This window comes from Agrobacterium sp. ST15.13.013 (assembly GCF_027956525.1).
GTDB lineage: Bacteria > Pseudomonadota > Alphaproteobacteria > Rhizobiales > Rhizobiaceae > Agrobacterium > Agrobacterium salinitolerans.
The window spans coordinates 1-230686 of record NZ_JAQKGP010000003.1; the positions used below are offsets into that span (position 1 = coordinate 1).

Annotated in this window: 217 protein-coding genes, 3 tRNA genes and 3 pseudogenes (1 of these 223 cut by a window edge); 128 read left to right on the forward strand and 95 right to left on the reverse strand. The window is 59.8% G+C overall.

What is annotated here, in order from left to right; translation table 11 throughout:
• Window positions 1-412 precede the first annotated feature (412 nt).
• Window positions 413-616 (reverse strand): helix-turn-helix transcriptional regulator, encoded by a 204-nt coding sequence (locus tag PL597_RS03645; protein ID WP_006313338.1) that lies wholly within the window; start codon window positions 614-616, stop codon window positions 413-415.
• A gap of 83 nt (window positions 617-699) precedes the next feature.
• Complete coding sequence (locus tag PL597_RS03650) at window positions 700-1326, reverse strand: hypothetical protein (protein ID WP_271364616.1); 627 nt, start codon at window positions 1324-1326, stop codon at window positions 700-702.
• A 313-nt stretch (window positions 1327-1639) separates the two neighbouring features.
• Here PL597_RS03650 and aqpZ point away from each other — a divergent pair, with 313 nt between their 5' ends.
• Window positions 1640-2365, forward strand: a complete 726-nt coding sequence (aqpZ, locus tag PL597_RS03655) for an aquaporin Z (RefSeq protein WP_271364617.1) — start codon at window positions 1640-1642, stop codon at window positions 2363-2365.
• Window positions 2366-2417: 52 nt separating this feature from the next.
• Window positions 2418-2711: a hypothetical protein gene (locus tag PL597_RS03660; RefSeq protein ID WP_162520452.1), complete on the forward strand. Its 294-nt coding sequence runs from the start codon at window positions 2418-2420 to the stop codon at window positions 2709-2711.
• A 205-nt stretch (window positions 2712-2916) separates the two neighbouring features.
• Here PL597_RS03660 and PL597_RS03665 read toward each other — a convergent pair whose 3' ends face one another.
• On the reverse strand, window positions 2917-4848 hold the full coding sequence (locus PL597_RS03665) for a glycosyltransferase family 2 protein (RefSeq protein ID WP_271364618.1): 1932 nt from the start codon (window positions 4846-4848) through the stop codon (window positions 2917-2919).
• A gap of 170 nt (window positions 4849-5018) precedes the next feature.
• On the opposite strand from PL597_RS03665, the gene PL597_RS03670 reads away from it, so the two are divergent.
• The gene (locus tag PL597_RS03670; protein ID WP_077985426.1) at window positions 5019-5780 is read left to right on the forward strand and encodes a transporter substrate-binding domain-containing protein; all 762 of its coding nucleotides are present in this window, start codon (window positions 5019-5021) and stop codon (window positions 5778-5780) included.
• A gap of 37 nt (window positions 5781-5817) precedes the next feature.
• Here the strand turns inward: PL597_RS03670 and uppX are convergent, their stop codons facing one another.
• Window positions 5818-7110 (reverse strand): Wzx-type polysaccharide biosynthesis protein UppX, encoded by a 1293-nt coding sequence (uppX, locus tag PL597_RS03675; protein ID WP_271364619.1) that lies wholly within the window; start codon window positions 7108-7110, stop codon window positions 5818-5820.
• Window positions 7111-7398: 288 nt separating this feature from the next.
• Between uppX and uppY the strand changes: the two genes are divergently transcribed.
• A complete protein-coding gene (gene uppY, locus PL597_RS03680) occupies window positions 7399-8694 on the forward strand; it encodes a Wzy-type polysaccharide biosynthesis protein UppY (protein ID WP_142912692.1) in 1296 nt (431 codons plus the stop codon).
• Window positions 8695-8720: 26 nt separating this feature from the next.
• A complete protein-coding gene (locus PL597_RS03685) occupies window positions 8721-9473 on the forward strand; it encodes a polysaccharide deacetylase family protein (RefSeq protein WP_271364620.1) in 753 nt (250 codons plus the stop codon).
• A gap of 25 nt (window positions 9474-9498) precedes the next feature.
• On the opposite strand, the gene PL597_RS03690 is transcribed toward PL597_RS03685, so the two are convergent.
• Window positions 9499-10149, reverse strand: coding sequence for a S24 family peptidase (locus PL597_RS03690; RefSeq protein WP_059759480.1), 651 nt, complete (start codon window positions 10147-10149; stop codon window positions 9499-9501).
• Between the two features lie 111 nt (window positions 10150-10260).
• Complete coding sequence (locus tag PL597_RS03695; protein ID WP_137409734.1) at window positions 10261-10911, reverse strand: response regulator; 651 nt, start codon at window positions 10909-10911, stop codon at window positions 10261-10263.
• A gap of 242 nt (window positions 10912-11153) precedes the next feature.
• Here PL597_RS03695 and PL597_RS03700 point away from each other — a divergent pair, with 242 nt between their 5' ends.
• Both PL597_RS03700 and PL597_RS03705 read left to right on the forward strand, forming a co-directional pair.
• Window positions 11154-11507, forward strand: a complete 354-nt coding sequence (locus PL597_RS03700) for a DUF952 domain-containing protein (protein ID WP_271364621.1) — start codon at window positions 11154-11156, stop codon at window positions 11505-11507.
• Complete coding sequence (locus tag PL597_RS03705; RefSeq protein WP_271364622.1) at window positions 11507-12598, forward strand: quinone-dependent dihydroorotate dehydrogenase; 1092 nt, start codon at window positions 11507-11509, stop codon at window positions 12596-12598. The genes PL597_RS03700 and PL597_RS03705 overlap by 1 nt, the downstream gene beginning before the upstream one ends.
• A gap of 124 nt (window positions 12599-12722) precedes the next feature.
• Here the strand turns inward: PL597_RS03705 and PL597_RS03710 are convergent, their stop codons facing one another.
• A complete protein-coding gene (locus PL597_RS03710; protein ID WP_077985380.1) occupies window positions 12723-13220 on the reverse strand; it encodes a CAP domain-containing protein in 498 nt (165 codons plus the stop codon).
• Window position 13221: 1 nt separating this feature from the next.
• The gene (locus PL597_RS03715) at window positions 13222-13488 is read right to left on the reverse strand and encodes a DUF6460 domain-containing protein (protein ID WP_003493739.1); all 267 of its coding nucleotides are present in this window, start codon (window positions 13486-13488) and stop codon (window positions 13222-13224) included.
• A 166-nt stretch (window positions 13489-13654) separates the two neighbouring features.
• On the opposite strand from PL597_RS03715, the gene PL597_RS03720 reads away from it, so the two are divergent.
• The 3 genes from PL597_RS03720 to PL597_RS03730 all read left to right on the forward strand — a co-directional run bounded on the left by PL597_RS03720 (window position 13655) and on the right by PL597_RS03730 (window position 16055).
• Window positions 13655-14596, forward strand: a complete 942-nt coding sequence (locus PL597_RS03720; RefSeq protein ID WP_271364623.1) for a class I SAM-dependent DNA methyltransferase — start codon at window positions 13655-13657, stop codon at window positions 14594-14596.
• Between the two features lie 134 nt (window positions 14597-14730).
• Entirely contained in the window at window positions 14731-15342 is a 612-nt protein-coding gene (locus tag PL597_RS03725) for a YitT family protein (protein WP_035236585.1), read from the forward strand.
• A 71-nt stretch (window positions 15343-15413) separates the two neighbouring features.
• Complete coding sequence (locus tag PL597_RS03730; protein WP_077985381.1) at window positions 15414-16055, forward strand: YitT family protein; 642 nt, start codon at window positions 15414-15416, stop codon at window positions 16053-16055.
• Between the two features lie 26 nt (window positions 16056-16081).
• Here PL597_RS03730 and PL597_RS03735 read toward each other — a convergent pair whose 3' ends face one another.
• Both PL597_RS03735 and PL597_RS03740 read right to left on the reverse strand, forming a co-directional pair.
• Entirely contained in the window at window positions 16082-16543 is a 462-nt protein-coding gene (locus tag PL597_RS03735) for a carboxymuconolactone decarboxylase family protein (RefSeq protein WP_077985382.1), read from the reverse strand.
• Between the two features lie 108 nt (window positions 16544-16651).
• Window positions 16652-17155, reverse strand: a complete 504-nt coding sequence (locus PL597_RS03740; protein WP_077985383.1) for an RrF2 family transcriptional regulator — start codon at window positions 17153-17155, stop codon at window positions 16652-16654.
• A 116-nt stretch (window positions 17156-17271) separates the two neighbouring features.
• Here PL597_RS03740 and PL597_RS03745 point away from each other — a divergent pair, with 116 nt between their 5' ends.
• Together PL597_RS03745 and pdeM are read left to right on the forward strand one after the other, a co-directional pair.
• The gene (locus PL597_RS03745; protein ID WP_271364624.1) at window positions 17272-19803 is read left to right on the forward strand and encodes a ligase-associated DNA damage response DEXH box helicase; all 2532 of its coding nucleotides are present in this window, start codon (window positions 17272-17274) and stop codon (window positions 19801-19803) included.
• Between the two features lie 16 nt (window positions 19804-19819).
• Window positions 19820-20548 carry a ligase-associated DNA damage response endonuclease PdeM gene (gene pdeM / locus PL597_RS03750; RefSeq protein ID WP_077985384.1) on the forward strand — a complete coding sequence of 243 codons (729 nt, stop codon included), beginning with the start codon at window positions 19820-19822 and terminating at the stop codon, window positions 20546-20548.
• 46 nt (window positions 20549-20594) lie between these two features.
• Here pdeM and PL597_RS03755 read toward each other — a convergent pair whose 3' ends face one another.
• The 4 genes from PL597_RS03755 to podJ all read right to left on the reverse strand — a co-directional run bounded on the left by PL597_RS03755 (window position 20595) and on the right by podJ (window position 26955).
• On the reverse strand, window positions 20595-21032 hold the full coding sequence (locus tag PL597_RS03755; RefSeq protein ID WP_077985385.1) for a universal stress protein: 438 nt from the start codon (window positions 21030-21032) through the stop codon (window positions 20595-20597).
• 156 nt (window positions 21033-21188) lie between these two features.
• Window positions 21189-22016, reverse strand: a complete 828-nt coding sequence (locus tag PL597_RS03760; RefSeq protein ID WP_077985386.1) for a TIGR02186 family protein — start codon at window positions 22014-22016, stop codon at window positions 21189-21191.
• Window positions 22013-22939 (reverse strand): sulfite exporter TauE/SafE family protein, encoded by a 927-nt coding sequence (locus tag PL597_RS03765; RefSeq protein ID WP_077985387.1) that lies wholly within the window; start codon window positions 22937-22939, stop codon window positions 22013-22015. Before PL597_RS03765 ends, PL597_RS03760 begins: the two co-directional genes overlap by 4 nt.
• A gap of 263 nt (window positions 22940-23202) precedes the next feature.
• Window positions 23203-26955, reverse strand: coding sequence for a cell division protein PodJ (podJ, locus tag PL597_RS03770; RefSeq protein ID WP_271364625.1), 3753 nt, complete (start codon window positions 26953-26955; stop codon window positions 23203-23205).
• Here podJ and PL597_RS03775 point away from each other — a divergent pair.
• The 8 genes from PL597_RS03775 (at window position 26922) to PL597_RS03810 (ending at window position 34565) form a co-directional block, all read left to right on the forward strand.
• On the forward strand, window positions 26922-27251 hold the full coding sequence (locus PL597_RS03775) for a hypothetical protein (RefSeq protein ID WP_269823424.1): 330 nt from the start codon (window positions 26922-26924) through the stop codon (window positions 27249-27251). The two genes, podJ and PL597_RS03775, sit on opposite strands and share 34 nt — an antisense overlap.
• 80 nt (window positions 27252-27331) lie before the next feature.
• Complete coding sequence (locus PL597_RS03780) at window positions 27332-29128, forward strand: acyl-CoA dehydrogenase C-terminal domain-containing protein (protein ID WP_271364626.1); 1797 nt, start codon at window positions 27332-27334, stop codon at window positions 29126-29128.
• Window positions 29129-29165: 37 nt separating this feature from the next.
• Complete coding sequence (locus PL597_RS03785; RefSeq protein WP_077985390.1) at window positions 29166-30374, forward strand: acetyl-CoA C-acetyltransferase; 1209 nt, start codon at window positions 29166-29168, stop codon at window positions 30372-30374.
• Window positions 30375-30382: 8 nt separating this feature from the next.
• Window positions 30383-30595, forward strand: a complete 213-nt coding sequence (locus tag PL597_RS03790) for a hypothetical protein (RefSeq protein ID WP_269823393.1) — start codon at window positions 30383-30385, stop codon at window positions 30593-30595.
• Window positions 30596-30628: 33 nt separating this feature from the next.
• The gene (locus PL597_RS03795; protein WP_271364627.1) at window positions 30629-32845 is read left to right on the forward strand and encodes a 3-hydroxyacyl-CoA dehydrogenase NAD-binding domain-containing protein; all 2217 of its coding nucleotides are present in this window, start codon (window positions 30629-30631) and stop codon (window positions 32843-32845) included.
• Between the two features lie 155 nt (window positions 32846-33000).
• Window positions 33001-33432 (forward strand): hypothetical protein, encoded by a 432-nt coding sequence (locus PL597_RS03800; protein ID WP_271364628.1) that lies wholly within the window; start codon window positions 33001-33003, stop codon window positions 33430-33432.
• A gap of 239 nt (window positions 33433-33671) precedes the next feature.
• A tRNA-Phe gene (locus tag PL597_RS03805) sits at window positions 33672-33747 on the forward strand.
• A gap of 161 nt (window positions 33748-33908) precedes the next feature.
• Window positions 33909-34565 (forward strand): alpha-ketoglutarate-dependent dioxygenase AlkB, encoded by a 657-nt coding sequence (locus PL597_RS03810; protein WP_269826077.1) that lies wholly within the window; start codon window positions 33909-33911, stop codon window positions 34563-34565.
• On the opposite strand, the gene PL597_RS03815 is transcribed toward PL597_RS03810, so the two are convergent.
• Together PL597_RS03815 and PL597_RS03820 are read right to left on the reverse strand one after the other, a co-directional pair.
• Window positions 34499-34759, reverse strand: coding sequence for a helix-turn-helix domain-containing protein (locus tag PL597_RS03815; RefSeq protein ID WP_137409746.1), 261 nt, complete (start codon window positions 34757-34759; stop codon window positions 34499-34501). The genes PL597_RS03810 and PL597_RS03815 overlap by 67 nt on opposite strands.
• 54 nt (window positions 34760-34813) lie before the next feature.
• Window positions 34814-35092, reverse strand: coding sequence for a hypothetical protein (locus PL597_RS03820; protein WP_059760524.1), 279 nt, complete (start codon window positions 35090-35092; stop codon window positions 34814-34816).
• Window positions 35093-35170: 78 nt separating this feature from the next.
• Here PL597_RS03820 and PL597_RS03825 point away from each other — a divergent pair, with 78 nt between their 5' ends.
• Window positions 35171-35503: a helix-turn-helix domain-containing protein gene (locus PL597_RS03825; protein ID WP_137409747.1), complete on the forward strand. Its 333-nt coding sequence runs from the start codon at window positions 35171-35173 to the stop codon at window positions 35501-35503.
• Between the two features lie 9 nt (window positions 35504-35512).
• Here PL597_RS03825 and mnhG read toward each other — a convergent pair whose 3' ends face one another.
• From mnhG to PL597_RS03860, 7 genes are all read right to left on the reverse strand, one after another.
• A complete protein-coding gene (gene mnhG, locus PL597_RS03830; protein ID WP_137409748.1) occupies window positions 35513-35857 on the reverse strand; it encodes a monovalent cation/H(+) antiporter subunit G in 345 nt (114 codons plus the stop codon).
• Window positions 35854-36135, reverse strand: coding sequence for a K+/H+ antiporter subunit F (locus PL597_RS03835; RefSeq protein ID WP_077985397.1), 282 nt, complete (start codon window positions 36133-36135; stop codon window positions 35854-35856). Before PL597_RS03835 ends, mnhG begins: the two co-directional genes overlap by 4 nt.
• On the reverse strand, window positions 36132-36620 hold the full coding sequence (locus PL597_RS03840) for a Na+/H+ antiporter subunit E (protein WP_162520457.1): 489 nt from the start codon (window positions 36618-36620) through the stop codon (window positions 36132-36134). Before PL597_RS03840 ends, PL597_RS03835 begins: the two co-directional genes overlap by 4 nt.
• Window positions 36617-38263, reverse strand: coding sequence for a monovalent cation/H+ antiporter subunit D (locus tag PL597_RS03845; protein ID WP_269826076.1), 1647 nt, complete (start codon window positions 38261-38263; stop codon window positions 36617-36619). Before PL597_RS03845 ends, PL597_RS03840 begins: the two co-directional genes overlap by 4 nt.
• Window positions 38260-38595: a Na+/H+ antiporter subunit C gene (locus PL597_RS03850; protein ID WP_269826075.1), complete on the reverse strand. Its 336-nt coding sequence runs from the start codon at window positions 38593-38595 to the stop codon at window positions 38260-38262. Before PL597_RS03850 ends, PL597_RS03845 begins: the two co-directional genes overlap by 4 nt.
• Window positions 38595-41513: a monovalent cation/H+ antiporter subunit A gene (locus PL597_RS03855; RefSeq protein WP_077985400.1), complete on the reverse strand. Its 2919-nt coding sequence runs from the start codon at window positions 41511-41513 to the stop codon at window positions 38595-38597. Before PL597_RS03855 ends, PL597_RS03850 begins: the two co-directional genes overlap by 1 nt.
• 106 nt (window positions 41514-41619) lie before the next feature.
• A complete protein-coding gene (locus PL597_RS03860) occupies window positions 41620-41997 on the reverse strand; it encodes a hypothetical protein (RefSeq protein WP_173988106.1) in 378 nt (125 codons plus the stop codon).
• A 516-nt stretch (window positions 41998-42513) separates the two neighbouring features.
• Here PL597_RS03860 and PL597_RS03865 point away from each other — a divergent pair.
• The 13 genes from PL597_RS03865 to PL597_RS03925 all read left to right on the forward strand — a co-directional run bounded on the left by PL597_RS03865 (window position 42514) and on the right by PL597_RS03925 (window position 56017).
• Window positions 42514-44109 (forward strand): globin-coupled sensor protein, encoded by a 1596-nt coding sequence (locus PL597_RS03865; protein WP_244614243.1) that lies wholly within the window; start codon window positions 42514-42516, stop codon window positions 44107-44109.
• Window positions 44109-44408 (forward strand): STAS domain-containing protein, encoded by a 300-nt coding sequence (locus PL597_RS03870; protein WP_077985403.1) that lies wholly within the window; start codon window positions 44109-44111, stop codon window positions 44406-44408. Before PL597_RS03865 ends, PL597_RS03870 begins: the two co-directional genes overlap by 1 nt.
• On the forward strand, window positions 44405-44770 hold the full coding sequence (cheY1, locus tag PL597_RS03875; RefSeq protein ID WP_003493773.1) for a chemotaxis response regulator CheY1: 366 nt from the start codon (window positions 44405-44407) through the stop codon (window positions 44768-44770). The genes PL597_RS03870 and cheY1 overlap by 4 nt, the downstream gene beginning before the upstream one ends.
• Window positions 44771-44786: 16 nt before the next feature.
• Window positions 44787-47054: a chemotaxis protein CheA gene (locus tag PL597_RS03880; RefSeq protein WP_271364629.1), complete on the forward strand. Its 2268-nt coding sequence runs from the start codon at window positions 44787-44789 to the stop codon at window positions 47052-47054.
• 13 nt (window positions 47055-47067) lie between these two features.
• Window positions 47068-47976: a protein-glutamate O-methyltransferase CheR gene (gene cheR / locus PL597_RS03885; protein WP_271364630.1), complete on the forward strand. Its 909-nt coding sequence runs from the start codon at window positions 47068-47070 to the stop codon at window positions 47974-47976.
• Window positions 47973-49028, forward strand: coding sequence for a protein-glutamate O-methylesterase CheB (gene cheB / locus PL597_RS03890; RefSeq protein ID WP_077985406.1), 1056 nt, complete (start codon window positions 47973-47975; stop codon window positions 49026-49028). Before cheR ends, cheB begins: the two co-directional genes overlap by 4 nt.
• Window positions 49028-49417 carry a chemotaxis response regulator CheY2 gene (cheY2, locus tag PL597_RS03895; protein WP_003503467.1) on the forward strand — a complete coding sequence of 130 codons (390 nt, stop codon included), beginning with the start codon at window positions 49028-49030 and terminating at the stop codon, window positions 49415-49417. The genes cheB and cheY2 overlap by 1 nt, the downstream gene beginning before the upstream one ends.
• Window positions 49414-49959 (forward strand): chemoreceptor glutamine deamidase CheD, encoded by a 546-nt coding sequence (gene cheD, locus PL597_RS03900; protein WP_077985407.1) that lies wholly within the window; start codon window positions 49414-49416, stop codon window positions 49957-49959. The genes cheY2 and cheD overlap by 4 nt, the downstream gene beginning before the upstream one ends.
• Window positions 49960-49973: 14 nt before the next feature.
• Window positions 49974-50357, forward strand: a complete 384-nt coding sequence (gene cheT, locus PL597_RS03905) for a chemotaxis protein CheT (RefSeq protein WP_077985408.1) — start codon at window positions 49974-49976, stop codon at window positions 50355-50357.
• A 128-nt stretch (window positions 50358-50485) separates the two neighbouring features.
• The gene (gene fliF / locus PL597_RS03910) at window positions 50486-52165 is read left to right on the forward strand and encodes a flagellar basal-body MS-ring/collar protein FliF (protein WP_165691365.1); all 1680 of its coding nucleotides are present in this window, start codon (window positions 50486-50488) and stop codon (window positions 52163-52165) included.
• Between the two features lie 368 nt (window positions 52166-52533).
• Window positions 52534-53265 carry a transcriptional regulator VisN gene (gene visN, locus PL597_RS03915; protein ID WP_162520460.1) on the forward strand — a complete coding sequence of 244 codons (732 nt, stop codon included), beginning with the start codon at window positions 52534-52536 and terminating at the stop codon, window positions 53263-53265.
• A 53-nt stretch (window positions 53266-53318) separates the two neighbouring features.
• Complete coding sequence (gene visR / locus PL597_RS03920; RefSeq protein ID WP_162520484.1) at window positions 53319-54020, forward strand: transcriptional regulator VisR; 702 nt, start codon at window positions 53319-53321, stop codon at window positions 54018-54020.
• A 149-nt stretch (window positions 54021-54169) separates the two neighbouring features.
• Window positions 54170-56017, forward strand: coding sequence for a methyl-accepting chemotaxis protein (locus tag PL597_RS03925; RefSeq protein WP_077985411.1), 1848 nt, complete (start codon window positions 54170-54172; stop codon window positions 56015-56017).
• Window positions 56018-56073: 56 nt separating this feature from the next.
• Here the strand turns inward: PL597_RS03925 and PL597_RS26295 are convergent.
• Both PL597_RS26295 and PL597_RS03930 read right to left on the reverse strand, forming a co-directional pair.
• Window positions 56074-56457, reverse strand: a pseudogene (locus tag PL597_RS26295) (response regulator); the annotation flags it as partial.
• Between the two features lie 74 nt (window positions 56458-56531).
• Window positions 56532-59583, reverse strand: a pseudogene (locus PL597_RS03930) (sensor histidine kinase); the annotation flags it as partial.
• Window positions 59584-59801: 218 nt separating this feature from the next.
• Here PL597_RS03930 and mscL point away from each other — a divergent pair.
• The 3 genes from mscL to galE all read left to right on the forward strand — a co-directional run bounded on the left by mscL (window position 59802) and on the right by galE (window position 62907).
• Window positions 59802-60230 carry a large conductance mechanosensitive channel protein MscL gene (gene mscL, locus PL597_RS03935; RefSeq protein ID WP_077985413.1) on the forward strand — a complete coding sequence of 143 codons (429 nt, stop codon included), beginning with the start codon at window positions 59802-59804 and terminating at the stop codon, window positions 60228-60230.
• A gap of 151 nt (window positions 60231-60381) precedes the next feature.
• A complete protein-coding gene (locus tag PL597_RS03940; protein WP_142912716.1) occupies window positions 60382-61548 on the forward strand; it encodes a pyridoxal phosphate-dependent aminotransferase in 1167 nt (388 codons plus the stop codon).
• A 327-nt stretch (window positions 61549-61875) separates the two neighbouring features.
• A complete protein-coding gene (gene galE, locus PL597_RS03945; protein WP_191217080.1) occupies window positions 61876-62907 on the forward strand; it encodes a UDP-glucose 4-epimerase GalE in 1032 nt (343 codons plus the stop codon).
• Between the two features lie 12 nt (window positions 62908-62919).
• Here galE and PL597_RS03950 read toward each other — a convergent pair whose 3' ends face one another.
• The 10 genes from PL597_RS03950 to PL597_RS03995 all read right to left on the reverse strand — a co-directional run bounded on the left by PL597_RS03950 (window position 62920) and on the right by PL597_RS03995 (window position 69757).
• Complete coding sequence (locus PL597_RS03950) at window positions 62920-63744, reverse strand: DUF6030 family protein (RefSeq protein ID WP_271364631.1); 825 nt, start codon at window positions 63742-63744, stop codon at window positions 62920-62922.
• A 147-nt stretch (window positions 63745-63891) separates the two neighbouring features.
• The gene (gene yacG / locus PL597_RS03955; RefSeq protein WP_077985416.1) at window positions 63892-64119 is read right to left on the reverse strand and encodes a DNA gyrase inhibitor YacG; all 228 of its coding nucleotides are present in this window, start codon (window positions 64117-64119) and stop codon (window positions 63892-63894) included.
• 3 nt (window positions 64120-64122) lie between these two features.
• A complete protein-coding gene (locus tag PL597_RS03960; protein WP_077985417.1) occupies window positions 64123-64746 on the reverse strand; it encodes a Maf-like protein in 624 nt (207 codons plus the stop codon).
• A gap of 33 nt (window positions 64747-64779) precedes the next feature.
• A complete protein-coding gene (gene infA / locus PL597_RS03965; RefSeq protein ID WP_003503453.1) occupies window positions 64780-64998 on the reverse strand; it encodes a translation initiation factor IF-1 in 219 nt (72 codons plus the stop codon).
• Window positions 64999-65141: 143 nt separating this feature from the next.
• Window positions 65142-65630, reverse strand: coding sequence for an arsenate-mycothiol transferase ArsC (locus PL597_RS03970; protein ID WP_004432476.1), 489 nt, complete (start codon window positions 65628-65630; stop codon window positions 65142-65144).
• Between the two features lie 2 nt (window positions 65631-65632).
• A complete protein-coding gene (locus tag PL597_RS03975) occupies window positions 65633-66106 on the reverse strand; it encodes a UPF0262 family protein (RefSeq protein ID WP_137409753.1) in 474 nt (157 codons plus the stop codon).
• 3 nt (window positions 66107-66109) lie between these two features.
• Window positions 66110-67408, reverse strand: coding sequence for a histidinol dehydrogenase (gene hisD, locus PL597_RS03980; RefSeq protein ID WP_142912718.1), 1299 nt, complete (start codon window positions 67406-67408; stop codon window positions 66110-66112).
• Between the two features lie 133 nt (window positions 67409-67541).
• Window positions 67542-67982, reverse strand: a complete 441-nt coding sequence (locus PL597_RS03985; RefSeq protein WP_080791387.1) for a DUF2948 family protein — start codon at window positions 67980-67982, stop codon at window positions 67542-67544.
• Window positions 67983-68096: 114 nt separating this feature from the next.
• The gene (gene murA / locus PL597_RS03990; RefSeq protein ID WP_077985421.1) at window positions 68097-69389 is read right to left on the reverse strand and encodes a UDP-N-acetylglucosamine 1-carboxyvinyltransferase; all 1293 of its coding nucleotides are present in this window, start codon (window positions 69387-69389) and stop codon (window positions 68097-68099) included.
• Window positions 69390-69490: 101 nt separating this feature from the next.
• Window positions 69491-69757: a hypothetical protein gene (locus PL597_RS03995; protein ID WP_191217077.1), complete on the reverse strand. Its 267-nt coding sequence runs from the start codon at window positions 69755-69757 to the stop codon at window positions 69491-69493.
• A gap of 155 nt (window positions 69758-69912) precedes the next feature.
• Between PL597_RS03995 and PL597_RS04000 the strand changes: the two genes are divergently transcribed.
• A tRNA-Thr gene (locus tag PL597_RS04000) sits at window positions 69913-69987 on the forward strand.
• Between the two features lie 188 nt (window positions 69988-70175).
• Here the strand turns inward: PL597_RS04000 and PL597_RS04005 are convergent.
• From PL597_RS04005 to flgB, 13 genes and pseudogenes are all read right to left on the reverse strand, one after another.
• Complete coding sequence (locus PL597_RS04005) at window positions 70176-71117, reverse strand: flagellin N-terminal helical domain-containing protein (RefSeq protein ID WP_077985423.1); 942 nt, start codon at window positions 71115-71117, stop codon at window positions 70176-70178.
• A 241-nt stretch (window positions 71118-71358) separates the two neighbouring features.
• Window positions 71359-72321 carry a flagellin N-terminal helical domain-containing protein gene (locus PL597_RS04010; RefSeq protein ID WP_269823346.1) on the reverse strand — a complete coding sequence of 321 codons (963 nt, stop codon included), beginning with the start codon at window positions 72319-72321 and terminating at the stop codon, window positions 71359-71361.
• Window positions 72322-72727: 406 nt separating this feature from the next.
• Entirely contained in the window at window positions 72728-73603 is an 876-nt protein-coding gene (locus tag PL597_RS04015) for a flagellin N-terminal helical domain-containing protein (protein WP_077983415.1), read from the reverse strand.
• Window positions 73604-73975: 372 nt separating this feature from the next.
• The gene (gene fliP / locus PL597_RS04020) at window positions 73976-74713 is read right to left on the reverse strand and encodes a flagellar type III secretion system pore protein FliP (protein ID WP_059760555.1); all 738 of its coding nucleotides are present in this window, start codon (window positions 74711-74713) and stop codon (window positions 73976-73978) included.
• Window positions 74710-75210: a flagellar basal body-associated FliL family protein gene (locus tag PL597_RS04025; protein WP_077983414.1), complete on the reverse strand. Its 501-nt coding sequence runs from the start codon at window positions 75208-75210 to the stop codon at window positions 74710-74712. The genes fliP and PL597_RS04025 overlap by 4 nt, the downstream gene beginning before the upstream one ends.
• A 27-nt stretch (window positions 75211-75237) precedes the next feature.
• Window positions 75238-75957 (reverse strand): flagellar basal body L-ring protein FlgH, encoded by a 720-nt coding sequence (gene flgH / locus PL597_RS04030; RefSeq protein ID WP_077983413.1) that lies wholly within the window; start codon window positions 75955-75957, stop codon window positions 75238-75240.
• The gene (locus tag PL597_RS04035; protein ID WP_077983412.1) at window positions 75954-76490 is read right to left on the reverse strand and encodes a MotE family protein; all 537 of its coding nucleotides are present in this window, start codon (window positions 76488-76490) and stop codon (window positions 75954-75956) included. Before PL597_RS04035 ends, flgH begins: the two co-directional genes overlap by 4 nt.
• Window positions 76487-77539: pseudogene (locus PL597_RS04040) on the reverse strand (flagellar basal body P-ring protein FlgI); the annotation flags it as partial. The pseudogene PL597_RS04040 and the gene PL597_RS04035, both read right to left, overlap by 4 nt.
• 65 nt (window positions 77540-77604) lie before the next feature.
• Window positions 77605-78093: a flagellar basal body P-ring formation chaperone FlgA gene (gene flgA / locus PL597_RS04045; protein WP_080791378.1), complete on the reverse strand. Its 489-nt coding sequence runs from the start codon at window positions 78091-78093 to the stop codon at window positions 77605-77607.
• A gap of 20 nt (window positions 78094-78113) precedes the next feature.
• Window positions 78114-78902: a flagellar basal-body rod protein FlgG gene (gene flgG / locus PL597_RS04050; RefSeq protein ID WP_077983409.1), complete on the reverse strand. Its 789-nt coding sequence runs from the start codon at window positions 78900-78902 to the stop codon at window positions 78114-78116.
• A gap of 17 nt (window positions 78903-78919) precedes the next feature.
• Window positions 78920-79255, reverse strand: a complete 336-nt coding sequence (locus PL597_RS04055) for a flagellar hook-basal body complex protein FliE (RefSeq protein WP_020811276.1) — start codon at window positions 79253-79255, stop codon at window positions 78920-78922.
• Window positions 79252-79671, reverse strand: a complete 420-nt coding sequence (gene flgC / locus PL597_RS04060; RefSeq protein ID WP_065114841.1) for a flagellar basal body rod protein FlgC — start codon at window positions 79669-79671, stop codon at window positions 79252-79254. Before flgC ends, PL597_RS04055 begins: the two co-directional genes overlap by 4 nt.
• A gap of 3 nt (window positions 79672-79674) precedes the next feature.
• Window positions 79675-80067: a flagellar basal body rod protein FlgB gene (gene flgB, locus PL597_RS04065; RefSeq protein ID WP_077983438.1), complete on the reverse strand. Its 393-nt coding sequence runs from the start codon at window positions 80065-80067 to the stop codon at window positions 79675-79677.
• A gap of 284 nt (window positions 80068-80351) precedes the next feature.
• On the opposite strand from flgB, the gene PL597_RS04070 reads away from it, so the two are divergent.
• Window positions 80352-81002 carry a LysE family translocator gene (locus tag PL597_RS04070; RefSeq protein ID WP_271364632.1) on the forward strand — a complete coding sequence of 217 codons (651 nt, stop codon included), beginning with the start codon at window positions 80352-80354 and terminating at the stop codon, window positions 81000-81002.
• Between the two features lie 166 nt (window positions 81003-81168).
• Here PL597_RS04070 and PL597_RS04075 read toward each other — a convergent pair whose 3' ends face one another.
• Genes PL597_RS04075 through PL597_RS04090 form a run of 4 tightly spaced genes read right to left on the reverse strand, consistent with a single transcriptional unit; the run spans window position 81169 to window position 84669 of the window.
• Window positions 81169-81732, reverse strand: coding sequence for a hypothetical protein (locus tag PL597_RS04075; RefSeq protein WP_089153246.1), 564 nt, complete (start codon window positions 81730-81732; stop codon window positions 81169-81171).
• 3 nt (window positions 81733-81735) lie between these two features.
• Window positions 81736-83142 carry a flagellar protein export ATPase FliI gene (fliI, locus tag PL597_RS04080; protein ID WP_077983407.1) on the reverse strand — a complete coding sequence of 469 codons (1407 nt, stop codon included), beginning with the start codon at window positions 83140-83142 and terminating at the stop codon, window positions 81736-81738.
• An 11-nt stretch (window positions 83143-83153) separates the two neighbouring features.
• On the reverse strand, window positions 83154-83888 hold the full coding sequence (gene flgF, locus PL597_RS04085; protein ID WP_065114846.1) for a flagellar basal-body rod protein FlgF: 735 nt from the start codon (window positions 83886-83888) through the stop codon (window positions 83154-83156).
• A gap of 1 nt (window position 83889) precedes the next feature.
• Entirely contained in the window at window positions 83890-84669 is a 780-nt protein-coding gene (locus PL597_RS04090; RefSeq protein ID WP_089153245.1) for a DUF1217 domain-containing protein, read from the reverse strand.
• Between the two features lie 186 nt (window positions 84670-84855).
• Here PL597_RS04090 and motA point away from each other — a divergent pair, with 186 nt between their 5' ends.
• The 29 genes from motA to PL597_RS04235 all read left to right on the forward strand — a co-directional run bounded on the left by motA (window position 84856) and on the right by PL597_RS04235 (window position 112345).
• Complete coding sequence (gene motA / locus PL597_RS04095; protein WP_020010426.1) at window positions 84856-85728, forward strand: flagellar motor stator protein MotA; 873 nt, start codon at window positions 84856-84858, stop codon at window positions 85726-85728.
• Window positions 85725-86684 (forward strand): FliM/FliN family flagellar motor switch protein, encoded by a 960-nt coding sequence (locus tag PL597_RS04100; protein WP_162520463.1) that lies wholly within the window; start codon window positions 85725-85727, stop codon window positions 86682-86684. Before motA ends, PL597_RS04100 begins: the two co-directional genes overlap by 4 nt.
• Window positions 86685-86748: 64 nt before the next feature.
• On the forward strand, window positions 86749-87288 hold the full coding sequence (fliN, locus tag PL597_RS04105) for a flagellar motor switch protein FliN (RefSeq protein ID WP_077983405.1): 540 nt from the start codon (window positions 86749-86751) through the stop codon (window positions 87286-87288).
• A gap of 27 nt (window positions 87289-87315) precedes the next feature.
• Window positions 87316-88359, forward strand: a complete 1044-nt coding sequence (gene fliG, locus PL597_RS04110; protein WP_077983404.1) for a flagellar motor switch protein FliG — start codon at window positions 87316-87318, stop codon at window positions 88357-88359.
• 125 nt (window positions 88360-88484) lie between these two features.
• Complete coding sequence (flhB, locus tag PL597_RS04115) at window positions 88485-89567, forward strand: flagellar biosynthesis protein FlhB (protein ID WP_077983403.1); 1083 nt, start codon at window positions 88485-88487, stop codon at window positions 89565-89567.
• 5 nt (window positions 89568-89572) lie between these two features.
• Window positions 89573-90010, forward strand: coding sequence for a hypothetical protein (locus tag PL597_RS04120; protein ID WP_077983402.1), 438 nt, complete (start codon window positions 89573-89575; stop codon window positions 90008-90010).
• Window positions 90011-90318: 308 nt separating this feature from the next.
• On the forward strand, window positions 90319-91611 hold the full coding sequence (locus PL597_RS04125; protein ID WP_269826065.1) for a flagellin N-terminal helical domain-containing protein: 1293 nt from the start codon (window positions 90319-90321) through the stop codon (window positions 91609-91611).
• A 310-nt stretch (window positions 91612-91921) separates the two neighbouring features.
• Window positions 91922-92572, forward strand: a complete 651-nt coding sequence (locus tag PL597_RS04130; protein WP_142912759.1) for a hypothetical protein — start codon at window positions 91922-91924, stop codon at window positions 92570-92572.
• Window positions 92569-93876, forward strand: coding sequence for a MotB family protein (locus PL597_RS04135; RefSeq protein WP_271364633.1), 1308 nt, complete (start codon window positions 92569-92571; stop codon window positions 93874-93876). The genes PL597_RS04130 and PL597_RS04135 overlap by 4 nt, the downstream gene beginning before the upstream one ends.
• Window positions 93873-95150 carry a chemotaxis protein MotC gene (gene motC, locus PL597_RS04140; RefSeq protein ID WP_137409764.1) on the forward strand — a complete coding sequence of 426 codons (1278 nt, stop codon included), beginning with the start codon at window positions 93873-93875 and terminating at the stop codon, window positions 95148-95150. Before PL597_RS04135 ends, motC begins: the two co-directional genes overlap by 4 nt.
• Window positions 95147-96508 carry a flagellar hook-length control protein FliK gene (gene fliK, locus PL597_RS04145; protein WP_269823341.1) on the forward strand — a complete coding sequence of 454 codons (1362 nt, stop codon included), beginning with the start codon at window positions 95147-95149 and terminating at the stop codon, window positions 96506-96508. Before motC ends, fliK begins: the two co-directional genes overlap by 4 nt.
• Entirely contained in the window at window positions 96456-97022 is a 567-nt protein-coding gene (locus tag PL597_RS04150; RefSeq protein WP_162520464.1) for a lytic transglycosylase domain-containing protein, read from the forward strand. Before fliK ends, PL597_RS04150 begins: the two co-directional genes overlap by 53 nt.
• Before the next feature lie 282 nt (window positions 97023-97304).
• The gene (locus PL597_RS04155; protein WP_046800597.1) at window positions 97305-97976 is read left to right on the forward strand and encodes a response regulator transcription factor; all 672 of its coding nucleotides are present in this window, start codon (window positions 97305-97307) and stop codon (window positions 97974-97976) included.
• A gap of 105 nt (window positions 97977-98081) precedes the next feature.
• The gene (locus tag PL597_RS04160; protein WP_077983396.1) at window positions 98082-99362 is read left to right on the forward strand and encodes a flagellar hook protein FlgE; all 1281 of its coding nucleotides are present in this window, start codon (window positions 98082-98084) and stop codon (window positions 99360-99362) included.
• A gap of 22 nt (window positions 99363-99384) precedes the next feature.
• Entirely contained in the window at window positions 99385-100863 is a 1479-nt protein-coding gene (gene flgK / locus PL597_RS04165) for a flagellar hook-associated protein FlgK (RefSeq protein WP_271364634.1), read from the forward strand.
• A 3-nt stretch (window positions 100864-100866) separates the two neighbouring features.
• Entirely contained in the window at window positions 100867-101964 is a 1098-nt protein-coding gene (locus PL597_RS04170) for a flagellar hook-associated family protein (RefSeq protein ID WP_173988136.1), read from the forward strand.
• Between the two features lie 34 nt (window positions 101965-101998).
• Complete coding sequence (flaF, locus tag PL597_RS04175) at window positions 101999-102343, forward strand: flagellar biosynthesis regulator FlaF (RefSeq protein WP_063949721.1); 345 nt, start codon at window positions 101999-102001, stop codon at window positions 102341-102343.
• A complete protein-coding gene (gene flbT, locus PL597_RS04180) occupies window positions 102340-102789 on the forward strand; it encodes a flagellar biosynthesis repressor FlbT (RefSeq protein WP_271364635.1) in 450 nt (149 codons plus the stop codon). Before flaF ends, flbT begins: the two co-directional genes overlap by 4 nt.
• Window positions 102780-103250, forward strand: coding sequence for a flagellar hook assembly protein FlgD (gene flgD / locus PL597_RS04185; protein WP_077983393.1), 471 nt, complete (start codon window positions 102780-102782; stop codon window positions 103248-103250). The genes flbT and flgD overlap by 10 nt, the downstream gene beginning before the upstream one ends.
• A 48-nt stretch (window positions 103251-103298) precedes the next feature.
• Window positions 103299-103565: a flagellar biosynthesis protein FliQ gene (gene fliQ, locus PL597_RS04190; RefSeq protein WP_077983392.1), complete on the forward strand. Its 267-nt coding sequence runs from the start codon at window positions 103299-103301 to the stop codon at window positions 103563-103565.
• A 158-nt stretch (window positions 103566-103723) separates the two neighbouring features.
• Complete coding sequence (gene flhA / locus PL597_RS04195) at window positions 103724-105811, forward strand: flagellar biosynthesis protein FlhA (RefSeq protein WP_137409769.1); 2088 nt, start codon at window positions 103724-103726, stop codon at window positions 105809-105811.
• Window positions 105808-106563 carry a flagellar biosynthetic protein FliR gene (gene fliR, locus PL597_RS04200; RefSeq protein ID WP_077983391.1) on the forward strand — a complete coding sequence of 252 codons (756 nt, stop codon included), beginning with the start codon at window positions 105808-105810 and terminating at the stop codon, window positions 106561-106563. Before flhA ends, fliR begins: the two co-directional genes overlap by 4 nt.
• Before the next feature lie 15 nt (window positions 106564-106578).
• On the forward strand, window positions 106579-106998 hold the full coding sequence (locus PL597_RS04205; protein ID WP_142912763.1) for a hypothetical protein: 420 nt from the start codon (window positions 106579-106581) through the stop codon (window positions 106996-106998).
• Window positions 106999-107112: 114 nt separating this feature from the next.
• Complete coding sequence (locus PL597_RS04210; protein WP_003503348.1) at window positions 107113-107670, forward strand: rod-binding protein; 558 nt, start codon at window positions 107113-107115, stop codon at window positions 107668-107670.
• A 29-nt stretch (window positions 107671-107699) separates the two neighbouring features.
• Entirely contained in the window at window positions 107700-108068 is a 369-nt protein-coding gene (locus PL597_RS04215) for a hypothetical protein (RefSeq protein WP_077983432.1), read from the forward strand.
• Window positions 108068-108601 (forward strand): flagellar basal body-associated FliL family protein, encoded by a 534-nt coding sequence (locus tag PL597_RS04220; protein WP_269833355.1) that lies wholly within the window; start codon window positions 108068-108070, stop codon window positions 108599-108601. The genes PL597_RS04215 and PL597_RS04220 overlap by 1 nt, the downstream gene beginning before the upstream one ends.
• A gap of 202 nt (window positions 108602-108803) precedes the next feature.
• Complete coding sequence (locus PL597_RS04225; protein WP_137409772.1) at window positions 108804-109478, forward strand: WecB/TagA/CpsF family glycosyltransferase; 675 nt, start codon at window positions 108804-108806, stop codon at window positions 109476-109478.
• A gap of 114 nt (window positions 109479-109592) precedes the next feature.
• Window positions 109593-111368 carry a hypothetical protein gene (locus PL597_RS04230; RefSeq protein ID WP_271364636.1) on the forward strand — a complete coding sequence of 592 codons (1776 nt, stop codon included), beginning with the start codon at window positions 109593-109595 and terminating at the stop codon, window positions 111366-111368.
• Between the two features lie 77 nt (window positions 111369-111445).
• Window positions 111446-112345 carry a bifunctional methylenetetrahydrofolate dehydrogenase/methenyltetrahydrofolate cyclohydrolase gene (locus PL597_RS04235; RefSeq protein WP_142912765.1) on the forward strand — a complete coding sequence of 300 codons (900 nt, stop codon included), beginning with the start codon at window positions 111446-111448 and terminating at the stop codon, window positions 112343-112345.
• A gap of 18 nt (window positions 112346-112363) precedes the next feature.
• Here PL597_RS04235 and PL597_RS04240 read toward each other — a convergent pair whose 3' ends face one another.
• Window positions 112364-113389 (reverse strand): LacI family DNA-binding transcriptional regulator, encoded by a 1026-nt coding sequence (locus PL597_RS04240; protein ID WP_191217069.1) that lies wholly within the window; start codon window positions 113387-113389, stop codon window positions 112364-112366.
• A gap of 274 nt (window positions 113390-113663) precedes the next feature.
• On the opposite strand from PL597_RS04240, the gene PL597_RS04245 reads away from it, so the two are divergent.
• The 8 genes from PL597_RS04245 to PL597_RS04280 all read left to right on the forward strand — a co-directional run bounded on the left by PL597_RS04245 (window position 113664) and on the right by PL597_RS04280 (window position 121385).
• Complete coding sequence (locus PL597_RS04245) at window positions 113664-115025, forward strand: ABC transporter substrate-binding protein (RefSeq protein WP_142912767.1); 1362 nt, start codon at window positions 113664-113666, stop codon at window positions 115023-115025.
• Window positions 115026-115127: 102 nt separating this feature from the next.
• A complete protein-coding gene (locus tag PL597_RS04250; protein WP_271364637.1) occupies window positions 115128-116141 on the forward strand; it encodes a carbohydrate ABC transporter permease in 1014 nt (337 codons plus the stop codon).
• Between the two features lies 1 nt (window position 116142).
• A complete protein-coding gene (locus PL597_RS04255) occupies window positions 116143-117303 on the forward strand; it encodes a carbohydrate ABC transporter permease (protein ID WP_271364638.1) in 1161 nt (386 codons plus the stop codon).
• A gap of 37 nt (window positions 117304-117340) precedes the next feature.
• Entirely contained in the window at window positions 117341-118996 is a 1656-nt protein-coding gene (bglA, locus tag PL597_RS04260; RefSeq protein ID WP_271364639.1) for a beta-galactosidase BglA, read from the forward strand.
• A gap of 20 nt (window positions 118997-119016) precedes the next feature.
• A complete protein-coding gene (locus tag PL597_RS04265; RefSeq protein WP_077983382.1) occupies window positions 119017-120105 on the forward strand; it encodes an ABC transporter ATP-binding protein in 1089 nt (362 codons plus the stop codon).
• 238 nt (window positions 120106-120343) lie between these two features.
• Entirely contained in the window at window positions 120344-120700 is a 357-nt protein-coding gene (locus PL597_RS04270) for a hypothetical protein (RefSeq protein WP_162520486.1), read from the forward strand.
• 125 nt (window positions 120701-120825) lie between these two features.
• A complete protein-coding gene (locus PL597_RS04275; RefSeq protein WP_142912770.1) occupies window positions 120826-121089 on the forward strand; it encodes a type II toxin-antitoxin system ParD family antitoxin in 264 nt (87 codons plus the stop codon).
• Window positions 121086-121385: a type II toxin-antitoxin system RelE/ParE family toxin gene (locus PL597_RS04280; RefSeq protein WP_137409779.1), complete on the forward strand. Its 300-nt coding sequence runs from the start codon at window positions 121086-121088 to the stop codon at window positions 121383-121385. Before PL597_RS04275 ends, PL597_RS04280 begins: the two co-directional genes overlap by 4 nt.
• Window positions 121386-121469: 84 nt before the next feature.
• On the opposite strand, the gene PL597_RS04285 is transcribed toward PL597_RS04280, so the two are convergent.
• The 7 genes from PL597_RS04285 to PL597_RS04315 all read right to left on the reverse strand — a co-directional run bounded on the left by PL597_RS04285 (window position 121470) and on the right by PL597_RS04315 (window position 130395).
• Window positions 121470-122834, reverse strand: a complete 1365-nt coding sequence (locus PL597_RS04285; RefSeq protein ID WP_271364640.1) for a metallophosphoesterase — start codon at window positions 122832-122834, stop codon at window positions 121470-121472.
• Window positions 122835-123030: 196 nt separating this feature from the next.
• Entirely contained in the window at window positions 123031-124851 is a 1821-nt protein-coding gene (gene edd, locus PL597_RS04290) for a phosphogluconate dehydratase (RefSeq protein ID WP_077983378.1), read from the reverse strand.
• Window positions 124852-124979: 128 nt separating this feature from the next.
• Entirely contained in the window at window positions 124980-125678 is a 699-nt protein-coding gene (gene pgl / locus PL597_RS04295; protein WP_271364641.1) for a 6-phosphogluconolactonase, read from the reverse strand.
• 10 nt (window positions 125679-125688) lie between these two features.
• A complete protein-coding gene (gene zwf / locus PL597_RS04300) occupies window positions 125689-127164 on the reverse strand; it encodes a glucose-6-phosphate dehydrogenase (protein ID WP_077983427.1) in 1476 nt (491 codons plus the stop codon).
• 78 nt (window positions 127165-127242) lie between these two features.
• Window positions 127243-127629 carry a hypothetical protein gene (locus PL597_RS04305; RefSeq protein ID WP_077983376.1) on the reverse strand — a complete coding sequence of 129 codons (387 nt, stop codon included), beginning with the start codon at window positions 127627-127629 and terminating at the stop codon, window positions 127243-127245.
• Between the two features lie 27 nt (window positions 127630-127656).
• Window positions 127657-128943 (reverse strand): NAD(P)/FAD-dependent oxidoreductase, encoded by a 1287-nt coding sequence (locus PL597_RS04310; protein WP_271364642.1) that lies wholly within the window; start codon window positions 128941-128943, stop codon window positions 127657-127659.
• A gap of 12 nt (window positions 128944-128955) precedes the next feature.
• Window positions 128956-130395, reverse strand: coding sequence for a glutamine synthetase family protein (locus PL597_RS04315; protein WP_142912775.1), 1440 nt, complete (start codon window positions 130393-130395; stop codon window positions 128956-128958).
• A gap of 123 nt (window positions 130396-130518) precedes the next feature.
• On the opposite strand from PL597_RS04315, the gene PL597_RS04320 reads away from it, so the two are divergent.
• Window positions 130519-131703, forward strand: a complete 1185-nt coding sequence (locus tag PL597_RS04320) for an NAD(P)/FAD-dependent oxidoreductase (RefSeq protein WP_271364643.1) — start codon at window positions 130519-130521, stop codon at window positions 131701-131703.
• A 236-nt stretch (window positions 131704-131939) separates the two neighbouring features.
• On the opposite strand, the gene PL597_RS04325 is transcribed toward PL597_RS04320, so the two are convergent.
• Window positions 131940-132170, reverse strand: coding sequence for a hypothetical protein (locus PL597_RS04325; protein ID WP_271364644.1), 231 nt, complete (start codon window positions 132168-132170; stop codon window positions 131940-131942).
• Between the two features lie 83 nt (window positions 132171-132253).
• Here PL597_RS04325 and PL597_RS04330 point away from each other — a divergent pair, with 83 nt between their 5' ends.
• Entirely contained in the window at window positions 132254-133126 is an 873-nt protein-coding gene (locus tag PL597_RS04330) for a LysR family transcriptional regulator (RefSeq protein ID WP_269826051.1), read from the forward strand.
• A 111-nt stretch (window positions 133127-133237) separates the two neighbouring features.
• Window positions 133238-133591: a hypothetical protein gene (locus PL597_RS04335; protein WP_269823327.1), complete on the forward strand. Its 354-nt coding sequence runs from the start codon at window positions 133238-133240 to the stop codon at window positions 133589-133591.
• A gap of 64 nt (window positions 133592-133655) precedes the next feature.
• On the opposite strand, the gene PL597_RS04340 is transcribed toward PL597_RS04335, so the two are convergent.
• Window positions 133656-133913 (reverse strand): SMc00767 family acetate metabolism repressor, encoded by a 258-nt coding sequence (locus tag PL597_RS04340; RefSeq protein WP_003493954.1) that lies wholly within the window; start codon window positions 133911-133913, stop codon window positions 133656-133658.
• Window positions 133914-133997: 84 nt separating this feature from the next.
• Complete coding sequence (gene aceA, locus PL597_RS04345) at window positions 133998-135287, reverse strand: isocitrate lyase (protein WP_137409788.1); 1290 nt, start codon at window positions 135285-135287, stop codon at window positions 133998-134000.
• Window positions 135288-135540: 253 nt separating this feature from the next.
• On the opposite strand from aceA, the gene PL597_RS04350 reads away from it, so the two are divergent.
• The 5 genes from PL597_RS04350 to PL597_RS04370 all read left to right on the forward strand — a co-directional run bounded on the left by PL597_RS04350 (window position 135541) and on the right by PL597_RS04370 (window position 141342).
• Window positions 135541-136956, forward strand: a complete 1416-nt coding sequence (locus PL597_RS04350) for a helix-turn-helix domain-containing protein (protein WP_271364645.1) — start codon at window positions 135541-135543, stop codon at window positions 136954-136956.
• A 152-nt stretch (window positions 136957-137108) separates the two neighbouring features.
• On the forward strand, window positions 137109-138206 hold the full coding sequence (locus PL597_RS04355) for a polyamine ABC transporter substrate-binding protein (protein ID WP_271364646.1): 1098 nt from the start codon (window positions 137109-137111) through the stop codon (window positions 138204-138206).
• A 241-nt stretch (window positions 138207-138447) separates the two neighbouring features.
• Window positions 138448-139605: an ABC transporter ATP-binding protein gene (locus tag PL597_RS04360; protein ID WP_271364647.1), complete on the forward strand. Its 1158-nt coding sequence runs from the start codon at window positions 138448-138450 to the stop codon at window positions 139603-139605.
• Between the two features lie 11 nt (window positions 139606-139616).
• Complete coding sequence (locus PL597_RS04365) at window positions 139617-140525, forward strand: ABC transporter permease subunit (protein ID WP_173988157.1); 909 nt, start codon at window positions 139617-139619, stop codon at window positions 140523-140525.
• 4 nt (window positions 140526-140529) lie between these two features.
• The gene (locus PL597_RS04370) at window positions 140530-141342 is read left to right on the forward strand and encodes an ABC transporter permease (RefSeq protein WP_004432617.1); all 813 of its coding nucleotides are present in this window, start codon (window positions 140530-140532) and stop codon (window positions 141340-141342) included.
• A gap of 310 nt (window positions 141343-141652) precedes the next feature.
• Here the strand turns inward: PL597_RS04370 and PL597_RS04375 are convergent, their stop codons facing one another.
• Together PL597_RS04375 and PL597_RS04380 are read right to left on the reverse strand one after the other, a co-directional pair.
• The gene (locus tag PL597_RS04375; protein WP_269826049.1) at window positions 141653-143317 is read right to left on the reverse strand and encodes an ABC transporter permease; all 1665 of its coding nucleotides are present in this window, start codon (window positions 143315-143317) and stop codon (window positions 141653-141655) included.
• 78 nt (window positions 143318-143395) lie between these two features.
• A complete protein-coding gene (locus PL597_RS04380; RefSeq protein WP_271364648.1) occupies window positions 143396-147169 on the reverse strand; it encodes an ATP-binding protein in 3774 nt (1257 codons plus the stop codon).
• A gap of 315 nt (window positions 147170-147484) precedes the next feature.
• On the opposite strand from PL597_RS04380, the gene PL597_RS04385 reads away from it, so the two are divergent.
• The 3 genes from PL597_RS04385 (at window position 147485) to PL597_RS04395 (ending at window position 150189) form a co-directional block, all read left to right on the forward strand.
• A tRNA-His gene (locus tag PL597_RS04385) sits at window positions 147485-147561 on the forward strand.
• Between the two features lie 277 nt (window positions 147562-147838).
• Window positions 147839-149452 (forward strand): Ppx/GppA phosphatase family protein, encoded by a 1614-nt coding sequence (locus PL597_RS04390; protein WP_271364649.1) that lies wholly within the window; start codon window positions 147839-147841, stop codon window positions 149450-149452.
• Window positions 149449-150189 (forward strand): RlmE family RNA methyltransferase, encoded by a 741-nt coding sequence (locus PL597_RS04395; protein ID WP_191217058.1) that lies wholly within the window; start codon window positions 149449-149451, stop codon window positions 150187-150189. The genes PL597_RS04390 and PL597_RS04395 overlap by 4 nt, the downstream gene beginning before the upstream one ends.
• A gap of 107 nt (window positions 150190-150296) precedes the next feature.
• Here PL597_RS04395 and PL597_RS04400 read toward each other — a convergent pair whose 3' ends face one another.
• The gene (locus tag PL597_RS04400) at window positions 150297-151694 is read right to left on the reverse strand and encodes an MDR family MFS transporter (protein ID WP_271364650.1); all 1398 of its coding nucleotides are present in this window, start codon (window positions 151692-151694) and stop codon (window positions 150297-150299) included.
• 210 nt (window positions 151695-151904) lie between these two features.
• Here PL597_RS04400 and PL597_RS04405 point away from each other — a divergent pair, with 210 nt between their 5' ends.
• The 5 genes from PL597_RS04405 (at window position 151905) to PL597_RS04425 (ending at window position 157382) form a co-directional block, all read left to right on the forward strand.
• Window positions 151905-152906 carry an MBL fold metallo-hydrolase gene (locus PL597_RS04405; protein WP_271364651.1) on the forward strand — a complete coding sequence of 334 codons (1002 nt, stop codon included), beginning with the start codon at window positions 151905-151907 and terminating at the stop codon, window positions 152904-152906.
• A gap of 284 nt (window positions 152907-153190) precedes the next feature.
• Complete coding sequence (guaB, locus tag PL597_RS04410; protein WP_271364652.1) at window positions 153191-154696, forward strand: IMP dehydrogenase; 1506 nt, start codon at window positions 153191-153193, stop codon at window positions 154694-154696.
• Window positions 154697-154808: 112 nt separating this feature from the next.
• Window positions 154809-155210: an MAPEG family protein gene (locus PL597_RS04415; protein WP_162520487.1), complete on the forward strand. Its 402-nt coding sequence runs from the start codon at window positions 154809-154811 to the stop codon at window positions 155208-155210.
• A gap of 149 nt (window positions 155211-155359) precedes the next feature.
• Window positions 155360-156388, forward strand: a complete 1029-nt coding sequence (adhP, locus tag PL597_RS04420; RefSeq protein ID WP_077983357.1) for an alcohol dehydrogenase AdhP — start codon at window positions 155360-155362, stop codon at window positions 156386-156388.
• 118 nt (window positions 156389-156506) lie between these two features.
• Window positions 156507-157382: a dienelactone hydrolase family protein gene (locus tag PL597_RS04425; RefSeq protein ID WP_271364653.1), complete on the forward strand. Its 876-nt coding sequence runs from the start codon at window positions 156507-156509 to the stop codon at window positions 157380-157382.
• Between the two features lie 246 nt (window positions 157383-157628).
• Here the strand turns inward: PL597_RS04425 and moaB are convergent, their stop codons facing one another.
• From moaB to PL597_RS04445, 4 genes are all read right to left on the reverse strand, one after another.
• Complete coding sequence (moaB, locus tag PL597_RS04430; protein ID WP_162520469.1) at window positions 157629-158174, reverse strand: molybdenum cofactor biosynthesis protein B; 546 nt, start codon at window positions 158172-158174, stop codon at window positions 157629-157631.
• A gap of 26 nt (window positions 158175-158200) precedes the next feature.
• Window positions 158201-159085, reverse strand: a complete 885-nt coding sequence (locus PL597_RS04435; protein ID WP_271364654.1) for a 4-(cytidine 5'-diphospho)-2-C-methyl-D-erythritol kinase — start codon at window positions 159083-159085, stop codon at window positions 158201-158203.
• A 6-nt stretch (window positions 159086-159091) separates the two neighbouring features.
• Window positions 159092-160987, reverse strand: a complete 1896-nt coding sequence (locus tag PL597_RS04440; protein WP_165691227.1) for a tetratricopeptide repeat protein — start codon at window positions 160985-160987, stop codon at window positions 159092-159094.
• A 141-nt stretch (window positions 160988-161128) separates the two neighbouring features.
• Complete coding sequence (locus tag PL597_RS04445; protein ID WP_077983421.1) at window positions 161129-162145, reverse strand: polyprenyl synthetase family protein; 1017 nt, start codon at window positions 162143-162145, stop codon at window positions 161129-161131.
• Between the two features lie 111 nt (window positions 162146-162256).
• Here PL597_RS04445 and PL597_RS04450 point away from each other — a divergent pair, with 111 nt between their 5' ends.
• The 10 genes from PL597_RS04450 (at window position 162257) to PL597_RS04495 (ending at window position 172463) form a co-directional block, all read left to right on the forward strand.
• On the forward strand, window positions 162257-162487 hold the full coding sequence (locus PL597_RS04450) for a putative signal transducing protein (protein WP_020813603.1): 231 nt from the start codon (window positions 162257-162259) through the stop codon (window positions 162485-162487).
• Window positions 162488-162493: 6 nt separating this feature from the next.
• Window positions 162494-163294, forward strand: a complete 801-nt coding sequence (locus tag PL597_RS04455) for a tRNA1(Val) (adenine(37)-N6)-methyltransferase (RefSeq protein ID WP_271364655.1) — start codon at window positions 162494-162496, stop codon at window positions 163292-163294.
• A gap of 91 nt (window positions 163295-163385) precedes the next feature.
• Entirely contained in the window at window positions 163386-164252 is an 867-nt protein-coding gene (locus PL597_RS04460) for a S49 family peptidase (protein ID WP_271364656.1), read from the forward strand.
• Window positions 164253-164272: 20 nt separating this feature from the next.
• A complete protein-coding gene (locus PL597_RS04465) occupies window positions 164273-164467 on the forward strand; it encodes an NfeD family protein (protein WP_020813606.1) in 195 nt (64 codons plus the stop codon).
• A gap of 130 nt (window positions 164468-164597) precedes the next feature.
• Window positions 164598-165530: a glycine--tRNA ligase subunit alpha gene (locus PL597_RS04470; protein ID WP_077767818.1), complete on the forward strand. Its 933-nt coding sequence runs from the start codon at window positions 164598-164600 to the stop codon at window positions 165528-165530.
• Window positions 165531-165608: 78 nt separating this feature from the next.
• On the forward strand, window positions 165609-166160 hold the full coding sequence (locus tag PL597_RS04475; RefSeq protein WP_020813610.1) for a LemA family protein: 552 nt from the start codon (window positions 165609-165611) through the stop codon (window positions 166158-166160).
• An 87-nt stretch (window positions 166161-166247) separates the two neighbouring features.
• A complete protein-coding gene (locus PL597_RS04480; protein WP_271364657.1) occupies window positions 166248-167525 on the forward strand; it encodes a 3-phosphoshikimate 1-carboxyvinyltransferase in 1278 nt (425 codons plus the stop codon).
• 21 nt (window positions 167526-167546) lie between these two features.
• A complete protein-coding gene (locus PL597_RS04485; protein ID WP_271364658.1) occupies window positions 167547-169484 on the forward strand; it encodes a DUF2207 domain-containing protein in 1938 nt (645 codons plus the stop codon).
• Window positions 169485-169582: 98 nt separating this feature from the next.
• Window positions 169583-171736 (forward strand): glycine--tRNA ligase subunit beta, encoded by a 2154-nt coding sequence (gene glyS, locus PL597_RS04490; RefSeq protein WP_271364659.1) that lies wholly within the window; start codon window positions 169583-169585, stop codon window positions 171734-171736.
• A gap of 232 nt (window positions 171737-171968) precedes the next feature.
• Window positions 171969-172463 carry a DUF523 domain-containing protein gene (locus PL597_RS04495; RefSeq protein WP_271364660.1) on the forward strand — a complete coding sequence of 165 codons (495 nt, stop codon included), beginning with the start codon at window positions 171969-171971 and terminating at the stop codon, window positions 172461-172463.
• A 57-nt stretch (window positions 172464-172520) separates the two neighbouring features.
• On the opposite strand, the gene PL597_RS04500 is transcribed toward PL597_RS04495, so the two are convergent.
• From PL597_RS04500 to purD, 3 genes are all read right to left on the reverse strand, one after another.
• The gene (locus tag PL597_RS04500; protein ID WP_271364661.1) at window positions 172521-174344 is read right to left on the reverse strand and encodes a methyl-accepting chemotaxis protein; all 1824 of its coding nucleotides are present in this window, start codon (window positions 174342-174344) and stop codon (window positions 172521-172523) included.
• 327 nt (window positions 174345-174671) lie between these two features.
• The gene (locus tag PL597_RS04505; protein ID WP_077983346.1) at window positions 174672-175181 is read right to left on the reverse strand and encodes a plant virulence effector HPE1-like domain-containing protein; all 510 of its coding nucleotides are present in this window, start codon (window positions 175179-175181) and stop codon (window positions 174672-174674) included.
• Window positions 175182-175338: 157 nt separating this feature from the next.
• On the reverse strand, window positions 175339-176610 hold the full coding sequence (purD, locus tag PL597_RS04510; RefSeq protein WP_271364662.1) for a phosphoribosylamine--glycine ligase: 1272 nt from the start codon (window positions 176608-176610) through the stop codon (window positions 175339-175341).
• A gap of 201 nt (window positions 176611-176811) precedes the next feature.
• Here purD and PL597_RS04515 point away from each other — a divergent pair, with 201 nt between their 5' ends.
• The 4 genes from PL597_RS04515 (at window position 176812) to ubiA (ending at window position 182717) form a co-directional block, all read left to right on the forward strand.
• Window positions 176812-179136, forward strand: a complete 2325-nt coding sequence (locus PL597_RS04515; protein ID WP_271364663.1) for a Tex family protein — start codon at window positions 176812-176814, stop codon at window positions 179134-179136.
• 168 nt (window positions 179137-179304) lie between these two features.
• Window positions 179305-180561: an SAM-dependent methyltransferase gene (locus PL597_RS04520; RefSeq protein WP_271364664.1), complete on the forward strand. Its 1257-nt coding sequence runs from the start codon at window positions 179305-179307 to the stop codon at window positions 180559-180561.
• A 283-nt stretch (window positions 180562-180844) separates the two neighbouring features.
• Window positions 180845-181645, forward strand: a complete 801-nt coding sequence (locus PL597_RS04525; protein WP_269826037.1) for a MipA/OmpV family protein — start codon at window positions 180845-180847, stop codon at window positions 181643-181645.
• Window positions 181646-181763: 118 nt separating this feature from the next.
• The gene (gene ubiA / locus PL597_RS04530; RefSeq protein ID WP_271364665.1) at window positions 181764-182717 is read left to right on the forward strand and encodes a 4-hydroxybenzoate octaprenyltransferase; all 954 of its coding nucleotides are present in this window, start codon (window positions 181764-181766) and stop codon (window positions 182715-182717) included.
• 79 nt (window positions 182718-182796) lie between these two features.
• On the opposite strand, the gene PL597_RS04535 is transcribed toward ubiA, so the two are convergent.
• Window positions 182797-183363, reverse strand: coding sequence for a DUF6101 family protein (locus PL597_RS04535; RefSeq protein ID WP_269707934.1), 567 nt, complete (start codon window positions 183361-183363; stop codon window positions 182797-182799).
• Between the two features lie 367 nt (window positions 183364-183730).
• Here PL597_RS04535 and PL597_RS04540 point away from each other — a divergent pair, with 367 nt between their 5' ends.
• Window positions 183731-186169: a DUF1217 domain-containing protein gene (locus PL597_RS04540; protein WP_077983336.1), complete on the forward strand. Its 2439-nt coding sequence runs from the start codon at window positions 183731-183733 to the stop codon at window positions 186167-186169.
• Between the two features lie 36 nt (window positions 186170-186205).
• Here the strand turns inward: PL597_RS04540 and PL597_RS04545 are convergent, their stop codons facing one another.
• The gene (locus PL597_RS04545; RefSeq protein ID WP_077983334.1) at window positions 186206-187156 is read right to left on the reverse strand and encodes a LysR substrate-binding domain-containing protein; all 951 of its coding nucleotides are present in this window, start codon (window positions 187154-187156) and stop codon (window positions 186206-186208) included.
• Between the two features lie 201 nt (window positions 187157-187357).
• Between PL597_RS04545 and PL597_RS04550 the strand changes: the two genes are divergently transcribed.
• Window positions 187358-187651 (forward strand): DUF1127 domain-containing protein, encoded by a 294-nt coding sequence (locus PL597_RS04550; RefSeq protein ID WP_271364666.1) that lies wholly within the window; start codon window positions 187358-187360, stop codon window positions 187649-187651.
• Window positions 187652-187810: 159 nt separating this feature from the next.
• On the opposite strand, the gene PL597_RS04555 is transcribed toward PL597_RS04550, so the two are convergent.
• From PL597_RS04555 to PL597_RS04585, 7 genes are all read right to left on the reverse strand, one after another.
• Window positions 187811-189184, reverse strand: a complete 1374-nt coding sequence (locus tag PL597_RS04555) for a glutamate--cysteine ligase (RefSeq protein ID WP_271364667.1) — start codon at window positions 189182-189184, stop codon at window positions 187811-187813.
• A gap of 118 nt (window positions 189185-189302) precedes the next feature.
• Complete coding sequence (locus PL597_RS04560) at window positions 189303-190040, reverse strand: 16S rRNA (uracil(1498)-N(3))-methyltransferase (RefSeq protein WP_269826034.1); 738 nt, start codon at window positions 190038-190040, stop codon at window positions 189303-189305.
• A gap of 17 nt (window positions 190041-190057) precedes the next feature.
• Entirely contained in the window at window positions 190058-191563 is a 1506-nt protein-coding gene (locus tag PL597_RS04565) for an inorganic phosphate transporter (protein ID WP_077983331.1), read from the reverse strand.
• A 162-nt stretch (window positions 191564-191725) separates the two neighbouring features.
• On the reverse strand, window positions 191726-192166 hold the full coding sequence (locus PL597_RS04570; RefSeq protein WP_269823307.1) for an NUDIX hydrolase: 441 nt from the start codon (window positions 192164-192166) through the stop codon (window positions 191726-191728).
• Window positions 192167-192441: 275 nt separating this feature from the next.
• On the reverse strand, window positions 192442-193212 hold the full coding sequence (locus PL597_RS04575) for an HAD family hydrolase (protein WP_137409815.1): 771 nt from the start codon (window positions 193210-193212) through the stop codon (window positions 192442-192444).
• Window positions 193209-194555 (reverse strand): glycosyltransferase family 4 protein, encoded by a 1347-nt coding sequence (locus PL597_RS04580; RefSeq protein ID WP_162520476.1) that lies wholly within the window; start codon window positions 194553-194555, stop codon window positions 193209-193211. Before PL597_RS04580 ends, PL597_RS04575 begins: the two co-directional genes overlap by 4 nt.
• A 100-nt stretch (window positions 194556-194655) precedes the next feature.
• Window positions 194656-195429: a FadR/GntR family transcriptional regulator gene (locus PL597_RS04585; protein WP_142912806.1), complete on the reverse strand. Its 774-nt coding sequence runs from the start codon at window positions 195427-195429 to the stop codon at window positions 194656-194658.
• A gap of 395 nt (window positions 195430-195824) precedes the next feature.
• On the opposite strand from PL597_RS04585, the gene PL597_RS04590 reads away from it, so the two are divergent.
• Entirely contained in the window at window positions 195825-197099 is a 1275-nt protein-coding gene (locus tag PL597_RS04590; protein ID WP_191217040.1) for a DUF3422 family protein, read from the forward strand.
• A gap of 10 nt (window positions 197100-197109) precedes the next feature.
• Here the strand turns inward: PL597_RS04590 and PL597_RS04595 are convergent, their stop codons facing one another.
• Entirely contained in the window at window positions 197110-198009 is a 900-nt protein-coding gene (locus tag PL597_RS04595; protein ID WP_137409818.1) for a LysR family transcriptional regulator, read from the reverse strand.
• A 110-nt stretch (window positions 198010-198119) separates the two neighbouring features.
• Between PL597_RS04595 and PL597_RS04600 the strand changes: the two genes are divergently transcribed.
• The 3 genes from PL597_RS04600 (at window position 198120) to glcF (ending at window position 202296) form a co-directional block, all read left to right on the forward strand.
• On the forward strand, window positions 198120-199553 hold the full coding sequence (locus tag PL597_RS04600) for an FAD-linked oxidase C-terminal domain-containing protein (protein ID WP_137409819.1): 1434 nt from the start codon (window positions 198120-198122) through the stop codon (window positions 199551-199553).
• A 223-nt stretch (window positions 199554-199776) separates the two neighbouring features.
• A complete protein-coding gene (gene glcE / locus PL597_RS04605) occupies window positions 199777-200991 on the forward strand; it encodes a glycolate oxidase subunit GlcE (protein WP_142912810.1) in 1215 nt (404 codons plus the stop codon).
• Between the two features lie 3 nt (window positions 200992-200994).
• Window positions 200995-202296, forward strand: coding sequence for a glycolate oxidase subunit GlcF (gene glcF, locus PL597_RS04610; RefSeq protein ID WP_271364668.1), 1302 nt, complete (start codon window positions 200995-200997; stop codon window positions 202294-202296).
• Between the two features lie 210 nt (window positions 202297-202506).
• On the opposite strand, the gene PL597_RS04615 is transcribed toward glcF, so the two are convergent.
• Window positions 202507-203166 carry an outer membrane beta-barrel protein gene (locus PL597_RS04615; RefSeq protein WP_149146854.1) on the reverse strand — a complete coding sequence of 220 codons (660 nt, stop codon included), beginning with the start codon at window positions 203164-203166 and terminating at the stop codon, window positions 202507-202509.
• A gap of 263 nt (window positions 203167-203429) precedes the next feature.
• Window positions 203430-204206, reverse strand: a complete 777-nt coding sequence (locus PL597_RS04620; protein WP_269826031.1) for a L,D-transpeptidase — start codon at window positions 204204-204206, stop codon at window positions 203430-203432.
• Between the two features lie 235 nt (window positions 204207-204441).
• Between PL597_RS04620 and PL597_RS04625 the strand changes: the two genes are divergently transcribed.
• Together PL597_RS04625 and PL597_RS04630 are read left to right on the forward strand one after the other, a co-directional pair.
• Window positions 204442-205071 (forward strand): DNA-3-methyladenine glycosylase I, encoded by a 630-nt coding sequence (locus PL597_RS04625; protein ID WP_271364669.1) that lies wholly within the window; start codon window positions 204442-204444, stop codon window positions 205069-205071.
• Window positions 205068-205511 carry a hypothetical protein gene (locus tag PL597_RS04630; protein ID WP_271364670.1) on the forward strand — a complete coding sequence of 148 codons (444 nt, stop codon included), beginning with the start codon at window positions 205068-205070 and terminating at the stop codon, window positions 205509-205511. Before PL597_RS04625 ends, PL597_RS04630 begins: the two co-directional genes overlap by 4 nt.
• Window positions 205512-205526: 15 nt before the next feature.
• Here the strand turns inward: PL597_RS04630 and PL597_RS04635 are convergent, their stop codons facing one another.
• On the reverse strand, window positions 205527-206570 hold the full coding sequence (locus tag PL597_RS04635) for a YeiH family protein (RefSeq protein WP_089153242.1): 1044 nt from the start codon (window positions 206568-206570) through the stop codon (window positions 205527-205529).
• Between the two features lie 81 nt (window positions 206571-206651).
• Here PL597_RS04635 and PL597_RS04640 point away from each other — a divergent pair, with 81 nt between their 5' ends.
• Entirely contained in the window at window positions 206652-207569 is a 918-nt protein-coding gene (locus tag PL597_RS04640; protein WP_271364671.1) for a LysR family transcriptional regulator, read from the forward strand.
• Between the two features lie 25 nt (window positions 207570-207594).
• Here PL597_RS04640 and PL597_RS04645 read toward each other — a convergent pair whose 3' ends face one another.
• Genes PL597_RS04645 through relB form a run of 3 tightly spaced genes read right to left on the reverse strand, consistent with a single transcriptional unit; the run spans window position 207595 to window position 208846 of the window.
• Window positions 207595-208359, reverse strand: a complete 765-nt coding sequence (locus tag PL597_RS04645) for a hypothetical protein (protein WP_142912815.1) — start codon at window positions 208357-208359, stop codon at window positions 207595-207597.
• Window positions 208360-208365: 6 nt separating this feature from the next.
• Window positions 208366-208635: a type II toxin-antitoxin system RelE family toxin gene (locus PL597_RS04650; protein ID WP_077983311.1), complete on the reverse strand. Its 270-nt coding sequence runs from the start codon at window positions 208633-208635 to the stop codon at window positions 208366-208368.
• Window positions 208619-208846, reverse strand: a complete 228-nt coding sequence (gene relB / locus PL597_RS04655) for a type II toxin-antitoxin system RelB family antitoxin (RefSeq protein ID WP_077983309.1) — start codon at window positions 208844-208846, stop codon at window positions 208619-208621. The genes PL597_RS04650 and relB overlap by 17 nt, the downstream gene beginning before the upstream one ends.
• Before the next feature lie 236 nt (window positions 208847-209082).
• Here relB and hisS point away from each other — a divergent pair, with 236 nt between their 5' ends.
• Genes hisS through hisG form a run of 4 tightly spaced genes read left to right on the forward strand, consistent with a single transcriptional unit; the run spans window position 209083 to window position 212812 of the window.
• Complete coding sequence (hisS, locus tag PL597_RS04660) at window positions 209083-210606, forward strand: histidine--tRNA ligase (RefSeq protein WP_137409827.1); 1524 nt, start codon at window positions 209083-209085, stop codon at window positions 210604-210606.
• 4 nt (window positions 210607-210610) lie between these two features.
• Window positions 210611-210979 (forward strand): VOC family protein, encoded by a 369-nt coding sequence (locus PL597_RS04665; protein ID WP_269823298.1) that lies wholly within the window; start codon window positions 210611-210613, stop codon window positions 210977-210979.
• A gap of 16 nt (window positions 210980-210995) precedes the next feature.
• The gene (locus PL597_RS04670) at window positions 210996-212123 is read left to right on the forward strand and encodes an ATP phosphoribosyltransferase regulatory subunit (RefSeq protein WP_271364672.1); all 1128 of its coding nucleotides are present in this window, start codon (window positions 210996-210998) and stop codon (window positions 212121-212123) included.
• The gene (gene hisG / locus PL597_RS04675; RefSeq protein ID WP_271364673.1) at window positions 212120-212812 is read left to right on the forward strand and encodes an ATP phosphoribosyltransferase; all 693 of its coding nucleotides are present in this window, start codon (window positions 212120-212122) and stop codon (window positions 212810-212812) included. The genes PL597_RS04670 and hisG overlap by 4 nt, the downstream gene beginning before the upstream one ends.
• A 58-nt stretch (window positions 212813-212870) precedes the next feature.
• Here hisG and PL597_RS04680 read toward each other — a convergent pair whose 3' ends face one another.
• From PL597_RS04680 to groES, 4 genes are all read right to left on the reverse strand, one after another.
• Window positions 212871-213317, reverse strand: coding sequence for a DoxX family protein (locus PL597_RS04680; protein ID WP_142912818.1), 447 nt, complete (start codon window positions 213315-213317; stop codon window positions 212871-212873).
• A gap of 152 nt (window positions 213318-213469) precedes the next feature.
• Window positions 213470-213889, reverse strand: coding sequence for a hypothetical protein (locus PL597_RS04685; protein ID WP_271364674.1), 420 nt, complete (start codon window positions 213887-213889; stop codon window positions 213470-213472).
• Between the two features lie 661 nt (window positions 213890-214550).
• Window positions 214551-216185: a chaperonin GroEL gene (gene groL / locus PL597_RS04690; protein ID WP_077982872.1), complete on the reverse strand. Its 1635-nt coding sequence runs from the start codon at window positions 216183-216185 to the stop codon at window positions 214551-214553.
• 73 nt (window positions 216186-216258) lie between these two features.
• Entirely contained in the window at window positions 216259-216555 is a 297-nt protein-coding gene (gene groES, locus PL597_RS04695; RefSeq protein ID WP_077982871.1) for a co-chaperone GroES, read from the reverse strand.
• A gap of 367 nt (window positions 216556-216922) precedes the next feature.
• Here groES and PL597_RS04700 point away from each other — a divergent pair, with 367 nt between their 5' ends.
• From PL597_RS04700 to PL597_RS04715, 4 genes are all read left to right on the forward strand, one after another.
• Window positions 216923-217771, forward strand: coding sequence for a TIGR01459 family HAD-type hydrolase (locus tag PL597_RS04700; RefSeq protein WP_269823296.1), 849 nt, complete (start codon window positions 216923-216925; stop codon window positions 217769-217771).
• Between the two features lie 47 nt (window positions 217772-217818).
• A complete protein-coding gene (locus PL597_RS04705) occupies window positions 217819-218799 on the forward strand; it encodes a bifunctional riboflavin kinase/FAD synthetase (RefSeq protein ID WP_269823295.1) in 981 nt (326 codons plus the stop codon).
• 280 nt (window positions 218800-219079) lie between these two features.
• A complete protein-coding gene (gene ileS, locus PL597_RS04710; protein WP_271364675.1) occupies window positions 219080-221983 on the forward strand; it encodes an isoleucine--tRNA ligase in 2904 nt (967 codons plus the stop codon).
• Between the two features lie 142 nt (window positions 221984-222125).
• A complete protein-coding gene (locus tag PL597_RS04715) occupies window positions 222126-222779 on the forward strand; it encodes a hypothetical protein (RefSeq protein WP_271364676.1) in 654 nt (217 codons plus the stop codon).
• A 46-nt stretch (window positions 222780-222825) separates the two neighbouring features.
• Here the strand turns inward: PL597_RS04715 and PL597_RS04720 are convergent, their stop codons facing one another.
• On the reverse strand, window positions 222826-223284 hold the full coding sequence (locus PL597_RS04720) for a nucleoside deaminase (protein WP_077982867.1): 459 nt from the start codon (window positions 223282-223284) through the stop codon (window positions 222826-222828).
• Window positions 223285-223355: 71 nt separating this feature from the next.
• Here PL597_RS04720 and PL597_RS04725 point away from each other — a divergent pair, with 71 nt between their 5' ends.
• The 3 genes from PL597_RS04725 (at window position 223356) to PL597_RS04735 (ending at window position 226939) form a co-directional block, all read left to right on the forward strand.
• On the forward strand, window positions 223356-225287 hold the full coding sequence (locus PL597_RS04725; RefSeq protein ID WP_271364677.1) for a pseudouridine synthase: 1932 nt from the start codon (window positions 223356-223358) through the stop codon (window positions 225285-225287).
• A complete protein-coding gene (rsmD, locus tag PL597_RS04730) occupies window positions 225268-225825 on the forward strand; it encodes a 16S rRNA (guanine(966)-N(2))-methyltransferase RsmD (RefSeq protein ID WP_137409836.1) in 558 nt (185 codons plus the stop codon). Before PL597_RS04725 ends, rsmD begins: the two co-directional genes overlap by 20 nt.
• Window positions 225826-226012: 187 nt before the next feature.
• On the forward strand, window positions 226013-226939 hold the full coding sequence (locus PL597_RS04735) for a patatin-like phospholipase family protein (protein ID WP_077982864.1): 927 nt from the start codon (window positions 226013-226015) through the stop codon (window positions 226937-226939).
• Between the two features lie 103 nt (window positions 226940-227042).
• On the opposite strand, the gene PL597_RS04740 is transcribed toward PL597_RS04735, so the two are convergent.
• Entirely contained in the window at window positions 227043-228866 is a 1824-nt protein-coding gene (locus PL597_RS04740) for a monovalent cation:proton antiporter-2 (CPA2) family protein (RefSeq protein WP_077982863.1), read from the reverse strand.
• A 116-nt stretch (window positions 228867-228982) separates the two neighbouring features.
• Here PL597_RS04740 and PL597_RS04745 point away from each other — a divergent pair, with 116 nt between their 5' ends.
• Window positions 228983-230329, forward strand: a complete 1347-nt coding sequence (locus PL597_RS04745) for a TldD/PmbA family protein (RefSeq protein WP_271364678.1) — start codon at window positions 228983-228985, stop codon at window positions 230327-230329.
• Window positions 230330-230422: 93 nt separating this feature from the next.
• Window positions 230423-230686 carry the 5' end (the start) of a 3'(2'),5'-bisphosphate nucleotidase CysQ gene (locus PL597_RS04750; protein WP_271364679.1) on the forward strand. The gene runs 543 nt beyond the window's last position, so only the first 264 of its 807 coding nucleotides appear in the window; it begins with the start codon at window positions 230423-230425; the stop codon falls past the right edge of the window.

Genomic DNA, 230686 nt, shown 5'->3' on the forward strand with positions numbered 1-230686 from the left:
ACTTCAACGCGCTGGCACCAATGATGGTGGCGGCATAATCGAGGCGGAAATCCACTTAGAAAAACGCCCGAAACTGTTCAGACAAACCGAGCCACCTCTTTCTGCGCTTTAACGAGGGCCGAAAGACGGTGAGTGAATGTTGGCGGTGGTGGGGCGTCGTGCTTCAGTGCTAGTCGAGGATTAATTCCCAAGATCTGGACCCGTTTAGATCCCGCTGTTTCAAATGCAGGTAATTTATGCATCTGACCGCTGCCTAAACTACGCCCAAAAAAACTTGTTGATGAGCTCGTCCAGATGTGGCGTTGCGGTGAGCGTTTAGCTGCTTCAAAACTTGATAAACCTTTGTTCCGTACCTTTGCATTCAACTGCTCAGAAGGTGGCGGGATCGGTCGGCGAGAAGGATCCTTCTCCATTACTTATTCTCCTCGAAGCTTTTCAAAAGCGCGAGTATATCTGTTGCTTTCCATGCCGATACACGTGCAGATATTTTCACTGGGCGAGGGTATTCGCCTGAACGAACTTTGGCATAAAACGATGATTTACTGAGAGGTATCGGACCACCGGGCGCCAGAATATCTTTGAGGCGTAATAGGTGTTTCTCTTTCAAGTGTTCCATGACGTTACCCTTTCGGTTGTGAACGTCACGTACTAATAATCATCTTTTTGCGCTGCTCAACAAAGTTGTGCCGCGTTAATTCCTTATTTTTTTGCCTTTTTTTGCAGTGGATTTTGCTTTGCTCTCTTTAGAGCGGTCGCAACCGAAGACCGTTGGATATTATGGTCTATGCCATACAGCAAGCGGTACAAAAACTCAGCGTGCTCAGATGCAAAGGCATTTTCGCCGCGTTCCCCAAGAGCAAAGTCAACAGAGAATACGAATTTCGTTCCGGTGATGTGTTCAAACTCTTTCACGATCTGAGCGGCCGCCCTAGCTATGAGCGGATCATTGGATCGCCGTCCCACTGGCGGTTGATGAATCTCTGCAGATTTGAACTGGGAGATCATCGCATTAAGATCAACGATCAATCGATCTATAATTTCCCGGTTTAAGTTTCTTAGACGCGGATATTTTGAAGAGACTTCCTCGAGCATCTTGATTGTTTTATTCATCAGGTTGGCTGCTTGATCGATGTCGTTGCTGTTTGGATCCTTAAAAAATGGCTGCTGGGTTTGAGCTTCTTTATAGCCAAGCCATATTTCTGAGAATGCCTTGATGAACTGTTGCCGCGAGTGCGGTGATGAAAACGCTTTGCGTATCGCCTTATTTTCACCCATTGGTTGGAACGCGGCCTCAAAAATCTCCTCACCTTTTGTATCTGCTTCCAACAATAGCACTTTGCTTTACCTTCGATGGGCCCGGAGCGTTTTATTATGTCTCCCAGTGCCATCCAGTGCAATAAAATCCGATATCGATAACGGTAAATAATACGGTATGATTCATGGATTGAAGAAAAAAATGACTATTTCTAATGGGAATATCATGGGAATTCGATTCCCTTCACCCGCTCCAATTCCACCCCAGCAAATAATAGGCCTCTTGCCGCCGTTACATTCGCGGACCGAGCGAATATGTGATTTAGCTTGACTACAATTAAATTGCACGTAATAGTTGATGTGGTCGTAACATAGGGGAAGTGTTATGAGTCGCAAACTTCTTTCGGAATTTCTGGGAACCTTTTGGCTCGTGTTCGGGGGATGCGGCAGTGCGGTTTTTGCCGCAGCCTTTCCAGAGCTCGGCATCGGCTTCCTTGGCGTCGCTTTCGCTTTCGGTCTGACGGTTCTGACCATGGCCTATGCGGTAGGCGGCATTTCGGGCGGTCACTTCAATCCGGCCGTTTCAGTCGGCCTCACCGTTGCGGGTAAATTCCCGGCGGCGAGCCTCTTGCCTTACATCGTGGTGCAGGTTCTGGGGGCGATCGTCGCAGCTGCGGCGCTTTATGCCATCTTCACCGGCAAGGCGGGGGCTGACATTGGCGGTTTTGCCGCCAATGGTTATGGCGAACACTCGCCGGGCGGATATTCTCTCGTATCGGCGCTGCTGATCGAAGTCATCCTGACTGCGTTTTTCGTGATCGTTATTTTGGGTTCGACACATGGCAGGGTTCCGGTCGGCTTCGCGCCGATCGCCATCGGTCTTGCCCTTACCCTTATTCATCTGATTTCCATTCCGGTCACCAACACATCTGTCAATCCGGCCCGCTCCACGGGACAGGCATTGTTCGTTGGCGGATGGGCGCTGCAGCAGCTCTGGCTGTTCTGGCTTGCTCCGATCCTCGGCGGCGCCATCGGAGCCGCGATCTGGAAAATCTTCGGCGAGGAAGAGAAGGCCGGCCATGCCGGTTCGGTTCAACCTGCCCAGACATGAATAAGAGGCTTTGTTTCCTCGAATGGTCGGGGAAACGACTGAGGAGGATGACATGGATCTTGCTTCGATATTGGCCCAGATCGTCGGCGGTGCGGTAGGTGGCACGGCGGGCGGAAAGATAGTGAAGGACTCCGATCTTGGTTCGCTCGGCAATCTGATTGCAGGCGCCATCGGCGGACTCGGCGGCGGAACTGTGCTCGGTTCGCTGCTCGGCGCGGCGGGAGACGCGGCAGCCGGTGGCGTGGATATCGGCGCTCTCGCCGGCCAGCTGGTTGGCGGCGGTGTCGGCGGTCTGATCGTGCAGATCATCGTCGGCCTGATTAAGAACAAGCTCGTTGCCAAGTAGAGCGGTTCGGTCGCCTTCAAGATGAAATGAAGGACCTTGCCGAAGGAGGAGCTTTGTTCGGCAAGGAACGGCTCGCGTTATCGATGACGGCGGTAACGTAAGGCCTGAGGCGGCTTTGCTGGCAGCGGCAATGTGATAGGAGCCATGAGCCGCCGTTACTCGAAACAAGTATCTCGATTGTTTTGGTTCTCTCGAAGATTCCGGATCATGAGGTATTTTTGACGGCTGGCGCGTGTGGCGTCTTGTTCCATGCAAAGGGTTTGGTCTTGAGTTCCACCACGGCCCGCCAGGCCGCGATGGACAGCATCAGCCAATATGCGGGCATTGCCAGCCACCGCCTTCCGACATGCCGTCTTTCATAGACGATCATTCTGCTGCGGCCCATCAGGACGAAGATCGTGTAGCTTCCGACGATATTCAGCACATCGATAAAAAACAGAAGACCCTGCCAGGAGAGCAACAGGTCGGCGCCATTTTCCCGAAGAGCGATGGTCATGAATGCCAGCGAAACGAAGAGCAGGGGGTGCGCCAACGACGACAGAAGCATGCCTCCGATCAGCAGTTGAAAGACCACATAGGCAAACCATCCCATGCCGCGCGCGGTCGGAAAGGGCGCACGGGTCATCACCAGCCAGCTTTGCAGCCAGCCCTTGTACCAGCGTGTTCGCTGGTTCAGCCACACGGATAGTGAGGTCGGCGCATCCTCCAGCGTCTGTCGCCGGATAACGCCGCAACGATAACCCAGCCGATGCAGCCGGAGGCCGAGATCGGCGTCTTCCGTTACATTATAGGGGTCCCAGGCGCCAGCCTTCCGCAGCACGGCGGTCCGGAAATGATTGGAGGTGCCGCCAAGCGGCAGCGGCAAGCCATGTGCGGCAAGGGCAGGTAAGATGCAGCGGAAGAGGGCGGAATATTCCAATGCGAAACACGCGCTGAGCCAGGAGAAAGAAGCATTGCTGATGATAAGCGGGGCCTGCAGGCAGGCTAGCTCGTCGGGTTGGTTGCGGAAGGCGCTATAGGCTTCGCGCAATTGCTGCGGATGGGGCCGGTCCTCGGCGTCATAGATGACAACGAATGCGCCGCGTGCGCCGGAAAGCGCGTAAGTCAGGGCCTTTGGTTTGGTGCGCGGTAAGGAGGGCGGCACCCTTACAACCTCTATATGCAGCCCGGGATTCATCCGCTGGATCGCCTCAATTGTCGCACCGTCGTCTGCCTCGCAGACAAGCTTTATGTCCAGTCGGGATTTGGGCCAGTCCAGACGCTCCAATGCGCCGATGAGCTGCCCGACGACGTCCTCCTCCCGGTAAAGCGCCACCAGAACAGTATAGACAGGCAATTGGCTTTCCTGCCGAAGAGGCAAGGTGGCGTCCTTTTCCATGGATAGATGGAAGAGCGCGAACAGCCTGAAAAGCAGGGTCAAGAGGTAAAGCATCGTCAGGGTGGCATGCAGGTACGTAAATGCCGCTTCCGTATAAAACACCAGCGACAGAATAAGCAGGGTAAGGAGAACGCCGCTGCAAAAACCCTGCTCGCCGTGAAGCGTGATCCTGGCGGAATGGTGTGGCGCCGTGTTGAAAAGCAGCTGTTGGGTTTCCGCCAAGCGACGGGTCTCGCCCGCTTTCCAGATTGCGCCGCGCATGGCCTGCGGGGTTGTCACGGCAAAATCGTCGAGAAGACGCGGGCGCTGATCCAGCATGTTTTTCAGCGACGCCATCCGCGCCAGTTCCGGCACAATCAGCAGCGTTGGCGTGCCGTTCAGCGGTGTCAGCCGCAGGAACCTTGGTTCGGAGAGCTGAGTGTCCAGCCCGTTCGAGTCCGTCACGCGATCCGGGCCGATTTCCGGGAGAAACGGCAACCGCAGGAATCTGGCGAAAGCGCCGAAATAGGCATCCGCCGTGACGAGACCGCTTGCCAGCAATTCGTCCTCCAAAGTTGAGCCATTTTCCAGAGCCCGCTGTTCGAATGCCTCGATATAGGGTCTGCCCAATCCCAGCGAAGAGAGAAAGCGGACCTGTCCAGTCTGGTCCTGTTCGGAAGCGGTTGGGAGTGGATTTTCACTGGCGTGGGAAAATGCAATTTTTCGTGTCGCCGGCGCCATGCGAAACGAATCTCGTGTATATTGCCTAAAATAATCCATGCATCGCCGCCGCCGTCATGGTAACGCCCAACTTCCTGCCACGGATAGTATAGATGAGAATGACGAATGTAACGCGGAATATAAGTTTCGGATTTACTTTAGCTTTCGCTTTACAATTTACTGGTTTTTTTAGCGATGTGCGTGCAGAAGGCCTGTCGGACGGGAACCGGATGCCGGTGCTTTTCGATGCGCAGGAGCGGTTTCCGGGCGGCGATCTTTCTTCCGTTCCCCGCATCAGATTTCTGATGTCGGTCGATTTCCCGCCCTTCAATTTTACCGATCAGGAAGGCCGGCTTGCGGGTTTCCATGTCGATCTGGTGCGTGAAATCTGCGCTCAGTTGAAGGTCGAAAGCAAATGCCAGGTGCAGGCGCTGCCATTTGACGAGTTGGAGGCGGCTTTGGAATTGGGCGAGGGCGAAGCTGTGATTTCCGGCCTCGCCACCACCGCCGACCTGCGCAAGAGTTTTACCTTCTCGCGGCCCTATCTCCTGATGCCCGCCCGTCTTGCGGTGAACAAGGCGGCGAAATTCACCGGCTCCGGTGCTGATGCGCTTTCGGGAAAGAAGGTGGGTGTGGTTGCCGGCTCGCGGCACGAACAGATGCTGAAGGCTTTCTTTCCAAAGGCCGCGGCTGAAGGCTTCGACGGCTACGAACCCATGTATGACGCGGTGAAGAAAGGCAAGGTAGACGCCATTTTCGCCGACGGTCTGCGTCTGCCTTTCTGGGTTTCCGGAAGCGCGTCCGAAGGCTGCTGCGCTCTCTACGGCGGTCCCTACATGTCCGACAGGTTTCTCGGTGAAGGCCTGTCCATCATGACCGTCGATCCCGACAACGTGCTTGTTCCGGCTTTCGATCAGGCGCTGGCGGCCCTTTCCCGTAACGGCCGGCTGGAAGAAATCTACCGGCGTTATTTCCCTTATGGGCTCTATTAGGGAGAGCCGGCCACCAGATCGGCTCCTATGCCAGCTCTTATTTGGCTGGCGCGAAAACCTCTTCATTGCGGCGCAGGCGCAGAAGCGCGATCCACACGGCGGCGGCGATGGCGGTTTCCACCATGAAATAGCTGCCGATCGTTCCCGAAATGCTGAAGGACCATGTGAAGAAGGCGACGACGACGGAGCCGATGAGGTTGCCGCTGTTCCAGATCTTCGCGCGAATATCCTGCCGTCCGGATGCGCCGAGCGCCTCGAGCGCGGTGGCGGCAACAGCCATGGGCAGAACCGCCCAGCAAAGCACGCGGGTGATGATGGGCAGCGAAACATATTCATCGCCGAACAAAAGCGGCAGGAATGGCGCGATGATGAAAATGACGAACGCGCTGCCGGTCGCGATGAAAAGCGCGGCCTTCAGCACGTTATAGGCGCGCTCTATGGTCTTGCTGATGCCCTGCAGGGCGGCGGAAGCCGAGCCGGGATAGATCAGCCGGTTGAGGGCCTCGACGGAGAGATAGGAACTGTCGAGAATGCGCCGGGCGATGGAATAGCTGCCCAGCACCTCGGCGCTGGCAATGGCGCCGAGAACGAGAATATCGGCATTGCCGCGCACGGCCTTGAACAGGAACTGGGTGGAAAACAGGATGCCGATGCGGATTTCCTCGCGCACGATGCGGAACACCGGGCTGCCGAGTCTCGCTATTGCCTTGACCGAGATCATGGCCGCAATGGTGTGGGCCGCAAGGTTCCACAGCGCCCAGGCTTCTACGGTCTCTACCTTGAAGATGAGGCAGGCGACCACCGCGGCAAAGGTTCGGGCGACGGCAAACATCACTTCCAGCTTGTTGGCGGAGGCGAAGTCTGAATGGGCGATGAAGCTCTGCGTGGAAAGCGAGATGACTTTCAGGAGGACGAGGTTCGTGAACAGAATCAGGAAGGTGGTGATCAGCGTGTGCAGCAATGTTTCCGAGGTCGGGAAAAATACCGGGATCGTCACCATGCCGACGATCGTCAGCACGACGCCTGTCGCGGCGCTCAAGAGATAGCTGTGGCCGAGCATGACGGGAAACATGCTGCGATCCTGCGCGACGCGGCGGATCAGCGATTCCTGCGAGCCGATGCCGCAGATCTGGACGCCGAGATTGGTGACGGCCGTGATGGAGGCGTATAGCGCGAATTGTTCGACGCCGAGATGGCGGGCAAGCAGCGCGAAGGTCAGAAGCTGGGCGGCGCTGGACATGAGGAGCGCCCCGCCGGACGCCATGTAGGTCAATCCCAGTCTGACTAGATGGCCGAGCCGCGGCGTATTGAACGACACCTCATTCTCCATGTTTTCCGGCATTGCCGGACGAATTCAAAAATGGCTGTGCTGCTTTTTTGGAATTCAGCGAACTGAAAAAGCCGCAACTGGCCAATAATGTGAAAGTCCGCGATCCGTATGAATGGCAGTTTATCCTGTCTTATCCCTCTTGAGGTAAGAGAGGGTTAAAGCAATTGCATAATAATGACGATAATGACTGTTTATGGTTATTTGGACATGGCCCTGTATCAGAAGGGTTTCGTTCTTCGTCACAAGGCAGGCCAATGATCCGACGATCCATTTCCGATGCAGGCGACCATGCCGCGTTTGGCTGATCCGCAGCCCGTCTCTGCGCAAGGCGGCGCCATATCCTTTACCGGCAGCCGGCGCGACGCGTTTTTTTTCGTCGCCACCATGCTCTATATCTGGATTTCCGTCGCGCCTTTCGAAAATCTAGCAGTACCGCCCGTGCCGCACGCCGCCGCAAACCAGCTGACCGGCCTCGTGATTGCATTGATCCTCGGCGTTTTTGCGCTGCGCCACCGGCTGACGGGGCTTCTGCTGCGGCCGCGGCTGCCCATTCTGCTGTTGTTCTTCTGGCTGGCCATATGCTCGGTGGTTGGAACCCAGCCCGGCACGTCGCTGCAACGCCTGATCTTCACGGCGCTCCTATGCTTCATCACCAGCGTCCTTGTCGTCATGCCGCGCGACCGGCGGCAGTTCGACCGGATGATGGCCATCTTCGCCATCATTCTCTTGGCGCTGTGTTATCTGGGTGTGATCTTCCTCAGCTCGCGCTCGATCCATCAGCCCTATGATCTCGATGAAAAAGCGTTGGCGGGTGACTGGCGCGGTATCTTCAATCACAAGAATGCCGCCGCTCCGGCCATGATCATTCTCTTCATGATCGGGCTTTACCTGCGCAACGCCTGGTCGACGCTGGGCGGCCTGGCCATCACGCTGCTTTCAGGGTTCTTCCTCTGGAAGACCAACGGAAAAACCGCGGCCATGCTGCTGCCCGTCACCGTAGCGCTGATCTGGATCATGGAAAGACATGCCCACCGCACTCTACTGATGATTGGCGGTCTTCTGGCCTTCATCAACATATCCGCGGTCGGCTCCACCTATTTCCCGAGCATACAAAATTTTGTCGAAAGTCTGGGCATCGATTCCACCTTCACCGGGCGGACAGACATCTGGCGGCTATCCTTCGACACTTTCGCGCAATCGCCGATCTTCGGTCAGGGGTTTCAGGCCTTCTGGATGAGTGACCGGCTCCTGTCGCAGGCCGATATCGCCGGCACCTGGGCGGTCTCAGCCTTCCATGCCCATAATGGTTATGTCGAAAGCTTGCTGAACGGCGGCTTGCCTGCCTTCATTCTCACCGTCATCTGGCTGGTCATTATACCGGCGAATGATTTCCGCACGGCGGTGGACAAGGGCGCGGATTCGGGCCTGACCCGACTTTTTGCGAGAATTTGGGTGTATGCGCTACTTTCTTCGTGTCTAGAGAGTAATTTCTTTACCGGAACCGGGCCTATCTGGTCTTCTCTTCTGATTGCAATCTATTGTTTGAGGCATCAGGCTTACGACATACTCGAAGAGGGACAGTAATTTGCAGACAGGCCGGGGGGCTTTGTATGACGCAAAAAATCGGGACTTTTAGAGACCGGATCAATAACCGGCTGGTGCGCTATTTCCCCGGACCGGCGGTGCGGATCGAAACGTCCGAGCCGATCGTGTCCTTCACATTCGACGATGTGCCGGCGAGCGCTTGGACAAAGGGCGCCCGTATTCTGGAAGACGAGGGTGCTCGCGGGACGTTTTACATCGCGGGCACTTTCATCGACAGGTACGACGAACAGCAGGAGATGATTTCCACAAAAGGCTGTTTGGAACTGGCGGCGGCCGGTCACGAGCTTGCCTGTCACACCTTTTCTCATCGCAAACTGTCGAGTTTTTCACGGCGCGGGCTTGAAGAGGATTTCGACCGCAACGAAAGGGTGCTCGGATCGTTCGATGGAAGCCGTCACGGGCGGAATTTCTCAATTCCTTTCGGCATGGCCTCGCCGCTCATGCAGCCCCTGTTGCGTCGACGGTTCAAGACCGCCCGCGGCATTATGCCGGGGATCAATCGCGGCAGCGTCGATCCGCATAATCTCGCCGCCGTTGAATTGCGGCCGGACCCGCATTATCTGGATGCTGCCGACAGATGGCTCGAAGATGTTCTGGAAAAGGGTGGCTGGCTCGTCATCTTCACCCATGATGTTTCACTGAAACCGACTTTTTACGGTTGCCCGAAAGACAGGCTTCAGGCTCTCATCCGCAGGGCATCTTCCGGTGGTGCGAAGATCATGACTGTCGAAGCAGCGGTCAGAACGCTCGGCCTGTAGACCGATATCGCCGGCAATTGCCGGCCTATTGGCTGGCCCAGATGATGCGGGCGATCCATTCCACGTCCGCCATGTCGAAGCTGCGGTTGGGATGTTCCGGGTTGAGCGAAAGAAGCTCGATGTTTTTGGGGCTTTGCCGCGCCAGCACCTTGGCCATCACTTCGCCGTCGCGGCTTTTCAGCACCACGCGGTCACCGCGCCGCACCTGTGCGCCGGGTTCCACGATGAGGATGTCGCCGTCGCGGTAGAGCGGCATCATGCTCTCGCCCTGCACCTCCAGCGCATAGACGCCCTGCTTGCGCTCGGGAGAGGAGGGGAACTCCACCACATCCCAGCCCTGACCCGCCGGAAAACCGCCATCGTCGAAAAAACCGCCGGAGCCTGCCTGCGCAAAACCGAGCAGGGGAATGGCATTGTCGGCACCGGAAGGCTGCATGGCCTGCGCCCTGCCGAAAGCATAACCGAAAAACTGGTCGACACTTGCCCCGGTCGCTTCCAGCACCTTGGAGACGGATTCCGTCGAAGGCCAGCGTTTGCGGCCATCCGGCCCGAAGCGTTTCGATTTATTGAACGAGGTGGGATCGAGGCCGGCGCGCTTCGCCAATGCCGAAGGCGTTAGCTGGTGGCGTTCGGCAAGCGTATCGATGGCGCTCCAGATCGTCTCGTGTGACAGCATGATAGAAAGCCCGCAAGTGGAGCCGATAGCGGAAAGCTCCTGTCCTTTACTGACCGGAATCTAGACCATATCCGGTCAGGAGTAAAGCAAGGAAAGGAATAAAATCCTTTTCTACGCCACCATGGCCGATGTATTTATCTTGGCGAGCTGGATCACCGCCTGGGTGCGGCTGTCGACCTTGAGCTTCAGCAGGATGGCGGAGACATGCGCCTTGATGGTGGCTTCGGAAACATTGAGCTCGTAGGCGATCTGCTTGTTCAGCAACCCTTCGGCCAGCATGCCCAGAACCCGGCTTTGCTGTGGCGTCAGCGTTCTGAGCCGGCCGATCAGATCGGCCACGTCAGGATCCTGTTCCTTGTCGCCCTGATGGCCCGACGGTATCCAGACATCGCCTTCCAGAACCGCGCGGATGCCGTCCCTGATATCGTCGATACCCGAGGATTTGGAAATGAAGCCGGAAGCACCGAGTTCGATGGAGCGGCGCACGGTGGTCGCATCGTCCGTTGCCGAAACGATGACGATCGGCAGGCTGGAGAATTCCGCCCGGAGCGCCATCAGGCCTGAAAATCCGCTGACCCCCGGCATGGCGAGGTCGAGAAGCATGAGGTCGGCGTCGTTGCGCGCTGCGGCTGCACTGCGGGCGGCCTCGAAATCCCCGGCTTCAATAATGCTCTGTTGCCCGTCGAGGCCGGATACGGCCTGTTTCAGAGCACCGCGAAAAAGCGGGTGGTCATCTGCTATGATAATGACAAGTTCCGACATTCTGGCCCCCTCCCAAGGGCGTTATGCGGTTCTTTTTCTGATACTAGCTCACTCCCGTTTGCCGATGGTCGAAACACATCCGGCTCCTCCGCCAAAGGTTGCGCCAATCGGTCCCGCATTACAAGGAAAAGCTTGTGGACAGGCGGTCTTTCAGGCTCTCCGCAATAAAATGCCGTGGAAACTGTGGACAATCTTCCAGCTTTGCGGCAAATCCCGCTGAGTGGAAAGCCTTGGAGAGCCCTATGCAGGAAACGCCCGCGATCATCTATAAAATCGTGCCGGAGACATTATGGAGCGCGGCCAAGGCGAAGGGCGTCTTCGAAGGTGCGGCCATCGACCTGACTGACGGCTTCATTCATTTTTCAACGGCGAAACAGGCGGCAGAGACCGCCGCGCGGCATTTTTCCGGCCAGGTCGATCTGCTTCTGATCGCCGTCGACGGCGCGGCCCTCGGCGACAAGCTGGTCTATGAACCCTCCAGAGGCGGCGATCTTTTCCCGCATCTTTATGCGCATCTTCCCTTGACCGCCGTGCTTTGGGAAACGCCGCTTTCGCTCGGTCACGACGGCCAGCACCAGTTTCCGGAGATTTTGTGATGAGCGGATTATTTTCCTCGGTCGGCCGCAGGGGCCTGTTTCTGGTCGATCCGGAAAAGGCCCATGGCCTGTCCATTGCGGCGCTGAAAAGCGGCTTCCTGCCCACCTGCATGGTGCCGCATGACCCGCGTCTGCAGCAGACGGTAGCTGGCCTCGTCTTCCCCAATCCGCTCGGCATGGCGGCGGGTTACGACAAGAATGCGGAAGTGCCGGGGCCGCTCCTCAAGCTCGGTTTCGGCTTTACCGAAATCGGCACCGTCACGCCCAAGGCGCAATCCGGCAATCCCAGGCCGCGCATCTTCCGTCTGGTCGAGGACGAAGGTGTCATCAATCGCCTCGGCTTCAACAATGAAGGCCACGCCGCTGCGCTGGAGCGCCTGAAGCAGGCAAAGCTGCGCGGCATCGTCGGTGTCAATATCGGCGCCAACAAGGATAGCGAAGACCGCATCGCCGATTATGTGCAGGGCATCGAAGCGTTTTATTCGGTGGCATCCTATTTCACCGTCAATATTTCCTCGCCCAACACGCCCGGCCTGCGCGATCTTCAGGCCCGCGAAAGCCTTGCCGCGCTTCTCGCCGCCGTGCTGGAACGCCGAAAAGTGGAAGCCGAACGCTTCGGCAAACGCATCCCGGTCTTCCTCAAGATCGCGCCGGATCTCACCGAAGAGGGGCTGGACGATGTCGCCGAAGAGGCGCTCGCTCATGATCTCGATGGCTTGATCGTTTCGAACACCACGCTTTCCCGAGAAGGCCTGAGGCCGGGCCCGCACAAGGGCGAGGCAGGCGGTCTCTCGGGCAAGCCGCTCTTCGAGCTTTCGACCACGGTTCTCGCCAAGATGCGCCGTCGCGTCGGCGGCAACCTGCCGATCATCGGCGTCGGCGGTGTGTCATCGGCGGAGACCGCTTTGGAAAAGGTGAGGGCAGGGGCCGATCTCGTGCAGCTCTATTCCTGCATGGTCTATGAAGGCCCCGGCCTGCCCTCGGCCATCGTCAAGGGCTTGTCGAAGCTGGTCGCCCGCGAGGGCGTACAGTCCATTCGCGACTTGCGTGATAGCGCGGTGGACCGCTGGGCGGATCGCAAGCTCGGTTGAGAGCGGATCTGGACGGTTGAGGTAGCGCTTCCTCAGGAGGTTCTCCTTCCTCATCCCTGTGACATCCTCGGGCTTGTTCCGGGGAACAGGAATGAGGGAAGATGGTGGTTCCCGCCGCTTTGCTTCAGGCGCAGAGCACCATCGCCCAATAGGGCCGGTTGCGGCTGGCCGTATCATAGGCGACCGCGACGCCGAGGCCGTTATAAGGCCCAAGCATGTTTTCAAGGTGATGTTGTGAGCCGATCCAGGCCTTGACCACCCGCTCGACGCTGTCCTGCCCGGCGGCCACGTTCTCCGCTGCCGGAAGCGGCACATTGCCTTCCTTCATGCGAACCAGGAAACTGTCGGTCAGGCCGATAAGATGCGCCATTTTCTGCGCCTTGACCATGCGGCCGGCCTGATAGGCGGCGGCACCGCTTGCCGCGCCATTGATGGCAAGCGGCGAAAGCCCCTTGGATCGGCGCAGATCGTTGACCATGGGAAGCGCCGCGGCCGTCTCGTCACGGGTGCCGGAGGGGATGCCCTTGTTGGTGGGCATGGACACGCAGGCGGAAAGAACGGAGCCGGCGGAAAGCAGCACGAAACCGCGCCGGGTAAGCGTGTGAAGCGAAGTATCGGTCATGTCAGCGGCGGTAGCTCAGGAGGCGCAGGATGATGAAAACCGGAATGACGATCGTTGCCCCGAGGATCAGATAGTCGCCGATTGCGCCCAGCGCATGGAAACCGCTGCGCCACAGGTCGACAACGAAATCGCGCGCGCCGTAAATGATGTTCCATGGCGTCAATCCGAAGATAGCCATCAGAAAGCCGACGAGCAATGAAACCACCAGCAGTTTCACCACGGTACGGGCCACCGTGTCACCCAGCATTTTGTTGACCTCACCGGCCATCAGCACGTCTCCTATTTTATCCTGACATATAAAGCACGACGCTTCGATGCAAGTTTCGGCGACTATATCGCGTCATATTCGTCAATTCCACGCAGGCCCATGAAATAGGACTTGAGTTTTTTTGTGGCTTGATAAATGACAGCCGACATCTTCTCAGGAATCTTGAATGGCCCCAAACCAGTTTTCTTCCGGTGACGTCATTGCCGACCGCCGGGCTGACTATGCTCGCATGCTGGCGGAGAGCGGTGACTATCCCGCCGCCGCCGAACTCATGGAGCAGGCGCTTGAACTTGCGCCACAGTGGACGGCGGGCTGGTTTCGCTTCGGGGAATATCACGAAAAAGCGGGCGAAACTGAAAAAGCCGTGGCGGCTTACGGGAAAGTCGCTGAACTGGACGCCGAAGGACTGTTTGCAGCCGAGTTGAAACTCGCGGTTCTCGGCGCCGCCGAAACGCCGGAGCAACCGCCCAGCCGCTATGTGGAAGGGCTGTTCGACGATTACGCCGACCGTTTCGAAACTTCGCTCGTGGAAAAGCTGGATTACAGCGTGCCGCAAAAGCTGGCGAAACTGATCGGCAAGGCGGCGAAAGGCGGCGTCTTCGATACCATTGTCGATATTGGCTGCGGCACCGGTCTCCTTGGCGTTGAAATCCGCACTTTCGCAAACCGGCTGGAAGGTTTCGATATTTCCCAGAACATGCTTGCCAAGGCGGAGGAAAAGGGGCTTTACGATCATCTCGACCAGGCCGATCTTTCGCTGGAGCCGGAGGCCTCGGGGCTCTTCACATCCACGCTCGCGCAGCACCGTGCCGACCTCGTCGCCGCCGCCGATGTGATGATGTATCTCGGCAGTCTCGAGGCTGTCATGCCGCTCGTTTCCGCCCTGCTTGCGCCTTCAGGCTTTTTCGCCTTTTCGGTGGAGGATGCGGGGGAGGAAGACGGTTTCGTGCTTCGGGAATCCCTTCGTTACGCCCATTCTAAAAGCTACGTGACCGAGCTTCTTGAGCGGGCCGGCTTTTCCCTCATCGAAATCCGCAAAACCACCATTCGCAAGGATGCCGGAAAACCCCTTTCCGGCATTCTTTTTCTTGCCCGTGCCAAAGCCTGAACATTCCGTTTCTTGCCATTTTCGCGATAGGTCAGGCTTCCTTACGTATCCATCTTGCTCAGATGTTTTTTGCAGTGCAAAATATGCCTGAAGCTGAGGAAAAAAGCGTGAGCAGAACGAGAAGCGTTTACGGCATGTGGAGTTCCGATCCGGCCAAACATGCGCCGGTGGAGGACGTGCAGGGCATCGTCACCGGCGCCATCGTCTCGGCGCTCGGCTTTTATCTTCTGAACAAGGTCGGCCTTCTGACCGGCGGCACCGCCGGCGTCGCCTTTCTCCTGCATTATGCTTTCGGCATCAGCTTCGGCCTCCTGTTCTTCCTCGTCAATCTGCCGTTCTATTACCTGTCGTTCCGCCGCCTCGGTCTTGCCTTTTCCTTCAAGACCTTCATCGCCATCGGCCTTGTTTCTGTGCTGACGGAAGTGGAAGCCCGCTGGATGGTGATCGATAGCATCAATCCGCTCTGGGCGGCGCTGCTCGGCGGCCTGCTGCTAGGTTATGGATTGCTGGCGCTCTATCGCCACCGCGCCAGCCTTGGCGGTATCGGCATTCTCGCCATCTATATTCAGGATCGCTTCGGCATTCGCGCCGGTCTCATCCAGCTCGCCTTCGATGCCTTCGTGATGCTTTGCGCCTTCCTCGTCATCGATCCGGCGACCGTCGTTTATTCGATTGTCGGCGCGTTTGTCCTCAACATGTTTCTGGCCATCAATCACCGCTCGGATAGATACATCGTCGTGCGTTGAGCAAAGGTGGTTGAAATCCGGAGCACTTCAGCGCAATAGCTCGGTAGAGACCAAAATTCGGGGAAAAGTGCATGGATGATACGAGCGCACGCAGGCGACTGAACCTTTGGGCCTCCGCGCCGGATCGTCATTCATTGCTGGAGGACGCGCAGGGCGTTCTCGCGGGCAGCATGCTGGTTTCGCTCGGCGTCACGCTGTTTTCCGCTGCCGGCCTTTTGACGGGCGGCACGGTCGGTCTGGCGTTTCTCGTGCATTACGGCGCAGATCTCAGCTTCGGTACGGTCTTCTTCCTCGTCAATCTGCCGTTTTATTATCTCGCCTTCCGTCGCCTCGGCCTTGCATTCACGGTCAAGACCTTCTGCGCCATCGCCATGACGGCGCTGCTTTCCGAATATATGCCGGGCTTCTTTGCCTTTGAGAGCATCAACCCGATTGCCGCGGCACTTTTCGGCGGGTTGACGGTGGCGGCCGGCATGCTGGCGCTGTTCCGGCACCGCACCAGCCTCGGCGGCTTCGGCATCCTGGCGCTCTATCTTCAGGATCGCTTCGGCTGGCGCGCCGGCCTCGTGCAGCTCGCCTTTGACGGCATGGTTCTCGCCTGCTCCTTCTTCGTTGCGACGCCTTTCGTTATCCTTTGTTCCATTCTCGGCGCGCTGGTCATGAACCTCACGCTCGCCGTCAACCACAGAAATGACCGCTACATCGCCATGTAGCGGTCGTTCGAGGCGGTCAAGGGTGCTCAGGCCGCCTTCGCAGCCGCGTCGATCGGATGCTGCGAGCGGAAGCCGACCGCGATGCGGTTCCAGGTGTTGATTGCGCCGATCGCAACCGTGATTTTCACGATGTCCTCATCGGAAAAATGCGCTTTCAACGTCTCGAAGGCATCATCCGGAGCGCCGGTTTCGGCAATCTTCGTCACCGCATCCACCCAGCCAAGCAGAGCCCGTTCCTGTTCGGTATAAACGGGGGATTCGCGCCAGACGCTCATAAGGTTGATCCATTGTTCGGAAAGCCCGTCATGGCGGCTTTCCTTCACATGCATGTCCACGCAGAAGGCGCAGCCGTTGATGATCGAGGCACGCAGCTTGATGAGGTGGATGAAGCGGCGCTCAAGACCGCTGGTCTGAACATAATTTTCAAAAGCCATCATGGCCTTGAAAGCTTCGGGGGATGCTTTGGCATAGTTGACGCGGGTTTTCATGTGTTTCTCCGTTGGTTGGGTTGGTTTAAGGCGTGTGTCATCGGTCCGGGAAGCGGCAATGCCATCCGGGAACGTGATTGGTGGTTATTCCGGGTCTCGTTTTCGGGTTCAGCGCATCGTCGTCTTGCGCTCATTCATGTCCAGAAAGGCGCAGCCACGCGCGGCAATCCCGCCATCATCATTGGCAGCAAGATCACCCAGAATATCGGCGATGGTGGTTTTGGCGAGTTCGGCCCGGTAGACTTTCTCTGCTTTCAACATCGCGGCATTGATTCCGCAGGGCTTGGTGAAATAACGGCCGGGCAGCGGGTTCGGCCCGCGCTGGCGGATTTCCGCGCAACGAAACGCTGGCTGCGGTCCTTCGACCGCCAGAACGATGTCAAGCAGGGTGATCTTGTCGGTCGGTCGCGCCAGACGATATCCGCCCTTAGGCCCCGGCACCGTGGCGACAATGCCCGCGCTGGACAATGATTGCAGGTGCTTCAGAAGATAGCTCGTGGAAACGCCGTGAAATTCCGCCAGCGCCGCTGCCGATAACACGCCGCCTTCTGAAAGTCCCGCCAGCATGCCCACGCTGTGAATGGCCTGTTCAACGCCGTCGCCGAGTTTCATTAGTTCCTCACGTCTTGTTGCTGTATCGTGGATATTATTTATCCACGATTCTGATTTCCTGTCAAGCGTCGCTGGAGCGCTCTTCTTTTTCTCAGGTTTTTCACTACCTTGAAGGGGTGAAACATACCGAGTCTCCCACGTCCGGCACGCATGTCGGCACCTTGCCCCTTCCATTCCAGAAATGGTTTGCCGAAAAAGGGTGGTCTGCGCGCGCCCATCAGCTGGAGCTGATGGCACGGGCGAGGGGCGGGGAAAACATGCTCCTGATCGCCCCAACAGGCGCAGGCAAAACGCTGGGTGGCTTCCTGGCCTCGCTCACCGCTCTCACAGAGCGCGGCAAGGTTCCGCCCGGCTCCGGCTTTGTCGGCGTGCACACCCTCTACATCTCGCCGCTGAAGGCGCTTGCAGTCGATATCGAGCGAAATCTCACCAAACCCGTTTCCGAAATGGGTCTGCCGATTGTCATCGAAACCCGTACCGGCGATACGCCCCAGGCGAAACGCCAGCGCCAGAAGGTGAGGCCGCCGGATATCCTGCTGACGACACCGGAGCAGGTCTCACTGCTGCTTGCCAATAAGGAGGCGGAGCGCTTTTTCCGCGATCTGAAATATGTGGTGCTTGATGAGTTGCACTCGCTCGTCACATCCAAACGCGGCCATCTGCTGTCGCTGGCGCTCGCGCGGGTGCGCAGGCACGCGCCGGATGTGCGTTTTATCGGCCTGTCGGCCACGGTCGCCGATCCGATGGATTTGCGCCGTTACCTTGCGCCGCAGGGACAGGGCGAGCCGCCGGCCGGCCTCATCACGGTCGAAGGGGGCGCAAAGCCGGATATCTCCATTCTGCAAACGGAAGAGCGCATTCCGTGGTCCGGCCATTCCGCGCGTTATGCCGGCAAGGACTTGTACGAGGCGTTGAAGCGGCATCAGACCACGCTGGTCTTTGTGAATACGCGCTCACAGGCGGAAAGGGTCTTCCAGGAACTCTGGACCGTCAATGACGACAACCTGCCGATTGCACTGCATCACGGTTCGCTGGATGCCGGCCAGCGCCGCAGGGTGGAGGCGGCGATGGCGGAAAACAAGCTGCGCGCTGTTGTCGCGACCTCTACGCTCGATCTCGGCATAGACTGGGGCGATGTGGACTTGGTGGTGCATGTCGGCGCGCCAAAAGGCGCAAGCCGTCTTGCCCAGCGTATCGGGCGCGCCAATCACCGTATGGACGAGCCTTCAAAGGCGATCCTCGTTCCCGCCAACCGCTTCGAGGTGATGGAGTGCCGGGCCGCGCTGGATGCCAATTACATCGGCGCGCAGGATACCCCGCCCATTGCCGAAGGCGCGCTCGATGTTCTCGCCCAGCATGTGCTCGGCATGGCCTGCGCCGAACCCTTCGATGCGGATGAGCTCTATCGAGAAGTGACCAGCGCCTCGCCCTATGCCGATTTGCCGCGCCCCACCTTCGACCGGGTGGTGGATTTTACCGCCACCGGTGGTTATGCGCTGCGCACCTATGAGCGTTATGCTCGCATCCGCCAGATGAAGGATGGGCGCTGGCGCGTTTCCAATCCAGCCGTTGCCCAGCAATATCGCCTTAACCTTGGCACCATCGTCGAGGCAGCTGAACTCAATGTCCGCATGGTCAAACGCAACGCCAAGGGCACGGTCGGGCGCGGCGGCATGTCACTCGGCAAGGTCGAGGAATATTTTCTCGAACAGCTGGTGCAGGGGGACACATTCCTGTTTGCCGGAAAGGTGCTGCGTTTTGAAGGTATCCGCGAGAACGAATGTCTGGTTTCGCAGGCTTTCTCCCTCGATCCGAAGATTCCCTCCTATGCAGGCGGCAAGTTTCCGCTCTCGACCTACCTGGCGGATCAGGTGCGCTCCATGCTTGCCGATCCGGCCCGCTGGCAGGCATTGCCAGATCAGGTCCGTGACTGGCTTGAAATCCAGAAGGAAAAGTCGATCATCCCAAAGCGCGACGAGCTGCTGGTGGAAACCTTTCCCTTCCGCAAGCGCTTTTTCATGGTCATGTATCCCTTCGAGGGGCGTTTGGCGCACCAGACGCTCGGCATGCTTGTGACGAGGCGGCTGGAGCGGGCCGGCGCCAAGCCGATGGGTTTCGTTGCCACCGATTATTCACTCGCCATCTGGGCCATGGAAGATATCGGCATGCGGCTGAAATCCCGCCGCCTGTCGCTTGCAGACCTGCTCGACGAAGACATGCTGGGCGACGATCTCGAAGCATGGCTGGACGAATCCTTCATGCTGAAGCGCACCTTCCGCAACTGCGCCATCATCTCGGGCCTCATCGAACGCCGCCACCCCGGCAAGGAAAAGACCGGCAGGCAGGTGACCGTGTCGGCCGATCTTATTTATGACGTTCTTCGCAGCCATGAGCCGGATCATATCCTGCTGGAAGCCACGCGGCGCGATGCCGCGGCAGGACTTTTGGACATTGGCCGTCTTGGAGATATGCTGAAGCGAATCAAGGGACACACCACGCATCGCGCGCTGGAGCATGTCTCACCTCTTGCCGTTCCGGTCATGCTGGAAATCGGCCGGGAGACGGTGGCGGGCGAAGCGATGGACGATGTGCTGGCGGAAGCCGCCGATGAGCTGATCGCCGAGGCGATGTCCGGAAAGACCCATTGAAGGAACGACGACAACATTGCTGAGCCGGCTGACATTGAGCGACAGATTTTCCAATGGCTTCGAATGCCTTGGCAGCGAGACCGTCATCAATGGCGTTGCCGCCTGGTGCGACCCGCTGGGCGGGCTGTATCTGCCTGACCTCTCGCTGCTGGTCGTCTCCGATCTGCATCTGGAAAAGGGCGCGGCCTTTGCCCGGCGCGGCTCCATGCTGCCGCCCTACGACACCATCGCCACGCTTAAAATCCTGTCCTCGCTGATCAGCCGCTACGATCCGAGGATCGTCGTCAGCCTCGGTGACAATTTCCATGATCGCGTCGGCTCGCAGCATCTGCCGCTGCCGCTGCGCGAACTCATTCGCGAGATGGCGCGTGGCCGCGAATGGATATGGATAAACGGCAACCATGATCCCGATGGTACGGTCGATCTGCCGGGCTCTTCGGTGGACGAGATGTTTTACGGCGCTCTCGTCTTCCGCCACGAGCCGAAACCGGGAGATGCCGCCGGCGAAATCGCCGGGCACCTGCATCCCTCCGCCACGGTCCGCCGCCGTGAAAAGACGGTGCGACGGCCCTGTTTCGCCACAGACGGTTCGCGTCTATTGATGCCGGCTTTCGGGGTGATGAGCGGCGGGCTGGATTTGCGCCATAAGGCCATGCGCGGCCTCTTCGATCACGCCGCGCTCGTCGCGCATCTGATGGGGCGGGACCGCATCTATTCTGTGCGATTTTCAAATCTCATCGGCTGAGCGTATTTTCCGAACGTAAGACCGCTACGTAGTTACCGGAAATGCTCTATTGCCGGTAGACCAGCACCGGTATCTTCGAATTCTTGAGCACCTTGGCCGTGACGCTGCCGAGCAGCAACTCCACGAAGCGCCTGTGTCGGTGCGAGGCCATGGCGATGAGATCGCAGCCGCTCTTGTCGGCGATTTCGATAATCGCTTCGTCCGGCCGTCCCGCCCTTGCCAGCAGGGCCTCGCAATCCAGCCCCATGGCCGCGGCATGCGCCTGCGTATCCCTCAGCAGATGTTCCGCTTCCTCGCAGCGGTGAAATTCCTCTTCGGCAATGGCGGCAATGTCCTCGACATCGCTGGCAATCACGTGAAAGGGTTCCGATACCGTCACCACGGTCACCTTTGCGCCTGCCTCCCTGGCGAGAGCGAACCCTTGGTCGATTGCGATCTGTGCCAGCGGCGAGCCATCGGTGGGAATGAGAATGTGCTTGAACATGACATTTCTCCTTTTCATCCCCGTCACAACCGCACATACCGCCATAACCTGGGTGCGGGGTTGTAACGCCTTGAATTTTACCGCAAACCGTTGGCGGAAGCGAATGCTATCTTCGCCGACTGGGACGGCAGACACTCTCTTTTTCGGAAAAAATGGTCAGTCTTTGCGGAAGATGATGCTGGCGCCCCAGCCGGTCACGACTGCCAGCAGAACGCAGAGCGCGCCATAGGCAAGCGGCGTCTGATGCGCGGCATCGGTGATCGCCTGTTCCATGCCCGTCTTGACGACGCGCAGTTTCAGTTCGCGCTGGGCGATGAATTTGCCGCTCTTGAAGAGATAGGCGCGGGCGGTATGCACGCCATTCGGCACGTTGGCCGGCAGGCGCAAAGTCGCCCAGAACAGGCCGGTGCGTTCCAGCCGCACCCCGGTTGTGTCGTTGCGATAGATGCCGCTGGAAAGCTTCAGACGCCGATAAGCCTCCTGAAAGTCGAAAACATTGTCCGGCACGCCGGAGAAGACCGCGCTTTTCAGTGACAGATGGTCGACGCCGAGCCCCATGGCGCGGAGCGTTCCGGGCGAGGCGATGTCGGCGGTATTGCGCGTGCTGGCCATGGAATAGGATTCCGGCAGCGGCGTGAAGGTGATGGCACTGGTATTGATCCATATGCCCGCCACGCGCTGTTTCTTGCGCACGGTCATATAGTCGCTCGGCCCTTCCAGCGTTACGACAATGTCATATTGTCCGATGGCCAGCAGCAGCTGGTCGGTATTGTTGAGTGCGCCGAAGAGGGTGAAATCCGCGCCGCGAAAATCCGAAGCGATGGGAATTTCGGTGGTCGATGCGCCGATTTCGATGTTTTCCTGCAGCGGCGGCTGCTGCGGACCGGGCGGCAGGGCAAGCGGCGGCGTCTGGGCCGAAGCCGGTTGTCCGAGGGAAAGACATGAGGCCAGCGCAAGGGCGGCAAGCAGCAAATGGCGGATCAATAACCTAACCCCCCAACGGCGACTGAAAACAGGTCTTCCGGGCGCACCACCAGCGACACGGCAAGGCGAAGCGCAACAGCGAGGACGAGAAGCGCCAGCAGGGCGCGCAGCTGTTCGCCGCGCAGTTTTTGGCCGACGCGCACGCCATATTGCGCGCCAATGACGCCCGCCACCATCAGGATGAAGGCCAGCACCACATCGACGGAATAGTTGGTCGCTGCCTGAACGACGGTCGTATAGGCGGTCACGAAAATGATCTGGAACAGCGAGGTGCCGACGACCACATTGGTCGGAATACGCAGAAGATAGATCAGTGCCGGCACCATGATGAAGCCGCCGCCGACACCCATGACGGAGGTGAGGATGCCGATGGCGAAACCCAGCGTGACGACGGGAATGATGCTGAGATAGATCTTCGATTTCTTGAACCGCATTTTCAGCGGCAGGCGGTGCACCCAATTATGATGGCCCGGCCGGCGCAACGTCACGGCTTCGTTGCGTGCAGCGCGGCGGAGCGCCGAAATGCTTTCTTTCAGCATCAGGCCGCCGACGGCGCCGAGCAGGATGACATAGAGGAGCGAAACGATGAGATCGAGCTGGCCGATGCTGCGCAGGAAGGAGAATATCCAGACGCCGACCGTCGCGCCCACAAGACCGCCGACGAGCAGGACGGTGCCGAGCTTGACATCGAGCGTCCCGCGCCGGAAATGCGTGATCGCGCCGGAAACGGAGGAAGCCACCACCTGGTTCGCGCCCGTCGCCACGGCCACCACAGGCGGAATATTGTAGAAAATCAGAAGCGGGGTAATCAAAAAGCCGCCGCCCACGCCAAACATGCCGGACAGAAAACCGACGGCCGCGCCCATGCCGAGAATGATGAAAATATTCACCGACAGTTCTGCGATCGGCAGATAGACAGTCACGGCTCGGACCTCGGGCAAATGGTTCCGGGCGGCATGGCTTGTCCGGGTGAGGGGGCCGCGCCGCGATTTACACTTTCTGTCTGAAAAGACCGGGCATGCCCGATCTTCATCCGTCATGCCCACGAGGGCCTGACCTGTCAACATTCAACGGCAAATACGTTGATAATTTGGAAAGATAGCGGCCGTGTGTCGGCAGCGGGTCACATTCCTGCGCCGGGCTGAGCGAAAGCGGCCAAAGGGCCGCTTCGCCGGTTCTTGAATGTTTATTTGTTGCGGGCGAGAAGCGCGGTGACCAGTTCGTTGGTAATGCGCCCGTCCGGGGTCTGGCCCACGGATTTCTGGAAGTCCTTGATGGCCGTCACGGTGTTCTTGCCGAGCTTGCCGTCAGGTTGGCCGGCATCGAAACCGTTCTTGTTCAGGATCGCCTGAATGTTGCGGATCGCCTTTTCCATGTCCACGGAGGCGGTCTTCACGCCCTCCTTGCCAGCCCATTCCTCAGGCGGGTTGACGCTGTTGGCGTCTTCCGAAAGCGGCTTGACCTTCCAGGCGTCCACCTTGGCCTTTGCGCTCTGAAGCTGCTGCGGGTTCAAGGCCCCCGCCACTTCGTCGCGCTTCTGGGCGGCGTCGGCGTCACCATCCTTGGCTGCGATGGCGAACCACTTGTAGGATTCCTCGATGTCCTGCTTCACGCCGCTGCCGCGTGCATAAAGAATAGCGAGATTGAACTGGCTGTCACGAACGCCGAGGTCGGAGGCTTTGATGAACCATTGCGCGGCGGCGGCGAAATCCGGCTGACCGGCCGCATCGGAAGCGAGCAGGACGGCGAGATTATGCATGGCGCCCGCATTGCCCTGTTCCGCGGCCAGCGTGTAATAGCGCTTGGCTTCGGGAAGGTTACGTTCGACGCCGTTCGCCTTCTCGTAAAGATTGGCGAGGCGATATTGCGCGGGTGCGAGGCCGCGATCTGCGGCGAGTTTGTACCACTTTGCCGCCTCGGTGCGGTCGGCGGCAACGCCGCGGCCATCGGTGTAACGGGCTGCGATCTCGAACAGCGCCTGCGTGTCCCCCTTGGCGGCCGCTTCGGCAAGCGAAGCGGGTTCGATGCCGGCGGGAACGGTGATGGCGTCCTGGACGGGAACAGTCGTGGCGGCAACCTGTGCCGGAGCCGAGGGTTCGTTCTGCGCGACGGTGCCGGAATTTGCCGCATCCACGGCGGGAACGTCGGCAACCGGCGGCTCGTCTGGCAGCGGCGCGCCGCCGATGGTGCGTGGATCGATGATATTTTCCGCCGGTGCGGTGTTTTCGATGCTATCGGCGGATGCGGCCTGTTCCGGATCGATGGCGAGATCGGACGGAATGGTCACGGCCTTCTCACCCGTTTCGGGAAGCGCGGAAACCGGGCCCTGGTCCGTCTTCTGCTCGATGATCGGCGCCGGAGCTTCCGCGCCGCCGATCAGTGTCTTGACGAGCGGCATGGCCATCATTGCCAGAAGAATGGCGCCGATGCCGAGCAGCAACGGGCGACGATAGCGCGAAAGCGTGGAGGTGTCAGTCTTGCGGCTCTTCTTGCCTGTGTCCAGCTTCTCCGGCGATGTTTCCATGGCGGCGGCCTGCGCTGCACGACGGGCGGCGGCAATGAAATCCGTCCGTCCTTCGGCGTCTGCGGCCTTGCCGCTGGCGGCCACCTGGCTGGCGCGAACGCGCTCGAGGATTTTCTTGATATCGGGCGCGCCCGAACCAGGCTCCAGAAGTTCGTTCTCCTGACCGGCAGGCAGAACGTCGATCGGATCGAGCGACGGGGCGGGCTCAACCTGCGTGCGGGAGGAGGAGGAGGAGGCCGATATCGGTTCTTTTTCGGCTTTGACGGTCTTTGCAGTACCCGTTTTGAAACTCTTCGTCAGGCCGGCGAGCAGGCTCTTTTTTTCCACCTTCGCGGGTTTCGCTGCAGCAGGAGGCACGATGGCGTCCGCATCCTTCTCGTCGTCGTCGAGAATGGCCTGTTCTTCGGCAATATAACCCTCTTCCGGGAAAACGGCGGCCGGCATGGACACATGTTCGCGCGCGGGGACCGCCCCAGGTTGCGCAACGCTGCGCTGCGCGGCCTGTTCGCGGTAGACCGGAGCATTGTCGAGGTTGTCCAGCCGGCCGGCAATCTGCACCAGCGTCTCATGCAGCGCTTCGAATGTGCGGTGCGTACGTTCTTCGGTATTGCGGCTCAAGGCTTCGAGACTGCGCAGATCGGTCGCAAGATCGGTTAGCATGCTCATGTCGGCAAGGTTGGCGCCGGCCGAGAGATTGTTGCGGGTATAGGCGTCCAGAACGGCCTCGGCCGCCTGCCGGGCTGCCTCGATGATATATTCGTCGTTGGACGCCATGTAGTCTTCGATGGCCGCCATGCGGGCGTCGAGTTCAGGCGGCATGGCCGCGGCCTGCATCTGCACCGGCTGGCTGATCAGCGTCGAGAGATGGGCGATCTGGTTTTCGAGGCTTGCGAGCGCATGGCTGTCGGCGGGCGCGGCATGGGCGGTCTCGTCGAGGCGGGCGGCAATGTTGCCGAGCCGCTCTTCCAGACGCGAGAAAGCGCTTTCGCTGAGGTCCGATGCCGGCTGCGGCTGGCTGTAACGATAATCGAGGTCCTCGATCCGCCGGGAGAGCAGGTCGAGCCGCTCGGCCAAGCCGTCATTGACGGCGCCGTGATCCAGCGCGTCGATCTTGCGGGAAATATCGCTGAGGAAAGAGGTCAGTTCCGCCTGTTGCGAGGGGCGCTGCGACCGTTCCAGAAGCAGCGACAGCTGGTCCAGCCGCTCATGCAACTGCGCGGCGTCGCGGGCGGTGCTGAGTTCGTCGATCTTGCCGGCCAGCGCTTCAAGGCGGGCGGTGAGGTCCGGCGCCGGTTCAGGTTTTGCGGCGGCAAGGCGGTTGATGTCGCCAAGCTGTTCGGCAAGGCCGTTCAGCCGGTTCTCCAGACGCTGCGCCAGCGCATTGTCCGTTGCCTGCGCATTGGAGCGCGTGCCGGATGCGGCAATGGCGCGGCTGATTTCATCCAGCCGCTGGTCGAGACCGGAAAACTGTTCGGTAAAGGCCGCTTCGTTCGGCTGGATGTGCTTGCCGAGCTGCTCCACGGCGCTGGCAATCGCAATCAGCTTGTCTTCGAGCACGCGCACGGCCGGATTGTTGCTCATGCCGCCAAGCTGCGTCTTGATGTCATCGAGACGATAAGCGAGCGAAACGATCTCATCCTGCAACGCGCCGGCGTCGAAACCGCGCAGCGTGTCTTCCACATTGTTCCAGCGGCTTTCGATCCGGTGTACGCTGTCTTCGCGTGCCAGCTGGTCGATGGTGGCGCGCAGGTCCTCGAATTCGTTGCGCAGGCCATAAGCGTCAGGGGACGCCAGATTGCCGAGCTGGTCGATGCTGCCGGCCAACCGCGCGATGTCGTCGCGCAGATCGCCGATGAATTGCTGGTCTTCCGCCACCGCACGGATATTGCGGATTTCGGCACGCAGTCCCTGCGCTTCGCGGGCAACGCCCTCGGCGATATCGTGCTTCAGCTCGTGCCGCAGATTGACCAGCGCCTGGGCGATCTCCTGCAGGGCTGCGTCATCGCGCTGCGGTTCCTGATGGGGCGGCATGGCACGGGCGCGCGGCGCGGGAGCGGCCGTCTGCTGGGTTTCCCTCGAGCCATATGCCGGCGCGAGCGGCCGGGTAATCGTCCGTTCCGGGCGGACGGCGGGTTCCTGCGGGCGCTGGAAGCTTGCCTCGAGAAGACGCTGGCGCTGGCGGATTTCGTTGACGGGATCAAGCTGCGGTGGCGTAACGGCAGCGCGGGGCTCACGCGACGCGGCATAGGGCTCGGTCTTGGGCTCTGCCTGAGCGCTCGCGGATCGCGGATCGCGCGGGAACTTCTGGCTCATCAGCCCCTCGATGCGGGCTTCAAGGCCTTCAATGGTGCGATTGAGAGCATCAAGAGACGACCTGTCGCTTGGCTGTTGGTTTTTCGATCGCAATCCGTTCATCTTTTCGCTCGCTTCGCTTCCGCCCGCTGTGCCCGGTTATATGTCGCGACGTGGCCTGCCTGAACACGCCGTCGCCGCAACATGCAGCAATTCCAGAGCCGGTATTTGCCCCCTTTGAGGAAAATGCGCCGAGTACGAAGCAGTTACCTCTGTCGGGAGAATTCACGAAACGTGGTAAAGAAGTGGTTAACTATGGTCGGAATTTTTTAACTTTTACGGCGCATGGCCGCCTGACGCCGGGCCGGATATACGTTGCGCGAAAAAGGAGAAGGAATATTCCGCCGAAATTTATTTGACGTTTACGCGCACGTCAAATATTGTCATCCCATATCGGCCGGATTATCGCCGGCGCCCACGATGCGGAGGAACATCGGTAATGCCTGTTTACAAGGCCCCAGTTAAAGACACGCTTTTTATCCTGAACGACGTTCTTGGCCTCGAGCGGTATAACAACCTGCCCGGCTTCGAGGACGCAACCCCCGATATGATCGAGGCCATTACCGGTGAAGCCGCAAAGCTTGCCGAAGAGCGGCTTTTCCCGCTCAACCTTTCCGGTGATCAACAGGGCTGCAAGCGCGCCGATGACGGTTCGGTTTCGGTGCCGGATGGTTTCAAGGATGCCTATGACGCCTATTGCGAGGGCGGCTGGATCGGTCTTGCCGTGCCGCCGGAATTTGGCGGACAGGGCTTGCCCTACACGCTGCATGCCGCCATTGGCGAATATATGTCGTCCGCCAACCTGTCGCTGATGATGTATCCCGGCCTGACGCAGGGCGCCATCGCTGCCGTCCTCGTCCATGGCACGCAGGAGCAGAAAGAAACCTATCTGCCGAAGATGGTCGAGGGAACGTGGTCCGGCACCATGAACCTCACCGAACCCCATTGCGGCACCGATCTCGGCATGCTGCGCACCAAGGCTGTGCCGCAGGCTGACGGCAGCTACAAAATTTCCGGCCAGAAGATCTTCATCTCCGCCGGCGAACATTCCATGACTGACAATATCGTCCATCTGGTGATTGCCCGCATTGAAGGCGCGCCTGAGGGCACCAAGGGCATTTCGCTCTTCATCGTACCGAAGTTCCTGGTCAAGGAAGACGGCACGCTCGGCGAGCGCAACGGCGTCACCTGCGGCGCCATCGAACACAAGATGGGCATTCACGGCAACGCCACCTGCGTCATGAATTACGATGACGCGACGGGTTATCTGCTTGGTGCGGAAAACAAGGGCCTGTCGGCCATGTTCGTGATGATGAACGAGGCCCGCCTTGGCGTCGGCCTGCAGGGTCTTTCCGTCGGTGAGATCGCCTATCAGAACGCTGTCGAATATGCCCGAGAGCGCATTCAGGGCCGCTCGCTTTCCGGCGCGAAATTCCCGGACAAGAAGGCCGATCCGATCATCGTGCATCCGGATATCCGCCGCACGCTGATGACCATCAAGGCCTATAACGAGGCGGGCCGCGCCTTCCTGCTGTGGACGGCGCTGCAATCCGACATCGCCCATCGCTCAACCGATGAGAAGGAGCGCCAGACAGCGGATGACCTGCTCGGCCTCGTCACGCCGATCCTCAAGGGTGTGCTTACTGACAAGGGCTTCGACCACGCCGTGATGGCGCAGCAGGTCTTCGGCGGCCATGGCTACATCGAAGAACATGGCATGAGCCAATATGTCCGCGATGCGCGTATCACCATGATCTACGAAGGTGCCAACGGCATTCAGGCGCTCGATCTGGTCGGTCGCAAGCTCGGCATGAATGGCGGCCGCGCCGTCATGGCACTGTTCAAGGAAATCGGCGATTTCTGTGAGGAAAACCGCGCTGATGAAAAGCTCAGCCTTTACACCAAGGGCCTGAAGAAGGGCTTGAACGACCTGCAGGCCGCAACCATGTGGTTCATGCAGAACGCCATGGCCAAGCCCGACAATGCCGGGGCCGGTTCGACCGATTATATGCATCTCTTCGGCATCGTGGTGCTGGGTTACATGCAGGCGCGCATGGCGAAAGCCGCCAGTGAAGCGCTAGCGGCAGGCAGCACTTCGGACGAGGATTTCCTCAAGACCAAGCTTGTCACGGCGAAGTTTTACATGGAGCGCATCATGCCGGAAACGGCGCTGCGCAAGGCCCGCATCGAAACCGGCGCGGACACCATGATGGAACTGGCTGCGGAAGCATTCTGAGAAGGTTGGCGGTAAACACGCCGCAGGGAGAGAGTTTATGACCGACGTATTTATCTACGACCATGTCCGCACCCCGCGCGGACGCGGCAAGAAGGATGGCAGCCTGCATGAGGTGCCCTCCGTTCGCCTGGCCGCCAAGACGCTGGAAGCCATCCGCGATCGCAACGGGCTCGACACCTCTGCTGTCGATGACATCATCATGGGCTGCGTCGATCCTGTCATGGATGCCGGCGCGGTGATCCCGAAAGCCGCCGCCTTTGAGGCGGGTTACTCCAACAAGGCGCCGGGTATGCAGATCTCGCGCTTCTGCGCCTCGGGTCTCGATGCCATCAACTTCGCAGCCGGCAAGGTCAAGGCCGGCTCGGACGATATCGTCATCGCCGGCGGCGTCGAAAGCATGTCGCGCGTCGGCATGGGCATGTCTGGTGGCGCCTGGTACATGGACCCCTCGGTCAACTTCCCGGCCTTCTTCATGCCGCAGGGCGTTTCGGCCGATCTCATCGCCACCAAATACGGCTTCTCCCGTGACGATGTCGATGCTTATGCTGTCGAGAGCCAGAAGCGTGCGGCGCATGCCTGGGAAAAGGGCTATTTCAACAAGTCGGTCATTCCGGTGAAGGACCAGAACGGTCTGACGATCCTTGATCGCGACGAGCACATGCGCCCCGGCACCGATATGCAGGCGCTTGCCTCCCTCAATCCTTCCTTCCAGATGCCGGGTGAAATGGGTGGCTTTGAAGCCGTTGGCATCATGGCCCACCCGGAGGTGGAGCGGATTAACTACGTGCACCACGCCGGCAACTCTTCCGGCATTGTCGATGGCGCCGCCGCCGTGCTGGTCGGCTCCAAGGCGGGCGGCGAGGCGATGGGCGTGAAACCCCGCGCCCGCATCAGGGCTTTCGCCAATATCGGTTCCGATCCGGCGCTGATGCTGACCGGCCCGGTGGATGTGACCGAGAAGCTCCTGAAAAAGACCGGAATGTCGCTTGCCGATATCGATCTTTTCGAACTCAACGAAGCCTTCGCCGCCGTCGTCCTGCGTTACATGCAGGCTTTCGACATCAGCCATGATCGGATGAACGTCAATGGCGGCGCCATCGCCATGGGCCATCCGCTCGGCGCAACCGGCGCGATGATCCTCGGTACTGTCCTGGATGAGCTGGAGCGGCGCGATCTGAACACCGCGCTCGTCACGCTCTGCATCGGCGCGGGCATGGGCACGGCGACGGTTATCGAGCGGGTTTGAGGCAGGCCATGAGGCGCGAGGTTTACGAGCGGCCCAAGAATGAGATCGAACAGCAACTGGCGCGGCACAATCTGGAAAAGGATATGGCACAGGATCATAGGGCGTCCATCCGCCCTGTTTCCGCTGTCCACATCCGACGGCTCCGGGCAGAGCGTTGGGGCTTGATCGTGTTTCTCGTTCTTGTGGTCAGTTGTATCGGCCTTGCAATCGGACTGTCGTAACCGCAGGGAAATTTGAGGGAAGAGGAATCCCAAATGAGCACTTACACCAATTTCACCATCGAGACGGACGCAGACGGCATTGCCCTCGTCACCTGGGACATGCCGGAAAAATCCATGAATGTCTTCACGTCAGAGGTTCTTGAGGAACTGAACGCCATTGTCGATGCCACCGTTGCCGATGGCGCGGTCAAGGGCGTCGTCTTCACTTCGGGCAAAAGCAGCTTTTCCGGCGGTGCCGATCTGTCGATGCTGAAGTCCATGTTCGCCCTTTATAATGACGAAAAGGCGAAAAGCCCCGACGCTGCCGCGGCGAAGCTGTTCGAACTCGTCGGTCGCATGACCGGCCTGTTCCGCAAGATCGAGACCAATGGCAAGCCGTGGGTCTCGGCCATCAATGGCACCTGCATGGGTGGCGCGTTTGAGCTTTCGCTCGCCTGCCATGGCCGCGTGGCCTCCAGTGCCAAGAGCCTCAAGATCGCCCTGCCGGAAGTTAAGGTCGGCATCTTCCCCGGCGCCGGCGGCACCCAGCGCGTCTCGCGCCTGACGGACGCGCAATCCGCCTTGCAGATGATGACGACCGGCCAGTCGCTGACCGGCGCGCGCGCCAAGGCCATGGGGCTGGTTCATCAGGTGGTGGAGCCGGATCAGCTGGTCGCAACCGCAAAGCAGATGATCAAGGACGGCCTGAAGCCGGTCGCACCTTGGGATGAAAAGGGCTTCAAGGCCCCCGGCGGCGGCATCTGGACGCCGGCCGCAGCTCAGCTCTGGCCGGCCGCACCGGCCATCCTGCGCCGCGAAAGCGCCGGTAACTATCCGGCCGCCCTCGCCATCCTGAAATGCGTGTATGAAGGCCTGCAATTGCCCTTCGATACCGCGCTGAAGGTGGAGCAGCGTTATTTCACCGAAATCCTGCGCTCGAAGGAAGCCTTCGGCATGATCCGCTCGCTGTTCATTTCCATGCAGGAACTGAACAAGGGTGCGCGTCGCCCGGCAGGCCAGCCGAAGACGGAGTTCAAGAAGGTCGGCGTCGTCGGCGCGGGCTTCATGGGTGCTGCCGTGGCCTATGTTACCGCCGCAGCCGGTATCCCCGTCACGCTGGTGGACCGGGACCAGGAAGCCGCCGACAAGGGCAAGGGCCATTGCGAGGAAAGCGTCAAGGCCGCCATAACCAAGGGCAGGCTGACGCAGGATGAAGGCAAGGCCCTGCTCGACCTCGTTACCCCGACAGCGGATTACGCCGCGCTCTCCGACGCCGATCTCGTCATCGAAGCCGTGTTCGAGGACCGCGACGTGAAGAAGGCCGTCATCGAGGCCGTGGAAGCCGTGTTGCCTGAAGGCGCGATCTTCGCCTCCAACACCTCTACCTTGCCAATCACTGGTCTTGCGAAGAACTCCAAGCGCCCGGTGGATTTCATCGGCATCCACTTCTTCTCGCCTGTCGAGAAGATGATGCTGACGGAAGTCATCCTTGGCAAGGAAACGGGCGACAAGGCGCTCGCCGTCGCGCTGGATTACGTGGCGAAAATCAAAAAGACGCCGATCGTCGTCAACGATACACGCGGCTTCTTCGTCAATCGCTGCGTGCTGCGCTATATGGCGGAAAGTTACGACATGCTGATCGAAGGCGTTCCGCCCGCCATGATCGAAAATGCCGCTAAATTCGCCGGCATGCCGGTCGGCCCGCTGGCGCTGAACGACGAGGTGGCGATCGATCTTTCCTACAAGATCCTGAAAGCCACCGTCGCCGATCTCGGCGAAAAGGCGGTTGATCCGCGCCATATGGAACTCGTGAAGAAGCTGGTGGAAGGCGAGGGCCGGTTCGGCCGCAAGAACGCCAAGGGCTTCTACGACTATCCGCAAAAGCCCGCCAAGAAATCCCTCTGGCCCGGCCTGAAGGACCTCTATCCGCAGCAGAAGCCTGAAGCGGTGGATATGGAGGTACTGAAACAGCGCTTCCTCGTCACCGTGGCGCTGGAAGCCGCCCGCACGGTGGAAGAAGGCATCGTCACCGATCCGCGTGAGGCGGATGTCGGCTCCATCCTCGGTTTCGGCTTTGCACCTTATACCGGCGGCGCGCTGTCCTACATCGATGGCATGGGCGTCAAGACCTTCGTGGCACTCGCCGAAAAGCTCAGCGAGACCTATGGCCCACGCTTCAGGCCGACGCCGCTGCTGAAGGAGATGGCCGCCAAGGGCGAGACCTTCTACGGTCGCTTCGATCCTTATGCCAGCGCCGCCAAGGCGGCCTGAGGCTTCACGCGAGACATTGAACAGGTCCTTCGGGGCCTGTTTTATTATGCCTGCCTCCCCGCTTTCCGTGCATCCTTTGCTCAGTTGAGGCGTTGAAGGGGCTGACCGGGCAAAACTGCCCGCCGCAGCAATTTAGCATGCGTCAGGAGACAACGATGAAAGCACCACTGCGATCCCACGGTTTCGACAAGCCATCCGACCTGGACGACGAATTGGCCGAACTGGAGGAAGAGGCCGAAGCTGTAGCTGCCGAAGCAAAGGCGGAAAAGCCCGCAGCCAGGAGAACGCGGACCGCAAATACCATCGACCCGGCGCTGCGCGCCGAATTGGACGAGCTTCGCAAACAGGTCGACAAGATCAGCCGCGATGTCAAACGGCTGGAGGCTGCCCAGCATTCCCGCCACGCGCCCGCACGGCCCCACCACGAGCGCGACGGCGAGAATTCCCGCCTGATGACGGTGGTGCGCTCCGTCGCCGTCAGCTCGCTTGCCAGCCGCATCTTCGCTTCCTCGCCCGTCATGGCGGCGCTGGTGGCCGTTGTGCCAATTGCGCTTGGCCTTGCCGCACGACGCAATGAGGGGGCGTAAGCCGCTACCTGCCACGCCGGCACCCGCTGGCCCGGCGGATGCCCAGGAGCGGGTTTTCCGCCGCAATCCGGCCTTCGCGGGGCAGACTTTCGAGCCATCCACAGGCACCGTGAAAAAACTGTCAAAAAACTTCGCGATGGCGCTTGCCATGTCCGAACAAGATGTTATAACCCCGCTCACTTTCGGGGCACCAAACAGCCCCGCCCGCCAAAAGCGGAGGTTCTTCAAGGACCTGAAGTGCCCGGATAGCTCAGTTGGTAGAGCAGCGGATTGAAAATCCGCGTGTCGGTGGTTCAAATCCGCCTCCGGGCACCATTTATCTCCAATTGCATTGTTGATGGATTGTGCGCATGGACGGCTTGTCCATTTGCAGGCAAATTTCGATGAGTAGCTACCGCCATCATATGCTTTTGATAGGCCCGGTGTAACCATAGGCCAACCCTGTTTGTTGCAGGCAGTTGGAGAGCAGCCCGCAAATGGATCGTGTCACAAGCCCACCTCTTCTACCTCCCGGCATTGTCTATTTTGACGGCTTTCTCTCTCCAGAGGAGGAGATCGCCGTCGCTGACAAACTGGATGCGGGCGTGTGGAGCACGGAGTTGAAACGCCGCGTGCAGCATTTCGGTTATCGGTACGACTATAAAGCGCGCGCTGTTACCGCGGATGCGTATATCGGGCCGTTGCCGCCATGGCTTGGCGTGTTCGCGGAGCGGTTGGTTACCACAGGTTATTGCCGGGATTTGCCCGATCAGGTTATCGCGAACGAATATCTTCCCGGGCAGGGCATCAGCGCGCATGTCGATTGTGTGCCCTGTTTTAACGATGGGATCGTATCGCTAAGCCTTCTATCTGCCTGCGAGATGGTTTTCCGCGAATTGCGTGGGCCAGCCATATGCGGCGTCTTGCTTCAACCTCGCTCCGGCATCTTGCTGAGAGACGCTGGCCGCTACGGGTGGACCCATGAAATTCCGGCTCGAAAATCGGATATCGTGAATGGAGTTAGGACAGCCCGAAGCGACGAATTTCCCTCACTTTTCGCAAAGTTATTGCTTCGAAACAGTCTTGATCAGAGAGGAGAGCATTGTTCTTTTATTCGCTCGAGTAAAAGGCTGAGAAGCTGTATCGGGTCTTGATCCATCGCCGCCGACAGTTTTGCAAACTCAACGACATCTATGCGTCTTTCAGCCCCTTCGGCCTTTGCGACATAGGACTGTGGCTTACCCAGCCGATCTGCGATTTGCTGCTGGGTTAACCCTGCTTTTCGCCGCGTGTCGGTCAGTATCTCAACAAGAAGCCGATACTCGGGTGTATGCGTAGACTTTGTCATGTGCCGAAAAATCTCAAAAATCGCAGTGCCAAGGGTCGATCCTGAATTATCCTGCTACGGGATATTGTCGCGGCACTCAAGTTCTCTGCGCACACGCCGCCATTTGCCCTGCTCGAAGCTTCGCGAATAGCGCCATGCCCGGTCTTCTTCCATTGCGGCGAATTCCTCCGCGCGCTCGCCATGTCGTTCAATCAGGTCATCGGCAAGGCGTTTAATCTCCGAGCTTGGTAAGAGCAGGGGTCGAATGCGGGTCTGCCATTCGAGCCAGAGGTAAGCCGCCAGGACGAAACTGCAGCCCGCGATGAGATAGAGATAATCGGCGCTGAGCGGCATGGCCTACCTATAATGACGTGATCGTTAACGCCATAATGTACATAGACCCGTGGTTTCTGTCAGGAACAATCTGTTCCTATGGAATCATTTGCAGCAAATCTGAAAAGGCGCGCGAAGGAGCTTGGTCTCTCCAATGCGGAAGTTGCCCGCCGAGCGGGACTTACGGAGCGTCGTTACGGCAATTACATCATGGGCCGAAGGGAGCCCGATCTGGCGACACTCGTTCGGATAGCCACCGTTCTGGATAGCACTCCGAACGCATTGCTTGATTTTGAGAAGAAAACAGCCGCGCTGACTGGCCATGATCTGCTGAAAGCAAAGATCGCTTCGGCAGCAAATGCACTGCCGGAAAGCGATCTGGAAGTCATGGCCATCGCAATTGAGGCAGTGGCGAACAGCCGGGCAAAGTAGCCCGGCGCTCTAAAGATGCTCCCGATTATCCGAATTCTGTTCCGCCCGGTCCCGATAAAGCGCCGCGCGCCCCAGCAGCATCAGGGAAACCGGGGTCGTCACCGTCATAAAGATGCCGATGAAGATTTCGTGGAAGGCGAAGCGGTCGCCGGAGACGGAGAAATAGATGATCGAGGCCATGACAATGCCGCCGGTGCCCCAGCTGGTGCCGAGCGTGGGCGCATGCAGACGCTCATAGAAGCTGTTCAGTCTGGCAAAGCCGATGGTGCCGATCAGTGTCAGCGAGGCGCCGAGCAGCACGAAGAAAGCCACGGCAATGGCCGCCCAGAGCGGGAATTCGTGTGCTTCGCTCATTCGATCACCTCGCCGCGCATCAGGAATTTGGAAAGGGCGACGGTTGAGACGAAGCCGAGGATGGCGATCAGCAGCGATGCCTCGAAGTAGATGTCATTGCCGGTGCGCAGGCCGAAGGTCAGGAGAAGCAGCATGGCGTTGACATAGAGCGTATCCATGCCCAGCACGCGGTCCTGCGCGCGCGGGCCGATGGCGATACGATAGACGGAGATCGCCATGGCGATGGCGAGCATGAGCTGCGCCAGCGAAAAGGACCAGAAAAGAATAATCGAACTCATTCGAATATCTCCATCAGCAGTTTTTCATATCGGTTCTTGATGAGGCTTATCCAGGCCGCCTCATCCACATCGTCGAGAACGTGAAGCAGAAGCGTGCCTTGGCTGGAATTATATTCGAGCCATGCGCTTCCGGGCGTCGAGGTGAGGATCGTCGCCAGAACGGCCAGCGCCATCGGGTCGCGAATATCGAGCGGCACCGCCAGGAAGCCGGATTTGCGGTCCCTTTCGCGCTTGAACAGGATGATCTTCACGACTGAGATATTGGACCTGATGATATCGTAAAGCACGATCAGGATCAGCATTGCGAGCTTGTGCCAGTTGCGGATGCGCGGCTTGGCGGGCCTGAGCGACGCCATCGCCCAGGAGGCGATGAGCGCGACACCGGTGCCAAGCAGCAAATGCCCCGGCGAAAAGCTGTTGATCGTCAGCCAGAAGAAGATCAGCGAGATCGTCAGCAGCGGGTAGGGCAGGAGACGGCTCATCATGGTTCGGCCTCCGGATTGGTACCCGCTCGCGGTGCGGAAATCACGCCCTGAATATAACTCGCCGGCAGGTCGAGAATACGCGCCGTCTCCTGCATGTAGCGCATCACCGGACCCGCCTGCACGGTCATGGCAAGTGTCAGCCCGAGCAGCAGCATGATGGGCGCGATTTCGATGACGAGCACGCGCGGCACGGTGCCTTCAATGGAAGCCCAGAAGGTGCGGATGCCGGCACGGGTCATCGAGATCAGCGAAGCGAAACCGGCAAAGACGATCAGGAAAACCAGCCACCAGGAGAGCGTGGAAACGCTGTCATTGGCGCCAAGCCCGGAAGGGTTGAGAATGGCGGTCAGCATCGAGAATTTGGCGATGAAGCCCGAAAGCGGCGGCAGGCCGGCGAGAAGAATGCCGCAGGCCGCAAAACAGGCGCCGAGCACCGCTATGGTGGCGGGCATGGTCACCCCGACTTCTTCTTCCTCCTCTTCTTCCTCGCCCTCGCCATAGGCCTCCATGGTCACGGCCAGAACGTTTGCGCCCGCATCCTGTCCGCGCTCGACGAGTTCGATCAGCATGAAGAAGGCGCTGATGGTGAGGGTGGAGCTGACCATGTAATAAAGCGCGCCGGCCGCAACCGTCGGATTGCCGGTGCCCATGGCGGCGAGAAGCGTTCCTGACGAGACGAGAACCGAAAAACCGGCAAGCCTCCCCAGCGCCTGCGACGCCAGAACGCCGATGGCCCCGAAAATGATGGTGGCGATGCCGCCGACAAGCAGGGCATCATGGCCGAAGCTGGCAGATTCTCCCGCCGTCTGCCCGAAGAGCAGAAAGGACAGGCGGGCGATGACATAAATCCCGACCTTGCTCATGATGGCGAAGAGCCCGCCCACCGGGGCCGACGCCGCACCATAGGCGGAGGGCAGCCAGAAATTCAACGGCCACATGCCGGCCTTGACCAGAAAGGCGATGCCGAGGACGGCAGAGCCGGTTTCCAAGAGCATACGCTGATCCGGGTTGAGGCCCTCGATACGATGGGCGAGATCGCCCATGTTCAGTGTGCCTGTCACGCCATAGATGAGGCTGACGCCGATCAGGAAGAACAGCGCGGCGACAAGGTTGATGGCGATGTAATGCAGCCCTGCCTTCACGCGCTGCTGGCCGGAACCATGCAGCAGCAGGCCATAGGAAGCCGCCAGCATCACTTCGAAGAACACGAAGAGATTGAACAGGTCCCCGGTCAGGAACGCGCCGTTGACACCCATCAGCATCATCTGGAACAGCGAATGGAAATGCGCGCCCGACCTGTGCCACTTCGCCATCGAATAGATCAAGGAGGGAATGGCAAGCAGCGCCGTCAGCAGCACCATCAGGCCTGAAAGACGGTCGGCGACGAGCACGATGCCGAAGGGCGCCGGCCAGTTGCCGAGCAGATAGACGCCGCTCGAAACCACGGCGGCGATCTCTGTATTGACCGTCGAGTTCACCTCGCGGAACAGTAATATGGCGACCACCAGCAACAGCACGGTAGAGGTGAGGCTGATGGCGGCCTTCGCCACGCGCTGGCGCTCGTCGAAGAACAGCAGAAGGGCCGCGGTAATCAGCGGCAGCAGGATAGGCGCTATGACGATGTGGAAGGGGAAAGACATCATTTCGTCTCCCTCCCGTCCACATGGTCGGTGCCTGTGAGGCCGCGGGCGGCAAGCAGCACGACGAGGAACAATGCGGTGGTGGCGAAACCGATGACGATGGCCGTCAGCACCAGAGCCTGCGGCACGGGGTCGGCCAGCGTGGAGCTGTCGATACCGTTGACCAGCACCGGCGGCGCGTTGGTCTTGATGCCGCCGACGCCGAAGATGAAGAGATTGACAGCGTAAGACAGCAGCGAAAGCCCGACGATGACCTGATAGGTGCGCGGGCGCAGCACCAGCCAAACGCCGGAGCCGGTCATGATGCCGATGCCGATGGCGAGAATGAGTTCCATTACACGTCCTCCGCTCTTGCGGCTTCAGGCGTGCGAACGCGGTAGTTGCGCAACGATTGGTGTGCCAGTGCTATCAGGATAAGAACAACGGAGCCGACGACCAGCGAGAAGACGCCGAGATCGAACAGCAGGGCGGATGCGGTCGGCATTTTGCCGATATAGGGTATCTCCGTGTACTGGAAATAGGAGGTCAGGAACGGGTAGCCGAAATACCATGAGCCGATACCCGTCGCCGCCGCCATCAAAAGGCCGAAACCCATCCAGCGCAGCGGCAGGATGCGGATGCGGTCCTCCGCCCAGCGTGCGCCGCCGGCGAGATATTGCAGCAGGAAGCCGATGGCCATGGTGATGCCGGCCGCAAAGCCGCCGCCCGGCAGGTCGTGCCCGCGCATGAACAGGAAGATCGAGAAGGTGATGATGACCGGGAACATCCACTGCATCACGATGGACGGCACATAGAGATAGTCGCGGACCGTATCGCCCTTGCTGCGGTCCGGCCGTTCGGCATCGAAGGCGTTCTGCATCTGCTGCTGTTCCGGCACTCCGACACTTTCATGGGCGGGGCGGAAACGGCGAAGCAGCGCAAAGACGGTGAGCGCGACGATGGCCAGAACCGCGATTTCACCGAAGGTATCGAAGCCGCGGAAATCGACCAGAATGACATTGACGACATTGGTGCCGCCGCCTTCGGTATAGGCGCGTTCGAGGAAATAGGTCGCAATCGCGTTCGGCACGGGCAACGTCATCACGGCATAGGCGATGACGGACATGCCGATGCCGCTTGCGGCCGCCAGCAGGAAGTCACGGGCGCGGCGAAGCTGCGCAGGGAACTCGTTGCTGCTGTCGACTTTCTCGAAGCGTTTCGGCAGCCATCTGAGACCGAGCAGGATGAGAACCGTGGTGACGATTTCCACCAGCAGCTGGGTGATGGCGAGATCCGGCGCCGAAAGCCAGACGAAGGTGAGGCAAGTGACAAGTCCCGAGACGCCCAGCATGACAAGCGCGGCGAGGCGATGATATTTCGCCTGCCAGGCCGCACCCATGGCCGCGATCATGCCGATCAGCCAGAGAATGGCGAAGATCGGATCGAATGTCGTGACGCGTGGCAGCGAGAGGGAGAATTCCGAAAGGAAGAGCGGCGAGAAACCGGCAAGAAGCGCCACGAGGATGAGGAGCCTCAGCTGCGGCTGCAGACGCCGCGTGCCGAGCGTGCTTTCCAGCCACCGCGCCCATTTCCAGGATACGGTGACGAGAATGCGCTCGAAGATGCGCTGTCCCCGCAAATGCCGGAAGACCGGCGGGCCGTCGTCGCAGCGCGAGAAATAACCGCCGAGCAGGGCATAGATCGTGACGCCGCCGATCAGCGCCGCGATACTCATGATCAGCGGCAGGTTGAAACCGTGCCAGATCGACAGGCTGTAGACCGGCGTTTGCGCGCCGAGAACGGAAAGCACGGCCGAATGCAGGAACGGGCCGATGGAGAGGCTCGGAACGATGCCGACGATCAGGCAGGCAAAGACGAGGAATTCAATGGGGAAGCGCATCCAGCGCGGCGGCTCGTGCGGATGCGGGTTCGGCAGATCAACGGGCTTGGGGCCGAAGAAGACCGTGTGGATGAAGCGCAGCGAATAGGCGACGGCGAACGCGCCCGACAGCGTCGCGACATAGGGCAGCGCCCGATCCAGGAGCGAGTCGGCATGGGTTTCGACGGCTTCGGCAAAGAACATTTCCTTGGAAAGGAAGCCGTTGAACAGCGGCACGCCAGCCATGGCCGCGCTCGCCGCCATGGCGAGCGTCGCGGTCGCCGGCATATAGGTGTAAAGCCCGCTTAAGCGCCGCATGTCGCGGGTGCCGGTTTCATGGTCGATGATGCCGGCCGCCATGAAGAGCGAGGCCTTGAAGGTGGCGTGGTTGACCATGTGGAAGATGGCGGCAACCGCCGCAAGCGGGCTGCCGAGGCTGAGCAGCGTGGTGATGAGGCCGAGGTGGCTGATGGTGGAATAGGCCAGCAGCCCCTTCAGATCCTGCTGGAACATGGCGAAATAGGCGCCGAGCAGCAGGGTTATGATGCCGGCCGCACCCACCAGCCAGAACCATTCCGGCGTGCCCGCCAGCACCGGCCAGAACCGCGCCAGCAGGAAAACTCCGGCCTTCACCATGGTGGCCGAATGCAGATAGGCGGAAACGGGTGTGGGCGCCGCCATGGCGTTGGGCAGCCAGAAATGGAACGGAAACTGTGCGCTCTTGGTCAGCGCACCGCCGAGGATAAGGATAAGCGCCGGTAGATAGAGAGAATGGGCGCGGATGGTGGCCCCTGCCTCGATGATCTTGTCGAGGTCATAGCTTCCCGCCATGTGCCCGAGGATCAGCAAACCGGCCAGCAGGCTGAAGCCGCCGATCCCGGTCACGGTCAGCGCCATGCGCGCGCCGTCGCGTGCGCCGGCGTTCTGATGCCAGTATCCGATCAGCAGGAACGAAAAGATGCTGGTCATTTCCCAGAAGATCGACAGCAGGATGACGTTGCCGGAGAGCACCACGCCAATCATCGAACCCATGAAGGCGAGCAGGAAGGCAAAGAAGCGCGGGATCGGGTCTTCGGCCGACATGTAATAGCGGGCGTAGAGCACCACCAGCAGGCCGATGCCGGTAATCAGCATCGTGAAAATCCAGGCAAATCCGTCCAGCCGCAGGGTAAAGTTCAGGCCGAGCTGGGGCAGCCATTCCACATCATATTTAAGGACCGCGCCACCGCTGACGCTTGTATAAAGAAAGATGCTGCTGACAAGGCCGAAAAGGGCGACTGCGCCCGCGACGGCGGCGGGACCGGCGGCCGCACCCTCACGCGGCATGAAAGCCGTCAGGAGCGCGCCGACGAAGGGCAATGCGACAATGAATGGAAGAATGGTTGCAAGTGTCATATGCGGCGGCGGTTTTCTCTCTGGAATGGGAGCCTACGGCGGGTTTCCGACGCCTCCGATCCCTCAAGGTTCGCGATGAACCTGATGATGCTGACCGCCGGAATGACTAGTACATAATATGCGGAGGCGCGCGTGGAACCACACAGGCAAAGTCTCGGGAAGTTTGTGGCACGATGGCAACAGCAGCGAGCGAGACTTCGGCGTCATCCCTGAGGTTCGGGGCGAATGAAGCGAATTCGCCATAACGAAAGTCCGAACCGGTGTCGCCGGTCCTGCAGCCGAAATCGTTGCCGCTATCGCAAGCTTTTTCGCGAAGAGAAACCGAACGGCCCGGATCGACGCTCTGCAATCGCTCAAGGCGGCTGGTTTTGGAAAGGGTCTTGACGCCAGCCTGGGCTTGAAAGCCGATCATGACGAGCAGGCTCGCGACCACGATACCGATCAGCACTTGCGGATGGCGCCTTGAACTGCGGCCTTTCTCCATCCATGGCAAGTTGGCATCTCCTTGATCGTAAAGGTCTCTTTAAGCGTCACCGTTGAGCGAATATCGTGTTGATTTGTTTTAGGGGAAGCCTGACATGCTTGTCCAGCGCGCGTGCGGGAAAAAGCGCCGACCGTGTTCGATTCATTTTTGTTTTTGTGCGTTTGCGGCAAAGTGAGGGCGCCATTGGCTAAAAGCTTTTACAAATTTTACCGTTTGACGCCGTCGCCTTTGTTTCTTAACTTTCAAGCAAGGAATTAACCATAAAGATTGATGGTATTTCGACGGCGGAATGGGGTTCTCTCCCCTTCCAGGCATGACGCCGCACTGCCGTACCGGTGCCGATCCGGTATTTTCGTTTCTTGGTTCAAGAAGGTCTGGCAAGCGTCGATGCCGCATCGTCCGCGATGGGTATGTTCGTTCAAAAATCCCCTTAGGGTGCTGGCATTCTGAACCTTGGCAAAATTGGCCGGGTTTCACCGGCCGTCATGTTGTTGGGGATGTCGGTTGGGGCAGGACTTGCCATCAGATCAAGCGCGCAGATCGGCAGGCGGAAGCCTGGCGGGACGGTTGCGTTTTGCCGGCCTCGACGAGACGCAGTCCGATTTCCTGCGCAGCTATCGCAGCATGCTGGAGCCTTACGTCAAGGCCGGGCTGCGGGACGTGATGACCCGTTTCCAGTCCATGCCGGACTGTTCCCCGTCTTTCGAAAGTGAAAACCAGCTTGAGCGCTTGCACGATCTGCAATCCTCGCACTGGAGCGTTCTGACCGATGCGCGTTTCGATGCGCTCTATGCAGAGCGCGTGAAGGTTCTTTCCGACAATGCCAGCCGCATGGGGCTCGATCCGCGCTGGCAGATCGCCAGCCATGCGGTGGTTCTGGAACATCTCGTCGGCGGGCTGGTGGCCGAACACGCACCGCGCTCCATCCTGCCCGGAAACCGCAAAAAGAGCCGCGAACTGGCGGAAGCGGTCAAGAATGTCGTCCGTCTGGTAATGGTCGATACCGAAATCGCCGTCTCGCTGCGCTTTAACGAATTGCGCCTGCGCCACGGCCGCGAACTGGCGCAACAGCGCGACAATGACCGCTCGGAAGCGGCGAGGTTGCTGGGCACGGCGCTGACGGCCTTTGCGGCGGGCGATTTGCAGGCCCGTATCGGCCGCGATGTGCCGGAAGCCTATCGCGATGTTGCGGCGTCCTTCAATGCGGCTCTGGAAACGATTGGCGCATCGCTGATCGAGGCACAGAGCAGCATCGGCGAGGCTGAGGCGCTGGGCGCGCGGTTTGCCGATATGGGTCGCTCGATTGCCGAGCGTTCCCGCCAACAGGCCGAAGCCCTTGTTGAAACCTCCCGCGCCATTCAGACGATGATCGAAAACGTCGCTGAAAACGGCGCGCGCATATCGGCCACGGAAACGGCCGTTTCCCGCGCCCGTGAGGCGGCGGTCGAAAGCGGCCGGGCGATCGGCGAGGCCATTGACGCCATGTCGGACATCGAACAATCCGCCGAACAGATCGGCAGGATCATCGGTACGATTGACGAGATTGCTTTTCAGACCAACCTTCTCGCCCTCAATGCCGGCATCGAGGCGGCGCGGGCGGGTGAAAGCGGACGTGGTTTCGCGGTCGTCGCGCAGGAGGTCCGGGCGCTCGCCCAGCGTTCCGCCGACGCTGCAAGGGAGATCAAGAGTCTCGTCGGCACCACGAAGACGCAAGTCGAGGACGGCGTGCGCATGGTCAACCGCACGCAGGACGCAATCGGCGGCGTCGTCCGGCAGGTCTCGGGCATTAACGACATGATCGCGGAAGTCTCCCGGCATACGGCCGAGCAGGCCGGCGAACTGCAATCGGTTGCCGCCGATATCGGCGAGCAGCAAAGGCAGGCAGGCCGGAACGCCGTCGATATCAGCGCGAGCGCCTCCGAGGCCGACGCGCTTCAAACCGTCATTCTCGAACTCGGCCGCACCGTCCGCGAATTCCGCATCGCCCGTCAGGGGCAGGCGAGAGCGGCGTCCGGCGCGGACCGGCAGGACGCTTCATTCATGGCCCGTGCGGATAACCGCCCGGATTACGGCCAGGATTACCAACAATTCAGACGTCAGGGAGTCATGTAATGGCAGCCAGAAAAGCAGCTGAGGCGACGCTGAAACTGTCACCGGTGCTGGATCTCAACGAAGCATCGGCCCTGCACGGCAAGCTGATGACGCTGAGGGGAGCACCTTTGTCGGTAGACGCGTCCGAGGTGGAGCGTATCGGTGCGCTTTGCGTCCAGGTCCTCATGGCCGGCGCGAAGTCCTGGGAAGAGGACGGCAAGCCCTTCGGTTTTGCCAGGGTGTCCGATGCATTCGACAAGACGATGAAACTGATAGGCGTCGATATTGACCATTTGCTCCCCAAGGAGATGCAAAAGTGAAGAAAAAAGTTCTTACCGTGGATGATTCCCGGACGATCAGGAACATGCTCCTGGTCACGCTCAACAATGCCGGTTTCGAAACCATTCAGGCCGAAGACGGCATTGAGGGTCTCGAAGTGCTCGAGCAGAGCAACCCCGATGTTATCGTGACGGACATCAACATGCCCCGTCTGGATGGTTTCGGCTTCATCGAGGGTGTGCGCCGCAACGAAAAGTATCGTGCGATCCCGATCCTCGTCCTGACGACCGAAAGCGACGCTGAGAAGAAGAACCGCGCCCGTCAGGCCGGTGCGACGGGCTGGATCGTCAAGCCGTTCGATCCCGCGAAACTCATCGATGCCATTGAACGCGTAACCGCCTGATACGGGACATTTCACGATGGATATGAACGAAATCAAGGAAATCTTTTTCCAGGAATGCGAGGAGCAACTCGCCGAACTGGAATCGGGGCTTCTTAAATTGAATGACGGCGACCGCGATCCGGAAACCGTCAACGCTGTTTTCCGTGCCGTTCATTCCATCAAGGGCGGGGCGGGTGCCTTCGGTCTCGATGATCTCGTGGCCTTCGCCCACGTTTTCGAAACGACCCTCGACTGTGTTCGCTCCAACAAGCTGGAACCGACACAGGACGTTCTGAAAGTCATGCTGCGCTCCGCCGACGTGCTGGCGGACCTGACCAATGCGGCAAGAGACGGCGGCAGCGTCGATGAAACCCGCACACGCGGCCTCGTCAAGGAACTGGAAGCGCTGGCGAACGGCGAGACCGTGCAGGTTTCCGCACCTGTGGCAGCGCCGGCTGCCGTCAAGGCGCCGCAACCCGTCGCAGCCAAGCCGACGGATGAGAGCGGCTTCGAGCCGATCCCGTTTTCCTTCACCGACTTTGCCGACGAAACCACGCCGCTGATGGAGGCGCCGTCCTTCCAGATCACCTTCAAGCCGCATGCAGCGCTTTATTCGAAGGGCAACGAGGCAGCACTTCTCCTGCGCGATCTTTCGCGCATCGGCGAGATGAGCATCAATTGCGACCTGTCGGAACTGCCTTCTCTCGACAAGCTCGATCCTGAAACATCCTATCTCTCCTGGACGGTTTCGATCACGACCGACAAGGGCGAAGAGGGCATCCGCAGCGTCTTCGAATTCGCCGAATGGGATTGCGATCTGGAAATCGTGCCGGTTGTTTCGGACGTCGCAGACGATACGGAAGAGCCTCCGATGATCCCGGTGCCGTTCGATCTTTCGGCCCTCGATAGCGGACCGGAAGAGCAGCCCGTTGTTGAAATCGCCAAGGCGGAAGCGCCTTATGTTGCCTCAGCCGTTGAAACGGCTGTCGCGACGACGCAGATCGCCCAGAGCGTCAATGCCGCCATCGAAAAGCGGGAAGCGGCGGCAGCGCCTGCCGCAGCCCAGGCGAACGCCAGTGCCGCGGCCAATGCCAGCGCCGGCCAGACCATCCGCGTCGACCTCGACCGTGTCGACCGCCTGATCAACCTCGTCGGCGAGCTCGTCATCAATCAGGCCATGCTGTCGCAGAGCGTCATCGAAAACGATGCGAGCGGCACCTCCGCCGTCAATATGGGCCTCGACGAGCTGCAGCAGCTGACGCGCGAAATCCAGGACAGCGTCATGGCGATCCGCGCGCAACCGGTGAAGCCCGTGTTCCAGCGCATGTCGCGTATCGTCCGCGAAGTCGCCGACATGATCGGCAAGCAGATCCGCCTCGTCACCGAAGGTGAGAACACCGAAGTCGACAAGACGGTCATCGACAAGCTGGCCGAACCCCTGACGCATATGATCCGCAACGCCGTTGACCACGGCATCGAAACGCCGGAAAAACGCGAAGCAGCGGGCAAGAACCCGGAAGGCACCATCAAGCTTTCGGCCAAGCACCGTTCTGGCCGTATTCTCATCGAACTTCAGGATGATGGCGCCGGCATCAACCGCGAACGCGTTCGCCAGAAAGCGATCGACAACGACCTCATTGCTGCCGATGCGAACCTGACCGATGAGGAGATCGACAATCTGATCTTCGCGCCGGGCTTCTCCACGGCGGACAAGATTTCCGATATTTCCGGCCGCGGCGTGGGCATGGATGTCGTCAAGCGTTCCATTCAGGCGCTTGGCGGCCGCATCAACATCTCATCGCGCCCCGGCTTAGGCTCGACCTTCACCATGAGCCTGCCGCTGACGCTCGCGGTTCTCGACGGCATGGTGGTGACCGTCGCCGGCCAGACGCTGGTGGTGCCGCTGACGGCAATCGTGGAAACGCTGCAGCCGGAAGCGAAAAACATTCACTCCTTCGGTTCCAACCAGCGGCTGATCTCCATCCGCAACTCCTTCTGCCCGCTGGTCGATGTCGGCCGCGTTCTGAATTTCCGCCCGACCCAGGCCGATCCGGTCGAGGGCGTCGCCCTTCTGGTTGAATCGGAAGGCGGCGGCCAGCGCGCCCTGATGGTCGACGCGATCCAGGGTCAGCGCCAGGTTGTCATCAAGTCGTTGGAAGCCAACTATACCCATGTTCCGGGCATTGCCGCCGCCACCATTCTCGGTGACGGACGCGTTGCGCTCATCCTGGATGTCGATGCCATCGTCAGCGCCTCGCGCGGACAGCCCCTGAAGCAGGAAATGTCGCTTGCGGCGACAGGTTGAAAGCGGATCGTTCATGGCAGCACTTAATTTCAGCGATCAGCGCCAGTCTCCCGACGAGGTTCTTGCCAGCGGCGAATACCCGCTGACGAGACGCGACTTGTCGGAAATCGCGGCGATGATCTATGCCGATGCAGGCATTTATCTCAACGACACCAAGGCGTCGCTGGTCTATTCCCGCCTGTCGAAGCATATCCGCAATCTCGGCCTGTCGGGTTTCCGCGAATATTGCGCACTGGTGTCCTCGCCGGATGGCGCGCAGGCGCGGCGCGAAATGCTGTCGCATCTCACGACCAATTTCACCCGCTTCTTCCGCGAGAACCATCATTTCGAACATCTGCGTGACGAGGTCCTGCCGGGTCTCATCGCGCGGGCGAAGGGCGGCGGACGTGTCCGCATCTGGTCGGCGGCCTGCTCGGACGGGCAGGAGCCCTATTCCATCGCGCTTACCGTGCTCGCCATGTTTCCGAATGCGGCGGATTACGATTTCAAGATCCTCGCAACGGATATCGACCCGAAGATTTTGGCGCAGGCCCGGGCAGGGGTCTATGACGACAATGCGCTCGAAACCGTGTCTCCCGCCATGCGCAAGCAATGGTTCACGGAGGTCGATGCCGGCGGTCGCCGCAAGTTCCGCATCGACGACAAGGTCAAGCGCCTCATCACCTTCAACGAATTGAACCTGATGACGCAATGGCCCTTCAAGGGCAATTTCGACGTGATCTTCTGCCGCAACGTCGTAATCTATTTCGACGAGCCGACGCAGATGCGCATATGGTCGCGTTTCGCCGGGCTGCTTCCGGAAGGCGGTCATCTTTATATCGGGCATTCCGAACGCGTCTCCGGTGACGCCAAGAACCTGTTCGACAATACGGGTATCACCACCTACCGCTTCACTGGCAACGCTTCGGGGAGGAAGGCATGAGCGCACTCGCACGGGTACTCGTCGTCGATGATTCCCCCACCATGCGCGGCCTGATTTCGGCTGTCCTCAAGGCCGATCCGGAGGTTGAGGTGGTTGGGCAGGCCGGCAACGCCATGGAAGCGCGCGCCGCCATCAAGCAGCTCAATCCCGATGTCGTGACGCTCGATATCGAGATGCCCGAAATGAACGGGCTGGAATTTCTCGAAAAGATCATGCGCCTGCGGCCCATGCCGGTCATCATGGTCTCGTCGCTGACCCATCGCGGCGCGGATGCGTCGCTCGCCGCGCTTGAAATCGGCGCCTTCGACTGTGTCGGCAAGCCGGCGCCGGGCGATGTACGCCCTTTCGGCGATCTGGCCGACAAGGTGAAGGCCGCCGCCCGCTCGCAACACGCCGCCTACCGCGCGACGCGCCCGGACGCCGCCGCAGCGCCGCAGCCAACCCCGGTCAGTGAATATCGCGCAGGGCGCAAGGTCGTGGCCATCGGTTCCTCCACGGGCGGTGTCGAAGCGTTGATCGCCGTGCTGCAGAAGTTCCCGGCCAATTGCCCGCCGACCGTCATCACCCAGCACATGCCGCCGACCTTCACCAAGAGTTTCGCCGAACGGTTGAACCGCATCTGCGCGCCCGTGGTGGAAGAGGCAACGGACGGTGCGCGTCTGCAGACCGGCAAGATCTATCTTGCGCCAGGCGGCGAGCGCCATTTGCAGATCGCCAACCGGTCCGCACCCTGCTGCCGGCTTGTTGAGCGCGATCCCGTCAACGGCCACCGTCCTTCAGTCGACGTGTTGTTCGATTCGGTGGCCGAGCTTGCCGGTCGCAACGCCGTCGGCGTCATTCTCACAGGCATGGGCCGCGATGGCGCTGCCGGCCTGTTGAAGATGCGTCATGCCGGCGCACGCACGGTCGGCCAGAACGAAAAAACATGTGTCGTCTACGGCATGCCCCGCGTGGCCTATGAACTTGGCGCCGTGGAACAGCAACTCCCGCTGGCCTCCATCGGCGAAGAAATCCTGAAACTAACCACTGCCCGCAAAGAAGGTGCTGACTAATGTCTCTCGCAGAAAAGATCAAAGTTCTGATCGTTGACGATCAGGTGACCAGCCGGCTGCTCCTCAGCGATGCGCTGACACAGCTCGGCTTCAAGCAGATCACCGCCGCCGGTGACGGCGAGCAGGGAATGAAGATCATGGAGCAGCAGCCCCATCATCTCGTCATTTCCGATTTCAACATGCCGAAGATGGACGGTCTCGGTTTCCTGCACGCCGTCAGGGCCAACCCGACCACCAAGAAAGCCGCCTTCATCATCCTCACCGCGCAGGGCGACCGCGCGCTGGTGCAGAAGGCGGCCCAGCTCGGCGCCAACAACGTGCTGGCCAAGCCCTTCACGATCGACAAGATGCGCGCCGCGATCGAGGCGGTTTTCGGATCGCTGAAATGATTGAAGCTGCGGCCAAGCGCGTACATATCATTCAGGGCGAGTACAAGGTCGTCAGCGATCCCGATGTGGTGATGACGACGATACTCGGCTCGTGCGTGGCCGCCTGTCTGAGAGATCCCGTTGCCGGCGTGGGAGGCATGAACCACTTCCTGCTGCCGGGAACGGGGAGCGTGACCGGCGGAGATGCGACGCGTTATGGCGTGCATCTCATGGAGCTTCTCATCAACGGGCTGCTGAAGAAGGGTGCGCGGCGCGACCGGCTGGAAGCCAAGGTTTTCGGCGGCGCCAAGACGATTGCCAGCTTCTCCAATGTCGGTGAGCAGAACGCCATCTTCGCCATGCAGTTTCTGAAGGACGAAGGCATTCCGGTCATAAGCTCTTCCACGGGGGGCGATCATGGTCGCAAGATCGAATTCTGGCCGGTCTCCGGTCGCGCCCGTCAACATCCGCTCAGCGGCGCGGAAACCCAGAAGACGGTTGCTCTGGAAACGCGTCCGGCGCCGGCCCCCAAGCCAGTCGCCAACGACATCGAATTTTTTTAGTCACGGAGTTTCCAATGCAGCTTGCAGAACCCACCGCCGCAACTCCGTTCGAAGAAGCCCTGCCGGATGTGCTGATGCGGGTGGTATCGGAACTGCACGATGTCGCCTATCTCATCGAGCGCATCGAACCGCAATTGCTTGATGTGACCAGCGGTCAATTGTCCGCCGACGGCGTAAAGCTTCTGCAGGGTATCGACCTGGCCGTGCAGAAGACCCGTGGCCTTGCCGAATTCATCGATACCATCACAGGCTCCATATCCAGTGAATGGATCGTGGATGTCAGCACCGCGCTCAGCCTGGTGAAGCTGGCCGAGATGCAAAAAGCCCTTGGCGCTGCCTACCGCCACGGCCACTCGCAGCCCCTGGACAAGGCCTCGGGCGACTTCGACCTGTTCTAGAGCAGATCTGCGTTTCCTGCCTTCCCGCGCGGAATGCGGAGAAAGGCAACGCTCGCGCAAGCTTCGCACCCTATTGTCATTACGGGGCCAAAAGGTCTCGGACTCTATGAATGACGGTGCGGAACAGAATGAATCTGTTAAATCAAATCCCTCAGGTCTTGAAGAATGTCGCGGCGCTGGGGCAGACGCGGCTGCTGATGTTGGGCGGCGTGGGCGTTGTATCCATGGCCATTATCCTCGCGGCGGCTCTTTATGTGAACCGTCCCGCTTACGAGACCCTCTATGTGGGGCTTGAAAAGAGCGACCTCAACAAGATTAGCATTGCGCTCGCCGAGTCGGGTCTCGACTTTCAGGTGGGAACCGATGGCTCCAGTCTTCAGGTCCCCGTCGGGCTCACGTCCAAGGCGCGGCTGCTTCTGGCAGAACGCGGCCTGCCTGACAGCGCCAATGCCGGTTACGAGCTTTTCGACAATGTCGGCTCCCTCGGTCTGACCTCCTTCATGCAGGAAGTGACACGCGTTCGCGCCCTTGAGGGCGAGATCGGCCGCTCCATCCAGCAGATCGACGGCATCGCGGCTGCACGCGTCCATATCGTCATGCCTGACGTCGGCAATTTCCGCCGAGGCGAACAGAAGCCCACCGCATCGGTGATGATTCGCGCCAGTGCCTCGGCCGGCCGCAAGGCGTCCGCATCCATCCGTCACCTTGTCGCCTCGGCGGTTCCCGGCCTTGAAGTCGATGATGTGACCCTGCTTGATTCGACAGGCCAGCTTCTGGCTTCCGGCGACGATGTCACCAATGCCGCCATGAACCGTTCGCTGACGCTAGCGCAGAACGTGCAGCAGGAAATCGAAACCAATATCGACAAGGCGCTGGCGCCTTTCCTCGGCATGGACAATTTCCGCTCCAGCGTCACGGCCCAGCTCAATACCGACAGCCGCCAGATCCAGGAAACCGTCTACGATCCGGAATCGCGCGTCGAGCGCTCCGTGCGCACGGTAAAGGAAGACCAGAAGTCCCAGGAAACGCAGCCGGACACGGCCGCGACCGTGGAACAGAACGTACCGCAGGCTGCACCCCAGGGCGGCGGCGGCGGCCCGCAGTCCTCCGACCAGTCGGCCAAGAAGGAAGAACAGACCAATTACGAGATCAATTCCAAGACGGTAGCCACGGTCAAGAACGGCTACACCGTCGAAAAGATTTCGGTCGCAGTCGTCGTCAACAAGGGCCGGATCGCCAAGATGGTCGGCGAGCCAGCCGATCAGGCGAAGATCGACGCCTATCTTGCCGAAATGCAGAAGATCGTCACCTCGGCAGCGGGCATTTCTTCCGATCGTGGCGACATGGTCACCCTGACGGCAATGGACTTCCTCGAAACGCAATTGCTGGACGAGGCCGCAACCGGACCCGGCGTCATGGAAGTGCTGAGCCGCAATTCCGCAGGTATCATCAACTCGCTCGCCTTTGTCGCCGTCGCCTTCCTTGTCGTCTGGCTCGGAGTGCGCCCCCTAGTCCGCACGGTGACCGGCAACGCCGCCGCCGGTCAGCTCAGCCAGGAGGCCGCCGGTCTCGAACTACCGGATTTCTCTCCCGGCATGGATGCGGGCGCTGGCGGTCTCATGGAAGGTTTCGGGGCGGATTTCGGCTTCGACAGCACCGACGACCTTCTGGCAGGAAACGATGGCGAGGGCACATTCAACCGCCGGGTGCGCGAAGGGCCGGAACGCAGGCTCTCCCGCATGGTGGAAATCAGCGAGGAAAGAGCCGCCAAGATCCTGCGCAAATGGGCGGTGGAAAAAGCAGCATAATATCGAAAAGGCCGGTTTTACCCGGCCTTTTTCCGTTTTTGGGCTTTTTGCTATGCTTGGCGGGCGAGCCGTGGCAATCTCGTTTCGGGACAGTGTTTACAAAAAATTCAGCAACGATACAGTTTGCTGGGAATTGGCTGAGAATGCCGTTTATGGATTGAACAGCTTTTCAGTATGTTTTTTTAGTAATAGACGAGCAGGGAAATACGTGGAAAGGCTGTTGTCAGCTAATGGCAAATCCCAGTCCGTTCCATAAAATGAAGTGATTCGGTCTCCGGGGGCTTGCCGTCCCATTTTGGTAAGTTCTCGAATGGAATGATTCCATCCCGAGGTATAATCTCCCACTGGGAGCAAGAGGGCGTAGGCGATTGAAAGTCGATGTTGATATCCGCAGGCTGTCTGCCAAGCCTATGGAGGGCATGGGTAAGCCCTTGCCGCGCGATCAGCTTGCTAAAAACGTCGCAGCCACGGCTGCTGCCGGTAACGTTGCAGGCGCACTGGATCTGCTCGTAACCTACGCTGGCGCCTCGCACTATCTGCTGGCGCGGGATGATCTTCTCGAAGAAACCGGACTGAAATTCATCGTCACGTCCGACTGGCCTTTCGATCTGGTCCGCAGGCTGGGTATTGAACTCACCAACAGCCAGAACCGGTCTAGCGAAATGGAGAAATGCCTTTCGCTGCTTCAGCCACGATTGCTTCTCCTGCCTGACGACGTTCTGGTTCCCTATGGCATAGACAGGCAATATTCGGCACTCTCCTTCTGCGTGGGCCGCATCCGCCTTTCCCTTCTGCTGTTGTTTCCGGAAGAAGCGGTTCCGTCACCGGAGCGTCTTAGGGAAATCGCCCTGTTGACGGGCTATTGCGTCAGCTTCGGCATTGCCAGCGAAGCAAAGACCGTTCGCGATATCGATCTCACGGAGCGCGAGCTCGAATGCCTGTTCTGGATCGCGGAAGGCAAGACGAGCGATGAAATTGCGATGATCCTTGGCATTTCGCGCAATACGATCAATAATTACATTACAAGCGTGATGCGGAAAACCGCGACGAAAACCCGCTCGGAGGCGATTGCCTATGCCGTGCGCAACAACCTCGTATAATGGTCGGACGGATGGTACAGACGAAAGACACTGAGGGTACAGGTCAGACGGGCATGTTTTATCGCAGCCCTGTCGTGACGAGCCGGTCGGATCTTTTTCCGAAGCTTGTCGCCATGCAGAAGCTGGTTGGCGCGCGCAACTTCGTGGTCACGAAGGCTGCCGCTTCCGGTTTCCCCAACAAGAAGAAGATGACTTGCGAGCTGGAAAACTGGGGCATGAATGCCGCAGAACAGAGCGCGCAGTTCATCCGCGCGGTCGGCGACATTCTGCTCGATCATATCGAGACATCGCTCCTGCCGGTCATCTGGCGCAACAAGAACGCTGGCGGTTTTGCCGACCTTCCCGATGTGCCTGCACTTCTGCGCCGCATCGAGAACGACATATTGCCCTATGCTGGGCTCGCGCTTCCGGTTCGACTCGGCACCATTGGCAATGGTTACATCGTTTTCTGCGGCACCAACCTCGTTCTCGACAATGAGGTCGTCATCGAACAGCACATCAAATGCTGTGAAATCATGGTGGACATGCTGGCGCTGGACGAGCGCAAGGCGGCGCCTTCCGAGGCGCTGAGCGAGAGGGAAATCGCCTGCCTGCAACTGGCGGGGGACGGCCGTATCAGCGAAGAGATCGCGGTCAAGCTCGGGCTTTCCGTGCACACCGTCAACGCCTATCTCGGCTCGGCGACGATCAAGCTCGATAGCGTCAACCGCATCCAGGCGATCGCCAAAGCCATCCGGCTCGGTTATATCCACTGATGGTGAACGGGTTTCCCGTGCCGTAAACCAGTCGTTTCGGGCCGCTCCATTGCCGTATATGGGCCGGGGACCGGCGGTTTCCTGTATTTCGCGTTTTTTAACAGTTGCCAGCTAAAACTGTCGCAGGTTTGGCTTTGGGGAACTGTTTCATGCATAACCGCCTCTTTAAGTCCGTTGCTGGAAAGGTCGTCGCACTGACGATCGGCATGATCGCGCTCAGTGTGGCGGCAGTTGGGTTTTCGACCTACATTCGCTTGAAGGACAACATTATCACCACCGCCTTGCGCGACACGCGCGGCGCGATGCGCAGCATGGCTATCCTCTACGAGATGAAAGTCGGCGGCGTCGCTCTTGAACTGGTCGAAGCGGAGTTGAAGAGTGTCGGCCGCGCCAGTATCGGGACATTGCGCGACAACGATCTCGTCGATCGCACGGCCGCAGCAAACGGAGGCATCGCCACCGTCTTTGAAACCAGGGCCGGGGACTACGTCCGTCTAACCACCAATCTGAAAAATGAAAAGGGCGAACGGGCAACCGGCACGAAACTCGCCGCCGATCACCCTGCTTTCGCGAAAGTCTCGAAAGGCGAATCCTATTTCGGTCCCGCCACACTTTTCGGCACCAACTACATGACGGGTTACATGCCCGTTCTGAACAAGACAGGCGCAACCGTTGGCATCCTGTTCGTGGGTGTTCCCATGGAAGTTTACAATGCGCAGATATACAGCCTGCGTGACCTGATGCTGATCTGTGGCGCGCTCGCCATGCTTGGCGTCGGATTGCTCGCCTATTTCGTCATCAAGCGCACACTTCAGCCGCTTGGCAAGTTGACCGATGCGGTGAAATCGCTTTCGGACGGTAATCTCGACACACAGATTCCCTACGCCGCCAACACCAATGAGTTCGGTAATATCGCCCGCGCGCTGGTAATTTTCCGCGAGAACGCGATCGAGAAACTGGCGATTGAGGGCAAGAGCGCCGAGGAACGCTCCGCAGCCGAGTCCGAACGTTCTCGCAACGATGCCGAGAAGCAGGAAATGGATAGCCAGATCGAATTTGCCGTCAGCGAGATTGCTTCCGGTCTCGGCAGGCTTTCGCGTGGCGATCTGAGCCGCACGATCGAGACGCCTTTTGCGGGCCGCCTTGACCGCCTGCGCACGGACTTCAACGAATCCCTCCTGAACCTGCGCGATGCGCTGGGGCAGATCCGCGAGCGCACGCTTATCATCCAGCATAGCGGCTTTGAAATCGAGCAGTCGTCGGTCGATCTGTCGAAGCGTACCGAAAATCAGGCCGCTTCGCTGGAAGAGACCGCCGCCGCCGTAGATGAAATCACGGTTACCGTCAGATCATCGGCCGAGCGGGCGCGGGAGGCGAATGAGGCCGTCCTCGTCACCAAGCGGAGCGCCGACAGTTCCGGTTCGGTCGTCAGCAACGCCGTGGACGCCATGGGCCGCATCGAAGACGCCTCGCGCAAGATCGAGCAGATCATCGAGGTTATCGACGACATCGCCTTCCAGACCAATCTTCTCGCGCTCAATGCCGGCATCGAGGCCGCGCGTGCGGGCGAGGCGGGCAAGGGTTTTGCTGTTGTAGCCCAGGAAGTGCGCGAGCTTGCCCAGCGCTCCGCCGACGCGGCCCGCGAGATCAAGCAGCTCATCAACCAGTCGACGCATGAGGTCAGCTCCGGTTCGAAGCTGGTACAGGAGGCGGGTACGGTTCTTTCCGCCATCAGCCAGCAGATCGTGACCGTCAGCCAGCATGTCGAAACCATCGCAACGGCAACGCAGGACCAGTCTTCCGCGCTTCACAACGTCAACAGCTCCGTCAACCAGATGGACCAGATGACGCAGCAGAATGCGGCGCTTGCCGAACAGTCGAGTGCGGCCAGCCGGGTACTGTCCGGTGAGGTGGAAGCGCTGCTCGATCTGGTGCAGCGGTTCCAAATGGAGCAGGGGGCAGTGGCCGGCAAGGATCGCTACAATCAGGCGGCCTGATACCTCTGTTTTTTTTTAGGCCAATACCGCTCCCGGATTGCAAGGTCCGGGAGTTTTTATTCGGCCGCCGCCCGCGCCGTACTGGAAATCTGGTTGATATAGGCTCGGAGCGCCGCCGGCTTGACCGGTTTGTGCTGAACCGAAATCCCGTATTTCTCGGCGTCGCTGCGCACTTCCGGGCTGCGGTCCGCCGTCACAAGCAGGGCGGGGATCGGCTTGCCGTAAAATGTCCGGATGAGACGGATAGCGCTGATGCCGTCGCCATCGTCCAGATGGTAATCGGCAACGATGACGTCGGGTGCTGCGGCCAAAGCGAGGAAGGGTTCCTCCAGCGTCGCCACGGAACCAGCGGGTAAAACCTCGCAACCCCATCCCGTCAAGAGCAGAGTCATGCCCTCGAGGATTTTCGGCTCGTTGTCGATGCAAAGGACGCGGACGCCCTGAAGGCGATCGCTGGCTGCGGGACCGATTGTCCCGCCATCGGTTTTGGCCGGTTCGAGGCGGTCCGCTTCGCGCGGCAGGTGAATGCGGAAGGTCGTGCCTTTCCCGGGGGTGGAAATCAGCTGTACCGGATGGTGTAGCATGCGCGACAGCCGGTCGACGATGGAGAGACCGAGCCCGAGGCCGGATGCCGTTTTGGCGCCTTCGTCCAATCGGGCGAATTCCTTGAAGACGGTGCGAAATTTGGATGAGGGGATGCCGATACCGGAGTCCGTCACCTGAATGACCACTTCGCCGCCCCGGCGGCGCGCACCGACGATCACCTTGCCCCTCAACGTATATTTGATGGCATTGGAAACCAGATTTTGGATCAGACGCCGCAGCAGATTGGGATCGGAGCGGACCGTGAGCGAGGTCGGCATGACGACAAGGTCGAGGTTCTTCTCCTGCGCCATCGGTGCGAAATCGGTTTCGATGCGTTTCAGCAATTCATTCAGCGGCACCGATGTCATGCGGGCCTTCATCGAGCCGGTGTCGAGGCGGGAAATATCGAGAACCGCACCGAGAATGGTTTCGACCGATTCCAGCGCCGAATCGATATTGTGGACGAGATCGCTTTCTCCCGATGCGCCAAGCCGCTCGACCAGAGAGGAAGAATAGAGGCGGGCGGCATTCAGCGGCTGGAGAATATCGTGGCCGGCGGCGGCGAAAAACCGTGTCTTGCCGATATTCGCCTCGTCGGCGGATGCCCTCGCTTCCGCCAGTTCGCGGTTGACCCGGGTAAGCTCCACGGTTCGCTCCGCCACGCGCTGCTCCAGCGTCTCGTTTGCCTGTTTCAGCGCCTGATCGCTCGCCACACGCTGGGTAATATCGGTGAAGGTGGCGACAATGCCCTTGTCCGGCATGGTGTTGGAGCGCACTTCGATGATGCGTTCGCCGCCCGCCAGCACCAGCGAGAAGGGCAGGTCCATGGTCAGGAAGCTGGTAATCAGCTCATTCGTGTCGCCGTCAGGCATGTCGCCGCGTTCCTGCAGCATCGAAACGATATCCGTGAGCGGTACGCCCACCTGCCCGAATTGCTCGGGCAAATCCAGAAGGGTGCGGAAGCGCCGGTTCCAGATGGTCAGCTGCTGCGAACTGTCGAAAACTGCAATGCCCTGATCCATCTGGGCCAGCGCCGTTTGCAGCATGTCCTGATTATATTGCAGGGCCTCGCTTGCCTGGTCGAGCAGCCATGCCGTGTCGGCGCTGGTGTCTTCCGCCTTCTGAAGAATGATCGAGAGCACAAGGCGGGCGGAAGAGGAGCCGATGGCGCTGCCCAGCAGCTGTTCGGAGAAATGGATCAGCGCCATATCCGCCGGCTGGTCGTCATTCAGTTTCCTGCCCGCCGTCTTTTCATAGGTGGCGAGTGACCGCAGCATGCGCTCCTCGCCGAGATAACGGGCGACCGCGCTTTTGAGATCGCCGACGCTGACACGGGTTTTCCAGCCGCGCGTGGCGAATTGCGATTTGGAGTGGCGCTTGACGAAGATGCCGGACTGGATGCGCTCAACCGGCCTCGGATTGCGCGAAAGCGAGCCGAGCACAAAGGCAAGGCTGTTGACGAGCAGGCTGAGAATGACCGCATTCACGAATGGATCGGCTTCAGGCCCGTTGAACACCGTGCTGCCGGAAAACAGGAAGCCGAGAATATTTGCGGCGACTTCGGAATTATCCGGTCCGCCGAAGCTTGGCAGGAACAGCAGATAGGCCCAGACGAAAAAGCCGGAAGTCAGCCCGGCGATTGCACCGCGCGCATTGGCGCGCCGCCAGAACAGCCCGCCGAACAAAGCAGGGGCCATCTGGGCAATGGCGGCGAATGCGAGAAGGCCGATGGATGCGAGGCCCGTGGCGCTGTCGGCGGCGCGATAATAGCCATAGCCCAGAAGCAGCACCGCAAAGATTGCCGTCCTGCGGATGTTGAGCAGCGTCTTGGCGAAGTCGTCCCGGTGCGGCGAACGGTTCAGCAGCTTCTGCCGCAGGAAGATCGGCATGACGATATCGTTGGAAATCATGATCGATAGGGCCACCGAAGCGACGATCACCATCGCAGTCGCCGCCGAAAATCCACCGATGAAGGTGATCAGCGACACCACCGGCATCTGATGATTGAGCGGCAATTGCAGCACGTAGAGGTCGGCGTCGCCATTGGCGCCGAGCGTCAGAATGCCGGCCAGCGCAATCGGCAACACGAAGATATTGATCGCGACAAGGTAGAGCGGCAGCAGGAACCCCGCCATGCGCAGCTCTTGCGGCGTGCGGTTTTCAACCACGGTAACGTGGAACTGGCGCGGCAGCAGGATGATGGCGAAGCAGGAAAGCAGCGTCATCACGACCCAGCGGCTGACGGGCGTGTGATGGGATATGGCCCGCATGGCCTGTTCGTTGTCGGAGGCCAGCTGCCACAGATGCACGGGGCCGTCGAAAAGCACGAAGAGCACATAAAAGCCGACGGTGCACATGGCGACAAGCTTGATCAGCGATTCCATCGAAATCGCCAGAATGAGCCCGTCCTGATGTTCGGTGGCATCGGTGTGGCGTGTCCCGAACATCACGGCAAAACCCGCCATGACAATGGTGACGACCAGCGGCAGATCGAGGAAATAAAGATTGCCGCTGCCAATGCCGTAATCGCCGGGATCGACCATCGTCGCGACCGAGCTGGAAACGGCTTTCAGCTGCAGCGCGATATAGGGAATGGCGCCGACGAGAGCGATGATGGCGACGATCATCGCCACGGTGGAGTTCTTGCCGTAACGGGCGGCAATGAAATCCGCAACGGACGTCAGCTTTTCCGTTTTCGCCAGTTCGACGATGCGGCGGATGATCGGCATGCCGATGGTGAAGGCAAGGATCGGACCGGTATAGATGCCAAGAAATTCCAGCCCCCTGTCTGCCGCGAGCCCCACACCGCCGAAATAGGTCCAGGAGGTGCAATAGATCGCCAGGCTAAGCGCATAGACGAACGGGCGCCCCTTGTTCGGAGCGTTTCTCTTACGGCTCTTCCTGTCCCCATAGCTTGCAACCGCAAACAGCAGCAGGACGTAAGCGAAGGCCGAACCGAATATGATCCACCCAGGAAGCACGCATCCTCCCCATGCAGGAATTCCTTGATATGAGCATAGGCGAATTCTTCGCCGTTGAGAATGAGCGCGGTCTGAGCATAAAGTTCAAGGTGAGCGTGCAGAAAAGCTAATAAATGCAATCCCGCGGATTCCAAATGATGCCCGGACCTTATATGGTTCCATCCGTAGCGACAGTCACATAGCTTCAGCTCGCGAAGCAGGAGAGAGGGACAATCTGAATGCTTAACGAATTTAAAACCTTCATTGCCCGCGGCAATGTCATGGATCTGGCCGTGGGTGTTATTATCGGTGCGGCTTTCAGCAAGATCGTCGACTCCGTCGTCAACGATCTCATTATGCCGATTGTTGGCGCGATCTTCGGCGGTTTCGATTTTTCGAACTACTTTCTGCCGCTGAGTTCCAATGTCAACGCCACGTCGCTCGCCGCCGCCCGCGATCAGGGCGCCGTCTTCGCCTACGGCAACTTTCTGACGGTTCTCATCAACTTTCTTATTCTTGCCTGGATCATTTTCCTGATGGTCAAGGGCGTCAACAAGCTTCGTGATTCCGTTGAACGCAAGAAGGTAGAGGAAAAGCCGGCAGCTGCCCCGCCGCCGGAAGACGTCAGGCTCCTGACCGAAATCCGCGATCTTTTGAAGACGCGCTGATCCGGTTACGCCCGCCTTTATCCGCCGGCCTGTAGTGGCCGGCGGATTCCCGTTAGCGCCGATCCATAAAGAAAATCCATGATCGCCTCACGGAATATCATGCACATGGCTGGTTCGATGCGATAAGAAGGCACCAAACGGAGTGTCTTTAATGTCCATTTTGAACAGTCTGAGTGCGCGCTCTCTGGCGGCTCCCGAGAGCGGCATCGTTGAAGTCGTGAATTATGCCCGGGGGCGGGACAATCTCCTGCCGTTGTGGGTCGGCGAGGGCGATCTGCCGAGCCCGGATTTCATCAATCAGGCCGCCATCGATGGGCTGAACAACGGCGAAACCTTCTACACCTGGCAGCGCGGCATTCCGGAATTGCGCCAGGCGCTGAGCCGTTATTACGAGCGGCATTTCGCAGCGTCGCTGCCGCCGGAGCATTTTTACGCGACCGGTTCCGGCATGCAGGCTATCGTGCTTGCCGTGCAGGCGCTGACCTCGCCCGGTGACGAAATGGTCTATCTGTCTCCGACATGGCCGAATATCGTCGCCGCCATTGGCGTGGCGGGTGCGAAGGCCGTTCCGGTCGGTATCGATTTCCGCGACGGCCGCTGGGATCTCGATATCAACAGGCTGGAAAGCGCGATCACGGATAAGACGAAGGCGCTTTTCATCAATACCCCTTCCAATCCCACCGGCTGGACGGCGACCCTCGACAATCTTCGTGATGTTCTGGCGCTTGCCCGCAAACACGATCTGTGGATCGTCGCCGACGAGATTTATGCGCTTTATCACTATTCCGGCAGCCGTGCGCCATCCTTCCTTGATGTCATGGAGCCGGACGACAAGATCGTCTTCGCCAATTCCTTCTCGAAGAACTGGTCCATGACCGGCTGGCGCGTCGGCTGGCTTGTCGCCCCGCCTGCCATCGGCCAGGTGATCGAGAATCTCATTCAATATTCCACCTCAGGCGTGGCGCAATTCATGCAGCGCGGCGCGGTCGCCGCCCTCGATCACGGCGATGGTTTCGTCCGCGAGAATTACCAACGCGCTTTGACCTCCCGCGACATTCTCTGCGATGCGCTCATCGCGACGAACCGTGTGGAAACCCTGAAGCCCGACGGCGCTCTCTATGCCTTTCTCAAGATAGACGGCGTGACGGACAGTCGGGCCACCGCGCTCGATATCGTCGACAAGACCGGGGTCGGTCTTGCGCCCGGCACGGCCTTTGGCCCGGGAGGGGAGCTTTTTCTCCGCGCCTGCTTCCTGCGCAACCCCAGGCAGATGGAAGACGCGGCCGATCGGCTGGCATCCTATATCCTCGGCAGGTAAGCGTCGGCTTTCCGTGCCAGGGTTTTCCCTGCCGTGCCGGGATCGCGCTGCGGTAGGGAAATCGACAACAAAATCACAGCGAAGGCCTAAAACTGCAACCCCACGGCGCAACCATCGACGTGGGGCGTTTTCTGTGATATGCGCTCCTTGTTCCATTTATGAGAACATTTTCACTAATAAATAAAAAGCACTTCATTGCGCTAACTAATCGTAAGCCACCTTTTTAATGGGGCGGTGGATTGGCCGCGTATTCGCTGTGCAAGTAATCAATGATGAAGAATTATTGGCTTTGATGAGCTCAAGAAAAGCAAACAGGGAAGTAGTGTCATGGCTGTTCTGGTCACGGGTGGGGCCGGTTATATAGGAAGCCACATGGTGTGGGCTTTGCTCGACGCCGGGGAAGAGGTCGTTGTTGTCGACCGGCTTTCAACGGGGTCGCGCTGGGCTGTTGCGCCTGCGGCGCGTTTTTACCTGGGCGATGCGGCGGACCGCGCCCTGCTCGACCAGATTTTCGAAGAAAACCGGATCGAAACCATTTTCCATTTCGCAGGCTCTGTCAGCGTTCCTGAATCCATCAGTCAGCCGCTCGAATATTACGAAAACAATACGGGCACTACCCGCGCCCTCGTCGCTGCGGCGGTGAGCCATGGCATTCGCAATTTCATCTTCTCCTCGACAGCCGCCGTATATGGAAACCAGCCCTTTGATGGTCCCGTTCCTGAAACCGCGATCCTCAGCCCGGAAAATCCTTACGGCCTGTCGAAGCTGGCGTCCGAAATCATGCTGCGCGATGTCGTGCAGGCGCATGTTTTCAACTATGTGGCGCTGCGTTATTTCAATGTCGCCGGAGCCGACCCGCAGGGCCGCGCCGGGCCTTCGCCCACGGGCGTTGCGAACCTCATCAAAGTCGCCTGCGAAACGGCAAACGGTCGTCGCGACCGGGTGGAAGTTTACGGAACGGATTACCCGACCGCCGATGGCACCGGTGTTCGCGACTATATTCACGTCAGCGACCTGATCGACGCACATATGCTGGCCATGGCGCATCTGCGTGCCGGTGGCGGCACCCGCACACTCAATTGCGGTTATGGCGTCGGTTATTCGGTTCTGGAGGTCCTGCAGGCTGTGCAGCGGGAATCGGGACGCGATTTCCCGATTATCCATTGTCCGCGCCGCCCGGGCGATATTGCGGCCATGGTGGCGGATTCGTCGCGTATCCAGTCGGAACTGGGCTGGCGTCCCCGCTTCAACGATCTGGCGACAATCGTTCGCACGGCGCTTCAGTGGGAGGCCAAACGTCAGACCCTGCAAAGCGACAGGATTCCGCCGGTGCGGCGCAAGCTGGCTGCAATAGGCTGAGCGGCCTTCGCCTTACCGTACACGGTCTTTCTTGGCGGAAGCATAGATCGCCGGCCGATCCGGTGGAGCGGCTGGGCTAAGCCAGCGATCCCGGTCGAAGAAACTGCGTGTCAGCTTCAACCCCGGCGATTGTTCGCTTGCGAGCAAAATCACGTTCAGGCGGTGCGGCGCCGTTGGTTCCGGTTTTATGGAAACCGAAATACCGAAATGTTGTGCCTGATAGGGCTGCATCCGGCGTGCCGGCTCAAGCATGTCCGCCAAATCGGCCCAGCGTGTCTGTCCGATAATCATGGCGACCGCTTCATCGAGCTTTGTCAGAACGGCCGCTCCGTCCGGTGTCTTGGGCGCGACGGCCTTCATCCTGATGGAGCGAATTTGTCCCGAGGCTTGCCCCCTTATTTCGAGAAAGAGCGATGCCCGCTCGGCCGGGTCTGATGCGTTTCCTGCCGCAAGATCGGCCATGCATTCGAAATTGCGGATGTTGACCGGGCTCGCGTGCCAGCCCTGTGAGTTGGAAAAACCTGCGGCAGTAATGCGGTCGCAAAGCTCCTTGCCGGAAACAACGAAATCGCGGGCAAGAGATGCCCTGTCGCCCGCTTGCTCGAATTTCAGCAGGTGGGGCGGCAGAGAGACTTTTGGGGCAACCGGTTTCTGCCGTTTGACGGGCTTCATCTTCGGCGGTGGTTCCACGGAGCCTGTGGTGGATGCCAGATTGAGATAAATCAGCAGGCTTTTGAGATGTTTCCTGTCATTGGCCAGCAGCACCGTTGCGCCGATGGCAAGGCAAACGGCCAGCACCGCGCCATGGCTCACTCTCTTCTGCAAGCCCGCGTCCATCGCAAGACCTCAAGGCTGGCGGGGGAGGGCGTCAGCCGGTTCTGATATGGCTTTTCGGGCCGTTGGTAGCCCGGTGAATATTTGGTTCGAGCGGTCGCTCTGAAAATTTTATGCAATTCACTGCCGAAGTTTCCGGCGATGCGGGTCCTATTCGGCGTTATTCTTGCCGCCGTCCTGTCCGCTGGCGCTGCTTTCATCGTCCGCAACCGGAATGGCGTAGGAGCCGTTCAGCCAGCGGGCAAGATCGAGCGAGCGGCAGCGATCCGAACAGAAAGGATAGTCTTCGCGTGTCGAGGGCCGCCCGCATTCAGGGCATGGCTGGGATTTGCGAAGCGGGGTGACGGTTCCGGCGCCTTCAGTGGTGGACTTTGCCATGGCCTATCCTTCGAGCCAGCCCGAAGTCACTTCAAATCCTTCTCCAGAAAGAAGCGACATGGTTTCGTAAAGCGGCAGGCCGACGACATTGGTATAGGAGCCGGTCAGTTTCTGTACGAATGCGCCGGCAATGCCCTGGATACCATAAGCTCCCGCTTTGCCGCGCCACTGGCCCGAGGAGATGTAAGCCTCGATCTCGCGCGTGGAGAGGCGCTTGAAGCGCACCTTGGTCTCCGCCACCTTCTGCCGGATTTTGCCGCCGGGGGTCACAAGACAGATGCCGGTATAGACCCAATGGCTGCGCCCCGAGAGAAGATGCAGCGCCGCGGAGGCCTCTTCCGTATATTCAGCCTTGCCGACGATGCGGCGACCGACGGCGACCACCGTATCGGATCCCAGGACATAGGCGTCTTTCCACGCCTGCTCGTTCTTCAGCGCCGTCTGCGCGGCTTCCGCCTTCTGCAATGACAGACGGCGGCAGAGCGTGCGCGGGTGCTCGAGCTTGGCCGGCGTCTCGTCAATATCCATCGGCATCAGACGTGCAGGCTCGATGCCGATCTGATGCAGCAGCTCCAGACGCCGCGGCGAGCCGGATGCCAGAACGAGCTTTTGTTTTGAATTGGTCATTGCGCTGCCCGGGCGTCCGATGCGGAAGGTGGATTACTTGAAGCGATAGGTGATGCGGCCCTTGGTGAGGTCGTAAGGCGTCATTTCGACCAGCACCTTGTCGCCGGCCAGAACGCGGATACGGTTCTTGCGCATGCGGCCCGCCGTGTGGGCGATGATTTCGTGGTCGTTCTCAAGCTTCACGCGGAATGTTGCGTTCGGCAGCAATTCGGTTACGATGCCCGGGAATTCAAGGACTTCTTCTTTTGTCATGTAAGGGTTTTCTTCCTGTTGATAGTGCCGGACATATCGAGTCCGGGAAAATTGCGCGGAAACTACACAATCCCGGCACATTTGTGAACCTCTAAAGCATCGGCTTGGAAATCGCGATTGATTTTAACAGGCCGAGGCAGTTTTCAGTCTTTTGAAAGCGTATCCGCCACCGGCTGCTGCCGCCTCGGCAGTCGTTCCGAGATCAGCTTAGCCAGATGGTCCCGTACCTCGCGATAGGCGTCGAGGATCTGCTCGCGCGTGCCTGTGATCACCGTCGGGTCCATGGTCGGCCAATAGACCACGTCCAGTGAATTCGAGCGCGTCAGTTCCAGTGCGGCATGATGAGCTTCGGGTGTCAATGTAATGATCAGATCGAAAAAATCATCCTCGATCTCGTCAAGAGTGCGTGGTTTGTGCTTGCCGAGCGAAAATCCTTGCTCTTCCAGTACGGCATCCACGAAGGGATCGCGCTCGCCGGCCCGCACGCCTGCCGACTGTATATAGATGCCGGGCGCCACCAGCCGTTTGGCGATGACCTCCGCCATGGGGGAACGGATGGAGTTCATGCCGCACATGAAGAGGACCGATTTGGGCGCTCGTCCCTCGTTTGGTGCTGCGGCAGGATCGATCATCTCTAACCCCGCCAATAAAGCACACAGACAAGGGTGAAGAGGCGGCGCGCCGTGTCGAAATCTATCCTGATCTTGCCGGAAAGCCGGTCCATCAGCGTCTGCGAGCCGTCATTGTGAATGCCGCGCCGGCCCATGTCGATAGCCTCGATCTGGCTCGGCGTAGAGGAGCGGATCGCCTCGTAATAGCTTTCGCAGATCAGGAAATAATCCTTGATGATGCGGCGGAACGGCGTCAGCGACAGAATATGGGTCGCGACATCCTTCTCGTCTTCGGTGCGGATTGAGAAAACCAGCTTGGAATCGACCAGCGATATATGCAGCCGATAGGGGCCGCCATCATGGCCGAAGGGTTCGAAGCTGTTTTCTTCAATCAGATCGAAAATGGCGACGGCGCGTTCATGCTCAACGTCGGGCGTGGACCGGCCGATGCTGTCGTCCAGTACCACGTCGCAGAGCCGGAAATCGCCTGAAGCCATCGCTTAACTTTCCGGATTGAGGCGAATGGAGACCGAACGCGCATGCGCATCCAGTCCCTCGGAGCAGGCAAGGGTGATCGCCGCGGGCGCAAGCTGTCGCAACTGCTCCGGCCCGAGCCGCAGGATCGACGTGCGCTTGACGAAATCCAGCACCGAAAGGCCGGAGGAGAAGCGCGCCGAGCGTGCCGTCGGCAGAACGTGGTTGGAACCGCCGACATAATCGCCGATTACTTCGGGTGTATGACGCCCGACGAAGATCGCACCCGCATTGCGGATGTTGGCCATCAGCGCATCCGGGTCATCGACGGCAAGTTCCAGATGCTCGGCGGCGATGCGGTTGGCGAGCGGAATGGCGTCGGCGAGATTTTCGACCAGGATGACCGCGCCGAAATCTGCCCAGCTTGCCGCCGCCGTCTCGGAGCGTGACAGGCGCTTCAACTGCCGCTCGACAGCCGCTTCAACGGCCTTGCCGAGTTCGGTGTTGTCGGTGATGAGGATGGACTGCGCGCCGCGATCGTGCTCCGCCTGCGCCAGAAGATCGGCGGCCAGCCAGTCCGGATCATTGTCCTTGTCGGCGATGACAAGCACTTCGGAAGGCCCGGCGATCATGTCGATGCCGACGGTGCCGAAGACCTGGCGTTTTGCGGCCGCCACATAGGCATTGCCGGGGCCGACGATCTTGGCGACCGGCGCGATGGTTTGCGTGCCATAGGCAAGTGCGGCCACAGCCTGCGCGCCGCCGATGCGATAGATTTCCTCGACGCCCGCAATACGCGCCGCAGCCAGCACCGCCGGATTGACCGCGCCACCATTGGCCGGCACGACCATGACGATGCGCTCCACACCGGCAACCTTTGCCGGCACCGCGTTCATCAGGACGGAGCTTGGATAGCTGGCGGTACCACCCGGCACATAAAGGCCGACGGCCTCGATGGCGGTCCAGCGCGAGCCGAGGCCCACGCCGATCTCGTCCTCGTAGATGTCATCCTTCGGCATCTGCCGTGCATGGTGTTTTTCGATACGACGGGCGGCAAGTTCAAGCGCCTCGATCACGCCGCTGTCGACGGCGGCAAAGGCCGCGTCGATTTCATCCGCCGTGACACGCATCGAAACCTTGGTGAAATCGATACCGTCGAATTTCTGGGAATAATGGGCAAGGGCCGCATCGCCGCGATGGCGGACATCGTCGATGATGTCGCGAACGGTTGCGTTGACGTCTTCGGAAACTTCTCTCTTGGTTGTCAGGAAGGTCGCGAATTTCTGTTCGAAATCAGCCGATGCCCGCTCCAGCCAGATTGCCACGCCATTACCCTTTCATAGTCCCCGCGGGTGGACCCGCGAGGTGCACGAACTCACCGCAGAAAAATTGCGGCTCTGGTATGTGGCATAAATCGAAACGGTGACGAAAGGCAACCGTTGCAATGGCGCGGTGTGCTTATTCGCTGTCTGGATGATGCGGTTTGGCAGCCGTTTCCCATGCGCCGCTCACATCGGTCAATTGCGCCTCGATGCATTCGACATCAAGAGCGATGGTGCCGCCGCCGGAAAGCGCCAGTTCCACAAGACCATCAGGGCCTTCGCCGTTCGGTTTGAAGCGCATCGCAAGAAGCGAAAGCACCTGCTCCCTGTCGGCAAGATTGATTGACTGCGAGCGAACGGCGGAGACGCGTTTCAGGAAAACGACGCTGCGGCAGCGTTCCGGCGGCAGGTTCTTTTTGTCAGTGCTTTCCCAGACGAAACGGTTGGCGGAAAGCGTGAATTGGCCATGCTTCGGCTCGAAGGCGACATCCTTCAGCTTGAAGACACTGTCCTGCATATGCGTCGAAATGACGGAGAGATCTTCAGTATCCAGCGCGAGTAATTTCAGGCCGCTCATCTTTTTCTTCCTTCTTCTGCGGTGCGGACCGCTATTTCCATGACTTACATTGGAAATAGGCAGTCCGGGCCCACTCTGCAACGGGTAGAAAACGGATGAGCGGCGAAGATAGGATCAATCGCTGACGCGTTCGACCAGCGCACCGCAGCGGTTGAGCTTTTCCTCAAGGCGTTCGAAGCCGCGATCCAGGTGGTAGACGCGCGACACCATGGTTTCGCCTTCCGCCACGAGGCCGGCAATGACCAGCGATACGGAAGCGCGCAGGTCGGTCGCCATGACAGGCGCGCCCTTCAGGCGGGAGACGCCTTCGATGCGGGCCATCTGGCCGGAAAGCGAAATCTTCGCACCGAGACGGGCGAGTTCCTGCACATGCATGAAGCGGTTTTCAAAGATGGTTTCGGTGATGTGGGAGACGCCCTGCGAACGGGTCATCAGCGCCATGAACTGTGCCTGCAGGTCGGTGGGGAAGCCGGGGAAAGGTTCGGTGACGATATCGACCGGCTGGATACCGTTGCCGTTGCGCACGACGCGAAGGCCGGTCTCCGTCTCGCTGATCGTGGCGCCTGCAAGCCTGAGCGTGTCGAGCGCGTTGTCGAGCAGCGCTGCGCGCGTGCCTTCCAGCACCACGTCACCGCCGGTCATTGCCACTGCCATGGCATAGGTGCCGGTTTCGATACGATCCGGCAGAACGCGATGGCGCGCGCCGGAGAGAGAGGTAACGCCTTCGATGGTGATGGTGGAGGTGCCGGCGCCTTCGATCTTCGCACCCATGGCGATCAGGCACTGGGCCAGATCGACCACTTCCGGCTCGCGCGCGGCGTTGTGGATGACGGTGGTGCCGCGGGCAAGGCTTGCCGCCATCAGCATCACATGTGTCGCGCCGACGGAAACTTTCGGGAAGGTATAGACAGCGCCGATCAAGCCGCCCTTGGGAGCGGTGGCGTTGATGTAGCCGCCATCGATCTCCATCGTTGCGCCGAGCGCCTGCAGGCCCTCGATGAAGAGGTCGACCGGGCGCGTGCCGATGGCGCAGCCGCCGGGCAGCGAAACGCGGGCGCGGCCCTCACGTGCCAGAAGCGGGCCGATGACCCAGAAGCTTGCGCGCATCTTGGACACCAGCTCGTAAGGTGCGGTGGTATCGACAATGGTGCGGCAGGTGAAATGCACGGTGCGGGAATAGGCCTCGCCCTGGCTTTCGCGGCGACCGTTGACTGAAATATCCACGCCGTGATTGCCGAGAATGCGGATGAGCTGCTCCACGTCAGCCAGATGCGGGACGTTTTCGAGCGTCAGAGTATCGCTGGTCAGAAGCGATGCGATCATCAACGGCAAGGCGGCGTTTTTTGCGCCGGAGATGGGGATGACGCCGTTGAGCTTGTTGCCACCCGTAATTCTGATGCGATCCATGCGTCCCTACGGGCCTGTGCCCGCCTTTCTATCGTGCCTTGCGGAAAGGCGTGTCCTTAGACCAGTTTCCGCGGCGTTTCAATTTTATGCTGGTGAATTCTCTATGAGGATGATTCGTCCGTTTTTGCGGCAGGCAGGCCAATCGTCTGGTCTTCTTCGCCTGCGCGGCGGGCACGAACCTGCTGTTTGCGCTTCAAAAGATTTTCACGAAGCTTCTTGGCCGCGCGCGCCTTGCGCTCCGCCTCGCGCTGTCGCGCCTTTTCGCCTGGCCCCGCCTGAAGCTTGCCATCGGTCACCGGGACGGATGCCTCCGCGGAAGCACCGGCGGAAACCGCTGCCTTTGCCTGTTTGTCATGATGTTCGTTCATAGAATGAGCAATATCTGAAAAATGTATTTTTCAACAGGGGGCACGCTTTTTTGCCCCGCTGGATGAAGAATATCGTTTTGCGACTTGCGCTCGTCAAAAACCTATGGCAATAGGCCGCCACGCTTGATGCTGAAGCAAATGCTTCGGCACCGGATGCTGCTATAGCTCAGGGGTAGAGCACTCCCTTGGTAAGGGAGAGGCCGAGAGTTCAAATCTCTCTAGCAGCACCATTTCTCTCCAAAGTTTCAAATGTTTACATGGTTGTTGAACCTGTCGCCTGCGGCTGCATGATCCATGCGTGTGCCACGCAGTTTGCGGCAAATGGAAAACCGCGCCCCTTGCGAAGCGCGGTTTCCACATCCGAATATTCTGTTGCTGCCAGAGCGGGACGAAACCGCCCGTAGCCAACGGGCGCCGCTTACTGGCGGAATAGCGACAGGATATTTTCGGAACTGGTATTGGCGATGGAGAGCGACTGGATGCCAAGCTGCTGCTGTGTCTGAAGAGCCTTGAGCTTGGTGGATTCTTCGTTCATGTCCGCATCGACGAGACGGCCGATGCCCTTGTCGATGGAGTCGGTGAGTTTTGAGACGAAGTCTTCCTGCAGGCCGATGCGCATCTTGATGGAACCGAGAGCGGCGGATGCGCTGCTGATCGACTGAAATGCCGTTTCGACATCGGTGAGAAGGTTCCCGATAGTGTAGGTCGGCGGCGTTGCAGAATTGAAGAGCTTGAGATCGATATTCCATACGGAAATGCCGGACGCCGTGCCGGGCTGGCCGATGATGCCCTTTGTCGTGTCAAGCGTTGCGGGCGAGCCGGTCAGGCCGAAAAGCACATTGGCGGTTGTTGTGCCGGCGGTGGTGTCGACAAGCGTATAGTCCGTTTTCGTGACGCTGACGGTGCCGGCGCCATCGCGCACAAAACCGGAAACGACGGTCTTGGCGCCGGTGCCCAGCAGCCAGTTTTCGCCACTGAAAGATGCACCCTGTGCAATCGATTCGAGCTGTTTTTTCAGCTGGTCGATTTCTTCCTGGATTTTGGTCTTGTCGACACCCTCTTCGGTTGCCGCGACGATTTTCGACTTGATTTCCTTGACGACTTCGACGGTGCTTTCCATCGCGGAATAAGCGACATCGACCTTGGCGGCGCCAAGCCCCAGCGCATCCTGAACGGCGGACAGAGCCATGTTATCGGAACGCATGGTCGTCGCGATCGACCAATAGGCGGCGTTATCGGAGGCCGATTTTACCCGCAGGCCCGAAGAGACACGGGATTGGGTTTCTTCGAGCTGGCCGCTGATGGCGCGCAGGGTTTGAAGCGCCGACATGGCGGCGACATTCGTGATAATGCTTGTCATAATTGCCCCTCTGAGCTGGCTAAATGGGAAGGGACATTCCGGGATCGCCGGAAACGACTGAGCGGCGTGATGCCTGTTAACCTCTTTTTCGTCTTGGTTAACGAGTCGTTTCGATGCGCTGATTTAGCCGTGATTTGGTTAATGAACTCTTAATCTAGAAATCTCTTAATTTTTCGGGGCCATTGGACAAACAAAAACCGCGCCTTTCGGCGCGGTTGATTTTTTCGCTTTCGGTCTTCGATTAACGGAAGAGCGACAGGATGCTTTCGGAGTTGCTGTTGGCGATCGAGAGAGCCTGAACGCCGAGCTGCTGCTGGGTCTGCAGAGCCTTAAGGCGGGTGGATTCTTCGTTCATGTCAGCGTCCACGAGGCGGCCGACGCCCTTGTCGATGGAGTCGGACAGCTTGGAAGCGAAATCTTCCTGCAAGCCGATACGCATGGAGAGCGAACCGAGCTTTGCTGCAGCGCTCGTCATTGCCTTCAGGGCGTTTTCAACCAGCGTCAAGGCTTCGGCCATGTTGGTGGCGCGGTCTGCGGCTGCATACTGGGTGATATTAAGCGTGTAGACGGACTGGGCGGCGACAGTTGTGAATGTTCCGGTCGTGCCGAGAATGCCGGTCGTGTCGGGGACGCCTGCCGAGTCGACCGAGCCGAAGAGCGTATTGCCGGTAGCGGTGCTGTCGAGGGCGTATTTCGTGGTCGTGACGTTAACGGCGCCACCGGTGGAGCGAACGAAGCCGGCAACGACCGACTTGTCCGGGGCCGTGCCGGGTGTTGCTGCGCCGAGGGTCGAAGCGCCTACCAGCCAGTTTTCGCCGTAGAAGGATGCGCCCTGTGCGATCGATGCGAGCTGCTTCTGGAGCTGGCCGATTTCTTCCTGAACCTTGGTGCGGTCGACGCCTTCTTCCGTTGCCGTGACCAGCTTTGCCTTGATTTCCTTCACGACTTCGATTGCCGATTCCATACCGGCAGAAGCGGTGTCTACCTTGGCGGCGCCGAGGCCGAGAGCGTCGGAAACCGAGGAAAGCGCCATGTTGTCGGAGCGCATTGTGGTCGCGATCGACCAGTAAGCAGCATTGTCCGCAGCTTCGCCAACGCGAAGGCCGGAGGAAACGCGTGCCTGGGTGGATTCCATGTTCTGGCCGATAGAGCGCAGGGTCTGGAGCGCAGACATTGCTGCGACATTCGTGATAATGCTCGTCATAGTAGTGTGCCCCTTGAATGGCTGATTAAAGAAGGGACATTCCGGTTTCACCGGGAACGGCGTACAGCATCATGCCTGCTAACTGGCTGATTTTTAACGTTAGCTCGCCGTTTCGATGTGCATTAGGTAACGCGGGTTTGGTTAATGAATTGATAAGCGCGGAAAGAAATTCATCCCCGGAAAATTTAAAATTGCAACTCTCGCGCGCACGCGCGCGTATCCCCGAAAGTTTAAGAAAAAGATAAGGCCGCATCCGTTTCCGGATGCGGCCTCGTGGATGCATTCAGTCCGATTCAGCCTTTCGGACCTTTATGCTTTCTATCCCAATCCGCGTTCGGTCAGCCCCCGTTTGCTTATGGGAAGAAATGGATCCCCCAGCCCCGAAGGGCTATGAGAAGCTCGGCTCTTAGCGGAAGAGCGACAGGATGTTCTGCGAGTCGCTGTTGGCGATCGACAGAGCCTGGATTGCCAGCTGCTGCTGCGTCTGCAGAGCCTTCAGCTTGGTGGACTCTTCGTTCATGTCGGCGTCGACGAGGCGGCCAATGCCCTTTTCGAGGGAGTCGGAGAGCTTCGTTGCGAAGTCCTGCTGCAGGTCGATACGCATGGAAACAGAGCCGAGCTTGGCGCCAGCGCTGGTCATCGCCTTCAGAGCGGCTTCGACGGTGCTGAGGTTGGTTGCGACGGTTGCATCGGTCGTCGTCGCGTCCATGTTCGCCAGAGCGTAGGTGGCGCCCAGAATACCGCCGGTGCCGGCAGCAGCTTCGAACAGTACGTTGGTTGCCGAAAGTGTATAAGCCGTCGTCTTAACGGACGTCGTGCCGTCAGCAGCGCGGACGAAGCCGGAAACCACGGTTTTGTTCGCGGAGCTGAGATCATTGAGCAGCCAGTTTTCGCCGTTGAACGAACCGCTTTCCGCGATCGAAATAAGCTGCGACTTCAACTGGGTGATTTCTTCCTGGATCTTGCCGCGGTCCGCAGTCTGTTCGCTGGCGGCAACGTATTTGTTCTTGATTTCCTTCACGACGTCGATAGCAGCTTCCATGCCTGCATAGGCCGTGTCTACTTTCGCAGCGCCGAGGCCGAGGGCGTCCTGAACGGCACCAAGAGCTTCATTGTCCGAACGCATGGTCGTTGCGATCGACCAGTAAGCAGCGTTGTCGGTAGCCGAGCCGACGCGCAGACCGGAGGAGATGCGGCCCTGCGTGTCTTCCATGTTGGAAGCAATCGAGCGGAGCGTCTGGAGAGCGGCGGTTGCGCCGACATTGGTGAGAATGCTTGCCATAATAAATGTGTCCCTTGTTTTTACGAAATACTGGAGTGGGGACATTCCGGACTTGGTATTACCGGTCGCAACGTTTCGGCTTCATGCCACTCGGTTCAGAAATTCTTAGTTTCGGAAACCAAACCCGCTGCGTGTGATTGGAATTTCGCAGCGAAAAATTGCGCAATTATTAATTTGGGCGCCAAGAAATACTGGAAAATACTTATGGTTACTGAGTTATTTAGTTAAATGGTGATTTTTATGTTTATAAATATAGTTACTCAGGCCCTAGGGAAAATGGTAAACAAAGCATCAAAATGCGAAAACCCCGCTGCCGTTGGGCTGCGGGGTTAAAAAACAGGGTTAACGGGTGTCAATCCGGCACAAAGGCCGTCAGTTGAACGATCTGACGAGGCTGCCGACAAGCAGGTTCCAGCCGTCGATCAGCACGAAGAACAAAATCTTGAACGGCAGGGAGATGGAGGTGGGCGGCAGCATCATCATGCCCATTGCCATGGTGATGGTGGCGACGATCAGATCGATGACCAGAAACGGCAGGATGATGAGGAAGCCGATCTCGAAACCGCGCCGGATTTCCGACAGCATGAAGGCCGGAACCAGCACGCGGTAGTCGACGACATTGTCGGTCATCACTTCCTGTCCGCGCTCGCGGGCGATGTCCACGAACAGCTTCAGATCCTTGTCACGCGTATTGGCGTTCATGAAAGTACGGAAGGGCTCCGCGATGCGCTGCACGGCCTGCTGTTCGTTGATCTGGTTCTGCAGAAGCGGCTGTACGCCGTCGGTCCAGGCTTTGTCGAAGGTGGGCGACATGACGTAGAAGGTCATGAACATCGCCATCGACAGCAGGATCATGTTGGAAGGGGTCGAAGCCAGTCCCATGCCGGATCTGAGGATCGAGAAGGCGATCACGAAGCGCGGAAAGCTCGTGACCATGATCAGGATGCCCGGCGCGACGGACAGAACCGTCAGCAGGCCGAAGGTGCGGATGATCCACGCCGCGACGGAGCCGTCTATCTGCGTGTTGAACAGATCGGACGGGAATTGCTGGGCACTGGCAAGGCCCGGCAAAGCGAGAAGGACGGCGATGGTTACAAGAAATCGAATCATTCGATGACAAAGGTCCGGAACATGACCTTGGATACGCGCCCTTGAGAGCGCAGGTCAACTCGTTCCTGAATGTCATCCTTAAGATATTGAAAGCCGCGCGGCCCTTCCAGTTGCTGAAGGGAAACGGTCCGGACATAGGCGAGAATATCCTGGTGTATATCTTCCGCCAGCCCCACCTCGACCGGGCCCTTGAACATCAGCGCCACTTCCAGCCGCACCCAGTTCGTCGAGGGATAGGCGAGGTTGGTGGTGATGGGATCGAGCTGGACGATGCCGTTCGCCTCAGCCGAGATTTTCTCGATGCCCTCGTCCTTTTTCTCACCGTGCCCGCCGGCAGCGGCCGTGGCATGGGCCTCCGCGCCGGCGATCTTCGGCGCGATCATGCCGCCCACGAGCCAGCCGCCGCCCGCACCGACCAGGGTGAGGATGGCAACGCCTGCGATGGTCATGACCAGAGGGGAGGATTTTTTCTTGCCCTCTACCTGTTCGTTTTCCATGGGTCAGTCCGTTCCCGTGTACCGGCGTCAGAGCGGCGAGAACAGGTCGACGACCTGTTGCCCGACCGGGGGCTGCTGCACTTCCGTCAGACGTCCGCGGCCGCCATAGGAGATTCGTGCTTCGGCGATACGCTCGTAGGAGATCATGTTCTGGGCGTCGACATCCTGCGGCCGGACGATACCGCCGACGTTGAGGATGCGGATTTCGTGGTTCACGCGCACTTCCTGCGAGCCGCTGATGATGAGGTTGCCGTTTTCCAGAATGCCGGTCACCACGGCGGCCACCAGCAGCGTCAGCTTTTCGGAACGCTTGGTCTTGCCCTTCGCCTGGGTGTCGGTGTCGGAGCCGTATTTGATGCTCGAGTCCGCTTCCGGGGTCCAGCCGAAGATTTCGGCCTTGGCCTTCCAGTTCAGGCCGCTGGCATTGGTGCGGTTGCGCTCGGTCTCATTGTCGAAATCGGCCTTGTCATTGATCTGGATGTTGACGGTCAGAATGTCGCCGATGTTGAGCGCGCGAAGGTCCTTGAACAGCGCACCCTGGCTGTCGCTCCACAGCGAATAGCCGCTGGCCATGTGCTTCGGCTGCTTGGGATACATGCCCATCTGCGGCGTCTGGCTGAATTGCAGGCCGCTGCCGATCGGGCTCATCGCGGGCGCGTTGCCGATTTCCTTCAGGGTCTGGTTGTTCTGGCAGCCGGCAAGCAGAGCGAGCGGCAGGAGGAGGGCCGGAAGACGACGCGCGGTCATGAAGGATCCTTCGAAGTGTTTTTGTCGGTTGCCTGCGACATGATGCCGGCGACGGTTGCGGCTTTCGCCGCATCCATTTCGCTGAGGATCAGGCCGGATTGGCGCGGCGGCAGCTGCATGATGATGGCGGCGGCGATCTCCACATGCATCTTTTCGAGCTGGGGTGCTGCGGCATCCGGCTTCATCGTCTTGTAGACATCAACAAGATTGGCTTTCGCCTGGGCGAGAAAATGTTCGCGGCGCGCCAGCCAGTCCTCATATTCCGCCTTGCGGTCTTCCAGCACGGCAATGCGCTCGTTGACGTCGGACTGCAGCTTTTCCAGCTCCTGCTTCTGCATAAGATAACGCTGGTCGCGGGCCGCATCGGCGATGTTGGTGCAGAATTTCTGGATTTCATCCTGCGTGCTGAGTTCGGACACCACATTCTGCTGGCTTTCCGCGCCAGCGGCCGGCAGAAGGAATAGCAGCGAGGCGACGGCCGCGAAGCGAGTAAGGCCATTCGGGAATATGTTTTTCTTCTGATGTTCCATCATTGCAGCACAAGCTCCGCCTGAAGGGCACCAGCGGATTTGATGCCTTGCAGAATGGCGATGATACCGTCCGCCTTGAGCCCGATGCTGTTGAGACCGGCAACCAGTGTGCGAAGGTCGGGACCTTCGACGATGGCGACCTTGCTGCCTTCCTGCATGGCCATGATATCCGTCTGCGGCTGCACGGCTGTCTGGCCGCGCGAAAATGGCGCCGGCTGGATGACCTGCGGCGATTCCGTCACCTGCACGGTCAGCGTTCCGTAGCTGACGGCGACGCGGGAAATGCGCACATCCGCACCGATGACGATGGTGCCGGTACGTTCGTTGATGACGACCTTGGCAGGCGTATCCGTCTCGACCGTCAGATTTTCGATTTCCGCCATCAGTCGCGTCAGATCAGCGGTGCGCGGCTTCTGCACCGCAATTTCCTGCGAATCGCGCGGCTCGGCGATGCCATCTCCGTAACGGGCGCGGGCAAAGGCGTTGACGACATCCGCGACCCGCACGGCCGTCGAGAAGTCCGGGTTGCGCAGCTGAAGGACCAGATTGACCGAATCCTTGAACTTGGACGGCAGTTCGCGCTCGATGATCGCACCGTTCGGCACGCGGGCGGAGGTGGTGACGCCCTGCGTCAGCGTCGCGGCATCGCCCTGTGCGGAAAAGCCGTTGACGATCAGCGCACCCTGTGCGACCGCGTAAATCTGGCCGTCTGCGCCCGAAAGCGAGGTCATGATGAGCGTGCCGCCGCGCAGCGACGAGGCGTCGCCCAGCGAGCTGACTGTCACGTCAACACGGCTGCCGGGGCTGGCGAAGGGTGGCAGATTGGTTGTCACCATCACGGCGGCGATGTTCTTGGCGTTCGACTGGCCGCCCTGCGTGGTGATGCCGAGGTTTTGCAGCATCGCGCGCATGGATTGCTCGGTAAACGGCGAGGAGCGCAGGCTGTCGCCTGTGCCCTGCAGGCCGACCACGAGACCGTAGCCGATCAGCTGGTTGTCGCGCCCGGCCTGCAGCGATGCGATATCCTTGATACGGGATGTATCCGCATGGGCTGCGGGCAGCGAGAGGAAAGGTTGGGCCGAAAACAGAACGGCCGCGGCCAGGATACGAAGCACTCTCATTTCGCCATCACCTGAATGGTTCCGTCCCTCATGACCGTGCCGCTGACCATCACGCCGGAATCGATGTTGCGTACCCGCACGACTTCGCCGAGCGAGCCATCGGTCATCGGCGTCCCCGAAGCCATCAGCGTCATATTGCCGATTGTGAAGACGAGTTTGACGCTGGTGCCGCGCGTGACGAGCGACGGTTCGCGCAAGGCGGCAACGGGGATCGTGCGGCCGGGAAGCAGGGTCTGCTTGGAGATCATGCCTTCCACTTCGCTGATATCGCTCGCATAACCCGAGGAAATATTGGGATTGGTCACTTCGACAGGCTTCACCTGGTCAGGCGAGATGGTCTCACCCGGATAGATGGTGCGCGTCGGGACCAGCGCCATCGGCGCCTGTGCAAGGGCGGGGGCAAGCGCCCCCAGCGAAAAGGCAGACGCAAGGCACATACGGACGAGCGCCGTTCTGCTGCTGCTATGTTTCCGGCCAAACCTCATGTTCGCCTGCCTTTCCGTTCTTACTTCAGGTTCTTGCTGACAATCGAAGCCATTTCGTCAGCGGTGGTGATGACCTTGGAATTCATCTCGTAGGCGCGCTGCGCCGTGATCAGATCGGTGATTTCCTTGACGGCATCGACGTTCGAGCCTTCGAGGTAGGATTGCTTGATGTAGCCGTAGCTCGGATCATCAGGCACGCCGACGACCGCGTCGCCGGAGGCCGGCGTCTGGGCGAAGAGGTTGTCGCCCAGCGGCTTCAGGCCTGCTTCATTGGCGAAGTTGGCGATGGTCAGCTGGCCGAGTTCGGTGAAATCGGTGGCATTGCCGATGCGGGCCGTGACCTGACCCGTGCGGGTCACGGTGATGTCCTGCGCGTCCGTCGGGATATTGATGTTCGGGATGACGTTATAGCCGTCGACCGTCACCAGATTACCGTCGGCATTCTTGTTGAAGGCGCCTGCGCGGCTGTAAAGCGTCGAACCGTCGGCCGCCTCGATCTGGAACCAGCCCTGGCCGATGATCGCGACGTCCAGCTTGTTGCCGGTCTCGATCAGATTGCCCTGGGTGTGGATGTTGCGCACGGCCGAGGTCTGTACGCCGAGGCCGATATTGGCGCCCTCGGGCACGATCGCCTGGTTGGCGCGGTTCGGCACGCCCTGCATGCGCTCGGTCTGGTAAAGAAGGTCGGTGAACTCCGCACGCGCGCGCTTGTAGCCGGTGGTGTTGATGTTGGCGATGTTGTTGGCAATGACTTCCAGATTGGTCTGCTGGGCGTCCATACCGGTGGCAGCGATGGCAAGAGCTCTCATGTCAATATTCCTGTGGGCTAGATCTGCATTTTGGTAATGTCGAGATAGGCCGACACGATCTTGTCTCGGAGCGCGATGGCGGTCTGCAGCGACTGTTCGGCCGAAAGCATGGCATCGACCACTTCACGCGTATTCGCCTTGCCCTGAATGCCTTCGAAGGAAGCGACTTCCGCCTTCTTCAGATTGTTCATCGCATCCACCGATATATTGCCGAGAACGCTGGCGAAGCTTGCGCCCGTCTGCTGGGCGGGCGTCGTCTGCTCGCTGCCGAAAACGCTTTCCGTCAGCGAGGAAATACCGCTTGCGCCGCGGGTGAGCGAAAGGGAACTGACTTGCTTGATACCGTCGATCATTGCGATGCCTTCAGAAGGTCGATTGTGGAGGCGACGAGGTCGCGCGTCTGGCGGATGACCTGAAGATTGGCGTCGTAGCTGCGGTTGGCTTCGCGCATGTCCGCCATTTCAATCAGGATGTTGACGTTGGGCATCTTCACCATGCCGTTGCTGTCTGCGGCCGGGTTGCCGGGGTCGTATTCGTTGATGAAATCGCCACGGTCGACGCCGAGCTTCTTCACCGTCACGCGCTCTACGCCGCTGACGCGGTCGAGCTCGGACCCGAAGGTGACGGTCTTGCGGCGATAGGGGTCGGCGCCGGGGGTGTCGCCGGTGGATCTGGCGTTGGCAATGTTTTCCGAAACAATGCGCAGGCGCGTGGACTGCACTTCGAGACCGCTGCCGGCGATCTTGCTCGCCGCACTCAAGGGATCCATGGCTTACCTCTTAACCGTCATCAGCATCATGCGATGGAAGGATTTGACGAGATTGGCGTTCAGCTCGTACTGCCGCTTGATCTCGCCGGTCTTGGTCATTTCTTCAGCAAGCGCGACCGAATTGCCGGACTCCTGCATGCCGATCTCGTTGTTGATCGGGTTGTCGCGCACTGCGATATTGTCGCTGAGGGTGCTCTCGCCGAAGTGGGCAGGGTTGGTCCTCGCCATGCCGACTTGCTGGCTGGTGGCCTGCATGACCGCTTCGAAAGGGCTGACATCCTTGGCGTGGAACTTGGGTGTGTTGGCGTTGGCGATGTTGGTCGCCACGACTTCCTGCCGCACGCTCAGCCATTCCGCTTGGCGGGATGCCAGTTCGAACAGTTGAATCGGTTGCATAGACTTCTCCATCTCGTATGCCCCGAACCTACGGGGCTAATCTTGCGTCAGACTTGCGGGGAGGGGAGACGGCGCTGGCCAAAGGCCGGAAGCGGGACGGAAGAGGGTCTGCCGGAGATAAAAGCGCATGTCTCCATTGCGGCACGCGTCGCTTTGAATGACCAAATGCGGCTGTCACGCCCATTCCAGAGCGCGCCGTGCAGGGTGGGTCGGAAGCGGTTTCGATTCACCTTGAACGCGGCCCGATATTAGCGCTAGAGTGGTGAGAACGATGGGAGACAATCATGGATCTGGTAATTCCAAGTGCCGCCAATCTCGGCCTGTTCGTCAGCGCCACGCTGGTGCTGCTTCTCGTGCCCGGCCCCGCAGTCCTTTATATCTTCGCACGCTCGGTCGAGCAGGGTCGTTCCGCCGGTCTCGTTTCAATCCTTGGCATCCATACGGCGACGCTTGTTCATGTCGTCGCTGCCGCTGTCGGATTGTCGGCGCTGCTCGCCTCGTCTGCGCTCGCCTTCAGCGCGGTGAAATATGCCGGTGCGGCCTATCTGATCTGGCTTGGCCTCAAAAAGCTCTTCGGCTCGTCGGACATTCCCGATATCGAGGGCGGTTTGCCGACGCGCAGCCGCATGCGCATCTTTCGCGAGGGCTTCATCGTCAACCTCCTCAATCCGAAGACGGCCTTGTTCTTTCTGGCTTTCCTGCCGCAGTTCGTTGAGGTCGGAAGGGGCCATGTGGCAATGCAGATCGCTTTTCTCGGCATTCTCTACACGGTGATCGGCGTTTTGACGGATGGGACATATGCCCTTGTGGCGGGAACGGCCGGCAACTGGCTGAAGCGCAGCCCGGTTTATCTCAGCGCTGAACGTTGGGTCAGCGGTTTCGTCTATATCGGTCTCGGTGTGACGGCGGCTTTTGCCGGCAACCAGAGAAAATAAACCGCAGGACTCGCAGAGCCGTCCCTGACGGCTACTGCGGGGACAGCCCAGATTACCGATGGAATGCCGCCGCGAAGGGGTCTTTGCGGCGGTCATCTGGAAGTTTTGCTTTGGGAGTGTTGTCACCGAGATGCGCAACGCGGCCTTCCGCTCATGGGTGGCCGGACTATTTTTCCGGATGATAGGTTCTTCCGGAGGACGTCTCTATCAACCACTCGCCGTTGCGTTGCTCGATCTTCGTCAGCAGCGCATTGTCAGGCAGGGTCGAGCCGACCCTCACCATATACATGCCCGAACCGTCCTCAATTAGGGCGCGGCCATTGGAGACATGCAGCAGACGGAACGATGTCTGGCCGGGGAAGGGCTGATCTTCAATGCCCGCTGCCAGGTCGTTCTGTTTTTCCTTGCCGCCTGCGTTCACGGTGGCCGTCGTCAGCATGTCGGGCAGCTCCGCCGGCGGCGGGGTGTCTTCCTTGTTGCGGTTGGTCATGGCCATCGGCGAAACGCTGAAGACTTCCCGCGGCCCGGTATGGGGCAGATCGCGCGTGCGATCGCCGCCCGCCACCTTCATGCCGAATTTTTCTTCATTGAAAAACACGTACCAGGGGAAAAAGGCTGCTGCAGCGGCGAGCCCGATGCCCGTCCATGCGAGAATACGGTCGGGTGTAAAGAAAACGGGCTTCGGCAGCACGTCTTCATCGTGGCTATTGTCGTTCCGCTTTTTCCTCACGGGTCAGCCTCTCATTCTCGGGGTTACCTGCGGCTGACCGTTCTGCGCGCCGCCGCGCAATGCGGTCGCCAGGTCGGCATAGGCATCCAGCGCTGCCGGCTCGCTCGGCAGTTGTTTCAACGTTTCATAGATGATCGGCACCTGCTTCACCGCCATGTCGAGATCGGGGTCGGTACCGGGCCGATAACCGCCGATGAGGCGAAGATCGCGCGTTTCCTCGAAGCGATGCACCAGCGCCTTGAGGCGCGAGACCAGCTTTTCCTGATCCGGTGTCCAGGCCTTCTTGGCGAGACGGGAGATCGAGGCGAGCGGATTGATTGGCGGGTAACGGCCTTCTTCGGCAAGGCTGCGGTCAAGCACGATATGACCGTCGAGAATACCGCGGGTCGAATCGGCAATCGGATCGTTGTGATTGTCGCCATCCACGAGGATGGAGACGATGGCGGTGATGGTGCCGGTGCCTTCGGCGCCCGGTCCCGCCCGTTCCAGCAGTCGCGGCAGTTCGGTGAAGACCGAAGCGGGATAACCGCGTGCGACAGGCGGTTCGCCCGAAGCGACCGCCACTTCGCGGATCGCATGGGCAAATCGCGTCACGCTGTCGATGATGAGAAGAACATTGTCGCCCTGATCGCGAAAATGCTCGGCGATGGTAACGGCGGAAAGCGGGGCCATCTTGCGCAGCATCGGGCTTTCATCGCTTGTCGCAACGACGGCGATGGACTTGCTCATGTTCTCGCCCATCGTGTCTTCGATGAATTCGCGCACTTCACGGCCGCGTTCGCCGACAAGCGCAATCACCACCTTGTCGAAGGCATCTGCCTTGGCGAGCATTGACAGCAACGTGGATTTACCGACGCCGGAGCCAGCAAAAATGCCGAGGCGCTGGCCGAGGCAAAGCGGCGAGAAGATATCGATAGCGCGAACACCCGTCTTAAAGGGTGTCTCCACGCGCTTGCGGGTCATTGAAGGTGGTGCGTTGTTTGAAATCGAGCGACGTTCAATGCCCGGCGCAAGCGGCCCCTGATTGTCGATGGGTTCGCCCAGCGCGTTGATCGTGCGGCCGCACCAGCTGTTATCGGGCGCGACGCGGAAAGCGCCCTTGCGGATGACGGTGTCGTGAATGCCGATCGGCTCGCCGGGCTCGATGGGGCAGACATAGCAGATGTCCGGCTCCACGCGCACCACTTCGCCGAGATGAATGCCGGTCGCGCTGCGATGGGCGACGAATTCACCGAGCCGCACATGCCGCGACAGGCCGGAAACCGTATAGTGCCCGGCGGCGATGGTGCGGACATGACCGCCATGCGCAACCGAGAACTCCGGATCGGCATAATGCCCGGCGAGGCTCGCCAGCTGCGCGAGCTTCGGTGAAATGGCATCAGCCGAGAGCATGGATTCCGGCATTGTCATCAGTCAGTTCCTCAACGCGCGCCGCCAAGCGTCTTGATGCCCTCGCCGAAGGTCGATTCGGTATCGCGCATCAGCGAGGAGATGCTTTCAAAGGCGCGGTTGACCTGGATGAGCTGGGTCATCTGGGAAATGCCGTTGACGTTCGACTGCTCGAGGTAACCCTGAACGACGCCGACTTCATGGTTGTTGACCACCGGAACCGGCTGGGCCACCGGCTTCACGCCGCTATTGGGATGACGCAGGAAACCCTGCGAAAAATCCGCCTGAAAGATGCCGAGGGTAGCGACGATGTTTTCGTTCTGCCGGATGGCTCCATCGAGACCGACGGTGATCGGGCCGCCATTCGGATTAAGCTGGATCGGACCGCCGCCGGCATCGAGAACGGGATAACCGCTCGAGGAGATGAGCGCGCCGTCCGGACGCATGGTGAAACGGCCGTCGCGGGTCAGAATCTGGCCATCGGGGGTATCCAGCGAAAACCAGGCGTCGCCCTTGATGGCAAAATCGAAGGAATTGCCAGTCTGCTCGAAAGCGCCCTGACGAGTGGAAAGATAGTCGTTGCCCTGCGAAACGAAGGCCACCCGAGCGTTCATGTCATTGTGATTCTTGGCGACCATTTCGTCGAATTTCACTTCGGAACCGCGAAAACCGACGGTGTTCACATTCGCCATATTGTCGGAAATGGTGGTGAGACGGCGCTCCAGCGCTATCTGTGAGGAGAGGGCGACATATAGTCCGGATTGCATATCATTTGCCTCCGAGTTTCAGGGAGTTGATCGAGATCAGCAGGTCAGGGGAAATGCCGTAGCCGCTGGAGGAGCCGAAAACGGCCAAAGGGTCGTAGGTCGTCGAGGGGTTTTGCATTTCCCACATGATGGTGAAACGCTCGAGCAGCTTTCCAACCTTTTCGGGGTCCTGCAGATCCTTGATATTGATGCTCTTTTCGATGAGCGCCGCCTGTTTGTCGATGTCGGCCGCGGAAAATGCGTCGGGGAGGTTGAACGTTGTGCGAAACACCTGCGCGAGCGCGTCGTCGGCGAGAAAATCGAGGCCGGATGTGATGGTTGATGCCTTGCGTTCGAAATAAAGGGCGAGCCGGACACCGTTATTGTCGTCACCGGCTTCCTGTTCCAGGGTCTGGCGCGTGTATTTGCTGATGACGCCCGTTTGGGCCGCGTCGACCGAAGTCGCCGCTGCGCCCAGGCCGGCAAAATCCAGCGACTTCGCAAAATCTGCATAACGGCTGTCGGAAAGCTTGTTGGCGAAAGCGTCCTTGTCCGAGGCGCCTTCCGTCAGCACCTTGCGGATGAAAGCCTTCGCATAGGCCATGTCCTCAAGGCCGTGGGCCTTCAGCGCGTAATTGTAAAGGCGCGTATCGGCCATGAAGTCGTCGATGGATTTCACGTCGCCGATCTTCGCGCGATAATATTCGGTCTCGCGCGCCACGTCGGGCTGTTCCGACACCCGCTCAAGCGATTTGCCGATATCCTGACTGATCAGTCTGTAGCTGGTGTAGGTGGAAGTCACTGAACCGCCGCTCTCGTTTGATCCCGATCTCAAGGCGCACGTCCGCCTTTGTCGGCATATTGCCGTGGCTTGCTTGTGCGAAACTGGCTGGAGACAGGAATGCGAGAGCGGCTTTGCGGACAGGTTCACGCAAGCCACATTTTTTAGACATGGCGCCATGGAACACTGTTCGGGCGTGGTCGATCAATGAATATTGTAATTGGACTTATAATCACCTTCGGCTGCATCATCGGCGGCTACATGGCGATGGGCGGTCATCTGGACGTGCTGGTTCAGCCGTTCGAATTGATGATCATCGGCGGCGCCGGTCTCGGCGGCTTCATCATGGCGAACCCCATGAAAGTCGTGAAGGATTCGGGCAAGGCGCTCGGCGAGGCCTTCAAGCATTCGGTCCCGAAGGAGCGAAACTATCTCGACGTGCTCGGCGTGCTCTATTCGCTGATGCGCGACCTGCGCACGAAATCGCGCAACGAGATCGAGGCCCATATCGACAATCCGGAAGAATCCTCGATTTTCCAGAGCGCGCCATCGGTTCTGAAGAACAAGGAATTGACCTCGTTCATCTGCGACTATGTTCGCCTCATCATCATCGGCAACGCCCGAAGCCACGAAATCGAGGCGCTGATGGATGAGGAAATCGAAACCATCCTGAACGACAAGCTGAAACCTTATCACGCGATTACCACCATGGGGGATTCCTTCCCTGCCATCGGTATCGTCGCGGCGGTTCTCGGCGTTATCAAGGCCATGGGCAAGATCAACGAATCGCCGGAAGTGCTGGGCGGCCTCATCGGCGCCGCACTCGTCGGCACCATGCTCGGCATCATCCTGTCCTATTCGATCTGCAACCCGCTGGCGTCCCAGGTCAAGATCGTCCGCACCAAGCAGCACCGCCTCTACATCATCGTCAAGCAGACGCTGATCGCTTACATGAACGGCTCGGTGCCGCAGGTCGCACTCGAATATGGCCGCAAGACCATCTCCAACTACGAGCGGCCATCTATTGACGCCGTCGAGCAGGAGATGATGAACCCCGGCGGCGAAAACAAGGCGGCATGACGATGGCAAAAGCTGCAGCGCAACAAGCACCGGCCATCGACACGGCCCTTCTGGCAAAGTTGACGGGCGGATTATCCGATCGCAAGACGATCGCCAAGATCGGTTCCGATATCGGCCATCTCTACAGCGAGTTCCTGCCAGACATCTTCCACAGCGAGACCGGCATCGCGATCGACGTCGAATATGTCGGTTCCGAATCGGGACTGATGACCGATCTCATCGCCAATGTCGGGAGCAATGTCGCGGTTGCCGATTGTTCCCTGCGCAACTGGTGCCCCAATTTCATGATGACGGTCGGCAACGGTTTCGTCATCGCGCTCATGGAGCGCATGCTGGGCGCGTCGCCGGACATGATTGGCGAGCCGGACGAGCGCAGCCTATCCCATATCGAGCTTGATCTCGCGGCCATGGTTCTTGGCCGCATCGCAGGTGTCCTGCGCTCCGGTGTCAACGCGCCGGGCGGATTTGAGGCAACCATCGATCCACCATTCAATTCCAACGGCAAAAGCGCCTTCGACGAGATGATCGCCGGCCTTTACGGCGTGACCATCCGCCTGAAGGTCGATATTGGCAAGGTATCGTCGGAGTTCTCGCTGATCGTGCCGCAGCGCGCCCTGCTCAAGACTTCCATCGTCGCCCCCAAGGCTTCAGCCCAGGCGCTGAAGAAGCAGGAGGAATGGATGGAAATGATTTCGGAGCAGGTGAAGCGATCGCAGGTCACGCTCGAGGCGCGCATCAAGCTCGAAACACTGACGCTCAGGACGATTTCCAAGCTGGTGGCCGGCGATGTCATTCCGTTTCAGGCTCTGAAGCAGGACGATATCGGCGTTGAGGTCAGCGCCAACGGTTCCAAGCTCTACAATTGCGAATTCGGCAAGTCCGGCGACCGCTACATGGTTCGGGTGAAGAACAATGTCAGCACTGACGACGAGATCTTACGACATTTGATGGGTTAAAATCCTGCCCGGCCTTCGAGGATTTGGGCAGGTTGACGCAAGTTTCAAAGGGAATAATCAGCGCATGGCTACGAAGAAAACACCTGTGACCGATGATGCGGCGCTGCCGTCGTTTGAAGACGACGGCGACCTCGACCAGGCTATCGGCGATCTGCGTGGCGTCCTCAAGACGGATGCGGAAGGCTCGCTCTCCGATTTCGGCGACTTCGGCGATTTCGGAACGACGGACGAGGTTTCGACGGACACCGATCTTTCCGCCTTCGGTGGCGGAACGGACGATTTTGCTATGGACGATTTTGCCGCCGCCCCGCAGGTTGCGGGTGTGAAGGCGCCGCTTGGCAGCGGATTGTCCGAAAACATGGAAATGATCATGGACATCCCGATCGATGTCCAGATCGTTCTTGGCACCAGCAGAATGCTCGTTTCGGGGCTGATGAGCCTTGAAGAAGGAGCAACGATCGCACTCGACCGCAAGATCGGCGAGCCGGTTGAAATCATGGTGAATGGCCGCCGTATTGCGCGCGGTGAGATAACGGTTCTGGAAGACGACGATACGCGCTTCGGCGTAAAATTGATTGAAGTACTGAGTACGAAGAAAGCCTGATCCCTGTGGGGACGGAGAGGAAAGACCATGATGGACTTCGAGGATTTCGGTAACCCCATTGCGGGCAAGCCGTTGTCTCAGGCCGACAAGGCGGCCGCGGTGCTTCTTGCCATGGGCAAGGGCGTCGCCGGCAAGCTGCTGAAGTTTTTCACGCAGCACGAATTGCAGATGATCATTTCCTCGGCTCAGACCCTGCGCGTCATTCCTCCGGATGAGCTCGCGCAGATCGTGGCGGAATTCGAAGACCTGTTCACGGAAGGAACGGGCCTGATGGACAATGCCAAGGCAATCGAAAGCATTCTCGAAGAAGGGCTGACACCGGAAGAAGTCGACAGCCTTCTCGGTCGCCGCGCGGCCTTCCAGGCCTATGAAGCGTCGATCTGGGACCGTCTTCAGGAAGCCGAGCCGGAATTCGTCGGCAAGTTCCTGTTGCGCGAGCATCCGCAGACCATCGCTTATATTCTCTCCATGCTGCCCTCCTCTTTTGGCGCCAAGGTTCTCCTGACCATTCCGGAAGAGCAACGCGCCGACATCATGAACCGTACGGTAAACATGAAGGAAGTCAGCCCGACCGCCGCGCAGATCATCGAGAAGCGCGTGGTCAACCTCATCAACGAGATCGAGGCCGAGCGCAATGCCGGCGGCTCGACAAAGGTTGCCGATCTGATGAACGAACTGGACAAGCCGCAGGTCGACACGTTGCTCAGCTCGCTCGAAACGCTCAGCAAGGAAGCCGCAAACAAGGTCAAGCCGAAGATCTTCCTCTTCGACGACCTCATGTTCATGCCGCAGCGCAGCCGCGTCCTGCTGCTCAACGATGTTTCGGCGGATGTTCTGACCATGGCGCTGCGGGGCGCCACGATGGAAATCAAGGAATGCGTGCTCTCCAGCATCAGCCCGCGCCAGCGCCGTATGATCGAATCGGACCTTTCCGTGCCGCAAGCCTCGATCAATACCCGCGAAGTGGCGATCGCACGCCGCGCCGTCGCTCAAGAAGCGATCCGGCTCGCCAATTCCGGCCAGATTCAGCTGAAGGAAGCCGCCGCGGACGAACAGTCGGCCGCCGCTTAAGCGGAAGCCGGTTGATAACCCGCCTCCAGGGCGGAGCCGGCCATTGCGATGGCCGCTCACGGGCGCTAGTTTCGGGATGACGGCCTGCCGGGATCGGCGGGCCTTTTTTATTTCGGGAACGTGCCTTGGCAGACGATCAGGACAAGGACAGTAAAACAGAAGACCCCACGGAGAAAAAACTCCGTGATGCGGCGGAAAAAGGCAATCTTCCATTTTCGCGCGAAGTGCCGATCTTTGCGTCGTCGCTCGCCTTTTACTGCTATCTGGTTTTTTTCCTGCCCGATGGTGCCGGCCGTCTCGGTGTCACCCTGAAGGACCTGTTCGGCCAGCCCGAACAATGGAACCTCAGCACCCGGCCGGATGCCCTGTCGCTGCTCTATTTTCTCGGCACGTCCGTTGCTTACCTGCTCATGCCGGCCATGATCATGTTCATCGTTTTCGGGCTTGCCTCGTCTTTCCTGCAGAACCTGCCGTCGCCGGTGCTGGAGCGGGTGCGTCCGCAATGGTCACGCATTTCGCCGGCAAAGGGTTTCACGCGCATCTACAGCAAGCAGGGTTTCGTGGAATTCGCCAAATCGGTGTTCAAGATCATGATCGTTTCGGTCATCATGTTCTTCGCGCTTCGCGGTGATTTCTACAGCCTCATCGATCTGATGTTTTCCGATCCGCAGGTGATTTTCGTCCGGTTGGTTGAAATCGTCAAGAAAATGATGGTGGTCATCCTGCTCTCGACAGCGCTGCTCGCCGCCGTGGACGTCTTGTGGACGCGCCATCATTGGTTCAGCCAGCTGAAAATGACGAAGCACGAGGTGAAGGAAGAATACAAGCAGTCGCAGGGTGACCCGGTGGTCAAGTCCCGCCAGCGCTCGATCGCCCGCGACCGTGCCCGCCGCCGCATGATCAACAACGTGCCGCGCGCGACACTCGTCATCGCCAACCCGACACACTTTGCGGTAGCACTGCGTTACGTGCGCGAAGAAGGAGACGCACCTGTCGTCGTTGCCAAGGGTCAGGACCTTATCGCATTGAAAATCCGCGAGATTGCGGAAGAAAACAATATCCCTGTTTTTGAAGACCCACCGCTTGCACGCTCCATGTTTGCGCAAGTCTCGGTAGATAGTGTGATTCCACCAGCCTTCTACAAGGCTGTGGCGGAGCTCGTTCATCGGGTTTACGCCATGAAGTCATCGAAAATACGGGTTCAATAAAACCAATGAAAAAATCCGCCTATTCCGAACAGCGGGAAATGATCGTCGCAGAGGCGATCAACCCGATCGCCACCGAATTACGCTTGTTAGACCCGGCCGACCTGATTTCGCTGCTCCGATTCGAGTGCTACGGCAGCATCGCCGACCTCGTTTCCTCGGCGGCGGAGCTTTATTACCATCCTGGTACGATCAATTTCGGCACCGGCGGCGAATATAAGCTCGAATGGGAAGGCGCGCCGGAGATCGTTCTCGATCTCGAGCTGAAGCCGAAGGGCGCCACGGTCTATGCGCGATTGACACTCGCCAACGAGCATGCGGCGATCGAGATCAATCACGTCTCGTTTCAGAACCCTTCCGAAAACCCGGACGAGAATACCGAGTTTCTCCGCCACAGCCTGGCTGCTGCCCGATTCGTGGCCACCCGTCAGGGCGAAGCGGCTTAACCGTATCAGCCGCCACATCTTTTCATCAAGTAAGTTGCGCTCGTTCATATCACGGGCGCAACCGCGTTTTTCCGGTGCGTTTTGATCCGGGCTTGCCCGAAGCCTGCCGGTTTATGCGAAACCCGGCTGCGAAGGTCAGGAACGCCTTGCAAATCAGTCTCGTTGTTTGTTACCTATCGCATTAACGATTTGTTAACGAACGGCAGGTCGCGGTGGTCGGTTCAGACCATTGGCGATGCGCATGATGCTTCTGCTCGTTGTCGGCACCGCGCCGGATTTCTTTTTAAATTTTGAGTTGGGTGGACCCCATGACCAGCATTTTGACCAATGCGGCGGCGATGGCCGCGCTGCAAACCCTGCGCATGATCGACAAGAGCCTCGAGACAACACAGGCGCGCGTATCTTCCGGCTACCGTGTCGAGACGGCCGCGGATAATGCGGCCTACTGGTCCATTGCAACGACGATGCGCTCCGACAATAATGCGCTTTCGGCCGTGCAGGATGCTTTGGGTCTGGGAGCCGCCAAGGTCGATACCGCCTATGATGCGCTTGAAAGCACGATTGAGGTTGTCAAGCAGATCAAGGCCAAGCTCGTTGCGGCTTACGGCGTGGGCGCCGACCGCAGCAAGATTCAGGATGAAATCAAACAGCTTCAGGAACAGCTGAAGAGCATCTCCGAATCGGCCTCCTTCTCGGGTGAAAATTGGCTGCAGGCCAGCATCAGCAACGGCGGCACGCCGCCGGTTGAAGAAGCGATCATCAAAAAGGTCGTTGCATCCTTCACGCGCACGGGCTCGGGCAATGTCGGGGTCACCACCGTCGACTACACGCTCGACGGCAGCACCGTGCTTTTCGACCTCAGTGGCGGAAAGCTCGGGATTCTCGACAAGAACGCCGTTTTTGTCAGCAAGACGGAATATGAAGTCACCCAGACGTCAACGACTGCTGGCACGACGACGGATACGAGTTATGTCGTGCCGAAGCTGACCGATGCACAGATCGGCGCGCTGAATGCCGCGACGGCGGATACGAATACCGATCCGAATGTCTACGGCAACGGAACCGACAATTATCTGCGACTCGCCGAAAATGTATGGGTCAAGGTGACGGCGACAGATCCGTCGAGCGGCAGCGTCACCGTTTCCCCAGCCTATCGTGACACCGGCAGCAACGACTGGTTTTACGACACCAGCAGTGGAACGGTTTCGACCGGTCGTTCCCTCGAGTTTTCCGTCTCCACCCTCGATCTCGCCAAGCTTGACGTCGTCGCGGCAGCCATGGGCGGTTTTGCAGGCGGCGGCACGACCTATACCGATGCCGACGCCATCGACATGATGATGTCTTTCGTGGACAAGCGGCTTGAGGCGATGACTAGTACGGCTTCCAGCCTGGGTTCGCTGCAGAGCCGCATCAGCATGCAGGACAATTTCGTCTCCAGCCTGATGGATGTGATCGACAAGGGCGTTGGCCGTCTCGTCGATGCTGACATGAACGAGGAATCGACCAGATTGAAAGCGCTGCAGACGCAGCAGCAGCTCGGCATCCAGGCGCTCTCCATCGCCAACGCCAATGCGGAAAATATCCTCCAGCTCTTCAAGTAACGGGTCTGGCTGGCGTGGGCACGAGGGGATGGAGGGGCGCAGGCTTGCTGATCGAGCCCGCCTTCATCTTCGCACAAGTTTGAACACCTAACGTCGGGTCAATATGGGGCGGATTGCATGGCGTGATCTGGCCGGGAAACGTGGAAGAGACGGGCAGGGTAGCAAGGATGACGGTGGTGCCGCCAAACGGCTTAGAGCATTTCCAGGAAAAGTGGGTTCCGGTTTTCCGTCCGGAAATGCGACAGAACGCGTCAGATCGCAGGCAGCGAAACATGTACCGCCCCTTTGGCCTGTTTTGCTGGGGGCGGGCATGAGCGCGTCCATTGCACGATATCTCAAGGACTTCGGTGACACGCAGCCTGCCGGGATGGCCTTTGGCGATCCATTGGCGGATGTAGACGCCACATCCGCTTTTGTCGATCTCGCAACGGGTTTGGATGACTTCGAAACCGTCGATGTTGAAGGTGAAAAACAGGCGGCTTACGCCCGCGGTCGCGAAGACGCCACCCGCGAGATCACTGAAAAGATGCAGGCGGAGAGGGAAGAGCTGATCGCTGCCCATTCGGCCGAGCTGGAAACCCTGCGTTCGGGCCATCTTGAAGAAATCGCAGCTTCCCTGTCCCGGGGGCTGCGCGAGGGCATCGACGCGATTGCGGCCAATCTCAGCGAGCAGACCGCCAATATCCTTGCTCCGGTCCTGACGGAAAAGCTGTCGCTCAAGGCGGTCTCCGCGCTGGCGGATGTGGTGCGTAGCGCCATGCCGGATGGCGAAGAGGTCACGCTTGTCGTGAAAGGCCCGAAAGATTTGTTCGAGCGGCTGAAGACGCAGCCGGGCTTTGAAGAAGAAACGATGAAATTTACCGAGACCGCCGATATCGATCTTTCCGTCGAGCTGGGTGAAAGCGTGTTTGTGACGCGCATGTCCGCCTGGGCGTCCAGTCTTCGCAAGGTGATGAAATGAGTGAAGGCGAAAATCACCACCACGGCAAGAACGAGATCATCATCGTCAAGCGCCACAAGGGCGGGCATGACGGCGCCCATGGCGGTGCGTGGAAAATCGCCTATGCTGACTTCATGACGGCGATGATGGCGTTCTTCCTCGTGATGTGGCTGGTCAATGCCGCCAACGAGGAAACCAAGGCCTCGGTCGCGAGCTACTTTAACCCTATCAAGCTATCCGATGAGAAACCCTCGTCCAAGGGGTTGGAAAAGCCTGTCGATAAGGAAGAGGGCGTCCAGAAGAAGGATCAGTCCAACATCCAGGCGGAAAAAGTCACCAAAGGCTCCGCTGCGGCGACGGGCGAAGATCTGACCTCCCAGACCGGTGAACAGTCGAATTTCTCCGAAGCGGACTTTTTCGAAAATCCCTACTCCGTGCTCGCCGAAATTGCCCAGCAGGTGGGGCAGCAGGCCAATGTCAGCGCCAAGGGCGAGGGCGGCGCTGCTGATTCCGGCCCGGCGACGGGCGCTAGCGGCGGTGAAGCCTATCGCGATCCCTTCGATCCCGATTTCTGGACCCAGCAGGTGAAAATCACCCGCGCCGATCAACCGCAAAAACCGGTTGAACAGCAGCAACTCGCCGAGAACAAGCAAGAGGATGCGACCGAAAACGCTCAGGCGGTCGCACTTAAGGCGTCCGAGACACCCGCCGACAAGGCGGAAGACGGCAAGTCGATGGAAGTCGCCGCCGTGGTGCCGCAGCAGCGTCCGGACGCCGCAGAGCAGGCAGCGCTTGCGCAGCCGAAGCCGGATGAGCCGCGACAGGCAAGCGATGTTGAGCAAAAGGTGAGCGATGCCGACTGGGAAAAGGCCGACACGCTGCGTGAGGAGATCGAAAAGCAAATCTCAGGCATCACCGGCAGGCTTTCCGAAGGTCTGGTGGTGACGCCGGCGGAAGGCGGGTTGCTGCTTACCATTTCCGACCAGACGGAAACGCCGATGTTCAATATCGGATCGGCCGTTCCCCGGCGTGAAATGGTTCTGGCCATGGAAAAAATCGGTAAACTGCTTCAGGAGCGCGGCGGCAGCGTGGTGATCCGCGGCCATACCGACGGACGGCAGTTCAAGGGCGAGGCCAATGACAACTGGCGGCTCTCCATGGATCGCGCTCACAGCGCCTATTACATGCTGGTGCGCGGTGGTCTGTCGGAAGAGCGGGTAAAGCAGGTCTCGGGTTTTGCGGACCGCAGATTGCAGGTGCCGGCAGACCCTATGGCGGACGCCAACCGCCGCATCGAAATTCTGCTTGAGGCCGATCGGGGGTGAAAGTGACGAAAACCTCGAAACGCTGGCTTCTTCTTGCGGCGACGCTTTGCGGTCTCGGCTCCGAGCCGGGCAGGGCGTTGTCGCAGTCGCAAGACAATCTCATGCCCTATTCCATGCTGCGCTCCCTGCAATTCGTGCAGGATTCGGTCGCCATGGGCGACCATTCCGCCTCGGAAATGCAGCGATTTCTACTCCAGACCATCGATGAGCGGCTGAAGAGCGCGCCTTCGGCGATCTTCAAGGATCCGCGCAATGTCGATGCGGCGCTCATCTATGCGATGAGCGGCGGCAATCCGTCCACGCTGGAATTTCTGGTCGCGCGCGATGTGGATGGCAATTTCGACAGCCGCGTCGCCGATGTCCTGCGCAAATACCTCTCCGGCAAGGGAACCCTTGTCGCGCAGAGCATTGCGGCCATGGTGCCGGAATATCGCGGCAAGCGGATTGGCGCCTATCTGGCGCTGATCAGCGGGAATGTGACAATCCCGCGCGATCCGCTGGCTGCGCTCGGCTTTTACGACATCGCCCGGCTCGAAGCGCCGGGCACCATCGTCGAGGAGGCCGCATTGCGCCGCTCGCTCGCCATTGCGGTCGAGGACGGCGATGCGGCGCGCGGCGTCGATTATGCGCAGCGTTATGCGCGGCGGTTCCTGCATTCGCCCTATGCCAGCCAGTTCGCAGACCTTCTGGTTTCGCTGGTGGTCAAGCGCGCCGATTCCATCGGCCATGAGGCGATACAGGAAACCTTTGCCATGATGGATACGGAAAGGCAGAAGGAAGCCTATCTGCGGCTTTCGCGGCTGGCGGCGATCAGCGGCAAGGATTCACTGGCGCGCATGGCGGCGTTGAAGGCGAAGGCGCTGTCTCCGGCACTGCCGGGTGAGCCGGAAGTGCAGGCCAATCTCTATGAAAGCCTTTCCAATATCGGCACGCCCGATGTGGTGAGCGCGATCGAGACAATCGGGCAAATTCCCGAAGCGCAGCTTTCGGATCGGGACAAGGCCTTGCGGGAGGCGGCAAGGACGATTGCCGACCAGGTGGTTCGTCCTCCCTCCCCGCAGACCGGTGTTGAGGCCGAGACTGCGGCCGCGAATGAGACCGGGCGGGATCCGCCCGAAAATGAGGCGGGCGCTGCCGATGCAAAAAGCATATGGCGGGTCGAAACCCAGAAAATTGACGACGAGGGCGATAATGTGCGGCAGCTCGTGACGAGCGGCCGCAGCAAGCTCGATGAAATCGACAGCCTGTTGAAGAAAGGCGAGGGGGCACCATGATCGACGCAACCATCAACACGATAGTGAATGCGCCGCCATCCGATCCGCGCGCCGGCGGCGCCAGTGTCAGGGACGACGCCAAAGGCGGCAGTTTCGGTGATGCCCTTTCCACGGTCCGGGACGAGCGCCCGCCGCACGCGCTGCATTCGCGGCGTCAGCAGGACGAAAATCCGGCTGAAGGACAGCAGTCGCAGCCCGATGGCGAGGCGGAAAAGATGGATGTCCCGGTCAAGCGCCCCCCAACATTTCTCAATGCGATGGTCAAGGAGCATGCCGGCGAAGGTCGTGTCCAGGAGGCCGTGGCCGAGTTTCAAAACGCTGTGAAAACGGTCCGCGCGACGCCGGAAAACGGCAAGACGGGCAAGAAGCTCAAAGACAACGTCGACAAGGGCGCCGAAGCGGCGGACGATGCGATCGATCCGAAGTTGACGGAACTGCAGATGGCGACGGCCGCTGCCGCCGATATGGCGACCGCCAAGACACCGCTTGAGGAGATTGCCCAGGCGATTGCCGGCAAGGCCGACACGGTTAAATCAGACCGGGGTGAACCCGTCCGGAGCAAGGCCGAGCACTCGATCAAGGACATGCCGACAGGGATTGCACCCGCCGGTAACGAGGCGGGTTCGGGTTCGGAAAACGAGGGCGACGCCGCGGCATTCCGTTTTTCCTCGCCGCGTTCGGGCGCGGCCCGTGCTTTGGATATGAGCACGGTTCAGCGTGACGGCCGTGTCGAGTTCGACGCGCGGGAAAGCACCGGCAAGACGACCGACACCATAACGGTTCTCGATTCACGGCGGTTCATTGGCCTCGCGCCTTCGACCAACGCCTCGGCTCTGACGGGCCTGATCGTCAATGATCCGGAATGGGTGAGCGCCATGCAGCCCGGTTCGTCGCTGTCCAATGCGGCGGCCCAGAGCAGCACAGGCAAGGTCGTCCATACGCTGAAGCTGCACATGACGCCGATCGAGCTTGGGTCGGTGACGATGTCACTGCGTCTTGCCGGTGACGAGCTTTCCGTTCACATGACGGTGGAGAGTGTTGCGGCCTATAAAAAGCTGCAGGAAGACAGCAAGAGCATCCTCGACGGCCTCAAGGCCCAGGGGCTGACGGTCGACAACATCACTATCAGCGTCGCTTCTTCCGACAAGAGTGACCAAACGGGCACACAAGGCAACAATCAGCAAAATCAGCAGGCGCAGCAGCAGGGGCAGCAAGCCGCCGCCGGGCGCAACCGTGACGAGTCCGGGGCGCGCGGCGACCGGCAAGGCAATGGCAATAATTTGGGGGTGCATAATGAAGGCATGGATGGCGCTCTTGGGTCTGCCCGCACTTCTGCTGACAATGGCGTCTACCTCTGACAACGCGTCCGCTTCGGCAACATCAGGTGTCTGCGAAAGAGAGATTCAGTCGGCGGCACGCAAATATGGCGTGCCGGAGGGAATTCTCTATTCGGTGGGGCTGACCGAAACGGGCCGCAAGGGACGGCTCGACCCTAACGCCATGAATATTGAGGGAAAACCGGTATTTGCCGCGTCCACGGAGGAGGCTTTGACCACTTTCGAGGCGGCGAAGCGCAACGGCGCGAAGCTAATCGACCTCGGATGCATGCAGATCAATCATTATTTTCATGGCGAAAACTTCGCATCCGCGCGGGAAATGTTCGATCCGCGCCGCAATGTGGAATATGCCGCCATGTTCCTGCGCAACCTTCACAACAGGCATGAAACCTGGACCATGGCGGTCGCCCGTTATCACGCCGGCCCGAACAATGACCCGGCACAGAAGAAATATGTCTGCCGTGTCATCGCCAATCTGGTGGCGACAGGCTACGGGAAATGGACCCCCAATGCGAAAAGTTTCTGTGACGGATAACAACCTGAAATTGCTTTCAGACGTTGCGGGACTCGTATTTCGAAATGTGGCGATAGATTGATCGAAAAAAGGCGCTTCAAGCGGTTTTTTCGGAATTTTGAAATTTCTACACAAAAATTTTGTGCCATATATGGTTAATACCCACTATATATAGATCAAATCGGCACAAAATGGTTAATCAATTATTAATATCTATCGATGATTTTCTACAGTTGTTCGTGAATCCCCCGATTCGTACCAATGCCACATTGGAAAACACCACACTGATTCGGAGGCGGACGAATGATCGTAGTGGTTGATGAGCGCGAGCTCGTTAAAGACGGCTATACATCTCTATTTGGGCGTGAGGGCATTCCCTCGACCGGGTTCGATCCGGTCGAATTCGGGGAGTGGGTCTCGACGGCGGCGGAAAGCGATCTTGCGGCTGTTGAAGCCTTCCTGATCGGCCAGGGCGACCGGAGCTTTTCTTTGCCGAAGGCGATCAGGGATCGCACGACGGCCCCGGTGATCGCGGTCAGCGACCAGCCCTCGCTGGAATCGACGCTGGCGCTTTTCGACAGCGGCGTTGACGATGTCGTGCGCAAGCCGGTGCACCCCCGTGAGATCCTTGCGCGTGCAGCGGCGATCCGTCGCCGATTGCAGGTCATCTCGAATTTTACCGATGCGGGGCCGATCCGGGTTTTCTCTGATGGCCGCGACCCGGAGGTGGGTGGTGAAGTGTTCCCCTTGCCGCGCCGTGAGCGCCGCATCCTCGAATACTTGATCGCCAATCGCGGACGCCGCGTTTCCAAGACGCAGATTTTCAATGCCATCTACGGCATCTTCGATGACGACGTCGAAGAGAACGTCGTCGAAAGCCATATCAGCAAGCTGCGCAAGAAGCTGCGCAAGAAGCTTGGCTACGATCCGGTCGATTCCAAGCGGTTCCTCGGCTACAGCATCGACTGGCAGTGATTTTCATTGACCCGCGTGGTCTTTTTCAAACGCGGTATTTCAGACAGCTTCACGCAAGCCAAACGCTTTACCTTCTCCCTGAAAGATGACCACGAGGGTTTTTGAATGAGTATTTTCGGCACTATGCGAACCGGTGTGTCCGGCATGAATGCACAGGCGAACAAGCTGGGCACCGTGGGCGATAACATCGCCAATGCGAGCACCACCGGTTACAAGCGCGCATCGACGTCATTCTCTTCGCTCGTTCTGCCCTCCTCGTCGGGCAGCTATGCGTCCGGCGGCGTGCAGTCCAACGTTCGTTACAGCATTTCGGAGCAGGGCAACCTCTCCTACACCACCTCGAGCACCGACCTTGCCGTTCAGGGCAACGGCTTTTTCGTGGTTCAGGACGGCGCAGGTACGCCCTATCTCACGCGTGCCGGCTCTTTCGTGAAGAACTCGGAAGGCTATCTGGAAAACGCGGCTGGTTTTCAGCTGATGGGTTATCCTTACGGTTCCAATCCGCCGGCGGCTGTCGTTAACGGCTTTACGGGTCTTGAGGCCATCAACGTCAATAATTTCGGCCTGACGGCATCGCCCTCCACGCAGGGCAGTTTCCCGGCCAATCTTAACCGTGACGATACGGCTGTGGCGGCTGCGTCGCTTCCAAGCACCAACTCCGCGACTGCGACGTTCGGCAACAAGACTTCGTTGACGGCATTCGATAGCGGCGGTGCGAAGGTACTTTACGATTTCTATTACACGAAGACCGCAGACAATACCTGGGAAGTTGCGGTTTATCGTCAGGATCAGTCGACGAATGGCGGATTCCCCTACACGGCAACTGCGCCTGCGACGCTTGTCCAGGAAACGGTGACCCTCACTTTCGATCCCGCCACCAACAAGCTCACGACCACGTCGCCCACGTCAATCACGATTAATGACAGCAACAGCGGTGTGGCGCAGGCGATCAACATTGATCTGTCTGAAATGACGCAATTCTCGACCAAGTTTACGCCTGGCACCGCAATTCTGGACGGCAACGGCCCAAGCCAGATCAAGGATGTGGAAATCGGCAAGGATGGCGTGGTAACGGCGGTCTATCAGGATGGCGGTCGCCGCAACATCTACCAACTGGCGCTGGCCACGGTACCGAGCGTCGACAATCTCAGCCCGCAGAACGGCAACGTCTATCTGCCGAGCAACGAGTCGGGCGTCGTCACCATTGGCTTCCCGCAATCGGGCAGCTTCGGTTACATCCAAAAGGGTGCGCTGGAAGGCTCGAACGTCGATATCGCCAGCGAACTCACCGACATGATTGAATCCCAGCGTATCTACACAGCGAATTCGAAAGTCTTCCAGACTGGATCGGATTTGATGGACGTCCTGATCAATCTGAAGAGATAATACTTCTCACGAGGACAGATGAATGTCGCTCACGTCAGCAATGAATACTGCGCAATCGATTTTCAATAACACAGGTAAGCAGACCGACGTTACTTCGAAAAACATTGCCAATGTCGGTAATGCGAACTACGTCAAGCGAACCGCCATTCTTGGCACGACCATGGCCGGAGCGAGTATCGTCTCCAATGGCCGTGCCCAGAATGAAAGTCTTTTCAGGCAGACGATCTCCAGTTCTTCTCTCGCTTCCGGCCAGAATACGGTTCTGACCGGTCTTCAGGAGATGAAAAGCATTTTCGGCGGGAATGACTACGAAAGCTCTCCTTCAACCTATATGAAGGCGCTGCTCAAGAGCCTTGAGGGTTATGCCGCCAAGCCGAGCGATTCCGCTTTGGCGGCGACGGTGGTGACTTCGGCCACTGACGTCGCCAGTTCCCTGAACAAGGCTTCGGCCGAATTGCAGGCGATACGTCTGCGCGCCGACAAGGAAATCACCCTTCAGGTCGACAAGCTGAATGGTTTGCTTGCGAAATTCGAGGAAGCCAATAACGAGGTCAAGGCGCAGACGTCGCTTGGCGGCGATCCGAGCGACGCTCTCGATCAGCGCGAGTCGCTTCTGAAGGACATCTCGTCCATCATCGGCGTCAATGCCGTCACGCGTCCAAACAACGATGTCGCACTTTATACGACGGATGGCGCGACGCTGTTCGAGATCGTACCGCGCAAGGTGACCTTCAACGCGCAGCCCGGCTACGATGCGACGACCACGGGCAACGCAATCTATGTCGATGGCGTAGCGCTGAAGGCGGGCAGCGGCAACAACACGACGGCGGAGGGATCGCTTCAGGGCCTGATGCAGGTTCGTGACGATCTGGCGCCGACGATGCAGAGCCAGCTCGATGAAATCGCCCGAGGGCTCATCACCATGTTTGCGGAAAAGCCGGCGGATCCAACCGCAGGTTTGCCGAATATGCCGGGTCTGTTCATCTACGGCTCACCCCCGGTGACGACCATTCCGGCGGATGGGGTTGTCTCTCCAGGGCTCGCCTCCAGCATTACCGTCAACCCGGCGTTAATTATTTCTAAAGGTGGCAATCCGGAATTGTTGCGCGACGGCGGCATCAACGGTACCGATTACGTCATCAATAGTACAACTTCGGGCGGAACCGGTTTTTCCGCACTGATCGACAGCTATGTCACTGCTTTCGACGCGCCCATGAATTTTGCCGCGTCGACACGTATCGATACGAATACCAGCATCCTGAAATACGGCACCAACTCGATGGGTTGGCTCGAACAGGAAAGGTCCGGCGCGACTTCGGCGAACGAAGCGAAAAGCGCGCTTTATGAGCGCTCCGCCACGTCCTATTCGAACAATACGGCGGTCAGCCTGGATGAGGAGCTCTCGCTGCTCATGGATATCGAACAATCTTACAAGGCGGCCACGAAGCTGGTGACGACAGTGGATGAGATGCTCAAGTCGCTGATGGACATGGTGAGGTAAACGATGAAAACATCCTTCATTTCATCGCTGGCGATGCAGAACAGCATGCGCAGCACCATCCTCAAGGCTCAGCTTGAGATGACCAATCTCAATACTGAGCTGACGACGGGTAAACATGCGGATCTCGGCGTGACGCTGGGCGCCAACACGGCGCGCAGCCTCGATCTCAACCGCGATGTCGACCGTCTCCAGTCGAACATCACCATCAATGCCTTCGCGACCCAGCGTCTGGAATCCTCCCAGGCTGCCCTCAAGTCGATGGCGACGGCGGCCAACAAGATCCAGAGCGTCGTGCTGACGACAAACGGAGCGGAGGCGCCGACCACGGCAGTCGTGCTTCAGACGATTACCGACGCCTACAAGACCTTTACGGGTTTTGCCAATACGGCTGTCGGTGGTGAGTACCTGTTTTCAGGCATCAATACCGATGTGCAGCCGGTCGATGACTATTTTGCAGAAGGATCGACACTGAAGGCGGCCTATGATGTCGAGCTGAACAGCTTCCTCGCGACTGCGGGTGTGTCCAAGCCATCGGACCTCACCAAGGACCAGGTCAGTACGTTCATGACTCATATCGAAGGTGTGTTCAACGGCACCACCACGGTGACAAACCCACCGCATACCGGTCTCGATGGCACGCAGAATTACGATTTCTGGACGACCTTCGGCTCCAAGGCGAGCGACACCAATATGACGAGCCGCATCAGCCAAAATGAGGTGGTGGAAAGCTCGACGAACAGCAATTCCCAGGGGATGCGCTATTTCGCGATGACGTCCGTAACGGCCATGACCTTTCTCGATGACAGCGTGAACAGCGAGATTCGCGCCATGGTGGCGTCTCAGGCCGGCACGAACATCGGCAAAGCCATAGACGGCCTGAACCAGCAGGCGAGCAGCCTTGGTCTTTCACAGGAGCGCGTTACGAAAGCCAACGAATCGCTTTCAGCCCAGAAAAAGATCATCGAAACGCATCTCTTGGATATCGAGGGGATCGATACCTATGAGGCGAAGACACGCCTCGACCTGCTGCAGCAGCAGATTGAAATCGCATACAGCCTCACGTCGCGTCTGCAAAAAATGAGTCTGGTCAACTACCTCTGATGATCAGGGGTGGCGGCAGATAAAGGATACATGAATGTACCAGTTTTCCTACGCCGAAATCATGGAGGATGGTGTCGCCAACGCGAAAGATCGCGAGCGGCAGGCGTTGACCAAATCGATCGAACTTCTGGTGGAGGCGAGGGACTCCTCCTCGCAGCGGCCGACGATTGAGGCACTTTTTTACACTCGCCGTGTCTGGATACGCTTCATTGAAGATCTCAAACAGCCGGACAACCAGCTTGCCATCGAGCTCAGAGCCAATCTGATCTCCATCGCGATCTGGATTTTGAAAGAGTGCGAACTGATCCGGAAACGTCAATCGACGAATTTCCAGGGCATAATTGACGTGACAACCATCATCAGGGATGGACTGAAATGAAAAGTACACTTCGGATTTCGCTGAAATCGGGCGAAAAGATCTTCATCAACGGCGCAGTTCTGCGTGTGGATCGCAAGGTAGCGCTCGAATTCCTGAACGATGTCACGTTCCTGCTCGAAAACCACGTTCTGCAGCCCGATCAGGCGACGACGCCGCTCAGACAGCTTTATTTCATCGCGCAGATGATCCTCATCAACCCGGAAGGGCGCGAGCAGTCCACCAACATGTTCCGCAAGTCGGTCAGCATGCTCTTGAACTGCTTCCAGCACGACGAGGTTCTGGCGGAACTGAAGCGGATCGACGGGCTTGTCGCATCCGGCAAGGCTTTCGAAGCGCTGAAAGCCATTCGCGGTCTCTACCTGATCGAGGAGAAAATCCTCAACAATCAGGAAATGACCCCCGCAACGATCGAACAGATTCGCAAGGAGATCGCACCATGGCGGTAGATGCAGTCAATTCGGCAGCGGCAAACCCCTGGGCGAATGCCGGCGCCAGCAGCAGCGACAAGAACGCGGCTTCGCTGAACTATGACAGCTTCCTGAAGCTCCTCATCGCGCAGATGAAGAACCAGGATCCGACCAGCCCGATGGATGCCGGCGAGCAGATGTCGCAGCTGGCAAGCTTCTCGCAGGTCGAGCAGACGATCAAGACCAACACCCATCTGAAGAGCATGCTGCAGGCGGAAGCCCTGACGCGCGCCTCCGATCTGGTTGGCAAGACGGTCAAGAGCGCCGACGACACCGTCACCGGCGTGGTGAAGGAAGTCGAGGTCTATTCGGACGGTGTTGTGGCCATCACCGAAGCTGGTGACAAGGTGCTGCTGCAGGCTGGCGTGACCTTCTCCAATGGCCCGATTACGAGTACATCTGATAGCGGAACCGATTCGGATAGCGCGACTGGTTCCTGACATTGAAGAGGCGGTATGACGCCGCCTTTATGAAACAAGGATGCGACGATGAACGAGGCAGATGCGCTTGATATCATGCAGGCGGCAGTCTGGACCGTTCTCGTCGCGGCCGGTCCGGCGGTTCTCGCCGCCATGATCGTCGGTGTCGTCATCGCCTTTATTCAGGCCCTGACCCAGGTTCAGGAAATGACGCTGACCTTCGTTCCCAAAATCGTAACGATCATGATCGTTCTCGGCGTCGCCGCCCCCTTTGTGGGCGCGCAGATATCGCTCTTTTCCAATCTCGTCTTTTCCCGCATCCAGTCCGGCTTCTGACCTCCGTTCGATCCCGATGCCACCCTCGCGCAAGCTTCAGCGGCTAGGGATAGGCGCGAAGCATCGGTCCGGATTGTGTGCGCTTTTCGAAAACCGGTGCTTCGGAACCGTGCGGCGGCTTTTCCGTCGCCCTTCTCATGAAGAGACAGGACGAAATCATGGCGCAACCACCAGTCATTTCCTTACCGAAGGTCAGTCCGAGCGCGCGTGATATCGGCTTCGCCCTCGGCATTGTGGCGATCCTCTGCGTCCTCTTCCTGCCCATTCCGGTCATGCTGGTCGATATTGGCCTTGCCTTTTCGATCGCGCTCTCGGTCCTTATCCTCATGGTGGCGCTCTGGATCCAGCGGCCCCTGGACTTCTCGTCTTTCCCGACCGTGCTGCTGATAGCGACCATGATTCGCCTGTCGCTGAACATTGCGACAACGCGCGTCATTCTCTCGCACGGCAGCGAGGGGCCGACGGCGGCCGGCGGCGTCATTGCGGGTTTCTCCAGTCTCGTCATGTCCGGCGATTTCGTGATCGGTCTGATCGTTTTCATGATCCTGATCACGGTCAACTTCATCGTCATTACCAAGGGTGCGACGCGTATCGCGGAAGTCGGCGCGCGCTTCACCCTCGACGCCATCCCCGGCAAGCAGATGTCGATCGACGCGGATCTCTCCGCCGGCATCATCGATGAAAAGGAAGCCCAGCGCCGCCGCCGCGAACTGGAAGAAGAAAGCTCCTTCTTCGGCTCGATGGACGGCGCCTCCAAGTTCGTTCGTGGCGACGCCATCGCCGGCCTCATCGTCACCGCGATCAATATCTTCGGCGGTATCATCATCGGTTATTTCCGCCACGGCATGCCCATCGGCGAAGCGGCCGACGTCTTCGTCAAACTTTCGGTCGGCGACGGTATTGTCTCGCAGATTCCGGCCCTGATCGTATCGCTCGCCGCCGGCCTTCTGGTCTCGCGCGGCGGCACAGCCGGCTCGACGGACCAGGCCGTTGTCAATCAGCTGAGCGGCTATCCGCGTGCGTTGATGGTTTCAGCCATGCTGATGGGCCTGCTGGCCATCATTCCAGGCCTGCCGTTCCTGCCCTTCATCTTCCTTGGCGGCATCATGGCTTTTGGCAGCTGGTATATTCCACGCCAGGCCGAAGCCGAAAGCGCCCTTCGTCGGCAGGAAGAGGAGAACAAGGTTCTCCAGAACACCGAGGCGGAGAAGGATTCCGTCAAGCAGGTTCTGAAGACCGCCGAGATCGAGCTCGCGCTTGGCAAGCAGGTTTCCACCCGCCTTCTTGGCGCGCATCAGGAACTGGCTTTCCGTGTCGGCAAGATGCGCAAGAAATTCGCGAGCCAGTATGGTTTCGTCGTGCCGGAGATCAAGGTCTCCGACGACATCATGATCCAGGAAAAAGCTTACCAGATCCGCGTCCATGGCACGACGATCGCCTCCAGCAACCTGCGTGTGGGGGATGTCCTCGTGGTGACTGGGGCAGGGCGCAAGCCGAGCATTCCCGGCGACGAAATCCGCGAACCCGCTTTCGGCATGCCTGCGGTCTCGATCCTCGAAACCTTCACCGAAGATCTCAAGCGCGAAGGCTTCCATCCGATCGATAACGTCTCCGTGGTGCTGACCCATCTGAGCGAGGTCATCCGCAACAACCTGCCGCAGCTTCTGTCTTACAAGGATGTCAAAATCCTCATCGACAGGCTCGACCCCGAATACAAAAAGCTGGCCGACGAGATTTGCTCGTCACACATGTCCTATTCCGGCCTGCAGGCGGTTCTGAAGCTGCTGCTCGCCGAACGCGTGTCGATCCGCAACCTGCATCTCATTCTCGAAGCGGTTGCAGAACTCGCACCGCATGTGCGCAAGACGGAACAGATCGTCGAACATGTTCGGGTGCGCATGTCGCAGCAGCTCTGCGGCGATCTGGCCGACAATGGCGTGCTGCGCGTCCTGCGCCTCGGCAACAAATGGGACATGGTCTTCCATCAGGCGCTCAAGCGCGACCAGAAGGGCGAAATTGTCGAATTCGATATCGATCCCCGCCATCTCGAGGAGTTTTCCGAGCAGGCGTCGAAAGTTATCCGTGAATTCATGGATCGCGGCCTGCCCTTTGTCCTTGTAACCTCGCCGGAAACGCGGTCCTATGTGCGCATGATTATCGAGCGACTCTTTGCGACCCTGCCGGTTCTTTCGCATGTGGAACTGGCCAAGGGTCTCGAGATCAAGATTCTGGGCGCCATTTCATGATAACCGACCCGCAGGGGACAATCATTGCATTGTTCCTTGCCATCTGCCGTATCGGCGCATGCTTCATGACCATGCCGGGCTTTTCAAGCTCGCGCATTTCGCCGCAGATTCGCATGCTTCTGTGCGTTGCTGTGTCCATGGCGCTCCTGCCCGTGCTATGGGACACGATCTATCCGAAAGTTTCCGGCGCAAGCCAGGGCACGGTCGTCGGCCTCATCTTCACCGAGGTCGTCATCGGTTCGATGTATGGACTGATCGCGCGGTTCTACACGCTCGGCTTCCAGTTTACCGGCGCGGTCATCGGCGCTTCCATTGGCCTCAGTGCGCCGGGTGGCGCCGATGTCATTGAAGACGTGCAGGAAAACCAGATATCCAATTTCATCACTTTCGGCGGCCTGCTGGTTCTGTTCATATTCGATTTCCACCATATCGTCCTCAAGGCGCTGGTGGATTCCTATACCGCCACACCGGTCGGCGCGCTGATCAGCGGCCAGAAAATGCTGATTACGCTGACCGACACGCTCAGGGCTTCCTTTTCCATCATGCTGCGCCTTGCCAGCCCCTTCGTGATCTATGGCTTGATGTTTAACGTCGCGGTCGGCCTCATCAACAAGCTCGCGCCGCAGATTCCGGTCTTCTTTATATCGACGCCCTTCGTTCTCGCGGGGGGTATTTTCATGCTTTACCTGTCGGTCGCAGCCCTTATCCGTCAGTTCGTGGATGGTTTCGGCCCCGTCTTTATCGGCTTTTGATCGGGAGAAGACGTTATGGCTTCGGACAAACGCTCGGAAAAACTCAAACGTCTGGTAACGGTTCAGCGGCACATGGAAAAAATGGCCGAGGTGGAACTGGCCGACACCACCCGCGCCCGTACCGAAGTGGCGCAATCCATGGAGAGCGTGCTGGAGGCCATGAGTTCCATGGAGCCGGTGCATCAGACATTCTCCCGGCACTATTCGGACCGCTACGGCCGTCTCGTCGTCCAGGACCGCCAGCTTGAGGGCGTTCAGCAATTTCAGGAAAACAAAGTTCTGAAGGAAAAGACCAAGGCAGACCGGCTGGAGGACAGGATGCACCTCGCGCGCGATCTTGAGCAGCGCGAGGCCGACGATAATGCAATCTATGATTTGTTAGAAATTACGAATGTTTCCCAGACACCAGCCTCCAGCAAGGTTGGCGATCCATAATCTGTCCCATTGTTGCATCGCGGGCGTTCTTGAGGACGTTTCCGGCGATGTTTCTTGATTGAGCGAATGCGCCGGCTTTTGCGCCGAGCATTCGTCAGCTCGGGAGATCTGGACGTGGCGATATCGGTGATAAGCGATCTGGTGATGGATGTGGTTCGCGCTGCGGACCCCCAGGAAGTTCAGGTCGCGCAGGAAAAACTCAAGGCGAACAAGGCGGCTTTTGCCGCAACCAGCCTTGCCGATGCCGGCAAGGGTTTCGGTGCCGCGGTCGATATGCTGGATGGCGCGTCCTCGAAGGCTGGCCTCGGCGACACCAATATTCGCGCGGCCCGCACCGAAATCCCGGAAACCTACCGCAAATATGAAGCCTCGGTACTCCAGACCTTCGTGGCCAACATGCTGCCGAAAGACAGCGAGGAAGTTTACGGCAAGGGCAATGCCGGCGAGATCTGGAAAAGCATGATGGCCGAACAGTTTGCTGACACGATCTCCAGGAATGGCGGCGTCGGCATTGCGGAGCAGGCTTACAAGGATGCGTTGCGGAAAGCCGAAAGCAAAGGCATTACCGACGTATCGATGAATGAAAAAGACCATAATGCTGCAATTCGGATGGTGGCGGAGTTCGAGCGGCAGGTCCTCGGCGTTTCCAATGAGAAAACGGACGAGGCTTGAGAATGAAAAACCCTAACGAGGAGACAAGCATGGACCTTATGTCGAACGACCACCGTATCCAATCCGTTCTCGGCCGCCTTGAGATGATCATCGACAATGAGAACGACAATATCGGTAAAGACCCCAAGTTCGACTTCAAGGTATCCAACGCCCACAAGAGCCGTTGCCTCTATGAGCTGACGATGCTGTTTCGCGATACGCCGCGCGAGGAAATCGCCGCCGGTTACATGGAACAGGTCAGGGGCATCAAGTCCAAGCTCGCCACCAATGCCAGCCGCGTCGAGGCGCATCTGAATGCGGTTCGCGCCGTTGCGGATTTGCTCAAGAACGCGCTCCAGGAAGCCGATACGGACGGCACCTATTCGCAGGAACAGTTCATGTACGGCGCAGCCTCCTGATGTTGAAGCTTCTTGTCACCGGCGTCTGGGTTTGCGCCGTCACGCTCGGCGCGGTGTATTTCTCCGTCCAGTTGGCGACGGCGCCCGCACCGGGTGAGGCGGGGGCAAAAAAGGCCAATCTGCAACTGGTCAAGGGCGAAAGCATCACGATCCCCGTCATCAATGACGGCGGGGTGAACGGCTATTTCCTCAGCCGTATTTCGCTGCGCGTCGACAAGACCAAGATGGCGAAGATCGAGCTGCCGGCAACGCAGTTGATGACGGACGAACTGTTCACGCTGCTTGCGGGTTCTTCCATGGTCAATATCGCCAATATTTCCACCTTCGATCCCGAAGCCTTCAAGCAGCGCATCCGCGAGGGGCTGAACAAAAGGCTCGATGACGAGGTGGTCGAGGATGTGCTGATCGAACAGCTGGATTATCTGTCGAAAGCCGATATCCGCGAGCAGGACGGCAATGGCACGCCCCGTTCGGTCAAGCTCGTCGAGGGCGAGAAGGCCGAAGCCGGCAAAGAAGCGACGCCAAGCCACTGACGACCGGGGGGCGAGGGGCGTCGGCCAGATAGGGGATGTGGAGCATCCTTCTGGTTAATTGTCTCTTGCCGCATCCCCAGGCATTCGAGAGATTGCTTTCAGGCTAAATTCAACCAGCACCTGTATAACAAACCCATGAACCACCATCCCGCAGGCCATGCGTCGGATCGGTGGCGACGGCTTTGGCATTTGGGGGTTGGCAATGAGTTTCGCGTCAGGTCTCGCGCGGTCGGGATCGCAACGGAATATCCACGGACTGCGCGTCTGTGATCTCGATTGGAATGGGGCGCTGGAATTGATCAGCGGCAGGGCGTCTGCCTGTGAGGGGCATACGATGCTGTCCTTTCTCACCATCGAAAAGGTGAAGCTTTCGCTTAGGGACAACGCCTACCGGCAGATTCTTGAGAGCTGTCTGCTCTTGCCGCAGGGAAAGGCAATGAGGGCCGCTGCGCGCAACGAGAATGGCGAGCCTTTGTCTGCACCCATCGACGGCGTCGCCTTCACCATGGCGCTTCTGACCTATATGGCCGTGCCGAAGCGTATCGGTGTGGCGGGAGATGATTCGGCGCAGATCGGCGAGGTTCTCGCCAGGTTGCGGGCGCATGCGCCCTGGCACGATTTCGTCATGCTGAACCGCGATGCTTCGGCTGTTAAGGTGGATGTTCTGCTCGCGGGAATGTTGAAGGAAAACCAGGAAACATGGCTGCACCGCACCGTCAGCAGCGAGAATGCGCGGGTCACGATTGCGGTTGGGCAACTGTTCAAGGTCCTGTCTTCGGAAGTGGCCGGCATGCCGGAAATTTTCCGCAAGCTTCACATGAGCTGGCTCTACAGCCTTTGCGCCGAACCCTGGCACATCGCGCTCGGCAAGAGCTGAGGCCGTTCTCGCAGGCGCTGCGTTAACCATTTGTTTGCCACGATCCTTTAACCTCTCGTAAGGTTTTAACAGTCGCCCGTGGCGGGCGGCGCCGAGGGCGGCAGACGGCTTCAGATGGTTGATGACAATCCGGACATGATGGCGATCCGCCTTGACGAGGATGATGTCGCTACGCCCGTATCGCAATGGCGCAGACATTGCCGTCGGCTCATGACGTCCGGTTGCATCGCCGCCGCCGCCGTTGTCGGTGCTGCCCTTCCGCTTCTGCTCGTCGATTCGGGCTTTCGCGGTTATGTTTCGCAAGCCCGGATCGAGGTTATCCAGACCGCTTACGATGCCCCGGATGCCGTCCGCTTTCTGGCGATGGCGCGTCGTACGCTGCTTTCACCCTCCGGGCTCGACCGTATAACCGCCGATCTTAAGCTGAAGTCGGCCGATATGGTCGGCGTTCGCAATCAGGGCGAGCTTGGCCTGCTTTTCGACCTTCTGACCGGCGCGGATGCGCGCCCGTTATCCGAGCGGGAGGCGCTGAACGGCGCGGTGGGAGAAGCGATCCGGCTGGAACTGACCCCGGATGAAAACACGCTGATCGTGACCGGTAAGGCCGCGACGCCGGACGCCGCCATGCGACTGACCGATTATCTTTCGATGCGCGTCATCGCGGATGGCAAGGCCGGCACTATGACGCCCGCCATGCGCGAGACGGAAAGGGCGCGGGCAAGGCTCGATGAGGCGGAAGCGGCGCTGAACGGTTTCCAGATGCGCCACGGTGACGCGGTGATGGCCGAGGCGCAGCAACTCGAGCAGCAGCTGCGCGACGTAAACGACAGTCTGGCGCGTAGCACCCGGCAGCAACTGTCCATCCAGGCCGATCTGACAGCGGCTTCGGCCCTGAAGCCGAATGATGTATTTGCGAAGCCTTTGCCGGGCGGTACGGGTTTTTCGGTACTTGAGGATGTCAGGCAGAAGTATTCGACCGCCAGCATGGCGCTTGCTGCGGTTTCGGTCGATTACGGCCCGAAACATCCCCGCCGCATCGCCGCCCAGAATGCGGTGGATGCCGCACAGGCGCTTGCCGGCCCCGCCTTGCGGCAATTGCTGGAAGGCCTGCGGGCGGATGAAAAGCGCATCTCTCAGGAGATCGCGGCCGCCAATGGCGAGCAAAAGAAGTATCTCGACCGCCTCAATGAGCTGGGTGTCGCCCCCGGCGAGTTTTCCAGATTGCAGGGGGAACTGGACACGGCGCGAAATGCCTATCTGGAGGCAAGCGAACGCCGCGACCTCTCCGCATCCGCCACGCCCGCGCTCGAAACCCGTTTGACCAAGAAGGCCGCACCGGGCGAGTTGACCCGCGACCTGCCGCAGGCCGCCATGTTGGCGGGCGGCGGTGCATTGATCGGCCTGCTGGGCAGTCTCTATCTCCTGAGCTATCGTCGTCACGACGAGGAAGAGGAGGGCGCATTGCTCATCGAAGAGGGCGCGGAACATCCATCCTCCGTCGAGCCGTCGATTGAGTCTCTGCAGGTTTCCGAATTCGAACCGATCGAACCGGCTGTGTTCGAGGATCTGCAGAATCTTGCCGCAGGGGACAACATCGAGCCGGAGGAAGATGGCTTTGCCGATTATTACGGCGAGGCCGTCAATGACGACGACGACATGCCGCTGGACGAGCGCGTGCGGCAGGTGCTGATGGGCAACCGCACGGTCAGGAGTGCTGATCCGGCCCCTTACGGACTTCCGCCGCTTCTGGCTGACGCCCTTGCCGGGCACGTCGATCATGCCCAGGCCGAAGCAGAGGAACTGATGGAATTGCGACGCGAACTGGCGTTCCTGAGGGAGTGTCTTACCGATTACGCCGATCGCCGCGAAGACTACCGCAAAACAGCCTGAAAACGCCGCATTTTAGCTTGCATTCCTGTGGCGGGGGCACCATACGGAGCCGACGTAACCCAGCAGGAGCAGGACGCATGGCAGTTGTGATTGACGGGAAGGCGAAGGCGGCTTCGGTAACGGAGGCGGTCCGCAAATCGGCAGAAGCGCTTGAGGTGGAAAAGGGCGTAAAGCCTGGTCTCGCGGTTGTCATTGTCGGAAATGATCCGGCCAGCCATGCTTACGTGAACTCCAAGAGCAAGATGGCCAAGCAATGCGGCTTCAACTCCATCCAGCACACGCTGCCGGAAGAAACCACCCAAGCTGATCTCCTGAAGCTTGTCGGCGAACTGAACGCCGATGCCACCATTCACGGTATTCTGGTACAGCTGCCGCTGCCGAAACATTTCAACTCGGATGAGATCATCCAGTCGATCCTACCCGAAAAGGATGTCGATGGTCTGAGCGTGCTCAACGCCGGCAAGCTCGCGACCGGCGATCTCGCCACCGGCCTCATTTCCTGCACGCCCGCCGGCGCAATGCTGCTGGTACGCGGCATTCACGGCGACGACCTTTCCGGCCTCAACGCCGTCGTCATCGGCCGCTCCAACCTGTTCGGCAAGCCCATGGGCCAGCTTCTGCTGAATGCCAATGCCACGGTGACCATGGCGCATTCCCGCACCAAGGATCTGGCCGGCATCTGCAAGACCGCGGATATTCTCGTCGCGGCGGTCGGTCGCGCCGCAATGGTGAAGGGTGACTGGGTAAAATCGGGCGCGACCGTCATCGATGTCGGCATCAACCGCATCCCCGCGCCGGAAAAGGGCGAAGGCAAGTCGAAGCTGGTGGGCGATGTCGCTTATGACGAGGTGAGCGCGGTTGCTGCCGCCATCACGCCTGTTCCCGGCGGCGTCGGCCCGATGACCATCGCCATGCTGATGGCCAACACCGTCATCGCCGCCCATCGCGCGCTGGGCCTGACCGCGCCGAAATTCTAAGCGGTTGGAAACGGCCGGCTACGCTTTCGGAGCCGGCCCCGTCGAGGCACGCACCACCAGTTCCGCCTTCCAGAGTTCCTGATGCGGTTCGGTCTGGTTGAGCTTGATCCGGTTGATCAGGCGCTGGCCCACCCGCACCCCCGCCGCCCGGAGCGACGAACGGGTGGTGGTCAGCGGCACGGAGAAATTATCCGGCTTCAAAAGCGGCAGCACGTCGTCATGGGCGATCAGCGAAATATCCTTGCCGGGTTTCAGGCCGCGCTGGTTGAGAGAACGGATCGCGCCGAGCGCAAGCGCGGTACTGGCACAGAGAATGGCGGTCGGCTTTTCCGGCCGTGACAGCAACGCTTCCATGCCGAGATAACCTTCCTCATCGGTCATGCTGCTGTGTCTCTTGTTGTTCGCATGCAATGTCAGGCCATGTGCCGAAAGCGCCTTTTCCACCCCGAGACAGCGCCGATAGGTGAAATCATAACCCTCCGGGCCGTTCAGCAGCCCGATCCGCGTGTGGCCAAGCTGGAGGAGAAGCTGGGTCGCATCGCGAAACGCGCCCTCATTGTCGACGTCGAGATAGGGATAGTCCTCCTCCACGCCGACGGAGCGGCCATGGACGAGGAAGGGCAGGGAGAGCGATTGCAACATGGCGATGCGCGGGTCGTTCTTCTTCATATAGGCGAGATAGATGCCATCGACGCTGCCGTTTGTGGCGAGCCCCCGCAGAGCTTCGCGCTCCTTTTCCGGCTCGGTGGGCATGATCACGAGATGAAAGCCGCTGCGCGACGCCTCTTCACCGAGGCCGCTCAGGAATTCGCCGAAATGCACGTCGGAACGGTGGTGTTCGCCAATCGGCATGACAAGTCCGATGGAGCCGACCTTGCCCGTCGCCAGCCGTTGCGCTGCCGCATTCGGGCGATATCCCGTCTTTTCGGCAGCTTCCATGACGCGGCGGCGCGTTTCGGCGCTGACCTCCGGATAGCCGTTGAGCGCCCTGCTGATGGTCGTCTGCGAAATGCCCAGCAGTTGCGACAACTGTTTCAGGTTCATGTCTATAATTTCCTCCATGCGCGCGCCTAAGAATACGGCAAAGCCTCTCCTCAATTCCCAAAGCGCTTTAGATTTTTACCAGCCTCCACTGCATTTCTCAATCGAAAAGGATAGCCGCCTTCCGAATTAAATATGACTATTTATAAGGCGCTGCAACGTTTCCGAACAAAGAGCCTCTTGACTCTGTCTTAATGACAATGAGATGAATAGGCAGCCAAAGCGCTTTGATTGGAGAGGACGCTTTGAGCCTTTTATGTGATGGGAGGTAAATCACATGCAGAAGACTCTTTTGGCGACAGCTGCCGTCATGGCTTTGCTGTCCGGTGCGGCCTTTGCCGCCGACCTTAAATTTGCACCCGGCGGCGACGCCAAGTTCAACTGGAAAAGCTACGAGGACTTCAAGGCGGCCCATGCCGACCTGAAAGGTCAGACGCTGACGATTTTCGGTCCGTGGCGTGGTGAAGACGAGGCCCTGTTCCAGTCGGTGCTTGCCTATTTCGCCGATGCGACCGGCGTGAATGTCCGTTATTCCTCGTCGGAAAACTACGAGCAGCAGATCGTCATCGATACGCAGGCGGGTTCGCCGCCCAATATCGCCATCCTGCCGCAGCCCGGTCTTCTGGCCGATCTGGCGGCCAAGGGCTTCCTCGTGCCGCTCGGCGACGAGACCGCCAATTGGGTCAAGGAAAATTACGGCGCCGGCCAGTCCTGGGTCGATCTCGGCAGCTACAAGGGCAAGGACGGCAACAAGGCCTATTTCGCTTTCCCCTTCAAGGCGGATGTGAAGTCGCTCGTCTGGTATGTGCCTGAGAACTTCGAGGAAGCGGGCTATAAAGTGCCCGAGACGATGGAAGACCTGTTCAAGCTGACGGACCAGATCGTTGCCGATGGCGGCACGCCCTGGTGCATCGGCCTCGGCTCCGGCGGCGCTACCGGCTGGCCAGCAACGGACTGGGTGGAAGACCTGATGCTGCGCACGCAGCCGCTCGACGTTTACCAGAAATGGACGACCAACGAGGTCAAGTTCACCGATCCGGCCGTGGTCGAGGCGATCAACGAATTCGGCAAATTCGCCAAGAACGAAAAATACGTCAGCGGCGGCGTCGCGGCCGTGGCCTCCACCGACTTCCGTGACAGCCCCAAGGGCCTCTTCGACATTCCGCCGAAGTGCTACCTGCACCATCAGGCATCCTTCGTGCCGTCCTTCTTCCCGGAAGGCACCGAAGTGGGCACGGATGTGGATTTCTTCTACATGCCGACTTACGCGTCCAAGCCTGACCTCGGCAAGCCGGTTCTCGGCGCCGGTACGCTCGTTACCATCACCAAGGAAGCGCCTGCGGCCAAGGCATTCGTCGAATTCCTGCAAACGCCGATCGCCCACGAGGTCTGGATGGCTCAGTCGAGCTTCCTGACGCCCTATAAGGGTGTGAATGTCGATGCCTATGCCAATGAGCAGATGAAGCGGCAGGGCGAAATCCTCACGACTGCGACCAGCTTCGGCTTCGATGGTTCCGACCTGATGCCCGGCAAAATCGGCGCCGGCGCGTTCTGGACCGGCATGATCGATTTCGTCGGCGGCAAGTCCGCCGATCAGGTCGCCGCCGATATCCAGAAGGCCTGGGACGGCCTGAAGTAAAATCGGATCAGGCCCGGCGGTTTGCTGCCGGGCCTTAACCAACGGAACGGCCCCGACGACCGCATAAATCAGCGCGGCGCGGAGAGGATCAAGGGAGGGAACATGGCTCAACAACTCGTGTCAGCCATCGGCGTCATGGTGGCGGGCGTTTTTGCTTGCGCTGCCTATTATTGGCTATCCGACAAGGCGCTGCAGGCGATCTTTCCCGTCCGCTCGGGAGACGTCATTCACGCTTCCCGCAATCTCAATCGCCGCGCCGCCGTCCGGCCTTGGCTGTTCATTGGCCCGGCGTTGATCCTTCTGCTGGTCTATCTGGTGTACCCTGTCATCGCCACGCTGATCCTGTCCTTTTATGATCGGACCGGCAGCGAATTCGTTGGGCTTGCCAATTATCGCTGGGCGATTTTCGATGCCGGTTTCCGCCAGTCGATCTTCAACAATATGCTCTGGCTCGCTGTCGTACCGGCCGCCTGCACCTTCTTCGGCCTGGTTATTGCCGTCATGACCGACCGCATCTGGTGGGGCAACATCGCCAAATCCATCGTTTTCATGCCGATGGCGATCTCCTTCGTCGGCGCGTCCGTCATCTGGAAATTCATCTACGAATACCGCGCAGAGGGGCAGGTGCAGATCGGCCTGCTCAACGCCGTCGTCGAATTTTTCGGCGGCAGCCCGGAAGTGTGGATTTCCATGCCCTTCTGGAACAATTTCTTCCTGATGGTGATCCTCATCTGGATTCAGACCGGTTTCGCCATGGTCATCCTGTCCGCAGCCCTGCGCGGCATTCCCGAAGAAACCATCGAGGCCGCGGTGATCGACGGCGCCAATGGCTGGCAGATTTTCTGGAAGATCATGGTTCCGCAGATCTGGGGCACCATCGCCGTCGTCTGGACGACGATTACCATTCTCGTGCTCAAGGTCTTCGATATCGTGCTCACCATGACCAACGGCCAGTGGAACACGATGGTTCTCGCCAATCTCATGTTCGACTGGATGTTCCGCGGCGGCGGAGACAGCGGCCGAAGTGCCGTCATCGCGCTCATCATCATGGCGGCCGTCACCCCGATCATGGTCTGGAACATCCGCCAGGCGAACCGCGAGATGGAGGGTCGCTGAGATGAACATCGTCAAACGTCTTCGCCGCGTCGGCCTGCCGCGCCTCATCGTCCACGCCAGCGTCCTCGTCGTCGTGCTTCTCTGGCTCCTGCCCACGCTCGGCATTCTCGTCAGCTCGCTGCGCGACAAGGACCAGATCACGGTATCAGGTTGGTGGACGGCCTTCTCCAGCTCGGAACAGACCTCGGCAGTTCGCCTTGCCGATGCGTCTGTGCAGAAGCAGGACGGCAGCCGCTACGTGATCTCCGGCAACGTCTTTGAAAACGGTCAGGGCGGCAAGGTCGCCGCCTTCGGCGTCCGTGTGCAGGAACCCACAGCCTTCAAAGCCGGGGAGGCTGCCGATATCGGTGATGGCGAGACACTTCTCGTCAATTCGGACGGCAGCTACGAATACAGCAAGGCCACAAGTTTCGAGGGTTCTCGCGGAAAACGTGTCTATATTTCCGTCGCCACGCCGCCCGTCTTCACGCTCGACAATTACCGGACCGTTCTGACCTCGGAAGGCATCGGGCAATCCTTCGTCAATTCGCTGACCGTGGCGGTGCCTGCGACTGTTATTCCCATACTCATTGCCGCCTTCGCCGCCTATGCGCTGTCATGGATGAGCTTTTCCGGCCGCAATCTCTTGATTGCCATGGTGGTGGGCCTGATTGTCGTGCCGCTGCAGATGTCGCTGATCCCGCTTTTGCGGCTCTATAACGAAATCGGCACCATCTTCGGTGTGCCGTCCAAGACCTATGCCGGCATCTGGCTGGCGCACACCGCCTTTGGCCTGCCGCTCGCCATCTATCTGCTGCGCAACTATATTTCCGGCCTGCCGAAGGAGATCATCGAAAGCGCGCGCGTGGATGGCGCGAGCGACTTTGAAATTTTCGTCAAGATCATCCTGCCGCTGTCCTTCCCGGCGCTCGCCTCCTTCGCCATCTTCCAGTTCCTCTGGACCTGGAACGACCTGCTCGTCGCCATGGTCTTCCTTGGCACGCAGAAGAACGAACTCGTGCTGACGGGTGCGCTCAACGCGCTGCTCGGCTCGCGTGGCGGCAACTGGGAAATCCTTACCGCCTCGGCCTTTGTTACCATCATCGTGCCGCTTGGCGTTTTCTTTGCTCTTCAACGTTATCTCGTGCGTGGCCTGCTGGCAGGCTCCGTCAAGGGAGGCTGATCAATCCATGAACGCCCATACCTCACAGGACACTTCCATGACCGCTTCGGTGACTTCCGCTTTGACGCCCAACAAGGACTGGTGGCGCGGCGCCGTTATCTATCAGATCTACCCGCGCTCCTATCAGGACTCCAATGGCGACGGCATCGGCGATCTCAAGGGCATCACCGACCGGCTGGCGCATATCGCCAATCTGGGTGCCGATGCGATCTGGATTTCGCCCTTCTTTACCTCGCCGATGAAGGATTTCGGATACGACGTCTCGAATTATGTCGATGTCGACCCGATGTTCGGCACGCTTGCCGATTTCGACGGGTTGATTGCCGAAGCCCACCGCCTCGGTATCCGCGTCATGATCGATCTCGTTCTGTCGCACACGTCCGACCAGCATCCGTGGTTCGTGGAAAGCCGCGCCAGCCGCAACAATCCCAAAGCGGACTGGTACGTCTGGTCTGACGCCAAACCGGATGGCACGCCGCCCAACAACTGGCTGTCGATCTTCGGTGGCTCCGGCTGGCAGTGGGACCCCACCCGCATGCAATATTACATGCACAACTTCCTGACCTCGCAGCCGGACCTTAACCTGCATAACCCTGAAGTGCAGGAAGAGCTGTTGAACATCACCCGCTTCTGGCTGAGGCGCGGCGTCGATGGTTTCCGTCTCGATACCATCAACTTCTATTTCCACGACCTCGAGCTGCGCGACAACCCGGCGCTGGCGCCGGAACGCCGCAACGCCTCCACGGCACCTGCCGTTAATCCCTATAACTTCCAGGAACACCTCTACGATAAGAACCGCCCGGAAAATATCGCGTTCCTGAAGCGCTTCCGCGCGGTGCTGGACGAATTCCCTGACATCGCCGCTGTGGGTGAAGTGGGCGACAGCCAGCGCGGTCTCGAAATCGTCGGCGAATATACGTCGGGCGATGACAAGATGCAGATGTGCTACGCCTTCGAATTCCTCGCACCGGACGCGCTCACCCCGCAGCGCGTCGCCGATGTGCAGGCGGATTTTGCGAGAGCCGCGCCGGAAGGCTGGGCTTGCTGGGCCTTCTCCAACCACGATGTCGTGCGCCATGTCAGCCGTTGGGGCGAGCATGTCGAAGATAAGGACGCCTTTGCCAAGGTGCTTTCGGCGCTGCTGATGACGCAGCGCGGTTCCGTCTGCATCTATGAGGGCGAAGAACTCGGCCTCACCGAAGCCGATATCGCTTTCGAGGATTTGCAGGATCCCTACGGCATCCAGTTCTGGCCGGAATTCAAGGGCCGCGACGGTTGCCGCACGCCGATGGTATGGGATGCCGGTCATGCGCAGGCCGGCTTCTCGACCGCCGACAGGACGTGGCTGCCCATTCCGGCCGAGCATAAGCAGCGCGCCGTCAGTGCCCAGCAGGGCAATGAAGCATCAGTGCTTGAGCACTATCGCCGTTTTCTGGCTTTCCGCAAAAAACACCCCGCTTTTGCCAAGGGCGGTATCGAATTCCAGCCGGTTGAGGGCGAAGTGCTGAGCTACACCCGCACGCTCGGCAACGAAACCGTGCTATGCCTCTTCAATCTCGCCGCAACGCCGGCAAAGGCCACGTTGCCGGAAGGGAACTGGGAGGTTCTTGAAGGCCACGGCTTTGCAAGCGGTCTTGAAGGCAGAAGCGTAGAACTTCCGGCATGGGGCGCATTCTTCGCCCGTTACGCCTGACAGATGAGGGAGGAACACCCATGACAAGTCTCGTTCTCAAGGATATCCGCAAATCATACGGACAGGTGAAAGTCCTGCACGGCATCGATCTTTCGATCGAACAGGGCGAATTCATCGTTTTCGTCGGTCCGTCCGGCTGCGGAAAATCGACGCTGCTGCGCATGATCGCCGGGCTGGAGGAAATCACCGGCGGCGAGATGTTCATCGACGGCCAGCTCGTCAACGAAATCCCGCCCTCGCGTCGCGGCATCGCCATGGTGTTCCAGTCCTATGCGCTCTATCCGCATATGACAGTTTACGACAACATGGCCTTCGGCATGAAGATCGCCAAGGAAAACAAGCAGGAAATCGACCGCCGCGTTCGCGCCGCCGCCGAAATCCTGCAGCTGACGCAATATCTGGAGCGTTTGCCAAAGGCACTCTCCGGTGGCCAGCGACAGCGTGTCGCCATCGGCCGCGCCATCTGCCGCAATCCGAAAGTCTTCCTGTTCGATGAGCCGCTCTCGAATCTCGATGCGGCGCTGCGTGTCGCCACGCGCATTGAAATCGCCAAGCTCAACGAGCAGATGGCCGATACGACGATGATCTACGTCACCCATGACCAGGTGGAGGCGATGACGCTGGCTGACCGTATCGTGGTTCTGAATGCCGGCCGCGTGGAGCAGGTCGGGGCGCCGCTCGAACTTTACGAGAACCCGGCCAATCTCTTCGTGGCGAAATTCATCGGCTCGCCGGCCATGAACATCATCGAAGGGAAGATCGTCGGGACTGGCGAGCGGACGTCGATCGAGCTGGCCGGCGGCAAGACGCTTGCGGTCAATGTTCCAACCCCCGCATCCGAACAGGGCAAGGCCGCAAGCTTCGGTGTGCGGCCGGAAGATCTGAGCATCGTCACCGGTGATGATTATCTTTTCGAAGGGAAAGTGTCGATTGTCGAGGCTCTGGGCGAGGTGACGCTTCTGTATCTCGAAGCGCCGAAGGGCCAGGAGCCCATCATCGTCAAGGCACCGGGCATTGTCTCGGTCGCCAAGGGGCAAACCCTGCGTTTCGCCGCGCCGCAGGAAAAGCTTCACCTCTTTAATGCCGAGGGCAAGACCTACCGCGTCTGATTGCAGTCGACCCCCAAAACACCCCGGAACGTCCTCGTTCCGGGTTTTTTGCGGAGCTTTTTACGGCTGTGGAAAAATAACGGAAATGTCCCGCTCTCGGTCTGTTTAAGCCTGCGCTGATATGAATTGTTAAAGACTATGACCTAGTCTCGATCCATTGATCGAGCATGGGAGTCTGGACGTGCAGAGCGGTACGGGTGTCATCAGGAACCATTACCTGAGCAAGGAAGAATCCTTCATGTATGACCGCGAAAACCGGTTCCGCATGGAAGATACCATGAATGCGGCACGCATCGAATATACCGAAAAGGCCGTGATGCACATGGCGGCGCGCCGCTGCGATGTCATCCGCATCTCCCAGACCGAAGCGGTGCTGGCGCTGCTGACGAAATACAATCTGCCGAACCAGTTCTATCTCGATATTCCCGACGCTCGCATCACCAAGATCGGCTGCGTGATGTTGCGCGTCAACGCCAATAACACGATCCACGTCCGCTTCCTGCGCATGCTGACACAGAAGGAACTGGACCGCATTTTCGTGTTCAGCACACATCCCGCACACAGGGAACGCAAGCTCGATATCAGGTCGTTCTGAGACCATCTGCGGATCGGCGAAAATGGTTTAACCGGCTGTTTCGACCCTCCGCATCACCCCGTGTCATATCCAGCCGTTGCTAACTATTATCACGGGATGATATAGGTGGTGGAAAGGATATGGCTATGGCAAGCAGTGCAAATCTCGGTCGTCATCTGGAAACTTATGTTTCAGACCTTGTGAAGTCGGGGCGTTATAATTCTCGCAGCGAGGTGTTGCGGGAGGGTGTTCGGCTGGTGGAAGAGCGTGAGAAGAAACTCGCCGCTCTTGATCTGGCAATTGCGCGCGGACTTGCAGACGCAGATGCGGGACGCGTGACGCCAATCAAGGACGTTGCATCGCAACTTAGCGCGAAGTACCGAAAAATTGCGGAAGAAAGCGGGCTGTGATCGTCGTTCTCACCGACGAGGCCAAGGCAGACCTTGAACGCATCGGTGATTTTATTGCGGCTGATAATCCGCGACGCGCAGAAACATTCGTTGTCGAATTGCTGGACCGATGTTCAAGACTGGCGGAGATGCCTCGTGCTTATCCGCTGGTGCCCCGTTACGAGCAAACCGGTGTTCGTCGCCGTCCCTATGAAAACTACCTTGTTTTTTATCGTGTTACCGGAACACGGGTTGAAATTCTGCACATTCTGAACGGTGCACAGGATCACGAATCCATCCTCTTCCCGCAAGACTGATTCACACATCGATCCCGAAAACGCGGCATGAATTAAGAATTTGCAGGCTCTTGCCGACTGTCTCTGCCTTCGATGCCTGTGAGCTTAAGAAAGCCCGCCCAGAACCGTCTGCTTCAGTTTCACATCCGGCACCTCGGTGAAGGTCAGGTCGCCGCGGCCGAAATAGGATTTCTGGTTGGTAGCGGACCAGTCGTTGCAGACCAGCTTGTAGCGCCCTTTCTTCTCCGGCTTTTCCGGCATGGCGTAGAGATAGTCGCCGGTGCGCGCTGTGAGCGGGATGTCGCCATCCTGGTTGCAGCGTTTGAGGATTTGCGCAAGCGCCTCGCCATCCACTTCCGTCACCATCAGCTTGCCATCGAAACGCAGCGAGGCGTTGAAATCATAACGGCGAATGTCGCCTTCCGGCAGGCCCGCACCGAAGGAGGTGTGGCCGACGAAGCCGACATCCGCGCCAGTTTTGGCGGCAATAAGCTGCGCCACATGGCGGCCCGCCTCGTCGACGGTCATCGCCTTCGCCGATTTGCCGACAACTTCCCGTTCTTCCGCAGTCAGGTGTTTATCAAGCGTCTGCTCGATCAGGGCCTTGAGGGCAGGGGATGCGGGAGCGCCGCGATCGATGGAGATCGTCTCGATGGCCGCAGCCTTGCCGGGAGCCGCAATGGTCGCCACCGTCATGGAGGTGCACCATGAGCCGGTATGGACATAGCGGGTGGCGCCCTGTTCATGCACGAAGCTCAGATGGTCATGGCCGCCGACGAGCAGGGTGCCATCCGGCAGCAGCGGCAGGATATCACGGTCTGCGACGACGCCGGCATGGCTGAGAACAATGTTGATCGCACCGGGTTTGACGATGCCAGGAAGATTGGCCTTGGCCCATTCCGCGGGCTGCGGAATGTCGAGCATTTCGCGCGTGGCCTTCGGGTAGGTGTTGATCGCATTGGTGGCGAAGCCTGCCACGACGACCCGCTGCTCAGCGACGCTCACCTCGGCGCTATCAGCCGCATAGGGTTTGCCGCTGCGCTTGTCGATGATGTTGGAAAGCACGGTTATGCCGAGCGCCTGGGCGCGGCTGACGAAATTGGCAAGATCATTGTCGATATCGGGTTCATGATTGCCGATATTGATGACCGTGGGGGCAAGCTTGGCGAGCGTCGCAAGGAAGGTCCATTCGATTTCGCCGGCCGAACGTGTGGCCACAGCGTTGCCGAGTTCGAAAAGATCGCCATTCAACAGGATGATGTGGGGCGTCTTGTCGGCGGCGATACGCGTTTCAATGGCCGCGAGAAGCTGGCCGATACGCTCATAGGCCGAATGCAGGTCGGAGATGACGATGGCGCGAAGGGCTACATCCTGCGCCATAACGGGCGTCGCCGCCACCAGCAGCGGCAGCATGGCGGTGCCTGCCATAAGCTTCAGCACGTCGCGGCGTTTGCTTGAAAAAATCGTCATGTCATTGCCCCTTCATCCGAAACTGCGCCGTCGTCCACGGTCGGCTGGAGAAGGCCCTATAGGGCGATCGTCACAGCCACATGACAAGTCTGACGTTTAGGATGTGGGAAATAAAGCGGATTCTCTCGGTATCCCGGCGACACCGCAAAGCAGGGTTGAAAGGCGAAAGCCGCATCCGGCCTTCGCCTCCACAAAATCAATGGAAGAGCACGCTGGCGCCCTGATCGGCCGGGCCGGCATTGCGGCGGAAAGGGGCGAAAAGTTCGCGACCCATCCCCCATTCATTACCGGAAAGATCGGCCCGCGCCGGTTCGCGTTTTGCCAGCTCGGCGGCGGAAACCAGCACCTCGAGCGAGCCGGAAATGGCGTCGAGACGGATGATATCGCCGTCGCGGATGAGCGAGATCGGGCCGCAATCGGAAGCCTCAGGCGTGACATGGATGGCGGCAGGCACCTTGCCGGAGGCGCCGGACATGCGCCCGTCCGTCACCAGCGCCACCTTGAAGCCGCGATCCTGCAGCACGCCAAGCGGCGGCGTCAGGCGGTGCAGCTCCGGCATGCCGTTGGCCTTCGGTCCCTGGAAGCGGACGACGGCGATGAAATCGCGGTTGAGCTTGCCGTCCTTGAAGGCGTCCTGAAGTTCCTGTTGGTCGTGGAAAACGATCGCCGGTGCTTCGATGATGTGGCGTTCCGGCTTGACGGCGGAAATCTTGATGACCGATTTGCCGAGATTGCCCGTCAGCATCTTCAGGCCGCCCGTTGGCTGGAACGGGGTTTCGATGCTGGAAAGAACCTTCGGGTCGTGGCTCTGTTCGGGTGAGGGCTGGCGGGTGACGGCGCCCTTCTCGTCCAGCAGGGCATCCACGGTGTAGGCTGCAAGCCCCTGTCCGAAGACTGTGCGAACATCGTCATGCACGAAGCCCTGCTTCAGGAGCTGCTTGATGAGGAAGCCCATGCCGCCGGCGGCGTGGAAATGGTTCACATCCGCAAGACCGTTGGGATAGACGCGGGCGAGCAGCGGCACGATGTCCGAAAGATCGGAAATATCCTGCCAGGTGAGGATGATGCCGGCGGCACGCGCCATGGCGATCAGATGCATGGTGTGGTTGGTGGAGCCGCCCGTCGCATGCAGGCCGACGACACCGTTGACGACGGATCGTTCGTCGATCATCTCGCCAGCGGGCGTGAATTCATTGCCCTGCGCGGTGATGGCGAGAGCTCGCTTGGTGGCCTCGCGGGTCAGCGCGTCACGCAGTGGCGTGCCGGGATTGATGAAGGACGAACCAGGCATGTGGAAGCCCATGATTTCCATCAGCATCTGGTTGGAATTGGCGGTGCCGTAGAAGGTGCAGGTGCCGGGGCCGTGGTAGGATTTGGATTCCGCTTCGAGCAGCTCGGCGCGACCGACCTTGCCTTCGGCATAAAGCTGGCGAATGCGCGACTTCTCGTCATTCGGCAGGCCTGACGTCATCGGGCCGGCGGGAACGAAGACCGCGGGCAGGTGACCGAAGGCGAGGGCCGCGATCACGAGGCCGGGCACGATCTTGTCGCATACGCCGAGATAGAGAGCCGCATCGAACATGTTGTGCGACAGACCGATACCGGCAGCCATGGCGATGGCATCGCGGGAAAACAGCGAAAGCTCCATGCCGGGCTGCCCCTGGGTCACGCCATCGCACATGGCGGGAACCGCGCCTGCCACCTGCGCTATGCCGCCGGCCTCCCTGGCCGCATCACGGATGATCGCCGGGAAGGTCTCATAGGGCTGGTGAGCCGACAGCATGTCGTTATAGGCGGTGATGATGCCGAGATTGGGAACCCGGTCGCCGGCAAGGATGTCCTTGTCGGCGGGGGAACAGACGGCAAATCCATGTGCAAGATTGCCGCAGGAAAGCACGGAACGGTGAACGCCTTTGGAAACCTGCAGCCGCAGCCGCTCGAGATAGGTCTCGCGGTAGGGCTTGGAGCGTTCGACGATGCGGGCGGTGATGGCCTGAATGCGGGAATCGGCGGACATGGGCGTTCATCCTGTTCGTTGGTCGGCAACCGGCGTTCCGGGAGGTGAACGGCCGGTTGTCGTGTTTCAGTCTTCATGTCTTCGGGGCGCTTTGTCGCCGGGCCGCAATCGCGGCGGTGGCGTTTGGCTTATGGCGCCCAGTATATATCCACGGGCGTTTCTGCCCGGTTCAGTACGGCGCGGACGGGCATTTCATCCTCATCCTCACCGGACTGCGCTCTCTCCAGCGTTGCCTTCTTGGCCGCACCTTCGATATGCAGCACCAGAAACTCGGCATCGTGCAGGCTGGAGAAGTTGAAGGTCAACCGCTCCTCGCCGGCATTTTCCGCCGCCATGGTCAGAACGCCGCGCGGTTCATCGAGATCGAGCGCTTCGTAGAGATTGTCTCCACCGGGGAAGAACGATGCCGTGTGGCCATCCGTTCCCATGCCGAGAATGACGACATCGAAGGGATCACAGATCGCTTCGGTCTTGACCGTCGCAAGGGTTGCGGCATCTTCCGGCGAGGCCGCCGGCTGGAACAGCGGCACGAAATAAGCCGCCTTCGCCTTGTCCTGCAAAAGGTTTTCGGCGACGAGACGATGGTTCGACCGGTCGCTTTCGGGCGGCACGAAACGCTCGTCCACCAGCGTCACGCTGATATTGGGCCAGTCGAGATCGTGTTTGGAAAGCGCCTGAAAAAACAGCTTCGGTGTCGACCCGCCGGAGACCGCAATGCTTGCGGTCCCCCGTTCCTTGGTTGCCGCATCAAGGCGTTTGGCAACCTCCGCGGCAAGCGCGGTGGCCAGCGCTGAGGGAGTGTCGAAGACGTGAATGGTTTCGCTCATCGCGCGGCCCTCAGTCGGCATCGTGCCAGGTGCGGCCGTCGCGCTCGATCAGTGCGATCGAGCCGCTCGGACCCCAGGTGCCGGCCGTGTAACCCTGTACGCCCTGGCCAAGTTCTTCCCAGCTCTTGAGGATCGGATCGACCCAGTCCCAGGCAGCCTCGACTTCGTCGCGGCGCATGAACAGCGTCTGGTTGGAACGGATGGTATCCATCAACAGCCGCTCATAGGCATCGGGGCTGCGCACGTTGAAGGCTTCCGCAAAGCTCATATCCAGCGAGACCTGACGCAGGCGCATGCCGCCCGGGCCGGGATCCTTGATGAGGAGCGACTGCTTGACGCCTTCATCCGGCTGCAGGCGAATGACCAGCTTGTTGGCCTCGATCTTGCCCGCCGCATCGTCGAAGATCGAATGCGGGATCTGCTTGAAGGTGACGACGATTTCCGAAACGCGGGTCGCGAGGCGTTTTCCCGTGCGGATGTAGAAGGGAACGCCCGCCCAGCGCCAGTTGGCGATTTCAGCCTTGATGGCGACGAAGGTTTCGGTGTTGGAAACGCCGCCTTCCAGCTCTTCCAGATAGCCTTTGACCGGACCGCCGGCGGAAGCACCGGCGCGGTACTGGCCGCGAACGGTCAGCTTTTCGACATTGCTGGTATCGATCGGCTTCAGCGAACGCAGAACCTTCAGCTTTTCGTCGCGCACCGCTTCCGATTTCATCGAAGCGGGTGGCTCCATGGCCACGAGGCAAAGCAGCTGAAGGATATGGTTCTGCACCATGTCGCGCAGCGCCCCGGCCTTGTCATAATACCCGGCGCGGCCTTCCAGACCGACCGCTTCGGCAACCGTGATCTGAACGTGGTCGATATGGGCGGAATTCCACAGCGGCTCGTAAAGCGCATTGGCGAAACGCAACGCCATCAGGTTCTGCACCGTCTCCTTGCCGAGATAGTGGTCGATACGGAAGATCTGCTCTTCCTTGAAGACGTGGCCGATGGTGTCGTTGAGTTCCTGGGCGGAGGCGAGATCGCGGCCGATCGGCTTTTCCACGACGATGCGGGTCGAACGGGTGATCAGCTTGTGCTCACGGATCTTGTCGGCGATATCGCCGAAAATGCCCGGCGCTACGGCCAGATAGAAGGCGCGCACGCGCTCCTTGCCCTCGTCCAGCAGCTTCTTCAGCACATCCCAGCCATTGTTGCCCTTGGCATCAACGGGCACATAAAAAAGCCTGTTCAGGAACACGGCAACCTGCGCGTCGTCATATTCGCCGGCCTTCAGGTGCTCCTTCAGCGCGTCCTGCGCGAATTTGCGATATTCCTCATGGGTCATAACCGAACGCGATGCGCCGATGATGCGGGTCGGCTCCGTGAACTGACCTTCGACCTGCCGGTGATAGAGGGCTGGCAGAAGCTTGCGCTCGGCAAGATCGCCCGTGCCGCCGAAAACGACACAATCAAAAGGTTCAACAGGAATGATCTGACTGCTCATATCGATTCTCTCGATCTTCAAAGGTTGGGGCATCAATAATCTAATCGATTTAAAAATGCCAGACTCAGTTATGTGAAATTATGAATTTTGGTTCGGCCGTAGGCCGTAAGTGGAATGGGTTGCGTTTCGGAAGATGCCTTTTGCCGGCGGCGGCACCGAAAAGAAGAACAGTACCATGAGAGCGGCAATCCCTCGCCAGAACGGATGGATGGAGTCCGTCCTTCCGTGGTCGTGGCTTTGCTCGATGCTATCCAATAACATCTGCGCTTCCTCGACTTGTCGTGCAGCTACGCGAATTTCTATTCCACCGAGAGCGACAGTGTAATGCCAGAATATCGAGGCGAAGTGGCTCGGCAGCGCAAGCGTTGGCACTCCATATGCCCGCAGGAAAGACGCCGTCACTACGGTTTCTGCTAGCCCGTAGCCTGTTGCAACAGTGACAAGCCCGTCATCCGCTCTTTGCATCGAACCTCCTTGTTTCATACTGAAGGATCAGAACCTGTCCCGCAACGCGAACCACGACAACGCCAGAAAGAGCAGCGGCGCGCGGAGCGACGCCCCACCGGGGAAGGCGGGCACTTTCAGCCGCGCGAAGGGCGCCAGCATGTCCTTTTTACCGAGGACCAGATCGGCATAAAGCTTGCCACAATAATTCGACAGCATCACCCCGTGGCCGGAATATCCGCCGATGGAGGTGACGCCGGGCATGACCTCGCGTACGAAGACCGACCGTGGAAGTGTGATGCCGACGGAGCCGCCCCAGGAATGGGTGACTTCGACGGCCTTCAGCTCGGGATAGATTTCAGCGATCTGCCGACGGATATGGCTTGAAATATCGCGCGGCGCATCGGCCGTATAGGCCTCGCGCCCGCCGAACAGCAACCGGTTGTCGGCCGTCTTGCGGAAGTAGCGCACCACGAAACGGGAGTCGGCCACGGCCTCCCGGTCGGGAATGATGTCAGGAAACGCATCCAGCGGCGCGGTGGCGCCGATAAAGGAACGGATCGGCATTATATGGGCGGCTGTTACCGGTTCCAGATTGCCGATATAGGCATTGGTCGCAATCAACACCCGTGGCGCGGTGATCGTACCGAAAGGGGTTTCGATGATGGTCTTGCCGCCCACTTGCCGGATGGATTTCGCCGGCGTCATTTCATAAATGTCGGCGCCGGCATCTTTCGCCGCCTTAGCCAGCCCCACCAGCAGCTTCAGCGGGTGGATATGGCCGGTGCCGGTATCGCGCGTGCCGCCGAAGTAATGGGTGGAGCCGACGCGTTTGCGTGCTTCTGCGCGTTCCATATAGGAAACATGCGGATAACCGTAGCGATTGTTCATCGCATCGACACTTCGGCGATAATCATCCTCGTAGGCGGCCTTGTGCGCCACATAGAGCTGCCCGGGAAGATATTCCATGTCGATGCCGCGGCTGACGGCGAAGCCGCGCAGGTAGTTTTTGGCGTCCTCGGCAATGTCGAACAGCAGCTTCGATTGCTCGAAACCGATCTCTTCTTCCATCTCGTCGGGGAAGGAACGCTGGCCGGTGCCGAACTGCCCGCCATTGCGGCCCGAAGCGCCATCGCCGAAACGATGCGCTTCGATGAGCGCGACGGAGACACCGTTTTCGGCGAGGTTACAGGCGGCCTGAAGGCCGGTATAACCGCCGCCGATGATCGCGACATCCACCTGCTTCGACCCGTCGAGGGTGGGATAGTCAGGCCGCTCGCCGACGGTTGCCTGATACCAGGATAGTCCCGGCGCAATCGGGCTTTGCCATGTCATGCTCGTGGTTCCTCACACGTTGAGAAGCAGAAACTCGCGCTCCCAGGGGCTGATGACCTGCATGAAGGTCTCGAATTCCCCGCGTTTCAGGCCGGCATAAAGGCCCACGAATTCATGGCCGAACACCCGGTCGAACTGCTCCTCGCCTTCCAGCAGGGCAACGGCTTCAAGCAGGCCGCGCGGCAGGTCGATGGAGCCTTCATTTGCCGTATCGGCGGTCGGTTCGGTCGGCTCGATATTGTTGACGATGCCGAGCCAGCCGCAGCCGAGCGAGGCGGCAAGCGCCAGATAGGGGTTGGCGTCCGAGCTCGGCAGTCGGTTTTCGACACGCCGCGCCTGCGGGCCGGAAATCGGCACCCGGAAAGCCGTGGTACGGTTGTCGTAACCCCAGGCATTGTTGACCGGGCAGGCCATGTCGGGCGTCAGGCGGCGATAGGAATTCACATAGGGCGCCAGCATGACGAGCGCGTTCGGAACATAACGCTGCATGCCGCCCACGAAGGAGAAGAATTCTTTCGAGGGGCTGCCATCAGGATTGGAAAAGATGTTGCGGCCGCTGTCGATTTCCACCACCGATTGGTGGATATGCATGGCCGAACCCGGCTGGCCCTGCATCGGCTTGGCCATGAAGGTGGCGTAGATGCCGTGTTTCAGCGCCGCCTCGCGAATGGTGCGCTTGAACAGGAATACCTGGTCGGCAAGCTCGATCGGATCGCCATGGCGCAGGTTGATTTCCAGCTGCGCCGGACCTTCCTCATGGATCAGCGTATCGATCTCGAGGCCCTGTTTTTCGGAGAAATGGTAGATATCGTCGATCAGCTCGTCGAATTCGTTGATGCCGGCGATGGAATAGCTCTGACCGCCAACGATGGAGCGTCCGGACCGGCCCTTCGGCGGATGCAGCGGATAGTCAGGGTCGTCATTCATGGCGACGAGGTAGAATTCGATTTCCGGCGCCACGACCGGCTTCCAGCCCTTTTCGGTATAGAGCGACAAGACGTTTTTCAAAACGTTGCGCGGCGTGTAGGGCACGAAATTGCCTTCCGCGTCCACCACGTCGCAGATCACCTGCGCAGTGGGGTCCGTTTCCCACGGCACGACGGAGAGCGTGGAAAGATCCGGCACCAGCTTAAGGTCGCTGTCGCGCGGCTCATAGCGGAAATTCGCCGTCTCATCGGGATATTCGCCTGATATCGTGTGGCGGTAGAGCGCGGACGGCAGGGCGAGCGAGGTGTCGCCCGTGAATTTCGCCGTCGGCATCATCTTGCCGCGCGCAACCCCGGCAAGGTCTGGCGTGATGCATTCTATGTCTTCGATCCCGCGCGCGCGCAGCCATTGCGCGGCTTCGCGCCAGGAGGAAACGCCACGGGTGGAGGAAAGATCGAGGGGAGGGGACTTCTTTGCCATGGTTGCCTGTTTCTTCGGGCGGAGCATGGTTTTTTTGGCGGGCATGTATCACCGGGTCTGTGTTTCTGGTTGAGCCATCATAACCGTAGTTTGGCAATTGGCGAGGGGGAAAGCGCCATTGACAAGCGGCGGCACTTGGAAAAGAGGAAAGGAAACGGATCGGATGAAATGATGACAGAGAAATGTGACGTGCTGATTTTGGGGGCGGGCGCCGCCGGCATGATGTGCGCCATCCGCGCCGGCCAGCGCGGCCGCTCTGTCGTCGTTCTCGACCATGCGAAAGCGCCGGGCGAAAAGATTCGCATCTCTGGCGGCGGCCGCTGCAACTTCACCAACATCCATGCCGGGCCGAAGAACTATCTGTCCGCCAATCCGCATTTCGCCAAATCGGCACTCGCCCGTTATACGCCGCGCGATTTCCTTGCCCTTGTCGAAAAACACCGCATCGGCTGGCATGAAAAGACGCTCGGCCAGCTTTTTTGTGACGACAGCGCCAAGGACATCATCCGCATGCTGCTTGGCGAAATGCAGGCGGTGAATGCGAAGCTGCGGCTCGAAACATCAGTCTCGGCCGTCACCCATGATGGCGCCCGTTTTCGCGTGACGACCTCAGGCGGCGTCATCGAGGCGGAAAGCCTTGTCGTCGCGACGGGCGGCAAGTCCATCCCCAAAATGGGCGCGACCGGTTTTGCCTATCAGATCGCCGAACAATTCGGCCTCAAGCTCATCGAAACGCGCCCCGGCCTCGTACCTCTGACGCTCGATCCCGCTTCGTTGGAAAAGCTCAGCCCGCTTGCCGGCGTCGCGGTTCCGGCCGAGGTTTTCCACGGCAAGACCTCGTTTGAGGAAGCGCTGCTGTTCACCCATCGTGGTTTAAGCGGCCCGTCGATCCTGCAAATCTCCTCCTATTGGCGCGAAGGCGATGTCATCCGCCTGAAACTGGAGCCGGCGCGCGATATCCTCGCCTTGCTAAAGGAAGCGAAACAGAAGAACGGCCGCCAGTCGGCCCAGACCGCTCTGGCGGAAATCCTGCCGAAACGGCTGGCCCAGCATGTCGTCGAAAAATCGGGCCTGACCGGCAATCTTGCCGATATATCAGACAAGGCTCTGGCGAGTTTGGCGAATGAGGTGCAGGACTGGCAGATCAAACCCGCCGGGTCCGAAGGCTACCGCACGGCGGAAGTCACGCTTGGTGGTGTGGACACGACCGGCCTCGATTCCCGCAGCATGGCGGCAAAATCCGTGCCCGGCCTCTACTTCATCGGCGAATGTGTCGATGTCACCGGCTGGCTCGGCGGTTACAATTTCCAGTGGGCCTGGGCGTCCGGGCAGGCGGCCGGTGAATTCGCGTAACGCCGCGCCCGTTAAGACCTTGTTAAGGGGCGTGGAGTCATCCTGATCAAATGCCAGCAAAGCCGGATCGCTCAATGATCCCGCTGCACATGATGTCCTGCTGGAGGCCCTCAACAGGGCATGGGTCGGTTGAGTTTTTCGTCAGGAACCCGCGCATGAACAGATCCGCACATCGCCGCCCTCGCGCCATTGCCATCGCCCGCACTGACAACGAGAGCAGGCAGCTGACCTTTCGCCTAACTGCAATCGCAGCCGGTGCTCTGGCTGCCCTGATCGCTCTTTTTCACTGAAGGCCGGCGTCTCGCTCTTACCATTCCCGCAATCGCGCTGAAAAGCCGCGACAGACGCGATGCCGCAGCCATGTCCGTATAGAATTTGTCTTCCTGCAGGATGGCTTCCCGCCGCGTGCGTGGTTTTAGATTATCAATGATAATCTGTGCTGCATAAAACGCGTGCAGATCGTCCATGTCGCTCTCCTTGTTACGGAAGGCCATGATGCACGCCGTTTTTTGTTTTATCTGCGTAAGAAAATGCGCTACGTTTTTCACCGATGAAAAACGTCACCTGGGATTCCTATCAGCTTTTCCTCGATGTGTCACGCAGCGGCGGCCTGACGGGTGCTGCCGCGCTGACGGGTTTGAGCCCGGCAACCGTCGGGCGGCGCATGGTCGAGCTGGAGGAGCGCATCGGCAAGGCCCTGTTTCAGCGCAGCCAGACGGGATATGCGCTGACGGGGGATGGCCGTGCACTGCTCGACCGTCTTCAGGCGATGGAGAATGCAGCCAAGGACATCGAGGGATGGCAGAAGGCGTCGTCGGCGTCTTCCATCGTTCGTATTGCCGTTGGCACCTGGAATGCCTGGCTGCTGGCAGTAAATTTCTCCGCCATCTGCACGGATCGCGATGATTTCCGCATCGATCTTTTCATTGCCGAACAGCGGGCCTCTCTGGCGCATCGCGAAAACGATATCGGCATTCGCGCCTTTGAGCCGCAGGAGCGTAACCTTGCTGCCATCAAGACGGGGGAGGTGGCCTATGCGCCCTACAGGTTGCGCAATGCTGCCGCTACTGTAACCGACCGTTGGTTGGCGGTGGCGGAAGAGAGCGCCATTTCCAACTATCTGCGCTGGCCGCATGAGAACCGCCGCAACGATATTGCCGTGACGGTGAACCGGCCGGTGGCGCTGCTCGATCTGGTGCTGGCCGGGGCCGGGGTCGCCGTGCTTCCCTGTTTCGTCGGCGATGCGGATGCGCGGCTTCTTCGTGAAGGCGGCGAAATCGAACGACTCCGCCACAATCAATGGATCGTCATGAATAATGACGATCGCCACCGCCGCGATATCAGGACGGTGGCGGATCGGATGACCCGTCTCATCAAGGGGCATTCCGATCTATATGCCGGACGCAAGAGCCGCCCGGCATGAAAAGGCTGTCATTGGTTGTGTATAATTAATATCGATAATTTTTGGTTGCATATGCCTCAAATTAGCTTTAGGTTGTTTTTGTATAGTTAACTCTTTTAGGTTGAGGCCGCCATGATAGTTTCAGCATCCTATTTAAATGCAATGTCCGCAGCAGGAACGCCGGAAGAAGCAGCAAAGCTTTTTTATGCAGCAGTCAGCAGGGGTCTCGCAGCAATCGTAGCCGACGCTCTTTCGCAATCTGTAACGGCAGTTGCGCCGGCAGCCGCAGGCACCAAGATCGCGGGTTGGGAAAAGCTCGTGGGGGGCGTGACGATGCAGTTGGCGTGGGAATCTCCGGCCATTCTGAACCCGATTCCTCTAACGCAGCTGTCCTGCTTTGCTCCCTATGCACCTCAACTCCAGGGTAACGTCGAGGCGATGGGCGTCAATGTAAGCGTCGGCGTTTCCTTATCTGCGAGCTTCTGAGGCGTTTCTTCTCAGTTTTGCATTAAGGACCGGAGCATCGATTATGATGCTCCGGTCTTTCGTTTCAGGCGGCGGCACTTCCCTGCGCAACGATGACGGGGATCAGCAGATCGCCCCAGTTGCCGCCGCCGCCATGGTGGCGGGCCGAGCGGACGAGCTCGACGGAAACACCGGCCTCGACGGCTTTCATGACGGCCTGGTTGAGGCGGTGCAGATCATTGGCCAGCATGCGGATGGCTGCCTGCTGATCCTGCGTCATGGCGGAGGATTGCTCCTCGGCGCGTTCCTTGACGTGGGTCTTGATGGGGTTGTGGGCATTCATGGCATTTCTCCTCTCATTATTGTCAGGGGTTTTTGATCCGGTTTGCAAGCCCTTCCCGATATCGGGAAGGGCCGTTTTGCTTGTTTATTCGGCCGCTGGGCGGAACTGGTCGTGCTCGGTGGATTCCTTCATGGCTGTCGTGGACGACGTGCCGCCGGAAATGGCGAGCGATACGGCGTCGAAATAGCCGGTGCCGACTTCGCGCTGGTGCTTGGTGGCGGTGTAACCGTTCACTTCCGCTGCGAATTCCGCCTCCTGAAGCTCCGAATAGGCTGCCATCTGCCGGTCCTTGTACCCGCGCGCCAGTTCGAACATGCCGAAATTCAGCTGGTGGAAACCGGCAAGCGTGATGAACTGGAACTTGTAGCCCATCGCGCCGAGTTCCCGCTGGAACTTGGCGATCGTTGCGTCGTCGAGGTTCTTTTTCCAGTTGAACGACGGCGAGCAATTGTAAGCGAGCTTCTTGCCGGGATGCACCTTGTGCACGCCTTCCGCAAACCGGCGCGCCTGTTCGAGATCCGGCTTTGACGTTTCGCACCAGATCAGGTCGCAATAGGGCGCATAAGCAACGGCGCGGGCGATGCAGGGCTCAAGTCCGTTCTTGACCTGATAAAAGCCCTCGACGGTGCGCCCGGCATCGTAATCCACAAACGGACGGTCGCGCTCATCGATATCGGAGGTCAGAAGCTTGGCGGCCTCCGCATCCGTGCGGGCGATGACCAGCGTCGGCACGCCCATGACGTCGGCTGCAAGCCGCGCCGCCGTCAGGTTGCGGATATGTGCCGCCGTCGGTATCAGCACCTTGCCGCCGAGATGCCCGCATTTCTTTTCCGATGCCAGCTGGTCTTCATAATGAACGCCCGCCGCACCCGCCTCGATGAAGGCCTTCATGATCTCGAAAGCATTGAGCGGCCCGCCGAAACCGGCCTCCGCATCGGCAACGATCGGCGCAAACCAGGTGTCGACCGAAAGGCCCTTGCCCTCCGCCGTCTCGATCTGGTCGGCGCGCTGCAAGGTGCGGTTAATGCGCTTTGCCAGCTCCGGCGCCGCATTGGCGGGGTAAAGCGACTGGTCGGGATACATGGCCGATGCCGTGTTGGCGTCCGCCGCAACCTGCCAGCCCGAGAGATAGATCGCCTTCAGGCCGGCGCGAACCATCTGCATGGCCTGATTGCCGGAAAGCGCGCCGAGCGCGTTGACGAAATTTTCCTCGTTGATCAGCTTCCACAGCCGGTTCGCGCCCATTTCGGCCAGCGAATGCCGGATGTCGACGGAGCCGCGCAGCCGCTCCACATCGGCGGCGGTATAGGTACGCTCGATGCCGTCAAAACGTCCCTGCGGTGCACCCGGAACAAGCTTGTAAAAATCAGTCATACTTCTCTCTCCCAAGATAAATATAGTTTCAAGAACGGGCGACTGTGCATTGCGTGCGCTGCCGTTCGATGTGACTACATTTACATTTTTCGAGATTTGAGCACCAGAACAAACATAAAAACAGTGACTTGAAAGAGGTTATCCTGTAGGATGCGTGACAGGGTGAAGCTGTAAAATTGTAAATTTTGTAAAAGACTTTGGCCCCACGAGTTTGTAACAGACTTGTATGAGTCGCGGATGGGGAGGTGAGGCTGTGTCGGAAAATAAGATTTTTGCCGGGCCGCGTGTGCGCCGCATTCGCAACGGTCTGGCGTTGACGCAAACGGCGATGGCCGAGGCGCTGGCGATCTCGCCGTCTTATCTCAACCTCATCGAGCGCAACCAGCGGCCGCTCACCGTGCAGCTGCTTTTGAAGCTTGCCTCCGTCTACAAGGTCGATCTGGATGACCTGCAGGGAGAGAGTGCCGGTTCCGCCGGGCAGCTGCGCGAGGTCTTTGCCGATCCGCTGCTTGCGGGCGAGGTGCCATCACCGCAGGAATTGATCGAGGTTGCCGATGCCGCGCCCAATGCGGCAAGCGGTGTCCTCAAGCTTTACCGGGCCTACCGGGAACAGGCGCAGCGCCTTTCCGATCTCTCCGATCTTCTGGCGCGGGAGGGGCATGAGACGGCGCTTTCCTCCACCCGCCTGCCGATCGACGAGGTACGGCACGTCTTTGAAAACCGGCCGGCCTATTTCCACTCCATCGATGCGGCGGCCGAAGAACTCCACAAACACCTGTCGGCGGGCGACGATCTGGCTTCGGGGCTGAGGGCATGGCTTCAGAAAAACCATGGCATCGTGGTCCGCACTCTGCCGGTTCATGCCATGCCGAACCTCAGGCGGCGTTATGACCGCCATTCGATGCGGCTGTTTTTATCCGAACGCCTGTCCCAGCCGGATCAGCTGAGGGAAATGGCCATGGAGACCTGTCTTCTGGCGCTTCGCGAAGAAATCGGCGGGGAGCTGGAGGCGCTGAGCCTGAAAGGGGAAGAGGCAAGGCGCATCGCCCGCTTCGAACTGGCGCGTTACGCCGCCCATGCGTTGATGATGCCCTATGGTGCGTTCCTGAACGCCGCCCAGCGGGCGAAATACGATCTCGAGGTTTTGCGGTCGCGCTTCAACGTTTCTTTCGAACAGGCGGCAAACCGTCTTGTCAGCCTGCAACGGCCGTCAGCAGCGGCGATCCCGTTTTTCCTGATGGAAATCGACAATGCCGGCAACCGTTTCCGCCTTGCAGGGGCCAGCGGTTTTCCACGGGCGCGTTTTGGCGGCCTCTGTCCGCGGCTCAACATCCATGCCGCCTTCGCACAGCCGGGACAGGTACTGGTGGAAGCAGTTGAGATGCCGGATGGCGACGCGTTCCTCACTGTGTCGCGCACGCTGGAAGGCCCGCAGGCGGGTTTCGGCGAAAGGGTGCGGCGAACGGCCGTGCTTCTCGGCTGCGATCTCGCCCAGGCCGGAGACACCGTCTATGGCCCGGCCGCCTCGGGTGCTGCGCCCGTCGCCGTCGGGCCTTCGTGCCGGCTGTGCGAAAGGCAGGGCTGTCTGTCGCGGGCGGAAGCGCCGCTGACGCGGCCGCTGGGGCTCGATGAAATGGTCACCGGTCTTAGTGTTTTCGACTTCCAGTAGGTGTTTCCATTCGCATTTTTGCAGCCGGAACACATTTGGTTGAAAATGCTGTGCTGCACATTTCCCGCTTGCTCCCTTTTGTTTTCCTTTCTAGTCTCTCCAAAAAAAGGGGATCACGCTTCCACCGTGAGGATGCGTTAACAGGAGACATCATGAAAAACCGTTCTCTCCGTCTGACCTTGGCTCTCACCACCGCGCTCGTTGCAGCAGGCTCGGCAATGGCCCAGGAGAAGGTCGTCCACGTCTATAACTGGTCGGATTATATCGACGAATCGATCCTTGCCGATTTCACCAAGGAAACCGGTATCAAGGTCGTCTATGACGTTTTCGACAGCAACGAGCTTGTGGAAACCAAGCTTCTGGCCGGCAGCTCCGGTTATGATGTCGTGGTGCCCACCGGCCCCTTCCTCGCCCGCCAGATCAATGCCGGCGTGTTCCAGAAACTCGACAAGTCCAAGTTGCCGAATCTGAAGAACATGTGGCCCGAGGTTTCCGAGCGTCTGGCCAAATACGACCCCGGCAACGAATATGCCGTGAACTACATGTGGGGCACCACTGGCATCGGCTATAATGTCGCCAAGGTGAAGGCGGCCCTCGGCGATGTTCCGGTCGACAGCTGGGATATTCTCTTCAAGCCGGAAAATGCCGAAAAGCTGAAATCCTGCGGCATCAATATTCTCGATGCGTCGGACGAGACCTTCGCCATCGCCATGAACTATCTCGGCAAGAATCCGGATAGCAAGGAAACCGCCGATCTCGAGGCGGGCGGCGACGTCTACATGAAGATCCGCCCCTATGTGAAGACCTTCAATTCCTCCGCCTATATCGATGAACTGGCGAACGGCGACAGCTGCATCACCATCGGCTGGTCGGGCGATATCCTGCAGGCGAAGAGCCGCGCCGAGGAAGCCAAGAACGGCGTCGAGGTGAACTACGTCATTCCGAAGGAAGGCACCTACATGTGGTTCGACAACCTTGCCATCCCGGCGGATGCCAAGAATGTCGAGGAAGCCCACGCCTTCATCAACTATCTGATGCGGCCGGAAGTCATCGCCAAGGCCTCCAACTATGTTCAGTATGCGAATGGCAATCTCGCGGCGCAGGCGGTGATGGATGAGTCCGTCGTCAAGAACCCGGCGGTCTATCCCGATGCCGAGACGCTGAAGAAGCTCTTCACCATCTCGCCCTATGGACCGAAGGAACAGCGTGTCCTGAACCGCGTCTGGACGCAGATAAAGACCGGTAGCTAAGCAGATTTGGGATGGGGTGGATTCTATCCACCCCCAATTCCTGTGCTTGCCACAGTTGCCAGCGACCTGACGTCTGTCAGGTCAGATGAAGTCTTTTCAGCCCAAGGACTTGGGTTGGCTGGTTCCCTGTGACATCCTCGGGTTTGTTCCGGGGAACAGGAATGAAGACAGTGGAATGGCATCGATACGGCCTCCTGGTCGTATAGGTTGTCGATGGGTTCTTGGGTGAAACGGGGCGGGCATGGCAAAGACACTTGGACCGGTCAAACGCAAATTTAGCCCTTGGGACAATCCCGATGCGGTGCCCTTCATCCGCTTTGAAAACGTCACCAAACGTTTTGGCGATTTCGTCGCCGTCAACAATCTGACGCTGGATATCTATGAACGCGAGTTCTTCTCGCTGCTCGGCCCCTCCGGCTGCGGCAAGACCACGCTGATGCGCATGCTGGCCGGTTTCGAGGAACCGACCGAGGGCCGCATCCTGCTGCAGGGCAAGGATATTTCCGGCGTTCCGCCCTATAAGCGGCCCACCAACATGATGTTCCAGTCCTACGCGCTGTTCCCGCATATGTCGGTGGAAAAGAACGTCGCTTTCGGTCTGGAGCAGGACGGCCTGCCCAAGGCGGACATTTCCGCCCGCGTCGAGGAAATGCTGCGGCTCGTCAAACTCAGTGAATTTGCCAAACGCAAGCCAAGCCAGCTGTCCGGCGGCCAGCGCCAGCGTGTGGCGCTTGCCCGCTCGCTTGCCAAGCGGCCCAAGGTGCTTCTGCTGGATGAACCGCTCGGTGCGCTCGACAAGAAGCTGCGCGAGGAAACGCAATTCGAACTGATGGACATCCAGACCAATCTCGGCCTTACCTTCCTCATCGTCACCCACGATCAGGAAGAAGCGATGACGGTCTCGGACCGCATCGCGGTCATGGACAAGGGCAATGTCGTGCAGGTGGCGACACCAGCCGAGATTTATGAAGCGCCGAATAGCCGCTATGTGGCGGATTTCATCGGCGATATCAATATTTTTGACGCCAATGTCGTCGCCAATGCCTCCGATATCGGAAAGCCCGGCCCGTTGACGCTGGATTGCGAAGGGCTGAAGGTGGCGGTGGAGCAGGAATGTGCTGCCGCGATCGGCAGTCAGGTGGCTTTCGCCATCCGCCCCGAAAAAGTCCGCATCTCGCTCGACCAGCCCGCCGATAGCAGCGTCAATTCCGCCTATGGCGAGGTCTGGGATATCGGTTATCTCGGCGACTTCTCCGTCTTCATCGTCAAGCTTGCCGATGGCCGCGTCATCCGCGCCGCGCAGGCGAATGTCTCGCGTCTCGTGGATCGCCCGATCACCTTTGGCGATATGGTGTGGCTGAACTGGAAGCCGGATTCCGGCCTCGTCCTGACGCGCTGAGGGAGGTTTCGATGGCGATCACCACTCCTGAAAACCGGCAAAGCCCCTGGCGCTGGCTGGTCGTCGCGGTTCCCTATGTCTGGCTGCTGCTGTTTTTCGCAGCGCCCTTTTTCATCATTTTCAAAATATCGCTGTCGGATACGGCAATCTCCATGCCGCCCTATACGCCGGTCTTCGAAGGGTTTTCGAAGCTCGGCGCGTTTTTCTCGCAGTTGGATTTCGAAAACTACCTGTTTTTGACGGAAGACCCGCTCTATATCGACGCTTATCTTTCGTCGTTGCGCATCGCACTCATCTCTACCTTCCTGTTGTTGCTGATCGGTTATCCCATGGCGCTTGCCATGGCGCGTTCGCCATCATCCGTCCGCCCGACGCTGGTAATGCTGGTTATCCTGCCGTTCTGGACCTCGTTCCTGATCCGCGTTTACGCCTGGATCGGTATTCTGAAGCCCGAAGGTCTACTGACGGTGCTGTTTCAGTGGCTCGGGTTTCTGGGGCCGGACCAGCAGGTCAACATCTTCCGCACCGAGACGGCGATCTTCATCGGCATCGTTTATTCCTATCTGCCCTTCATGGTGCTGCCGCTCTATTCGGCGCTGGAAAAGCTCGACAATACACTGCTGGAAGCGGCGGCCGATCTTGGTTGCCCGCCATGGAAAGCTTTCTGGAAGATTACCTTCCCGCTGTCGCTGCCGGGCGTCGTGGCCGGATCGATGATCTGTTTCATTCCGATAACAGGGGAATTCGTCATCCCCGATCTGCTTGGCGGCGCCCAGACGCTGATGATCGGCAAGACGTTGTGGACAGAATTCTTCGGCAACCGCGACTGGCCCTTGGCATCCGCCGTCGCCGTGCTGCTTCTCATCCTGCTGGTGGTGCCCATCGCCATCTTCCAGAACCAGCAGAAGAAGGCGGGGTGAGGCCATGAAGCGTGGAAAATTCGACATTACCGTCCTCACCCTCGGTTTTGCCTTTCTTTATATCCCGATCATCATCCTGATCGTTTATTCCTTCAACGCCTCTAAGCTCGTCACCGTCTGGGGCGGCTTTTCGCTGCAATGGTATCGCTCCATGTGGTCGAACCAGGGGCTGATGGATGCGGCCTGGGTGACGTTGCGCGTCGGTATCCTCAGCGCCACCATCGGCACAATTCTCGGAACGCTTGCGGCGCTGTCGCTGACGCGGTTCGCGCGGTTTCCGGGCCGGGTGCTGTTTTCCGGCATGATCTATGCGCCGCTCGTCATGCCGGAAGTGATCACCGGCCTGTCGCTCCTGTTGCTCTTCGTGGCCGTCGGGGTGGATCGCGGTTTCTGGACGGTGGTTATAGCCCATACGACTTTCACCATGTGTTACGTGGCGATTGTCGTGCAGTCGCGGCTCCTGACCTTCGATCGCAGTCTTGAGGAAGCAGCGCTCGATCTTGGCTGCCCACCGGTCAAGACCTTCTTCCGCATCACCCTGCCGCTCATTTTTCCCGCCGTCATCGCCGGCTGGATGCTGGCCTTCACGCTGTCGCTGGACGATCTGGTGATCGCCAGCTTCGCCACCGGCCCCGGCGCAACCACGCTGCCGATCAAGATCTATTCGCAGGTTCGCCTCGGCGTAACGCCGGAAATCAACGCCATCTGCACGATCCTGATCGGGCTCGTCACCATCGGCGTGATTGTCGCCTCCATCGCTTCCAAACGCACGGAATTGCAGCGGATGCGGGACGAACATGCGGCGGCACGGAACTGATCGAATATCCTGCGTCAATTTTTACGCGTTACTGTTGAAATCGCGAGAAAAGTAGAAGCTGTTAATTTAGTTTCGGCGTTTTACGGTCTCAGAATAGGAATTTTCGTGGGTAATTGATCGATTTTGGTTTTAACCGCTTGTTAATAGGAGTTGGCGGAAAGTAAATCCAACGCAGGGCCGTCAAATTTTTGATAGCCGGGACTGATAATTTCCATATGGCGAGATTGTCCCCCTTTCTCTCGTTGAAAAGCACAACTCATTCAGGCGGCCGCAAGGCCGCCTTTCTTTTTGCCGCAAAGGCTCGCGCCACTCAGCGATTTTCGGGATGATCCATGGATTTCGAGACGAGAAGCACGGGAATAAGTCCGGCAATGATGATGATGATCGCCGGCACGGCCGCATCCTGCACCCTTGCGCGCGACGCATCCTCATAAACCAGCGTGGCCAGCGTGTTGAAGCCGAAAGGCCGGAGCAGGATGGTGGCCGGCAGTTCCTTCATGGATTCGATCAGGACGAGTAGAAAAGCCGTCAGCGCTGCGGGCCGCATGTTGGGCAACAGCACCTTGAACAGCGTCTGTGTCCGGTTGCGCCCAAGCGTCCGCGAGGCCATGTCGATATGCGGAGAGAGCTTGTGGAAACCGGCATCGAGCGTACCCTCCGCCATGGTCATGAAGCGCACGGCATGGGCGTAAATGATGGCGAAGGCGGTGCCGGAGAGCAGCAGCCCGGTGGAAAAGCCGAAATGTGCGCGTATGAAGCTGTCGACGCCATTGTCGAGGCTGGCCAGCGGAATGAGGACGCCGATGGCAAGCACGGTTCCCGGCGCGCCATATCCCATGGAGCCGAGGCGCGCCGCCACTTTTGAGAGGCGCGAGCGCTCGGTGCGGATGGCATAGGAAAACACGAAAGCGGCAATCAGGGTCACGAAGGCGGCAGAAAGCGAGACTTCGAGACTGTGTCCGAGTGCTTTCAGAAGCTTCGGCGCAAACAGCGCATCGAGCCTTCTGGTGGCGTAACCGCCCAGCACGATGACGGGAATCAAAAAGCCGCTCGCCACGGGAACGAAGCATAGAAGGCTCGCGCCCCAGCGCCGCCAGCCGGCAAGCACCTTCAGCCGGTGGCGCTGCGCCATGCTTGTCGCTTTCGGCGCGCCGAAACGCTGCTTTTCCCGCGCATTGCGTTCGATGACGATCAGCGCACCGACGATGACGAGGATGACGGCGGCGATCTGCGTCGCATTGGCGAGGTTGCCGCGATTGAGCCAGGTTTCGTAGATGGTGAAAGTCAGCGTCTGAACGCCGAGATATTCAACCGCGCCGATATCGTTCAGCGTTTCCATCAGGACCAGAGAAAGCCCGATGGCGATGGCCGGCCGGGCCATCGGCAATTGCACGGAGAAGAACACGTTCAGCGGTTTTGCGCCAAGCGTGCGGGCCGCTTCGGCCGCAAACCGTCCCTGCATGGAAAAGGCGGCGCGGGCCGAGAGATAAACGTAAGGGTAGAGGACCGAGCTCAGAACGATCACGGCGCCGCCAAGCGATCGTATGTCCGGAAACCAGTAATCGCGGATGCTGTGATACCCGAAAGCGGCGCGCAACGCGCTCTGCACCGGGCCGGTAAAGTCGAGAAACTCGCCAAACGCATAGGCGGCGAGATAGGAAGGGATGGCGAGCGGCAGGACGAGCGCCGCGGACAATAACCGCCGCAGTGGAAATTCGAAGGTGGTGACAAGCCAGGCGCAGACGATGCCGAAGAAAGCCGTCGTCGCGGCCGTCATCCCCAAGAGCAGGAAGGTGCGAAACCCGGCGCGCGGCAGGACATTGACGAGAAGATGCTGCCATCCCTCCGTGTTGCCCGTCAGCGCCAGCCAGAAGATCGCCAGAATGGGCATGGCGGCAATGGCCGCGACGATGACCGCCGTGATGGGCAACACCGAGAAGCGTCTTGTTGCCGGAAGGGAAACCGTCATGGACATGCCAGTCTACTGTCGTGCAAAGGCCTCAACCGGCGACCATGGTGCCGGCGGCTCTCGCATTGCTACGCCCGCATGGCCTCAGTTGGCAAGAACCCGCTGCGACGGAAAGGTAATTTCCACCAGCGTGCCTTCATTCGGCGTGGAGGTGATGGAGAAATTCGCCCGGTTGGCGTCCACCATGGCTTTGGTCAGCGGCAGGCCGAGTCCGGTGCCGTCACCGCGTACACGCTTGCCGGACGAAGCCACTTGCCGGAACGGCTTCATCGCCTGTTCCAGTTCCGCCCGGGTCATGCCGATGCCGGTGTCGCGAATGCGCAGCGACACGCTGCCATTGGCCTCATAGGCGGTGGACACCACGATCTGGCCGCCGGAAGGCGTGAAGCGGATGGCGTTGGACAGGATGTTCAGCACGATCTGCTTGATCGAACGCAGGTCGGCGACGATTTGCGGCACGGATTGCGCAAGCGCGGTGCGGATGATGACGCGCTGGTTATTGGCCTGCGGCTGCACCAGCGAGACCGCCTCGGCCACCGTTTCATTAAGCGGCACGGCAATGAAATCCACATCCATCTGCCCGGCCTCGATCTTGGAGATATCGAGCAGATCGTTGACGATGTCGAGCACATGCCGGCCCGAACGGCCGATATCATTGGCATATTCCACATAACGCGGATTGCCGATCGGCCCGAAACGCTCGGTCGCCATCATGTCGGAGAAACCGATGATGGCGTTGAGCGGCGTGCGGATTTCATGGCTGACGCGCGCCAGGAAATCAGTCTTGTGGGCATTGGCGGTTTCCGCAGCCCGCTTGGCGTTGCGCAGTTCTTCTTCCGTGCGCTTCCACTGGGTGATATCGCGGATAACCACGCAATAGCCATGCGAGGATTTTAGCCGGCCGATGGTCATGAACAGCGGCAGGAAGCCGCCGGAGGCTTCGCGGCCGATCACTTCGCGGCCGTCGTTCAGCACGCTGGCGACACCGTTATTGGCAAGGCCGGAGAGATAATCCAGCACGGCGCGCTGGCTCTCATGGGCAAAGAGGGTGACGAAAGGCTTGCCGGCGATTTCAGCGTTGTCATAGTTGAACAGCGCGCTGGCGGAACGGTTGAGCGAGCGGATTTCGCCTTCGTCTCCCAGAAGCACAACCCCGTCGGTGGCTGTTTCCAGAATGGAATGCAGCTCCTCCACTTCCCCCTGCAACAGGGAGAGGCTGCCTGCTTCCGCACCTTCGGCGTCGCCAGTGGCAATATTTTCGTTGGCTGCTGCAACCGGCGCCTGCTTTTCCTCAAGCGGCACCAAAGACAGCATCAGCGCCTTGGTCTCTTCCCAGCGGATAGACTGCAACCGCGCCTTGACGGGAATGATGTCGTTTTCGGCGCTCACGACCACCATGCCGCCTTCATTGTCCGGCATTTCTTCCAGCTCCTGCCGCTGCAGCAGCGCTTCCAGACCCCCCACCTCTTCGAGTTCGTCGAGAGAACCATAGCCTGTCAAGCGCAGGAAATCCGGATTGGCGTGGATCAGCCTGTCGCCGGCATGCACCAGAAGCGCCACGGGCATCTGGTCCAGCGTCTCGGCCGTCAAGGCATTCGCGGGGCGAACGGATGGGCTGACCATGGCGGCGGCAATATCGGCAGCCGGCCGCTCGTCAGCCGCAGGTTCCTGCTTTTCGTCGGAACCGCTTTCATCCGCGGATGCACGAATGGCCGCAGGCTGCTCGCCACGAACATAATCGGCGAAAAGATCGTCTTCCTCCGCGGGCTCGGTTTTATTGCCGTCATTTTCCGTTTCGGAGGGCGCGCTTTCCGAAGCATCCGCATCGATATCCCGCTGGATATCCTGCATGATCGGCTCAGCGGAAATGGCCTCCTCATCCGTTTCCCGGTCTTCTTCGCAAGCAGCATCCGCCGGCGCAAGGGCTCTGCCGATTTCGCGGAAGGCGGCCTGCTCGCCTGCGGTCAGCCCCTCGCGGGAGCGCGAGCGGCGCTCCTCCAGATGGACGACCTTGTCGGAATAGGCCGGTTCCAGAGCGGGCGCCGCAACCGGCGCTTCGAATTCCGGCGGGGTATAATCATGGTGCTGTTCTTCTGCCGAAACCACGTCCGATGCACCATCCGCCGCATCGGCTTGCGTTACCGGGGCCTCATCATCAGCGATGGAACTTGCGTCTTGCGCCGCGTCGTCATCCTCATCGATAAAGGCCAGCAATTCGTGGCTTTCATCCTCGATGGCGTGCTGCGGCAGGGCTTCCGCGGGATCTGCCTCTTCGCCGTTGAGGAAGGTCAGGCCGGTGGCATGCGGGTCTTCGGCGGCGTCGGCAAGCCGCACGATGCCGAAACCGCGGAAACCGTCGAATTCGCGGGAGCGCGTATAGGTGGGCAGGGCGGCAAGATCGATCGGCACCATCAGCGATGTGCCTTCCACCGGCCAGTAGATCGTCTTGCCCGACCATGTGTCGCGTCGGCCGAGAAGCTCGCGGATCTTGCCGTCGGGATCGAGATTGAACAGGGCCGCGACATCGGCAAAGCCCATGCCTTCAACGGCAGCCGCCTTGGCGCCCACCGCCTCCGCGAATTCATGCGAGATCGAACTGAAGCGTCCTTCCGCATCGATTTTCCAGACGAAACGGGAAGCGCGCGCACCGGCATTGAAAACAAAAGGCTGCGCTTCTGCGCCAGCGCCGACATCCGTCTCTTCGGTCTCCGTCTCCGCCGCTACCTCCTCATCCGCCGCAGGAGCAGCTTCTGAGGGCGCGGTTTCGACGATTTCATCGTCCGCGACTGCGTTTTCTTCGGCTTGAGCCTCTTCCGCAGGAGCATCGGCGATTGCTCGCTCGGTTAAGGGCGCTTCTGCTTCATCCTCATCGAGTTCGAAAAGATCGGCGATGTCGTCCGTCATCGCCACATTCGCAGCGGTGTCGGCGTCCTGCGCGGAAAGGGCCGCCGGGGTTTCCGTTTCGTCTTCCGGCAGGGACAGGACGCTGTCGTCATCCTGCTGCGCTGGCGCTTCTTCTTCGGGATCGACCGGCAGTTCCTGTACCTCTTCCACATCCTCGATGCCGGCAACAGCGTCGAGCACGGAATCGAAGGAGGTTGCAGCGGCAACAGTCTCGGTCTCCGCAACCGGCAGGGCTGGCGCTTCCTGCGGCCTGTCTTCGAAAAAACCATTGACGGGATCGAGTGTTCCCAGCGCGGTTTCGACCACGAACATCAGGTTCAGTTCGGGCGATGTCGCGATCTGGCCGGTGGCCGCGGGCAGATAACCCTTGCCGGTCGGCACCGGCCGCTTGACGAGATGGCCGGGCTGTCCGGCCGCCATCTTCACCAGCGTCCGCGCTGTGTGGGGCGTAATACCGAGAGAAGAAAAGCCGGGGGAAGCAGCGACAATCTCGTTCTCGCCGTTCAGAACCGCCATATGGATATCGGGGTCGTCGAACCCTTCGATCATGCGCCGGGCGCATTCCGCCGTGTCGGGTGCGGCCTGGTCGGTGAGGGCGGAAAACAGGATGGCGGGCTGGCCGGGTTCGGCCTCGATGACTTCCGCGCGCGCGGTAACGGCAAGGCTGCGGAAACCCGAGGTGATGCGAATGGTAAACGGCAGGCTGTCGCCCGCTTTGGAAAGCCGCGCCGCCGCGGCCGCCAGTTGCCGGAAGGTCACGTCCTGCGGTTTCGGGCCCTGTTCCAGAAAATCATAGACCATCGGCGTGCCAAACAGCGCCGCACCCCGGCCATTGGCCCAAAGGGCGTTTTTAAGGTCGAGCGAGAACAACGCCATGGCCTCGCCGCGCCCGAAACCGTCACGCACCCGTTCATGCACTGCGATATCGATAAAGGGATACTGGACGGCGGGCATGTCGAAACCTATTCTGGCACTACCGGACCTCGCGGGCTTTCGGCTTCCTCATGAAGCTCTAAACGTAAACCCGCCGAGGCATCACGTTAACAGAATTTTAAATAACTTCACAGGGCGATCCGGTCCACCATCCGCCGGATGAATCGCCAAATAGAGTTAACGTCAACAGGCCGCCGCGGCCTCTTAGTGACAATCCGGCCCATTGAAAAGAGCTTGCCTTTCTTCGCCTTTTTTCGCAAAATTCGAACAGGCACTTGCAAATGGGCAAAACACCTTTTATGTCACCCCCCGTGACGCCGCTTCGGCGTTTCATGTGCGGTTGTAGCTCAGTTGGTTAGAGCGCAGGTTTGTGGCACCTGAGGTCGGTGGTTCGACCCCACTCAACCGTACCATTCCCCTCTCCCAGTAAGTTTATATGTCACAAGGACTTACCGGGAGAGGGGAGTATTTTCTCCACATTGGTGCCCTTTCATGACTTGTGGGTGTCCGCGCAAGGCCCGGCGACGAGCTGACCTGCCTTCCGATTTCGAAAGCATCCGGAAATCATAGCCGCGATCGTGACGATGCTCGCCCAGCCTTGGCGAGGCATCAGCCCTTCCCACAAGACGCCTGCCAAAAACCATTTGGCTAAAATCGCTTGCGCTGGTATTGTCGGCCCAACGAAACCTTATGAAAGCCAGCAGCATAGCGTCTACGCTTGTGCGCGGCGAAATGGACAAGACAGTGATCGACCCCGGAAACGGCCCAAAGCCGTCGGAACAAGGGGCGTCGGTGGCGAACAAAGGGAAAGCGAAGCGATCCCGTCGTGGCAAGAAACACAAGCGTGACGGTCAGCCCCGTGACGCTGCTGTGCTGTCGCATGATGTTGCCGCAGATGTTCCGGCCGGTTCCTCCTACGTATCGGCTCTTGAGCCGGATGCCGAGCCGCGCAAGAGAAAGCGTCGCAGGCGCTCTCGCGGCAAGGGTGCTTCTCAGCAGGCTGCCCCAGCTTCCACCGTGCAGGCGCAGGGTTCAGCTGCAACAGATGCTGCCAATCCATCCTCCGTGCCGCCGGGCGCAGGGCGAAAGTCGCGCCACCGCAAGCGTGGTCATCGCGATCCACAGGGTCGTCCGCTGGTTCCCACCCATGCGCCGAAACACGTTGGCAAGCAGAACGGCCGGGCAGGAGGGGTCGGGCAGGACCCGCATCGGCAATCCGAACTATCCACCCGCCATGCCGGTCGCCAGCACGAGCATGGCCAGGAGCCGACGGCGGATATGTATGCGGCGCTCGATCTCGGCACCAATAATTGCCGGCTTCTAATCGCGCAGCCGACGAGGCCCGGCCAGTTTCGGGTCGTCGACGCCTTTTCGCGCATCGTCCGGCTGGGCGAGGGGCTGGTGTCGAGCGGCCGGCTTTCCGACGACGCCATGGATCGAGCTGTCGAGGCGCTGAAAGTCTGCTCCGCGAAGCTTTCCGGTCGTCCGATCAGGCGCATGCGGCTCATTGCCACCGAGGCCTGCCGCGCTGCGTCGAATGGCGAGGAGTTTCTGGCGCGAGTTACGCGGGAGACGGGACTGAAGCTCGAAATTATCAGCCGCGAGACTGAAGCTCGCCTTGCGGTGTCCGGCTGCGCCTCGCTTGTCGGGCGTGAAGCGCGCTCTGTCGTGCTGTTCGATATTGGTGGCGGATCGTCGGAAATCGCCGTTATCAAGGTCGGGGAAAATCGCTCGAACCGGCTCGCCAATCACATCACCCACTGGACCTCGTTGCCGGTCGGTGTCGTCACGCTTTCGGAACGTCATGGCGGGCGCGATGTGACGCCGGATGTTTTCGCCGCCATGGTGGGGGAAGTCGAAGGGCTGCTCGACGCCTTCCACTGCCCGCCTCTCGCGCCGCAGACCCATCACGAGGATTTTCACCTGATCGGGACCTCGGGCACCGTGACGACGCTTGCCGGCGTCCATCTCGATCTGCCACGCTATGACCGCCGCAAGGTGGATGGCCTCTGGCTTTCCGATGCCGAGGTGACGGCCATGCAGGACAAGCTTCTGGCATGGGATTTCGCGGGCCGCGCTGCCAATGCCTGCATCGGGCCTGACAGGGCCGATCTGGTTCTGGCCGGCTGCGCCATCCTTGAGGCCATTCGCCGCCGCTGGCCGGCGCGGCGCATGCGCGTGGCGGATCGCGGCCTTCGCGAAGGCCTGCTGACGGATATGATGGCGGATGACGGCGCATGGCGGCGCAACCGGATAAGGCGCATGCAGATGGCACGGCAGGACAGGACGGAAGGTTTGACATGAGCAAGGCGCCGACAAGCAACAACCGCACCGGCCGCAAGATCGGCCAGAAGGTCAAGAAGACCAAGCTAAAGGCCTCGTCGCGCCGCTGGCTGGAACGTCATATCAATGACCCTTATGTGCAGCGCGCCAGGCTTGAGGGCTATCGCGCCCGCGCCGCCTTCAAGCTGTTGGAAATCAACGACAAGCATGAGATTCTGAAGGGCGCACGCCGCATCATCGATCTTGGCGCCGCACCCGGCAGCTGGTCGCAGATCGCCTCCAAGGTGACGGATTCGACAGAAGATGACATTCGCGTTGCGGCCATCGATTTCCTCGAGATCGATCCTATTCCCGGCGTGAAAATCCTGCAGCTGGACTTCCTCGATCCGAGCGCGCCGGAAAAGCTGATGGAGGCCGTCGGCGGTACGCCTGATCTGGTGCTGTCGGATATGGCCGCGCCCACCACCGGGCACCAGAAGACCGACCACATCCGCACCATGCATCTGTGCGAAGTCGCGGCCGATTTTGCCGTTCAGGTGCTGGCGGAGGGCGGGCACTTCCTTGCCAAGACCTTCCAGGGCGGCACGGAAAAGCAGCTGCTGGACATGCTCAAGAAGAACTTCAAGCAGGTCTTGCATATCAAACCGGCCTCGTCACGTTCGGAGTCGGTGGAAATGTTCCTGCTTGCCAAACACTTCAAGGGCCGCAAGAACGCGCCGCAGGTCGATGTGGAGGCCGGAGAGGCTTCCGAAGACTAGCGCATCGGACAGAAAGCCATATTCGATTTTTGTCCGTAACGGTGCCCAGATTCAAAGAGTTAAAGCGTCCTTTGTACGCCCAAACGGGCGCACAAAGGACGCTTTAATCACTCCGCCGGTTGCGAGACCTTGCCGCGGTGGCCGGAGACGGCCGCCCCGGCATTGCCGTCCATGCGGATGATCGGCACTATGGCGAACAGCGATACCAGTGCGACGATAGTGAAAGCGATGTGGAAATCGGCGAGCTGCAGGTGCGTGCCGGACATCGTGCTGCTGACTTCCAGAATGGAGGCGGCGAAAGCCACGCCCAGCGCGAGGCTGATCTGCTGCAACACCGACGCCATCGAGGTCGCCTGGCTGGCCTGACTATCCTCGATATCGGAGTAACTCAGCGCGTTCGATCCGGTGAAGAAGAAGGATCGGGCAAATCCCGCCGTGACCAGAAAGATCATGATCAGCGGATAGGGTGTTTCAGGCGTGAAAAAGCTGTTGGCAAGCGTCGTGAACGCGCCGACGATACCGGCCCCGATCAGTGTCGAGCGGAAACCCGTTGCCGCAAACACCCGCTTGGCCATGAATTTCGTGGTGATCGCGCCGATTGCGCCGGCAAAGGTGATCATGCCCGACTGGAACGGGTTCAGCCCGAAACCGATCTGCAGCATCAGCGGCATCAGGAAGGGTATGGCGCCCGTGGAAATGCGGAAAACGGTGCCGCCGACGGAAGCCGCCCGGAAGGTCGCGTTCTGAAAAATGCGAAAATCCAGAATGGGGGCAGGGTGCCGTGCGGCGTGGCGCAGATAAAGAAAACCGCAGATGAAACCGATGATGGTCGAGGCGATGCCGATTGCTGGCGGCAGCGCGGGCAGGCTGACGACGGAGAGGCCGAACACCACGCCGGAGGCGGCGATGCCTGAAAGCACGAAGCCCTTGCCGTCCATCGGCGGCGGATTTGTCGTTTCGATTTCCGGCAGGAAGATCGTCGACAGCCAGATGCCAATGATACCGATCGGCACGTTGATGAGGAAAATCCAGTGCCATGAAAAATAGGTGGTAATGAAACCGCCGATGGGCGGTCCGGTGAGCGGTCCGACGAGCCCGGGGATCGTCAGCAGCGCCATGGCGGAGACGAGTTCGCTGCGCTTGGTCGTGCGCAAAAGCACGAGACGTCCGACGGGCGTCATCATGGCCCCGCCCATGCCCTGCAAAAAACGCGAAAGTACGAATTCGAACACCGAGGACGACACCGCGCAGCAGATCGACCCCACCACAAAAACGCCGATGGCGAAACGGAAGATTTTCTTCGCGCCATATTTGTCGGCCATCCAGCCGCTGATGGGAATGAAGATCGCCAGCGCCACCATATAGGCCGTCAATGCGAGCTTGAGCGTGATCGGGCCGACATGAAGATCGGCGGCAATTGCCGGCAGCGAGGTGGCGATGACGGTGGAGTCCATCTGCTCCATAAAGAGAGCGACTGCCAGGATGAGTGGAATGATGCGGTTCATTGAGGCTGCCTGCGGCTTTCCGCTGCGACAAAGGATATCGCCGTTCCTCCTACGCCTGATAACCCGGCTTGCCAACACGTTAATTATCAATTTCTCAAGTTCCGATCAAACCTGCGTGAGGCCGGTTTTCTTGCAACTTTCTCGCTCTATTGTCCGTTGGGTGAGTTCAGTTGGCAATCACGGCCAGTTGGCGATATCGGGAGTAAGATAATGACCAAATCCTTCAGCATGAGCAGACGTGGCCTCATCGGTGCGGCGGGCGCAAGCGTTCTCGGTGCGCCAATTTTGATGGTGCGCAACGCAAATGCCCAGACCAGCCAGCCGCAGACTTCCATGGAGATAGAACACGCGATGCCACCTGAAACCAACCGCTTCAAACTCGGCAATTTCGAAGTGCTGGTGGTGAAGGATGGCGCACGCGCGGCCCCCAATCCCGGCGAGACCTTCGGCACGGATCAATCGCCCGAGACGGTTGGAAAATTGCTGGAAGACAATTTTCTGCCGAAAGAGCAATTCGTCAATTCCTTCTCGCCGGTCCTCGTCAATACCGGCACCGATCTCGTGCTGTTCGATACCGGCTTCGGAGAAGCCGGGCGCGGTGCGGGCAATGGCCGGTTGATCGAGGGCATGGCGGCCGCCGGTTATACGCCGGAAGATGTGACCGTGGTGGTGCTGACCCACATGCATGGCGATCATATCGGTGGGCTGATGGAAAAGGGTGCTCCGGCTTTTTCCAAGGCGCGCTACGTGTTCGGTCAGGCGGAATATGATTTCTGGACGGATGAGAAACGTGTCGGCACGCCTGCGGAAGGCGGTCACAAGGGCGTTCTCACGAACGTCAAGCCGCTGGCGGACAAGGCGAGCTTCATTGGCGACGGCGCCAGTGTCGTATCCGGGATTACCGGTGTGGCGGCCTTCGGTCATTCGCCGGGCCATATGATCTTCCGTGTCGAATCGGAAGGCAAACAACTCATCCTGACGGCGGATACGGCCAACCATTTCGTCCTTTCCCTGCAAAAGCCGGACTGGGAGGTGAAGTTCGACATGGACAAGGCGGCAGCCGCTGCGACCCGCAAGAAGGTCTATGACATGATCGCCACTGACCGCTTGCCTTTCCTTGGGTATCACATGCCTTTCCCGGCGGTGGGTTACGCGGAAAAGCTGGATACGGGCTATCGTTTCGTGCCGAAATCCTATCAGTTCGACATCTAATGCATGTCGCGCAAAAGTGTTCAGCGGTTTTGCGATAACGACATGCATAAAAACAAGCAGTTATAGCGCGTCGTGTGGGGCAAGGACCCACACGACGCGCTATAACGTCTGCTGCAATGCAGCAACAAAGAAAGCCCGGAAGGCAATTCCGGGTTTTTTCTATTCCCTTCCTGTCATGAACGTGTTACCAGCCCTCGCCAACTTCCAAGCAATCCTTGCAGGGCGCCGGGGTGAACTTTTCGTTCCGGAACGGCCACGCATTTTCAGTATGAAGGAATTTGGTCATGGCACGCATCATTCAAACACCCACTGGTTTGGACGCTCTCACATTTGACGATGTGTTGCTGCAACCCGGACATTCCGAGGTTATGCCGGGACAGACGAATATCGCCACCCGCATTGCCCGCGATATCGATCTGAACCTGCCTATCCTCTCTTCCGCCATGGATACGGTGACCGAAGGCCGTCTTGCCATCGCCATGGCCCAGGCCGGCGGCATCGGCGTCATCCACCGCAACCTGCCCCCCATCGAACAGGCCGAAGAAGTCCGGCAGGTGAAGAAGTTCGAAAGCGGTATGGTCGTCAACCCGGTCACCATCGGCCCGGATGCGACGCTTGCAGAAGCACAGGCCTTGATGAAGGCGCACGGCATTTCCGGTATTCCGGTGGTTGAAAACGGCGGGTCCGGCGGCCACAAGAACGGTCGCCTCGTCGGCATTCTGACCAACCGCGACGTGCGCTTCGCCTCCGATCCGCAGCAGAAGATTTACGAACTGATGACCCGCGAAAATCTGGTCACGGTCAAGGAAAGCAGCGTCGATCAGCAGGAAGCGCGCCGCCTGCTGCACAAGCACCGCATCGAAAAGCTGCTGGTGGTGGATGGAAAAGGCAATTGCGTCGGCCTCATCACCGTCAAGGATATCGAGAAGTCGCAGTTGAACCCCAACGCCACCAAGGATGCGCAGGGCCGTCTTCGCGCCGCCGCCGCTATCAGCGTCGGCGCTGACGCCATCGAGCGCGCGGAGCGCCTCATCGATGCCGGCGTCGACCTTCTGGTCGTGGATACCGCGCATGGCCATTCGCAGCGCGTGCTCGATGCCGTTTCAGTGGTTAAGAAGATGTCGAACTCGGTTCGCATCATCGCCGGCAATGTCGCGACAGCCGACGGCACCAAGGCGCTGATCGATGCCGGCGCCGATGGCGTCAAGGTCGGTATCGGCCCCGGCTCCATCTGCACGACCCGCATCGTTGCTGGCGTCGGCGTTCCGCAGCTCGCGGCCATCATGTCGTCGGTCGAAGTCGCCAATGCGGCTGATATTCCTGTTATCGCCGATGGCGGCATCAAGTTCTCGGGCGATCTGGCCAAGGCGATCGCTGCTGGCGCTTCCGCCGTCATGATCGGCTCGCTGCTTGCCGGCACGGATGAAAGCCCGGGCGAAGTGTTCCTCTATCAGGGCCGTTCCTTCAAGGCCTACCGCGGCATGGGCTCCGTTGGCGCCATGGCGCGCGGCTCGGCTGACCGTTATTTCCAGGCGGAAGTGCGCGATACACTGAAGCTCGTGCCTGAAGGCATCGAAGGTCAGGTTCCCTACAAGGGCCCGGTTTCCGGCGTGCTGCACCAGCTGGCCGGTGGCCTGAAGGCCGCCATGGGTTATGTCGGCGGCAGCAACATCAAGGAATTCCAGGAACGCGCCACCTTCGTTCGCATCTCCAGCGCGGGCCTGCGCGAAAGCCACGCCCATGACGTGACGATCACCCGCGAAAGCCCGAACTACCCCGGCGCGGTTTGATCTTTCGAGGCGAATCCGTAAAAGGATACTGAGTATTTGGCGCTCCCCGATTCATGCCGGATCGGGGAGCGTTTTGATGATTGGAGAAGAAAGCATGTCACCCACGACCGCAATGTTCTGGCCGATGATCGCCCATGTCTTTCTGGTCTTCTGGCTTTACGCGCTCCTGATCGTCCGGCGTAACAAATACACCTTCAAGGATCGCGAGTCCGCGATCAAGCTGCGCGACCGCGGCGAGGAAGCGCGCGAAAGCTATCTGGTGAACCGCAATATCGCCAACCAGTTCGAGCTGCCGGTCCTGTTCCACATTGCGTGCCTGCTACTTTACATCACGGATGCGGACAATATCGTCACCGTCGTTCTGGCATGGCTGTTCGTGCTCTCGCGTTATGCTCATTCCTATGTCCATGTCACCAGCAATCGCCTGCGTCAACGCGGCGCGTTGTTCGGCATCGGCTTTGCGCTGGTCGTCTGCCTGTGGGCATGGCTCGCCATATGGTTGGCACTGGAATAAATCAGCACCGTGAGGTTGCCTCATAAGTGAGACAATCCCGCCTTGCAAAATGCTCCGATTTGCGATGGGTCAATTCCATGACGCCCCATCCCCGCTAATCTCCGCTTGCCGTCGAGGATTTCTGGCGGACAGAGATTAGGGAGTATGTCATGACTAAGACAATGAAGGCGGCGGTTGTCCGCGCATTTGGAAAACCGCTGACCATTGAGGAAGTGGCGATACCGGATCCCGGTCCCGGTGAGATTCTCATCAACTACAAGGCGACGGGCATTTGCCATACCGACCTGCACGCCGCAACGGGTGACTGGCCGGTCAAGCCCAATCCGCCCTTCATTCCCGGCCACGAAGGTGTGGGTTACGTCGCCAAGATCGGCGCTGGCGTCACCGGCATCAAGGAAGGCGACCGTGCCGGAACGCCCTGGCTCTACACCGCTTGCGGATGCTGCATTCCCTGCCGCACGGGCTGGGAAACGCTGTGCCCAAGCCAGAAGAATTCCGGCTATTCCGTCAATGGAAGCTTTGCTGAATATGGCCTTGCCGATCCGAAATTCGTTGGCCGCCTGCCGGATAATCTCGATTTCGGCCCGGCTGCACCGGTGCTCTGCGCCGGCGTTACCGTCTATAAGGGGCTGAAGGAAACCGAGGTCAGGCCCGGTGAGTGGGTGGTCATTTCAGGCATTGGCGGGCTTGGCCACATGGCCGTGCAATATGCCAAGGCCATGGGCATGCATGTCGTCGCCGCCGATATTTTCGATGACAAGCTGGCGCTTGCGAAAAAGCTCGGAGCCGATGTCGTCGTCAATGGTCGCGCGCCTGACGCGGTGGAGCAGGTGCAGAAGGCGACCGGCGGCGTCCACGGCGCGCTGGTGACGGCGGTGTCGCCAAAGGCCATGGAGCAGGCCTACGGCTTCCTGCGCTCCAAGGGCACCATGGCGCTTGTCGGCCTGCCGCCGGGCTTCATCTCCATTCCGGTTTTCGACACGGTGCTGAAGCGCATCACGGTACGCGGTTCCATCGTTGGCACACGGCAGGATCTGGAGGAGGCGCTGACCTTTGCCGGCGAAGGCAAGGTGGCCGCCCACTTCTCGTGGGACAAGCTCGAAAACATCAATGACATCTTCCACCGCATGGAAGAGGGCAAGATTGACGGCCGTATTGTCGTGGATCTCGCCGCCTGATGTGAAAAACCGGAGGGGGCGCTCACGCAAATGTGTGGCGCCGCTCGCCCCCGCCTCGTTCCCCGCCCTGCGATCTGCGCTATCTTTCCGCATCCGCGCGTTCAAGGAGGATAGAGCGATGGACAAGCCCAAGATCACGCAGGCCATGATCGACGCTTACGATGAATATACCCATCTCAGCCTCGACCGCCGCAAATTCATGGAAAAGCTCACCGTGCTGGCCGGGTCAGGTGCTGCGGCGGCGGCCATCGCCCCGCTTCTTTCGGCCAACAGCGCCCATGCGGCGGTCATCGCGGCCGATGACGACAGGATCGTTGCCGAAGAGGTGACCTATCCCGCCCCCGGCGGTGAGATGAAGGGTTACCTCGTTACGCCGAAATCCGCTTCCGGTCCCATCGGCTCAGTTATCGTCATCCACGAAAACCGCGGCTTGAACGATCATATTCGTGACGTGGCAAGACGGGTGGCGCTCGCCGGTTTCCGGGCGCTTGCGGTCGATTTCCTCTCACCGCAGGGCGGCACGCCCGCCGATGAGGAGAAGGCGCGGCAGATGTTCAGCGGTCTCGACATGGATGCGACCGTCGACAATGCCGAAGCGGGCCGGGTATGGCTTGCGGCGCGGCAGGGGGCGAATGGCAAGGTCGGTGCTGTCGGTTTCTGCTGGGGCGGCGGGCTGGTCAACCGTTTCGCCACCAAATCGGCAGGCCTGAATGCCGGCGTCGCCTATTACGGCCAGCAGGCCCCGGCGGCCGATGTACCTGCCATCAAGGCTCCGCTGCTTTTGCACTATGCGGGTCTCGACGAGCGCATCAATGCCGGTATCGACGCCTATAAGAAGGCGCTGGAGGAAAACGGCAAGACCTTTGAAATCTTCGTCTATGACGGCGTCAACCACGCCTTCAACAATGACACGTCCTCGGCTCGTTATGATAAGGCGGCTGCTGATCTCGCCTGGGGGCGGACAACGGAGTTTTTCAAAAAATATCTGGCGTGATGGGTTTTTTGGTCGTGCATCGTCTGCGAACCGGATGTGCGTGGGGCTTTACCCCCCTCTGCCCTGCCGGGCATCTCCCCCTCAAGGGGGGAGATCGGCAAGAGGCTCTCTTGTCGCTTCATTCTCAAGCTTCAAGATGGACGAGACATCGCCGCAGATCGATCTCCCCCCTTTGGGGGGGAGATGCCCGGCAGGGCAGAGGGGGATGAGCCACACGCACCTTGGTCCAACCCACGAAATCCTGCTCTAAACGCCGCCAGCCCCACGCTTCAAATGCTCATCCAACCTCGGCATGATTTCCACGAAGTTACACGGCAGATGACGATAATCGAGCTGTGCCTTGAGAATACCGTCCCACGCATCCTTGCAAGCCCCCGGCGAGCCGGGCAGCACGAAGATGAAGGTGGCATTGGCCACGCCACCGGTCGCGCGTGACTGGATGGTGGCGGTGCCGATCTTCTCATAGGAAATGCGATGGAAAAGTGCGGAAAACCCGTCCATGCGTTTTTCGAACAGTGGCTCCAGTGCCTCGGGCGTCACGTCGCGGCCGGTAAAGCCGGTGCCGCCGGTCGTGATGACCACGTCCACGCCCTCAGACAAAGTCCATTCGCGCACCGTGTCTGCGATCGCCGCCTTATCGTCAGGCACGATGGCGCGGGCCGCGAGCCTGTGGCCCGCTTCTTCCAGCCTTGCGACGAGCGTATCGCCGGACTTGTCGTTCTCCAGCGTGCGGCTGTCCGAAACAGTCAGAACCGCAATGCCAAGGGGAATGAAGGGTCTATCGCCTGCCATGGCCTTATCCTCGAAATATCCGGCCCTCAAATGGTCCGCGTTGCGTGAAAATACCAGCCGGGACGTTTTTTCCGAAGCGATGTTTCCGCGTTTTTGGCGGCATCGAAGGAATGAAAAATCCCGAAACAGGTTGCCCCGGAACCGGACATGCGAACAAGGGCCGCCCCTTCTTCAGACAGCAGCCCGGTTATCTCCGCGATTTCCGGCAGCAACGCCTGTGCCGGCGGCTGAAGATCGTTACGGCTTTGGGCAAGAAAATCCATCCAGCCAATCGTCGCAGGGTCGGGCAGCGGCGGATTGGTCTTGTTCTGCAATCGCCGGAAAATCTCCGGTGTCGAGACAGCCTTCATGGGATTGGCCAGAACCATGGAGAGTTCCGGCAGATCGGTGAGCGGTTCAATGTCCTCGCCGATGCCGCGAGCGATCAGGGATCGGCTCTCAAGGCACATCGGCACATCCGCGCCGAGCGTCAATGCCATGGGTGCAAGCGTATCCGGTGCGATAGCGGCACGCCAGTGCCGCAAAAGCCCCCGCAGTGTCGCCGCCGCATCCGCCGAGCCGCCGCCTATGCCGGAAGCCACCGGCAGGTTCTTTTCAAGATGAATGGCGACCGGGGGTGCCGGTTGACCTGTCGATGCGAGCGCATCGCGCAACAGGTCCCTGGCGCGGGTGACGAGGTTATCGCCGCCATCGCCCGCACGCAAAAGATCGCCGAAGGGGCCGGAGATGGAGAAACTGTCGGCATCGGCGTTGCGAATACGGATAGTGTCGCCGGCTTCGGTAAAGGTCACCAGCGTTTCGAGCAGGTGATACCCATCCGCTCGCTGGCCGGTCACATGCAGCGCCAGATTGATCTTGGCCGGGGCCGCCTCGATGGTCTCAGCGGCCCCGGAAACCTCATGCCCGCGCATGCGGCGTCAGGATTTCTTGTCCGGAGTGGCAGCCGGTGCCGGTGCCGGAGGAGCCGGCGGCTGTGGCGTGACTTCCTTTTTGGCGGTATTTTCGGCATCCTTTTCGACAGGCGGCAGGCCGTTGGCGATCTTTTCCTTCACCTTGGCCTTGTCCACGTCGTCGCTGTCGCCGATCAATGCGCGGTTCCACTGATAGACCGCCTCGATCTTGCGGCCGACTCGCCAGTAGGCGTCGCCCAGATGGTCGTTGATGGTGGGATCGCCAGCTTTCAGTTCGATCGCCCGTTCCAGCTCGGTCACGGCTTCATCGAAATCGCCAAGGCGATAATGCGCCCAGCCGAGAGAATCGACAATATAGCCGTCATTCGGCCGAAGCTCGACGGCACGGCTGATCATCTTCATGCCTTCATCGAGATTGATGCCCTTGTCCACCCAGGAATAACCCAGATAGTTCAGAACCTGCGGCTGTTCCGGGTTCAGTTCCAGCGCCCGCTTGAAATTCGGTTCTGCCTTGTCCCATTCCTTCAGCCGCTCATAGGCGATGCCGCGCTGGAAGAAGATGGACCAGTCGGATTTCTGCGGCACGGAACCGATGACCTCGATGGCCTTGTCGTAGTTCTCGGCCATCGCCTTGTAGTCCTTGGCGTCGGAAAGCACGCTGCCATAGGCGAGATAGGAACGGATGTCCTTCGGGTCGGATTCGAGCAGCGATTTGAGATGCTTGCGCGCCTCGTCCACCTTGCCCGTCTGCGCGAGCGTCAGTCCGAGCTGCAGCTCGGAGATGCGATACATCGGCGAATCCTTCGGCACCTCGCGATAGAAGGCAATGGCGCGGTCAGGCTGTTTCAGCGCTTCTGAAAGGCCGCCGAGAAGGATGAGCGTATCCGGGCTTTTCGGATCGAGCGCGCGCGACGTCTGCAGATAAAGCGTCACGATCTCTTCGGCGCCTTCGCGGTTCAGCGCGCCGGCGATGGAGAACATGACGCTGGCGGCGCCCTCCACGGCATTGGTGATCTGCTGTTCCGGCTTCTCACCGTTTTCGATGGACTGGCGAAGCGCCTTCAGCGGCGCGTAATTCGGCGCGAAAGTGTCCCCGACCGCAATCGCATCCAGCGCCTTCTGCTTGTTGCCGGCGGAAGCCTCCAGCCGGGCAAGCGCCATCACCGCGCGCATATAGGTATCGGAGGCGGTTGCCCCGCCTTCGCGGTCCGTCACCGCTTCGTTGAGGCTTTTGCGGGCCGCTTCATTGTTGCCGGAAACAAGGGCGATGGCCGCCGCATTATATTTCTGGAAGATCGAAATCCAGCCCGGGCCCTTCATATTATTGACCAGCGCCAGCGCTTCCTTCGGCTTGCCGGAACCGGCGCGCGCCCATGCTGTCAAAAGCGTATTGACCATGCGGTCGAGATCGTTCGGACCGTTATATTTCAGAATTTTCTCGGCCTTGGCGAATTCCTTGTCCTTGATGGCGTCGAGACCGCGCACGATGGTCGTCACGCGCTCCACCGAGGTATCGTCCTTCATCGAATCGGCGATCTTCGCGCCAGCCTCGAAATTGCCGCTCAGAAGTTCGGCGATCATCAGCCGCTGGCGGATTTCCGTATTGGCTGGATCGAATTCCAGCGCCTTTTTATAAAGCGAAATCGCGGTGGGATAATCTTGATCGACATCGGCATTGCGCCCGGCGAGGAAGGCGCCGGAGAAGGTGTTCACCTTGGCCGGATCGAACGTAACAGCCTTGTTTTCCGGTGTCGCCTTCGTCTCCGCAAAGCCGGGGCTTGCACCCGCGCCGATTGCGAGAGCAGCGGCAAGAGCCGCGCTGCAGAGAAGACGGAGTGCTGGTTTACGCCGCATGAGGGAACCTTTGCCTTTGTGCAGAAGCACGGAAAAATCAGTTTCCATTGTTGGTCACGATAGAATGGCTTTTTTGAAGCAGCCCCGCAAGAAATTATGGCCCCGGCCACAATCACGCCTTGCGAAGAAGCTGGCCTGGAACATTGGGCGGACGGTCTTTTCCATCCGCCATTCGTCCGGCCTGCGGCGTCAGTTCAGACGCTCGATGCAGAAGTCGATCACTTCCAGAAGCGCATCTTTCCAGGGGCTCTGCGGCAGGGGCGCCAGCGCGTCGCGGGCAATGGTGCCGTAATGCGTGGCGCGGCCGATCGTGTCGCCAAGACCGTTATATTTGGTGATCAGGCCAAGCGCCTTTTCGAGGTTCGCGTCGCTGCTTTCGCCCTTTTCGATGGCCGTGCGCCAGAAAGCGCGCTCATCCTGCGTGCCGCGACGATAGGAGAGGATGACCGGCAGGGTGATCTTGCCTTCGCGGAAATCGTCACCGGTATTTTTGCCGAGATCGGCGGACTTTCCGCCGTAGTCAAGGACATCGTCGACCAGCTGGAAGGCGAGGCCGAGATTCATGCCGTAGGATTTCAGCGCGCTGCGGGTCGCCTTGTCGGTCTTGGCGACGATGGGGCCGACTTCCGCCGCCGCCGCAAAAAGGGCGGCCGTTTTGGCGCGAATCACCTGCAGATAATCGTCTTCGGTGGTTTCCATGTTCTTGGCGACCGAAAGCTGCAACACTTCGCCTTCGGCAATCACCGAAGCGGCTGTGGACAGCACGTCGAGCGCATCCAGTGAACCGACATCCACCATCATGCGGAACGCCTGACCGAGCAGGAAGTCGCCGACGAGAACGCTCGCCTGGTTGCCCCAGATGGTGCGGGCGGTGGATTTGCCGCGGCGCAGATCGCTTTCATCCACCACATCGTCATGCAGCAGCGTCGCCGTGTGCATGAACTCCACGCTGGTGGCGAGCTTGATGTGATGATCGCCCTCGTAACCGAACATCGAGGCCGAGGCGAGCGTCAGCATTGGCCGCAGGCGCTTGCCGCCTGACGAGATGAGGTGGTTGGCTACCTCGGGTATCATCTGGACATCGGAACCGGCCTTGGAAAGGATAAGCTGGTTCACCCGTTCCATGTCAGGACGGGTCAGATCGACAAGCGGCTTGACGGATGCGAGTTTGTTTTTGCTTTCTTCAAGCGGTATGACGACGCCCAAGGGACAGGACTCCAGTTCGAATTTGAAGTCGACAATAAAAACTGACGCCTTGCGCGGCAAGGGGCGAATTGCCGCTAGCCATTCAAAAAGATGGGAATTTAAGGTCTATCCATGCGTGAACTGATCCGAACCAACGACGCCGTGCTGCTCTCCTTCGCTGAAAGCCTGATGAGGGATGCCGGCATCCATTGCCTCATCGCCGATCAGGCGATGAGCATTCTGGAGGGATCGCTCGGTCTTTTGCCGCGCAGGTTTCTGGTGGAGGAAGATCGGGCCGATCAGGCCCGCCGCATTCTCATCGATGCCGGGCTCGGCGACGAGCTGCGCAACGAAGAGGCGTGAACGGCGGTGAGCGACGGCATTTCCGAAACCATCGACGCCTTTCACCGGGGTCGCTTTCACATCGTCCAGCCGAAGGGCAGGGGGCACAGGGCGGGTATGGATGCCATGCTTCTGGCCTCGCTGGTGGCGGATGACCGCGCCTGCCGGATCGCCGATCTCGGCGCGGGTGCGGGTGCGGCCGGCATGGCGGTTGCGGCGCGGCTCGAAAAGGCGCAGGTGACGCTCTATGAACGCTCGCCGGAAATGGTTCAATTTGCTCGCCGCAGCCTCGAATTGCCCGAGAATGCCGCGTTTTCCGCGCGGGTGAATGTGTGCGAGACGGATGTGACGCTGCGTGCGAAAGCGCGTGTCGCGGCCGGATTGCCCGACGATCATTTCCATCACGTCATCATGAACCCGCCCTATAATGATGCGGGCGACCGTCGCACGCCGGACGCCCTGAAAGCCGAAGCGCACGCTATGACCGATGGCCTGTTCGAAGACTGGATCCGGACGGCGGGCGCGATCATGGTGCCGGGCGGGCAGCTTTCCCTGATTTCAAGGCCGCAATCGGTGGCGGAGATTATCGCCGCCTGCGGCAGCCGTTTCGGCGGCCTCGAAATCACCCTCATCCACCCGCGCCCTGGCGAGGACGCGGTGCGCATGCTCGTCACCGCCATCAAGGGTTCGCGAGCGCGGCTGTCCTTCCGCGCGCCGCTCGTCATGCATGAGACCGGCAGCCATGCCTTCACTCCCTTCGTCGATGACCTGAACAATGGCCGCGCCGCCTATTCGCGTAATGTAAGGGCAATCCGGACCGCGTCATAAATATCGCCGTTCCGCCGGCCGCAAACCATTGTGTTTTCCGGGGCGATACATACATCCCTGACGAACGGATAAATGCTGCGAGGATTGAGTAGTGGGTTTTCTGAAGTATCTGGTGCCGAAACGCTTTCGTAAAAAAGAGCTCGTCATCCCGGTTGTGCGTATGCAGGGCGCAATCATGGCCGGCGGCAACCAGTTCCGCCCCGCCCTCAATCTCGCGTCCTATGCGCCGCTTCTGGAAAAGGCCTTCGCCGTCAAGGATGCGCCGGCTATCGCCATTTCGCTCAATTCGCCCGGCGGTTCGCCGGTGCAGGCGCGGATGATCTATAACCGCATCCGCCAGCTCGCCGAGGAAAAGGAAAAGAAAGTCCTGATCTTCGTGGAGGATGTTGCAGCCTCCGGCGGTTACATGATCGCGCTTGCCGGCGATGAGATCATCGCCGATCCCACTTCCATCGTCGGTTCGATCGGCGTCGTTTCCGGCGGTTTCGGTTTTCCGGAAATGCTGAAGAAGATCGGCGTGGAGCGCCGTGTCTATACGGCGGGCGAGAACAAGGTCATCCTCGATCCCTTTCAGCCGGAAAAGGAAGGCGATATCGACTACCTGAAGTCGTTGCAGGTCGAAATCCACAATGTTTTCATCGATATGGTCAAGATGCGCCGCGGCTCGAAGCTGAAGGGCGACGAGACGATCTTCTCCGGCCTGTTCTGGACCGGCATGCGCGGCCTGGACCTCGGCCTGATCGACGGGCTTGGCGACATGCGGGAAGTTCTGCGCCGCCGTTACGGGACAAAGGTCAAGCTTCAACTCGTCAGCGGCGGGCGTTCGCTGTTCGGCAAAAAAGTGCCTGGCGTGAATGCGGCACTCGGCCTCAACGCCGAAAGGCTCGCGGTAGGCGCCGTCTCGGGTCTTGCGGAGGTTGCCGAAGAAAAGGCATTGTGGTCGCGTTTCGGTCTATGATGTCGCGGGAATAGGGCCTTATGGCGCAGCTCATTACAATTCTTCTTCTGGTGGTGGGATCCGTCATCCTTTACCGCCGCTTCGTTCGCGATGCGGAAAAGCTGTCGGCGAAATCCAAGCAGCGCGAAAAGGAACGCGAAACCGGCGCCATCGGCACGCTGATCAAGGACCCCGAAACCGGTGAATACCGCGTGAAGCGTGAGGATGAGACGTAAGCCGGTGTCTTCACGCATAAATCCTTGACCCCCACGCCATGCCGTGGCACCTGTCCGCATCCGAAGTAAGTCACTGCTTACTTATCCTCCTAACGCCGCGATGACTGAAATGACCGATATTCCCGACCATATGAACCCCAAGCGTTCCTTTCAGGCACTGATCCTGACGCTGCACAATTACTGGGCCGACAAGGGCTGCGCGGTGTTGCAGCCTTACGATATGGAAGTGGGCGCGGGTACGTTTCATCCGGCGACGACGCTTCGTGCGCTTGGCCCGAAGCCGTGGAAGGCCGCTTATGTGCAGCCGTCGCGCCGCCCTTCCGATGGTCGTTATGGTGAAAACCCCAACCGTTTGCAGCATTATTACCAGTATCAGGTCATTCTGAAGCCCAACCCGTCCAACCTTCAGGAACTCTATCTCGGTTCGCTGAAGGCCATCGGTCTCGATCCGCTGTTGCATGACGTGCGCTTCGTCGAAGACGACTGGGAAAGCCCGACGCTCGGCGCCTGGGGTCTCGGCTGGGAATGCTGGTGTGACGGCATGGAAGTCTCGCAATTCACCTACTTCCAGCAGGTCTGCGGCATCGAATGCTCGCCTGTCGCCGGTGAACTGACCTATGGTCTGGAGCGTCTGGCCATGTATGTTCAGGGCGTCGACAATGTCTATGACCTGAACTTCAACGGTCGCGAGGGCGAAGAGAAGATTTCCTATGGCGACGTCTTCCTGCAAGCCGAGCAGGAATATTCCCGCCACAACTTCGAATTTGCCGATACCGCCATGCTGCATCGCCATTTCATCGACGCCGAAAAGGAATGCCAGGCGCTTCTCGCCGCCGGTGCGCCGGGTGATAACGATAATCAGCGCCTGCACAAATGCGTGTTCCCGGCCTATGACCAGTGCATCAAGGCCAGCCATGTTTTCAACCTTCTGGATGCGCGCGGCGTAATTTCGGTCACGGAACGCCAGAGCTATATCCTGCGCGTGCGCACGCTGGCGAAAGCCTGCGGCGAAGCCTTCCTGCTGACGGATGCGGGCGGGGTGAACTGGAACAGGGCCGCCTGAACGTCTATGTAAGGCGGGGCAACAGTCTAACGTGCGGACGCCACCATGGTGTCCGCGCCTCTTGAGGAGGGGTCGGGAATGTTCATCACGCTGGCAATCATCGCGGCAATCGCGCTTTATGTCGTCTTCATCTATAACGGCCTCGTTAAGGCGCGGCAGATGAAGGAAGAGGCGTGGTCGGGCATTGACGTGCAGTTGAAGCGCCGCGCCGATCTCATTCCCAATCTCATCGAGACCGTGAAGGGTTACGCGGCGCACGAAAAGAGCACCTTCGAGGAGGTGATTGCCATGCGCAACCGGGCGCAGGCCGTGCCGGCCGGTGATGTCGAAGGCCGCGCCCAGGCGGAAGGCCTGCTGTCGCAGGCGCTCGGCAAACTCTTTGCGCTCGCCGAAGCCTATCCCGATCTGAAGGCCAATACGAACTTTCTGGAATTGCAGCGGTCGCTGGAAACCATCGAAAGCGAAATCCAGATGTCGCGCCGTTATTACAATGGCGCCGCGCGCGATCTGAACGTCAAGGTGGAAAGCTTCCCCTCCAATCTGGTCGCCGGCCAGTTCGGTTTTGCGAAGGCGCCTTATTTCGAGATCGAAAACCCGGCCGACCGCGCCGTGCCGACGGTGAAATTCTAAGCTCACTGTTCTTCCGGCGGCTTAAGACCACCCGTTCAAATTCCGATAATCCGGCTCTTCGCCGCATTCTTTGACAAGACGACAATCATGATCGAACTGACCATCGCCCCGCCCGGCCACCCGCTTTCCGGTAAGGTCGAGCCGCCCGGCTCCAAATCCATCACCAACCGCGCGCTTCTCCTGGCTGGTCTTGCCAAGGGCAAAAGCCACCTGACCGGCGCGCTGAAAAGCGACGATACGCTTTATATGGCCGAAGCCCTGCGCGAGATGGGTGTCAAGGTGACCGAACCTGACGCCACTACCTTCGTGGTGGAAGGCACGGGTGTACTTCAGCAGCCGGAAAAGCCGCTTTTCCTTGGAAATGCCGGCACCGCAACGCGCTTCCTAACTGCCGCTGCCGCGCTTGTGGACGGCGCCGTCATCATCGATGGCGACGAGCACATGCGCAAACGCCCGATCATGCCGCTGGTGGAAGCCCTGCGCTCCCTCGGTGTCGAAGCGGAAGCGCCGACCGGTTGCCCGCCCGTCACCGTCTGCGGCAAGGGTACTGGGTTCCCGAAGGGCAGCGTCACCATCGACGCCAATCTTTCCAGCCAATATGTGTCGGCGCTTCTGATGGCGGCCGCCTGCGGCGACAAGCCTGTCGATATCATCCTCAAGGGCGAGGAAATCGGCGCGAAGGGCTATATCGATCTCACCACATCGGCCATGGAAGCCTTCGGCGCGAAGGTGGAGCGGGTGAGCAACGCCATCTGGCGCGTGCATCCGACCGGTTACACGGCGACCGATTTCCACATTGAGCCGGATGCCTCCGCCGCCACCTATCTCTGGGGTGCGGAACTTCTGACCGGCGGCACAATCGATATCGGCACGCCCGCCGACAAATTCACCCAGCCGGATGCCAAGGCCTATGAGGTCATGGCGAAGTTTCCGCATCTGCCCGCCGAAATCGACGGGTCGCAGATGCAGGATGCCATTCCCACCATCGCGGTTCTCGCCGCCTTCAATGAGACACCGGTGCGTTTCGTCGGCATCGCCAATCTGCGCGTCAAGGAATGTGACCGTATCCGCGCCGTTTCGCTCGGCCTCAACGAAATCCGTGATGGTCTGGCGCATGAGGAAGGCGACGACCTGATCGTGCATTCCGATCCGGCACTCGCCGGGCAGACGGTCGATGCCTCCATCGATACCTTCGCCGATCACCGCATCGCCATGAGCTTTGCGCTGGCGGCGCTGAAGATCGGCGGCATTGCCATCCAGAATCCGGCCTGCGTCGGCAAGACCTATCCCGGTTACTGGAAAGCGCTCGCTTCGCTCGGCGTTGACTATAGCGAAAAGGAAAGCGCTGCCGAGCCGCAGCGCTGAGCCATTGAGGAGGGATCGCTCGTGAAGACTATCGCCGCAAGACTTCTCGCGCTGTTCGTCTTCCTGGGCGCGGCCTTCCCGGCCTTTGCGGAGGAATTCATCCGCTCCTATCATTCCGTCGTCGAGGTTGCGAAGAGTGGCGAACTGACGGTGACGGAAACCATCACCGCCCGTGCCGAAGGACGAAACATCAAGCGCGGCATCTTCCGCGATTTCCCGCTTTACGCGATGGATGCGAATAACCGCCGGACCAAGGTGGATTTCAACGTCGTTTCGGTGGAGCGCGATGGTTCCCCGGAGAACTGGCGCACAGAGAATATCGATGGCGGCATCCGCATCTATACCGGCAGCGCCGAGCGTTTTCTGCCGACCGGCGAACATATCTTCCAGATCACCTACACCACCGCCCGGCAGATCCGCTATTTCAGCGACTATGACGAACTCACCTGGAATGTTACCGGCAATGGCTGGCAATTCCCGATGGGCGAAATTTCCGCCACCATCACGCTGCCGCAGGGTGTGAAGGCCACCGACACTGCCGTTTTCACCGGTCCACTCGGTGCCAAAGGCAAGGATGCTCGCATTTTGAGCGAAGGCAACGAGGTGTTTTTCGCCTCCACCCGCCCGTTTTCAGTGGGCGAGGGCATGACAGTTGCCGTGAAGTTGCCGAAGGGCGCCATTGCCGCCCCCGACTCCTCCCAGGAGGCAGGTTGGTGGCTACGTGACAATCTTGCCATCCTGCTTTCGGGCGGCGGGCTTTTCGCAGTGCTGCTCTATTATCTGCGAGCATGGTTCGCGGTCGGCCGTGATCCGGCCAAGGGCGTAGTCGTGCCGCGCTGGGATGCGCCGGAGGGGCTTTCGCCGGCTCTGGTCAATTACGTCGATAACAGGGGTTTCTCAGGTGCCGGCTGGACGGCGCTCTCTGCCTCGGCCCTTGATCTTGCGGTGAAGGGTTATGTCGTTCTGGAGGATTTGAAGAACGCCATCGTCATTCGCCGCACGGAAAAGGCAACCGCTGCCGATCTGCCGAGCGGGCAGAAAACGCTGCTTGCCTCCATCGGCGGTTCTGGGAAGGCGCTGACCATCGACAAGGCGCATGGAACGGAAGTCGAAAAGGTCGGCAAGCAGTTCCGCGCGGCGATAGAGAAAGAGCATCGCGGCAAATATTACCGCAGCAATGCCGGTTACACCGTCTTCGGCATCTTCCTCAGCATCGCCCTCATCGTCGCGACGTTGATCTTCGGCGATCTGGATGAAAGCGCCATTGCCGCCGTGCTGGTCTTCGGCTTTTTCGCCTTCTTCTTCAGCATCCTGTCGATCGGCATCGGCCGGCAGTTCTCGCGCGGCGCCCCGCTGCGCAAGCGGATCGGCGGCATCGTCATGCTGGCCTTTGCCGGTTTCGTGGCCTTTTCAGCCATTGGCGGCATCGCCACGCAAATCCTGCTGGATGTCACCCATGACACCAAGTCGCTGGCGCTGGCCGCCATCGGCGGCATCGTGCTCACCAATGCGCTGTTCCTGTTCCTGATGGGCGCGCCGACGCCGCTCGGCCGCAAGCTGATGGACGGTATCGAAGGTCTCAGAACCTATCTGACGCTGGCGGAAAAAGACCGGATGAACATGGCCGGCGCGCCCGCCATGTCGCCGCAGCATTTCGAGACATTGCTGCCCTATGCGGTGGCGCTCGGCGTCGAAAAACCGTGGAGCCGCACCTTCGAGGCCTGGCTTGCGACCGCCGCTGCCGGGGCCGCGGCTGCAAGTTATGCGCCCGGCTGGTATGCGGGCAGCAATTACGGCAGTTTTGGCGACAGGATCGGCGGCTTTTCGACCTCCATGGCCAATACCATCGCCTCCACCATTCCCCAGCCCGTCAGCTCTTCCGGCTCCAGCTTTTCGGGCGGTGGCGGCGGCGGTTTTTCTGGCTCCGGCGGCGGCGGCGGTGGTGGCGGCGGCTGGTGACGTCCACCGACGGTAATTTAACCGATAGCTGATGACTTTTGCCGCTGGTCTTGCTAAGTCCGCGACACTCTTTTGCAACAGATTAAAGTCCTTATCCCATGCCCGATCTTCTGCTTGAACTTCGCTCCGAGGAAATCCCCGCCCGCATGCAGCGCAAGGCGGCGGGCGATCTGAAGAAACTCGTCACCGATGCGCTTGTGGAGAGAGGGCTGACCTATGAGGGTGCGCGCGAATATTGGACGCCGCGCCGCCTGACGCTGGATATTCGCGGCCTCAACGCCCGCTCCGCCGATGTGCGCGAGGAAAAGAAGGGACCGCGCACCGACGCCAATGAAAAAGCCATCGAAGGCTTTCTGCGCGGCGCTGGCCTCAATGATATTTCGCAGGCTCAGGTCGTTTCCGATCCGAAGAAGGGCGATTTCTATGTCGCCATCATCAACAAGCCCGGCCGGCCGGCGGAAGAGATCATCGCCGAGGTTATGCCCGGTATCATCCGCTCCTTCCCCTGGCCGAAATCCATGCGCTCCGGCCCGGCCTCGATGCCCAAGGGTTCCAGCTACGGTGGCATCGAAGGCAAGGGCTCGGAAAGCCTGCGCTGGGTGCGTCCGCTGCAATCCATCGTCTGCCTGTTCGGCCCCGAACATGACGAAACGCAGGTCATTCCCTTCGTCATCGACGGCATCGTCGCCGGCAACGTCACCTATGGCCATCGGTTCCACGCACCGGGTCCCATCACCGTGCGCCGTTTCGAGGACTATGTCTCGAGCCTCGAAAAGGCGAAGGTCGTGCTGGATGCCGAGCGCCGCAAGGATATCATCCTGCACGATGCCAAGGATCTGGCATTTGCCAACGGCCTTGAACTGGTGGAAGACGAAGGCCTTCTGGAAGAAGTCTCCGGCCTCGTCGAATGGCCGCAGGTGCTGATGGGCACCTTCGAAGAGGATTACCTGCAAATCCCGGCGGAAATCATTCGCCTCACCATCAAGACCAACCAGAAGTGTTTCGTCACCCGCAATCAGGGTGCGGAAGAGGGGCTTTCCAACCGCTTCATTCTGATCTCGAACATCGAGGCGAGCGACGGCGGCAAGGAAATCATCCATGGCAATGGCAAGGTCGTTCGCGCCCGCCTGTCGGATGCCCGCCATTTCTGGAACCGTGACCAGGGCGATCTGCCCGATCTGGAAACGCTCAAGGATTCGGCTGCGAAATTCGACCTCGATCTCAAAAAGCCGCTCGACCAGCGCATGGCAAAGCTCGATGCGCTCAACGTCACTTTCCACGCTAAACTCGGCACGCAGGGCGAGCGTGTGGCTCGCATTCGCGAACTGGCCAAGGCGCTGGCTCCAGTCGTGGGTGCCGATGCCGATCTGGTGGACCGCGCCGTGGTGCTGGCGAAAGCCGATCTGCGGACCGAAGCTGTTGGCGAATTCCCAGAGCTCCAGGGTCTGATGGGCCGCAAATATGCGACGCTGCAGGGCGAAAACGAAAGCGTGGCTGCTGCGATTGAAGACCACTACAAGCCGCAGGGTCCCTCCGACCGCCTGCCAGCCGACAAGGTGGCGATCACGGTGGCTCTGGCCGACAAGCTCGACACGCTCGTCGGTTTCTGGGCCATCGATGAAAAGCCGACCGGTTCGAAGGACCCCTTCGCCCTGCGCCGTGCGGCGCTGGGCGTGGTGCGTATTCTGCTTGAGAAGAACGTGCGCCTACCGCTGCTGAGCGTTGCGAAGGACCCGGATCTCCTCTCCTTCTTCCACGACCGTCTCAAGGTCTATCTGCGCGACCTCGGCGCCCGTTACGATCTGATCGACGCCGTCCTGACGCCCGAATCCGATGATCTCCTGATGATCGCCCGCCGTGTCGAGGCGCTGACCGCCTTCATCACCGGCGAAGATGGCCGGAACCTACTGGCCGGTGCAAAGCGCGCCACGCAGCTTCTTGCCGCCGAGGAAAAGAAGGGTACCGTGGTGGCCGATGGGGTCTCGGAAGAGCTCCTGAAGCTCGACGCCGAAAAGGCGCTCTACGCGGCGATCAAGACCGCCTCTGCCGACGCTGCAAAGGCCGTCGAAGGCGAGGATTTTCGCTCGGCCATGCAGGCGCTTTCGACGCTGCGTGCGCCCGTCGACAAGTTTTTCGAGGATGTGCTCGTCAACGACGAAGATGCGGCCATCCGCGCTAACCGTCTGGCGCTGCTGAAGGCTATCCGCGAGGCCACTGGTACGGTTGCGGATTTCTCGAAGATTACCGGGTGAGAACATGGGGGTAAACGGGCATTGCAGAATGCTGGGTTTCACCCCCCTCTGTCCTGCCGGACATCTCCCCCTCAAGGGGGGAGATCGACCAGTCGCGACCTCTTAGCCACATTGAACGTTTCGGGAAGAGCGGGGAGCATGCCTCTCGCCGATCTCCCCCCTTGAGGGGGAGATGCCCGGCAGGGCAGAGGGGGGTAATCCACGGTCTCGACTGCCGCAGGATGAGTTCCCATTGACCCACACGCCTCCCAAAATCCTCATCAGCGCCTGCCTCCTCGGCCAACCCGTCCGCTATGACGGCAAGGGCAAACCTCTGTCCCACCCGACAATCGAGCGCTGGCGGAAGGAGGGCAGGCTGGTGACCATCTGTCCGGAAATGGCGGGCGGCATGCCCGTGCCGCGCCCGCCGGCGGAAATCGAGAAGGGGGCCTCCGGTCTCGATGTGCTGGAGGGTCGCGCCCGCGTGCTGGAAGTGACCGGCGGCGATGTCACGGCGCAATTTATCGCCGGTGCGGAAAGGGCGCTGGCCTTCGCCAGGGCCAATGGCTGCACCCACGCGCTGCTGATCGACGGCAGTCCGTCCTGCGGATCGGTTGCGATCTACGACGGTTCGTTTTCGGGCGTCAAACACGCGGGCAATGGCGTGACGGCGGCGCTGCTCGAAAAAGCCGGTATTGCGGTCTTTTCCCCGGCCGATATCGACCGGCTGGATGCGCTGACCCATTGAAATAAAGAGCGCCGGAGTTCCCCCCGGCGCCGTTTTTATCGATAGCTCTCGGGCCAATCACCCCGCCATGCGCATCCGCTCTGCCATCCCATGCAACTGGTGGCCGGAAGAGACGCGGAAGCCGCGGATGAGGTTCAACAGTTCCTCGGTGTCGACGGCCAGCGCTTCCGCCGAAGCCGTGGTTTCTTCCGCCATCGCTGCATTGTGCTGGGTGGCGACATCGAGCTGGTTGAGCGACGAGGAGATCGAGCGCAGCGTCGTATCCTGTTCGGCGGCCGAATGGGCGATCTTGCTGACTATCTCGTTTGCGGATTTGATCTGGTCGGAGATACGTTTCAGCGCGTCGCCGGCCTCGCCAACAAGGCGCACGCCGTTTTCCACCTGGGCGGAAGAGCGGGCGATCTGGTCCTTGATCTCCTTGGCGGCGGCGGCGGATTTTTGCGCCAGTTCGCGCACTTCCTGCGCCACCACGGCAAAACCCTTGCCGGCCTCACCGGCGCGTGCCGCTTCCACACCGGCATTCAGCGCCAGAAGATTGGTCTGGAAAGCGATGTCGTCGATCACGCCGATGATGTTTGAGATCTGATCGGATGACTGTTCGATACCGCTCATCGCGGTGATGGCCTCTTCCACGACCCGGTCGCTGCGGATCGCTTCGGAGCTGACGGTGGTGACGCGTTTTGCGGCGTCGGCCGCCCCTTCCGCCGTCTGGCGCACCGCAACCGTCAGTTCGTCGAGCGCCGCGGACGTTTCTTCCAGATTGGCTGCCTGCCGTTCGGTACGCTGCGAAAGCTCGTTAGAGGCCTTGCGGATTTCCTCCTTGGAGCCGCCGATGTCGATGCTCTTGGAGTTCACTTTGGCCATGGCGGCATCGAGATGGATCAGGGCCTCGTTGAAATTGTCGCGCAACGCCGCGTAACGGTTGCCGAGATCGCCGCAACGTACGGTCAGATCGCCGCCGGCGAGCTTCTCCAGCGCCTCGCCAATGGTGGTGACGACGCGCGCCTGCAGTTCCGCCTCGTCGCGCTGCATGTCGAGATTGTTTTGGCGCTCGGCATTGAGCTGCCGCTGCTGCTCTTCCTCACGCCGCTGCATGGCGTGGCGCTCGCGCACCTTGTCCTGAAGCGAGGCGGTGGCCTTGGCCATCATGCCTACTTCGTTTGTCAGGCCGGTATGGGGAATGGCGAGCGAGACGTTTTCATTGGCCACTTCCCCGAGCGCCCGGTGAATATCGCCAAGCGGCTTCGAAATGCCACGGATGACATAGAAGGCGGCGGCAAGCGCCAGCACGAATATGGCGACGCCCATGGACAGCGCCTTCATCACATCGCCGCGCACTTGTGCGTTCAGGTCGTCGATGTAAACGCCTGTCACGACCACTACCTGCCAGGGGTCGAAGGCAAGCGCATAGGCGCTCTTGGCGTAGTCATTGCCTTCCATGCCGGGCTTCGGACCGTAAAAATCCGTCTGGCCGCCGCCATTGCGGCCAAGCCGCACCAGTTCGTCACGATAGGCGAAACCCTTGCTGTCGGGTTTGCCCTTGTAGTTTTCGCCGACGCGCTTGGCATCGGGGTGGAACTTCATCGTCACGTCATAGTCGTAACCGAACAGATAGCCGTCCGGCGTGAAGCGCATGGCGCTGACGGTGGCGTAAGCCTGTTTCATGGCTTCGTCGCGCGAAAGTGTTCCGGCCGTTTCCTTGTCGTGGAAGGATTGCAGGATGGAAATGGCCGATTGCACCTGCGTCCGCAGCATGCCGTAGCGTTCCTCATAGATAGCATCGGTGGCGGATTTCAGCTGGTAAAACGTCGCCACGGCGAAGGCGGCCATCAGGGCCAACACGAGAACGATCAGTTGACGGGAAATGGAAAGGTTCTTCATGGGCGCTCACAAGCGTTTGGAATCGCGCGCCTGAAAATGCCGCGCGGTACCGATGTTTCGGAGAGGGGAGAGGCGCATGATGCGCGATAAAAAGGGCCGAAAGCGCGTATCCGCGCCGTGGCCTCATCCTGTGCTGCATCGCACTATAAAATCACTTAGCGGCTAAAAATTTGAATAAATATTTAATTAGCGAAGGCTTTATGAGGCTTCGTGCGCAGAATAAGCGGCGGAGAAAGCAACATTCTCCGCATGGTTGCGGCGTCGTTTTGGGAATGCAGCGATGACGCGATTACTTGACATTCGTCATAATCAAGCGTCATCGGCCGGTCAGTTGCCGCGCAATTTGAAATCCGGGAACTGGGGCGCGCCGATTACCGAGGCGCTGGCCGGCTCGGCTGCATTTGCGGTGGAAAGTTCCTTGACGGCTGCCGTGGTCGTCGTCACGTCGATACCGGCCGGTGTCGAAACCGTCTCAACCGGATGTGCCGCGGGCTCGGCCTCGTCATAGGTCGCAATCGCCGTGCTGGAGGTTTCCGCCATCCATGCCGGATTGGTGCTGACGAAGGTGACGGGCGCGCCGCCAAGCCAGGCTTCGGTGCGCACCAGGGTGCGCTTGCCGTCGACTTCGCGCATTTCCGTGTGCTGCGTGCCCGGCTCAATGGAGGGAACGGCATAACCTTGCGCCACGGCTTTTGCCTTCATGGGTTTGCAGCCCGCGCAATCGCGACGAATGAAGCTGCCATTGGCCACATGCACGCCGTTTATATATTCGATGGAAGACGCCATCGCCGACCCGCCGGTCAGCGCGATAACAGCTGTCAGAAAAAGACGACGCATCGAAAAACCCCCGAAATGACGGCGCGGCCTCGTGGTCGAGACACAGTGCGCCATTCAATGTTCCGGCAAGTATTACCGATGTTTCGTTTCCATCGGGTCAGTAAACTTGGTAAAAATTGAACGAAATATTCGCGTCCAATCCCGTTTGCCTTCAGGATCAGGCCTTTTCGCGGGCGACGGCCTGCCAGCCGATATCGCGGCGGCAGAAGCCGTTTTCCCACTCCACCTTGTCGGCCAACGCATAAGCGCGTGCCTGCGCTTCCGTCACGGTCTTTCCAAGGGCGGTGACGTTCAGTACGCGTCCACCCGTGGCCACCAGCCCGCCATCCTTCAGCGCGGTTCCGGCATGGAACACCTTCGCCTCTTCGCTGGCCTCGGGAATATGGGTGATCGGCGTGTTCTTGTCGTAAGCGCCGGGATAGCCCTTCGAGGCGAGGACGACGGTCAGCGCCGCATCGTCGTGCCATTCGGCCTCAACCTTGTCCAGCGTGCCGGTGGCGGTGGCATAGAGGATCGGCAGCAGATCGCTTTTCAGGCGCATCATCAGCACCTGGCATTCGGGGTCGCCGAAACGGACGTTATATTCGATCAGTTCCGGACCCTTGGCGGTAATCATCAACCCGGCGAAGAACACGCCGGAGAAGGGATTGCCATCCTTGGCCATGCCCGAGATCGTCGGCTCGATGATCTCCTTCATGGTGCGCTCCACCATATCAGGTGTCATGACAGGGGCGGGGGAATAAGCGCCCATGCCGCCGGTATTCGGACCGGTATCGCCATCGCCGACGCGCTTGTGATCCTGCGCGGTGGCGAGCGCCAACGCGGTCTTGCCGTCGGACAGGCAGAAGAAGCTCGCTTCCTCACCGTCGAGGAAAGCTTCCACCACAACCTCGGCGCCAGCCGCGCCGAAAGCGCCGTCGAAACAGTCGTCAATCGCGGCAAGCGCTTCCGCCTCGCTCATGGCAACCGTTACGCCCTTGCCAGCGGCAAGTCCGTCGGCCTTAATGACGATGGGTGCGCCCTGTTGACGAACATAGTCCTTGGCCGGTTCAGCGGTCTTGAAACGCTGGTAAGCGCCGGTCGGAATATCGTAGCGCGCGCAGAGATCCTTGGTGAAGCCCTTGGATCCCTCCAGCTGGGCGGCGGCTTTCGAGGGGCCGAAAGTAGCGATGCCGGCGGCGCGTAGATCATCCGCAAGACCCGCCACCAGCGGTGCTTCCGGGCCGACGACGACGAAGTCGATTGCTTTTTCCTTCGCAAAGGCGATGACGGCCGCGTGGTCTTCCACGTTCAGCGTTACCAGCGTTGCGTGGTCGGCAATGCCGGGATTACCGGGGGCGGCATAAAGCGCATCGAGCAGGGGAGATTGGGCGATTTTCCACGCCAGCGCATGTTCGCGTCCGCCGGAACCGATCAACAGAACTTTCATGGTCAACACCCCTGCAAATTCGCCAGTAACCTTGTGGCACGGGCGTTAAGGGCAGGGGGGCGAAAGGTCAAGGAGAAAGCGCCGTCAATGCCTGTCTTTCCCTTGAACTCAGCCTTTCCTGTGGAATCGTTGCCGCCTCTTGTTGTCACGCCACAATCAGACATTATGTTCGCCGCTCCAGATGTGACATCAGAGAACCTCATGACCGCAGATAATGCCCGCCTCGCCACGCTCATCGCCTCCGAAATCAACGCCCGCCCCGATCAGGTGAAGGCGGCGGTAGCCTTGCTGGACGAGGGCGCGACCGTTCCCTTCATCGCCCGTTACCGCAAGGAAGTGACCGGAGGCCTCGATGACACCCAACTGCGTACACTCGCGGAACGCCTAGTCTATCTGCGCGAATTGAATGCACGCCGCGGCTCCATCGTGGAGTCCATCACCGGTCAGGGCAAGATGACCGATGAGCTGATGGTAAAGATCATGCAGGCGGGCACCAAGGCGGAGCTGGAAGACCTCTACCTGCCCTATAAGCCGAAGCGCCGCACCCGTGCCGAAATCGCCCGCGAACGTGGCCTCGGTCCACTCGCCGAAGCCATCTGGGAAAACCGTGCGGCCGATCCGGCGAAGCTGGCGGAAGCCTATGTGCAGGGCGATGTGGCCGATGTGAAGGCCGCACTTGAGGGCGCGCGCGATATCGTTGCCGAAACCATGACGGAAAACGCCGATCTTCTCGGCCGCCTGCGTGATTACATGCGCCAGAACGCCACCTTCCGCGCCAAGGTCGTGGATGGCAAGCAGGCGGCGGGCGAGAAGTTCTCCGATTATTTCGACCATTCCGAACGCTGGGCAACGGTGCCGGGCCACCGGGCGCTCGCCATGCTGCGCGGCTGGAACGAGGAAATTCTCACACTGACGATCGATGTCGATGCGGATGATCCCTCGCCGGTGAAGCCGTCGCAGCGCACCATTGCTGCCGCTTTCGATATCCGCAATGCCGGACCTGCCGATCAATGGCTGATGGACGTGGCGGGCTGGACCTGGCGCGTGAAGCTTTCCATGTCGCTGTCGCTCGATCTGATGCGCGAGTTGCGCGAGAGGGCGGAAGAAGAGGCGATCAATGTCTTCGCCCGTAACCTGAAAGATCTGCTGTTGGCCGCTCCCGCCGGCTCCCGCGCCACCATGGGCCTCGATCCCGGCATCCGCACCGGCGTCAAGGTGGCCGTGGTCGATGGCACCGGCAAGCTGCTGGATACCAGCACGGTTTACCCCTTCCAGCCAAAGAACGACGTGCGCGGCGCGCAGGCCGAACTTGCCTTGCTCATCCGCAAACACAATGTCGAGCTGATCGCCATCGGCAACGGCACGGGTAGCCGCGAGACGGAAAAGCTGGTTGCTGACCTTCTGGCACAGCTGCCCGCTTCCGCTTCGGGCGCCAAGCCTACCAAGGTCATCGTCTCGGAAGCCGGCGCGTCTGTCTATTCCGCTTCGGAACGGGCGGCCGCCGAATTCCCCAATCTCGACGTTTCGCTACGCGGTGCCGTCTCCATCGCCCGGCGTCTTCAGGATCCGCTGGCGGAACTGGTGAAGATCGAGCCGAAATCCATCGGCGTCGGTCAGTACCAGCACGATGTCGATCAGGGCCGCCTCAGCCGCTCGCTCGATGCTGTGGTGGAAGATGCCGTGAATGCCGTGGGTGTCGATCTCAACACGGCGTCGTCGCCGCTTCTGGCACGGGTATCGGGCCTTGGCAGCTCGATTGCCGATGCCATCGTTGCCCATCGCGATCAGACCGGTCCTTTCGCCAGCCGTAAGGATTTGCTGAAAGTGCCGCGCCTTGGCCAGCGCACCTTCGAACAATGCGCCGGCTTCCTGCGCATCCCGAACGGCAAGGAACCACTGGATGCGTCTTCGGTGCACCCGGAAGCCTATGGCGTTGCAAAGAAGATCGTTGCTGCCTGCGGCCGTGATCTGCGTTCGCTGATGGGTGACAGTGCCGCGCTGAAGGCGCTTGACCCCAAGCGCTTCATCGACGAGCAGTTCGGCCTGCCGACCGTCAAAGACATCATTGCCGAACTGGAAAAACCCGGCCGCGACCCGCGCCCGAGCTTCAAGACCGCGACCTTTGCCGATGGCGTGGACGAGATCACCGACCTGAAGCCCGGCATGCTTCTGGAAGGCACCGTCACCAATGTCGCCGCCTTCGGTGCTTTCGTGGATATCGGCGTGCATCAGGATGGCCTGGTGCATGTCTCGCAGCTCGCCGACCGTTTCGTGAAAGACCCGCATGAGGTCGTCAAGGCGGGTGATGTCGTTAAGGTCCGAGTCGTGGAAGTGGATGTGAAGCGCAAGCGCATCGGGCTGACCATGCGGAAGGATGGCGGCGAGGCCGCGCCGCAGCCGATGCGTGAAAAGAACAATGCGGGCGCCATGCGCCATGCCACAGCAAAGCCGAAAGAGCGCAACGAGGGGTCGCAATCCGGTGGTGCTCTCGCCGCTGCCCTTGCCGAAGCCATGAAGCGACGCTGACCTCCGGTTGAAATGTTTTTTTACCAAAAAGCCCCGCCGGGGTGTCCGGCGGGGCTTTTTGCTTGATGAAATCGTTCAATTTTTTTGAAATAAGACTATCTTGAAACTTGTGCTGAAAGGAATACGGTCAGCGAAATTGATAAGTGAGACTTAGCAATTGGGGGTGCCATGGCGTCGTCTCTGCATGTTCTTCTCGAAAAGATAATCAAGATCGGTGATCTCACCGTCAACAGCCCGGGCGGCAGCCGCACTTTCGGCAATGGCACGGGAAAAAAGGTGGTTCTGAACTTCACCGACGAAGCGGCCATGCAGGAGATTGCCGCCGATCCGGCGCTCAAGCTCGCTGAAATGTATATGGAAGGCCGGGCGAAGGTCGCGGAAGGCGACATTTACGATTTTCTGGCGCTGGTCAAAGGCAATACGCTGAGCGAGGCGCTCTCCTTCGGCATGATCTGGCGTGGTATGGCGCGCATCATCGCCGCCCGCATCAAGATGCATCTGCCGGTCAACCACAACAAGAGCAACGTCGCCCATCATTACGATCTGAGCGCCAAGCTGTTCGATCTCTTCCTCGACGAGGACTGGCAATATTCCTGCGCCTATTTCAATCCGCCCGGCATCAGTCTCTATGAAGCGCAGGTCGCGAAAAAACGGCACATAGCCGCCAAGCTGATGACCGAGCCGGGCCAGAGCGTGTTGGAAATCGGCTCCGGCTGGGGCGGCATGGCGATGTATATTGCCGAAAGCGCCAGTGCGGATGTAACCGGCATTACGCTCAGCGAAGAACAGCTGCGCGTTTCCCGCGACCGCGCCGCCAAACGCGGCCTTGAGGCAAATGTCCGTTTCGAATTGCAGGACTACCGCTACCTGCCGGCTTCGAAAAAATACGATCGCATCGTCTCCGTCGGCATGTTCGAACATGTCGGGCCGACCCATTATCGCGATTATTTCGACAAGGTGGCGGAGGTGCTTGATGACAAGGGTGTGATGGTGCTGCATTCCATCGGCCAGCCCAGCCCGGCGCTGGCGACCAATCCCTTTATCGAAAAATATATTTTCCCCGGTGGTTACATTCCCTCGCTCGCCGAGGTTCTGCCGGCGATCCAGAAGTCCGGGCTCTTGGTAAAAGATATCGAAATCCTGCCGATGCATTATGCGCATACGCTCCGGCACTGGCGGGAACGTTTCGTGGCGCGCAAGGCAGAGGCGGTCGCGCTTTACGACGAACGGTTCTTCCGCATGTGGGAATTTTATCTGGCGGGCTCGGAAATGGCCTTCACCCACGAAAACTTCCATATTTTCCAGATCCAGCTTGCCAAGGACCGCGATGCCGTGCCGCATAATCGCGATTACATCGCGCAGAACGAGGCAAGGCTGCTGGAGTTTGAAAAGACCCGGGCACCACTGGAGACGGTGACGTTCTGACGACGGTGTGGGCGACGAGTGATCGAATTTAGGAGAGTGTTGACAAACGTCTCCGCAATCTCGGCGTCATCCTCGGGCTTGTCCCGAGGATCTATCCACGTTGCGTAAAGTCCCTCGGTCGCAGATGCTCGGGACAGGCCCGAGCATGACGGAGGTGAGGTTTTGAGACCTTGTCACCCCCTCCGCAGGAGGTGAATTTCAAGCCACGCTGGTTAATGGAATGGAAAGACAATCCCTCTAATTCTACGGGCACCTGTCTGTATTGCGTTTCTGGGGTTGTTTCATGTTCAAGCCATCAGCGGCCATTGCCGCCTGTGTCGTGTCGCTTTTTGCCGTGGGTAATGCCCATGCTGAAGGCTGGTTTTCCGGCGACTGGTATCTGAAGCTCGGCGGCGCGGGTTTCACCGCACCGAAATATCAGGGCGACAACAAGAATGAATTCGGCTTCTCGCCGATCATTTCGCTCGGCCGTCAGGGGCAGGGTGCGCGTTTCACCTCGCGCAACGACAGCGCCTCGATTTCGCTTCTGGACAATGGCCCGATCAGCATGGGTCTTGCTGGAAAGCTGGTGTCCCCGCGCGACGAGGGCGACTCGTCCGATCTTAAGGGCATGACCCGCATCAAGCGCGGCGGCGAGCTTGGCGGTTTCGCCGAGGCCTATCCGACCGACTGGCTGCGCGTTCGCGGCGAAGTCCGTCAGGGTATTCGCAGCCATAGCGGCGTTGTCGGCGACGTTGCCGTCGATGCCTTCACCGACATCGCCCCCGGCATCCAGATTTCCGCCGGCCCGCGTGCGACATGGGTGAGCAGCAAATATAATGAGCGTTATTACGGCGTAAGCGCAGCCCAGACGGCTGCCGGCGCGCCATCGCCCTACAGCCCCGGGGGCGGCCTGCATTCGGCCGGCGTTGGCGCAGCCATCACCTGGAAGGTCACCGAAAACGCCGAAGTCGGTTCGTTTGCGGAATATCGCCGCCTGACCGGTGACGCCGCCGACAGTTCGCTGGTGCGCGAACGCGGTTCGAAGAACCAGTTCATCGTCGGTGTTCAGGCCAGCTACAAATTCAATTTCTCGCTGCCCTGAGGGGCGGACAATAAGGTCTTGCAAAGCCCCGTTGCCAAGCCACAGCGGGGCTTTTTCGCATGCGGGGCCGATGCTGAAATCCATTCCGATTTTTTTGCCAATGCTGTAGAACCATCCCATGGTTCACCACAGCGATTTGTCAGACCGCGTTTCCGACGCGCCATCCAACAACTGGGTCTATCGGATTTTGCCGAGGGCTCTCTGGCCCTATGCGCAATTGGCCCGGTGGGATCGTCCCATTGGCTGGCAATTGCTGATGTGGCCGTGTTTCTGGTCCGCAGCCCTTGCGGCCAATGCAGCATTGGCGACGGGCGGCTTTTCCTGGGAAACGCTGATCTGGCACTTGGTGCTGTTTTTCATTGGATCGGTGGCGATGCGCGGCGCGGGCTGCACCTATAATGATCTTGCCGACCACAAGATCGACATGGCCGTGGCCCGGACCCGGTCGCGGCCGCTGCCATCGGGCAGGGTGAGCCGCGGGCAGGCCAAGCTCTTCATCGTACTGCAGGCGCTCGCCGGCCTTGTCGTACTTTTGCAGTTCAACGGCTTCGCGATCGTTACCGGCATAGCTTCGCTGGTCTTCGTGGCAATCTATCCTTTCGCCAAGCGCTTCACCCACTGGCCGCAATTTTTCCTCGGGCTGGCCTTTTCCTGGGGCGCGCTCATGGGTTGGGCCGGGCAGTTCGCTTCACTCGCCTGGCCGCCTGTCCTGCTTTATGTCGGCGCGATCGCCTGGACGATCGGTTATGATACAATCTACGCCCATCAGGACAAGGAAGATGACACGGCCGTGGGCATCGGTTCGACTGCCTTGCTGTTTGCAGAAAACACACATCGCTGGCTGGTTTTCCTTTATGGCACAACCCTTGTCATGATTTTCCTGTCGTTCTGGACGGCAGGCGTTAACATCATTGCCTATAGCGGCCTCGCCGCTGCGGCCATCATGCTGTTCCGGCAGGTCTGGGTGCTCGATATCGACGACGTCGACCAATGCCTGGTGCTGTTCAAATCCAACAACCGCGTCGGTGTGATGATTTTCGCGGGTCTCATCCTGCCGCTTCTGCTTGCCTGAAATCACCGGAATAGAAGACGCCAAAAAGCCCGGCCGCATTGTGCGCGCCGGGCTTTTGATTTGTTTTTGCTGACTTTTATCAGTTGCGGGCGATGATTTCCTTGCCCTCGATCTTCATGCTCATGCCGAGCGAACCGGTGGACCGGCGAACGAGGAAGCGCGGACGGCGATCCGCGAAATAGGAATGGCGGCGGCGCGGGCGGGTGTTCTGGGTGCGGACCTTGCCGAGATGTTCTTCCAGCGGACGGGCAACGCCATCTGCTTCCACCATCAGCATGGGAATGCGGTAGGCCTCGGACCAGCTGCGCCAGTCCGCGGCGATATCGCAGAGATCGTGGGCGACGAGCAGCGGAACGCAGAGATCCGGGTCGTCATGGTGAAGTTCCAGCGTTACGGTGACCTGACCGTCACCATGGTCGATGGCGCGGGCGGCAACACCCTTGAAGGCGCGGGCTGGCAAAGCGAAGGACAAAGGCAGGCCGGAAGAGGTGAGAACCTTTCTCAGAACGGCGCCCCGTTCATCGAGAGTGACGGCAACATCGGTCGCGCCATTGCCTTTTCCATAGGTGACCTGTTGCGGAAAACGTGCCGGGTCTAACCTGAGAGTGGCGACGGCCCAGTCGGGCTTCAGAACGGTCTTGGTCATGTTTAATCTACCCTTGTTTTACCTGAGAGCCGGTTTCCGGTCTTCTCATCGGGACTTTTCATCCTCTGATGTCAGGAGATTATCCGCCGCCTGTTCGAGACTGCTTAAAAATCGCGGTTAAGAAAACTTTGCATTCCCAGATGGTTAGCAAAACCCACTGTGGCATGGTTTCGCGTAGGTAAAAGAGATCGAGACAATGCGATTTTTATGCCCGCCGAAAATGTGCTCTTTCAAGCTACGGGCAAGGCGCGTCACGCATAGTCGCGCCAAGGCTTGCCGTGCGCCCGGATGGGACGTGCGAGGGGTGGATTTAAAACCGGAGCTTTTGGTGCCCTAAGGGATGCACTGCGCTCCAGGGGGCATTCGGATGGTATCGACTTTTCTCAGCTACGACCTCATCAACCGCGATATGAAGACGAGCATTTCGCGCGTGTCGCAGCAGGGACTCGTGGAGCGGCAGACGAAATATTACAAGGAAAACATCGGCAATGTGAAAAGCGTCGATGAGTTCCTCGATAATTACCAGCTCTATTCCTATGCCATGGATGCCTTCGGTCTCGGCGAGATGACCTATGCCAAGGCCTTCATGAAAAAGGTGCTCGATAGCGACCTGAATGATCAGAACAGCTTCGCGAACAAGCTGACCGACGAGCGTTATCGGGAATTTGCTGCCGCCTTCAATTTCAGCTCTTCGACGAAGACCGTGCAGACGGACGCGCAGCTCGACAAGATGATCGGGCTTTATGATACGTCGATCACCAATCTGAACGACAGCCTTGCGGAAGAGACGCGTTATTACAAGGCAATCATCGGCACGGTCACCAATGCCGATCAGCTGCTTCGCAACGACCGCACCCGCGCCTATATCTTCCAGGTCTTCGGCATTGATGAGAAGACCTATTCCTATGCCCACATCAAGGGCTTGATGACGAGCGACGTTTCCGATCCGGACAGCTACATCAACCAGAAATTCGGCGCGGCCTATAATGACGCGGTCGAAAAGCTGGCGATGAAGGGCAATATCGAACTGCACGGGCAGGTCACCGCGCGTATCACGGCAATCGATACCGAACTTGCCGGCACCGGCCTGACGGCTGATGAGCGCTCCAAACTCGAGGCGGAGAAGGTGACGCGTCAGGACCAGCTGACCCAGCTGGAGGCCGTTCTGCCGCCGCAGGATCAGTGGGAGGCAAAGCTCGCGGCAATCAAGGCGGAACAGACGACGCTGTCGAACACCGTCAACCAATATAACAAGATGGCGCAACTGGCCAATGCCTTCGAATTCGGGAATGACGGTACGGTCGTCGCCGGCGGGGCAATGACAGCCGAAAATCTGAAAGCCGTCACGGACTCTTATATCGGCAGCGCGCCGCGCGTGACGCCGACCGTCGCGACGCTGAATCGGGATTATTTCGAATCCAAGATTGGGTCCATCACGACGGTAGAGGAACTGGTGTCGGATGCGCGGCTTCTCAATTACATCAGAACGGCCTTCGACCTGAACGACCTGACCATCGTGCCAGCGACGATCAAGAACATCCTCACCAGCGATCTCAGCGATCCGAACAATTACATCGCGACCCTGGGCAGGAACGACAAACGTTACCTCGCCCTGAAAAACGCATTCAATTTTCTCCCCGATGGGACGCTCGCGGCCGGCGCGACGCCGCAGACAACAACACAGACCGCGACGACCACCGGCGGTTACATGACACATTACAACGATGCGGACGAGGCAGCTGACGCAAAGGCGCTCACGCTGTTCAAGAGCAGTATTGGCAATGTTAGAAGCGTCAATGATTTTCTTGGAACCAATGCCGTCTATACCTATGCGCTGAAAGCCGTCGGTCTCGATCCTGCCAAGGTGAACATCTCCGACATCAAGAAGGTGCTGACCAGCGACCTCCAGGACAAGAAGAGCTACGTTTATACGCTGAAGGACGACCGGTATGTAAAGCTTGCCGAACTCTTCAACTTCGCCAAGGACGGTTCGGTCGGCACACCCATTCTGGCGCAGTCCGAAATCGAGCTGCAGACCATGTCAGCCGACTACATCAAGAAGAAATCGGCTTTCGGTACCGACAAGGACAAGGAAGCGGCAACGACCGAGGCAAAATATTTCTCGGGCGAGATGCAGAAGATCAAGACGCTGAGTGAATTCCTCGCCAATGATCGCCTGACCAAATTCGCGATGGAATCGCTCGGTATCGACCCCAAAAGCGTGACCAAGGAACAGCTGCAGAAAATCTTCACGTCTGACCTCGATGACAAGAACAGCTACGTCAACAAGGAGATGGACCCGGTCTTCCGCCGCCTCGTCACCGCATTCAATTTCGACAAGGAGGGCAAACTCCTTCATGAAGACCGCAGCCTGATCCAGACACGGCGCGGACTTTATGAAACGCTCGACAATTATCTGACCCAGACGCTGGAAACGCAGGCGGGTGAAGAAAACGCCGGTGTGCGACTGGCGCTCTATTTCAAGCGCATGGCGGCGGGGACGACGTCCTATTATTCGATCCTTGCCGATACTGCGATCCAGAACTTCATCAAGACCACCTTCGGCATTCCCGATGAACTCGGCAATGCGGGCGTCGATACCCAGGTGGCGATGATGAAGAAATATTTCGACATCAAGGATTTTCAGGATCCGGATAAGGTCAAGAAGCTGATCGCCCGCTTCACCATCATGTACGACAACCAGCAGAACGTCGCCGATCCCATCATGACGCTGTTCAACGGCAGCGGCTCGGCGGGTATCAGCGGCGACACGCTGCTGGCGGTCGCAACGTTGCGAGCACGGTAGGTGAGAAAGGCCGGGTTTGCCCGGCCTTCAAGAGAGTCACCATCCCGGCAGCATATGCCCGGCGCGCAGGCGCGGCATCTTGGGGAACGTCTTCACGTCGCTATCCATCTCGTCAACCACGGCCATCGGTGAGATGTTGTCGAGGCAGGCTGTGATGTGGTCTGTAATGGCATTCACCAGTGACGGTGAGAGGCCCGGCCTTTTCATCAGGCCGATCTGCACCGGCGGCAGGGGCGGGAAACCGTCGGCGGCGGTCAGAACCTTCATGCCGGTGCGTAGCGCCGATTCAGGCAGGACCGAGACGGCCATGCCGGCCAGCACGGCGGCGGCGACGACGGTCGAGGACCAGCTCGTGAACAGCACCTGATAGTCCCGCCCATCGGCATCGAGCGCCGAACAGGCAAGCTGACGCCAGTGGCAGTCGCGCCGCCCGACGGCGAGCGGCACGGGTGCATCGTCCTTCAGCGGATGGTTGGCGGAGGCGACCCAGCAGAGCGGTTCAGTGCGCACCACATCGGAGGAACGGGCGCGCGGATTATGGGTAACAAGCGCGATATCGAGATCGCCTCGGTTCATTTTTTCGGCAAGGCTGGCTGAGGGTTCGCAGACAATATAAAGCTCGACATTCGGGTGGGTCTTTGCGAAGCGCCCGATGATTTCAGGCATATAGCGGTCGGCGTAATCATCAGGGGTGCCGATGCGCAGCGTGCCTTCCAGCCGGTTGTCGTCGAAGGCGGCGATCGCCTCATTGTTGAGGCGGATGATACGCCGGGCGTAATTCATCAGTTTTTCACCCTCCGCCGTCAGACGGTTGCCACGCCCGTCCTTGGCGAAAAGCTGCTTGCCGATGCGCTCTTCCAGCCGCCGCATCTGCATGGAGACGGCGGATTGCGTCTTGAAAACGCGGTCAGCGGCTTTGGTAAAGCTGCCCGTATCGACGATGGCGATGAAGGTATGCAGCTGGTCTATGTCGAGAGGTGCGGACATGGATAGTGATCCATCAGAATGATTGATGTCTCACATTAGAAACATTCGTTGGACTGATCAATAGTCTTGCGACATTTTGACACCAAGCAAATCAGGATCAACCCGGGCCGACGGGATGTCGGGCCCTAACCCAAGGCAGCTTCTCGCGCGTGGTGCGTCGGGGGCGGTGCCGCCTCGTGCCGTTACGAAAGGATAAGTATCATGCGCACGGCAGAACGGAGAATGGAACTGGAACTTGTAACCGCACGGCCGGGGGACGTCTGGCGTCGCGCCGCTGTGCTGGGTGTTTCCGGCGTTAAAACCTTCGTGCAGCGCATCTACAATCGTATCGTGGCCAATGGTCTCACGGAACTTGATGACCGTCTTCTTGCCGATATCGGTCTGTCGCGGTCGGATGTCAGCGATGCTCTCAATACCGGCCTGTTGGAAGATCCGACGGCACATCTCACCCGGGCCGCGCGCAAACGTGCGGTCACGCGCTTCAAGACGCTTTGAAATTCCGCCTCCGGCAGACCTCCAGCTGCCGGACGTGGCTTCCAGCCGCAAGGTTTTCCCCGCAGGGTGATTTGCCAATAGCCCTGCCTTTGCCCGGTGTCAGGCCCCCTCGGCCGCGCCGGGCTTTTTTAATTGTGGTGCAGCTTCAGCACCAATACCTCAATATTGATATTCTTCGAAGACGGGCAGCACCGAGCCGCCCCAGCGGCCGTGATAAAGCGCAAGCAGGTCTTCCGCGAGCGTGGTCTTCTTGGCCAGCACCTCGTCCAGCGACGAGAGGAACACGGTCTCGTCCTGACCTTCGCCATTCAGCCGCTTGCGGTTTTTGAGGCCGGTGCGGGAAATGTCGAGAACCTCGCGGGCAATGCCGAGAAGCGGCTTGCCGGCAATCTCGGCATTGAGCCCCTTGGCCGGCACAGCGTTGCGAAGCGCGATCACCTCATCGAAGCTCCAGCCGGCGGTCAGCGCATCGGCAGCGGTCAACGCCTCGTCATCGTAAAGAAGACCGACCCAGAAAGCGGGAAGGGCGCAGATGCGCCGCCACGGGCCGCCATCCGCACCGCGCATTTCGAGGAAACGCTTCAGGCGGACATCGGGGAAAAGCGTGGAGAGGTGGTTCGTCCAGTCGCCCATGGTCGGCTCCCATGCGGCGATTTCGCCCTTCAGAGCCCCGTTCATGAACTGACGGAAGGTGACATGGGTGCAATCGTGATATTTGCCGTCGCGCACGATGAAATACATCGGCACATCAAGCGCCCATTCGACATAATCCTTGAAGCCGAAATCGTCGTTGAAGGTGAAGGGCAGCACACCGGAGCGGCGATTGTCGGTGTCGCGCCAGATATCGCCGCGCCAGGAGAGGAGCCCATTCGGCTTGCCCTCGGTAAAGGGCGACGAGGCAAAAAGCGCGGTTGCCAGCGATTGCAGCTTCATGGAAACGCGCATCTTCCGGCGCATGTCCGCTTCGGAGGAGAAGTCGAGATTAACCTGAATGGTGCAGGTGCGGTACATCATGTCGAGACCCTTGGTCCCGACCTTCGGCATATAGCGCGTCATGATCGCGTAGCGCGATTTCGGCATGCGCGGCGTCTCGTCATAGCTCCACAGCGGGCTGCCGCCGATGCCGAGGAAACGGATGTCCATGGGCTCGGCTACTTCGCGCAGCATCGCCAGATGCTGGTTGGATTCCTTGCACGTCTGGTGCAGGTTTTCGAGCGGCGCGCCCGATAGCTCGAACTGGCCGCCCGGCTCGATGGAGATGGCGCCCATGCCGTGCTGCTCGCCAAGGCCGATGATGTTCCCGGCGTCCATGATCGGCTCCCAGCCGAGCTTTTCCTGCATGCCCTTCAAGAGCGCGGAAATGCTGGCCTCGCCGAAATAGGGGACGGGACTGTTATCCTCTCGGAAAAACGCGAATTTTTCGTGCTCGGTGCCGATGCGGAAGTCGGCTTCAGCTTTGCAACCGCCCGCCAGATAGTCTGTAAGCTCCGTGACGGAGGAGAGGGGGGTCTGGTCGGTCGTGTCGCGTGCCATGGCTTACCTTGTTATGACGTCTCTGTTGCGGCGAGGCATATGATTGGCAGATAGGGCCGGATCGTATCCGCTGGCAAATGAATTTCTTTTAAAGATGCATGAAGCGCAACGGGGCCGTTCAATTCCAGTCGCCGATCGCCGCCTGAATGACCGCGAGCGCGGCGACGGCGGCCGTATCGGCCCTCAGGATGCGCGGCCCGAGCGGAATGGGGGTAACGAAGGCAAGGCCGCGCAGAAGCTCCCTTTCTTCCTCGGAAAATCCGCCTTCCGGACCGACCAGCAGGGCAAGTTTGCGCTCCGTCACGGCTTGCAGGATCGGCAGCGGATTTTGCCCCGCATCGCCTTCGTCGCAATAGACGATGCGCCGGTCGTGGGGCCAGGTCTCGAGCATGTCCTTCAGTTTCACCGGCTCGGCTACCTCGGGCAGGGACAGTATGCCGCACTGCTCGGCGGCTTCGATAGCGTTGGCGCGCAGTTTTTCGGTATTGTGGATCTTGCCCTGAACATGCTGCGTCATCACCGGCTGCAACAGCCCGGCGCCCATCTCCACCGCCTTCTGCACCAGATAATCCATGCGCCCGGTTTTCAGCGGCGCGAAAAGATAATGCAGGTCCGGGGCGTTCGGCTGGGGCCGTGTCTGCTCGATGGGGACGAGAACGATCTTCTTGCGGCTCGGAAACGCGAGTTTCGCTTTCCATTCGCCGTCGCGACCGTTGAACAAAAGGATTTCCGCACCGTCGGTCATGCGCAGCACATTGGCGAGATAGTTGAATTGTTCGGCCGTTGCCTCCTGCGCGACGCCTTCGGCAAGGCTGGCTTCGATATAAAGGCGTTGCATCCGGAAATTTGCGCGCATGGGGTTCTGTTTCAGGTTCAGAGAAAGAGAGAGGACATGAGCCAGTAGAGCAGCGCCGCAAGCGTTGCACTGGAAGGAACGGTGACCAGCCAGGCGGCGATGATCGTCATGAAGTGGGAGCGGCGGACGAGATAACGGCGGCGTATCTCAGAAGGATTGTCGACATATCTTTCGGATCGGCGGGGCCTACCGTCACCAGCTTGAACAAGCTCCTGTCGCCGCCGCGACGATTGCGTGTACCATTCGCGGAAGAAACCAACGCCGAACACCGCGCCGATTGCCGTGTGGGTGGTGCTGACCGGCAGACCGAAGCGCGAGGCAATGAGCACGGTGAGCGCCGTGGCCACGGAAACGCAGAAGGCGCGCATCGGATTGAGCTTGGTGATCTGCTCGCCGACGAGGCGGATGAGGCGCGGGCCATAAAGAAGAATGCCGCAGGAAAGCCCGAAGGCGCCAACCAGCATTACCCATAGCGGCGCACGGGCGGATGTCTGCACCGCCTCGTCATGCAGGGCCCGCACGATGGCCACGACCGGACCGATGGCGTTCGAAACGTCATTCGCCCCATGAGCGAAGGACATCAGGCCGGCGGCGAGAACCAGCGGCCACTGGAACAGCGTCCGAAGCGACTGGTTGCGGTTTTCCAATCCCTCCGATTGTTTTCGGATGATCGGCACGCAGAGCCGCCAGACCACGAGCCCGGTCACAAGCCCCATGAGGCTGGCATGGCCAAGCGACACATGCATCAGCTGCCGCAATCCGACCCAGATGAGGTAGGCCATGAAGACGCCCGCCATCAAACCGATGAGAACCGGCACCCACAGCCGGGCGGCGGCGAGCTTGTCCTCGCGGTAAATGATGAATTCCTTGATGAAAGCAAGGATGGCGACGGCGATGATGGCGCTGATGAAGGGTGCCAGCACCCATGCGAAGGCGATGCTGCCGAGCGAAAGCCAGTCGACCGCCTTCGCTCCATAGGCCGCCATTCCAGCGCCCGCAACCCCGCCCACCACCGTATGGGTGGTGGAAATCGGCGCCCTTGTCCATGTCGAGACATTGACGAGAAGGCCGGCGGCGAGAAGCGCCGAGAGCATGGCCCATGAAAAGGCGGTCCTGTCGGGAATTGTGCCGATGTTGATGATACCGCTGGAAATGGTCTCGACGACGTTGCCGCCAGTTATAAGCGCCCCGGCAATCTCGCAGATGGCGGCGATGATGAGGGCGGCGGCAAGCGGCATGGCCTTGGCGCCCACCGCCGGGCCGACATTGTTCGTAACGTCGTTCGCACCGATGTTGATCGCCATATAGGCGCCGATGGCGACGGCGGCGATAATTATGACCGAACCCGCGGTGCCGGTGACGAAGACGCCGGCGAAGATGGCCGCCAGAACAACGAACATGAACCCTGCGCCAAGGCCGGCGAGCTGCTGCGTGACGTGCAGCGTCGCTTCCTCGACACGGGTAATCTTGTCGAGATCCTTATCGAGCGTTTGTTTCATGTTCAATGGCGGCTTGATTGCCATTCACACCTCGTTTGCCAGCATTCCCTTTCGTCCGGCAGCGTCGCAGGTTGAAGGCAATTTTACAGAAAGACTGTTACATCTCGCACATCTTTCCAAAAGGAAAGACGATAAAGGCCAGGTTGGAAAAACAAACTGCTCATTGCCATGTCAAGGGCGGTCGCACTATTTCGAATGCGCCATCCGCTTGTCGAAAGCGAGCATCAGTGCTTTCAGTTCCGGCTCGTTGACACGTTTTCCCGCCTCTTGGGGGCTGACCCATTCCAGCCGCCTCGATTCCTTCTCGGGAAAGCTTTCCTGCATCTCCGAGACTTCGAGCAGATGCACCTGAACCCTGCACGGCACATTGACGCCGCTGTTCAGCTTTTTCTCGTATTCGTAATAACCGAAAGGCGCCTTTTCCACCGTGCCTTTGACGCCGGCTTCCTCATAGGCTTCCTGCTCGGCCACGGCATGGGCCTTCTTGTTGGCCATAGGCCAGCCCTTGGGAATGACCCAGCGTCCCGTATCCCGGCTGGTCAGCAGCAACACTTCCGGTCCCGGATTCTTCTTGGACAATCGATAGCACAGCGCCGCATATTGCTGTCGCGGCGGTCTGCGCAACATCAAGCCAACATCTGTCGCCAATCGATTCAAAATCTTCAATCCGAATAGGTCCTTCTTTGCCCGCTAATGATAATTGCTAATATAGATACTCCGTAAATTCCGCCAATCCCTCATCACCCATAACCCACTACTCTCTTCATGCTGATGAAGCCTGCAGGCCCGGAAAAAATACGGAAGATGTGCGAACAGGGCTTCGACCGGGCAGCTTCCCGGGCAAACAGCCGATTGCGGCAATCGCGGTTTTGTCCGCTTTCAGGTCCTGAAACGCAAAACCGCTATGAATAATTGCCGATATTGCGCCTGTCGGGATTTAATCCCCAATGTCGGAGACCTTCGATCACGCCATCGGCTTCCGTCGCACGCGCCTGGAAGAAGCGATTGCCGCGGCCCGCCAGTGAGACAAGCTCCGGCAATGCATTGCCCACGATCACGCCGCGAATATCATTCAGTTCGAACATCGCCCGATCATTGCCAGTATCGCCCGCGACCGCTGATTCGTCGAGGCCGATGCGCAATTGTCCACATAACCATGCAAGCGCCGCACCCTTGTCAGCGGCCTTTGGCAATATGTCGAGATCGCGGTCGCTGGAATAGACGATGCGGGCATCGATATCGGCCGCCACAAGCGCTGCTTCGATCTCGCCAAGCGCCGCATCATCAGCGCCATGCAGGAACCAGCTGGATTTCAGGCCGTGCTGATAGCGCTCCTCCTGCATCGTCACGCCAGGCACGCCGGCCATCACGTCGATGATCCTCTGCGGATCGAAACCGGTGCCGAGAGAGGTTTTATAGGCGCTTTCGAGCTCGCCACGCTCTTTCGCGTGCAGCATGGTGCCGACGCCGCCGATGATATAGTCGGGCTGCGGCAGTGGCACCTCTTCGAGCAGCGCAAGCTGGTCGTCGATCAGCCTGCCGCTGTTGAAAACCAGAAGGGGACGTTGACCGTCCGGCAACGAATACCAGAAATCGCGGAACCGGCGCGTGGCGTCGTTATCGCCGACGACGGTTCCGTCGAGATCTGTGGAAAAAAGGCGAAGCGGTCTCAATCGCCATCATTCCATGGTTCGGCCCAATCGGCTTCTTCCAGAACCGGCATCATGGTCCTGCCTTCCACAAGGGCGAGAAGCTGCTGGGCGATGCCGGTCCATGTGAACAGGCTGCGCGCCTTATGCGCCCCCATGCGGGAGAGCCGCCCGTAAAGCCGCTCATGTTTGAACGGCTTCATCATGGTGATGCCAAGGTCTTCCTTGTCGAAAGGATCGGCAAACAGCGCATGGCGGCCATAGCTGATGGCCCGGAACAATCCGCCATGGGTGGTGACGACGGTGGGCGTACCGCTCGCCATCGCCTCGATCGCCGTCATGCCAAAGGGTTCATAGCGGCTTGAGAGCACGAAGAGATCGGCGGCGCGATAAATGTCCGGCAGGTCCTCATCCGTGACGTAGCCGGAAAAGGCCACCTTGTCTTCGAGACCGAGCGCTCTCACCCGCTCCTTCAGCTGGTTGAGGATCGTGGTTTCCTGCTCGTCCATATTCTCGCCGCCGACCGCCAGATGCAGCCGGGCTTCCGGTTCTCGCTCGGCAAGAACGGAGAAACCGTCGATCAGCAGGTCGTAACCCTTGTTGGTGGCGAGGCGTCCAAGCGCCAGCACCGTCTTGCCCTCGAAACCGAAGCGCTGGCGGATCATCTGCCGCGTCGCATCGGAAACTGGGAAGAAACGGTTGTCATCATAACCCGGCGGGATCATGTGGATATGTTTGCGCTTCAGGCCATAATCCTCGATTAGAACATCGAGCTGCACCGGCGTCGTGGCGATTACCATGTCGCAGCTGCGATAGATGATCAGCTCGTGCTGGATACGTTCCCTGAAGTTGAATTCCAGTTCGAACGTATCGGCCTTTTCCGGATAATCGGTCTCCATCTGGCGCTTTTTCCAGATGCCGAGCGAATGCGGCGTGTGCAGATGGGGGATTTTCAGCGCTTCGGAGAGCCGCTGCCCCGCCACGCCAGCATCCCAGTAATGGCTGTTGATGAAAGAATAATTCAGGTCGTTCTTCTTGATGAAACGCAACGCATTTTCGCACCACTCCATCAGGTGGCGGTGCAGATATTCCTTGGGAATGAAATCGCGGCCGCCGCAGGGAATGCGCACCACGCGGACGCGCTCGTCAACCTCATCAAATTCCGGCTGGTCTTCAAAACGGCGGGTGTAAAGATCGACAGTATAACCGAGCTGTCCGAGTTTGCGTGCAAGCTCAAGCACATAAACAACCTGCCCCCCGGTGTCCGCCGCGCCGAGTGGCGGGTGCGCGGCGACATAGCCATGCGTCGATATGAGAGCTATCCGCGGATAGCGTTCAGTTTCGCTCGTGGTCGTCATGGGTCCCATCTTGGTAAATTTTTCCAATTAACCCGATAAAAAGACCGAAGGGCACAAAAGGTTCCATCAAAAACTGAAAAAAGATGCCGTATTTTGCCGGATAGTGTTTTCAACCGCTGCGCTGCTGCTGCCTCAGACGCGAAATTCGGTCCCATTCCCGCGCCTGGTGGGCCTTGGATGTCGTCTCCACGATGAAGTCGATATGGGTCTCCGCCGCCGCCCTTGCCGCTGCCGGGTCGCCGGCGGCGATCGCATCGTGAATTGCGATATGCTGTCTCAGCACCTCATCATGGGCGCTGGACACGGTGAAGATGAGATGGCGATTATAAAAGATGTCGTCGCTCAGAAGCCGGTAGCAGGACCGTAACGTGTGCATCAGCACGATATTATGCGCCGCCTCGCCGATGGCGTTGTGAAACTCCACATCGCCCGCAAGCTCCTCTTCGAAACGGCCCGCCTCATGCGCTTCCCGCATTCTGTCTACGATGGCGGCAAGGTTGCGCCTGTCCGGTTCCGTCGCCCGCTGTGCGGCAAGTTCGGCGGTCATGCCTTCGATATAGCGGCGATATTCGAGGAAATCCCGCGTCGCCCGGCTGTGGCGGGTGATCAGCGCGCTCAAGGGATCGGAAAAGACCGGGCCGACAATATCGGCGACATAGGTGCCGCCGCCATGCCGGCTGGTAAGGAGGCCACGGGTCTCAAGCTCCTTCAGCGCTTCCCGCAGGATGGGCCGCGAGACATCGAGGCGTTGCGCCAGTTCGCGCTCGCCGGGCAGCCTGTCGCCGTCCCGCAATATGCCATCGAGGATCAGTTCCTCGAAACGCAAGATCACCTCCTGCGATGTGCGGCTGTGCTCGATGCGCGCAAAAAGCGTTTCGTCCATCGCAGAAGTCTCCGGCGAAATCCCGCCCCGTATTTCGATGGGGCAAATTATCAGCGAAGCAGCGCACTGGTCAAATATTCTATCCAGTTCCGCGCCTCATCCGCGCCATGCCTGCGGCAACACGGCATCTGCCTTTTCGAATTGGCTTTTGTTAAAGCAGCAGTAGGACAGGGCGACGAGGGCGGATTTTTCCGCCAGGTGGATCAAAACAATGACAGCGGCGTCGATTGCGGTGTTTTCATCGTGATCGATGTTTTAGAGTTTTTTCGCTTTTCTTCGAATCGCGAAAACACTCTAACTCTTTATTTTTGCCCATTTCCGGACGGAAAACCGGGGTCCACTTTTCCTGGAAATGCTCCAATGAAACCAGCGCAACAGGCGGGGACGATATTGCAATGGCCAAAGGTAGATTTGCTTTCGCAAGCGCGCCGGAAAGATCGCTGGCGCTCGGGGAGGTTCATGCGCGGCCAACGGTGCTTCTCGCACCCTCGCGCATCATCGTCCAGCTCGCCTTCATGATGGATGGCGGTTCCGCCGTGCATCACTCGGTCATCGCGGAAATGTCGCGCAGCCGCGGTGTTGCGCCGCCGGAGCGCGATGCCCGTCACCATGCCATGCCCTGGGGGCAGGGCACCTTGCGCTGGGAGCGGCATACCGAATTTTCGACCTGGTTCTGGGATGGCCCCGCGCCGGAAAAATTCGGAGGCGAGATTGCCGGCGATCCCTTCGGTGACGGCTTTTCGCCGCCCGGCTCGCTGATCTCGGGCGTGCGGCTTGAAATCCGCCCGGAAAATGGCGTGGCGTCTCAGGCGGAGACAATCTTCGAGCCGACCAGCCTCTGTCACAGTGACGTGCGTGACGGTCAGGCGGCGATCCTCACCGATTTCCGGCAGGATCGCGACGGGCTGACGCAGATATTGGTGATCGACCGGGGCCTCAGCGATTACAGCCGCGGTGCGCTGGTGCAGCGGCTGTTGGATATCGAGACCTATCGCACCCTTGCCATGCTCGGCCTTCCTATGGCGCAGACGCTGTCGCCGGAAATCCGCCGCATCGAGGACGGTTTGACGGGTATCACCCAGCGCATGAAAAACGGTGCGCGCGACGAGGCCGATGCGCTCTTGGCGGAAATGACCCGGCTTGCCGCGGAGCTGGAGGCCAATGCCGCGCTCAGCCTCTATCGCTTTGGCGCCAGCCGCGCCTATGACGGCATCGTGCGCGAACGCATCCGGGCGCTCGCCGAAACCCCGGTACAGGGCCATGAGACCATGGGTAGCTTTCTGGAACGGCGCATGGCGCCGGCCATGCGCACCTGCCAGTCGGTGGAGGAGCGGCAGGCCAACCTGTCGCGCAAGCTCTATCGCGCCACGGCGTTGGTTCGAAGCTGGATCGATGTGGAACTGGAACGGCAGAATACGGTGTTGCTGAACACCATGAACAAACGCGCCGCCATGCAGCTTCGCCTGCAGCAGACCGTGGAAGGCCTCTCGGTCGCCGCCATCTCCTATTATGTCGTCGGCCTTATCGGTTATCTCACCAAGGCAGTCAGCCATGACGTGCTGCCGGTCGACCCGACCGTCGTCACCGGCATTTCCGTTCCCTTCGCAGTGCTTGGCGTCTGGTGGGTGGTGCGCCGCATCCGCCGCTCCCATGCCGAGGGCGGGCATTGAAATCAGGATGTCAGCCCTGCTCCCAATAGGGTGAAGGCCCATAAAGCCCGGCGAGATAGTCGATGAACAGCCGCACCTTGGCAGGCAGGAACTGCCGGCTCGGATAAACCGCCGAGAGCGTGACGTTTCGCGATCCCTCATAACCCGGCAGAACCTGCACCAGCTTGCCGCTGCGCAATTCATGGCCGATATCCCAGGTGGAGCGCAGCGCAATGCCGAGCCCTGATATCACCGCCTCGCGGATCACCTCGCTGGAATTGGTGACCAGCATCCCCTCCGGGCGAATGCTCATCGCGCCGCTCGGTCCCTCCAGCCGCCAGACATCGTTATTATGGGCAGGCAGGCAGCGGTGCTTCTTCAAGTCCTCAATTGTTGTCGGCATACCGTGGGCAGCCACATAGTCCGCCGACGCGCAAAGCATGCGACGCACCGGCGCCAGCCTGCGAGCCACGAGGCTGGAGGAATTGAGATCGGCGATACGGATCGCCAGATCGTAACCACCCTCGATGATGTCGATGAATTCGTCGCTCAGCACCAGATTGACCGAAAGATCCGGATGCCGCTCCATGAAACCCTTCAGATGCGGCGCGATATGCATGCGCCCGAAGGAGGTCGGCGCGGAAACCTTCAGCGTACCGTTGACCGTATTGGCGCGGCCGGACACGAAATCCTCGGCCTCCTCCAGCCCTTCCAGCACGGCAAGCACCCGCTCGTAAAAGCCCTGTCCCGCTTCGGTCAAAGAGATTTGCCGCGTGGTGCGCTGGAAAAGCCGTGCGCCCAGCTTTTCTTCCAGCCGCTTGATGCGCTTGGAAATGACGGCGGGCGAATAACCAAGCTCCCTTGCGGCCAACGACATGCTGCCGGAGGCGGCAACGCTTGCGAAGACTTCCAGATCGCCCAGATTCGTCATAGTTGCCCTCGATTGTTTCCAGAATGGAAAAAATCCATAACATTTGATTGCGTCGTTTCAAAGTGGTAAAGAAAGAATACCAGTTGGTAAGATGGCATGGAGGAGGGGCGGTGACGCAGCCGATCAAGTTTCTGGAGCCGCGCGCGAAAGTCGTCGCGGGGCGTGACCGCATCATAGCGGACCTCAAGGATATTCTGCCGGCGGATTGTCTTGTGCACGAACCGCGCGAACTCGTGCCTTTCGAAACCGACGCCTTCGTCTCCTATCGCCGCCTGCCGCTGGCCGTGGCGTTACCGAAAACGACGGAGGAGGTGGCGGCGGTGATGACATATTGTCACCGTTACGGCATACCGGTTGTGCCGCGCGGGGCTGGCACCTCGCTCTCCGGCGGGGCGATCCCGCAAGAGGATGCGGTGGTGGTCGGCCTTTCCAAGATGGCCTCGATCCTCGAACTGGATTTTTATAACCGTACAGCGCGGGTGCAGGCGGGCGTCACCAATCTTTCCATTTCCGATGCGGCAGGTGCAGAAGGTTTCTTTTACGCGCCGGACCCCAGCTCGCAGCTTGCCTGCACCATCGGCGGCAATATCGGCATGAATTCCGGCGGCGCGCATTGCCTGAAATACGGCGTCACCACCAATAATCTGCTTGGCGTGAAAATGGTGCTTGTCGATGGCACAGTGCTGGAACTGGGCGGCAAGCACCTCGATGCGGCCGGCTACGATCTGCTCGCCCTCGTCTGCGGCTCGGAAGGTCAGCTCGGTATCGTCACGGAAGCGACAGTGCGGCTGATCGCCAGGCCGGAAGGCGCGCGACCGGTGCTGTTCGGCTTCGAGACGTCCGAGGAGGCCGGTTCCTGCGTGGCCGATATCATCGGGGCGGGCATCATCCCGGTCGCCATCGAATTCATGGACAAGCCAGCCATCGAAATTTGCGAGGCCTTCGCCAAAGCGGGCTATCCGCTGGATGTCGGCGCGCTGCTGATCGTCGAGGTCGAAGGCTCCGAGGCGGAAATGGATGCCATGCTGGCTGACATCGTGGCGATTGCCCGAAAACATGGGGTAAAGACGGTGAAGGAATGCCAGTCGGCGATGGAAGCGGCGGCAATCTGGAAAGGCCGCAAATCCGCCTTCGGCGCGACCGGCCGCATCGCGGATTATATCTGCATGGATGGAACGGTGCCGCTTTCGCAACTTTCTTATGTATTGAAAAAGACAAGCGAAATCACCGACCGGCTCGGCCTGCGCGTTGCCAATGTCTTCCATGCCGGCGATGGCAATATGCACCCGCTCATCCTGTTCAACGCCAACGATCCGGAGGACGCAGCCCGTGCGGAAGAGGCAGGCAATGAAATATTGAAGCTCTGCGTCGATGCCGGCGGTTGTCTCACCGGCGAACATGGTGTGGGCATCGAAAAACGGGACTTGATGCGCCACCAGTACGGCGAGGCCGATCTTGCCCAGCAGATGGCGGTGCGCGCGGCTTTCGATGAGGACTGGCTGATGAACCCTTCCAAGGTGTTTCCGCTGGAGGGGAGGGGATGATGGGTGTGGGATTTTTGACGTTGGAGAGTGTGGCTTACCCCCCTCTGCCCTGCCGGGCATCTCCCCCTCAAGGGGGGAGATCGGCAAGCGGAGAACACACCGCCCATGGAACGAGCGAGTGCGGCATATCGATCTCCCCCCTTGAGGGGGAGATGCCCGGCAGGGCAGAGGGGGGTGCCCCTCGCGCAAACGTCGCTGTCCCATGCCCGGAGCCCGCCGCCCCATGCTGACCCCCTATGCAGAAACCCAGGTCGCCGACATCATCCGCGACCACGCCGCGCGAAAATCCGCACTGAAAATCATCGGCGGCAACACCCGCTCCGGTTTCGGCAATGCTGTCACGGCAGATGAAGCACTCTCCTCCCGCGCGATGAACGGCATCGTCTCCTACCTGCCCGCCGAAATGGTCATGACCGTCAAGGCCGGCACCCCGCTCGCCACCGTCGAAGCGGCTCTCGCTGAAAACCGCCAGATGGTGGCCTTCGAGCCGATGGATCACCGCCCGATCATGGGCACCGAAGGTGAGCCGACCATTGGTGGCGTCTTCGCCGCCAATGTTTCCGGCCCGCGCCGTTATGTGGCCGGTGCGGCCCGCGACAGCCTGCTGGGTATCCGTTTCGTCAATGGCAGCGGTGAGGTCATCAAGGCCGGCGGCCGGGTGATGAAGAATGTCACCGGGCTTGATCTTTCGAAATTCCTGGCTGGGTCTTTCGGCACGCTCGGTTTCCTCACCGAAGTCACATTCCGCGTGCTGCCGAAACCGCCGGTGGAAAAAACCGTCGTCGTTTCCGGTCTCGACGATGAAGCGGCGACGCGCATCATGGCGGCGGCGATGGCGATGAGCGTCGAGGTTTCCGGCGCGGCGCATCTGCCGGAAAGCGTTCGTTCCCGTTTCATCGATGGCGGATTGCCGGACGGCCCGGCGACCATTCTGCGTCTGGAAGGCCTTGCGGCTTCGGTGGAGGCGCGCACGGCCAAACTCCTTTCCGTCATGGACCGGGTCGGGCCGTGGGCGCTGCTGGAGGCCGAGGAGAGCAGGCTTTTGTGGCGTCAGGTGCGCGATGTCGCACCCTATGCCGGGCGGGCGGCGAAGCCCTTGTGGAAAGTATCGGTCGCGCCTTCGGTGGGGCATCAGCTTGTTGCGGCGCTGCGCATGGAGGCGGGCATAGACGCCTTTTACGACTGGCAGGGCGGCCTTGTCTGGATGCAGATGGAGGCGGACCCCGAGGCGGATTTGCTGCGGGGCGCGATCCGGGCGCTTGGCGGCGGCCACGCGACTTTGGTGAGGGCAAGCGATGCGGCGCGCGCCACGGTCGCTGCCTTCGAACCGCGCCCGGCGGCGGAAGCGCTGCTTTCTGCGCGTATCAGGGAGAAGCTCGATCCGGCGGGCATCTTCAATCCCGGCAAGATGGCCGTAACGATGGAAGGGGCCGTCTGAACCATGCAAACATCATTCACATCAGAACAACTGGCCGATCCGCATGTGGCGGAATCCGAAAAAATCCTGCGCAAATGTGTGCATTGCGGCTTCTGCACCGCCACCTGTCCCACCTATGTCACGCTCGGCAACGAGCTGGACAGTCCGCGCGGCCGCATCTACCTCATCAAGGACATGCTGGAAAACAGTCGCCCGGCCGACCGCGAGGTCGTCACCCATATCGACCGCTGTCTTTCCTGCCTTGCCTGCACCACCACCTGTCCCTCCGGCGTGGATTACATGCATCTGGTCGATCATGCTCGCGCCCATATCGAACAGACATACAAGCGCCCCTTCAGGGATCGGCTGATCCGTAATCTTCTGGTTGCCGTCCTGCCCCATCCAGCCCGTTTCCGGCTGGCCCTGCATCTGGCCCGGCTGGCGCGGCCTTTCTCCAGTCTGCTTGCCAAGGTTCCGGCGCTGAAGCCGCTGCAATCCATGCTCGCTCTCGCCCCCGTCGCCGTGCCCGCGGCCTCCGCATCGACCCGTCCGGGAGAGCGGCCGGCCGAAGGCGAGAAACGTGGACGCGTGGCAATCCTCACCGGCTGCGCCCAGCCGGTGCTCGATCCCGGCATCAACGAGGCGACGTTGCGCCTGCTGGCGCGGCTCGGCATTGAGGTCGTGGTGCCGAAGGGGGAGGGCTGCTGCGGTTCTCTCGTGCATCATATGGGGCGCGAGGAAGAGGCGCTCACCTCCGCAAGGCGCAACGTTGACGTCTGGACGCGCGAGATGGAAAGCGGCGGTCTCGACGCCATCATCATCACCGCTTCCGGCTGCGGCACCACCATCAAGGATTACGGCCATATGCTGCGGCTCGATCCGGCCTATGCCGAAAAAGCCGCACGGGTCTCGGCTTTGGCGAAGGACATCACCGAATATCTCGCCACCCTCGATCTGCCGCAAAAGCAGAATCAGGGTCTGACGGTGGCCTATCATTCCGCCTGCTCCATGCAGCACGGCCAGAAAATAACGCTCGCCCCAAAACAATTGCTGAAGGCGGCGGGTTTCACCGTGCGCGATCCGGCGGAAGGGCATCTCTGCTGCGGCTCGGCCGGAACCTACAACATTCTGCAGCCGGAGATTTCCGCCACGCTGAAGGCGCGCAAGGTGAAGAACATCGAGGCCACACGGGCGGATGTCATCGCGACAGGCAATATCGGCTGCATCACGCAGATCGGAACCGGCACGGATATGCCGATCCTGCACACGGTGGAGCTGCTGGACTGGGCCTATGGCGGGCCGAAACCGGCGAGGCTTTCGGTTTAGAACGCCGTGTGCCGATAAGGCAGTGATCCAGCGCGCCATGACGTGTGCCGCAAAGATTGGGTCGTGAGGGTTTTCTTTGTTCTCTCCTCATCCCTGTGCTTGTCACAGGGATCCAGCCAGCCCAAGTCTTTGGGCTTGAAGGACTCTCCCCGCCGCGCAGACGCGCGTCGGCTGGATTCCTGTGACAAGCACATGAATGACGGAAGAGAGCTAGAACTTATACGCCACGCCGAAATTCACCGCATTGGTGATGATATCGGTCTTCAACGAGCCGCCATTGTCGATATCGACGTCGACGAAGGAATAGGTGCCCTTATATTCCACGAAGGTCGACCAGTTGTCGGTGATGCGGTAGCTGAGGCCGGCCTGCGCCTGCAGGGTTGCGCCGCCGAACTGGTATTCGAAGGTCCTGCCTGACGGGCGGTACACTTCCACATGCGGCACGTTGATGCCGACGCCGGCACCCACATAAGGGGTGATCGGCAGGGATTCCAGCGGGAAGCGATAGAGCGCATTCAGCGTCAAAAGGTTCAGGCCGTCGGTGAATTCGAAATGCGACCAGCCGGAACGGGCAAGCGTCTCGTCGTCGGCATAGACCTTGTCATGGGTGAAATCGAGCGAGATGCCGAAATTCCTGAGCTGGCCCTCATCGAACCAGTAGGTGCCGCGCACGCCCCAATAGGGTGGATTGGAAAACGACTTGCCTTCCCACCCGGCCCGGAAATCAGGCCCGTCGGAAACCGTCACATCGCTGTGCGGCGCGCTTTGCCAGCCGCCATAACCGGAAATTTCAAATTCGCCCGCGATTGCGGCAGAGAAGGAAACGCCGCTGAAGAGCAGGGCGCAAACAAATGAAGTATGGCGCGGCATGAAGTGAATCCAGATTGATATCAGTAATTCACCAAACCGTTTTTTTATAACATTTGAATGACAGAAACGAAAAACGGGCGGTCAGTTGACCACCCGTTTCAAGGCCGTTCCGTCATCTTTGTGAGAGAGGTCCGGCGCCTGGCGTCCCCCGCCAAGTCTCCTTCAATCAATCTAGCGCCGATTGTACCGCTGCGGGACGTCAATTCAAGCGCGATGCGCCGCCACGCCGAATATAAGCCTACGTATTAGCGGTGCCGTTGCCATCATATCACTATGACCTTGGTGCCCACATTCACGCGTTCATAGAGATCGGTGACGTCCTCGTTGCGCATGCGGATGCAGCCGGAGGAATTGTTGCTGCCGATTGTCCAGGGTTGGTTGGTGCCGTGGATGCGGTAAAGCGTCGAGCCGAGATACATGGCGCGCGCGCCCATCGGGTTCGCCGGGCCGCCTTCCATGAAGGCCGGCAGGTAATGTCCCTTCCTCGCCTCGCGGGTGATCATTTCCTTCGGCGGGGTCCAGCTCGGCCATTCCGCCTTGCGGGTCACCTTGTGGGTGCCTGCCCATTCGAAACCGGGCTTGCCGACACCGACGCCGTACCGCCGGGCCTTGCCATCGGCGAGAACGAGATAAAGGAAACGGTTCGGCGTATCGATGACGATGGTCCCGGGTTTTTCACTGGTCGTATAGGTGACGATCTGCGGCAGGAATTGCGGTGCGATCTGGGTGCGCACCGGCGCGTTGGGGCGTGCTGCGGCATTCTGCACCCTTGCCGGGCGCTGCGATGTGACGCCGGAGCTGGGGCGCTGCGGCATGACGGCCTGACGCCGCTGGAAGAACGGCTGGCGTGCGGCAGGGGCGCGCGGATAAACCACGGGGCGAACATTGCCGCGACCGCCGAGCTGGGTGACCCAGGGGGCGGAAAGATCGGGGCTGACGACAATGGGCGGACGCTCGCGATAACGCTCATTGGCCATGGCGGCCGGAACGGCAAAGGTGGAAACGAGGCTCAGCGCCAGAAAAACGGACTTCATCGTCATCGGGTGGACTCTCTCTGCGGGATGTCGCAACTATGGATTTGCGGGGCTGTTCGCCCGCTTTGACGGACAGGTTCGCACCTCGACGCCAGCGAATCGTAAATGGCGGCTCATTAAAAAGCGCTTGATTAGGGAAAGCTGTATTTAAGGTTAGCACCCGGTTTTGAAACGTGGTGAATGAGTGGTAAGTGCGCGGTCTGAACCGGTCGCGGGCTGGAGTGAGAAGGGTGATTGCGGAATGAATGAAGCGGGACTTGAAACGGGCGCGGATGGCCTGGTGCGGTGTTTCTGGCAGCAGGGACTTGCGGATTACAGCCGTTACCACGACGAGGAATGGGGTTATCCCGTCACCGACGATCGCCGCCTTTTCGAGAAGATTTGCCTGGAAGGTTTCCAGTCCGGCCTTTCCTGGCTGACCGTTCTGCGCAAGCGCGAGGCTTTCCGTCTCGCTTTCGCCAATTTCGAATTCGAAAAGGTGGCGGAATTCGGTGACGCCGATATCGAGCGCTGCCTTGCCGACAAGGGCATCATCCGCCATCGCGGCAAGATCGTTTCGACCATCAACAATGCCCGCCGCGCCATGGCGCTGCGCGATGAATTCGGTTCGCTCGCCCGTTATTTCTGGGGTTTCGAACCCGCTGCCGCAGAAAGGCCGCAAAGGCTGGACTATGCGACGTTAAGGGCCAATCCCACCAGCGCCGCCTCCATCCGCCTTTCCAAGGATTTGAAGAAACGGGGCTGGACCTTTGTCGGCCCGACGACCGTCTATGCATTCATGCAGGCCATGGGTATGGTCAACGACCATATCGAAGGCTGTCATTGCCGCCAGCCGATAGAGGTCATGCGGCGGGAGTTTGTACGTCCATGAAGGTAACCTCCCTTCTTCTGGCGCTCACCATGGCCGTGGCTGCCTTGCCGCATCCATCCTTGGCGGAAAGCCGCAATGTCGATGGCATCTGGCTCGATGACGGTGAAAGGCTGAGGGAAGTAGCCCTGCCGCCGGAAGGACCGCTGACGCTGGACGGCTGGACGCGGCGTGGGCGTGGCGATGTGTATCGCCTGAAGGTGAAGGCGGGGCAGACGGTGAAGATCGAACTTGCCGCGTCAAGCGAATTTGTGCTGATGGCGATATTCGATTTTTCGACGCCGGATGAGGACGCGATCTTCTTCAGCGATTCCCAAGGGAAAACGGCGACCCTGACGCCCAAGGCGGATACGGAATGGCTGATCCGCCCGACGCTGATCCTGGGATCGCCGCGCCGCGGGCTCGGCGCGCACTACACCTTGACGATCAGCACCGGAAAATAACGCCCCGCCTTTTGCTCAGGCGGCCTGGGTCAGCATGATCAGGCCGAAACTCAGAACGCCCAGCAGCACGAGCGACAGGCTGGCGGCAATGATGACCTTGCCACCGGCATGGCGAAGGCTGCGAATATCGACGGATAGTCCCAGAGCCGCCATCGACATGATCGTGAGAATGTTGGAGAGCGAGGCGACGGGGGAAAGCAGGACCTCGGGGATGAGGCCAAAGGAGCGTGCCATGATCATCAGCACGAAGCCGATGATGAACCACGGAACCATCTGCTGCAGCTTCAGGCGTCCCTTGCCGGACTGGCCGTGAATGACGGAGAGAGTGGCGATGACAGGCCCTAGCATCAGCACGCGGATGAGCTTGACGATGGTGCCCGTCTGCACGGCCACGGCTCCTAGCGGTGCGGTGGCGGCCAGAACCTGCGGCACGGCATAGACCGTAAGCCCGGCGAAGATGCCGTATTGGGTGGCGTCGAGTCCGAGGAGCTGCGGCAGGAACGGCATCAAAAGCACGGCAGCGACACCGAGAACGGCAGTAAAAGCAATCGAGGCGGCGACATCTTCAGGCTTGGCGCCGATGGCGGGCGCAGCAGCTGCAATGGCGGAATTGCCGCAGATGGAATTGCCGCAGGCGATAAGGGTTGCGAGTTTGGGCGGTAGACCCAGCATTCGTCCGGCTGCGTAGCTCACAGCCAACGACAGCGCCACGATCAGCGCGATGCCGCCGATCAGCAAGCCGCCAGCGCCTTTGAGAATGGAAAGGCTCAAGGATGCGCCGAGAAGCGCCACGGCGATCTCAAGCAGCGTCTTGGCACTGAACTTTATCCCCGCCGAAGCGACTGAAGGCAGCGACACCAGCGAACGCAAAAGCGTGCCGATCAGGATGGCAAGCACCAGATCGCCAAGCCAGGCGTGGCCGGCAATCCGTACCTGAAAACGCTCCGCCAGAATGGCCGCGCAGCTGACCGCCGCGCAGATGAGAATGCCCGGCAGAAGCGGGCTGAGCCAGCGGAGAGAAAACTGAAAGGGGTGAGCGAGGGTGCGATGGTGTGCCATGGGCAGACAATGCCGCAGTCGCCTGTTTTATTCTATCAAATAATATGGCATATATCGTTCGATAAAATCGAATGAAACGCCATGACCTTCGAACAGCTCCGCATCTTCATCGCCGTTGCCGAACGCGAACATCTGACCCGCGCTGCCGAAGCCATTGGCCTCACGGCTTCCGCCGTCAGCTCCGCCATCAAGAATCTCGAGGCCTTTTATAATGTCGAGCTGTTCCATCGCGTCGGCCGCAACATCGAGTTGACCGAAAGCGGCCGGGCCTTTCTGGGTGAGGCCAAGGCGACGCTGGCGCGTGTGCGCAATGCCGAATTGATCCTCTCGGAAATGGGCGGGCTGACGCGGGGCGAAATCACCGTCTGCGCCAGCCAGACCATTGCCAGCTACTGGCTGCCGCCCATCCTGATGCAGTTCAAAAAACTCTATCCCGGCGTCACGGTCCGGCTGGATATTGGCAATACCAAGACTGTCACGCAGGCGGTGCTGGAGGGACTGGCGGAGGTCGGGTTCATCGAAGGCAGGATTGACGAGCCGGCATTGATGGTGCAGCCGGTCGTCTCGGACAAGCTTCTGGTCGTCACCGGTTCGGCCCATCCCTTTGCCGACGGTCGGTATCTTACCGCGCTCGACATGCTCCATGGCACGTCCTGGGTTCTGCGCGAACAGGGCTCCGGCACGCGCTCCGCCTTTGAAGCGGCGGTGCGGCAGATGGGTGTGGATCCGGGTGAGCTCTCCGTCATGCTGGAATTGCCATCCAACGAGGCCGTGGTGATGGCTGCCCGCTCCGGCGGCGCGGCCACCGCCGTCTCCGCTTCCGTCGCGTCGCTTTTCCTGCGACAGGGCCTGCTGGTCCGCGCCGGTATCGATCTGCCGGCACGCAATTTTGCCCTGCTGCGCCACAAGGAGCGCCATACCAGCCGCGCTGCGATGGAGCTGGAGCGTCTCAGCCGGGCGGCGTCGGAGGATTATAAGGCGGGACTTGCGGGGTTGTAGGCCGCAGGCGCAAGGCGCGTGATGATCACGTCATTTCCCGCGCAATGACATGATGCACGATGCGATAATCCCTGCTTTCCTCCCCGAAGGGGGCTAGTGGCCAGTCCCATGCAGCAGCAGGCGCGGCAATCTCGATGCCATGCAGCAGGTCTTCATGCTGCTGCACGCTTCCATCCTTGCCGATGACATCGAAGGCTGTATCCGTCACAAGGCAGACCTTGCAGGGCAGGCCGGCCAGTGCATCGACATGCGTATGGATGAGCTTTGGCAGGAGATCGTCCGGCACAGTCGCGATTTTCTCCCGCTCCAGCCGATGCTGCGCGCCCGTGCCGAGCTGCGACAGGAGGTTGGCCGAGACGACGAAATCGAGATAGGGCACTCGCCGCAGGAAATCGAGCGGTTCCGCCGTCCGGCCCGCCAGGAGATCATCGAAGCCGGAGAGATCGCGATTGGCGATGCGGACATTCTTTTTGGCGTTCAGCCGCAGCTTCGCCTGGACGCTGGCAAGATGCACCAGATCGACCAGAACGACGGTATCGAACATCGCTACCAGCGCATCGTGGGGCACATCCCGCAACAGGCCGGAACCCAGAACGACTGCCGTCCGTCGCTGCTTCAGCTTTCTCGCCGCTTGCAGCACGAATTGCCGGCTGTTGTTCTCATGCTCCGCCCAGGCTTTCGCGCACCGATTGGCGCGCGCCCAGAGGTTGACGGAATAGCGGACATGCGGCCGGAATTCTTTCGGCGTGACCGCACGGGTAGCGGCATATTGCAGGGCTTCGAGGATCATGAATGCCTAACGGTAAATTTCACGGCGATGGCCGATTTCGACCACCAGAACGACCAGCTTGTGGTCCTGTATATCGCAGATGATGCGGTAATCGCCCACCCGGTAACGCCAGTAGTTTCCGAGTTCGGAACCCTGTAGGGCCACGCCGGTTTGGCGCGGGTCGTCCAGCGCCGCCAGCCTTTCATGGAGAAAGCTGCGGATACGCCGGCGCACTTCCGGGTTTATTTTGCGCATCTCTTTCTGGACAAGCGTGTGATATTCAATTGTCCAGATCACGCCAGAACTCCTCGGCGCTTATTACCTTCGATTCACCGTTCTGAATGCGGCGCGTCGCCTCTTCGGCAAGATAGAGGTCTTCCATATCCTCGATATGCTTCTCGATCGCCTCGCGGATATAGTAAGCGGATGTGCGGCCCGTGCGCTCAGACAGGGCCTTCAGCCGCTCATAGGTCTCATCAGGCAGGCGGATGGCCGTCTGTTTGCTCATGGGGGCAGGTCCTTTACGATCCGAAGTGGGATACACGTATCCCATATATCATCACTTGCCTTGCGGGGCCAGCAGAACCACAGCCTTTGCGGCTTGCCGCACCGGGCTTCATCCTCTAAAGCATGTCTCCCAAAAGTGCGCAGCTATTTTGGGATAAAGACATGCGCAAAAACAGAAATTAAAGCGCGGCGCGCTTTAACACCGGCATAATTTCAGGAAAATATCGGATCGGCATCATGAGCGAAAAAGCAAAAAAGCCTCAGAAACTGAAAGCCCGCCTGCCGCGCGGCTTCGTGGATCGTTCTGCTGCCGATATCCATGCCACCAATGAGATGATCGAGAAAATCCGCAAGGTCTACGAGCTTTACGGTTTCGATCCGATCGAGACCCCTCTGTTCGAATATACCGATGCGCTCGGAAAATTCCTGCCCGATAGCGACCGTCCGAACGAAGGCGTGTTTTCGCTACAGGATGACGACGACCAATGGATGAGCCTGCGCTACGACCTGACCGCACCGCTCGCCCGTCATGTCGCTGAGAATTTCAACGAAATCCAGCTGCCTTACCGCACCTATCGCGCCGGTTATGTCTTCCGCAATGAAAAGCCAGGCCCCGGCCGCTTCCGGCAGTTCATGCAGTTCGATGCCGATACGGTGGGCGCCTCCGGCGTGCAGGCCGATGCCGAAATGTGCATGATGATGGCCGATACGATGGAAGCGCTCGGCGTCAGCCGCGGCGACTATGTCATCCGCGTCAACAACCGCAAGGTGCTCGACGGCGTCATGGAAGCGATCGGCCTCGGGGGTGAGGACAATGCCGGTCGTCGTCTCAACGTGCTGCGCGCCATCGACAAACTCGACAAGTTCGGCCCGGAGGGCGTGAAGCTGCTGCTCGGTCCCGGCCGCAAGGATGAGTCGGGTGATTTCACCAAGGGTGCGGGCCTCGGTGACGAGCAGATCGAAAAGGTTCTGTTTTTCGTCGGTATCACGAATTATGCCGATAGTGCCGATGATCTTGCAAAACTGGTTGCGGGTACGGCGAAGGGCGAGGAAGGCGTTGATGAACTCAACACCATCGGCGCCCTGGTCTCCAGTGCCGGTTATGATGCGACACGCATCAAGATCGACCCCTCCGTCGTTCGAGGCCTCGAATATTATACGGGTTCGGTCTTTGAGGCTGAGCTGACTTTCGACGTCACCAATGAAAAGGGCGAAAAGGTAGTGTTCGGCTCGGTCGGCGGTGGCGGTCGTTACGATGGTCTCGTTTCGCGTTTCATGGGCCAGCCGGTTCCGGCTACTGGCATCTCCATCGGCGTTTCACGCCTGATGACGGCGCTGAAGAACCTCGGCAAGCTCGGACAGGTCAAGCCGCTCGCCCCGGTGCTCGTCACGGTCATGGATGGCGATGTGGAGAGCATGGGCCGTTACCAACGCTTTACCCAGGCGCTGCGCGCCGAGGGCATCCGCGCCGAAATGTACCAGGGCAACTGGAAGAAATTCGGCAACCAGCTGAAATATGCCGACCGTCTCGGCTCCCCCATCGCCATCATTCAGGGCGGTGACGAGCGCGCCGAGGGCGTGGTGCAGATCAAGGATCTGATCGAAGGCAAGCGCCTTTCCGGCGAGATCGAGGACAATGCCAGCTGGCGCGAGGCGCGGGTGGCGCAGGTCAGCGTGCCGGAAGCCGAGCTGGTGGCGAAGGTTCGCGAGATTCTGGAGCATCAGGCAGAGGACGTTCGCCGCGCCGCCGAAGGGCGCTGAAGCCATGGCGATCCTTGCGCTCGACCATGTTCAACTGGCAATGCCGGCGGGCTGCGAAGAAGAAGCGCGGCGGTTTTACGGCCGCCTGCTTGGTTTTGCGGAGCAGGCAAAGCCCGCCAATCTGGCCGCACGCGGCGGGTGCTGGTTCACCTGCGGCCCGATAAAACTGCATCTCGGCGTCGAGCAGGATTTCCGCCCGGCGAAGAAAGCCCATCCGGCCCTTCTGGTCGATGATCTGGCAAGCTTGCGAAAAACACTTGAAACAGCAGGCTGCCATGTGGTTGAGGATGAGCCGCTGGAAGGGTATCACCGGTTTTATGTCCATGATCCCTTCGGAAACCGCATCGAAATGATGCAGCCGCTCGAACCGTGACGAAAAGTACCGTTCCATGCCCCTGATCGACATGCCGGAATTTGCCGGAGAGCTACTGGAAGAATTCGCCGCGCGCCGCACAAGCCGCGTGAACACGCCCGTCATCCAGCCCGCCGAACCGTTTCTGGATATGGCCGGCGAGGATTTGCGCCGCCGTATCTTCATGACGGAAAGCGAGACGGGGACAAGCCTCTGCCTGCGCCCCGAATTCACCATCCCAGTCTGCCTGCGCCATATCGAGACGGCGACCGGTACGCCGAAGCGTTATTCCTATGTGGGTGAGGTCTTCCGCCAGCGCCGTGAAGGTGCAAGCGAGTTCTATCAGGCCGGCATCGAGGATCTCGGCGATACCGATATCGCCGCCGCCGATGCCCGCGCTGTCATCGACGCCACCGGCATTCTGCAGCGCCTGCTGCCGGGCCGGGCGCTCGCCGTCACGCTGGGCGACCAGCAGGTATTCGAGGCGGTGGTTGCAGCGCTTGGCCTGCCGCTTGGCTGGCAGAAGCGGCTGGTGCAGGCTTTCGGCGATATGGCGCAGCTGGACGCGCTGCTGGAAAGCCTTATGCATCCGAAGCCAATGACCGGCCTCGACGCGCGGGTCGCCGGCCTTCTGGCGACGGGCGACGAGGCGGTGCTGGTCGATTATCTCGACACGGTGATGCAGGAAACCGGCTATTCCACCAATGCCAGCCGCTCACCGCTCGAAATTGCCCGCCGTCTGCGGGAGAAGCTCGCGCTTGCGGCGACGCGCCTGCCGGATGAGAGTTTCGAGTTGCTGAAACAGTTCCTCGCCTTGCAGGCGCCTTTGCCTCGGGCCTCGCAGGTCCTTGGCGATTTTGCCGCCAAGGCCAAACTGAAGCTGGACGGCGCGCTTTCCGCTTTCGATAAACGCGTTGCGGCCCTTGCCAATGCCGGTGTCGATCTTGAAACCGTGACCTATGGCGCTGCCTTTGGCCGCCCGCTCGATTATTATACCGGCCTTGTTTTCGAGGTGGTGGAGGCTGGCAGCGACAGCGTGCTGGCGGGCGGCGGCCGTTACGACCGGCTGCTCACGCTTCTCGGCGCACAGGAAAAAATACCGGCCGTGGGCTTCTCGCTCTGGCTGGATCGCATCGAGACGGTGCGCGGGAGCGACAAGCCATGATCACCATCGCATTGCCCTCCAAGGGCCGGATGAAGGAAGACGCGTCCGCCGTTCTGGAACGCGCCGGGCTGAAGGTCGCGTCGGTCGGTAACGACCGCTCCTATCGCGGCCGTATCGAAGGACGTGACGATATCGAGATCGCCTATCTCTCAGCCTCTGAGATCGCCCGCGAGATTGGCGCCGGCACGGTGGATTTCGGCGTGACCGGGGAAGACCTCGTGCGCGAGGGGCTGACCAACGCCGATGCGCAGGTGGAGTTCTGCGCCCGCCTCGGTTTTGGCCATGCCGATGTCGTCGTCGCCGTGCCGGAAATCTGGCTGGATGTGGACAGCATGGCCGATCTGGGCGATGTGGCATCCGAATTCCGCGCCCGCCATGGCCGCAGACTGGCGATCGCCACCAAATATTGGCGGCTGACGCAGCAGTTCTTTTCGCGCCAGCACGGCATTCAGCTTTATCGCATCGTCGAAAGCCTTGGCGCAACGGAGGGCGCGCCGGCGGCAGGGCAGGCGGATATCATCGTCGATATCACGTCCACCGGCTCGACGCTCAGGGCCAACCACCTGAAAATCCTCTCGGACGGCATCATCGTCCGCTCGGAAGCCTGCTTCGTGCGCGCCCGCAAGCCCGACCATGAAGGCGATGCGGCGGTTCAGGAAATCGTCTCGCGCATCAGGGCTGCGGTCTGATGACGTAAAAAAAGCCGCCGGAGCGATCCGGCGGCTTTTTTTTGGTAATCGGTTTCGCTTATGCGTGGGCGACAGCCGCGCCGCGCTTGGCGTCGACGGAATAGGCGCCAGCGCCGAAGGCGGCAAGCAGGATGTAAGCGCCGGCAAGGGTGATGTTCTTGACCATCATGATGCCGTTCAGCGTGTTGATCCAGCCAAGAGCCGGCTCAGGCCAGCCAGGAACGGCAACGGTGCCGCTGTGGAAAACCAGACCGGTGAAGATGCAGAAAACGGCAAGCGCCCAGGCAGCGATCTTGGTCTGGAAACCAGCGAGAATGGCAAGGCCGGCGACGAGTTCGAACAGGCCTGCAATATAGGCAAGCGCGGTTGCGGCGGGCAGGCCGGCGCCGGTGATCATGCCGGCCGTGCCGGCCGGATCGACGAGCTTGCTGAAGCCCGAGGTGATGAAGATGAAGGAAAGCAGAAGACGGGCGATGAGAACGAGAACGTTCTGGCTGGTGGACATGGATATCTCCGGTAAATAATCGGCGTGTCGCCGGTTGAACTGCAATGTCTGGAGATATCAATGACCGAAAATCATCCGCCCATAAAGATGAACAATAGAAGACAAATCGTCTTCATTTTGTGAACGGTCTCGGGTGTCTATCCGGATTATGTTCAGGCGGCGAAGCGAATATCCTCAAAGCGCGGAAACAGGAAAAGTCCGGTTATGCGCCCTTGCTGGCCGTTTTCGAAGCCGGAAGATTCACCCATGCAGATGACCGGCTGCCGCATCGCCGGCAAGATGGAAAGGCCGGTTGAAAAACAGAAACGTGAGGGCGCGGTGGAAACCTGCTCGAAAAGTTCCAGCACGCGGGCGTGGTCTGCGCGGTCGTAACAGCGGACAAGGCTGAGCAATCCGCACTCGCCCGGCGGCAGGCCGTGCATAAATGACGCATGTTCGCCGAGCCGGATGACGCCGCTCGAAAGATCGCTGCTCCACTCCTCCGACATGAAAAAATGCGACAGGGTCCGGGGATCGGGCGTGGTTGTTACCGCCGCAGGCAGAGCATCGTTGCGTCTTGATATTTCAAACAAATCGCGCCCCCCGCATGAACACGTGCCAGCACCGCCGCTTCAAGCGCCACTGCCAGGTCGAACCCTTACCGCCACCCGCAGTCGAGCGTATTTGCCATACATCGAAACCCCTTCAATGCGTGGCCGCCTCGGCGCGGAACCCTTACGGGGGGTGACTTATAGTTTATTTTCCACTACCTACAACAACCACTCAGTGAGAAAATCAAAAATATTATGTATTTCTTCTTCAAAATCGTGAGGCATGCGAAAAAGTACAACTAAACAGCGCACTTATAAGACGGTCCGAGTTGAGGTCGGCCCCGTATGGGGTGGTGATTCGCTGGTGAATGTGCCCCATTATTGCATAGGGCTGCAAAAAATAGCCGGATAAAATCACGCCTGTTCCAAAACGGGACAATACACGAACTTCTCCTCCTGCGGCCTTAAGAATTGTGCAACCTGTTGATTCCATGTGGCATCTCTCGCGAGAGCGTCGACGTCCTTCTTGGGAGAGGCCCAAGAACCTGCAAACGACTGATTTTATTGGATGTGATTATATCCTTGGGGACGGCCCAAGGATGAGGCCGTTAAGCTGCGCCGCCTTCTGTCAATCACCTAGGTACCGGCAAAGAAAAAGGGCGATCCGAAGACCGCCCTTTCTTAATTCCGGTGACAGGACTGATTAGAAGTCCATGCCGCCCATGCCGCCGCCCGGCATTGCCGGCATCGGAGCGTCCTTCTTCGGAAGCTCGGCGATCATGGCTTCGGTGGTGATCAGCAGCGAAGCAACCGAGGCTGCGTTCTGCAGAGCCGTGCGGACAACCTTGACCGGGTCAACGATGCCGAGCTGGATCAGGTCGCCATATTCGCCGGTCTGGGCGTTGTAGCCGTAGTTGTCTTCGTTCTTCTCGAGGATCTTGCCAACAACGATCGAAGCTTCGTCACCCGCGTTGTCTGCGATCTGGCGAACCAGAGCCTGCAGGGCGCGGCGGATGATGTTGACGCCAGCTTCCTGATCGTCGTTTTCACCCTTGACGGTGATCTTCGTGGAGGAACGCAGCAGGGCAACGCCGCCGCCCGGTACGATGCCTTCCTGAACGGCAGCGCGCGTCGCGTTGAGAGCGTCGTCGATGCGGTCCTTCTTTTCCTTCACTTCGACTTCCGTCGAGCCGCCGACGCGGATAACGGCAACGCCGCCAGCGAGCTTGGCAAGACGTTCCTGCAGCTTTTCGCGGTCGTAGTCGGAAGTGGTTTCTTCGATCTGCGCCTTGATCTGGGCAACACGGCCTTCGATGTCGGACTTCTGGCCGGCGCCGTCGACGATGGTGGTGTTTTCCTTGGAGATCGAAACCTTCTTCGACTTGCCGAGCATGTCGAGAGTAACGTTTTCGAGCTTGATGCCGAGGTCTTCGGAGATGACGGTACCACCGGTCAGGATGGCGATGTCTTCCAGCATGGCCTTGCGGCGGTCGCCGAAGCCAGGAGCCTTGACAGCAGCGATCTTGAGGCCGCCACGCAGCTTGTTGACGACGAGCGTTGCAAGAGCTTCGCCTTCGACGTCTTCAGCGATGATGACGAGCGGCTTGCCGGTCTGAACGACGGCTTCGAGAACCGGCAGCATGGCCTGAAGGTTCGAGAGCTTCTTTTCGTGCAGGAGGATGTATGCGTCTTCGAGGTCCGCAATCATCTTTTCCGGGTTGGTCACGAAGTAGGGCGACAGGTAGCCGCGGTCGAACTGCATGCCTTCGACGACTTCGAGTTCGGTTTCAGCGGTCTTGGCTTCTTCAACGGTGATGACGCCTTCGTTGCCGACCTTCTGCATTGCTTCAGCAATGTCGAGGCCGATCTGACGCTCGCCGTTTGCAGAGATCGTGCCGACCTGTGCAACTTCTTCGGACGTGTTGATCTTCTTGGCCTTGGCCTGAAGGTCCTTGACGACTTCAGCGACGGCCAGATCGATACCGCGCTTCAGGTCCATCGGGTTCATGCCGGCAGCAACTGCCTTGGAACCTTCGCGAACGATGGCCTGGGCCAGAACGGTCGCGGTGGTGGTGCCGTCACCGGCAATGTCGTTGGTCTTGGAGGCAACTTCGCGAACGAGCTGCGCGCCCATGTTCTCGAACTTGTCTTCCAGTTCGATTTCCTTGGCGACGGAAACGCCGTCCTTGGTGATGCGCGGAGCGCCGAAGGACTTGTCGATAACGACGTTACGACCCTTCGGGCCGAGCGTGACCTTCACTGCATCAGCAAGAATGTCGACGCCCTTGAGCATCTTTTCGCGTGCTGTGCGGCCGAATTTTACTTCTTTGGCTGCCATGTTCAAAACTCCTGGTTTCGAATGGCCGGACGGGGTCCGGCTTGAAATTTAAGGAAGGATGGGTTGGCCGAAATCAGCCGATGATGCCCATGATGTCGGCTTCCTTCATGATCAGAAGGTCTTCGCCGTTGAGCTTGACTTCGGTGCCCGACCACTTGCCGAACAGAACCCGGTCGCCAGCCTTGACGTCGAGAGCGACGACCTTGCCGGACTCATCGCGTGCGCCGGAACCGACGGCGACGATTTCGCCTTCCTGCGGCTTTTCCTTGGCGGTATCGGGAATGATGATGCCGCCCTTGGTCTTTTCTTCGGACTCAACGCGACGAACGACGACGCGATCGTGAAGCGGGCGGAAGTTGGTGCTTGTCATTGTCTAATCCCTCGATCAAATGACTGCGCGAGTTTTTGCACTCGCCTGATGGGTGTTAGCACTCTCGTTTATCGAGTGCCAGCGGAACCGAGATAAGGAGGGCTTCTGCCGGAGTCAAGAACGCCCTGTCTGAAAAATTTCATGGCTTATGGTTATCAGCGTTCCATGACAGAAATTTCCCATGTGCGGGCAGGCGCTACGACGACATTCTTTTCGCGGGTTGCGGCCGCATCGTATCTAGGGGGTATTTGTGTTCATGCTGCGTCAGGCGGGTCAAAGACCGCCCTGGCGGCGCTTTTTTCCTTGCCATTGGCGTCCCGCTTTGCGATGTGACGCTCACCCTTTTCTAGCATCCGGAAAGCATCTCATGGCCCATCGCATTCTCACTCTCGGCGAAATCACTGATGGGTTCGACGTTATTCTTTCGGATGTCTGGGGCGTGCTGCACAATGGCGTCAGCGCCTTTCCGGATGCGGCAGTTGCGCTGCACGAAGCGCGCAAGGCCGGCAAGACGGTGGTGCTCATCACCAATTCGCCGCGCCCCGCTCCCGGCGTCATCGCCCAGCTTCGCGTTCTCGGCGTGCCGGATGAGGCTTATGATCGGATCATCACCTCTGGCGACGTGACCCGCGGACTGATTGCGGAAGGCCCGAAAAAGGTCTTCCTGCTTGGCCCCGAGCGCGACATGCCGCTGCTGGAAGGCCTTGATGTTGACGTCGTTGGCGAGGCACAAGCGCAGTCCGTGGTCTGCACCGGCTTTTTCGACGACGAGACGGAAACGCCGGAAGATTATACCGAAATGCTCAAGGGCTTCATCGCCCGCAATGCACCGATGATCTGCGCCAACCCCGATCTTGTGGTGGAGCGCGGCGAGCGCATCATTCCCTGCGCCGGCGCCATGGCGGCCTATTACGAACAGCTCGGCGGCGAAGTCCGCATTGCCGGCAAACCGCATGCGCCGATCTATGAGGCCTGCCTTGCGGCGGCCAAGGAAGTGCGCGGCGCCTTCGCCAAGGACCGCGTGCTCGCCATCGGCGACGGCATGCCGACGGATGTGAAGGGCGCGATTGCGAGCGGCCTAAACCTTCTTTATATCAGCGGCGGCATTCACGCCGCCGAATATACGCTGAACGGCCAGACGGACGAGGCGCTTCTCAACGCCTATCTCAAGGGGCAGGGTGCTGCTCCCGGCTGGTGGATGCCCCGTCTTGCTTGAAGCCGTCTCGGCTAAGGAATAGCTGGCGCAGGAATGGATCGATTGCCATGACCGTCTTTCACCGCAATGAAAAAAAGGAGCCGCTGCCGGAAGCCCTTCGCGGCGGCGTCATCGCCATCGGCAATTTCGACGGCGTGCATCGCGGCCACCGGGCTGTGCTGGATCGTGCCCTGGAACTGGCGGAAGCCCGCGGCGTGCCCGCGCTGGTTTTGACCTTCGAGCCGCATCCCCGTTCCGTCTTCCGTCCCGATACGCCGGTCTTCCGCCTCACGCCCGCGCCGCTGAAGGCGCGCATTCTCGAGGCCATCGGTTTCCGCTCCGTCATCGAATATCCCTTCGACCGGGAATTTTCGCAGCGCTCGGCGGAGGAATTCGTCCAGTCTATTCTGGTCGACTGGCTTCACGCCAGCGCTGTTGTCACCGGATTCGATTTCCATTTCGGCAAGGGCCGCGAAGGCGGCCCGGCATTTCTGATGGCGGCCGGCAAACGCCACGGTTTCGACGTGACGCTGGTGGATGCCTTCCGCGACGAAGGTGCGGATGTCGTCTCCTCCAGCCGCATCCGCTCGCTTCTGTGCGAAGGCGATGTGGTGGGCGCCGCCGGCCTGCTCGGCTATCGCTTCACGGTGGAAAGCGAAGTCATCGGTGGCCAGAAGCTCGGTCGCACGCTGGGTTATCCGACCGCCAACATGGCGCTGGCGCCGGAAACGGAGCTGAAGGCCGGCATTTATGCCGTGCGGTTCCGCCGCCCGGACGGTTCGATCCGCGATGGCGTGGCGAGCTTCGGTTACCGCCCGACCGTCACCGAAGACGGTGCGGCGCTGCTCGAAACATTCGTCTTCGATTTTTCCGGCGATCTTTATGGCGAGGTCTGTTCGGTCTCCTTCTTCGGGCACCTGCGCGATGAATTGAAATTCGACGGTCTTGATCCGCTCGTCGCCCAGATCAGGCGCGATGAAGAAGAGGCGAGGGCGATGTTATCGGGCGTGCGCCCGCTCAGCGAACTGGACGCCAGGATCGCGTTCTGACCGGGTAAGGCCGGTCAGCCCCTGTTCCGGTCGATATTGCCGTCGCTTTTCTCTTCCTTTTTGCCGGAAAACCGCATAAACAACCGGCCATGTCCCAATACCGGTTGATGTTTAAAACTCAGATTGGCCGAATTATTGGCCCGGCCTTCCGCCCGCTCTGACGAGCCGGAAGGTCCGGGATTTTGGCGCTTGTCATGACTTTGGTCATGGCGCTTTCCGTATTTGCCCTCTTTGAAATTGAGACGGCGCGACCGACACGGCGCGCAACAACGGTATGATTATGAGCGACACCGCAGAAAAACTGGATTACTCCTCCACCCTCTATCTGCCGCAGACGGATTTTCCGATGCGCGCCGGCCTGCCGCAGAAGGAACCGGAAACGGTCAAGCGCTGGCAGGAAATGGGCCTCTACAAAAAGCTGCGCGCCTCCGCCGCCGGCCGCGAAAAATTCGTGCTGCATGACGGCCCGCCCTATGCCAACGGCAACATCCACATCGGCCACGCGCTGAACAAGATCCTGAAGGATGTCATCACCCGCTCGTTCCAGATGCGCGGTTACGACGCCAATTACGTGCCCGGCTGGGATTGCCACGGCCTGCCGATCGAATGGAAGATCGAGGAAGCCTATCGCGCCAAGGGCAAGAACAAGGACGAGGTTCCGGTCAACGAATTCCGCAAGGAATGCCGTGACTTCGCGGCCGGCTGGATCAAGGTTCAGTCGGAAGAGTTCAAGCGTCTCGGCATCGAGGGCGACTTCGAAAACCCCTATACGACGATGAACTTCCACGCCGAAGCCCGCATCGCCGGCGAGTTGCTGAAGATCGCCAAGAGTGGTCAGCTTTATCGCGGTTCCAAGCCGATCATGTGGTCGGTGGTCGAGCGCACGGCGCTGGCGGAAGCGGAAGTCGAATACCACGATGTCGAGAGCGACATGATCTGGGTGAAGTTCCCGGTCAAGGATGCGGCTCCCGGACTTTCCGGCGTCTCCGTCGTCATCTGGACAACGACGCCGTGGACCATCCCCGGCAACCGCGCCATCGCGTTCTCTTCGCGGGTCGAATATGGCCTGTTCGAAGTCGAAAGCGCGCAGAACGATTTCGGCCCGCAGCCGGGTGAAAAGCTGATCTTCGCCAAGAAGCTTGCCGATGAGGCGGCGGCCAAGGCGAAGCTGACCTTCAAGTTCGTTCGCGATGTGACAAGCGAAGAATTGGCCGCCATCACCTGTGCCCATCCTTTGGCGTCGCTTGGCTACACCTTTCCGGTTCCGCTTCTCGATGGCGATCACGTCACGGACGATGCCGGTACGGGCTTCGTGCACACCGCACCAAGCCATGGCCGCGAGGACTTTGATGCCTGGACGAACAGCGTCCGCACCCTTGAAGCACGCGGGATCGATACCAAAATCCCGTTCCCGGTCGATGACGCCGGTTTCTACACCGAAGACGCTCCCGGTTTCGGCCCGTCGGCCGAAGGCGGTGCTGCCCGTGTCATGGACGATAACGGCAAGAAGGGCGATGCCAATGAGCGCGTCATCAAGGCGCTGATCGCTGCCAATAACCTGTTTGCGCGCGGCCGCCTGAAGCACAGCTATCCGCACAGCTGGCGCTCCAAGAAGCCTGTCATCTTCCGCAACACGCCGCAATGGTTCGTCTATATGGACAAGGAACTCGGCGACGGCACGACGCTGCGCTCTCGTTCGCTTGACGCCATCGACCAGACGCGTTTCGTGCCGGCCTCCGGCCAGAACCGCCTGCGCGCCATGATCGAAGGCCGGCCTGACTGGGTTCTGTCGCGCCAGCGCAGCTGGGGCGTGCCGATTGCCGTTTTCGCCGATGAGAAGGGTGAAGTTCTGGTCGACGAAACCGTCAACGCCCGCATTCTCGAGGCCTTCGAGGCCGAAGGCGCTGATGCCTGGTTTGCCGAAGGCGCCAAGGAACGTTTCCTCGGCAATGACCACGACCATGCCAGATGGCAGCAGGTCATGGACATCCTCGACGTCTGGTTCGACAGCGGCTGCACCCACACCTTCACGCTGGAAGACCGCCCGGACATGAAATGGCCGGCGGATGTCTATCTTGAAGGCTCCGACCAGCATCGCGGCTGGTTCCATTCGTCGCTGCTGGAAAGCTGCGCCACGCGTGGCCGTGCGCCCTATAACGCGGTTGTGACCCATGGTTTCACCATGGACGAGCAGGGGCGCAAGCAGTCGAAATCGCTCGGCAACGTCGTTGCCCCGCAGGAAGTCATGAGCCAGTCGGGCGCCGACATCCTGCGTCTTTGGGTCATGACCACGGATTACTGGGAAGACCAGCGCCTCGGCAAGGCCATCATCCAGACAAATGTCGATGCCTATCGCAAGCTGCGCAACACCATCCGCTGGATGCTCGGCACGCTCGCCCATTACGAGGGCGAGGAGATCGCTTATGACGATCTGCCGGAACTGGAAAAGCTGGTGCTGCATCGCCTGTCCGAACTGGATGGCGTCGTTCGCGAAGGTTACGACGGTTTCGAATTCAAGAAGATCACCCGCGCGCTGATCGACTTTGCCAATGTCGAGCTTTCCGCCTTCTATTTCGATATCCGCAAGGACACGCTTTATTGCGACGCGCCGTCGTCGCTGAAGCGCCGCGCGGCCCTGTCCGTCATCGCCAAGCTGTTCGATTGCCTGGTCTCGTGGCTCGCGCCAATGCTGCCCTTCACGACGGAAGAAGCGTGGCTGTCGCGTTATCCGGATGCGGAATCGGTGCATCTCGTCCAGTTCCCGGAAATTCCGGCGGAATGGAAAAACGATGCGCTTGAAGCGAAGTGGGAGAAGATCCGCAAGGTCCGCACGGTCGTCACTGGCGCGCTTGAAGTGGAACGCCGTGAAAAGCGTATCGGCTCTTCACTGGAAGCTGCCCCTGTCGTCCACATTGCCGACGCCGATCTTCTGGCGGCGCTGCAGGGGCAGGATTTTGCCGAAATCTGCATCACCTCCGCCATCTCGGTGGTGGGCGATGAAGGCCCGGCCGATGGCTTCCGTTTGCCGGAAGTGGCGAAGGTCGTGGTCGAACAGAAGCTGGCGGAAGGTGCAAAATGCGCCCGCTCCTGGCGCATCACCACCGATGTCGGGTCCGATCCGGAGTATCCCGACGTCTCGGCCCGCGATGCGGCGGCCTTGCGTGAGCTAGCCGCACTCTCGTAACGAAAATGACCGGATGAATTGCGCTTTGCCTCTTCATCCGGTACACCTGCCTGAAAATGGCCGGATTTGCACGGCAATGCGGGCTGCCGCCTGCCGAAAGACGATGTCTGGCGAAGTGGGACGGACGGCTGGAAGGGTTTCAATGAAGATGATGAAGGCTTTTGGGCAGGGTAGTGCGCAGGGTTTGGGCATGTTTCGCACGGTTGTTGGCGTCACGACGATGGGCGTGCTGCTGGGCGCCTGCACCAGCCCGACCTACGGTACGGGCAAGACGGCGGCCGAACAGCTGGTCGACGACCTCGGCAACGCGACCTCGATCACCGGTGACCAGAGCAAGCGCAACCTGAAATACGGCCCCCGCCCGGGCCTCGTCGTTCCCGCCCAGGCCCGCGCCGAACAGCTGACCACGCCGCAGCAGAACATGGCGAACCGCGAAAACAATCCGCAATGGGTCGAATCGCCGGAAGAAACCCGTGAACGTCTGCGCGATGAGGCGGACGCCAACAAGAACAACCCGCATTACCGCTCGCCGCTGCTCGCCGGCAACGGCACCGCCGGCCAGATGACCGAAAGTCAGAAATGGGAAGCCTTCCGCAAGGCCAAGGCTGACGCCCAGGGCGGCTCCGTGGTGAATGCCCAGCGCAAGTTCCTGACCGATCCGCCAGCCGAATATCGCAGCCTTCCGCAGGATCAGCTGACCGATCTCGGTGAGCCGGAGCAGAAGAAGGCAAAGCGCCGCAAGAAAGAAGCGGCCGTGGCGAACACCGGCAAGAGCTGGTGGAACCCCTTTCAGTAAAATATGACTGATGGCTGGCGGGAAATTTGTTTCTCCCGCTCGCCGCTCAATCCTCGAGGCGTTTCTCTCTGAAAAATTGCCGCAGAATCTCCGCACTTTCACTTTCCGCCAGACCCGAATAGACATCCGGTGCATGGTGGCATGTCGGCTGGCTGAAGAAACGCACGCCGCTCTCCACTGCGCCGCCCTTGGGGTCCTGCGCGCCGTAATAAAGCCGGCGGATACGGGCGAATGAAATCGCCGCCGCGCACATGGTGCAAGGCTCCAGTGTCACGTAGAGATCGGCGCCGGGCAGGCGTTCCTGCTCCAGCGCCTCGCAGGCCATGCGGATCACGGCGATTTCGGCGTGCGCCGTCACATCGTTCAATTCACGGGTGCGATTGCCGGAACGGGCGATGACGCGGCCGTCCAGAACCAGTACAGCGCCGATCGGAACCTCCTGCCGCTCAGCCGCGGCACGGGCTTCGACAAGCGCCAGCTCCATGAAATGCGTCCTTTCGGCCATTGCGATTCAATTTCCTCTTAACCCTTGTGCTTGGACCTGATAGGACAGCCCAAACAACAGGCAAACAGCAAATGACTTTTAAAGACAAGCCGAAGCGTGACGGCGGCAAGACAATTAGCCGCGACAGGAAGCCGAAAGGCCCCGGTAAGCCCGCCGCAGAGCGCGAAAAGAAACCGACCGAGGCAAAGGCCGCCCCGGCACCGGAAACCGTTGGCGGCTCCAAGCCCGAGCGCATTTCCAAGATCATGGCGCGCGCAGGCGTCGCCTCGCGTCGCGATGTCGAGCGCATGATCATGGAAGGCCGCGTATCGCTGAACGGCGTCAAGCTGGATACGCCGGTGGTGAACGCCACGCTGTCCGACAAGATCGAAGTCGACGGCATGCCTATTCGCGGCGCCGAGCGCACGCGCCTGTGGCTTTACCACAAGCCCGCCGGTCTGGTGACGACCAATTCCGACCCGGAAGGCCGCCCGACCGTCTTCGACAATCTGCCGGGTGAACTGCCGCGCGTGCTCTCCATCGGCCGTCTCGATATCAATACCGAAGGCCTGCTGTTGCTCACCAACGATGGCGGTCTTTCCCGCGTGCTGGAACTGCCGACCACTGGCTGGCTGCGGCGCTACCGCGTGCGCGCCCATGGCGAGGTCGATCAGGCAGCGCTCGACAAGCTGAAGGAAGGCATTGCCGTTGACGGCGTGCTCTACGGCGCAATCGACGCAACGCTCGACCGCACCCAGGGCCACAATGTCTGGATCAGCATGGGCCTGCGTGAAGGCAAGAACCGCGAGATCAAGAACGTGCTCGGCGCGCTCGGTCTCGAGGTCAACCGCCTGATCCGCGTTTCCTACGGTCCGTTCCAGCTCGGCGATCTGCCCGAAGGCAAGGTGCTGGAAGTGCGCGGCCGCATGCTGCGCGACCAGCTGGGCCCGCGTCTCATCGAACAGGCCGGCGCCAATTTCGACGCGCCGATCTACAATGCGCCCGTTGAGGATGAAGAAGACGACACGCCGAAGCGGCCCGTGAAATCCGAATGGGCAAAGAGCGATGCGCCGGAAGGCAAGCCACGTTTCGAAAAAAGCGGCAAGTCCGAGGATCGTCGTGAAAAGGCGCTTGGACGGCTGGATACCAAGCGCGGCGACAAGCCAGCTGGCAAGTTCGGTTCCAAGCCCGCCGGGAAATTTGCCGCCAAGGGCCGCAGCGAGGATGAGGGCGACGACCGTCGCCCCCGCCAGCCCGCCGGCACCAGCCGCACGGCCAATGTCTGGATGGCGCCCGGTGCAAGGCCCACCCGTGACGGCAAGGAGCGCAAGTCTTCCGCCCGCGCGGAAGCCGAAAACCTCTTCAAGAAGCCTTCCGCCCAGGACGAGGCGCGCCGCAACGTCGTGCGGCATGCGGATGCCGAGGGCGAGTGGATCCGCTCGGATTCTCCCCGCGAAGAAGAAGGTGGTCGCGGACGCGGCGACCGTCCGCGCGGTGAAAAGAGCTTCGGTGACCGCCCGGCACGCGGCGGCAAACCTTTCGGCGACCGGCCATTCCGCGACAGGCCGCGTGAAGAGGGTGATCGCCCGCGCGGCGAAAAGAGCTTCGGTGACCGCCCGGCACGCGGCGGCAAACCTTTCGGCGACCGGCCGTTCCGTGACAAGCCGCGTGAAGAGGGTGATCGTCCGCGCAGCGACCGCCCACGCGGCGAAAAGAGTTTCGGTGATCGCACCGCCCGCGGTGAAAAACCCTTCGGTGACCGTCCGTTCCGCGACAGGCCCCGTGAAGAGGGTGATCGCCCACGCGGCGAGCGCCCGGCGGGCGACAAGCCGCGTGGCGGCAAGCCGGGCGGCAAACCCGGTTTCGGCAAACCATCTTTCGGAAAATCGGGCGAACGTTCAGGTTTCTCAGGCAAGAGCAAAGGCCCCGGCGGTCCCGGCGGCGGCAAGCCGGGCGGCAAAGGCCCGGGTGGCAAACCTTCTGGAGGCAGGGGAATGACACGTAATGCGGATCGTAGGCGGTGAGTTCCGCGGCCGGACATTGGCCGCGCCGAAATCGAATTCCATTCGTCCGACCATCGACAGGACGCGGGAAAGCCTCTTCAATATTCTGAGTCACGCCTATCCGGAAAGTCTGGACGGCACGCGCGTTCTGGACGTTTTCGCCGGAACCGGCGCCGTCGGTCTGGAGGCGCTTTCGCGCGGCTGTCGTGTGGCGCTCTTCGTCGAAAACGGCGTGGAGGGCAGGGGGCTGCTCTGGGAAAATATCGATGCGCTGGGTCTGCATGGCCGCGCCCGCATCCTGCGGCGTGATGCCACCAAGCTCGGCGGCGTCAACAATATAGAGCCCTTCGATCTTCTCTTCGCCGACCCGCCCTATGGCCATGGCCATGGTGAGAAGGCTTTCGCGGCAGCGCACAGCGGCGGCTGGCTGACACCTGGCGCGCTTGCCATTCTCGAAGAGCGCGGCGATGTGGCGGTGAAGGTCGATCCGGTATTCAAACCGCTGGAAAGCCGCATCTTCGGCGATACGAAAATGCATTTCTACCGCTACGAGCCCTGAAGCATTTCAAGGAAAAGTGGAGCCCGGTTTTCCGTCCGGAAATGCGACAGAACAAGATTTGGAGTGTTTCCGCGCTTGGAAGAAAAGCGAAAACACTCCGACAGGAACACCTTACCGTCATGCCACGGTCTTGTCTTGTTTGCGCAATAGGCAGAATCTTTGCCGTGGAAAGAATTTGGGTATTCGCATGGAGCAGGGTGTAAACGAGAGCATAACGATCGTCCGCGCCGGGGAAGAGGTTCTCGAAGGTGACGGCGCGGGTGGCCATGAGCCGACTTTCGGACTGGCGCTCGGCGGCGGCGGCGCACGCGGCATCTGCCACATCAACGTCATCGAGGCATTGGACGAACTCGGCATCCGGCCCGTTGCGATTTCCGGTTCGTCCATAGGCTCCATCATCGGCGCGGGCATGGCGGCCGGCATGACCGGCCGGGAAATCCGCGAATACACGCTTGAACTCATGGGACGAAAAGGATCGGTCGCCAACCGGCTCTGGAGCCTCGGCCCGGCATCGATGCGCCATGCGGTGGACGGTTTTCGCCTCGGGCAGTTCAACCTCGAACTCATCCTGCACGCCTTGATGCCGCAGGCCCTGCCGAAGGATTTTTCCGAGCTTGCCATTCCGCTCAAAGTGATAACGACGGATTATTACGCCCAGACCGAAGTGTTGGTGGAAAGCGGCGAGATCATTCAGGCGCTGGCGGCATCCGCCGCCATTCCGGCACTGTTCATGCCGGTGCGCATCGATGGCCGCATCATGATCGACGGCGGCATCTTCAATCCCGTGCCCTATGAACATCTGCTGGATCGGGCCGATATCGTCATCGGCGTCGATGTCGTCGGTGGCCCGGAAGGTGACGGCACCACCATGCCGAACCGGCTGGATAGCCTGTTCGGCGCCAGCCAGCTGATGATGCAGGCGGCGATTGCCCTGAAACTGAGGTTACGCCCGCCACACATTTTCCTTCGCCCCCCGGTCCACCGTTTCGGCGTGCTGGATTTTTTGAAGTCGGAGGAGGTGCTGAATGCCTCCAGCGGTATCAAAGACGAGCTGAAACGCCATATCGAGATGCAGGTGGAGCTGTTTCACCGCGGGCAGGGTGTGGAGGCTTGAGCGTTAAATCCTGAATAGGGAGCGAGCGGGTGCCACCCGTTTCTTCTCCCCGGCGGGGAGAAGAAACAAGTGGCGCTCTCCCAGTCACTAAGTTGAACTCAATTCACAGCGAAACTTCCGTCTCGCTGTCTTCCGCATCCTCTTCCCACTTTTCAGCCTTGGTCTTCGGCTTCATCAGCGGTTCGGGCTTCACTTCGCGTACCGGCTTGTTATGCAGCATCTGCCGGCCGGCGGCGATGCCTTCCACGGCCTGTAACTGCAACCGCTCTTCGTCGCGTTCGCGAATGTCGTCGGCAATCGCCAACGCCCTTTCGCCATCCATATCCAGCCCTTCCAGAATGCGCCTGCCGAACAGCAGGCCGGATTCCAGCGTCTCGCGGATTTCGTATTCCACGCCCTTCTTTCTGAGGCCCAGCGAATGGATGCGGTCATAGGAGCGAGCATAGATGCGCACGCTTGGAAATTCCGACTGGATCATGTCGATGATACGGTCGGTCACCTCCTTTTTGTGAGTGCAGACCGCAACCAGATCTGCCCGCTCGATGCCGGCGGCGATCAGCACGTCCTTGCGGGTGCCATCGCCGAAAAAGATGCGGAAGCCGAAACGGGCGGCCTGCCGCACGCGGTCGGCCGAACTGTCGATGACGGTCACGTCGCGCCCGCCAGCGAGCAGGATTTGCGAGGCGATCTGGCCGAAACGGGAAAAACCGATCATCAGCACATCCGCGCCCGCGCCGTCGAAATCCTCCTCAAGCTTGTCCTCTTCCGCATCCTCCGCGGTCAGACGCCGTGAAATCACCGCCAGAAGCGGCGTCAGCGCCATGGAAAGCGTGACGACGGCAACGAGGATCGAGGCCGTCGCCTGCGGAAACAGCCCGGAGGCGGCAGCCGTGGTGAAGAGCACGAAGCCGAATTCGCCGCCCTGCGCCAGAAGCAGGGCGATGCGGCTCGACGCATAGCGCGAAGACCCGGCGATGCGGCAGAGGCCATAGATCAGCCCCGCCTTCACCGCCATCATCGCCGGCACTGTGATCAGGATGAGCAGGATGTTTTCATAGACGATATGGATATGCAGCGACATGCCGACAGCCATGAAGAACAGCGCCAGAAGCAGTCCGCGAAACGGCTCGATATCGGCCTCCAGCTCGTGCCGGTAGGACGATTCCGACAGCATCAGCCCCGCCAGCAGCGCGCCCATGCCCATCGACAAGCCCACCGCTTCCATGACGGCGGCGGCGCCGATGACGACGAAGAGGGCGGCGGCGATCATCACCTCGCGTGCACCCGTACGGGCGATGATCTGGAACATCGGCGTCAGAAGATAGCGCCCGGCAAGGATCATGCCCGCCACCGCAACGACGGAGGCTATGAGATCGGATACCATGGAATCCGTCGGCACATCCGGCCGGTTGGAAAGAATGGTGACGAGAGCAAGAAGCGGCACGATGGCGAGATCCTGAAACAGCAGGATCGAGAAGGACCGGTTGCCGTGCCGCGTATTCATGTCGCCGTCATCGGCAAGAATTTGCAGCGCAAAGGCGGTGGAAGAAAGCGCTAGACCGAAACCCGCGACGAGACTGCCGCGCCAGTCGATCAGCCCCGCCCACCAGGCAATCGCCGCCAGCACGCTGCCGGTCACCAGCACCTGCGCCATCCCCAGCCCTAAAATATCGCGCCGCATCTGCCAGATGCGCGATGGCTTCAGTTCCAGCCCGATGATGAAGAGCAGGAAAACCACGCCCAGTTCCGAAACATTGAAGATGTCCTTCGCATCGGTGACCAGATGCAGGAACGGCCCGATGACGATGCCCGCCACCAGATAGCCCAGTACGGTGCCAAGCCCGAGCTTGCGGAAAACCGAGGCCGCGATGACCGCGCCGGCCAGAAGCAGCAATGGTTCGGAAAAGAGAGCGTCGTGCTCGGTCATGGCTGCGGACTTTCGAATAGGGTGGCGACAATACCGTCCGAATAGAGAAAGCGGCGTTTCGCCCTTGATGCGGGGTTGCTGGCACAATAAATGGAACAGGAATGAAAGGCCAACTCATGTCCTCAGAAATAGATTCTTCCAAACTTCTCGATCGCGCCAGCCAGCTTGTCGATCTTGCCCGCGCCGCCGGTGCGGATGAGGCGGATGCCGTTGTCGTCCGCTCCCGCTCGCAGTCGGTCGGCGTGCGGCTCGGCAAGGTGGAAAGCACCGAATCCTCCGAAAGCGACGATTTTTCCCTGCGCGTCTTTGTGGGCCGCCGGGTGGCGAGCGTTTCGGCCAATCCCGGCTTTGACCTGAAGACGCTGGCGGAACGGGCCGTCGCCATGGCGAAGGTCTCGCCCGAAGATCCTTTTGCCTGCCTGGCGGATAAGGAGCGGCTTGCGACGTCCTACGACGATCTCGAGCTTTTCGATGCGACCGAAGTCTCGGCCGATCAGCTGCGTGAGGCAGCCCTTGCGTCGGAAGAGGCGGCGCTGGCCGTCAAAGGCGTCAGCAATTCCTCCGGCGCCGGCGCATCGAGCGGTATGGGCGGCCTCGTCCTCGCTACCTCACACGGTTTTTCCGGCAGCTACATGGGTAGTCGTTTCAGCCGCTCCGTCAGCGTCATCGCCGGCGAAGGCACCAAGATGGAGCGCGACTACGATTTCGACAGCCGTCTTTATTATGCCGATCTCGATGCCGCCGAAGAAATCGGCCGCCGCGCCGGGGAAAAAGTCGTGCGGCGTGTCGGTCCACGTCAGGTCGATACCGGCAGCAACATCACCGTGGTCTTCGATCCGCGCATCGCTCGCGGTTTCGTCGGTGCGATTGCCGGCGCCATCAACGGCGCGTCGGTTGCCCGCAAGACCAGCTTCCTGCGCGATAAAATGGGCCAGCAGGTTCTGAAAAAGGGTCTTTATCTCACCGACGATCCGCAGATCGTGCGTGGCCCGTCCTCGCGTCCCTTTGATGGCGAGGGTGTTCGCGGCGAGAAGATGACAATGATCGAGGACGGTTTTTTGAAGCACTGGTTCCTCTCCACCTCCGCGGCGCGGGAACTCGGTCTTGAAACCAACGGTCGCGGTGTGCGCGGCGGCACGGCGGTTTCGCCAGCTTCTACCAATCTCGCGCTGGAGCCGGGCGATCTCTCGCCGGAGGACTTGCTGAGACAGGTCGGAACCGGCTTTTACGTCACCGAGCTGATCGGCCACGGCGCCAATATGATCACGGGTGAATATAGCTGCGGCGCGAGCGGTTTCTGGATCGAGAATGGCGAAAAGACCTTCGCGGTTTCCGAGGTCACCATCGCGTCCAACCTGAAGGACATGTTCATGCGGGTGACGCCGGCCAATGATATCGACCGCAAATACGGCGTCGCAGCCCCGACGCTCGCCATCGAAGGTATGACGATCGCTGGCAAGTGAGGCGGCCTGCGGGTTGTTTTCGCGGGCACTTTATGTGCAAGTGCGAAGAGAAAAACGGGCGCGCCGTGTGAGGCGCGCGGAAAAGACGGCAAAATGAACGATACGGCTGAGGCCCGCTGGGCCTCCGATTTGAGGCTGGTGCTTGAAGCCGCCCGCAAGGCGGGCGAGACGGCGCTGGGTTTCTTCCGCAAGGACCCCGAGGTCTGGTGGAAGAATGGTGGGCTTTCGCCGGTCAGCGCGGCCGACTACGCCGCCAATGAAATTCTCGAAACCATCCTGCGCTCCGCCCGGCCGGATTACGGCTGGCTTTCCGAGGAGACGGATGACGATACGGACAGGCTGTCCCGTACCACCGTC

Coding starts and splice junctions, on each gene's coding strand:
- PL597_RS03645 (WP_006313338.1), bottom strand. CDS start 616: ATGGAACACTTGAAAGAGAAACACCTATTACGCCTCAAAGATATTCTG.
- aqpZ (WP_271364617.1), top strand. CDS start 1,640: ATGAGTCGCAAACTTCTTTCGGAATTTCTGGGAACCTTTTGGCTCGTG.
- PL597_RS03660 (WP_162520452.1), top strand. CDS start 2,418: ATGGATCTTGCTTCGATATTGGCCCAGATCGTCGGCGGTGCGGTAGGT.
- PL597_RS03665 (WP_271364618.1), bottom strand. CDS start 4,848: ATGGATTATTTTAGGCAATATACACGAGATTCGTTTCGCATGGCGCCG.
- PL597_RS03670 (WP_077985426.1), top strand. CDS start 5,019: ATGCCGGTGCTTTTCGATGCGCAGGAGCGGTTTCCGGGCGGCGATCTT.
- uppX (WP_271364619.1), bottom strand. CDS start 7,110: ATGGAGAATGAGGTGTCGTTCAATACGCCGCGGCTCGGCCATCTAGTC.
- uppY (WP_142912692.1), top strand. CDS start 7,399: ATGCCGCGTTTGGCTGATCCGCAGCCCGTCTCTGCGCAAGGCGGCGCC.
- PL597_RS03685 (WP_271364620.1), top strand. CDS start 8,721: ATGACGCAAAAAATCGGGACTTTTAGAGACCGGATCAATAACCGGCTG.
- PL597_RS03690 (WP_059759480.1), bottom strand. CDS start 10,149: ATGCTGTCACACGAGACGATCTGGAGCGCCATCGATACGCTTGCCGAA.
- PL597_RS03695 (WP_137409734.1), bottom strand. CDS start 10,911: ATGTCGGAACTTGTCATTATCATAGCAGATGACCACCCGCTTTTTCGC.
- PL597_RS03700 (WP_271364621.1), top strand. CDS start 11,154: ATGCAGGAAACGCCCGCGATCATCTATAAAATCGTGCCGGAGACATTA.
- PL597_RS03705 (WP_271364622.1), top strand. CDS start 11,507: ATGAGCGGATTATTTTCCTCGGTCGGCCGCAGGGGCCTGTTTCTGGTC.
- PL597_RS03710 (WP_077985380.1), bottom strand. CDS start 13,220: ATGACCGATACTTCGCTTCACACGCTTACCCGGCGCGGTTTCGTGCTG.
- PL597_RS03715 (WP_003493739.1), bottom strand. CDS start 13,488: ATGGCCGGTGAGGTCAACAAAATGCTGGGTGACACGGTGGCCCGTACC.
- PL597_RS03720 (WP_271364623.1), top strand. CDS start 13,655: ATGGCCCCAAACCAGTTTTCTTCCGGTGACGTCATTGCCGACCGCCGG.
- PL597_RS03725 (WP_035236585.1), top strand. CDS start 14,731: ATGTGGAGTTCCGATCCGGCCAAACATGCGCCGGTGGAGGACGTGCAG.
- PL597_RS03730 (WP_077985381.1), top strand. CDS start 15,414: ATGGATGATACGAGCGCACGCAGGCGACTGAACCTTTGGGCCTCCGCG.
- PL597_RS03735 (WP_077985382.1), bottom strand. CDS start 16,543: ATGAAAACCCGCGTCAACTATGCCAAAGCATCCCCCGAAGCTTTCAAG.
- PL597_RS03740 (WP_077985383.1), bottom strand. CDS start 17,155: ATGAAACTCGGCGACGGCGTTGAACAGGCCATTCACAGCGTGGGCATG.
- PL597_RS03755 (WP_077985385.1), bottom strand. CDS start 21,032: ATGTTCAAGCACATTCTCATTCCCACCGATGGCTCGCCGCTGGCACAG.
- podJ (WP_271364625.1), bottom strand. CDS start 26,955: ATGAACGGATTGCGATCGAAAAACCAACAGCCAAGCGACAGGTCGTCT.
- PL597_RS03780 (WP_271364626.1), top strand. CDS start 27,332: ATGCCTGTTTACAAGGCCCCAGTTAAAGACACGCTTTTTATCCTGAAC.
- PL597_RS03785 (WP_077985390.1), top strand. CDS start 29,166: ATGACCGACGTATTTATCTACGACCATGTCCGCACCCCGCGCGGACGC.
- PL597_RS03790 (WP_269823393.1), top strand. CDS start 30,383: ATGAGGCGCGAGGTTTACGAGCGGCCCAAGAATGAGATCGAACAGCAA.
- PL597_RS03795 (WP_271364627.1), top strand. CDS start 30,629: ATGAGCACTTACACCAATTTCACCATCGAGACGGACGCAGACGGCATT.
- PL597_RS03800 (WP_271364628.1), top strand. CDS start 33,001: ATGAAAGCACCACTGCGATCCCACGGTTTCGACAAGCCATCCGACCTG.
- PL597_RS03810 (WP_269826077.1), top strand. CDS start 33,909: ATGGATCGTGTCACAAGCCCACCTCTTCTACCTCCCGGCATTGTCTAT.
- PL597_RS03815 (WP_137409746.1), bottom strand. CDS start 34,759: ATGACAAAGTCTACGCATACACCCGAGTATCGGCTTCTTGTTGAGATA.
- PL597_RS03820 (WP_059760524.1), bottom strand. CDS start 35,092: ATGCCGCTCAGCGCCGATTATCTCTATCTCATCGCGGGCTGCAGTTTC.
- PL597_RS03825 (WP_137409747.1), top strand. CDS start 35,171: ATGGAATCATTTGCAGCAAATCTGAAAAGGCGCGCGAAGGAGCTTGGT.
- mnhG (WP_137409748.1), bottom strand. CDS start 35,857: ATGAGCGAAGCACACGAATTCCCGCTCTGGGCGGCCATTGCCGTGGCT.
- PL597_RS03835 (WP_077985397.1), bottom strand. CDS start 36,135: ATGAGTTCGATTATTCTTTTCTGGTCCTTTTCGCTGGCGCAGCTCATG.
- PL597_RS03840 (WP_162520457.1), bottom strand. CDS start 36,620: ATGATGAGCCGTCTCCTGCCCTACCCGCTGCTGACGATCTCGCTGATC.
- PL597_RS03845 (WP_269826076.1), bottom strand. CDS start 38,263: ATGATGTCTTTCCCCTTCCACATCGTCATAGCGCCTATCCTGCTGCCG.
- PL597_RS03850 (WP_269826075.1), bottom strand. CDS start 38,595: ATGGAACTCATTCTCGCCATCGGCATCGGCATCATGACCGGCTCCGGC.
- PL597_RS03855 (WP_077985400.1), bottom strand. CDS start 41,513: ATGACACTTGCAACCATTCTTCCATTCATTGTCGCATTGCCCTTCGTC.
- PL597_RS03860 (WP_173988106.1), bottom strand. CDS start 41,997: ATGGAGAAAGGCCGCAGTTCAAGGCGCCATCCGCAAGTGCTGATCGGT.
- PL597_RS03870 (WP_077985403.1), top strand. CDS start 44,109: ATGGCAGCCAGAAAAGCAGCTGAGGCGACGCTGAAACTGTCACCGGTG.
- PL597_RS03880 (WP_271364629.1), top strand. CDS start 44,787: ATGGATATGAACGAAATCAAGGAAATCTTTTTCCAGGAATGCGAGGAG.
- cheR (WP_271364630.1), top strand. CDS start 47,068: ATGGCAGCACTTAATTTCAGCGATCAGCGCCAGTCTCCCGACGAGGTT.
- cheB (WP_077985406.1), top strand. CDS start 47,973: ATGAGCGCACTCGCACGGGTACTCGTCGTCGATGATTCCCCCACCATG.
- cheY2 (WP_003503467.1), top strand. CDS start 49,028: ATGTCTCTCGCAGAAAAGATCAAAGTTCTGATCGTTGACGATCAGGTG.
- cheD (WP_077985407.1), top strand. CDS start 49,414: ATGATTGAAGCTGCGGCCAAGCGCGTACATATCATTCAGGGCGAGTAC.
- cheT (WP_077985408.1), top strand. CDS start 49,974: ATGCAGCTTGCAGAACCCACCGCCGCAACTCCGTTCGAAGAAGCCCTG.
- fliF (WP_165691365.1), top strand. CDS start 50,486: ATGAATCTGTTAAATCAAATCCCTCAGGTCTTGAAGAATGTCGCGGCG.
- visR (WP_162520484.1), top strand. CDS start 53,319: ATGTTTTATCGCAGCCCTGTCGTGACGAGCCGGTCGGATCTTTTTCCG.
- PL597_RS03925 (WP_077985411.1), top strand. CDS start 54,170: ATGCATAACCGCCTCTTTAAGTCCGTTGCTGGAAAGGTCGTCGCACTG.
- mscL (WP_077985413.1), top strand. CDS start 59,802: ATGCTTAACGAATTTAAAACCTTCATTGCCCGCGGCAATGTCATGGAT.
- PL597_RS03940 (WP_142912716.1), top strand. CDS start 60,382: ATGTCCATTTTGAACAGTCTGAGTGCGCGCTCTCTGGCGGCTCCCGAG.
- galE (WP_191217080.1), top strand. CDS start 61,876: ATGGCTGTTCTGGTCACGGGTGGGGCCGGTTATATAGGAAGCCACATG.
- PL597_RS03950 (WP_271364631.1), bottom strand. CDS start 63,744: ATGGACGCGGGCTTGCAGAAGAGAGTGAGCCATGGCGCGGTGCTGGCC.
- yacG (WP_077985416.1), bottom strand. CDS start 64,119: ATGGCAAAGTCCACCACTGAAGGCGCCGGAACCGTCACCCCGCTTCGC.
- PL597_RS03960 (WP_077985417.1), bottom strand. CDS start 64,746: ATGACCAATTCAAAACAAAAGCTCGTTCTGGCATCCGGCTCGCCGCGG.
- infA (WP_003503453.1), bottom strand. CDS start 64,998: ATGACAAAAGAAGAAGTCCTTGAATTCCCGGGCATCGTAACCGAATTG.
- PL597_RS03970 (WP_004432476.1), bottom strand. CDS start 65,630: ATGATCGATCCTGCCGCAGCACCAAACGAGGGACGAGCGCCCAAATCG.
- PL597_RS03975 (WP_137409753.1), bottom strand. CDS start 66,106: ATGGCTTCAGGCGATTTCCGGCTCTGCGACGTGGTACTGGACGACAGC.
- PL597_RS03985 (WP_080791387.1), bottom strand. CDS start 67,982: ATGAGCGGCCTGAAATTACTCGCGCTGGATACTGAAGATCTCTCCGTC.
- murA (WP_077985421.1), bottom strand. CDS start 69,389: ATGGATCGCATCAGAATTACGGGTGGCAACAAGCTCAACGGCGTCATC.
- PL597_RS03995 (WP_191217077.1), bottom strand. CDS start 69,757: ATGAACGAACATCATGACAAACAGGCAAAGGCAGCGGTTTCCGCCGGT.
- PL597_RS04005 (WP_077985423.1), bottom strand. CDS start 71,117: ATGACAAGCATTATCACGAATGTCGCCGCCATGTCGGCGCTTCAAACC.
- PL597_RS04010 (WP_269823346.1), bottom strand. CDS start 72,321: ATGACGAGCATTATCACGAATGTCGCAGCAATGTCTGCGCTCCAGACC.
- PL597_RS04015 (WP_077983415.1), bottom strand. CDS start 73,603: ATGGCAAGCATTCTCACCAATGTCGGCGCAACCGCCGCTCTCCAGACG.
- fliP (WP_059760555.1), bottom strand. CDS start 74,713: ATGATTCGATTTCTTGTAACCATCGCCGTCCTTCTCGCTTTGCCGGGC.
- PL597_RS04025 (WP_077983414.1), bottom strand. CDS start 75,210: ATGGAAAACGAACAGGTAGAGGGCAAGAAAAAATCCTCCCCTCTGGTC.
- flgH (WP_077983413.1), bottom strand. CDS start 75,957: ATGACCGCGCGTCGTCTTCCGGCCCTCCTCCTGCCGCTCGCTCTGCTT.
- PL597_RS04035 (WP_077983412.1), bottom strand. CDS start 76,490: ATGATGGAACATCAGAAGAAAAACATATTCCCGAATGGCCTTACTCGC.
- flgA (WP_080791378.1), bottom strand. CDS start 78,093: ATGAGGTTTGGCCGGAAACATAGCAGCAGCAGAACGGCGCTCGTCCGT.
- flgG (WP_077983409.1), bottom strand. CDS start 78,902: ATGAGAGCTCTTGCCATCGCTGCCACCGGTATGGACGCCCAGCAGACC.
- PL597_RS04055 (WP_020811276.1), bottom strand. CDS start 79,255: ATGATCGACGGTATCAAGCAAGTCAGTTCCCTTTCGCTCACCCGCGGC.
- flgC (WP_065114841.1), bottom strand. CDS start 79,671: ATGGATCCCTTGAGTGCGGCGAGCAAGATCGCCGGCAGCGGTCTCGAA.
- flgB (WP_077983438.1), bottom strand. CDS start 80,067: ATGCAACCGATTCAACTGTTCGAACTGGCATCCCGCCAAGCGGAATGG.
- PL597_RS04070 (WP_271364632.1), top strand. CDS start 80,352: ATGGATCTGGTAATTCCAAGTGCCGCCAATCTCGGCCTGTTCGTCAGC.
- fliI (WP_077983407.1), bottom strand. CDS start 83,142: ATGACAATGCCGGAATCCATGCTCTCGGCTGATGCCATTTCACCGAAG.
- flgF (WP_065114846.1), bottom strand. CDS start 83,888: ATGCAATCCGGACTATATGTCGCCCTCTCCTCACAGATAGCGCTGGAG.
- motA (WP_020010426.1), top strand. CDS start 84,856: ATGAATATTGTAATTGGACTTATAATCACCTTCGGCTGCATCATCGGC.
- PL597_RS04100 (WP_162520463.1), top strand. CDS start 85,725: ATGACGATGGCAAAAGCTGCAGCGCAACAAGCACCGGCCATCGACACG.
- fliN (WP_077983405.1), top strand. CDS start 86,749: ATGGCTACGAAGAAAACACCTGTGACCGATGATGCGGCGCTGCCGTCG.
- fliG (WP_077983404.1), top strand. CDS start 87,316: ATGATGGACTTCGAGGATTTCGGTAACCCCATTGCGGGCAAGCCGTTG.
- PL597_RS04120 (WP_077983402.1), top strand. CDS start 89,573: ATGAAAAAATCCGCCTATTCCGAACAGCGGGAAATGATCGTCGCAGAG.
- PL597_RS04125 (WP_269826065.1), top strand. CDS start 90,319: ATGACCAGCATTTTGACCAATGCGGCGGCGATGGCCGCGCTGCAAACC.
- PL597_RS04130 (WP_142912759.1), top strand. CDS start 91,922: ATGAGCGCGTCCATTGCACGATATCTCAAGGACTTCGGTGACACGCAG.
- PL597_RS04135 (WP_271364633.1), top strand. CDS start 92,569: ATGAGTGAAGGCGAAAATCACCACCACGGCAAGAACGAGATCATCATC.
- fliK (WP_269823341.1), top strand. CDS start 95,147: ATGATCGACGCAACCATCAACACGATAGTGAATGCGCCGCCATCCGAT.
- PL597_RS04150 (WP_162520464.1), top strand. CDS start 96,456: ATGGCGCTCTTGGGTCTGCCCGCACTTCTGCTGACAATGGCGTCTACC.
- PL597_RS04155 (WP_046800597.1), top strand. CDS start 97,305: ATGATCGTAGTGGTTGATGAGCGCGAGCTCGTTAAAGACGGCTATACA.
- PL597_RS04160 (WP_077983396.1), top strand. CDS start 98,082: ATGAGTATTTTCGGCACTATGCGAACCGGTGTGTCCGGCATGAATGCA.
- flgK (WP_271364634.1), top strand. CDS start 99,385: ATGTCGCTCACGTCAGCAATGAATACTGCGCAATCGATTTTCAATAAC.
- PL597_RS04170 (WP_173988136.1), top strand. CDS start 100,867: ATGAAAACATCCTTCATTTCATCGCTGGCGATGCAGAACAGCATGCGC.
- flaF (WP_063949721.1), top strand. CDS start 101,999: ATGTACCAGTTTTCCTACGCCGAAATCATGGAGGATGGTGTCGCCAAC.
- flbT (WP_271364635.1), top strand. CDS start 102,340: ATGAAAAGTACACTTCGGATTTCGCTGAAATCGGGCGAAAAGATCTTC.
- flgD (WP_077983393.1), top strand. CDS start 102,780: ATGGCGGTAGATGCAGTCAATTCGGCAGCGGCAAACCCCTGGGCGAAT.
- fliQ (WP_077983392.1), top strand. CDS start 103,299: ATGAACGAGGCAGATGCGCTTGATATCATGCAGGCGGCAGTCTGGACC.
- flhA (WP_137409769.1), top strand. CDS start 103,724: ATGGCGCAACCACCAGTCATTTCCTTACCGAAGGTCAGTCCGAGCGCG.
- fliR (WP_077983391.1), top strand. CDS start 105,808: ATGATAACCGACCCGCAGGGGACAATCATTGCATTGTTCCTTGCCATC.
- PL597_RS04205 (WP_142912763.1), top strand. CDS start 106,579: ATGGCTTCGGACAAACGCTCGGAAAAACTCAAACGTCTGGTAACGGTT.
- PL597_RS04215 (WP_077983432.1), top strand. CDS start 107,700: ATGGACCTTATGTCGAACGACCACCGTATCCAATCCGTTCTCGGCCGC.
- PL597_RS04220 (WP_269833355.1), top strand. CDS start 108,068: ATGTTGAAGCTTCTTGTCACCGGCGTCTGGGTTTGCGCCGTCACGCTC.
- PL597_RS04225 (WP_137409772.1), top strand. CDS start 108,804: ATGAGTTTCGCGTCAGGTCTCGCGCGGTCGGGATCGCAACGGAATATC.
- PL597_RS04230 (WP_271364636.1), top strand. CDS start 109,593: ATGGTTGATGACAATCCGGACATGATGGCGATCCGCCTTGACGAGGAT.
- PL597_RS04235 (WP_142912765.1), top strand. CDS start 111,446: ATGGCAGTTGTGATTGACGGGAAGGCGAAGGCGGCTTCGGTAACGGAG.
- PL597_RS04240 (WP_191217069.1), bottom strand. CDS start 113,389: ATGAACCTGAAACAGTTGTCGCAACTGCTGGGCATTTCGCAGACGACC.
- PL597_RS04245 (WP_142912767.1), top strand. CDS start 113,664: ATGCAGAAGACTCTTTTGGCGACAGCTGCCGTCATGGCTTTGCTGTCC.
- PL597_RS04250 (WP_271364637.1), top strand. CDS start 115,128: ATGGCTCAACAACTCGTGTCAGCCATCGGCGTCATGGTGGCGGGCGTT.
- PL597_RS04255 (WP_271364638.1), top strand. CDS start 116,143: ATGAACATCGTCAAACGTCTTCGCCGCGTCGGCCTGCCGCGCCTCATC.
- bglA (WP_271364639.1), top strand. CDS start 117,341: ATGACCGCTTCGGTGACTTCCGCTTTGACGCCCAACAAGGACTGGTGG.
- PL597_RS04265 (WP_077983382.1), top strand. CDS start 119,017: ATGACAAGTCTCGTTCTCAAGGATATCCGCAAATCATACGGACAGGTG.
- PL597_RS04270 (WP_162520486.1), top strand. CDS start 120,344: ATGTATGACCGCGAAAACCGGTTCCGCATGGAAGATACCATGAATGCG.
- PL597_RS04275 (WP_142912770.1), top strand. CDS start 120,826: ATGGCAAGCAGTGCAAATCTCGGTCGTCATCTGGAAACTTATGTTTCA.
- PL597_RS04285 (WP_271364640.1), bottom strand. CDS start 122,834: ATGACGATTTTTTCAAGCAAACGCCGCGACGTGCTGAAGCTTATGGCA.
- edd (WP_077983378.1), bottom strand. CDS start 124,851: ATGTCCGCCGATTCCCGCATTCAGGCCATCACCGCCCGCATCGTCGAA.
- pgl (WP_271364641.1), bottom strand. CDS start 125,678: ATGAGCGAAACCATTCACGTCTTCGACACTCCCTCAGCGCTGGCCACC.
- zwf (WP_077983427.1), bottom strand. CDS start 127,164: ATGAGCAGTCAGATCATTCCTGTTGAACCTTTTGATTGTGTCGTTTTC.
- PL597_RS04305 (WP_077983376.1), bottom strand. CDS start 127,629: ATGCAAAGAGCGGATGACGGGCTTGTCACTGTTGCAACAGGCTACGGG.
- PL597_RS04310 (WP_271364642.1), bottom strand. CDS start 128,943: ATGACATGGCAAAGCCCGATTGCGCCGGGACTATCCTGGTATCAGGCA.
- PL597_RS04315 (WP_142912775.1), bottom strand. CDS start 130,395: ATGCCCGCCAAAAAAACCATGCTCCGCCCGAAGAAACAGGCAACCATG.
- PL597_RS04320 (WP_271364643.1), top strand. CDS start 130,519: ATGATGACAGAGAAATGTGACGTGCTGATTTTGGGGGCGGGCGCCGCC.
- PL597_RS04325 (WP_271364644.1), bottom strand. CDS start 132,170: ATGGACGATCTGCACGCGTTTTATGCAGCACAGATTATCATTGATAAT.
- PL597_RS04330 (WP_269826051.1), top strand. CDS start 132,254: ATGAAAAACGTCACCTGGGATTCCTATCAGCTTTTCCTCGATGTGTCA.
- PL597_RS04335 (WP_269823327.1), top strand. CDS start 133,238: ATGATAGTTTCAGCATCCTATTTAAATGCAATGTCCGCAGCAGGAACG.
- PL597_RS04340 (WP_003493954.1), bottom strand. CDS start 133,913: ATGAATGCCCACAACCCCATCAAGACCCACGTCAAGGAACGCGCCGAG.
- aceA (WP_137409788.1), bottom strand. CDS start 135,287: ATGACTGATTTTTACAAGCTTGTTCCGGGTGCACCGCAGGGACGTTTT.
- PL597_RS04355 (WP_271364646.1), top strand. CDS start 137,109: ATGAAAAACCGTTCTCTCCGTCTGACCTTGGCTCTCACCACCGCGCTC.
- PL597_RS04360 (WP_271364647.1), top strand. CDS start 138,448: ATGGCAAAGACACTTGGACCGGTCAAACGCAAATTTAGCCCTTGGGAC.
- PL597_RS04365 (WP_173988157.1), top strand. CDS start 139,617: ATGGCGATCACCACTCCTGAAAACCGGCAAAGCCCCTGGCGCTGGCTG.
- PL597_RS04370 (WP_004432617.1), top strand. CDS start 140,530: ATGAAGCGTGGAAAATTCGACATTACCGTCCTCACCCTCGGTTTTGCC.
- PL597_RS04375 (WP_269826049.1), bottom strand. CDS start 143,317: ATGTCCATGACGGTTTCCCTTCCGGCAACAAGACGCTTCTCGGTGTTG.
- PL597_RS04380 (WP_271364648.1), bottom strand. CDS start 147,169: ATGCCCGCCGTCCAGTATCCCTTTATCGATATCGCAGTGCATGAACGG.
- PL597_RS04390 (WP_271364649.1), top strand. CDS start 147,839: ATGAAAGCCAGCAGCATAGCGTCTACGCTTGTGCGCGGCGAAATGGAC.
- PL597_RS04395 (WP_191217058.1), top strand. CDS start 149,449: ATGAGCAAGGCGCCGACAAGCAACAACCGCACCGGCCGCAAGATCGGC.
- PL597_RS04400 (WP_271364650.1), bottom strand. CDS start 151,694: ATGAACCGCATCATTCCACTCATCCTGGCAGTCGCTCTCTTTATGGAG.
- PL597_RS04405 (WP_271364651.1), top strand. CDS start 151,905: ATGACCAAATCCTTCAGCATGAGCAGACGTGGCCTCATCGGTGCGGCG.
- guaB (WP_271364652.1), top strand. CDS start 153,191: ATGGCACGCATCATTCAAACACCCACTGGTTTGGACGCTCTCACATTT.
- PL597_RS04415 (WP_162520487.1), top strand. CDS start 154,809: ATGTTCTGGCCGATGATCGCCCATGTCTTTCTGGTCTTCTGGCTTTAC.
- adhP (WP_077983357.1), top strand. CDS start 155,360: ATGACTAAGACAATGAAGGCGGCGGTTGTCCGCGCATTTGGAAAACCG.
- PL597_RS04425 (WP_271364653.1), top strand. CDS start 156,507: ATGGACAAGCCCAAGATCACGCAGGCCATGATCGACGCTTACGATGAA.
- moaB (WP_162520469.1), bottom strand. CDS start 158,174: ATGGCAGGCGATAGACCCTTCATTCCCCTTGGCATTGCGGTTCTGACT.
- PL597_RS04435 (WP_271364654.1), bottom strand. CDS start 159,085: ATGCGCGGGCATGAGGTTTCCGGGGCCGCTGAGACCATCGAGGCGGCC.
- PL597_RS04440 (WP_165691227.1), bottom strand. CDS start 160,987: ATGGAAACTGATTTTTCCGTGCTTCTGCACAAAGGCAAAGGTTCCCTC.
- PL597_RS04450 (WP_020813603.1), top strand. CDS start 162,257: ATGCGTGAACTGATCCGAACCAACGACGCCGTGCTGCTCTCCTTCGCT.
- PL597_RS04465 (WP_020813606.1), top strand. CDS start 164,273: ATGGCGCAGCTCATTACAATTCTTCTTCTGGTGGTGGGATCCGTCATC.
- PL597_RS04470 (WP_077767818.1), top strand. CDS start 164,598: ATGAACCCCAAGCGTTCCTTTCAGGCACTGATCCTGACGCTGCACAAT.
- PL597_RS04475 (WP_020813610.1), top strand. CDS start 165,609: ATGTTCATCACGCTGGCAATCATCGCGGCAATCGCGCTTTATGTCGTC.
- PL597_RS04480 (WP_271364657.1), top strand. CDS start 166,248: ATGATCGAACTGACCATCGCCCCGCCCGGCCACCCGCTTTCCGGTAAG.
- glyS (WP_271364659.1), top strand. CDS start 169,583: ATGCCCGATCTTCTGCTTGAACTTCGCTCCGAGGAAATCCCCGCCCGC.
- PL597_RS04500 (WP_271364661.1), bottom strand. CDS start 174,344: ATGAAGAACCTTTCCATTTCCCGTCAACTGATCGTTCTCGTGTTGGCC.
- PL597_RS04505 (WP_077983346.1), bottom strand. CDS start 175,181: ATGCGTCGTCTTTTTCTGACAGCTGTTATCGCGCTGACCGGCGGGTCG.
- purD (WP_271364662.1), bottom strand. CDS start 176,610: ATGAAAGTTCTGTTGATCGGTTCCGGCGGACGCGAACATGCGCTGGCG.
- PL597_RS04515 (WP_271364663.1), top strand. CDS start 176,812: ATGACCGCAGATAATGCCCGCCTCGCCACGCTCATCGCCTCCGAAATC.
- PL597_RS04520 (WP_271364664.1), top strand. CDS start 179,305: ATGGCGTCGTCTCTGCATGTTCTTCTCGAAAAGATAATCAAGATCGGT.
- PL597_RS04525 (WP_269826037.1), top strand. CDS start 180,845: ATGTTCAAGCCATCAGCGGCCATTGCCGCCTGTGTCGTGTCGCTTTTT.
- ubiA (WP_271364665.1), top strand. CDS start 181,764: ATGGTTCACCACAGCGATTTGTCAGACCGCGTTTCCGACGCGCCATCC.
- PL597_RS04535 (WP_269707934.1), bottom strand. CDS start 183,363: ATGACCAAGACCGTTCTGAAGCCCGACTGGGCCGTCGCCACTCTCAGG.
- PL597_RS04540 (WP_077983336.1), top strand. CDS start 183,731: ATGGTATCGACTTTTCTCAGCTACGACCTCATCAACCGCGATATGAAG.
- PL597_RS04545 (WP_077983334.1), bottom strand. CDS start 187,156: ATGTCCGCACCTCTCGACATAGACCAGCTGCATACCTTCATCGCCATC.
- PL597_RS04550 (WP_271364666.1), top strand. CDS start 187,358: ATGCGCACGGCAGAACGGAGAATGGAACTGGAACTTGTAACCGCACGG.
- PL597_RS04555 (WP_271364667.1), bottom strand. CDS start 189,184: ATGGCACGCGACACGACCGACCAGACCCCCCTCTCCTCCGTCACGGAG.
- PL597_RS04560 (WP_269826034.1), bottom strand. CDS start 190,040: ATGCGCGCAAATTTCCGGATGCAACGCCTTTATATCGAAGCCAGCCTT.
- PL597_RS04565 (WP_077983331.1), bottom strand. CDS start 191,563: ATGGCAATCAAGCCGCCATTGAACATGAAACAAACGCTCGATAAGGAT.
- PL597_RS04570 (WP_269823307.1), bottom strand. CDS start 192,166: ATGTTGCGCAGACCGCCGCGACAGCAATATGCGGCGCTGTGCTATCGA.
- PL597_RS04580 (WP_162520476.1), bottom strand. CDS start 194,555: ATGGGACCCATGACGACCACGAGCGAAACTGAACGCTATCCGCGGATA.
- PL597_RS04585 (WP_142912806.1), bottom strand. CDS start 195,429: ATGGACGAAACGCTTTTTGCGCGCATCGAGCACAGCCGCACATCGCAG.
- PL597_RS04590 (WP_191217040.1), top strand. CDS start 195,825: ATGGCCAAAGGTAGATTTGCTTTCGCAAGCGCGCCGGAAAGATCGCTG.
- PL597_RS04595 (WP_137409818.1), bottom strand. CDS start 198,009: ATGACGAATCTGGGCGATCTGGAAGTCTTCGCAAGCGTTGCCGCCTCC.
- glcE (WP_142912810.1), top strand. CDS start 199,777: ATGCTGACCCCCTATGCAGAAACCCAGGTCGCCGACATCATCCGCGAC.
- glcF (WP_271364668.1), top strand. CDS start 200,995: ATGCAAACATCATTCACATCAGAACAACTGGCCGATCCGCATGTGGCG.
- PL597_RS04615 (WP_149146854.1), bottom strand. CDS start 203,166: ATGCCGCGCCATACTTCATTTGTTTGCGCCCTGCTCTTCAGCGGCGTT.
- PL597_RS04620 (WP_269826031.1), bottom strand. CDS start 204,206: ATGACGATGAAGTCCGTTTTTCTGGCGCTGAGCCTCGTTTCCACCTTT.
- PL597_RS04625 (WP_271364669.1), top strand. CDS start 204,442: ATGAATGAAGCGGGACTTGAAACGGGCGCGGATGGCCTGGTGCGGTGT.
- PL597_RS04630 (WP_271364670.1), top strand. CDS start 205,068: ATGAAGGTAACCTCCCTTCTTCTGGCGCTCACCATGGCCGTGGCTGCC.
- PL597_RS04635 (WP_089153242.1), bottom strand. CDS start 206,570: ATGGCACACCATCGCACCCTCGCTCACCCCTTTCAGTTTTCTCTCCGC.
- PL597_RS04640 (WP_271364671.1), top strand. CDS start 206,652: ATGACCTTCGAACAGCTCCGCATCTTCATCGCCGTTGCCGAACGCGAA.
- PL597_RS04645 (WP_142912815.1), bottom strand. CDS start 208,359: ATGATCCTCGAAGCCCTGCAATATGCCGCTACCCGTGCGGTCACGCCG.
- relB (WP_077983309.1), bottom strand. CDS start 208,846: ATGAGCAAACAGACGGCCATCCGCCTGCCTGATGAGACCTATGAGCGG.
- hisS (WP_137409827.1), top strand. CDS start 209,083: ATGAGCGAAAAAGCAAAAAAGCCTCAGAAACTGAAAGCCCGCCTGCCG.
- PL597_RS04665 (WP_269823298.1), top strand. CDS start 210,611: ATGGCGATCCTTGCGCTCGACCATGTTCAACTGGCAATGCCGGCGGGC.
- PL597_RS04670 (WP_271364672.1), top strand. CDS start 210,996: ATGCCCCTGATCGACATGCCGGAATTTGCCGGAGAGCTACTGGAAGAA.
- hisG (WP_271364673.1), top strand. CDS start 212,120: ATGATCACCATCGCATTGCCCTCCAAGGGCCGGATGAAGGAAGACGCG.
- PL597_RS04680 (WP_142912818.1), bottom strand. CDS start 213,317: ATGTCCACCAGCCAGAACGTTCTCGTTCTCATCGCCCGTCTTCTGCTT.
- groL (WP_077982872.1), bottom strand. CDS start 216,185: ATGGCAGCCAAAGAAGTAAAATTCGGCCGCACAGCACGCGAAAAGATG.
- groES (WP_077982871.1), bottom strand. CDS start 216,555: ATGACAAGCACCAACTTCCGCCCGCTTCACGATCGCGTCGTCGTTCGT.
- PL597_RS04700 (WP_269823296.1), top strand. CDS start 216,923: ATGGCCCATCGCATTCTCACTCTCGGCGAAATCACTGATGGGTTCGAC.
- PL597_RS04705 (WP_269823295.1), top strand. CDS start 217,819: ATGACCGTCTTTCACCGCAATGAAAAAAAGGAGCCGCTGCCGGAAGCC.
- ileS (WP_271364675.1), top strand. CDS start 219,080: ATGAGCGACACCGCAGAAAAACTGGATTACTCCTCCACCCTCTATCTG.
- PL597_RS04715 (WP_271364676.1), top strand. CDS start 222,126: ATGAAGATGATGAAGGCTTTTGGGCAGGGTAGTGCGCAGGGTTTGGGC.
- PL597_RS04720 (WP_077982867.1), bottom strand. CDS start 223,284: ATGGCCGAAAGGACGCATTTCATGGAGCTGGCGCTTGTCGAAGCCCGT.
- PL597_RS04725 (WP_271364677.1), top strand. CDS start 223,356: ATGACTTTTAAAGACAAGCCGAAGCGTGACGGCGGCAAGACAATTAGC.
- rsmD (WP_137409836.1), top strand. CDS start 225,268: ATGCGGATCGTAGGCGGTGAGTTCCGCGGCCGGACATTGGCCGCGCCG.
- PL597_RS04735 (WP_077982864.1), top strand. CDS start 226,013: ATGGAGCAGGGTGTAAACGAGAGCATAACGATCGTCCGCGCCGGGGAA.
- PL597_RS04740 (WP_077982863.1), bottom strand. CDS start 228,866: ATGACCGAGCACGACGCTCTCTTTTCCGAACCATTGCTGCTTCTGGCC.
- PL597_RS04745 (WP_271364678.1), top strand. CDS start 228,983: ATGTCCTCAGAAATAGATTCTTCCAAACTTCTCGATCGCGCCAGCCAG.